Origin of the sequence: Enterobacter adelaidei, from assembly GCF_041937165.1 — a bacterium.
GTDB classification, from domain to species: Bacteria; Pseudomonadota; Gammaproteobacteria; order Enterobacterales; family Enterobacteriaceae; genus Enterobacter; species Enterobacter adelaidei.
The window spans coordinates 1148673-1379358 of the sequence record NZ_CP154353.1 but is presented as its reverse complement, the minus strand read 5'-3'; the positions used below and the strand labels follow the sequence as shown (position 1 = coordinate 1379358).

General features: G+C 54.2%; 212 protein-coding genes, 12 tRNA genes, 2 pseudogenes and 1 riboswitch (2 of these 227 only partly in view). Of the genes and pseudogenes, 123 read left to right on the top strand and 103 right to left on the bottom strand.

Annotated features, from left to right (window positions below; translation table 11 throughout):
- A protein-coding gene (gene ldtB, locus AAHF05_RS06685) for a L,D-transpeptidase (protein WP_129323514.1) crosses the window boundary here: on the top strand, nucleotides 1–710 show its 3' portion. Its footprint begins 211 nt before the window's first position; the window shows 710 of its 921 coding nt (coding positions 212–921); its start codon lies off the left edge, out of view; the stop codon is at nucleotides 708–710.
- 243 nt (nucleotides 711–953) lie between these two features.
- On the top strand, nucleotides 954–1763 hold the full coding sequence (locus AAHF05_RS06680) for a glycosyltransferase (RefSeq protein ID WP_028019355.1): 810 nt from the start codon (nucleotides 954–956) through the stop codon (nucleotides 1761–1763).
- An 8-nt stretch (nucleotides 1764–1771) separates the two neighbouring features.
- Here AAHF05_RS06680 and AAHF05_RS06675 read toward each other — a convergent pair whose 3' ends face one another.
- The 6 genes from AAHF05_RS06675 to mntR all read right to left on the bottom strand — a co-directional run bounded on the left by AAHF05_RS06675 (nucleotide 1772) and on the right by mntR (nucleotide 8112).
- A complete protein-coding gene (locus AAHF05_RS06675) occupies nucleotides 1772–2488 on the bottom strand; it encodes a GntR family transcriptional regulator (protein WP_028019356.1) in 717 nt (238 codons plus the stop codon).
- 15 nt (nucleotides 2489–2503) lie between these two features.
- Nucleotides 2504–3826 (bottom strand): PTS sugar transporter subunit IIC, encoded by a 1323-nt coding sequence (locus AAHF05_RS06670; RefSeq protein ID WP_129323515.1) that lies wholly within the window; start codon nucleotides 3824–3826, stop codon nucleotides 2504–2506.
- A 51-nt stretch (nucleotides 3827–3877) separates the two neighbouring features.
- The gene (locus AAHF05_RS06665; protein WP_129323516.1) at nucleotides 3878–5254 is read right to left on the bottom strand and encodes a glycoside hydrolase family 1 protein; all 1377 of its coding nucleotides are present in this window, start codon (nucleotides 5252–5254) and stop codon (nucleotides 3878–3880) included.
- 145 nt (nucleotides 5255–5399) lie between these two features.
- Nucleotides 5400–6440 carry an aldo/keto reductase gene (locus AAHF05_RS06660; protein WP_028019359.1) on the bottom strand — a complete coding sequence of 347 codons (1041 nt, stop codon included), beginning with the start codon at nucleotides 6438–6440 and terminating at the stop codon, nucleotides 5400–5402.
- A gap of 101 nt (nucleotides 6441–6541) precedes the next feature.
- Nucleotides 6542–7642, bottom strand: a complete 1101-nt coding sequence (locus AAHF05_RS06655; protein ID WP_129323517.1) for an anion transporter — start codon at nucleotides 7640–7642, stop codon at nucleotides 6542–6544.
- Nucleotides 7639–8112, bottom strand: coding sequence for a manganese-binding transcriptional regulator MntR (gene mntR, locus AAHF05_RS06650; RefSeq protein WP_028019361.1), 474 nt, complete (start codon nucleotides 8110–8112; stop codon nucleotides 7639–7641). Before mntR ends, AAHF05_RS06655 begins: the two co-directional genes overlap by 4 nt.
- 183 nt (nucleotides 8113–8295) lie before the next feature.
- On the opposite strand from mntR, the gene mntS reads away from it, so the two are divergent.
- Nucleotides 8296–8424: a manganase accumulation protein MntS gene (gene mntS / locus AAHF05_RS06645; protein ID WP_032667017.1), complete on the top strand. Its 129-nt coding sequence runs from the start codon at nucleotides 8296–8298 to the stop codon at nucleotides 8422–8424.
- Nucleotides 8425–8707: 283 nt separating this feature from the next.
- Nucleotides 8708–10291 (top strand): phosphoethanolamine transferase, encoded by a 1584-nt coding sequence (locus AAHF05_RS06640; protein WP_129323518.1) that lies wholly within the window; start codon nucleotides 8708–8710, stop codon nucleotides 10289–10291.
- A gap of 106 nt (nucleotides 10292–10397) precedes the next feature.
- Here AAHF05_RS06640 and ompX read toward each other — a convergent pair whose 3' ends face one another.
- Nucleotides 10398–10916, bottom strand: coding sequence for an outer membrane protein OmpX (ompX, locus tag AAHF05_RS06635; RefSeq protein WP_028019363.1), 519 nt, complete (start codon nucleotides 10914–10916; stop codon nucleotides 10398–10400).
- 354 nt (nucleotides 10917–11270) lie between these two features.
- On the opposite strand from ompX, the gene rhtA reads away from it, so the two are divergent.
- From rhtA to ybiO, 6 genes are all read left to right on the top strand, one after another.
- The gene (gene rhtA, locus AAHF05_RS06630) at nucleotides 11271–12158 is read left to right on the top strand and encodes a threonine/homoserine exporter RhtA (RefSeq protein ID WP_128347857.1); all 888 of its coding nucleotides are present in this window, start codon (nucleotides 11271–11273) and stop codon (nucleotides 12156–12158) included.
- A 299-nt stretch (nucleotides 12159–12457) separates the two neighbouring features.
- On the top strand, nucleotides 12458–12961 hold the full coding sequence (dps, locus tag AAHF05_RS06625) for a DNA starvation/stationary phase protection protein Dps (protein WP_129323519.1): 504 nt from the start codon (nucleotides 12458–12460) through the stop codon (nucleotides 12959–12961).
- A 362-nt stretch (nucleotides 12962–13323) separates the two neighbouring features.
- Nucleotides 13324–14067, top strand: coding sequence for a glutamine ABC transporter substrate-binding protein GlnH (gene glnH / locus AAHF05_RS06620; RefSeq protein ID WP_023310880.1), 744 nt, complete (start codon nucleotides 13324–13326; stop codon nucleotides 14065–14067).
- Nucleotides 14068–14151: 84 nt separating this feature from the next.
- Nucleotides 14152–14811: a glutamine ABC transporter permease GlnP gene (gene glnP, locus AAHF05_RS06615; protein ID WP_003858462.1), complete on the top strand. Its 660-nt coding sequence runs from the start codon at nucleotides 14152–14154 to the stop codon at nucleotides 14809–14811.
- Nucleotides 14808–15530: a glutamine ABC transporter ATP-binding protein GlnQ gene (gene glnQ / locus AAHF05_RS06610; RefSeq protein ID WP_129323520.1), complete on the top strand. Its 723-nt coding sequence runs from the start codon at nucleotides 14808–14810 to the stop codon at nucleotides 15528–15530. Before glnP ends, glnQ begins: the two co-directional genes overlap by 4 nt.
- Before the next feature lie 125 nt (nucleotides 15531–15655).
- Complete coding sequence (ybiO, locus tag AAHF05_RS06605; RefSeq protein ID WP_129323521.1) at nucleotides 15656–17869, top strand: mechanosensitive channel protein; 2214 nt, start codon at nucleotides 15656–15658, stop codon at nucleotides 17867–17869.
- A 47-nt stretch (nucleotides 17870–17916) separates the two neighbouring features.
- On the opposite strand, the gene rlmF is transcribed toward ybiO, so the two are convergent.
- Nucleotides 17917–18828: a 23S rRNA (adenine(1618)-N(6))-methyltransferase RlmF gene (gene rlmF, locus AAHF05_RS06600; protein WP_164989091.1), complete on the bottom strand. Its 912-nt coding sequence runs from the start codon at nucleotides 18826–18828 to the stop codon at nucleotides 17917–17919.
- 244 nt (nucleotides 18829–19072) lie between these two features.
- Here rlmF and AAHF05_RS06595 point away from each other — a divergent pair, with 244 nt between their 5' ends.
- The 3 genes from AAHF05_RS06595 to ybiJ all read left to right on the top strand — a co-directional run bounded on the left by AAHF05_RS06595 (nucleotide 19073) and on the right by ybiJ (nucleotide 20275).
- Nucleotides 19073–19339, top strand: coding sequence for a YdgH/BhsA/McbA-like domain containing protein (locus AAHF05_RS06595; RefSeq protein ID WP_129323523.1), 267 nt, complete (start codon nucleotides 19073–19075; stop codon nucleotides 19337–19339).
- A 123-nt stretch (nucleotides 19340–19462) separates the two neighbouring features.
- Nucleotides 19463–19729, top strand: a complete 267-nt coding sequence (locus tag AAHF05_RS06590; protein ID WP_028019368.1) for a DksA/TraR family C4-type zinc finger protein — start codon at nucleotides 19463–19465, stop codon at nucleotides 19727–19729.
- 285 nt (nucleotides 19730–20014) lie between these two features.
- Nucleotides 20015–20275, top strand: a complete 261-nt coding sequence (ybiJ, locus tag AAHF05_RS06585; RefSeq protein WP_028019369.1) for a DUF1471 family protein YbiJ — start codon at nucleotides 20015–20017, stop codon at nucleotides 20273–20275.
- A gap of 113 nt (nucleotides 20276–20388) precedes the next feature.
- On the opposite strand, the gene ybiB is transcribed toward ybiJ, so the two are convergent.
- Nucleotides 20389–21351 carry a DNA-binding protein YbiB gene (gene ybiB / locus AAHF05_RS06580; RefSeq protein ID WP_129323524.1) on the bottom strand — a complete coding sequence of 321 codons (963 nt, stop codon included), beginning with the start codon at nucleotides 21349–21351 and terminating at the stop codon, nucleotides 20389–20391.
- Nucleotides 21352–21607: 256 nt separating this feature from the next.
- On the opposite strand from ybiB, the gene AAHF05_RS06575 reads away from it, so the two are divergent.
- From AAHF05_RS06575 to AAHF05_RS06555, 5 genes and pseudogenes are all read left to right on the top strand, one after another.
- A complete protein-coding gene (locus AAHF05_RS06575; protein ID WP_049008658.1) occupies nucleotides 21608–22144 on the top strand; it encodes a fimbrial protein in 537 nt (178 codons plus the stop codon).
- Nucleotides 22145–22212: 68 nt separating this feature from the next.
- Entirely contained in the window at nucleotides 22213–22887 is a 675-nt protein-coding gene (locus AAHF05_RS06570) for a molecular chaperone (protein WP_129323525.1), read from the top strand.
- A 27-nt stretch (nucleotides 22888–22914) separates the two neighbouring features.
- Nucleotides 22915–25458: pseudogene (locus AAHF05_RS06565) on the top strand (fimbria/pilus outer membrane usher protein).
- A gap of 22 nt (nucleotides 25459–25480) precedes the next feature.
- Nucleotides 25481–26467, top strand: a complete 987-nt coding sequence (locus AAHF05_RS06560; protein WP_108090549.1) for a fimbrial protein — start codon at nucleotides 25481–25483, stop codon at nucleotides 26465–26467.
- Nucleotides 26464–26967 carry a fimbrial protein gene (locus AAHF05_RS06555; protein WP_129323527.1) on the top strand — a complete coding sequence of 168 codons (504 nt, stop codon included), beginning with the start codon at nucleotides 26464–26466 and terminating at the stop codon, nucleotides 26965–26967. The genes AAHF05_RS06560 and AAHF05_RS06555 overlap by 4 nt, the downstream gene beginning before the upstream one ends.
- On the opposite strand, the gene dinG is transcribed toward AAHF05_RS06555, so the two are convergent.
- Both dinG and rhlE read right to left on the bottom strand, forming a co-directional pair.
- On the bottom strand, nucleotides 26954–29131 hold the full coding sequence (gene dinG / locus AAHF05_RS06550) for an ATP-dependent DNA helicase DinG (protein ID WP_129323528.1): 2178 nt from the start codon (nucleotides 29129–29131) through the stop codon (nucleotides 26954–26956). The two genes, AAHF05_RS06555 and dinG, sit on opposite strands and share 14 nt — an antisense overlap.
- Nucleotides 29132–29228: 97 nt before the next feature.
- On the bottom strand, nucleotides 29229–30608 hold the full coding sequence (gene rhlE, locus AAHF05_RS06545; RefSeq protein ID WP_049008675.1) for an ATP-dependent RNA helicase RhlE: 1380 nt from the start codon (nucleotides 30606–30608) through the stop codon (nucleotides 29229–29231).
- A gap of 236 nt (nucleotides 30609–30844) precedes the next feature.
- Between rhlE and cecR the strand changes: the two genes are divergently transcribed.
- The 5 genes from cecR to AAHF05_RS06520 are packed head-to-tail and all read left to right on the top strand — an operon-like array spanning nucleotide 30845 to nucleotide 36485.
- Entirely contained in the window at nucleotides 30845–31522 is a 678-nt protein-coding gene (gene cecR, locus AAHF05_RS06540; protein WP_049008677.1) for a transcriptional regulator CecR, read from the top strand.
- Nucleotides 31519–32514, top strand: coding sequence for a secretion protein HlyD (hlyD, locus tag AAHF05_RS06535; protein ID WP_129323530.1), 996 nt, complete (start codon nucleotides 31519–31521; stop codon nucleotides 32512–32514). Before cecR ends, hlyD begins: the two co-directional genes overlap by 4 nt.
- Nucleotides 32507–34246, top strand: a complete 1740-nt coding sequence (locus AAHF05_RS06530) for an ATP-binding cassette domain-containing protein (protein WP_129323531.1) — start codon at nucleotides 32507–32509, stop codon at nucleotides 34244–34246. The genes hlyD and AAHF05_RS06530 overlap by 8 nt, the downstream gene beginning before the upstream one ends.
- Entirely contained in the window at nucleotides 34236–35369 is a 1134-nt protein-coding gene (locus AAHF05_RS06525; protein WP_129323532.1) for an ABC transporter permease, read from the top strand. Before AAHF05_RS06530 ends, AAHF05_RS06525 begins: the two co-directional genes overlap by 11 nt.
- 9 nt (nucleotides 35370–35378) lie before the next feature.
- Nucleotides 35379–36485 carry an ABC transporter permease gene (locus tag AAHF05_RS06520; RefSeq protein ID WP_129323533.1) on the top strand — a complete coding sequence of 369 codons (1107 nt, stop codon included), beginning with the start codon at nucleotides 35379–35381 and terminating at the stop codon, nucleotides 36483–36485.
- Here the strand turns inward: AAHF05_RS06520 and AAHF05_RS06515 are convergent.
- Nucleotides 36447–36857 (bottom strand): YbhQ family protein, encoded by a 411-nt coding sequence (locus AAHF05_RS06515; RefSeq protein WP_014883088.1) that lies wholly within the window; start codon nucleotides 36855–36857, stop codon nucleotides 36447–36449. The two genes, AAHF05_RS06520 and AAHF05_RS06515, sit on opposite strands and share 39 nt — an antisense overlap.
- Before the next feature lie 133 nt (nucleotides 36858–36990).
- Between AAHF05_RS06515 and AAHF05_RS06510 the strand changes: the two genes are divergently transcribed.
- Genes AAHF05_RS06510 through AAHF05_RS06500 form a run of 3 tightly spaced genes read left to right on the top strand, consistent with a single transcriptional unit; the run spans nucleotide 36991 to nucleotide 39949 of the window.
- Entirely contained in the window at nucleotides 36991–37752 is a 762-nt protein-coding gene (locus AAHF05_RS06510; protein WP_129323534.1) for an endonuclease/exonuclease/phosphatase family protein, read from the top strand.
- The gene (clsB, locus tag AAHF05_RS06505) at nucleotides 37749–38987 is read left to right on the top strand and encodes a cardiolipin synthase ClsB (RefSeq protein WP_129323535.1); all 1239 of its coding nucleotides are present in this window, start codon (nucleotides 37749–37751) and stop codon (nucleotides 38985–38987) included. Before AAHF05_RS06510 ends, clsB begins: the two co-directional genes overlap by 4 nt.
- A complete protein-coding gene (locus tag AAHF05_RS06500; RefSeq protein WP_129323536.1) occupies nucleotides 38987–39949 on the top strand; it encodes a YbhN family protein in 963 nt (320 codons plus the stop codon). The genes clsB and AAHF05_RS06500 overlap by 1 nt, the downstream gene beginning before the upstream one ends.
- 77 nt (nucleotides 39950–40026) lie before the next feature.
- On the opposite strand, the pseudogene AAHF05_RS06495 reads toward AAHF05_RS06500, so the two are convergent.
- The 6 genes and pseudogenes from AAHF05_RS06495 to moaA form a co-directional block, all read right to left on the bottom strand.
- Nucleotides 40027–40734, bottom strand: a pseudogene (locus AAHF05_RS06495) (Bax inhibitor-1 family protein).
- A gap of 64 nt (nucleotides 40735–40798) precedes the next feature.
- On the bottom strand, nucleotides 40799–41251 hold the full coding sequence (moaE, locus tag AAHF05_RS06490) for a molybdopterin synthase catalytic subunit MoaE (RefSeq protein WP_028019387.1): 453 nt from the start codon (nucleotides 41249–41251) through the stop codon (nucleotides 40799–40801).
- 1 nt (nucleotide 41252) lies between these two features.
- A complete protein-coding gene (gene moaD / locus AAHF05_RS06485) occupies nucleotides 41253–41498 on the bottom strand; it encodes a molybdopterin synthase sulfur carrier subunit (protein ID WP_023310854.1) in 246 nt (81 codons plus the stop codon).
- Nucleotides 41491–41976 (bottom strand): cyclic pyranopterin monophosphate synthase MoaC, encoded by a 486-nt coding sequence (gene moaC, locus AAHF05_RS06480; RefSeq protein WP_129323537.1) that lies wholly within the window; start codon nucleotides 41974–41976, stop codon nucleotides 41491–41493. The genes moaD and moaC overlap by 8 nt, the downstream gene beginning before the upstream one ends.
- Nucleotides 41977–41979: 3 nt before the next feature.
- Nucleotides 41980–42492 carry a molybdenum cofactor biosynthesis protein B gene (gene moaB / locus AAHF05_RS06475; protein WP_049008692.1) on the bottom strand — a complete coding sequence of 171 codons (513 nt, stop codon included), beginning with the start codon at nucleotides 42490–42492 and terminating at the stop codon, nucleotides 41980–41982.
- Nucleotides 42493–42516: 24 nt separating this feature from the next.
- Nucleotides 42517–43506, bottom strand: coding sequence for a GTP 3',8-cyclase MoaA (gene moaA / locus AAHF05_RS06470; protein ID WP_129323538.1), 990 nt, complete (start codon nucleotides 43504–43506; stop codon nucleotides 42517–42519).
- A riboswitch (molybdenum cofactor riboswitch) is annotated at nucleotides 43494–43628 on the bottom strand. (Overlaps the previous gene by 13 nt.)
- Before the next feature lie 225 nt (nucleotides 43629–43853).
- On the opposite strand from moaA, the gene yvcK reads away from it, so the two are divergent.
- Nucleotides 43854–44762 (top strand): uridine diphosphate-N-acetylglucosamine-binding protein YvcK, encoded by a 909-nt coding sequence (gene yvcK, locus AAHF05_RS06465; RefSeq protein WP_028019391.1) that lies wholly within the window; start codon nucleotides 43854–43856, stop codon nucleotides 44760–44762.
- Nucleotides 44763–44803: 41 nt separating this feature from the next.
- Here the strand turns inward: yvcK and uvrB are convergent, their stop codons facing one another.
- On the bottom strand, nucleotides 44804–46819 hold the full coding sequence (gene uvrB / locus AAHF05_RS06460) for an excinuclease ABC subunit UvrB (protein ID WP_129323539.1): 2016 nt from the start codon (nucleotides 46817–46819) through the stop codon (nucleotides 44804–44806).
- 752 nt (nucleotides 46820–47571) lie between these two features.
- Between uvrB and AAHF05_RS06455 the strand changes: the two genes are divergently transcribed.
- Nucleotides 47572–48294, top strand: a complete 723-nt coding sequence (locus AAHF05_RS06455) for an ABC transporter ATP-binding protein (RefSeq protein ID WP_129323540.1) — start codon at nucleotides 47572–47574, stop codon at nucleotides 48292–48294.
- Here AAHF05_RS06455 and bioD read toward each other — a convergent pair.
- From bioD to bioB, 4 genes are read right to left on the bottom strand one after another with little or no spacing between them, the layout of a single operon-like run.
- On the bottom strand, nucleotides 48257–48958 hold the full coding sequence (bioD, locus tag AAHF05_RS06450; protein ID WP_206737100.1) for a dethiobiotin synthase: 702 nt from the start codon (nucleotides 48956–48958) through the stop codon (nucleotides 48257–48259). The genes AAHF05_RS06455 and bioD overlap by 38 nt on opposite strands.
- Entirely contained in the window at nucleotides 48951–49706 is a 756-nt protein-coding gene (bioC, locus tag AAHF05_RS06445; RefSeq protein ID WP_129323542.1) for a malonyl-ACP O-methyltransferase BioC, read from the bottom strand. Before bioC ends, bioD begins: the two co-directional genes overlap by 8 nt.
- Entirely contained in the window at nucleotides 49690–50847 is a 1158-nt protein-coding gene (bioF, locus tag AAHF05_RS06440; RefSeq protein ID WP_129323543.1) for an 8-amino-7-oxononanoate synthase, read from the bottom strand. Before bioF ends, bioC begins: the two co-directional genes overlap by 17 nt.
- Nucleotides 50844–51884, bottom strand: a complete 1041-nt coding sequence (gene bioB, locus AAHF05_RS06435) for a biotin synthase BioB (RefSeq protein ID WP_108090558.1) — start codon at nucleotides 51882–51884, stop codon at nucleotides 50844–50846. Before bioB ends, bioF begins: the two co-directional genes overlap by 4 nt.
- 68 nt (nucleotides 51885–51952) lie before the next feature.
- On the opposite strand from bioB, the gene bioA reads away from it, so the two are divergent.
- A complete protein-coding gene (gene bioA / locus AAHF05_RS06430) occupies nucleotides 51953–53260 on the top strand; it encodes an adenosylmethionine--8-amino-7-oxononanoate transaminase (RefSeq protein ID WP_129323544.1) in 1308 nt (435 codons plus the stop codon).
- A 48-nt stretch (nucleotides 53261–53308) separates the two neighbouring features.
- Nucleotides 53309–53785 (top strand): kinase inhibitor, encoded by a 477-nt coding sequence (locus tag AAHF05_RS06425; protein WP_108090560.1) that lies wholly within the window; start codon nucleotides 53309–53311, stop codon nucleotides 53783–53785.
- Nucleotides 53786–53869: 84 nt separating this feature from the next.
- Here the strand turns inward: AAHF05_RS06425 and hutH are convergent, their stop codons facing one another.
- The 5 genes from hutH to hutI all read right to left on the bottom strand — a co-directional run bounded on the left by hutH (nucleotide 53870) and on the right by hutI (nucleotide 60115).
- Nucleotides 53870–55390 (bottom strand): histidine ammonia-lyase, encoded by a 1521-nt coding sequence (gene hutH, locus AAHF05_RS06420; RefSeq protein ID WP_129323545.1) that lies wholly within the window; start codon nucleotides 55388–55390, stop codon nucleotides 53870–53872.
- Nucleotides 55387–57075, bottom strand: a complete 1689-nt coding sequence (gene hutU / locus AAHF05_RS06415) for a urocanate hydratase (protein WP_049005771.1) — start codon at nucleotides 57073–57075, stop codon at nucleotides 55387–55389. The genes hutH and hutU overlap by 4 nt, the downstream gene beginning before the upstream one ends.
- 127 nt (nucleotides 57076–57202) lie before the next feature.
- A complete protein-coding gene (locus AAHF05_RS06410; RefSeq protein ID WP_108090563.1) occupies nucleotides 57203–57937 on the bottom strand; it encodes a histidine utilization repressor in 735 nt (244 codons plus the stop codon).
- A 19-nt stretch (nucleotides 57938–57956) separates the two neighbouring features.
- Nucleotides 57957–58895, bottom strand: coding sequence for a formimidoylglutamase (gene hutG / locus AAHF05_RS06405; RefSeq protein WP_129323546.1), 939 nt, complete (start codon nucleotides 58893–58895; stop codon nucleotides 57957–57959).
- Complete coding sequence (hutI, locus tag AAHF05_RS06400; RefSeq protein WP_129323547.1) at nucleotides 58892–60115, bottom strand: imidazolonepropionase; 1224 nt, start codon at nucleotides 60113–60115, stop codon at nucleotides 58892–58894. The genes hutG and hutI overlap by 4 nt, the downstream gene beginning before the upstream one ends.
- Before the next feature lie 224 nt (nucleotides 60116–60339).
- Between hutI and AAHF05_RS06395 the strand changes: the two genes are divergently transcribed.
- Nucleotides 60340–61623 carry a putative acyl-CoA thioester hydrolase gene (locus AAHF05_RS06395; protein ID WP_128347835.1) on the top strand — a complete coding sequence of 428 codons (1284 nt, stop codon included), beginning with the start codon at nucleotides 60340–60342 and terminating at the stop codon, nucleotides 61621–61623.
- Nucleotides 61624–61710: 87 nt separating this feature from the next.
- On the opposite strand, the gene pgl is transcribed toward AAHF05_RS06395, so the two are convergent.
- Nucleotides 61711–62706 carry a 6-phosphogluconolactonase gene (gene pgl, locus AAHF05_RS06390; protein WP_028019406.1) on the bottom strand — a complete coding sequence of 332 codons (996 nt, stop codon included), beginning with the start codon at nucleotides 62704–62706 and terminating at the stop codon, nucleotides 61711–61713.
- A gap of 140 nt (nucleotides 62707–62846) precedes the next feature.
- Here pgl and AAHF05_RS06385 point away from each other — a divergent pair, with 140 nt between their 5' ends.
- Complete coding sequence (locus AAHF05_RS06385) at nucleotides 62847–63665, top strand: pyridoxal phosphatase (protein ID WP_129323548.1); 819 nt, start codon at nucleotides 62847–62849, stop codon at nucleotides 63663–63665.
- Here AAHF05_RS06385 and modC read toward each other — a convergent pair whose 3' ends face one another.
- From modC to AAHF05_RS06365, 4 genes are all read right to left on the bottom strand, one after another.
- The gene (gene modC / locus AAHF05_RS06380) at nucleotides 63666–64724 is read right to left on the bottom strand and encodes a molybdenum ABC transporter ATP-binding protein ModC (RefSeq protein WP_028019408.1); all 1059 of its coding nucleotides are present in this window, start codon (nucleotides 64722–64724) and stop codon (nucleotides 63666–63668) included. It lies immediately after the preceding gene.
- Nucleotides 64725–64726: 2 nt separating this feature from the next.
- On the bottom strand, nucleotides 64727–65416 hold the full coding sequence (gene modB, locus AAHF05_RS06375) for a molybdate ABC transporter permease subunit (protein WP_028019409.1): 690 nt from the start codon (nucleotides 65414–65416) through the stop codon (nucleotides 64727–64729).
- Nucleotides 65416–66189, bottom strand: coding sequence for a molybdate ABC transporter substrate-binding protein (gene modA, locus AAHF05_RS06370; RefSeq protein WP_128347833.1), 774 nt, complete (start codon nucleotides 66187–66189; stop codon nucleotides 65416–65418). The genes modB and modA overlap by 1 nt, the downstream gene beginning before the upstream one ends.
- Nucleotides 66190–66368: 179 nt before the next feature.
- Nucleotides 66369–66518 (bottom strand): AcrZ family multidrug efflux pump-associated protein, encoded by a 150-nt coding sequence (locus AAHF05_RS06365; protein WP_008501118.1) that lies wholly within the window; start codon nucleotides 66516–66518, stop codon nucleotides 66369–66371.
- 127 nt (nucleotides 66519–66645) lie between these two features.
- Between AAHF05_RS06365 and modE the strand changes: the two genes are divergently transcribed.
- The 7 genes from modE to gpmA all read left to right on the top strand — a co-directional run bounded on the left by modE (nucleotide 66646) and on the right by gpmA (nucleotide 74394).
- A complete protein-coding gene (gene modE, locus AAHF05_RS06360; RefSeq protein WP_108090569.1) occupies nucleotides 66646–67434 on the top strand; it encodes a molybdenum-dependent transcriptional regulator in 789 nt (262 codons plus the stop codon).
- A gap of 67 nt (nucleotides 67435–67501) precedes the next feature.
- The gene (modF, locus tag AAHF05_RS06355) at nucleotides 67502–68974 is read left to right on the top strand and encodes a molybdate ABC transporter ATP-binding protein ModF (protein ID WP_129323549.1); all 1473 of its coding nucleotides are present in this window, start codon (nucleotides 67502–67504) and stop codon (nucleotides 68972–68974) included.
- Nucleotides 68975–69174: 200 nt separating this feature from the next.
- Nucleotides 69175–70191 (top strand): UDP-glucose 4-epimerase GalE, encoded by a 1017-nt coding sequence (galE, locus tag AAHF05_RS06350; protein ID WP_128347831.1) that lies wholly within the window; start codon nucleotides 69175–69177, stop codon nucleotides 70189–70191.
- Nucleotides 70192–70200: 9 nt separating this feature from the next.
- The gene (gene galT / locus AAHF05_RS06345) at nucleotides 70201–71247 is read left to right on the top strand and encodes a galactose-1-phosphate uridylyltransferase (RefSeq protein ID WP_049005785.1); all 1047 of its coding nucleotides are present in this window, start codon (nucleotides 70201–70203) and stop codon (nucleotides 71245–71247) included.
- A 5-nt stretch (nucleotides 71248–71252) separates the two neighbouring features.
- On the top strand, nucleotides 71253–72401 hold the full coding sequence (galK, locus tag AAHF05_RS06340; protein ID WP_028019415.1) for a galactokinase: 1149 nt from the start codon (nucleotides 71253–71255) through the stop codon (nucleotides 72399–72401).
- Nucleotides 72395–73435 carry a galactose-1-epimerase gene (gene galM, locus AAHF05_RS06335; protein ID WP_129323550.1) on the top strand — a complete coding sequence of 347 codons (1041 nt, stop codon included), beginning with the start codon at nucleotides 72395–72397 and terminating at the stop codon, nucleotides 73433–73435. Before galK ends, galM begins: the two co-directional genes overlap by 7 nt.
- Before the next feature lie 206 nt (nucleotides 73436–73641).
- Nucleotides 73642–74394 carry a 2,3-diphosphoglycerate-dependent phosphoglycerate mutase gene (gene gpmA, locus AAHF05_RS06330; RefSeq protein ID WP_023310804.1) on the top strand — a complete coding sequence of 251 codons (753 nt, stop codon included), beginning with the start codon at nucleotides 73642–73644 and terminating at the stop codon, nucleotides 74392–74394.
- 61 nt (nucleotides 74395–74455) lie between these two features.
- On the opposite strand, the gene aroG is transcribed toward gpmA, so the two are convergent.
- Entirely contained in the window at nucleotides 74456–75508 is a 1053-nt protein-coding gene (gene aroG, locus AAHF05_RS06325) for a 3-deoxy-7-phosphoheptulonate synthase AroG (RefSeq protein WP_028019418.1), read from the bottom strand.
- Nucleotides 75509–75691: 183 nt separating this feature from the next.
- Between aroG and zitB the strand changes: the two genes are divergently transcribed.
- On the top strand, nucleotides 75692–76621 hold the full coding sequence (gene zitB, locus AAHF05_RS06320) for a CDF family zinc transporter ZitB (RefSeq protein WP_028019419.1): 930 nt from the start codon (nucleotides 75692–75694) through the stop codon (nucleotides 76619–76621).
- On the opposite strand, the gene pnuC is transcribed toward zitB, so the two are convergent.
- The 20 genes from pnuC to mngA form a co-directional block, all read right to left on the bottom strand.
- The gene (gene pnuC, locus AAHF05_RS06315; RefSeq protein WP_028019420.1) at nucleotides 76618–77337 is read right to left on the bottom strand and encodes a nicotinamide riboside transporter PnuC; all 720 of its coding nucleotides are present in this window, start codon (nucleotides 77335–77337) and stop codon (nucleotides 76618–76620) included. The two genes, zitB and pnuC, sit on opposite strands and share 4 nt — an antisense overlap.
- A gap of 22 nt (nucleotides 77338–77359) precedes the next feature.
- Nucleotides 77360–78403 (bottom strand): quinolinate synthase NadA, encoded by a 1044-nt coding sequence (gene nadA, locus AAHF05_RS06310; RefSeq protein WP_049005800.1) that lies wholly within the window; start codon nucleotides 78401–78403, stop codon nucleotides 77360–77362.
- Nucleotides 78404–78566: 163 nt separating this feature from the next.
- Nucleotides 78567–78642, bottom strand: a tRNA-Lys gene (locus tag AAHF05_RS06305).
- Between the two features lie 24 nt (nucleotides 78643–78666).
- Nucleotides 78667–78742, bottom strand: a tRNA-Lys gene (locus AAHF05_RS06300).
- A gap of 46 nt (nucleotides 78743–78788) precedes the next feature.
- Nucleotides 78789–78864 (bottom strand) — tRNA-Lys (locus AAHF05_RS06295).
- 3 nt (nucleotides 78865–78867) lie between these two features.
- Nucleotides 78868–78943, bottom strand: a tRNA-Val gene (locus tag AAHF05_RS06290).
- A 27-nt stretch (nucleotides 78944–78970) separates the two neighbouring features.
- Nucleotides 78971–79046: transfer RNA gene (locus AAHF05_RS06285), tRNA-Lys, on the bottom strand.
- Between the two features lie 161 nt (nucleotides 79047–79207).
- Entirely contained in the window at nucleotides 79208–80005 is a 798-nt protein-coding gene (cpoB, locus tag AAHF05_RS06280) for a cell division protein CpoB (RefSeq protein ID WP_049005563.1), read from the bottom strand.
- Nucleotides 80006–80014: 9 nt separating this feature from the next.
- The gene (gene pal, locus AAHF05_RS06275) at nucleotides 80015–80536 is read right to left on the bottom strand and encodes a peptidoglycan-associated lipoprotein Pal (protein ID WP_003858578.1); all 522 of its coding nucleotides are present in this window, start codon (nucleotides 80534–80536) and stop codon (nucleotides 80015–80017) included.
- Between the two features lie 35 nt (nucleotides 80537–80571).
- Entirely contained in the window at nucleotides 80572–81864 is a 1293-nt protein-coding gene (gene tolB, locus AAHF05_RS06270; protein ID WP_028019423.1) for a Tol-Pal system beta propeller repeat protein TolB, read from the bottom strand.
- A 134-nt stretch (nucleotides 81865–81998) separates the two neighbouring features.
- Nucleotides 81999–83300, bottom strand: a complete 1302-nt coding sequence (gene tolA / locus AAHF05_RS06265; protein ID WP_028019424.1) for a cell envelope integrity protein TolA — start codon at nucleotides 83298–83300, stop codon at nucleotides 81999–82001.
- A gap of 28 nt (nucleotides 83301–83328) precedes the next feature.
- Nucleotides 83329–83757, bottom strand: a complete 429-nt coding sequence (gene tolR, locus AAHF05_RS06260; RefSeq protein WP_003858589.1) for a colicin uptake protein TolR — start codon at nucleotides 83755–83757, stop codon at nucleotides 83329–83331.
- Between the two features lie 3 nt (nucleotides 83758–83760).
- Nucleotides 83761–84453, bottom strand: a complete 693-nt coding sequence (tolQ, locus tag AAHF05_RS06255; RefSeq protein ID WP_008501101.1) for a Tol-Pal system protein TolQ — start codon at nucleotides 84451–84453, stop codon at nucleotides 83761–83763.
- Complete coding sequence (gene ybgC / locus AAHF05_RS06250; protein WP_003858593.1) at nucleotides 84450–84854, bottom strand: tol-pal system-associated acyl-CoA thioesterase; 405 nt, start codon at nucleotides 84852–84854, stop codon at nucleotides 84450–84452. Before ybgC ends, tolQ begins: the two co-directional genes overlap by 4 nt.
- Before the next feature lie 148 nt (nucleotides 84855–85002).
- Nucleotides 85003–85293, bottom strand: coding sequence for a cyd operon protein YbgE (gene ybgE / locus AAHF05_RS06245; protein WP_028019425.1), 291 nt, complete (start codon nucleotides 85291–85293; stop codon nucleotides 85003–85005).
- Nucleotides 85293–85406 (bottom strand): cytochrome bd-I oxidase subunit CydX, encoded by a 114-nt coding sequence (cydX, locus tag AAHF05_RS06240; RefSeq protein WP_003858598.1) that lies wholly within the window; start codon nucleotides 85404–85406, stop codon nucleotides 85293–85295. The genes ybgE and cydX overlap by 1 nt, the downstream gene beginning before the upstream one ends.
- A 14-nt stretch (nucleotides 85407–85420) precedes the next feature.
- Nucleotides 85421–86560 carry a cytochrome d ubiquinol oxidase subunit II gene (gene cydB, locus AAHF05_RS06235; protein WP_028019426.1) on the bottom strand — a complete coding sequence of 380 codons (1140 nt, stop codon included), beginning with the start codon at nucleotides 86558–86560 and terminating at the stop codon, nucleotides 85421–85423.
- Between the two features lie 15 nt (nucleotides 86561–86575).
- On the bottom strand, nucleotides 86576–88144 hold the full coding sequence (gene cydA, locus AAHF05_RS06230; protein ID WP_028019427.1) for a cytochrome ubiquinol oxidase subunit I: 1569 nt from the start codon (nucleotides 88142–88144) through the stop codon (nucleotides 86576–86578).
- A gap of 675 nt (nucleotides 88145–88819) precedes the next feature.
- A complete protein-coding gene (mngB, locus tag AAHF05_RS06225) occupies nucleotides 88820–91453 on the bottom strand; it encodes a mannosylglycerate hydrolase (RefSeq protein WP_129323551.1) in 2634 nt (877 codons plus the stop codon).
- Between the two features lie 22 nt (nucleotides 91454–91475).
- Nucleotides 91476–93392, bottom strand: coding sequence for a PTS 2-O-a-mannosyl-D-glycerate transporter subunit IIABC (gene mngA / locus AAHF05_RS06220; protein WP_129323552.1), 1917 nt, complete (start codon nucleotides 93390–93392; stop codon nucleotides 91476–91478).
- Between the two features lie 171 nt (nucleotides 93393–93563).
- On the opposite strand from mngA, the gene AAHF05_RS06215 reads away from it, so the two are divergent.
- Nucleotides 93564–94280 carry a GntR family transcriptional regulator gene (locus AAHF05_RS06215; RefSeq protein ID WP_028019430.1) on the top strand — a complete coding sequence of 239 codons (717 nt, stop codon included), beginning with the start codon at nucleotides 93564–93566 and terminating at the stop codon, nucleotides 94278–94280.
- A 58-nt stretch (nucleotides 94281–94338) separates the two neighbouring features.
- Here the strand turns inward: AAHF05_RS06215 and AAHF05_RS06210 are convergent, their stop codons facing one another.
- The gene (locus AAHF05_RS06210; protein ID WP_108090580.1) at nucleotides 94339–95094 is read right to left on the bottom strand and encodes an oligogalacturonate-specific porin KdgM family protein; all 756 of its coding nucleotides are present in this window, start codon (nucleotides 95092–95094) and stop codon (nucleotides 94339–94341) included.
- Nucleotides 95095–95510: 416 nt separating this feature from the next.
- Here AAHF05_RS06210 and AAHF05_RS06205 point away from each other — a divergent pair, with 416 nt between their 5' ends.
- From AAHF05_RS06205 to AAHF05_RS06190, 4 genes are read left to right on the top strand one after another with little or no spacing between them, the layout of a single operon-like run.
- A complete protein-coding gene (locus tag AAHF05_RS06205; protein WP_206737101.1) occupies nucleotides 95511–96767 on the top strand; it encodes an MFS transporter in 1257 nt (418 codons plus the stop codon).
- A 30-nt stretch (nucleotides 96768–96797) separates the two neighbouring features.
- Complete coding sequence (locus tag AAHF05_RS06200; RefSeq protein WP_129323553.1) at nucleotides 96798–98030, top strand: alginate lyase family protein; 1233 nt, start codon at nucleotides 96798–96800, stop codon at nucleotides 98028–98030.
- Nucleotides 98031–98058: 28 nt separating this feature from the next.
- Nucleotides 98059–99993 (top strand): heparinase II/III family protein, encoded by a 1935-nt coding sequence (locus AAHF05_RS06195; protein WP_129323554.1) that lies wholly within the window; start codon nucleotides 98059–98061, stop codon nucleotides 99991–99993.
- Nucleotides 99994–100040: 47 nt separating this feature from the next.
- Complete coding sequence (locus AAHF05_RS06190) at nucleotides 100041–100364, top strand: cupin domain-containing protein (protein ID WP_129323555.1); 324 nt, start codon at nucleotides 100041–100043, stop codon at nucleotides 100362–100364.
- Nucleotides 100365–100448: 84 nt separating this feature from the next.
- Here the strand turns inward: AAHF05_RS06190 and sucD are convergent, their stop codons facing one another.
- From sucD to sdhC, 8 genes are all read right to left on the bottom strand, one after another.
- Nucleotides 100449–101318, bottom strand: a complete 870-nt coding sequence (gene sucD, locus AAHF05_RS06185; RefSeq protein WP_108090584.1) for a succinate--CoA ligase subunit alpha — start codon at nucleotides 101316–101318, stop codon at nucleotides 100449–100451.
- On the bottom strand, nucleotides 101318–102484 hold the full coding sequence (sucC, locus tag AAHF05_RS06180) for an ADP-forming succinate--CoA ligase subunit beta (RefSeq protein ID WP_006809579.1): 1167 nt from the start codon (nucleotides 102482–102484) through the stop codon (nucleotides 101318–101320). Before sucC ends, sucD begins: the two co-directional genes overlap by 1 nt.
- A gap of 82 nt (nucleotides 102485–102566) precedes the next feature.
- A complete protein-coding gene (gene odhB / locus AAHF05_RS06175; RefSeq protein WP_028019435.1) occupies nucleotides 102567–103787 on the bottom strand; it encodes a 2-oxoglutarate dehydrogenase complex dihydrolipoyllysine-residue succinyltransferase in 1221 nt (406 codons plus the stop codon).
- Nucleotides 103788–103801: 14 nt separating this feature from the next.
- A complete protein-coding gene (sucA, locus tag AAHF05_RS06170) occupies nucleotides 103802–106609 on the bottom strand; it encodes a 2-oxoglutarate dehydrogenase E1 component (RefSeq protein ID WP_129323556.1) in 2808 nt (935 codons plus the stop codon).
- Nucleotides 106610–106842: 233 nt separating this feature from the next.
- Complete coding sequence (sdhB, locus tag AAHF05_RS06165; RefSeq protein ID WP_008501090.1) at nucleotides 106843–107559, bottom strand: succinate dehydrogenase iron-sulfur subunit SdhB; 717 nt, start codon at nucleotides 107557–107559, stop codon at nucleotides 106843–106845.
- Nucleotides 107560–107574: 15 nt separating this feature from the next.
- On the bottom strand, nucleotides 107575–109341 hold the full coding sequence (gene sdhA, locus AAHF05_RS06160; RefSeq protein ID WP_028019437.1) for a succinate dehydrogenase flavoprotein subunit: 1767 nt from the start codon (nucleotides 109339–109341) through the stop codon (nucleotides 107575–107577).
- Nucleotides 109341–109688, bottom strand: coding sequence for a succinate dehydrogenase membrane anchor subunit (gene sdhD, locus AAHF05_RS06155; protein WP_008501088.1), 348 nt, complete (start codon nucleotides 109686–109688; stop codon nucleotides 109341–109343). The genes sdhA and sdhD overlap by 1 nt, the downstream gene beginning before the upstream one ends.
- Entirely contained in the window at nucleotides 109682–110086 is a 405-nt protein-coding gene (gene sdhC, locus AAHF05_RS06150; protein WP_020684965.1) for a succinate dehydrogenase cytochrome b556 subunit, read from the bottom strand. Before sdhC ends, sdhD begins: the two co-directional genes overlap by 7 nt.
- Before the next feature lie 639 nt (nucleotides 110087–110725).
- Between sdhC and AAHF05_RS06145 the strand changes: the two genes are divergently transcribed.
- Nucleotides 110726–112009, top strand: a complete 1284-nt coding sequence (locus tag AAHF05_RS06145) for a citrate synthase (protein WP_028019438.1) — start codon at nucleotides 110726–110728, stop codon at nucleotides 112007–112009.
- A gap of 98 nt (nucleotides 112010–112107) precedes the next feature.
- Here the strand turns inward: AAHF05_RS06145 and nei are convergent, their stop codons facing one another.
- From nei to AAHF05_RS06110, 7 genes are all read right to left on the bottom strand, one after another.
- Nucleotides 112108–112899 carry an endonuclease VIII gene (gene nei, locus AAHF05_RS06140; RefSeq protein ID WP_028019439.1) on the bottom strand — a complete coding sequence of 264 codons (792 nt, stop codon included), beginning with the start codon at nucleotides 112897–112899 and terminating at the stop codon, nucleotides 112108–112110.
- Between the two features lie 18 nt (nucleotides 112900–112917).
- Nucleotides 112918–113658, bottom strand: a complete 741-nt coding sequence (pxpA, locus tag AAHF05_RS06135; RefSeq protein ID WP_129323557.1) for a 5-oxoprolinase subunit PxpA — start codon at nucleotides 113656–113658, stop codon at nucleotides 112918–112920.
- Nucleotides 113645–114577: a 5-oxoprolinase subunit PxpC gene (gene pxpC / locus AAHF05_RS06130; protein WP_129323558.1), complete on the bottom strand. Its 933-nt coding sequence runs from the start codon at nucleotides 114575–114577 to the stop codon at nucleotides 113645–113647. Before pxpC ends, pxpA begins: the two co-directional genes overlap by 14 nt.
- Nucleotides 114571–115227, bottom strand: coding sequence for a 5-oxoprolinase subunit PxpB (gene pxpB, locus AAHF05_RS06125; RefSeq protein ID WP_374936445.1), 657 nt, complete (start codon nucleotides 115225–115227; stop codon nucleotides 114571–114573). Before pxpB ends, pxpC begins: the two co-directional genes overlap by 7 nt.
- A 14-nt stretch (nucleotides 115228–115241) precedes the next feature.
- Nucleotides 115242–115985 carry a type 2 GTP cyclohydrolase I gene (locus AAHF05_RS06120; protein ID WP_028019443.1) on the bottom strand — a complete coding sequence of 248 codons (744 nt, stop codon included), beginning with the start codon at nucleotides 115983–115985 and terminating at the stop codon, nucleotides 115242–115244.
- 10 nt (nucleotides 115986–115995) lie between these two features.
- Nucleotides 115996–117408: a deoxyribodipyrimidine photo-lyase gene (gene phrB / locus AAHF05_RS06115; RefSeq protein WP_129323559.1), complete on the bottom strand. Its 1413-nt coding sequence runs from the start codon at nucleotides 117406–117408 to the stop codon at nucleotides 115996–115998.
- A gap of 604 nt (nucleotides 117409–118012) precedes the next feature.
- On the bottom strand, nucleotides 118013–118219 hold the full coding sequence (locus AAHF05_RS06110) for a YbfA family protein (protein WP_028019445.1): 207 nt from the start codon (nucleotides 118217–118219) through the stop codon (nucleotides 118013–118015).
- A gap of 309 nt (nucleotides 118220–118528) precedes the next feature.
- Here AAHF05_RS06110 and kdpF point away from each other — a divergent pair, with 309 nt between their 5' ends.
- The 9 genes from kdpF (at nucleotide 118529) to potE (ending at nucleotide 130461) form a co-directional block, all read left to right on the top strand.
- Nucleotides 118529–118618: a K(+)-transporting ATPase subunit F gene (gene kdpF, locus AAHF05_RS06105; RefSeq protein ID WP_014069365.1), complete on the top strand. Its 90-nt coding sequence runs from the start codon at nucleotides 118529–118531 to the stop codon at nucleotides 118616–118618.
- Nucleotides 118618–120297: a potassium-transporting ATPase subunit KdpA gene (gene kdpA / locus AAHF05_RS06100; RefSeq protein WP_129323560.1), complete on the top strand. Its 1680-nt coding sequence runs from the start codon at nucleotides 118618–118620 to the stop codon at nucleotides 120295–120297. Before kdpF ends, kdpA begins: the two co-directional genes overlap by 1 nt.
- Before the next feature lie 18 nt (nucleotides 120298–120315).
- The gene (kdpB, locus tag AAHF05_RS06095) at nucleotides 120316–122364 is read left to right on the top strand and encodes a potassium-transporting ATPase subunit KdpB (RefSeq protein WP_129323561.1); all 2049 of its coding nucleotides are present in this window, start codon (nucleotides 120316–120318) and stop codon (nucleotides 122362–122364) included.
- 12 nt (nucleotides 122365–122376) lie between these two features.
- Complete coding sequence (gene kdpC / locus AAHF05_RS06090) at nucleotides 122377–122952, top strand: potassium-transporting ATPase subunit KdpC (protein ID WP_129323562.1); 576 nt, start codon at nucleotides 122377–122379, stop codon at nucleotides 122950–122952.
- Nucleotides 122953–125640: a two-component system sensor histidine kinase KdpD gene (gene kdpD, locus AAHF05_RS06085; protein ID WP_129323563.1), complete on the top strand. Its 2688-nt coding sequence runs from the start codon at nucleotides 122953–122955 to the stop codon at nucleotides 125638–125640.
- A complete protein-coding gene (kdpE, locus tag AAHF05_RS06080) occupies nucleotides 125637–126314 on the top strand; it encodes a two-component system response regulator KdpE (protein ID WP_129323564.1) in 678 nt (225 codons plus the stop codon). Before kdpD ends, kdpE begins: the two co-directional genes overlap by 4 nt.
- A gap of 279 nt (nucleotides 126315–126593) precedes the next feature.
- Nucleotides 126594–126698: a leader peptide SpeFL gene (gene speFL / locus AAHF05_RS06075; protein ID WP_003858645.1), complete on the top strand. Its 105-nt coding sequence runs from the start codon at nucleotides 126594–126596 to the stop codon at nucleotides 126696–126698.
- A 254-nt stretch (nucleotides 126699–126952) separates the two neighbouring features.
- Nucleotides 126953–129151 carry an ornithine decarboxylase SpeF gene (speF, locus tag AAHF05_RS06070; protein WP_028019451.1) on the top strand — a complete coding sequence of 733 codons (2199 nt, stop codon included), beginning with the start codon at nucleotides 126953–126955 and terminating at the stop codon, nucleotides 129149–129151.
- Entirely contained in the window at nucleotides 129148–130461 is a 1314-nt protein-coding gene (gene potE / locus AAHF05_RS06065) for a putrescine-ornithine antiporter (RefSeq protein ID WP_014831099.1), read from the top strand. The genes speF and potE overlap by 4 nt, the downstream gene beginning before the upstream one ends.
- A 34-nt stretch (nucleotides 130462–130495) precedes the next feature.
- Here the strand turns inward: potE and pgm are convergent, their stop codons facing one another.
- Together pgm and seqA are read right to left on the bottom strand one after the other, a co-directional pair.
- On the bottom strand, nucleotides 130496–132136 hold the full coding sequence (gene pgm / locus AAHF05_RS06060; RefSeq protein ID WP_028019452.1) for a phosphoglucomutase (alpha-D-glucose-1,6-bisphosphate-dependent): 1641 nt from the start codon (nucleotides 132134–132136) through the stop codon (nucleotides 130496–130498).
- 24 nt (nucleotides 132137–132160) lie between these two features.
- On the bottom strand, nucleotides 132161–132709 hold the full coding sequence (gene seqA, locus AAHF05_RS06055; protein WP_108090591.1) for a replication initiation negative regulator SeqA: 549 nt from the start codon (nucleotides 132707–132709) through the stop codon (nucleotides 132161–132163).
- A gap of 183 nt (nucleotides 132710–132892) precedes the next feature.
- Between seqA and ybfF the strand changes: the two genes are divergently transcribed.
- From ybfF to fur, 4 genes are all read left to right on the top strand, one after another.
- Entirely contained in the window at nucleotides 132893–133666 is a 774-nt protein-coding gene (ybfF, locus tag AAHF05_RS06050) for an esterase (protein WP_108090592.1), read from the top strand.
- 128 nt (nucleotides 133667–133794) lie between these two features.
- Nucleotides 133795–134082: a LexA regulated protein gene (gene ybfE / locus AAHF05_RS06045; protein ID WP_028019455.1), complete on the top strand. Its 288-nt coding sequence runs from the start codon at nucleotides 133795–133797 to the stop codon at nucleotides 134080–134082.
- A gap of 155 nt (nucleotides 134083–134237) precedes the next feature.
- On the top strand, nucleotides 134238–134768 hold the full coding sequence (gene fldA / locus AAHF05_RS06040) for a flavodoxin FldA (protein WP_008501067.1): 531 nt from the start codon (nucleotides 134238–134240) through the stop codon (nucleotides 134766–134768).
- 288 nt (nucleotides 134769–135056) lie between these two features.
- Nucleotides 135057–135503: a ferric iron uptake transcriptional regulator gene (fur, locus tag AAHF05_RS06035; RefSeq protein ID WP_014169146.1), complete on the top strand. Its 447-nt coding sequence runs from the start codon at nucleotides 135057–135059 to the stop codon at nucleotides 135501–135503.
- A 107-nt stretch (nucleotides 135504–135610) separates the two neighbouring features.
- On the opposite strand, the gene chiQ is transcribed toward fur, so the two are convergent.
- From chiQ to nagE, 4 genes are all read right to left on the bottom strand, one after another.
- Nucleotides 135611–135940 (bottom strand): ChiQ/YbfN family lipoprotein, encoded by a 330-nt coding sequence (gene chiQ / locus AAHF05_RS06030; protein WP_049005351.1) that lies wholly within the window; start codon nucleotides 135938–135940, stop codon nucleotides 135611–135613.
- Nucleotides 135941–135955: 15 nt separating this feature from the next.
- On the bottom strand, nucleotides 135956–137353 hold the full coding sequence (gene chiP, locus AAHF05_RS06025) for a chitoporin (RefSeq protein ID WP_028019457.1): 1398 nt from the start codon (nucleotides 137351–137353) through the stop codon (nucleotides 135956–135958).
- 448 nt (nucleotides 137354–137801) lie between these two features.
- Nucleotides 137802–139469: a glutamine--tRNA ligase gene (glnS, locus tag AAHF05_RS06020; protein ID WP_129323565.1), complete on the bottom strand. Its 1668-nt coding sequence runs from the start codon at nucleotides 139467–139469 to the stop codon at nucleotides 137802–137804.
- Between the two features lie 169 nt (nucleotides 139470–139638).
- A complete protein-coding gene (gene nagE / locus AAHF05_RS06015) occupies nucleotides 139639–141660 on the bottom strand; it encodes an N-acetylglucosamine-specific PTS transporter subunit IIBC (RefSeq protein ID WP_028021393.1) in 2022 nt (673 codons plus the stop codon).
- A gap of 326 nt (nucleotides 141661–141986) precedes the next feature.
- Between nagE and nagB the strand changes: the two genes are divergently transcribed.
- From nagB to AAHF05_RS05955, 12 genes are all read left to right on the top strand, one after another.
- Nucleotides 141987–142787 (top strand): glucosamine-6-phosphate deaminase, encoded by an 801-nt coding sequence (nagB, locus tag AAHF05_RS06010; protein WP_023310765.1) that lies wholly within the window; start codon nucleotides 141987–141989, stop codon nucleotides 142785–142787.
- A 55-nt stretch (nucleotides 142788–142842) separates the two neighbouring features.
- The gene (gene nagA / locus AAHF05_RS06005) at nucleotides 142843–143991 is read left to right on the top strand and encodes an N-acetylglucosamine-6-phosphate deacetylase (RefSeq protein WP_049005349.1); all 1149 of its coding nucleotides are present in this window, start codon (nucleotides 142843–142845) and stop codon (nucleotides 143989–143991) included.
- 8 nt (nucleotides 143992–143999) lie between these two features.
- Nucleotides 144000–145220: an N-acetylglucosamine repressor gene (locus AAHF05_RS06000; protein WP_021242995.1), complete on the top strand. Its 1221-nt coding sequence runs from the start codon at nucleotides 144000–144002 to the stop codon at nucleotides 145218–145220.
- A 45-nt stretch (nucleotides 145221–145265) separates the two neighbouring features.
- Complete coding sequence (gene nagD / locus AAHF05_RS05995) at nucleotides 145266–146018, top strand: ribonucleotide monophosphatase NagD (RefSeq protein ID WP_023310763.1); 753 nt, start codon at nucleotides 145266–145268, stop codon at nucleotides 146016–146018.
- A 249-nt stretch (nucleotides 146019–146267) separates the two neighbouring features.
- The gene (gene asnB, locus AAHF05_RS05990) at nucleotides 146268–147932 is read left to right on the top strand and encodes an asparagine synthase B (RefSeq protein WP_010428626.1); all 1665 of its coding nucleotides are present in this window, start codon (nucleotides 146268–146270) and stop codon (nucleotides 147930–147932) included.
- A 227-nt stretch (nucleotides 147933–148159) separates the two neighbouring features.
- Nucleotides 148160–148236 (top strand) — tRNA-Met (locus tag AAHF05_RS05985).
- Between the two features lie 8 nt (nucleotides 148237–148244).
- A tRNA-Leu gene (locus tag AAHF05_RS05980) sits at nucleotides 148245–148329 on the top strand.
- Nucleotides 148330–148352: 23 nt separating this feature from the next.
- A tRNA-Gln gene (locus AAHF05_RS05975) sits at nucleotides 148353–148427 on the top strand.
- Between the two features lie 32 nt (nucleotides 148428–148459).
- Nucleotides 148460–148534, top strand: a tRNA-Gln gene (locus tag AAHF05_RS05970).
- 17 nt (nucleotides 148535–148551) lie between these two features.
- Nucleotides 148552–148628, top strand: a tRNA-Met gene (locus tag AAHF05_RS05965).
- Between the two features lie 40 nt (nucleotides 148629–148668).
- Nucleotides 148669–148743 (top strand) — tRNA-Gln (locus AAHF05_RS05960).
- A gap of 34 nt (nucleotides 148744–148777) precedes the next feature.
- Nucleotides 148778–148852: transfer RNA gene (locus tag AAHF05_RS05955), tRNA-Gln, on the top strand.
- A 103-nt stretch (nucleotides 148853–148955) separates the two neighbouring features.
- Here the strand turns inward: AAHF05_RS05955 and ubiF are convergent.
- Entirely contained in the window at nucleotides 148956–150131 is a 1176-nt protein-coding gene (gene ubiF / locus AAHF05_RS05950) for a 3-demethoxyubiquinol 3-hydroxylase (RefSeq protein WP_129323566.1), read from the bottom strand.
- A 135-nt stretch (nucleotides 150132–150266) separates the two neighbouring features.
- Here ubiF and miaB point away from each other — a divergent pair, with 135 nt between their 5' ends.
- From miaB to rihA, 10 genes are all read left to right on the top strand, one after another.
- Nucleotides 150267–151691, top strand: coding sequence for a tRNA (N6-isopentenyl adenosine(37)-C2)-methylthiotransferase MiaB (gene miaB / locus AAHF05_RS05945; RefSeq protein ID WP_129323567.1), 1425 nt, complete (start codon nucleotides 150267–150269; stop codon nucleotides 151689–151691).
- A gap of 154 nt (nucleotides 151692–151845) precedes the next feature.
- Nucleotides 151846–152892 (top strand): PhoH family protein, encoded by a 1047-nt coding sequence (locus tag AAHF05_RS05940; protein ID WP_028019464.1) that lies wholly within the window; start codon nucleotides 151846–151848, stop codon nucleotides 152890–152892.
- Complete coding sequence (gene ybeY / locus AAHF05_RS05935) at nucleotides 152889–153356, top strand: rRNA maturation RNase YbeY (protein WP_003858677.1); 468 nt, start codon at nucleotides 152889–152891, stop codon at nucleotides 153354–153356. Before AAHF05_RS05940 ends, ybeY begins: the two co-directional genes overlap by 4 nt.
- 89 nt (nucleotides 153357–153445) lie before the next feature.
- Nucleotides 153446–154324 (top strand): CNNM family magnesium/cobalt transport protein CorC, encoded by an 879-nt coding sequence (gene corC, locus AAHF05_RS05930; protein WP_028019465.1) that lies wholly within the window; start codon nucleotides 153446–153448, stop codon nucleotides 154322–154324.
- Between the two features lie 5 nt (nucleotides 154325–154329).
- Complete coding sequence (gene lnt / locus AAHF05_RS05925) at nucleotides 154330–155868, top strand: apolipoprotein N-acyltransferase (protein WP_129323568.1); 1539 nt, start codon at nucleotides 154330–154332, stop codon at nucleotides 155866–155868.
- 384 nt (nucleotides 155869–156252) lie between these two features.
- Complete coding sequence (locus tag AAHF05_RS05920) at nucleotides 156253–157158, top strand: amino acid ABC transporter substrate-binding protein (protein WP_014069338.1); 906 nt, start codon at nucleotides 156253–156255, stop codon at nucleotides 157156–157158.
- Between the two features lie 155 nt (nucleotides 157159–157313).
- A complete protein-coding gene (gltJ, locus tag AAHF05_RS05915) occupies nucleotides 157314–158054 on the top strand; it encodes a glutamate/aspartate ABC transporter permease GltJ (RefSeq protein ID WP_028019467.1) in 741 nt (246 codons plus the stop codon).
- Nucleotides 158054–158728, top strand: coding sequence for a glutamate/aspartate ABC transporter permease GltK (gene gltK / locus AAHF05_RS05910; protein ID WP_049007958.1), 675 nt, complete (start codon nucleotides 158054–158056; stop codon nucleotides 158726–158728). The genes gltJ and gltK overlap by 1 nt, the downstream gene beginning before the upstream one ends.
- The gene (locus tag AAHF05_RS05905) at nucleotides 158728–159453 is read left to right on the top strand and encodes an amino acid ABC transporter ATP-binding protein (protein ID WP_014883001.1); all 726 of its coding nucleotides are present in this window, start codon (nucleotides 158728–158730) and stop codon (nucleotides 159451–159453) included. Before gltK ends, AAHF05_RS05905 begins: the two co-directional genes overlap by 1 nt.
- 120 nt (nucleotides 159454–159573) lie before the next feature.
- Entirely contained in the window at nucleotides 159574–160515 is a 942-nt protein-coding gene (rihA, locus tag AAHF05_RS05900; protein ID WP_028019468.1) for a pyrimidine-specific ribonucleoside hydrolase RihA, read from the top strand.
- A gap of 79 nt (nucleotides 160516–160594) precedes the next feature.
- On the opposite strand, the gene AAHF05_RS05895 is transcribed toward rihA, so the two are convergent.
- Nucleotides 160595–161077 (bottom strand): zinc ribbon-containing protein, encoded by a 483-nt coding sequence (locus AAHF05_RS05895; RefSeq protein WP_028019469.1) that lies wholly within the window; start codon nucleotides 161075–161077, stop codon nucleotides 160595–160597.
- 214 nt (nucleotides 161078–161291) lie between these two features.
- Between AAHF05_RS05895 and leuS the strand changes: the two genes are divergently transcribed.
- The 14 genes from leuS (at nucleotide 161292) to lipA (ending at nucleotide 176254) form a co-directional block, all read left to right on the top strand.
- Nucleotides 161292–163874: a leucine--tRNA ligase gene (gene leuS / locus AAHF05_RS05890; protein WP_032667025.1), complete on the top strand. Its 2583-nt coding sequence runs from the start codon at nucleotides 161292–161294 to the stop codon at nucleotides 163872–163874.
- 14 nt (nucleotides 163875–163888) lie between these two features.
- On the top strand, nucleotides 163889–164458 hold the full coding sequence (gene lptE, locus AAHF05_RS05885) for an LPS assembly lipoprotein LptE (RefSeq protein ID WP_028019471.1): 570 nt from the start codon (nucleotides 163889–163891) through the stop codon (nucleotides 164456–164458).
- Nucleotides 164458–165489, top strand: a complete 1032-nt coding sequence (gene holA / locus AAHF05_RS05880) for a DNA polymerase III subunit delta (protein ID WP_129323628.1) — start codon at nucleotides 164458–164460, stop codon at nucleotides 165487–165489. The genes lptE and holA overlap by 1 nt, the downstream gene beginning before the upstream one ends.
- Entirely contained in the window at nucleotides 165482–166147 is a 666-nt protein-coding gene (gene nadD, locus AAHF05_RS05875; RefSeq protein ID WP_164989092.1) for a nicotinate-nucleotide adenylyltransferase, read from the top strand. The genes holA and nadD overlap by 8 nt, the downstream gene beginning before the upstream one ends.
- 269 nt (nucleotides 166148–166416) lie before the next feature.
- On the top strand, nucleotides 166417–166734 hold the full coding sequence (gene rsfS, locus AAHF05_RS05870) for a ribosome silencing factor (protein WP_003858696.1): 318 nt from the start codon (nucleotides 166417–166419) through the stop codon (nucleotides 166732–166734).
- Between the two features lie 3 nt (nucleotides 166735–166737).
- Nucleotides 166738–167205, top strand: a complete 468-nt coding sequence (gene rlmH / locus AAHF05_RS05865) for a 23S rRNA (pseudouridine(1915)-N(3))-methyltransferase RlmH (RefSeq protein WP_003858701.1) — start codon at nucleotides 166738–166740, stop codon at nucleotides 167203–167205.
- A gap of 29 nt (nucleotides 167206–167234) precedes the next feature.
- The gene (gene mrdA / locus AAHF05_RS05860; RefSeq protein WP_049007948.1) at nucleotides 167235–169136 is read left to right on the top strand and encodes a peptidoglycan DD-transpeptidase MrdA; all 1902 of its coding nucleotides are present in this window, start codon (nucleotides 167235–167237) and stop codon (nucleotides 169134–169136) included.
- A gap of 2 nt (nucleotides 169137–169138) precedes the next feature.
- Nucleotides 169139–170251, top strand: coding sequence for a peptidoglycan glycosyltransferase MrdB (gene mrdB, locus AAHF05_RS05855; RefSeq protein ID WP_028019475.1), 1113 nt, complete (start codon nucleotides 169139–169141; stop codon nucleotides 170249–170251).
- Between the two features lie 16 nt (nucleotides 170252–170267).
- Complete coding sequence (rlpA, locus tag AAHF05_RS05850) at nucleotides 170268–171380, top strand: endolytic peptidoglycan transglycosylase RlpA (RefSeq protein WP_049007946.1); 1113 nt, start codon at nucleotides 170268–170270, stop codon at nucleotides 171378–171380.
- 139 nt (nucleotides 171381–171519) lie between these two features.
- Entirely contained in the window at nucleotides 171520–172731 is a 1212-nt protein-coding gene (gene dacA / locus AAHF05_RS05845) for a D-alanyl-D-alanine carboxypeptidase DacA (RefSeq protein ID WP_028019477.1), read from the top strand.
- A 105-nt stretch (nucleotides 172732–172836) separates the two neighbouring features.
- Nucleotides 172837–173100: a DUF493 family protein YbeD gene (gene ybeD / locus AAHF05_RS05840; protein WP_003858718.1), complete on the top strand. Its 264-nt coding sequence runs from the start codon at nucleotides 172837–172839 to the stop codon at nucleotides 173098–173100.
- Nucleotides 173101–173194: 94 nt separating this feature from the next.
- Nucleotides 173195–173836 (top strand): lipoyl(octanoyl) transferase LipB, encoded by a 642-nt coding sequence (gene lipB / locus AAHF05_RS05835; RefSeq protein ID WP_028019478.1) that lies wholly within the window; start codon nucleotides 173195–173197, stop codon nucleotides 173834–173836.
- A 291-nt stretch (nucleotides 173837–174127) separates the two neighbouring features.
- Entirely contained in the window at nucleotides 174128–175081 is a 954-nt protein-coding gene (locus AAHF05_RS05830) for a YbeF family transcriptional regulator (RefSeq protein WP_032667026.1), read from the top strand.
- A 207-nt stretch (nucleotides 175082–175288) separates the two neighbouring features.
- On the top strand, nucleotides 175289–176254 hold the full coding sequence (gene lipA / locus AAHF05_RS05825) for a lipoyl synthase (RefSeq protein WP_028019480.1): 966 nt from the start codon (nucleotides 175289–175291) through the stop codon (nucleotides 176252–176254).
- A gap of 81 nt (nucleotides 176255–176335) precedes the next feature.
- On the opposite strand, the gene tatE is transcribed toward lipA, so the two are convergent.
- Complete coding sequence (tatE, locus tag AAHF05_RS05820; protein WP_023310742.1) at nucleotides 176336–176539, bottom strand: twin-arginine translocase subunit TatE; 204 nt, start codon at nucleotides 176537–176539, stop codon at nucleotides 176336–176338.
- A gap of 125 nt (nucleotides 176540–176664) precedes the next feature.
- Nucleotides 176665–177453, bottom strand: a complete 789-nt coding sequence (locus AAHF05_RS05815) for a deaminated glutathione amidase (protein WP_129323570.1) — start codon at nucleotides 177451–177453, stop codon at nucleotides 176665–176667.
- Between the two features lie 67 nt (nucleotides 177454–177520).
- On the opposite strand from AAHF05_RS05815, the gene crcB reads away from it, so the two are divergent.
- Nucleotides 177521–177904: a fluoride efflux transporter CrcB gene (gene crcB / locus AAHF05_RS05810; RefSeq protein ID WP_028019482.1), complete on the top strand. Its 384-nt coding sequence runs from the start codon at nucleotides 177521–177523 to the stop codon at nucleotides 177902–177904.
- 219 nt (nucleotides 177905–178123) lie between these two features.
- On the opposite strand, the gene cspE is transcribed toward crcB, so the two are convergent.
- Entirely contained in the window at nucleotides 178124–178333 is a 210-nt protein-coding gene (cspE, locus tag AAHF05_RS05805) for a transcription antiterminator/RNA stability regulator CspE (protein ID WP_002439184.1), read from the bottom strand.
- 190 nt (nucleotides 178334–178523) lie between these two features.
- Nucleotides 178524–179141, bottom strand: a complete 618-nt coding sequence (gene pagP, locus AAHF05_RS05800; RefSeq protein WP_164881335.1) for a lipid IV(A) palmitoyltransferase PagP — start codon at nucleotides 179139–179141, stop codon at nucleotides 178524–178526.
- Between the two features lie 392 nt (nucleotides 179142–179533).
- On the opposite strand from pagP, the gene dcuC reads away from it, so the two are divergent.
- Complete coding sequence (gene dcuC / locus AAHF05_RS05795) at nucleotides 179534–180901, top strand: anaerobic C4-dicarboxylate transporter DcuC (protein WP_129323571.1); 1368 nt, start codon at nucleotides 179534–179536, stop codon at nucleotides 180899–180901.
- Between the two features lie 130 nt (nucleotides 180902–181031).
- Nucleotides 181032–181805: a ribonuclease I gene (gene rna / locus AAHF05_RS05790; RefSeq protein ID WP_374936466.1), complete on the top strand. Its 774-nt coding sequence runs from the start codon at nucleotides 181032–181034 to the stop codon at nucleotides 181803–181805.
- On the opposite strand, the gene AAHF05_RS05785 is transcribed toward rna, so the two are convergent.
- Complete coding sequence (locus AAHF05_RS05785) at nucleotides 181799–182416, bottom strand: flavin reductase family protein (protein WP_129323573.1); 618 nt, start codon at nucleotides 182414–182416, stop codon at nucleotides 181799–181801. The two genes, rna and AAHF05_RS05785, sit on opposite strands and share 7 nt — an antisense overlap.
- Before the next feature lie 246 nt (nucleotides 182417–182662).
- Here AAHF05_RS05785 and rnk point away from each other — a divergent pair, with 246 nt between their 5' ends.
- The 3 genes from rnk (at nucleotide 182663) to uspG (ending at nucleotide 183857) form a co-directional block, all read left to right on the top strand.
- Nucleotides 182663–183073, top strand: coding sequence for a nucleoside diphosphate kinase regulator (gene rnk, locus AAHF05_RS05780; RefSeq protein ID WP_028019487.1), 411 nt, complete (start codon nucleotides 182663–182665; stop codon nucleotides 183071–183073).
- Between the two features lie 138 nt (nucleotides 183074–183211).
- Nucleotides 183212–183301: a small membrane protein YldA gene (gene yldA, locus AAHF05_RS05775; RefSeq protein ID WP_272910382.1), complete on the top strand. Its 90-nt coding sequence runs from the start codon at nucleotides 183212–183214 to the stop codon at nucleotides 183299–183301.
- A gap of 127 nt (nucleotides 183302–183428) precedes the next feature.
- Nucleotides 183429–183857, top strand: a complete 429-nt coding sequence (gene uspG / locus AAHF05_RS05770; RefSeq protein WP_028019488.1) for a universal stress protein UspG — start codon at nucleotides 183429–183431, stop codon at nucleotides 183855–183857.
- Nucleotides 183858–183917: 60 nt separating this feature from the next.
- Here the strand turns inward: uspG and ahpF are convergent, their stop codons facing one another.
- Both ahpF and ahpC read right to left on the bottom strand, forming a co-directional pair.
- Nucleotides 183918–185483: an alkyl hydroperoxide reductase subunit F gene (gene ahpF / locus AAHF05_RS05765; protein WP_129323574.1), complete on the bottom strand. Its 1566-nt coding sequence runs from the start codon at nucleotides 185481–185483 to the stop codon at nucleotides 183918–183920.
- Between the two features lie 120 nt (nucleotides 185484–185603).
- On the bottom strand, nucleotides 185604–186167 hold the full coding sequence (ahpC, locus tag AAHF05_RS05760; RefSeq protein ID WP_008501015.1) for an alkyl hydroperoxide reductase subunit C: 564 nt from the start codon (nucleotides 186165–186167) through the stop codon (nucleotides 185604–185606).
- 623 nt (nucleotides 186168–186790) lie between these two features.
- Here ahpC and AAHF05_RS05755 point away from each other — a divergent pair.
- The 3 genes from AAHF05_RS05755 to AAHF05_RS05745 all read left to right on the top strand — a co-directional run bounded on the left by AAHF05_RS05755 (nucleotide 186791) and on the right by AAHF05_RS05745 (nucleotide 189699).
- Nucleotides 186791–187690 carry a LysR family transcriptional regulator gene (locus AAHF05_RS05755; RefSeq protein ID WP_129323575.1) on the top strand — a complete coding sequence of 300 codons (900 nt, stop codon included), beginning with the start codon at nucleotides 186791–186793 and terminating at the stop codon, nucleotides 187688–187690.
- A 174-nt stretch (nucleotides 187691–187864) separates the two neighbouring features.
- A complete protein-coding gene (locus tag AAHF05_RS05750; RefSeq protein ID WP_129323576.1) occupies nucleotides 187865–189088 on the top strand; it encodes a phosphoadenosine phosphosulfate reductase in 1224 nt (407 codons plus the stop codon).
- Entirely contained in the window at nucleotides 189073–189699 is a 627-nt protein-coding gene (locus AAHF05_RS05745; protein ID WP_028019492.1) for a ParB/RepB/Spo0J family partition protein, read from the top strand. The genes AAHF05_RS05750 and AAHF05_RS05745 overlap by 16 nt, the downstream gene beginning before the upstream one ends.
- Here AAHF05_RS05745 and AAHF05_RS05740 read toward each other — a convergent pair whose 3' ends face one another.
- Nucleotides 189700–190860: a pyridoxal phosphate-dependent aminotransferase gene (locus AAHF05_RS05740; protein ID WP_129323577.1), complete on the bottom strand. Its 1161-nt coding sequence runs from the start codon at nucleotides 190858–190860 to the stop codon at nucleotides 189700–189702.
- Between the two features lie 123 nt (nucleotides 190861–190983).
- On the opposite strand from AAHF05_RS05740, the gene AAHF05_RS05735 reads away from it, so the two are divergent.
- The 3 genes from AAHF05_RS05735 to AAHF05_RS05725 are packed head-to-tail and all read left to right on the top strand — an operon-like array spanning nucleotide 190984 to nucleotide 192823.
- Nucleotides 190984–191598 (top strand): methylthioribulose 1-phosphate dehydratase, encoded by a 615-nt coding sequence (locus AAHF05_RS05735; protein WP_129323578.1) that lies wholly within the window; start codon nucleotides 190984–190986, stop codon nucleotides 191596–191598.
- Nucleotides 191595–192284: an acireductone synthase gene (gene mtnC, locus AAHF05_RS05730; RefSeq protein ID WP_129323579.1), complete on the top strand. Its 690-nt coding sequence runs from the start codon at nucleotides 191595–191597 to the stop codon at nucleotides 192282–192284. Before AAHF05_RS05735 ends, mtnC begins: the two co-directional genes overlap by 4 nt.
- Complete coding sequence (locus tag AAHF05_RS05725; RefSeq protein ID WP_129323580.1) at nucleotides 192281–192823, top strand: acireductone dioxygenase; 543 nt, start codon at nucleotides 192281–192283, stop codon at nucleotides 192821–192823. Before mtnC ends, AAHF05_RS05725 begins: the two co-directional genes overlap by 4 nt.
- Before the next feature lie 59 nt (nucleotides 192824–192882).
- On the opposite strand, the gene AAHF05_RS05720 is transcribed toward AAHF05_RS05725, so the two are convergent.
- Both AAHF05_RS05720 and mtnA read right to left on the bottom strand, forming a co-directional pair.
- Entirely contained in the window at nucleotides 192883–193353 is a 471-nt protein-coding gene (locus tag AAHF05_RS05720; protein ID WP_129323581.1) for an SRPBCC family protein, read from the bottom strand.
- Nucleotides 193354–193395: 42 nt separating this feature from the next.
- Nucleotides 193396–194412 carry an S-methyl-5-thioribose-1-phosphate isomerase gene (mtnA, locus tag AAHF05_RS05715; protein WP_028019498.1) on the bottom strand — a complete coding sequence of 339 codons (1017 nt, stop codon included), beginning with the start codon at nucleotides 194410–194412 and terminating at the stop codon, nucleotides 193396–193398.
- A gap of 103 nt (nucleotides 194413–194515) precedes the next feature.
- Here mtnA and mtnK point away from each other — a divergent pair, with 103 nt between their 5' ends.
- Nucleotides 194516–195715 (top strand): S-methyl-5-thioribose kinase, encoded by a 1200-nt coding sequence (gene mtnK, locus AAHF05_RS05710; RefSeq protein ID WP_129323582.1) that lies wholly within the window; start codon nucleotides 194516–194518, stop codon nucleotides 195713–195715.
- A 34-nt stretch (nucleotides 195716–195749) separates the two neighbouring features.
- On the opposite strand, the gene AAHF05_RS05705 is transcribed toward mtnK, so the two are convergent.
- From AAHF05_RS05705 to AAHF05_RS05690, 4 genes are read right to left on the bottom strand one after another with little or no spacing between them, the layout of a single operon-like run.
- On the bottom strand, nucleotides 195750–196991 hold the full coding sequence (locus AAHF05_RS05705) for an LVIVD repeat-containing protein (protein WP_129323583.1): 1242 nt from the start codon (nucleotides 196989–196991) through the stop codon (nucleotides 195750–195752).
- Nucleotides 196988–198052 (bottom strand): sugar ABC transporter substrate-binding protein, encoded by a 1065-nt coding sequence (locus AAHF05_RS05700; protein WP_129323584.1) that lies wholly within the window; start codon nucleotides 198050–198052, stop codon nucleotides 196988–196990. The genes AAHF05_RS05705 and AAHF05_RS05700 overlap by 4 nt, the downstream gene beginning before the upstream one ends.
- 30 nt (nucleotides 198053–198082) lie before the next feature.
- Nucleotides 198083–199078, bottom strand: coding sequence for an ABC transporter permease (locus AAHF05_RS05695; RefSeq protein WP_028019502.1), 996 nt, complete (start codon nucleotides 199076–199078; stop codon nucleotides 198083–198085).
- Entirely contained in the window at nucleotides 199075–200577 is a 1503-nt protein-coding gene (locus tag AAHF05_RS05690) for a sugar ABC transporter ATP-binding protein (RefSeq protein WP_332613756.1), read from the bottom strand. The genes AAHF05_RS05695 and AAHF05_RS05690 overlap by 4 nt, the downstream gene beginning before the upstream one ends.
- Before the next feature lie 162 nt (nucleotides 200578–200739).
- Between AAHF05_RS05690 and AAHF05_RS05685 the strand changes: the two genes are divergently transcribed.
- The 4 genes from AAHF05_RS05685 to AAHF05_RS05670 all read left to right on the top strand — a co-directional run bounded on the left by AAHF05_RS05685 (nucleotide 200740) and on the right by AAHF05_RS05670 (nucleotide 203494).
- Nucleotides 200740–201828 (top strand): oxidoreductase, encoded by a 1089-nt coding sequence (locus tag AAHF05_RS05685; RefSeq protein ID WP_129323586.1) that lies wholly within the window; start codon nucleotides 200740–200742, stop codon nucleotides 201826–201828.
- 57 nt (nucleotides 201829–201885) lie between these two features.
- The gene (locus tag AAHF05_RS05680) at nucleotides 201886–202629 is read left to right on the top strand and encodes an SDR family NAD(P)-dependent oxidoreductase (protein ID WP_049008033.1); all 744 of its coding nucleotides are present in this window, start codon (nucleotides 201886–201888) and stop codon (nucleotides 202627–202629) included.
- A gap of 183 nt (nucleotides 202630–202812) precedes the next feature.
- On the top strand, nucleotides 202813–203118 hold the full coding sequence (locus AAHF05_RS05675; RefSeq protein ID WP_108090618.1) for a type II toxin-antitoxin system RelE/ParE family toxin: 306 nt from the start codon (nucleotides 202813–202815) through the stop codon (nucleotides 203116–203118).
- Nucleotides 203090–203494 carry a helix-turn-helix domain-containing protein gene (locus AAHF05_RS05670; RefSeq protein ID WP_045909615.1) on the top strand — a complete coding sequence of 135 codons (405 nt, stop codon included), beginning with the start codon at nucleotides 203090–203092 and terminating at the stop codon, nucleotides 203492–203494. Before AAHF05_RS05675 ends, AAHF05_RS05670 begins: the two co-directional genes overlap by 29 nt.
- On the opposite strand, the gene AAHF05_RS05665 is transcribed toward AAHF05_RS05670, so the two are convergent.
- The 7 genes from AAHF05_RS05665 to entC form a co-directional block, all read right to left on the bottom strand.
- Nucleotides 203491–203688: a YbdD/YjiX family protein gene (locus tag AAHF05_RS05665; protein WP_006177086.1), complete on the bottom strand. Its 198-nt coding sequence runs from the start codon at nucleotides 203686–203688 to the stop codon at nucleotides 203491–203493. The genes AAHF05_RS05670 and AAHF05_RS05665 overlap by 4 nt on opposite strands.
- Before the next feature lie 60 nt (nucleotides 203689–203748).
- Nucleotides 203749–205854: a pyruvate/proton symporter CstA gene (cstA, locus tag AAHF05_RS05660; RefSeq protein WP_129323587.1), complete on the bottom strand. Its 2106-nt coding sequence runs from the start codon at nucleotides 205852–205854 to the stop codon at nucleotides 203749–203751.
- A gap of 149 nt (nucleotides 205855–206003) precedes the next feature.
- Entirely contained in the window at nucleotides 206004–206417 is a 414-nt protein-coding gene (entH, locus tag AAHF05_RS05655; protein WP_129323588.1) for a proofreading thioesterase EntH, read from the bottom strand.
- Complete coding sequence (gene entA / locus AAHF05_RS05650; RefSeq protein ID WP_332613781.1) at nucleotides 206417–207172, bottom strand: 2,3-dihydro-2,3-dihydroxybenzoate dehydrogenase EntA; 756 nt, start codon at nucleotides 207170–207172, stop codon at nucleotides 206417–206419. Before entA ends, entH begins: the two co-directional genes overlap by 1 nt.
- On the bottom strand, nucleotides 207172–208026 hold the full coding sequence (locus tag AAHF05_RS05645; RefSeq protein ID WP_129323590.1) for an isochorismatase: 855 nt from the start codon (nucleotides 208024–208026) through the stop codon (nucleotides 207172–207174). The genes entA and AAHF05_RS05645 overlap by 1 nt, the downstream gene beginning before the upstream one ends.
- A gap of 10 nt (nucleotides 208027–208036) precedes the next feature.
- Nucleotides 208037–209644, bottom strand: a complete 1608-nt coding sequence (gene entE, locus AAHF05_RS05640; RefSeq protein ID WP_129323629.1) for a (2,3-dihydroxybenzoyl)adenylate synthase EntE — start codon at nucleotides 209642–209644, stop codon at nucleotides 208037–208039.
- Nucleotides 209645–209656: 12 nt separating this feature from the next.
- Complete coding sequence (entC, locus tag AAHF05_RS05635) at nucleotides 209657–210832, bottom strand: isochorismate synthase EntC (RefSeq protein ID WP_129323591.1); 1176 nt, start codon at nucleotides 210830–210832, stop codon at nucleotides 209657–209659.
- Nucleotides 210833–211018: 186 nt separating this feature from the next.
- On the opposite strand from entC, the gene fepB reads away from it, so the two are divergent.
- Nucleotides 211019–211978, top strand: coding sequence for a Fe2+-enterobactin ABC transporter substrate-binding protein (gene fepB / locus AAHF05_RS05630; RefSeq protein WP_129323592.1), 960 nt, complete (start codon nucleotides 211019–211021; stop codon nucleotides 211976–211978).
- A 47-nt stretch (nucleotides 211979–212025) separates the two neighbouring features.
- Here the strand turns inward: fepB and entS are convergent, their stop codons facing one another.
- Complete coding sequence (gene entS / locus AAHF05_RS05625; protein ID WP_129323593.1) at nucleotides 212026–213273, bottom strand: enterobactin transporter EntS; 1248 nt, start codon at nucleotides 213271–213273, stop codon at nucleotides 212026–212028.
- Nucleotides 213274–213381: 108 nt separating this feature from the next.
- Between entS and fepD the strand changes: the two genes are divergently transcribed.
- From fepD to fepC, 3 genes are read left to right on the top strand one after another with little or no spacing between them, the layout of a single operon-like run.
- Nucleotides 213382–214386 carry a Fe(3+)-siderophore ABC transporter permease gene (gene fepD, locus AAHF05_RS05620; RefSeq protein ID WP_129323594.1) on the top strand — a complete coding sequence of 335 codons (1005 nt, stop codon included), beginning with the start codon at nucleotides 213382–213384 and terminating at the stop codon, nucleotides 214384–214386.
- A complete protein-coding gene (fepG, locus tag AAHF05_RS05615; RefSeq protein ID WP_129323595.1) occupies nucleotides 214383–215375 on the top strand; it encodes an iron-enterobactin ABC transporter permease in 993 nt (330 codons plus the stop codon). The genes fepD and fepG overlap by 4 nt, the downstream gene beginning before the upstream one ends.
- On the top strand, nucleotides 215372–216172 hold the full coding sequence (fepC, locus tag AAHF05_RS05610; protein ID WP_049008012.1) for an iron-enterobactin ABC transporter ATP-binding protein: 801 nt from the start codon (nucleotides 215372–215374) through the stop codon (nucleotides 216170–216172). Before fepG ends, fepC begins: the two co-directional genes overlap by 4 nt.
- An 89-nt stretch (nucleotides 216173–216261) precedes the next feature.
- Here fepC and entF read toward each other — a convergent pair whose 3' ends face one another.
- The 3 genes from entF to fes are packed head-to-tail and all read right to left on the bottom strand — an operon-like array spanning nucleotide 216262 to nucleotide 221538.
- Entirely contained in the window at nucleotides 216262–220119 is a 3858-nt protein-coding gene (gene entF / locus AAHF05_RS05605) for an enterobactin non-ribosomal peptide synthetase EntF (RefSeq protein ID WP_332613792.1), read from the bottom strand.
- Nucleotides 220116–220328, bottom strand: coding sequence for an MbtH family protein (locus tag AAHF05_RS05600; protein ID WP_129323597.1), 213 nt, complete (start codon nucleotides 220326–220328; stop codon nucleotides 220116–220118). The genes entF and AAHF05_RS05600 overlap by 4 nt, the downstream gene beginning before the upstream one ends.
- A gap of 10 nt (nucleotides 220329–220338) precedes the next feature.
- On the bottom strand, nucleotides 220339–221538 hold the full coding sequence (gene fes / locus AAHF05_RS05595; RefSeq protein ID WP_129323598.1) for an enterochelin esterase: 1200 nt from the start codon (nucleotides 221536–221538) through the stop codon (nucleotides 220339–220341).
- A gap of 144 nt (nucleotides 221539–221682) precedes the next feature.
- Between fes and AAHF05_RS05590 the strand changes: the two genes are divergently transcribed.
- The 7 genes from AAHF05_RS05590 to AAHF05_RS05560 all read left to right on the top strand — a co-directional run.
- Complete coding sequence (locus AAHF05_RS05590) at nucleotides 221683–223932, top strand: TonB-dependent siderophore receptor (RefSeq protein WP_028019522.1); 2250 nt, start codon at nucleotides 221683–221685, stop codon at nucleotides 223930–223932.
- An 85-nt stretch (nucleotides 223933–224017) separates the two neighbouring features.
- Nucleotides 224018–224680, top strand: a complete 663-nt coding sequence (gene entD / locus AAHF05_RS05585; protein ID WP_129323599.1) for an enterobactin synthase subunit EntD — start codon at nucleotides 224018–224020, stop codon at nucleotides 224678–224680.
- A gap of 393 nt (nucleotides 224681–225073) precedes the next feature.
- Entirely contained in the window at nucleotides 225074–225292 is a 219-nt protein-coding gene (locus AAHF05_RS05580) for a hypothetical protein (RefSeq protein WP_206737102.1), read from the top strand.
- A gap of 173 nt (nucleotides 225293–225465) precedes the next feature.
- Nucleotides 225466–225675: a hypothetical protein gene (locus AAHF05_RS05575; protein ID WP_206737103.1), complete on the top strand. Its 210-nt coding sequence runs from the start codon at nucleotides 225466–225468 to the stop codon at nucleotides 225673–225675.
- Nucleotides 225676–225808: 133 nt separating this feature from the next.
- The gene (locus AAHF05_RS05570; protein ID WP_129323600.1) at nucleotides 225809–227083 is read left to right on the top strand and encodes an HlyD family secretion protein; all 1275 of its coding nucleotides are present in this window, start codon (nucleotides 225809–225811) and stop codon (nucleotides 227081–227083) included.
- Nucleotides 227076–229208 (top strand): peptidase domain-containing ABC transporter, encoded by a 2133-nt coding sequence (locus AAHF05_RS05565; protein WP_129323601.1) that lies wholly within the window; start codon nucleotides 227076–227078, stop codon nucleotides 229206–229208. The genes AAHF05_RS05570 and AAHF05_RS05565 overlap by 8 nt, the downstream gene beginning before the upstream one ends.
- Nucleotides 229205–230686 carry the 5' portion of a prolyl oligopeptidase family serine peptidase gene (locus tag AAHF05_RS05560; RefSeq protein ID WP_332613810.1) on the top strand. The gene runs 624 nt beyond the window's last position, so only the first 1482 of its 2106 coding nucleotides appear in the window; the start codon lies at nucleotides 229205–229207; its stop codon lies off the right edge, out of view. The genes AAHF05_RS05565 and AAHF05_RS05560 overlap by 4 nt, the downstream gene beginning before the upstream one ends.

Sequence of the window (230686 nt, the reverse complement as noted above, 5' to 3'; positions counted from 1 at the left end):
ACCCGGGCGTTGACCCGTATCTGCCGAAAGCGGGTACCGTGCTGAATATTCCACAGCAGCTGATCCTGCCGGATACCGTTCACGAAGGTATCGTCATTAACAGCGCGGAAATGCGTCTGTATTACTACCCGAAAGGCACCAACACCGTTATTGTGCTGCCAATCGGTATCGGCCAGTTGGGCAAAGACACGCCAATGAACTGGACGACCAAAGTTGAGCGTAAGAAAGCAGGCCCAACCTGGACGCCGACGGCCAAAATGCACGCGGAATACATCGCTGCGGGCGAACCGCTGCCAGCCGTTGTACCGGCAGGCCCGGATAACCCGATGGGTCTATACGCGCTGTACATTGGCCGTCTGTATGCGATCCACGGTACCAACGCTAACTTCGGTATTGGCCTGCGCGTTAGCCACGGTTGTGTGCGCCTGCGTAACGAAGACATCAAATTCTTGTTCGAAAACGTACCTGTCGGCACGCGAGTGCAGTTCATCAACGAACCGGTGAAAGCCACGTCTGAGCCTGATGGCAGCCGTTACATTGAAGTGCACAACCCGCTGTCCACCAGCGAAGATCAGATCAACAATAACGAAATCGTCCCTGTTACGCTGAACAGCGCAGTGCAGTCAGTGACCTCTCAACCGGACGTAGAGACAACGATTGTTGACCAGGCCGTGCAGAACCGCTCCGGTATGCCGGTGCGTTTGAACTAATCAACCTGCTCCACATAAGTCTCTTAAAAAGACCCCGAATTATCGGGGTCTTTTTGCTTTCCAAAACCTAACACTCTCATCATGTCTTAATAGCAATTTTGCCATAAGTCCCATTCTTGCCATTTTCTGCTAACCCGGCGGGGTTACATCCGCCCCTCTAAATGTTATGATGCGCGTACTTGTAAAATCAGTTTAATCTGTATTTATCAGGTTTTTTTTATTTCCTGGAGCCCGCTCAGTTTGATGATCAGTATTAACTTAACAACGACAAAATCGCGTCTTTATCTCTGTTCGCAAACAGTGTGGTCACTGGCGAACCAGAGTAAAAAGGTCGATCAAATTGTTGTGTGGGTCTCCAGTACACCTTATCTCAGTGACGAAGGCATCACTGAAGAGCCTGAATGGGCGCAGAAAATTCGCCAGACGGGCACCAATCTGGTCTTTAAATGGGTTAAAAATACCGGACCATATCGGAAATTGTTTCCGGCACTACAAGCAGCAACGGAAGACGATATTCTGATTTATGCTGACGATGACGCTATCTACAACGAAATTTGGGCGGAAACACTGCTGGATGATTTTTACCGCCACAATCAGGAATTTGTGGTGGCTGCGCGTGTGCGAGAAACGGTAAAAAAGAAGAAAGATCTTCTTGATACCTATCGTAATTTCCCGCTTATCACGGTCCCAAAAGTCGTTGAACAGAACTATATCATTACAGGTCTCGGTGGCGTTGTACTCAAGAAGAGAATGATCCCGGAATATTTCCATTATAACGAGGACTTCATTAAGGTTTGTCCTCGAGCGGATGATATTTGGATCAGCAAACTGATTCAGCTAACCAAAACACCTGTCTATGTTTCTGCGCAAAGTATTCGTTTTGTTCATGAGATAATCCATGACTACGGATTATCACGTGACAATACCAGCAAAATAAAACGTTCCTGGCTTCAAAAAGTCCGTTTTACATTTAAGCCAGGTCAAATCCAGCATCTGTGCCAGAACGATCTTTATATACAAGACACCGACAGCTATTTCGAATCGTGCGCCTGACAGAGTAGCTAGCCGTTATTGACGATCACAATCCCGCCGTGATCGTAACGATAGTGACAGTGGGCATACTCCAGTGGTGTGCCATCTTCCAGATAAATAACCTGCTCCACTTCCAGTACGGGATCGGTCTGCTCGCAGACAAGATGTTGTCTGTCCAGCGTATTGGGTTTTAACGCCCGTACAATCCGGTACGACCCCATAATTTTCAGCCCCAGCGTCTCCTGGACGTACTGAAATACCGAGCCCTCGAGATGGCTTTTCGTCAGGCCGGGGACCAGGTTCATTGGCATCACAGTTGAATCAAGCGACATGGGTTCACCGTTGAGCAAACGTAAACGAATAAAGTCATAGACAGGCGCATCAGCGTTAATCATCAGCGATGCCTGCTCTTTCTCGTTCGGGAAACGCAGCTCAAAGTGCACCACCTGGCTGGTCACCGTTCCCAAATGTTCCCACGTTTTAGTCGCCCCAAAGTAGTCACTGCCGGAGAGATCCCACTGTGAAAGCTGGAGGAAATTTTTGCGGATGAATGTCCCCTGCCCCTGGCGGGTATAAACCAGTCCTTCCACAATCAGCTGCCGCATTGCCTGCTGGATGGTCATCCGGCTGGAGTTGAACTCCGCCGCCAGCGCAAACTGATCTGGCAGCGGTTCATTGGCGGCATACTGCTGACTGATAATGCGTTTCTTAATTTCCCGCGCTATGGTGATGTACTTCGCCGCCATCGTCCTTCCTTTCTGCTAGTTTTCTATCCCGCTGTTTTTCAACGCCACTCTCTCGGCAATTTTGAGGAAAGGCAGGTAGAAGAATACACCAAAAACAATGATTGCCAACTGCACCACAACCGCTCGCCAGTCTCCTGCTGTCGCCAGCCAGGCACTCAGGATGGGTGGCGTTGTCCAGGGAATCATCACTACACAACGCGACATTAATCCCAGCGTGGTACAGAGCCAGGCAAAGTAGATGCCAATGGCAGGCAAAAGTACAAAGGGGATCATCAACGGCAGGTTAAACACTATCGGCAAGCCAAAAATGACCGGCTCGTTGATGTTAAACAGGCCTGGGGCCAGCGACAGGCGCGCCACCTGTTTCGCCGATTTTTGGCGCGAGAAGATAAAAATAGCTATCAACAGGGAAATGGTGCTGCCCGTGCCACCCACCATGCCAAACGTCGGCACGAAGATGTTATTGATGATGTGTGGGATTGGCTGACCGTTAGCAAAGGCCAGCATGTTCTCATTGGTGTTGATCAGCAGGAACGGCTCCAGCACCACGCTATTGACCACCGACTGATGAATACCGAGCGTAAACAGGAAATTACCAAAACTGTAGATAAAGATCGTGCCCGGCAGACTGGTGTTGATGAGTCGAAGTGGCTGCTGAATAAAGGTAGTGATCAGGTGGATCAAATCCGTATGCAGCACGCTTGCCAGCAGAGCCGCCAGTACCGCAAACAGAGAGAGCGTGAGAATAGTTGGGATCAGCGCGGTAAACGATCTACTCACCGCAGGTGGCACATTCTCTCCGAGCGAAATATGCAGTGCTTTCAGGCGCGAAATAGCAATAAACAACTCCGTTGAAAGCAAACCAATCAACACCCCGGCGAAAATCCCGGTGGAGCCGATATTGGCAAACGTCAGCACCTGGGTGACGTTCACCGTGGTATCGCTGCCGACGGGCGTGAGCTGTAAGCGCATCGGCATCATGATGATAAAACTGCTGACGGCGATAACCACTGCCGAGACCGGATTGTCGAAATCTTTGTTGCGCGCCAGCGACCAGGCAATCATTGGAGCCAATAGCAGCGCAGCGATATTCAGCGTGCCGTTGATTATCGCCCCCCCCCACAGCTTACATTGTGCCAGCGTGTCGCCTTCAAAGATCCACGGAAAGACCACGTTATTCACCAGCACCGCCAGACCCGCGAGGATGAAAATTGGCATTACCGTGGCGAAAGCATCGCGCAGGGAACGCAGGTGCACCTGGTTTGCCAGACGCGCCGAGAACTCTACAAATTTATCGACAAAGGACTGCATATGCGGTGTTATTTTTGTTTCAGACATAGCGGATATTTCCCATCAATCAGTCACAAAAACGGCCCGGCAGCGTACAACTTACATCTCGCGTCCGTTGGTATGAATAACCTGTTTTAACCACGCGTAACTTTTCTTCGGCACACGTTTCAGGTCTTTCAGGTCATGGTTTTCACGGTTGACGTAAACCACACCGTAGCGTTTACGCATGTCCCCCTGAGAGCTGAGAATGTCGATGAGGCCCCAGCCGAGATAGCCGATCACTTCCGCCCCGTCCTCGAACATCGCCTCCTTCATGGCCTCGATATGCGCCCGGTGGTAGTCGATACGGTAGGTGTCATCAATCGGGTTCACGCCGTCCCAGGACTCAATCACCCCAATGCCGTTCTCGATCGGGAACACCGGCAGGCGCCAGTCGTTGGCGTAGCGGGTGATGATGGTGCGGAAGCCCAGCGGATCGATCTGCCAGTTCCACTCGGTGGCCTTCAGGTACGGGTTGTTTTTCTCGCCGTGCAGCAGGTAATAGTTCACCGGTGTGCCTTCGGGGATTGCATCACTGTCCAGGGTTTTGCTGGCGTAATAGCTGAACGCCATGAAGTCGTTTTTAGTGCGCGCCAGAAGCTGGAGATCGTCGGCACGGTAGATGTCACTAAAGCCTTCCTGCTCCACCACTGCCAACACCGCCGGGCTGTAGCCCTGACCGGCAAACACTCGCAGCAGGTTTTGGTTGAGGAATTCATCGTATTGTTGTGCACAGAATATATCGCGCGGTTTGCAGGTGGCCGGATAGATCAGCTGATGCGCCAGCATGCCGCCCATCAATTGTCCCGGTTTGGTCTGGTGCAGATACTCGGTCAACGCCATGTGCGCCACCATCGTATGGTGCTGTAGTTCGTACAGCTCGCGCAGGGTTTTCTCGCCTTTCATATAGCCGGAAATCCGGAAGGCTTCCGGCATATGGAAGATGTTCTGCTCGTTGAAGGTCAGCCAGTACTTCACGCGGTCCCCGAAGCAGTCGATCATCTTTTTGCCGTAGCGGATAAAGGCGTCCATCACGCGGCGGTCGTTGAAGCCGTTGTACTCCTGCGCCAGCGCGAGCGGCATATCGAAATGGTACAGGCAGATCATCGGCTCGATGCCGCGGGCGATCAGATCGTCAATAAAGCGGTCGTAAAAAGCGATGCCTTCGTCGTTGAACGGGCCGTCACCCTGCGGACAGACGCGGCTCCACGAGATCTGGAAGCGGTAGCAGTTCATGCCCAGATCCTGCATCAGGTCGAAATCTTCCCGGTAGCGGTGGTAGGAGTCGGTCGCCACTTTCCAGTCGGAGACGTTCTCCCCGGCTTCGCGAATGTCGTACACCGACATCCCTTTCCCGCCCTCGTTCCAGGCTCCTTCCGTCTGCATGCTGGACACCGAGTTGCCCCATAAAAAGTTGGCCGGCAGCTGATTGTTCATGTTCCCTCCCTATATGACTAGTCATTTAAAATATTATGACTAGTCATATAGGCGAAGATGAAAGGACGATCAAAGAGGAGGATCGTTTTTTGTGAGCAATGCGGGAAAAAACCCGGTGAGCGGGCTGCCACCGGGATAAGAAAGGTTACTGTTGCATTAACTGATTGCGGCGATATTCCCCCTGCCGCTCCAGCATCCAGCCAGGATATTCGCGTGGCAACGCGCTTACGGCATCGAGCTGTTTTAGCTCTGGTTCGCTCAGGCTGATCCCGGTCGCGGCAATATTATCGTCCAGTTGCTCAACACGTTTGGCACCAATTATCACGCTGGTCACGGCTTTTTGATGCAGCAGCCACGCCAGCGCGATTTGCGCGACGGAGACGCCCTTGCTTTCGGCGATAGTGCGCATCACGTCCACGCAGTCGAAGGCGCGCTCTTTATTCACCGGCGGGAAGTCGAACTCCAGACGACGACCACCCGCTTCGCTCTGCCCGTCGCGGCCATATTTTCCACTCAGTAGGCCGCCAGCCAGCGGGCTCCAGACCATCAGCCCGACCCCTTCGCTCTGCATCATCGGTACCAGCTCACGTTCAAGATCGCGTCCGGCAATGGTGTAATACGCCTGCAGTGACGCGAAACGCGCCAGCCCAAGACGTTCAGACATACCGAGCGCTTTGGTAATTTGCCACGCCGCCCAGTTCGAGACGCCGATATAACGTACATGGCCTTGCTGCACCAGATTATCCAGCGCATAGAGCGTCTCTTCGATGGGTGTTGCAGGGTCGAAACCGTGTAGCTGATAGAGATCGATATGATCGAGCTGGAGGCGGCGCAGGCTCTCTTTTACGCTGCTGATGATATGATAGCGGGAACTGCCGCGTGAGTTCACCCCTGCCGTGCCCGTTTCACCGAACACTTTGGTGGCAACCACCACGTTCTCGCGCGGTACTTTCAGGTTTTTCAGCGCCTGACCGGTGATCTCCTCCGAGCGTCCTTCAGAGTAAACGTCTGCGGTGTCGATAAAGTTGATCCCGGCATCCAGCGCGCGGCCTACAAGCTGCTCGGCGTCGCGTTGCTGCAGTTGACCAATCTTGCCCCACATACCCCCTTCTCCACCGAAGGTCATGGTGCCGAGGCACAGTTCGGAAACAAACAGACCGGTATTGCCCAGTTTTTGATAACGCATACGACACACCTCTCAATGTTCATTCAATGGCGACCAGAGAGTTATACCTCTCTGGTTCTCATTGCGAATGTGTCGTTTCTGTCTATTTCTTGCCCATTTCTCTAAAGCAGTAAAAAGCCTGCCAGTGCCGCCCAAATCAACATTGGGATCGACCAGACATGGAAGCGCCACCAGATACGGCGATCGTTAGCCATACGCAAGGCAATCAAATTGGCCAGCGAACCGGGCAGGAGCCCAAATCCGCCGATGTTAACTGCCCAGGCCAGGAGCGTGTCAGGTGGCACATAGTTGAGCAGCAGGATGGTAGCAGGCACATTACTGATAAACTGAGACAGGCCAATCGCCGTCAGCCACAATCCAGGCTGGGAAAGCGTGCTGACACTGTGAAGAACGTTTTGCAGTACCGGAAGCTGGATAAGGAGATGCACATCAATAAACATCGCCATGAAGACCAGCAGCAACGTCCAGTCCACGCTCACCAAAACGCGCCGCGCCAGGACGACAAACCCCGCGGCCACGAGCAGGACGCCCACCAGCTCATATTTCAGCTCCAGCGCGAACAGAAAGACGATATACAGTCCCAGGCAGCTCCAGACCAGACGAGGCTGCCACTGCGGGCCCGTGGTTCCGCTGTGGTATTGCAGTTTTTTATCAGGAAAAGCAAACCAGCAAACCGCCAGTAGCGACAGCATCATCGCCAGCGCCAGTGGGGTCATCTGCCAGGTAAAGGCGGCGAACGACAGACCGGAACGTCCCCAGAGAAGGATATTTTGTGGGTTACCAATGGGGGTCAAAAGAGAACCGGCATTCACGGCCAGCGCTTCAAAGATGATCAACCTGCTTACCGGGATCTCACAAAGCTTTCGCAGCGTGAGCGTGAGGGGCACGATGATAAACAGTGCTACGTCGTTGGTCAAAAAGGTCGACAGCACCGCGGCGGAGAAGACCATAAACAGTGACAACTTACGCTCGGTAGCAAAGCGGCGCACCATTTTGCGTCCCAGTACGTCAAAATAGCCGCTCAGCTCAACACCTTTGGTGAGCATCATTAAACCGCTCAAGGTAATGATGGTTCGCCAGTCAATCGCCGCAGGCCAGGCATGTGGCGCAAAAGGGACAAAGAGACTTAACCCTGCGCCAACAATTAATAAGAGATGAAAGAAACGGTCGCGTGCCAGGGCCTGTAATCCAGGAATGTTCATTCAGCTGAGGAACCATATTTAAGAGTAAATTCACGGAACTTAACCAGCGTCTCTTCGCTAACGTGGTGTTCCATTCCTTCCGCATCCCGGCGGGCGATCTCCGGGCTAACGCCCAGCACCAGTAAAAAGTTCTCAACGAGCTGGTGACGCTCGCGGCTCTCCTGCGCAAGCTTCTCCCCCTCCGGCGTCAGAAAAACACCGCGCCAGGGAATCATTTCAATGAGCCCCACAGAAGCCAGTCGCTTTAACATTTTAGCAACGGTAGGTTGCGAAACCCCCAGTCTGGCAGCCATATCAACCTGACGCGCTTCCCCGACCTCACGGATCAGATCGGAAATCAGCTCCACATAATCATCAATCAGTTCACGCCGGTGCGCTTCACGTACCTGGCGGAACCCTTCAACGTGCTCTTCAACATTCACCAGTTGCGTCGTTTTTCTCATCGTTGGCTTACCTGCGCGACGGTTCATTGTACTTCCTCAGTGGGGTGACGCTTCCAGCGCCCGGTATCGAGAGCGCACATTGTAAACCATCACTCTGTAAGCACAAAAAATTAACGAAATAGCCATAGCTATACAATATAGCCTGTGCTATATCTGTATGTAATGCAGTCACCCTTCACGGATCGAAGGGATCTAAAATCAGGAGGTCTTATGAACGAATTCAAGAGGTGTATGACCGTGTTTACTCACTCCCCCTTCAAAGTGCGCTTAATGCTGTTGAACATGCTGTGCGATATGTTTAACAACAAGCCGCAACAGGACGACAAACCTTCTCACTAAGCGGCGTTGCGGTACGCCGCTTCATTTTTCCGTCACAATCCCCCTGTACAATGGCGTTTAGCCGCCTTATTCCCGATCTTTTTTACGGATTTGCAATCCCCTTCGCAAAACATCTGCTTAGCAACTGTTGATATTATTTACTACTCGCACTATCTTCTTGCAGCCCTGCACAATTTGCGGCTCGCTGAAGCGGACCCTCATTCCCTCTCCACGCACTGTCAGGCAGGTTATGACCCTTGACGCCAGGGTGAGCACATGGCGTTTTTATCCATGATAGTGACCTATGAATTTAACCCTGATAGATACCGTTGTTACCCGCAGTCGGGCCTTAAGCCCGTGGACGGGGTTTTACTTTTTGCAGTCATTGCTGATTAACTTTGCGCTTGGCTATCCCTTTAGTCTGCTCTATGCGGTCGCTTTCACCTGCATTTTGCATTTGCTGTGGCGAGCCGCACCGCGCGCGCAAAAAACGGTAATCGGGATCTGTTCCCTGGTCGCTGCGTTCTATTTCCCGTTTGGTCAGGCTTACGGCTCACCAAACTTTAACACCCTGCTGGCACTGCACTCGACCAACATGGAAGAGTCGACGGAGATCCTGACGATCTTCCCGTGGTACAGCTATGTGGTAGGGCTTTTTATCTTCGCGTTGGGCGTTATCGCCATCCGCCGTCAGTCGGGCGAAAAAAAATCCTGGGGTAAGATCGAAATACTCTGTCTGGTGTTCAGCATTGCCGTGGCGTTTGTTGCCCCCATCCAGAATATTCCCTGGGACGGTAAGCTAAGGCTCATCAATATCGGCTATCCGGTTTTCCGCTTCGTGAAAGACGTCGTTGTAAATAATAAAGAGGTTCTCGACGAGCAGGCCCGCATGGCTGAACTCTCCAATATGAAAGACACCTGGAACGTGCTGGCCGTTAAGCCGAAATATCACACCTATGTGGTGGTGATTGGCGAAAGTGCACGTCGGGATGCCATGGGGGCGTTTGGAGGACACTGGGATAACACGCCGTTTGCCAGTTCAGTTAATGGCACGCTGTTTACCGATTATGTCGCGGCCAGCGGTTCAACGCAGAAATCGCTCGGCCTGACGCTCAACCGTGTGGTTGATGGCAAGCCACAATATCAGGATAACTTTGTCACCCTGGCAAACCGCGCGGGTTTTCAGACATGGTGGTTCTCCAATCAGGGGCAAATTGGTGAATACGATACGGCCATCGCCAGTATCGCTAAGCGTGCTGATGAAGTGCAGTTCCTGAAAAGCGGCGACTTTGAAGCCGACAAAAATACGAAAGACGAAGCGCTGCTGAAAATGACGTCGCAGGTCTTTGCCACCCCGCGTACTCAGCCTCAGTTGATTGTCCTGCACCTGATGGGATCGCATCCTCAGGCCTGCGATCGCACTGGAGGGAAGTACGCCGAGTTCGTGCAGTCCAAAGAGACCTCTTGTTATCTCTATACCATGACGCAAACCGACGACTTGCTCAGCAAGCTGTATGAGCAGTTACGCAATACGGGTGACAGTTTCTCGCTGGTCTATTTCTCAGATCACGGGCTGGCGTTTAAAGAACGTGGAAAAGAGGTGCAGTATCTGGCGCACGATGACAAGTTCCAGCAGAACTTCCAGGTACCCTTTATGGTGCTGTCGAGTGACGATAAAACGCATCGCGTCATTAAAGCCCGACGTTCGGCTAATGATTTTCTGCAGTTCTTCTCGCAGTGGACGGGGATCTCTGCTGAGCAGATAAAAACGGGGTACCCCTTTGTCTCAGGTAAGAAGGCCCCCCCAGTTTACGTTACCAACTTCAAGTTACAGAAAGTTGACTACAACCATCTGGGTACGGATATCTTCGATATTAAGAGTAAGTAAGCTGAGCGGTAATGCCCTCATCCTGACCCTCTTCCACAAGAAGTGGGAACGAAGATAAAAAAAATCCGCCACATTGGGCGGATTTTTTATTAGCTCACCGGAGTGATTAGAAGCGGTAACCTACGCCCGCGATCCAGGTGCCAACGTCAACGTTGCGGATACGGCTCTGCTCATAAGAGAAGTCCAGAGCAACGTCCTGGATTGGGTTGAACTGCAGGCCTGCGCCATAGGAGAAGCCGTAGTCGCTGTTGCTTGCAGTGCGGTTCGCACCCTGGTTTTCGGTCTGCTGGAATTTACCGTAGCCAACACCTACAACACCGTAGATGCTTGCCCAGTCGTTCAGACGGTAAGCTGGACCAGCAGTGATGCCGTAGTACTGGCTTTTATTGTACGCGCCGTTGTCAGAACGATCTTTCTCGGTGTAGGTGAAAGAACCGATCACGCCCAGTGGGTTGTTGTCCTGCTCGTAGCGGTACTTCAGGTTGAAACCGTTAGCTTTGTTCATCACGCCCTGATAGTCGCTCTGAGCGTAACCACCGGTAACGGTAGAAGTCGCAGCTACAGCGGTACCTGCGGAAACAGCCAGTACAGCGGCCAGTGCTGAAAGACATGCAATTTTTTTCATAACCACCTCAAATGTGCTTCAAGTAAGTCCGTAAGTTTTAAATATATCAAAAAAATTTGCGAAACTCTTTGTGATTCGTGATGTCTAAAGGTTCCTTTCCTGTAACAGAACGTTTCCAGCTTCAGCTATCTCTTTCAAATCACATGTAATTTTCACTACAAAACGCCCATAGTGCGCGCCTGTGCTGTTACATTCATCCAGATTATTCCTAATCTGACAGGCGATAAATCCAACAACGCTTAACCATTTTACGGATTTCACATGGTTTTTTTTCAACGGCGTCTCAACCGTTGCAGCATAATTCCTTTACACTGCAACCTTTACTTCATTTGACATAAGCTGACAGGAGAAAGGATGCCTGGGTTATCCCGCACATCGTCGGTCTGGTTGCCGGTAGCAGTCATACTCATCGCAATGTTGTCCATTCAAAGTGGTGCCTCGCTGGCAAAATCTCTTTTTCCGCTGGTTGGTGCTCCTGGGGTCACTGCCCTGCGCATCGTGTTGGGAACGGCGATACTGGTGGTTATTTTCAAACCCTGGCGTTTACGCTTCAAAAAAGAGCAGCGTTTACCCTTGCTGTTTTATGGGCTTTCCCTGGGAGCGATGAACTACCTGTTCTATCTCTCCATCCAGACGATCCCGCTGGGGATTGCCGTTGCGCTGGAATTTACCGGCCCGCTGGCCGTGGCGCTCTTCTCCTCGCGTCGCCCTGTTGATTTTATCTGGGTCGTATTAGCCGTTCTGGGGCTATGGTTCTTGCTGCCGTTGGGTCAGAATGTTTCTGAGATTGATCTGACAGGTGCGGCGCTGGCCTTAGGCGCCGGTGCCTGCTGGGCTATCTATATACTCACCGGTCAGCGCGCTGGGGAAGAGCATGGTCCGGCGACCGTCGCATTGGGTTCATTGATTGCAGCCATCGTGTTTGTGCCCATCGGTATGGCCCAGGCAACGGAATCTATCTGGCAATGGTCAGTCATGCCGATTGGTCTGGCGGTCGCTATTCTCTCGACCGCTCTCCCCTATTCCCTGGAAATGATCGCCCTTACGCGCCTGCCGACGCGTATTTTCGGCACCCTGATGAGTATGGAGCCTGCGCTTGCCGCAATCTCCGGGATGGTGTTTCTTGGCGAAACCCTGACATTGACCCAGACGCTGGCGCTCTGCTCGATTATAGCGGCCTCAATGGGTTCGACGCTGACCATGCGTTCTGAACCTAAAGTTGAAAAGGTCGATATCAACTAAGGCCATATATTCTGCATGGCTTCCGCGCCATGCAGAATAAAGCTCAACCCGCCAGGCTTTATAATTTCATTCACGGTTTGTCATATTATAGAAATATCTTTCCATACTCTTCCATCCCAGTCACAATTAAGATCAATCTGCATTGAATAGAAAATTTCTATTTAATTTCAATACATTAAATACTCAACCTTCTTCTTGCTATTAAACTGATAGGTATAGCCAAACCGCAGACAAAAAAACCGGTGCTATACTTAGTTCCGTAATTACCTGGGACATAAACATCAAGAGGATATGAGATTATGAGTACCGCTAAACTGGTGAAAACGAAAGCGTCTAATCTGCTTTATACCCGTAACGATGTATCGGATAGCGACAAAAAAGCGACCATTGAGTTGTTGAATCGCCAGGTGATCCAGTTCATCGATCTTTCGCTGATCACCAAACAGGCCCACTGGAATATGCGCGGTGCAAACTTTATTGCCGTTCATGAAATGCTGGATGGCTTCCGCACAGCTCTGGTTACCCACCTTGACACGATGGCGGAACGTGCGGTTCAGCTAGGCGGCGTGGCGCTGGGCACCACGCAGGTGATCAACAGTAAAACCCCGCTGAGAAGTTATCCGCTGGATATCCATACCGTTCAGGATCACCTGAAAGAGCTGGCAGACCGCTACGCGATAGTCGCAAACGATGTACGTAAAGCGATTGGCGAAGCAAAAGACGAAGATACCGCGGACATTTTCACCGCCGCGTCGCGCGATTTGGATCAGTTCCTGTGGTTCATCGAATCTAACATCGAGTAATTCATACGAATTTTCTATCCAACCCTCGCCCTTCGGTGAGGGTTTTGCACATCTATGGTGCACGTTTTTTGCCTGAGTTCGTGCAAAAGTGAAGAAATTGTAATAATCACCTCACACAACCGTTAACGGAAGATTGTTTTTTCGTCAGAATTTACGCTAAATATCTCCCCGTCAGTTGAGCCAAACGAGACGCACCAAAACGGTGCTTCACTTTGGTGCAATAAGCCATCATTGCCCCATTTATTGTGCAATGCATGACATCATCCCCTTTGCAAAACAATAGCTTGTAAAGTTGGCACGATTTTTTCATTGTGCCACCTGTTCTCGCAGGGGATCGCCCCGTGGATATAAAAGGAAATGCTATGAAGTCTGTATTAAAAGTTTCACTGGCTGCACTTACCCTGGCTTTTGCGGTGTCCTCTCAGGCTGCCGACAAACTGGTTGTGGCGACCGACACGGCGTTCGTTCCGTTTGAATTCAAACAGGGTGATAAATACGTTGGTTTTGATGTGGATCTGTGGGCCGCTGTCGCAAAAGAACTCAAACTGGATTACACCCTGAAGCCAATGGACTTCAGCGGCATCATCCCGGCACTGCAAACCAAAAACGTTGATCTGGCGCTGGCAGGCATCACCATTACCGATGAACGTAAAAAAGCGATCGACTTCTCTGACGGCTACTACAAAAGCGGCCTGCTGGTGATGGTCAAAGCTGACAATAACGACGTAAAAAGCGTGAAAGATCTTGACGGTAAAGTGGTGGCAGTGAAGAGCGGCACCGGTTCTGTTGATTACGCAAAAGCAAATATTAAAACCAAAGACCTGCGTCAGTTCCCGAACATCGACAACGCATACATGGAACTCGGCACCAACCGTGCTGACGCAGTTCTGCATGATACGCCAAACATCCTTTACTTCATCAAAACAGCGGGCAACGGCAAGTTCAAAGCTGTCGGTGAATCACTGGAAGCGCAGCAGTACGGTATCGCGTTCCCTAAAGGCAGCGATGACCTGCGTACAAAAGTCAACGGCGCGCTGAAAACGCTGAAAGAGAACGGCACCTACAACGAAATCTACAAAAAATGGTTCGGTACTGAGCCTAAATAATAATACGTAACAATGACGTTCACTCGGGGGCGACCTTTCGCCCCTGATATTTTTGAAACACGGTAACAGTAACAGGAAAATATCATGCAGTTTGACTGGAGCGCCATCTGGCCTGCCATTCCACTCTTGCTTGAAGGCGCCAAGATGACCCTGTGGATTTCGGTCCTGGGTCTGGTTGGTGGGTTGATTATCGGTCTTGTCGCCGGTTTCGCCCGCACCTACGGTGGCTGGATTGCAAACCACATCGCACTGGTTTTCATCGAAGTGATCCGCGGCACCCCTATTGTCGTGCAGGTCATGTTCATCTACTTCGCCCTGCCAATGGCCTTCACCGACCTGCGTATCGATCCTTTCAGCGCGGCCGTCGTGACCATTATGATCAACTCAGGCGCCTACATTGCGGAAATCACCCGCGGTGCAGTGCTGTCGATTCATAAAGGTTTCAGCGAAGCCGGTCTGGCGTTAGGCCTTTCACGTCGCGAAACGATCCGCCACGTGATTTTGCCTCTGGCACTTCGCCGTATGCTGCCACCACTCGGTAACCAGTGGATCATCAGCATTAAAGATACGTCGCTGTTCATCGTTATCGGCGTAGCTGAGCTGACCCGTCAGGGGCAGGAGATCATTGCTGGCAACTTCCGCGCGCTGGAAATCTGGAGTGCGGTGGCCGTTGTCTACCTGATCATTACTCTGGTTCTGAGCTTTGTTCTGCGTCGTCTTGAAAGAAGGATGAAAATCCTGTGATTGAATTTAAAAACGTTTCCAAGCACTTTGGCCCAACCCAGGTGCTGCACAATATTGATTTGAACATTAAGCAGGGTGAAGTGGTGGTCATTATCGGGCCATCCGGTTCCGGTAAATCGACGCTGCTGCGCTGCATCAACAAGCTGGAAGAGATCACCAGCGGCGATCTGATCGTCGATGGTCTGAAAGTGAATGACCCGAAAGTGGACGACCGCCTGATTCGTCAGGAAGCGGGTATGGTGTTCCAGCAGTTCTACCTGTTCCCGCACCTGACGGCGTTGGAGAACGTGATGTTTGGCCCACTGCGCGTGCGCGGTGCCAACAAAGCGGCGGCGGAAGTACTGGCAAAAGATCTGCTCGCCAAAGTCGGTCTGGCAGAACGTGCGCACCACTACCCTTCCGAACTGTCCGGCGGTCAACAGCAGCGTGTGGCTATCGCCCGCGCGCTGGCTGTCAAACCGAAAATGATGCTGTTTGATGAGCCAACCTCTGCGCTTGACCCGGAACTTCGCCACGAAGTGCTGAAAGTCATGCAGGATCTGGCAGAAGAAGGAATGACGATGGTTATCGTGACCCACGAAATCGGCTTTGCTGAGAAAGTGGCGTCCCGCCTGATCTTTATTGATAAAGGCCGTATCGCGGAAGACGGTAACCCGCAGGAATTGATTGCGAACCCGCCAAGCCAGCGTTTGCAGGAGTTCCTGCAGCACGTCTCCTGATCTCTCGCTTTACACGTAAGCCGGGCATGCCCGGCTTTTTTACGCCAGATTGTTCCCAAAAAAAACCCTCTGCTCTCCGCACTCTATACTTATCATTTTGCACGATATTTTCACCGGAGGGCGCCGTGCCGTGGTTCCTGCTGCTGTTGATAAGCCTGTTTAGTGTGCCATCTCTCGCCGTGGCGATCCCCGGTGTCACTACCGGAACCACTGCTACCCAGCAAAATGCGCCGCCGACGGAACCGGATGTTGAACAAAAAAAAGCGGCTTACAGCGCGCTTGCTGACGTCCTCGAGAACGACACCTCCCGGAAGGAACTCATTAGTCAGTTGCGGAAAGTGGCCGCCACGCCGCCGCAGGCGTCGGTGCCAACCCTCACGCCTCCGCAAGTGGAGGAGCAAAAAACGGTGCTGGAAAACGTCACCGACGTGAGCCGCCACTATGGGGAAGCACTCTCCTCGCGCTTCGCTCAGCTTTACCGCAACCTGATTGGCTCACCGCATAAGCCCTTTAACCCACAAACGTTTACCGCCGCTGCTACACAGTTCCTGATGCTGGCGGGCGCGGTTTTTCTATTTTACTGGCTAGTGCGCCTGTGCGCATGGCCGCTGTACCGCAAAATGGGGCAATGGGGGCGCAGGAAGAATCAGCAGAAAAGCAGCTGGCTGCACCTGCCGTTGATGATAGCCTCAGCGTTTATCATTGATTTACTGCTGCTGGCGTTGACGCTGTTTTTAGGCCAGATGCTGGCCGACAAGCTGAATGCTGGCAACAAAACCATCGCCTTCCAGCAATCACTTTTCTTGAATGCCTTTGCCCTGATCGAGTTTTTTAAAGCGCTGTTGCGGTTACTCTTTTGTCCGCGCGTTCCGGCGTTGCGACCTTTCACCATCGGGGATGTGAGCGCAAAATACTGGGCACTGCGTCTCAGCGTGCTCAGCGGGTTGATTGGCTATGGTCTGCTGGTTGCCGTGCCGATCATCTCCAACCAGGTGAACGTCCAGTTTGGTGCGCTGGCAAACGTGCTGATCATGCTCTGTATTACCATCTGGTCGCTGTACCTTATCTTCCATAACAAAAAGGCCATTACTGAGAGCCTGCTGCACCTGGCCGACCGTTCCCTCTCGTTCTTTAGCCTCTTTATTCGCGCGTTCGCCCTGGTGTGGCACTGGCTGGCAAGCGCTTACTTCATCGTACTGTGCTTCTTCTCGCTGTTCGATCCCGGTAACAGCCTGAAATTTATGATGGGAGCGACGTTCAAAAGTCTGGCCATTATCGGCATCGCGGCATTTGTCTCGGGGTTGTTGTCCCGCTGGATCTCGAAAACCATCACCCTGTCGCCGCAGGTCCAGCGTAGTTACCCGGAACTGCAAAAACGGGTTAACGGCTGGATGTCCGTCTCACTCAAAGTGGCGCGCATTCTCACCGTCTGCGTGGCGGTAATGCTGCTTCTGAATGCATGGAGCCTGTTTGATTTCTGGAACTGGCTGCACAACGGTGCGGGTGAAAAAACGGTCGACATTCTGATTCGCATTGCGCTAATTTTGTTCTTCTCCGCCGTCGGCTGGACGCTGCTGGCGAGTCTTATTGAGAACCGTCTGGTATCGGATATACACGGCAGACCACTGCCCAGCGCGCGAGCAAGGACGCTGTTAACCCTGTTCCGCAACGCGCTGGCGGTGATAATCAGCACCATCACCATCATGATTGTGCTCTCGGAAATCGGCGTGAATATCGCCCCGCTGCTGGCGGGGGCCGGTGCCCTGGGGCTGGCCATCTCCTTCGGTTCGCAAACGCTGGTGAAGGATATTATTACCGGCATCTTTATTCAGTTTGAGAACGGGATGAACACGGGCGATCTGGTGACCATCGGGCCGTTAACCGGCACGGTAGAGCGGATGTCCATTCGCTCTGTCGGCGTGCGTCAGGACACCGGTGCATACCACATCATTCCCTGGTCTTCGATCACCACCTTCGCCAACTTTGTGCGCGGCATTGGTTCCGTCGTGGCGAACTACGATGTGGACCGTCATGAAGATGCAGAAAAAGCTAAACAGGCGCTGCGCGACGCGGTGGAAGAACTGATGCAGATGGAGGATATTCGCGGGCTGGTGATCGGGGAGCCATCATTTGCCGGCATTGTCGGACTGACGAACACGGCATTTACCCTGCGCGTCTCGTTCACCACGCAGCCGCTGAAGCAGTGGACGGTGCGCTTTGCCCTCGACAGCATGGTGAAAAAACATTTTGACCTGGCGAATGTGCGGATGCCTGTACAGACGTATCAGGTACTGCAGCCCCCCGCATCGCCGCTCCCACCGCAGGAGCCGACGCTGTAGCCTGGTTGCCGGGTGGCGGCTTCGCCTGACCCGGACTGCGAGACATATTATTTGCGGCGCTTGTTATCGTCCATGAATGACCAGGCGATAAAGCGGCTCTGTTTCTGACCTTGCGCCATCTCTTTTTTCACCACTTTCACGGCACCCGCTTCGGTCAGGGCGCGGTAGAGTGGCGGCAGGTTATCCCCCCGCGAGACCAACGTCGTGAACCACTTCACCTGGCGGCCAAACTGCTTGCTTTCCTCAATCATGCGCAGGATAAACGCCACTTCGCCACCTTCACACCATAGCTCCTGCTTCTGTCCGCCAAAGTTCAGTGCAGCATCTTCCGCCTGACCCAGATTGCGGCGCTTACGTTCGCTGCCCGCACGCGCCGCTGCCGCTGAATCATGGAACGGTGGGTTGCACATTGTGGCATCGTAGCTTTCGTTTTTGTGAATGATACCGTTGAAGATCGAGGCCGCATCTTTCTGACGACGCAGACGAATGGCGCGGCTTAATCCTGGGTTCGCGCTGATAATCGCCTGGGCGCTGGCAAAGGCCTCGGCACCGATTTCACTCCCAGTAAAACGCCACTGATACTCATGAGCGCCAATCAACGGATAGATCAGGTTTGCCCCGGTACCGATATCCAGGACGGTGGCTTGCTGCGGAACAACACCGCCACGATCGTCTGCAAGAAGGTCGGCAAGGTGGTGAATGTAATCAGCTCGCCCCGGTACAGGTGGGCAGAGAAAGCCTTCCGGAATATCCCAGTGCGCCACACCGTAAAAATGCGCCAGCAGGGCTTTATTCAGCATTTTAACTGCCTGGGGGTCAGCAAAGTTCACCGAAGGCTCGCCCGCAGGCGTCTGGACGATATAGTCCTGCAGTGGAGGGCAGCTCTGGCATAACGCGTTCATATCGTAGCGGCTGCGATGGCGATTTCGTGGGTGCAATCCCGGCTTTTGGGAAGTCATGGCATTCTCCTTTAAACAGCGGCGTAAGATACCCTTTGCAGGCCCAACGGTAAATCTTTCTCTGCGACGCGCAAAAACTTGCCATTTATCAGACACCTTTATATCTATGATCCGTCAGCAAATTGTCAATTTACATCGTTCAAAAAATAAGCAGATCATCATCAAATATTTGCGCTAAGTCACATTCGTCAGGCTTCTAAACTTAAAGTGAAATCACCTGTTGTTTCCTCATGAGGATGTGATTATGAAAAAGTACCTGACCCTTGCTGTAATCGCAGCCGCCCTGGCGACCGCGTCTTTCTCCGCTATGGCCGTTCAGTCACTGACCCAAAGTACCGATACTAGCCAGCTACGTCCTGCGGGCACCGTTTCGGTTAGCCGCGCTAGCAACCTTGACGATCTGCAAAGTAAACTGGCCGAGAAAGCCCGCCAGGAAGGCGCCAAAGGATTTGAGATTAATTCTGCCAGCGGTGATAACCATATGTTTGGCACGGCGACCATTTACAAATAATCCAACGTCCACTCAACACACTGCATCTGCAACACAGGTGCAGTTCCCCTCCCCGACACCTTGACTGTTCATTTTTTAACCCCATATTGAGCGTATCACTTCAAGAGATTCCAGGAGGAGTTCATGGCTTCCGGTTGGGCGAATGACGACGCCGTTAACGAACAGATCAACAGTACGATTGAAGATGCCGTTGCCCGTGCTCGCGGTGAAATTCCGCGCGGCGAAAGTTTATCGGAATGCGAAGAATGCGGAGAACCCATTCCGGAGGCTCGACGTAAAGCCATTCCAGGCGTGCGGTTATGCATAACCTGCCAGCAGGATAAAGATTCAAAAATGTCATTAAATTCGGGATATAATCGCAGAGGTTCGAAAGACAGCCAGTTACGTTGACTCTCCTTTACGTAAGCTAACCACCCAAACGCATTCCTTTACTCTCACGATTTTTAGTGAAACGCGTAGCAAAATGTGCCCTTCTCAACGCTTCTGTAAAGCGCTTCAACAAGAAGTGTAAAGTGGCACTTTGAATTTATTAATATTCAATAAGTTATTTGTCATTCAATTTTTTTGAGCAACCACGTCAATTCTCTTCGATTTTATCCTCCACAAAAAAGCGTGATACTTATCACATCGACGGAACATCGTCCCATTAACAGAATAACCTGCGAGAGTTTAACTATGAAAACCATCAAATATGCTGTTGCTGCTGTTGCCCTGTCCGCTCTGTCTTTTGGCGCATTTGCTGCAGAGCCTGTCTCTTCTACTCAGGCCCAGGGCATGAATAAAATCGGTGTGGTAAGTGCAGAAGGCGCGACCACGCTGGACGGTCTGGAAGCCAAACTGGCTGAGAAAGCCGCAGCTGCCGGTGCAAGCGGGTACACCATTACCTCCGCTAACACCAACAATAAGCTGAGCGGTACTGCGGTTATTTACAAATAATCGAACGAATTATGCTCCACCCTCACCGTACCCTCTGGTGAGATGCTCCACCCCTCATTGACCCTGTTGTTACCCTTGCTTGCCCGTCCGCCACTGGACGGGCTTTTTTTTGCTTAAAACGTCTCTTCAACGCGTTTTAGCCCTGCTTCGATCGTTTCAACTTCCCCGGTAGCCAGCAAACAACAGGCCATCTGGAGCTTGATGGCATGCGGAACGGGCACATTTCCGGCAAGGCACTGCTCAATCCAGTGCGCGGTGGTATGCGGATCTTTTGCTTCAGGCAATATCACGCCGCTATTTTCTTCCCCACGCTCCAGAATGGCGCGCGTACCGACGGAATCAATCAGCACCACCTGAGGGCAGCGCTGCGGGTTAGCATAAACCTCGCCCTCTGTGCCATGCATCAGCAATGCCCTGCCCCCAATGTCTTCAAAGAATCTACCCACACGCGCAACATATTCCGGGTGAGAAACGCTGGAAAGACGCAGAGCGGCATCTTCACCAAAAGGTGTCGCCAGTTTCGCCAGGGTGTGCGCGCTGTTACGCACCCCCATGCGCCAGCGCATATCAAGCTGCTTTTCCAGCGGTGGGCAAAGTGCACCGACAGGGATGTAAACCGGTTGATGGCCATCCAGTTTCGCCTGTGCCTGGCCAGCATGTCGTGTTGGCGCGATCCCCAGCATCCCGAAAATGGTCTCCGTCAGTACGCGCGTAGGATCTTCGCTCACGCCGTGCACCACCACCGGAAACCCGAGTTTGTGTAATAAGATAGCCAGCAGTGGAGTGAGGTTTGCCTGCTTGCGCGCACCGTTATAGCTCGGGATCACAATCGGCATCGGTTTTGCCACCGGCGGCGTTAAGCGCAGCGTATGCGCCTGCATGGCTTCATAGAAGCCGCGCATCTCCGCTTCACCTTCTCCCTTGATACGCAGCGCAATCAGAATGCCCCCCATCTCCAGGTCAGGAACCTCACCATTGAGCATATGGGTGTAAAGCGCACGAGCGGTTTCATGGTCCAGATCGCGGGCATGATTTTTTCCGCGCCCTACTTCTTTGATAATTTTGCGATAATCCACGACATCTCTCCTGAAAACATCATCTTGTTAACAATATAGCCCTGAAGAACCTACAGACGTTAGTTTTTTTCAACCGGATCAACCTTCTGTTTTTATGATGAAAAGTGAAACTCAAGCACTATTTCAATTATTTGTAATTCCGCCAGAAGATTCTTAATACGTCATTATTTGCTTAAATAGCCAGCGGAAAGTCATTAAGGGTCACTGGTGAAAACGTCCAGGCAGCGTTCTCACCAGAAACATACCAGGATTTGTTATGAACAAGGTTGCTTTAGGTTTATTCATCGCCGCAACAGTGGGATGTTCTGCATCTGCATTAGCGGCAACAAACGGTGAAGGTCAGATAAACTTCACCGGGGAAATAATTGATTCTGCTTGTCAGGTAGTTAATGGGTTAAGTAATCCATTAAATGTTCAGCTAGGTAAAGTGTCTAAAACGGTATTTACCGGTGCGGGCTCTACCAGCACGTTAACGAAGTTCGATATTCAGCTAAAAGATTGTCCGGAAACCGTTACCTCCGCAGCGATTAACTTCGGCGGAACGCCGGATGCGAATAATAACGCCACGCTGGCATTAACACCGGATGTGGATGCTGCAACAGGTGTGGCTATTCAACTGGTTGATGCTTCTGAACAACCCGTGAGTCTGTATACGCCGTCTCAGCAATATCCTTTAGCCTCCGGCACGACGGTCAACGACCTGATATTCGGCGCACGGTATATTCAAACCGGGGCCGCAATTACCGCAGGTCCGGCTAACTCTGTATCGACCTTCACCGTTATCTATAACTGATATTATCCATCCTGAGATATTAACGTTTTTATCGGCGTTAATATCTCTTCTTTTTTTGAGAAATAGTTATGCGCCACGGTTATTTACTGAGCACTCTTTTACTGGCAGCCGCCACTGCGCATGCAGGTGTTATTATTAATGGCACCCGTCTGGTCTACCATGGAGATAAAAAGGAGTCCTCTCTTGGCCTTTCAAACCCAGATACTACGGATTATCTGGTACAGTCCTGGGTCGACTCTGGCGGTAAAAACCTGGCCAAAGCACCCTTTTTGATCACACCCCCGCTTTTTCGTCTTGATGCACAAGAGGATAACGTGCTGCGCGTGGTACGCACCGGTGGAAATTTACCGGAAGATCGTGAATCACTGTACTGGTTAAATATCAAAGCCATTCCCTCCTCAAAACATGTTGAAGGGATGAATACCCTGCAAATTGCCATTAATACGCGCATAAAATTGTTGTATCGCCCTACTTCAGTTAAAGGCAAACCTGAAGATGTCGCAAATAAACTTGAGTGGCATCGTGAAGGCAACGATCTGGTCGTCAATAACCCAACGCCATTCTATATGAATTTCCAGAAGGTGACGCTGAACGGCCATAAAGTGGATAAAGCCACGTGGGCAATTCCTGAAACAGAAACACATTTTGCCTTACCTGGCAACGTGAGCGGTTCCACTGTCTCGTATTCCATTATTACGGATTACGGCAGTATCAGCCAGACATGGTCGAAATCAGTCCACTAATATTATGCGCAGACAATTACTATAATCATGTACAGCCATAAAAAGCCGTTCACCTGCCGAATTTCATCACTGCTGGTCATTTTATGTGGCCTGGCGCTGGCGATCTTTGCACAGCAGGTTATGGCTGATGATTATTTTAACCCGGCATTACTGGATATTGATAATCCTCAACAGGGAAAGACCGACCTGTCCGTTTACGAAAAAGGGCCAGGGCAGGCACCGGGAAAATATCAGGTCGCCATTTTTATTAATAACAATAAAATTGATACACGCGACGTCACGTTCAAATTACAAAAAGATCCGCAAGGTAATAACTCTCTTCAGCCCTGCTTTAGTCTGAGCGACTTAAAAAGCCTGGGTATCAAAACCCAAAAATATCCAGAGCTAATGGCAAAAGGCCAGTGCGCTGATTTAAACACCATCCCGGCAGCCTCCGCGTCGTTCCACGTTCGCAATCAACAACTGCTGCTCAGTGTTCCGCAACTGGCACTAGGCCAGGTTCCACGGGGCTATATCGACCCAAAAGAGTTCGATGAAGGGATCACGGCTGGTCTGCTCAATTACAGTGCGACCGCGAGCCAAAGCCACGCGCTGCAACAGGGTGAACAGGATACCAGCAGCCAGTACGTCAATCTCCGGCCTGGCCTTAACATTGGCGCATGGCGGTTGAGAAACTACTCGACATGGAACCGCAGCACCACGGGTAAAGAACAACAGCAGACGTTTTCATCCATTTATACCTACGCCCAGCGCGATATTGTGGCGATGAAAAGCAGCCTGACGGTCGGACAAAGTTCTTCCCCTGCCGACGTGTTTGATAGCGTGCCTTATACCGGCGTACAGCTTAACTCCGACAGCGACATGCTCCCGGACAGCGAGAAAGGGTATGCCCCGATTATTCGCGGTACAGCACACAGTAACGCTCTGGTGATGGTGCGACAAAACGGTTACGTCATTTATCAAAATACCGTTGCGCCCGGTGCGTTTGAGATCAACGACCTCTACCCGACGGGCAGCAGCGGCGATCTTCAGGTGACGGTAAAAGAAACCGACGGCAGCGAAAGCCATTTCGTGGTGCCCTACGCTTCAGTACCGGTACTCCAGCGTGAACATAACCTGCGCTATAGCGTCACTGCTGGCCGTTATCGATCATATGACAGCGATGTAGAGAAAACGCCGTTTGCCCAGGGCAGCGCAATTTATGGTTTACCGTATGGTTTCACTGCCTATGGTGGGGTTCAGCAGAGTAACCATTATCAGTCCCAGGCGCTGGGCGCGGGAAAAAACATGGGTGATTTAGGCGCCTTTTCCATCGACGTGACCCGTGCAAAAGCCCTGCTTAAAAAGCAACAGGCCAGTAAAGGCCAGTCCTGGCGTGTGCGTTACAGCAAAGATTTTGCAGGCTCCGGTACCAACTTCTCTCTCGCGGGCTATCGCTACAACAGCAAAGGGTTTTACACCCTGGAAGACACCATGGAGTCCTGGACCCGCTCGGACGACTGGTCTGCCCCACAACAGCGTCGCGCGCGGACTGAAGCCACCATCGACCAGACGCTGCCCAAAGGGTGGGGGTCCGTCACCCTGAGCATGGTGAAAGAGACCTACTGGAGCCAGAGTCAGGACATGACCTCCATGAGCGTCAGCTACAACAACAGCTGGCATGGAGTGAGCTACAGCCTGAGCTACAGCATGAACAAAAATACTGACGACAGCGACGAGAACGGGGAGTCAGTCACAAACGACAACCAGTTCTCTCTGAGTGTCTCCGTTCCGCTTGACCACTGGATGCACAACACATGGGCTACGTACAATCTGAATAACACCAAAGAGGGTACAACGCAGAATATTGGCCTGAACGGCACGGCGCTGAAGGAGGAGAATCTCAACTGGAATATTCAGGAAGGGTTGAGCACAACCGGCAGCGGTAATTCCACCAGTGCAAATGCCGACTATAAGGCAACCTATGGCGAAGTGAGCGGCGGTATTAGTCAGGATAAATATCAGCGCACGGTGAACATGGGTCTGCAGGGTGGCGTCGTGACGCATGCTAACGGCATCACATTAAGTCAGCCGCTAGGGGAAACCATCGCTCTGGTAAAAGCGCCGGGGACCCATGGCACGCATATCACCAACCAGACGGGAGTCGAGACCGATTTCCGTGGCTATACCGTTGTGCCATTTGTCACTGCCTATCGCCATAACACCATTTCGCTGGACACCGAAACGCTACCAGAGGATGCCGACGTGACCCACGCCGCGTAGATTGTCACCCCGACACGTGGGGCAGTCGTTCGGGCGAGCTTCAACACCCGTGTGGGACGTCGGGTATTGATGACGTTGACACAAAACGGTAAACCGCTTCCCTTTGGCGCAACCGTCACCACCGACGATAAGGACAGCGAGTTCATTGTGGGCAGCGACGGCCAGACCTATCTCTCCGGCCTGGCTCAACACGGCATACTCTCGGTCTCATGGGGCCAGAAAGCCAGCGAACATTGCGTCGCGCAATACGTGCTACCGGAAGATAAAAACAAGAATTCCGTCATTAACGCTGCCGCGCAGTGTAACTGATCCATCGTACAGGCTTATGACAATGCAGATAGTAAAACAGTGTTTTTTCTTTTTGATTCTGGCGACAGCAGCGCTGTTCATGCCACATGCGAAGGCGACCTGTAACTCAACAGATTTGCCCAAGCAGATCAACGTCGCCTCAATTTCAGTCTCCACCTCGCTTGCTGTCGGTGCGACCATTCCCGGAACCGAGCAAACTGTGCACATTTCAGGGAACTGTACCAGCCCGGATGACAACGGTTTGCCCATTGTTTCCTGCTACTACGGAACCGGGAATGAAATTTCTGGACTCACTGGCGTCTACGAGTCCGGTGTCCAGGGGATTGGCGTTGCGCTGATGAACGACAAAGGTCAGCGTATCACCGGCGCAGGCGGGGTGTACTGCAATTCCACCAGCACGCCGCTGGGCTATGTCTCGGATAACGATCAGCGAACGTTCAGCTTTGACGTCACCCTTGAACTGGTGAAAACGAGCAATACCGTCACGTCCGGTACGCTTGCGCAGGATCAAACCAAATTCGGGATTGGGGTCTACCAGCATGAAGGGATCGGCAGCCCTAACACGATCTCTTACGCCGGTAATGTGATCCTGAAAGAAGTCACCTGCTCCGTTTCCCCCAAAAGTCTCACCGTGACGCTGGGTGATTTTCCGGTCAGCGACTTCACCGGGACAGGGACCCTGACGTCGCCTCATACATTCGACATTAACATCAACTGCAACGACACCGTGCAGCCTGAAGCGATGATCACGAGTGCAAATGGCTATGATACGAACTTCCCGGGCGTCATCAACCTGACTCAGGAAACCGGTGTCGCAACGGGTATAGGGGTTCAAATGCTATTTGACGGAGAGATCCCTGACTTTGGTACATACAGGAATACTGCCGGAATTGCGCAAGCCAATGAAACGCTGGCGATTCCTTTTCAGGTTCGTTACGAGCAAACCGCAGCCGACGTCACACCAGGCAGCGCCAACAGTATTGCCACCATCACGCTGGGGTATAAATGACAAAATATCTTCCGATTTTGCTGTTTGGCCTGGCATCTCATGCCTTTGCAGACGAAATTCAGGTGCTCATGCAGGGCAATATTTTTGCCAATACCTGTTCCGTTGACAACGCCAGCCAGAATTTAACTGTCGATCTCGGTCAGGCGACGTCAGGTGATTTTAAAGACATCGGCGACACGGGGGTATGGAAAAACGTAGATCTGACGCTCTCGAAATGCCCGGCCACCACAACCCTTGCCACCGCCACGTTTCACGGACAGGCGGATGGCGCACATCCGACAAAATTTGCGAATAACGGCACGGCTGGCGGCCTGGCTCTCGAACTTGCCGATCGTCAGGATCACATCCTTATCGCTCCTCAGGCCAGCTTTAGCGTACTGATCAATCAAAGCGATCATACGGCAGACTTCCCCTTAGCTGCGCGTTACTACGCCACCTCAATGCCCGTCACCGCCGGCACGTTCAACAGCGTCGTGCAGGTGACCTTCACTTACCAGTAGGACCGCGCCCCTTAGCACGGAGGCTTTTCTTGCGCCCGACAGGCAATTTGGCCGGGCGTTTTATTACCTCAGGCACTTCCGGTTGTTCGATGGGGAAAACGGGCAAAGCATTCAACAGCCGCTGACCGTAATTTTTGGTGAGCAAGCGTTTGTCGTAAATCACCACCTCACCCCAACAACCATGGCTACGGATCAGACGCCCCACCTGCTGGATCAGGTTAAACGATGCCGCGGGTAAGCTCTGCACCTCAAACGGATAGCGGTTAAGGCTTTTCAGCCATTCCCCTTCGGTGATCACTACCGGGCTGTCGATCGGCGGGAAGGCGATTTTATGGATATGCACCTGCGTCAGGTAGTCCCCTTTCAAATCCAGACCTTCAGCAAACGACTGCAAACCTACCAGCACGCTGCGCTCACCGTTATCAATGCGTTTACGGTGCGTCTCCACCAGCCGATAGCGCGGCTGATCGCCCTGCACCAGCAGCAACAACCGCAGGTCGGTAACGTGCTCCAGGAAACGCTGCATCGCTCGCCCACTGGCAAATAACACCAGCATCCCGGGGTACTTTTTGCTTTCAACCTGCTCGCGGAAGTAGGCTGCCATCTCGGCAATATGCTGCTCTTCGTTGTCGATAAGCGGCTCATACTTCATGCGCGGGATCACCAACTTGCCCTGCTCACAGTGGTTAAACGGTGAGTCCAGCGCCACAAAGCGATCGCCCGCTTTCTCTTTCAGGCCGCTCATCTCCTGCAAACGCGAAAAACTGTTCAGGGAACGCAGTGTGGCCGATGTGACCACCACATGCGGCACGCTTCGCCAGATAAGTTTTTCCAGCTGATCGGCCACGCGAATACCTACGCAGTGGAAAAAGAGGTGCACTTGTCCGTCACGCACTTCGCGGGTGGCCCATTTGGTGACGGGGGCACCCGACGCCTGCGCCATCGACGCCAGCCGCCAGAGCTTGCTCTGCGATTCGAACATGCCCAGCGCACGGTTCATTTGAAGGAGAATACGGTGCAGACGGACGACGTCGTGGGTACCGGTTTTCTCACTGAGATCGTTCAGGAACATCTCCGCCAGGCCACGCAGCTTTTCCAGATGCTTTGCCAGTTGCTGGCAAATCTCCATCACCTCTTCAGGAAGCTCTCCCATCGCAAAGCGGTGTTCAGCCTCCTGCGTTGCCGGAAGCCAGAGATTGAGGATGTTATTGAGCGATGCAATCAGGCTGTAAACCTCTTCACAGTGTTCGCTCAACCGCTCAGGCACCGCCAATGGCGGCGTGGTTTTTGGACGGAACTGCTCCATGCAGGTCGCCACCAGCTTGCAAAAGAGATCCAGCTGCAGGCGGAACCACGGTGCGGTAATTTCGGCACTCATTTCCAGCGCGTCCCGCGCCACGTCCGGCAGATGGTGACCTTCATCAAGCACCAGAAGCAGGTTTTTGGGCTCCGGCAGCACCGCTTCGCTCTCGAGCGCCGCCATCACCAGCGCATGGTTGGCGACCACCACTTCCGCTTCCTGAATCTCACGTCGGGCGACAAAGAACGGGCACTCCCGATAGTAGTGGCAGTTGCGGTTCAGACAACTCGCTTTATCGGTGCTGAGCCTGCGCCATAAGTCATCGCTAATTGCCTGGCTGGTGTGATCGCGCAGACCATCCCATTTGTAGCCATCGAGATCGGCTTTTAGCTTTGCGCACTGTTCCTGCTCGGCCTTGTTGTTCGGCGTCAGTTCGTCATCGAGAAACGCCAGCAAATCTTGCTGATTAGGCTCGCTGCTGGCAAGTGCCGCCAGGTTACGCGGGCAGATGTAGCGCCCGCGTCCGAAAGCGGCCGTAAAACGCAGATCGGGGATGATTTTGCGCAGCAGCGGTAAATCTTTGCTGAAGATCTGATCCTGCAGCGCCACGTTGGCGGTGCTGACTACCAGCGTTTTGTCCTCTTCCCGCGCAATCGCGATGCCGGGAATGAGATACGAAAGGGTTTTCCCGACGCCGGTTGGGGCTTCAATCGCCAGATGTCGCCCGTCGTCCCCGGCGAGCGTTTTTGCCACGTCAGCAATCATCTGCCGCTGCGGCGCTCGGGGGATAAAGTCGGGTATCTGCTGCTGTAGCGCCTTATACCATGCGCCAATTTGCGCCTTGAGCGCCGCGGTTAAAGCCATTGGAAAACCTGAAATACTGTATAAACAGCCACTATTGTGGCACTTTCTCTTTGTTGTCGCAAAAAGAAAAGCCCGGCTCTACGACCGGGCTTCCAGATTACTGCGGATTAGCAGGTTTACGCGGGCGGCGTCGGCGCTGCCCTTCCCCTGCTGGCTTGCCTTCGCCGCTGCGCCACGGGTTTTCACCGGCGGGTTTGGCTTCGTTGCTACGACGCGGCGGTTTGCCCGCTGATTTCGGTGCACCACCGTCGGCACGACGCGGCTGCTGACCGCGACCGCCGCCGCCCTGACCACGTCCCCCCTGACGACCGTTCTGAATCGGCTCAGCTTTAATCGACGGGTCAACTTCATAGCCCGGCGTTTCGATGCGCGGGATCTCTTTCTTCAGCAGGCGTTCGATATCACGCAGCAACTTGTGCTCATCCACGCAAACCAGAGAAAGCGCTTCACCCGTTGCCGCCGCACGACCGGTACGGCCGATACGGTGGACATAATCTTCCGGCACGTTTGGCAGCTCGTAGTTCACCACGTGCGGCAGCTCTTCAATGTCGAGACCACGGGCAGCAATGTCGGTCGCCACCAGCACGCGGATGTCGCCAGATTTGAAGTCCGCCAGCGCGCGGGTACGTGCGCCCTGGCTCTTGTTACCGTGAATGGCGGCACTGCGGATGCCATCTTTATTCAGCTGTTCCGCCAGGTGGTTCGCGCCGTGCTTGGTGCGGGTGAAGACCAGCACCTGCTGCCAGTTGCCCTGGCCGATCATCTGGGAGAGCAGTTCCCGCTTACGCTTTTTGTCAACGAAGTGAACGTGCTGGGTCACCTGCTCGGAGGCGGTGTTGCGACGCGCCACTTCCACTTCCAGCGGGTTATGCAGCAGCTTTTCTGCCAGCGCCTTAATCTCGTCGGAGAAGGTCGCGGAGAAGAGCAGATTCTGACGACGCGGTGGCAGTTTAGCCAGCACGCGGCGAATGTCGTGAATAAAGCCCATGTCGAGCATGCGGTCGGCTTCGTCCAGCACCAGAATTTCGACGTTATCCAGTTTCACCGCGTTCTGGTGTTCCAGATCCAGCAGACGACCCGGCGTTGCCACCAGCACGTCCACACCGCCGCGCAACTTCATCATCTGCGGGTTAATGCTTACACCGCCGAAAACGACCAGCGAGCGAATGTTGAGATAGCGGCTGTAGTCACGCACGTTCTCGCCAATCTGGGCTGCGAGCTCACGGGTTGGGGTGAGGATCAGCGCACGAACCGGACGACGGCCTTTAGCATGCGGCTGGTTCTTTACCAGCAGCTCTAACAGCGGCAGGGTAAAACCGGCGGTTTTACCGGTACCGGTCTGGGCGCTGGCCATCAGATCGCGGCCCTGCAAGACGGCGGGGATAGCCTGCTGCTGGATTGGGGTTGGCTCGACGTAGCCCTGCTCTGCAATCGCACGCAGAATTTCTGGGTTCAGGCCAAGGGAATCAAAAGACATAAAAACTCCGAACCGCCCCGACCATCACAGGTGTAGTTTTCAGGGAGATATAACAATGGTAAGGACAAAAACCACAATGTCGTGAAGCAGCGGAGTGTAGCAGCTTTTGTGACGTGGCGCATAAAATATCCCTCAGCCATTCATCAACGAAATATTTCCCGCCAGGGAGACAACTGGACAAAATGGTGAACCGAGCATAATGTTAATCAATCGATTGATTAATTTTTAATGCTGCTATGAATACAACCCCGACAACAACCAAAGGTGAACAGGCTAAAAGCCAGCTTATCGCCGCCGCTCTGGCACAGTTTGGCGAGTATGGTTTGCATGCCACGACGCGCGATATTGCGGCACTGGCCGGGCAGAACATTGCAGCCATACCCTACTATTTTGGCTCAAAAGAGGATTTATACCTCGCCTGTGCCCAGTGGATCGCCGATTTCATCGGCACGCAATTTCGCCCGCACGTTGAAGAAGCCAGCGGGCTGTTAAGCCAGCCTTCACCCGATCGCGCCGCCATTCGGCAGCTAATTCTCAACGCCTGCCACAATATGATCCGCCTGCTGACGCACGACGATACGCTCAACCTGAGTAAATTTATCTCCCGCGAGCAGCTCTCCCCTACTGCCGCGTACCAGCTCGTGCACGATCAGGTGATTGCCCCGATGCATACTCACCTGACCCGGCTGATCGCCGCCTATACCGGGCGGGATGCCAACGATACCGAGACAATTTTGCATACCCATGCCCTGCTGGGTGAAATCCTCGCCTTCCGTCTGGGGCGGGAGACTATCCTGTTACGCACCGGCTGGACACAATTTGATGAGGATAAAGCCGCGCAGATTATTCAGGTCATCACCTGTCATCTCGATCTGATCCTGCAAGGTTTAACGCAAAGGAGCCTGAAGTCATGAAAAAACCTGTCGCCATCATTCTGGTGGTTGTTGTTTTGCTTGCTGCAGGAGTCGGTGGCTGGCTTTGGTATCAGAGCCATCAAGATAAAGGCCTGACGCTGTACGGTAACGTTGATATTCGCACGGTGAATATGAGCTTCCGCGTGGGGGGGCGTCTGGCATCGCTTAACGTTGATGAAGGCGACACAATTACGCGCGGTCAGACGCTGGGTATGCTGGATAAATCCCCTTACGAGAACGCGCTGATGCAGGCAAAGGCAGGCGTATCTGTCGCCCAGGCACAATATGACCTGATGCTGGCGGGTTATCGCGATGAAGAGATTGCGCAGGCCGCCGCAGCGGTCAAACAGGCGCAGGCGGCTTACGACTACGCGCAGAACTTCTATGCCCGTCAGCAGGGGCTGTGGAAAAGCCGCACCATTTCTGCCAATGACCTCGAAAATGCCCGTTCTTCCCGCGATCAGGCGCAGGCCACGCTGAAATCCGCTCAGGACAAACTAAGCCAGTACCACACCGGTAATCGCCCGCAGGATATTGCCCAGGCGAAAGCCAGCCTTGAACAGGCTCAGGCGCAACTTGCCCAGGCCGAACTGGATCTTCACGATACCACTCTGGTTGCACCGTCTGACGGTACGCTGATGACCCGCGCCGTGGAGCCAGGCAGCATGCTCAGCGCGGGCAGCACCGTTTTAACGCTCTCCCTGACCCGTCCGGTGTGGGTGCGCGCGTACATCGACGAGCCGAATCTCGGCCAGATGCAGCCGGGACGCGAGCTGTTGCTCTATACCGATGGTCGACCGGACAAGCCGTATCACGGCAAGGTGGGCTTCGTTTCCCCAACCGCCGAATTCACACCGAAAACCGTTGAAACGCCGGACCTGCGTACCGACCTGGTCTATCGCCTGCGTATCATCGTGACTGATGCGGACGACGCGCTGCGTCAAGGCATGCCTGTCACCGTAAAAGTATACAACGGGGAACGACATGAATGACGCGGTTATTGAGCTCAGCAATCTGGTCAAACGCTTCCCGGGAATGGACAAACCGGCCGTCGCACCGCTGAATTGCACCATTCAGAAGGGCTATGTCACCGGACTGGTCGGTCCGGACGGTGCCGGCAAAACCACGCTAATGCGAATGCTGGCGGGGTTGCTTAAGCCGGATGACGGAACCGCCAGCGTGCTCGGGCTCGACCCGATCAAGGATGACAGCGCGCTCCACGCCATGCTCGGCTATATGCCGCAGAAGTTTGGTCTGTATGAAGATCTGACGGTAATGGAAAACCTGAATCTGTACGCGGACCTGCGCAGCGTCACCGGCGAAACGAGACAGAAAACCTTCGCGCGCCTGCTGGAATTCACCTCCCTCGGCCCGTTCACCGACAGGCTGGCGGGTAAGCTCTCCGGCGGCATGAAACAGAAACTGGGGCTGGCCTGTACGCTGGTAGGTGAACCGAAAGTTCTGCTCCTGGATGAGCCTGGTGTCGGCGTTGACCCCATCTCTCGCCGTGAATTGTGGCAGATGGTGCACGAACTGGCAGGCGACGGGATGCTGATCCTCTGGAGCACCTCCTACCTTGACGAAGCGGAGCAGTGCCGGGATGTGCTGCTGATGAACGAAGGTGACCTGCTTTATCAGGGTGAGCCAACGACACTGACACAAAGTATGGCCGGGCGCAGTTTTCTGTTGCACAGCCCGCAGGAATCCAACCGCAAACTGCTGCAGCGAGTGCTGAAATTGCCGCAGGTCAGCGACGGGATGATTCAGGGCCGTTCGGTACGCGTGATCCTCAAGAAAGAAGCAACTGTCGACGACATTCACCGTGCGCCAGGTATGCCTGAGATCGAGATGGAAGAGACCGCACCTCGCTTCGAAGATGCGTTTATCGACCTGCTGGGCGGCGCGGGAACGTCAGAATCTCCCCTCGGGGCGATCCTGCATACGGTTGAAGGTACGCCGGGCGAAACGGTGATTGAAGCCAAATCCCTCACTAAAAAATTTGGTGATTTCGCCGCCACCGATAACGTGAATTTCGCGGTGAAACGCGGCGAGATTTTTGGCCTGCTCGGGCCGAATGGCGCCGGAAAATCCACCACCTTTAAGATGATGTGCGGTCTGCTGGTCCCTACCGCCGGTAAAGCGCTGGTACTGGATATGGACCTGAAGGTCAGTTCCGGCAAAGCGCGTCAGCATCTGGGTTATATGGCGCAGAAGTTCTCCCTCTATGGCAACCTGACGGTCGAACAGAATCTGCGCTTTTTCTCCGGCGTGTACGGCCTGCGCGGGCGGGCACAGAACGAGAAAATCCGCCGTATGAGCGACGCATTCGGGTTAACCAGCATTGCCTCTCACGCAACGGATGAACTGCCGCTCGGCTTCAAACAGCGGCTGGCGCTGGCCTGTTCCCTGATGCATGAGCCCGATATTCTGTTTCTCGATGAACCAACCTCCGGCGTTGACCCCCTCACCCGCCGCGAATTCTGGCTGCACATCAACAGCATGGTTGAAAAAGGGGTTACCGTGATGGTGACGACCCACTTTATGGATGAGGCTGAGTACTGCGACCGTATCGGGCTGGTGTACCGCGGCAAGCTGATTGCCCACGGTACGCCAGATGACCTGAAAGCACAGGCCGCCGACGATGAAGTCCCGGACCCGACGATGGAGCAGGCGTTTATCACCCTCATCCATGACTGGGATAAGGAGAATGCCCATGCACAATAACGCCATTTCCTGGCGCAGGGTGCGCGCGCTGTGCATCAAAGAGACGCGCCAGATCGTGCGTGACCCCAGCAGTTGGCTGATTGCCGTGGTGATCCCCCTGCTATTGCTGTTTATCTTTGGCTACGGCATTAACCTCGACTCCAGCAAGCTCAGAGTCGGTATTTTGCTGGAACAGCAGAGCGAAGAGGCGCTGGATTTCACCCACGCGATGACAGGCTCACCCTACATTGACGCCACCATCAGCGACAACCGCCAGGCGTTGATCCAGAAGATGCAGGCTGGGAAAATTCGCGGGCTGGTGGTGATCCCGGTCGATTTCGCAGCCAATATGGCGCGTGCAAATACTGATGCGCCGATACAGGTGATCACCGACGGCAGCGAGCCGAATACCGCGAACTTTGTGCAGGGTTACGTGGAGGGTATCTGGCAGCTCTGGCAGATGCAGCGCGCTGAAGACCGGGGGGAAACGTTCGACCCTCTGATTGACGTGCAGACCCGCTACTGGTTTAACCCCGCCGCCATCAGTCAGCACTTTATTATTCCTGGCGCGGTGACCATTATCATGACAGTCATTGGCGCGATCCTGACCTCGCTGGTGATCGCCCGTGAGTGGGAGCGCGGCACCATGGAGGCGCTGCTTTCTACCGAAGTGACGCGTGTCGAGTTGCTGCTGTGTAAACTTATCCCCTACTACTTCCTCGGCATGCTGGCGATGCTGCTCTGTATGCTTGTGTCGGTATTTATTCTCGGTGTGCCGTACCGCGGCTCGCTGGTCGTGCTGTTCTTTATCACCAGCCTGTTTCTGCTCAGCACGCTCGGCATGGGGCTGCTTATCTCCACCGTCACCCGCAACCAGTTTAACGCCGCCCAGGTGGCGCTCAACGCCGCTTTTTTACCGTCGATTATGCTGTCCGGGTTTATTTTCCAGATAGACAGCATGCCCGCCGTGATCCGCGCCGTGACCTACATTATTCCGGCTCGCTACTTCGTGAGCACGCTGCAAAGCCTGTTCCTCGCGGGAAATATTCCGGTGGTGCTGATTATCAACACGCTGTTCCTGATGGCGTCGGCAACGATGTTTATTGGCCTGACGTGGATAAAAACCAAACGGCGACTGGATTAAGGAGCGAACATGTTTCACCGTTTATGGACATTGATCCGCAAAGAACTGCAATCGCTGCTGCGCGAGCCGCAAACCCGTGCCATTCTGGTGTTGCCGGTACTTATTCAGGTTTTACTGTTTCCGTTTGCCGCCACGCTTGAGGTGACGAACGCCACCATCGCCATCTACAACGAAGACAACGGTAAACACTCCGTTGAACTGACGCAGCGTTTTGCACGTGCAAAAGCCTTTACCCACATTCTGCTGCTGAAAAGCCCGCAGGAAATCCAGCCCACTATCGACACGCAAAAAGCGCTGCTGCTGGTGAGATTCCCGGCAGATTTTTCCCGTAACCTGGACACTTTCCAGACCGCACCCATGCAGTTGATCCTCGACGGACGTAACTCCAACAGCGCCCAGATCGCGGCCAACTACCTGCAACAGGTGGTCAAGAATTACCAGCAGGAGCTGATGGAGGGCAAACCTAAACCCAATAACAGCGAACTGGTGGTGCGTAACTGGTATAACCCGAATCTGGATTACAAATGGTTTGTGGTACCGTCGCTGATCGCCATGATCACCACCATTGGGGTGATGATCGTCACCTCTCTGTCCGTCGCCCGCGAGCGCGAACAAGGGACACTGGATCAGCTGCTGGTTTCTCCGCTTGCCACCTGGCAAATTTTCGTCGGTAAAGCGGTTCCGGCCCTGATTGTTGCCACCTTTCAGGCCACCATTGTACTGGGCGTGGGTATTTGGGCGTACCAGATCCCATTCGCCGGCTCGCTGGCGCTGTTTTACTTCACGATGGTGATTTATGGTCTGTCACTGGTGGGATTTGGACTGCTGATTTCAGCACTCTGCTCCACGCAACAGCAGGCGTTTATCGGGGTGTTCGTCTTTATGATGCCTGCGATTTTGCTTTCGGGATATGTTTCCCCTGTCGAGAACATGCCGGTGTGGTTGCAGGATTTAACGTGGATAAACCCGATTCGTCACTTTACGGATATCACCAAGCAAATTTATCTGAAGGATGCGAGTCTGGATATTGTGTGGGGAAGTTTGTGGCCGCTACTGGTCATAGCGGCCACGACGGGCTCAGTGGCGTACGCGATGTTTAGACGCAACATTGCGTAGCTTTTTCTCTTTGGTCAGTAACGAGACCACCGCAGGCCCTGCGAGGATTGCCAGACCGGCCAGGGCCAGCAGCAGGTTGTTTTGCAGCACACGGGACAACAACCAAAGCACAATCATCGCGGCACCAAAGTACCAGGTGGTGGTGAGCTCTTCGAGCACATCACCCACCTCACGCCAGCGTGCTTCATGGTGGCGCTGTAAGAACAACATCGACAGTACGGTGACGCCGTAGAGGACACACAGTCCCAGGCCAACACGCACCAGCGTGCCGCTCATCCAGCCCATCACCAGCACGGCCACGACCAGTAAATGCAACATTATCTGCCAGCAACTCAGGCCAGTTGCGACACGAACACGTTGTTGCCACTTCATGGCTTCTCTCCTGAAGGATTTTTCTCTGCTTATTCAGACTACCGCACTTTACGGAAAATTCCGTAACACCGCATCTTTTTGTGACGCCGACTACACTTTATTTTCATCGGGATAGACACTCAGGAAGGAGCTTATGACGCCAAAAATGCAGCATTTCTCGCTTAACGTGCTGACAATAAACATTCATAAAGGCTTCACAGCATTTAACCGCCGCTTCATTTTACCGGAGCTGCGCGACGCGGTACGCACCGTCAATGCGGACATTGTTTGCCTGCAGGAGGTAATGGGCGCACACGAAGTGCATCCGCTTCACGTTGAGAACTGGCCCGACACGCCCCACTACGAATTTCTGGCCGACACCATGTGGAGTGATTACGCTTACGGACGCAACGCGGTCTATCCGGAAGGCCATCACGGCAACGCGGTGCTGTCACGTTTCCCGATTGAATATTACGAGAACCGCGATGTTTCCGTAGGGGAAAGCGAAAAACGCGGCCTGCTTTACTGCCGTATCACTCCGCCCGACCTTGAGCTTCCCCTCCATGTCGGCTGTGTTCATCTCGGTCTGCGAGAAGCCCATCGCCAGGCGCAGCTGAACATGCTGGCCGAGTGGGCTAATGCACTTCCCGAAGGTGAACCGGTGATCGTGGCCGGTGATTTCAACGACTGGCGACAGCGGGCGAACCATCCGTTGAAAGTGAATGCCGGGCTGGAGGAAATTTTCACCCGCGCGAACGGCAGACCCGCGCGCACCTTTCCGGTACGTTTCCCCTTGCTGCGTCTTGACCGGATCTACGTGAAAAATGCTCACGCCAGCAGTCCGACCGCCCTGGCGCTACTCAACTGGCGACATCTCTCCGACCATGCCCCGCTGAGTGCGGAGATCCACTTATGAAATGTTCCTGGCAAGATGGCAACCGGATCACGCTGCTGGTTAATGGGGACGAGTATTACCCGGCCGTGTTCAAAGCGATTGACCATGCAAAGCAGAAAGTGATCCTCGAAACCTTTATCTGGTTCGAAGATGACGTCGGTAAACAATTGCACAGCGTGCTGCTGCGCGCCGCCCGGCGTGGCGTCAATATTGAAGTCCTCCTCGATGGCTATGGTTCACCGGATCTCAGCGACGCCTTCGTCAATGAACTCACTTCAGCGGGTGTGATCTTCCGCTACTACGATCCCGGCACTCGCCTGTTCGGCATGCGTACCAACCTTTTCCGCCGGATGCACCGCAAAATTGTGGTGGTGGATGAGACGGTGGCGTTTGTTGGCGGCATTAACTACTCCGCTGAACATATGTCCGATTACGGCCCGGAAGCGAAACAGGATTATGCGATCCGCATCGAAGGGCCTGTGGTTCAGGATATCCTGTTGTTCGAACTGGAAAACTTGCCCGGTAAAGAGGTTGCACGTCGCTGGTGGAAGCGCCGCCATCGTCCGGAAGAGAACCGGAATCCCGGCGAAGCGCAGGCGCTGTTCGTCTGGCGGGATAACGCCGAGCACAGAAACGACATTGAGCGTCATTATCTCAAGATGCTCGCCAACGCGAAGCGCGAGGTCATCATCGCCAACGCCTACTTTTTCCCGGGCTATCGTCTGCTGCATGCCATGCGCAATGCGGCTCGACGGGGTGTGAGTGTGAAGCTGATTGTGCAGGGCGAGCCGGATATGCCGATAGTCAAAGTCGGCGCGCGGCTGCTGTATCACTATCTGGTGAAAGGCGGCGTGCAGATTTACGAATACCGCCGTCGCCCGCTGCACGGCAAAGTTGCGCTGATGGACGATCACTGGGCAACCGTCGGCTCCAGTAACCTTGACCCGCTAAGTTTATCGCTCAATCTTGAAGCGAACCTGATCATTTACGATCGCCAGTTTAACCAGACCCTTCGGGATAACCTGCAGGCGTTGATCGTCAACGACTGCGTGCGCGTGGATGAATCCATGGTACCCAAACGCACCTGGTGGAACCTGGGTATCAGCGTGGTGGTGTTCCACTTCCTGCGCCATTTCCCGGCGATGGTCGGCTGGCTGCCAGCACATACACCAAAACTGGCGCTCGTGGAGCCGCCTGTGCAACCTGAAATGGAAACCCAGGATCGCGTTGAAGCGCAAGACGGAGGGAAAACCTGATGTCAAAATCGCATCCGCGCTGGCGGCTGGCAAAAAAAATCCTCACCTGGATCTTCTTTATTGCAGTCGCCGTGTTGCTGGTGATTTACGCGCAGAAAGTTGACTGGGAAGAGGTGTGGAAAGTTATCCGCAACTACAACCGGCTGGTACTGCTGGGTGCAGTTGGGTTGGTCATTATCAGCTATCTGATGTACGGCTGCTATGACCTGCTGGGCCGCGCCTATTGCGGCCACAAGCTGGCTAAACGCCAGGTTATGCTGGTGTCGTTCATCTGTTATGCCTTTAACCTGACGCTAAGCACCTGGGTCGGGGGGATTGGCATGCGCTACCGCCTCTATTCGCGGCTGGGACTACCGGGCGGAACCATCACGCGCATTTTCTCGCTCAGCATTACCACCAACTGGCTGGGGTATATCCTGCTCGGCGGGGTGATTATTACCCTCGGCGTGGTGCAGTTGCCCGCGCACTGGTATATCGATGGGACCACGCTGCGTATTCTCGGCATCGTGTTGCTGCTGATTATCGCTTTTTATCTGTGGGCCTGCGCCTTCGCTAAACGCCGTCATATGACCATTAAAGGGCAAAAGCTGGTATTACCTTCATGGCGCTTCGCGGTGCTGCAGATGGCGGTATCCAGCGCCAACTGGATGGCGATGGGGGCGATTATCTGGCTGTTGATTGGCGAAGATGTGAACTACTTCTTCGTGCTGGGCGTGTTGCTGGTGAGCAGTATTGCCGGGGTGATTGTCCATATTCCGGCAGGGATCGGCGTGCTGGAGGCGGTGTTTATCGCGCTGCTGGCCGGGGAACATGTCTCTCAGGGGACGATTATCGCTGCGCTGCTGGCCTACCGCATGCTGTATTACTTCCTGCCGCTGGCGCTGGCAACGGTCTGTTATCTGATGCTGGAGAGTCGGGCGAAAAAGCTGAGAGCGAAGAACGAGAAGGCGTTGGCAAAATAAAAGCAAAACGGCAACCAGGTTGCCGTTTTTAGTTTCGTATACCGGGTAAGGCGCAGCCGCCACCCGGCAAAACAACCTTAACGACGGTTGCCGAGGATACGCAGCAGCATCAGGAACAGGTTGATAAAGTCCAGATACAGCGTCAGCGCGCCCAGAATCGCGTATTTGCGCAGGTTCGAACTGTCGCGGACGTCAATCTGCTCGCCGATGTTTTTCAGCTTCTGGGTGTCATAAGCCGTCAACCCAACAAAGATCACCACCCCGATATAGGTCACCGCCCACATCAGCGCTTCACTTTTCAGCCACAGGTTCACCAGAGACGCCAGCACAATCCCAATCAGCCCCATAAACAGCATACTGCCAAAGCCGCTCAAATCGCGTTTGGTGGTGTAACCATAGAGGCTCATCGCCCCAAACATCCCGCCGGTCACCACAAAGGTACTGGCGATGGAAGAGTAAGTGTAAACGATGAAAATGCTGGAAAGCGTCAGCCCGGTTAGCGCCGAGTAGAGCATAAACAGCGTGGTCGCCATGCCGGCGCTGAGCTTTTGCACCAGGCCTGAAAGGACGAACACCAACGCTAGCTAGGCAATAATCAGCCCAAAGAAGGTAATTTTGCTGGAGAAGATAAACATCATCAGCTCCGGTGTATTGGCCGCATACCACGCGATAAACGCGGTCAGCAACAGGCCAACCGTCATCCAGCCATACACCTGAGCCATATACGTCTGCAGACCGCTACGAGTCTGCTGTACTATTGAATCGGAACGCGGAAATCGGTCCATGATTCACTCCTGATTAAGATTAAGTTGACACACACGTTAAGATTAACACATCCACGTAAACCGACTACCAACGGCTGGCGGCGTGTTTGTCGCTATCACGAGATTCAACCCAGCGGTCACCTTCCGGGGTGGCTTCACGCTTCCAGAACGGCGCTTTGGTTTTGAGGTAATCCATAATGAACTCCCCTGCCGCAAACGCGCTGCCACGGTGTGCGCTGGTCACCCCGACGAAGACAATCTCCTCGCCAGGCCACATCTCGCCGATGCGGTGAATCACCGTTACTCGTCCGAGCGGCCAACGCCCGCGCGCTTCTTCCACAATCGCCGCCAGCGATTTTTCCGTCATGCCCGGATAGTGCTCCAGGGTCAGTGCTTTCACGCTGTCACCCAGGTTGTGGTTACGCACTTTGCCGGTGAAGGTCACCACCGCACCGTCTTCATCACGCTCAGCCAGCCAGCTATATTCTGTACCAACGCTGAAGCGCTCAGGACCTACCAGAATACGGGTTTCCGCCATTTTAGCCCCCGGTCACCGGTGGGAAGAACGCCACTTCATCCCCTGCGTTCAGCGGATGGGTGAATTCAACCAGCGTCTGATTCACGGCGGCCAGCAGCTTGCCTTCGTCCAGCGCCAGCGCCCAGCGGTCGCTTTGTGCGGCAAGATGCGCGCGCAGGGCGGCAACGTTTTCGAAGGACGCATCCAGCGTCAGGCTGTCGGTATTCACCAGCTCGCGCACCTGCGCAAAAAAGAGCACCTTAATCATGGCTGTCCACCTTAAAATCGCCGGATTTTCCGCCGCTTTTCGCCAGCAGGCGAACCGGGCCAATCACCATATCTTTTTGCACCGCTTTGCACATGTCGTAGATGGTCAGCGCGGCAACGGAGGCCGCCGTCAGGGCTTCCATCTCCACGCCCGTTTTGCCGGTTAAGCGGCAGAGTGATTCAATGCGCACGCGGCTGTGCTCTGGCTGCGCCTGCAGATTCACTTCCACCTTGCTCAGCATCAGCGGATGGCACAGCGGGATAAGATCCCAGGTCCGTTTGGCGGCCTGAATCCCGGCGATGCGGGCGGTGGCAAAGACGTCGCCCTTATGGTGGCTACCGTCGATAATCATCGCCAGGGTCTCCGGCAGCATGGTGACGAACGCTTCCGCGCGCGCCTCGCGCACCCTTTCGGCTTTGGCGGAGACGTCGACCATATGCGCTTCGCCAGCGGCGTTAATGTGGGTCAGTTGTGACATAGCTTATTTCTTTAAATGAGGATGGAAATTACACGGACGGGTTCGGGCATCCAGCTGCGGGGCGATGATGTTTTCCCACGCGGTGCGGCAGGCTTTCGTCGAGCCGGGCATGGCGAAAATCAGGGTGTTGTTCGCGACACCCGCTACCGCGCGCGACTGCAGCGTGGAGGTACCAATCTCTTCAAACGAGAGCATACGGAACACTTCACCGAAGCCTTCCACTTCGCGATCGAACAGTGGGACCAGCGCCTCGGGGGCTTGATCGCCCGCCGTGAAACCCGTACCGCCGGTAACCAACACCACCTGCACGTCATCGCTGGCGATCCACTGAGAAACCTGCGCGCGAATGGCGTAGCGGTTCTCTTTCACAATCGCTTTATCAACAATCTTATGGCCCGCTTCGTGGGCTGCATCACGCAACCAGTGGCCGGAGGTATCATCCTCTTCGCCACGGCGGTCGGAAACGGTAAGAATGGCAATACGTGTCGGGATAAATTCTGCGCTTACCTGACTCATCTTCTGATTCCCTCTTAAGCCTGATTACCCGCCAATATAGGACAGGTTTTGAGTAATACCGGTGTTGCCCTGGTGCAGGAAGTGGGTCTGTTTTTTATGCGTCAGGGCTTCAGAGATGCGTGCTTCAAGCGCATCCTGCTGCGCATCGTCTTCCAGCAGATCGCGAAGGTCCACGCCGCCATCGCCGAACAGGCAGAGATGGAGTTTGCCCACAGAGGAGACGCGAAGGCGGTTGCAGCTGGCGCAGAAGTCTTTCTCATAGGGCATGATAAGCCCTATTTCCCCTTCGTAATCCGGGTGACAGAAGACCTGCGCCGGGCCGTCGCTGCGCTGGCGGATCTGATGGAGCCAGCCGCGTTTCAGCAGCTCGTCGCGCAGCACCATGCCGGAGATGTGATGACGACGGAACAGCTCGCTGCCCTCGCCGGTTTCCATCAGCTCGATAAAGCGCAGTTGAATGGGACGGGATTTGATCCACGCCAGGAAGGTGTCCAGCTGATGATGGTTTACATCGCGCATCAGCACCGTGTTGACTTTGACTTTTTCAAAGCCGGCCGTGAACGCGGCGTCGATACCGTCCATGACCTGCTGGAATTTATCCTGCCCGGTAATGGCGTGGAACTGACGGGCGTCCAGGCTATCGACGCTGACGTTAATCGCCGTCAGGCCAGCGTCACGCCAGTTCGCCACATCGCGGGCCATGCGGTAGCCGTTGGTGGTGACTGCAATCTGGCGGATACGTTCGTTTTCACGCACGGCGGCAATGATGTCGGGGAAGTCGCGACGCAGCGAGGGCTCGCCCCCGGTCAGACGCACTTTTTCCGTGCCGAGTTCAGAGAATGCACGCGTCACGCGCCGCACTTCATCCACGGAGAGAAAGCCGTTATTGGTGACGCCGCCCGGTTTGTAGCCATCGGGCAGACAGTAGGTGCAACGGAAGTTGCACACGTCGGTAATCGACAGACGTAAGTAATAAAACTTACGCGCGAAAGCATCAGTAAGTTGTGAAGCCATGTACACCTTTCCAGATACGGGAGGCACAGTCATTTCTTTCTGTACCCTGGTGGCAAATTCGCCACGGCCAGAGCGCCATATCTTTCGACACAGGCACAAGGGCTAGAGTGTATGTTTTCAATTTTGAAAACGTGGTTATGGCGATAGTAGCGCGGAAATTCTGACTGCGCCATTATCGCTTTTCGCTATATAATCATATATATAACGAATCAATCCTGCATTTTCACTACAGAATACCTAAAAACCGCACTTTCACATTGATATACGTCATTTTGCATCGGCTGAGGCATCGTCTTTTAGGGGTAGTTAGGTTACTGTTACGCGATCAAACGTGATAAGGAATACGTATGCGCAATCGCACTTTTGCGGATCTTGACCGGGTAGTCGCTCTTGGCGGAGGCCACGGTCTGGGTCGGGTGATGTCCTCTTTGTCGTCACTCGGCTCAAGGTTGACAGGGATAGTAACCACCACCGATAACGGTGGCTCAACCGGACGCATCCGTCGTGCCGAAGGCGGCATTGCCTGGGGAGACATGCGCAACTGTCTGAACCAGTTAATTACAGAACCGAGCGTTGCTTCGGCGATGTTTGAGTACCGTTTTGGCGGTAATGGCGAACTTTCCGGGCATAACCTCGGAAACTTGATGTTAAAGGCGCTTGATCACCTGAGCGTACGGCCTCTGGAAGCCATCAATTTAATCCGTAATCTGCTTAAAGTGGATGCATTCCTGATCCCTATGTCTGAACAACCGGTTGACTTGATGGCAATCGATGCCGAAGGACATGAAGTTTACGGCGAGGTGAATATTGACCAACTCGTCCTGCCGCCAACAGAGTTAATGACCTACCCGAGCGTACCCGCCACGCGAGAAGCGGTGGAGGCAATCGGAGAAGCGGATCTTATCCTGATCGGTCCGGGCAGTTTTTATACCAGCCTGATGCCGATTCTGCTGGTGAAAGAGCTGGCACAGGCGCTGCGACGCACCCCTGCCCCGATGGTTTACATCGGTAACCTGGGCCGTGAGCTGAGCCCGGCAGCAGCGAGCTTATCACTGCCGGACAAACTGAATTTAATGGAGCATTACGTCGGGAAGAAGATCATTGACGGCGTGGTGGTCGGGCCGAAGGTTGATGTATCCGGTATCGGCGATCGTCTGGTAGTGCAGGAGCCGCTGGAGGCCACAGACATCAAATACCGCCATGACCGCCACCTGCTGCGTGAGGCGCTGGAGAAAGCGATTCAGGCGCTGGGATAACCAAATATCCCCGGTGGCGCTGCGCTACCGGGCAAAATCCACTACGATGCCGCGATGAAAAGATCCCGCAACTGATGCAACTGGTCGCGGACCTGCGCCGCCTCTTCGAACTCCAGATTCTGCGCGTGCTGCATCATCTGCCCTTCCAGCTCGTGGATTTTCTGCTGCAACGCTTTCGGCGTCAGCACGACGGTATCCTCTTCCACCACTGAACGCGCCTTGCCGCGACCTTTCGTTTTGGTCTTCGCAATGTTCTGACCCAGCGCCAGGATATCCACCACCTTCTTGTTCAGCCCCTGAGGGATGATGCCGTGCTCTTCGTTGTAGCGCTGCTGCTTCTCGCGGCGGCGCTCCGTTTCACCAATCGCTTTCGCCATCGACGGCGTAATTTTGTCGCCGTACAGAATCGCTTTACCGTTAACGTTACGCGCGGCGCGGCCAATGGTCTGAATCAGCGAACGCTCAGAACGCAGGAAGCCCTCTTTGTCTGCATCCAGAATCGCCACCAGCGAGACTTCCGGCATATCCAGACCTTCTCGCAACAGGTTGATCCCCACCAGCACGTCAAACTCGCCCAGACGCAGGTCGCGGATAATCTCCATACGCTCAACCGTATCAATATCCGAGTGCAGATAACGCACCTTCTCACCGTGCTCTTCCAGATACTCGGTCAGGTCTTCTGCCATGCGCTTGGTGAGCGTGGTCACCAGCACGCGCTCATTAATGGCGGAACGGGCGCGGATCTCAGAAAGCAGGTCATCCACCTGAGTCGCCACCGGCCGGACTTCAATGACCGGATCCAGCAGCCCTGTTGGACGCACCACCTGATCAACCACCTCGTCGCCTGATTTCTCCAGCTCGTAGCTGCCTGGCGTTGCCGACACGTAAATGGTTTGCGGCGCTAGCGCCTCGAACTCTTCAAACTTCATCGGACGGTTATCCAGCGCCGATGGCAGTCGGAAACCATACTCCACCAGCGTCTCTTTACGCGCGCGGTCACCGCGGTACATCCCGCCGATCTGTGGGATAGTGACGTGGGATTCGTCGATCACCAGCAAACCGTCTGCCGGGAGGTAATCAAACAGCGTCGGCGGCGGCTCGCCCGGCCCGCGCCCGGAGAGGAAGCGTGAGTAGTTTTCGATGCCGGAGCAGTAGCCCAGCTCGTTCATCATCTCAAGGTCAAACTGGGTACGCTGGCTCAGACGTTGCTCTTCCAGCAGCTTATTGTTCGCCAGCAGCACCTTACGGCGCTCGGCCAGCTCCACTTTGATCTCCTCCATCGCCTGCACGATACGCTCGCGTGGCGTGACGTAGTGCGTTTTCGGGTAGATGGTGAAGCGCAGGATCACCGACTCGATGTGGCCGGTCAGCGGGTCAAATAGCGACAGGCGTTCAACCTCTTCGTCAAACAACTCGACGCGCAGCGCCATGTCGTCCGATTCTGCCGGGAAGATGTCGATCACCTCGCCGCGTACGCGGAAGGTGCCACGCTGGAACGCCTGGTCGTTGCGGGTGTACTGCAGCTCTGCGAGACGGCGTAAAATCGCACGCTGATCGATGATCATCCCCTGCGTCAGGTGCAGCATCATCTTGAGATACAGATCCGGATCGCCCAGACCGTAGATCGCAGAAACAGACGCCACCACCACCACATCACGACGCTCAAGCAGCGCCTTCGTTGCGGAAAGACGCATCTGCTCAATGTGTTCGTTTACCGAGGCATCTTTCTCAATGAAGGTGTCAGAGCTCGGCACATAGGCTTCAGGCTGGTAGTAATCGTAGTAGGAGACAAAATATTCCACCGCGTTATCCGGGAAGAACTCTTTCATCTCACCATAAAGCTGCGCGGCCAGGGTTTTGTTGGGGGCAAGCACCATTGTGGGACGCTGGAGGTCCGCGATAACGTTGGCAATGGTAAACGTTTTGCCCGAGCCGGTTACCCCCAGCAGCGTCTGGTGCGCCAGCCCATCTTCCAGCCCCTCCTCCAGACGACGGATCGCCTCAGGCTGATCGCCAGATGGACGGAAAGCAGAATTCAATTTGAACGGTTTACTCATGGGCGACAACCTGATGACGTTATAAGCGGCAGGTGAGTAATTTTACTCCTTGTTGCCAGGAATGCCAGTAAAAAACACTGGATGAAAAACCAGTAGCATGTCAGGATATTTAGAGTAGCGTCTGAATGATTAGCGCAATAGCGGTCAAAGTTTGGACTCTGACAACATAAAACACCACCCGGGCCAGGTTATCCCCAGAACTTTTTCTTTTTTAACATTTGTCAAGCCAGGTAATGATAGTTTTATGGCAACCGGTGACACTTTCATTACGGGAATTGCTTTTATCTAACCAATTAAATAATAAGCGATATTTCCTAAAGCCGCGTTTCGCGCCAATTTGGGCGTAAGCCGCGTCTTCTCTCGCTTATCGCGTGTTTTCTAACTCTAATGCACATGGTTATCCACAGGAATAGTGGATAACTGCTTCCAGCCCGTGCAGACTGCCGCTCAGCAAATTCCCGGATTTTCCCATGAGACAGCAACAAAAAATTTTTATAGCTATTTTTTGATGATTAACAGTTGCGTCATTCATAACCAACCGATGGGATCTTGCTCACATTTCCGTCATTTCCTGCCTTGCACCACAACTCAACATCTCCGGCACCGTCGATGTGCAAATCGTCAATTTGTCATCCCGCAACGTTGAGGCTTACTCCTAAAAAAGCTCTTTTTTTAATCACCTTCAGGTTTCTGGCAGGAGTTTTGCACAATCAAAATGAGCCTCACCTACACACATTTTTAAGGAGAGAAAGATGTTGAGTCTGCGTGCAGTGAATCAGTTTTACGGAAGCCAACATACGCTATGGAACGTGGATTTAGATTTTCCGCAGGGGATGTGTACAGGCGTAGTTGGCCTGCCGGGAATGGGAAAAACCACGCTCATGAATTGCATCGCCGGTAAATTACCCGTCGAGAGCGGCACGATTATCTGGCATGAAGCAGGGGCCCCGCCATGTGATTTGCTCAACCCGCCATCAGAACAACGTTCAGACCCGAAAATAGGCTATGTCCCGCAGGACAGGCGGATTTTCTCCCAGTTAACGATCGAGGAGAATCTGCATATTGCCATGCGGGCAACGGGAAAACCCGACCCGGAAGCAAAAAGCGATGTTTACGACCTTTTCCCGGAGCTCTACGCGCTGCGACAGACCCGCGCCAACGCGCTCTCACCCGACGACCAGTATCAGTTGGCTCTGGCCAATGCGCTGGTGAATCGCCCGCAAATGCTGATTCTGGATGAACCCATGCATGGTGCAGGTCATGGCTTTGCCCAGAAGCTGGGGCAGCTGCTGGCGCGCTTAAACCGGGAGTTAGGTATGACGGTGTTATTAGCTGAACAGCAGCTGTCGTTTATCCGCCGGGTTGCGGACCGTTTCTGTATGCTCTATCGCGGGCGTAACGTGGCGCAGGGCCACGTTAAGGAACTGGATGACGAGCTCATCGCTCACTGGATGTCGCGGGAAGCAAGACGCTGAGATCGAGATAATGACCCGTTTCGGCATTTTCCGCGCCGTCAGCAAGCCAGGGAATTTCCCCGAGGCACGGCGCGGGAAGGACACGCCTGAGCGTCGTCAGATACTCCTGGTGCCGTTTACCCGGTTCAACCACGTCGTTGGCAATCCAGCCCGCCAGACGCAGTCCAGCCTGCTGTACGGCCTGTGCGGTCAACATAGCGTGATTGATGCAGCCCAGCTTGACGCCGACAACAAGAATGACCGGAAGCTGCTCGGCCCGTACCCAGTCAGCAAACGTCTGTGTATCCGAGAGCGGCGTAAACCAGCCGCCTGCCCCCTCCACCAGCACCCAGTTTGCCTGATTTTCCAGTGTCCGCAACCCGGCAGACAGCACGGCGAAATCAATCGGCCGGCCTTCGTCGGCGCTGATAATGTGCGGCGACGTCGGCTCGGCGAAGGTGTAGGGATTCACCGCTGAATAGTCGAGTTTAAGGGTGCTGTTACGCTGCAGCGCCAGCGCGTCGGTGTTGCGTAACCCTTCCGCAGTCATCTCGCTGCCGGAGGCAACTGGCTTATAGCCAGCAGTTGTTTTTCCCCTCTGACGCGCCGCCTGTAACAGTGCAGAACTGGCAACTGTTTTGCCCACTTCCGTATCCGTTCCGGTGACAAAATACCGTTCAGTCACGTTCGATAATCCCATGAAAAAGTTGATAAGAGAGCGGGAAATGCCCCCGCTGCTGTGGCCAGGCCAGCACCAGGTGTTGCAACTGCCCACGAGTGAGAGGCTTTTTCTCGCGTCCGGCATGCAGGTGCGTGGCACCAATGCCCTTGAGCGAGCGCATGGCACTGACGGCATCGCTGAAATTGAGGGTGATGACCTGCACCGTGCTTCGATAGCGCCAGCCTGCCAGCGCCTGCGTGACCTGATCATGCGATAAAAATCGGTTGGCATGCGGCTGTTCATCAACTGCTCGCCACGCCTGATCCAGCTCCGGTAGCGAGCTTTCCAGCAGCGTGGTAAAGGCCACCTTGCCACCCGGACGCGCCACGCGATAAAGCTCGCTTAACGCCAGTGGCAGGCTGTTACACCATTGCACTGCCAGATGGCTCCAGACCAGATCAAATTGTGCCTCAGCCAACGGAATGGCCTCGATATCCGCCACCAGATAGTGGTGCGCAGCCTGCTGATGACGCGCCTCATCAAGCATGTCTGATGACAGGTCAATGGCCGTAACGTGGCTTCCCGACTCGCGCCAGTATCGACTATTCCCGCCGGGACCACATCCGGCATCCAGCACCTGCGCAAAACGGCTCTCGCCGAGTAAAGCCAGTAACTCCCGTGCACTCTGGCGCTGGAGTTCATCATGCTGCGAATAGCTGCGTGCCGCCCGGCCAAACGCCGCCGCAATGGCCTGTTTATTGACTGGCGACATACAGAGCCTCCAGAAGTACCGAAATGTCCTCTGCTTCGTGCGCCGCCGTCAGTGTCAGACGCAGACGCGCCGTGCCCGGTGGCACGGTGGGTGGACGGATGGCAGTGACCCACATCCCCTTCTCGCGCAGCGTCTCTGCCAGCGTGAGCGCCAGACTGTTTTCACCCACGATCACCGGCTGGATGGCGCTTTGCGAATCGGTACTGCGGAAAGGAAGATGACACAACCCCTGACGAAAACGCTGAATATGTTCCGCCAGACGCGCACGACGTTCTTTGCCTTCCTGGCTGCGGATCACCGCCATTGACGCAGATAACGCCACGGCCTGGGCGGGTGGCATGCTGGTGCTGTAGATCAAATGCCGGGCAAACTGCAGCAGATAGTCAGCAACGGACTCACTGCACAATACAGCGGCTCCGCTCACGCCAAAGCCTTTGCCGAAGGTCACAATCAGCAGTTCCGGCTTCACGCCTTGCTGATGCGCGCTGCCGCGTCCTTCATCCCCCATCACACCAATACCGTGGGCATCGTCGACCAACAGCCAGGCGTTTTGCCTTTTTGCTGCCTCGTGCAGCGCGGCAAGCGGCGCGCTGTCGCCGTCCATGCTGAACACCCCTTCCGTGACCGCCAGCTGTTGACCGTCGCAGGGTTTATCCAGCAGCGTAGCAAGCTGTCCCGCATCGTTATGGGCAAAACGGCGCAGCTGAGCCGGGCTCAAATTTGCCGCCTCCAGCAGCGAGGCGTGGCTTAAACGGTCGGCAACAATGCGGTCATCTTTTCCCATCAGGGCAGCGATAACCGCCTGATTCGCGGCAAAACCAGAGATAAACAGCAACGCACGCGGGTAACCCAGCCAGTCGGCAAGCTCCTCCTCCAGCGCCTGATGCGCTGTAGTGTATCCGCTGACATGTCCCGAACCGCCGCTGCCCACGCCAAATCGCTCCGCCCCCTGCTGCCAGGCGCGGACGATGGCCGGATGCTGGCTCAGCCCGAGATAATCATTGCTGGAGAAATTACAAAACTGCCGGTTATCACGGGTAAGAAAACGGCCTGCACCGTTTTCAACCACCCTGCGGACGCGAAACGCCTCTGCCGCCCGGCGCTCTTCCAGCGCGGAATGGATACGTGCCTGCCAGGTCATACGGCTGCCGCGTTGTAGAACTGGTCGGTGTCGGCGTTGAATATCTGCTGCTCCAGCTGCTGCTGTTGCTCGTTATCACCCGTCAGCACCTCGGTCTGATGCGGGTTAAGCCCCAGCTTACGGAACAGCTGAACGTCTTTATCCTCTTCCGGGTTCGGTGTGGTCAGCAGCTTGCAGCCGTAGAAGATGGAGTTGGCCCCGGCCATAAAGCACATCGCCTGGGTCTGTTCGTTCATCTGCTCGCGACCTGCGGAGAGGCGAACGAAAGAGGTCGGCATCATGATACGCGCCACCGCAATGGTGCGGATAAAGTCAAACGCATCCACGTCTTCGTTATCCGCCAGCGGCGTGCCTTTGACCTTCACCAGCATGTTGATCGGCACGCTTTCCGGCGGCGTTGGCAGGTTCGCCAGCTGCAGCAGCAGACCCGCGCGATCTTTCACCGTTTCACCTAAGCCCACAATACCGCCTGAACAGACCTTAATACCGGCATCACGGACTTTATCCAGCGTGTCCAGACGCTCCTGGTAGGTTCGCGTGGTGATGATATTGCCGTAAAACTCTGGCGACGTGTCGAGGTTGTGGTTGTAGTAATCCAGGCCTGCCGCAGAGAGGCGCTGCGCCTGCTCTTCATTCAGCGTGCCAAGGGTCATACAGGCTTCGAGTCCCATCTCCTTAACACCCTTCACCATCTGCTCCAGATACGGCATGTCGCGATCGTGCGGGTTTTTCCACGCGGCGCCCATGCAGAAGCGGGTCGAGCCAGCGTTTTTCGCCTTACGGGCGGAGTCGAGCACCTGCTCGACTTCCATCAGCCGTTCAGATTCCAGACCGGTTTTATAACGCGCGCTCTGTGGGCAATATTTGCAATCTTCAGGGCAGGCACCGGTCTTGATCGACAGCAGCGTACTGACCTGTACATGGCGGGGGTCGAAGTGCTGACGATGTACCTGCTGGGCTTCAAACATCAGCTCAAGGAAAGGCTTGTTAAATAATTCAGTGACTTGCGACATCGTCCAGCGTGCGTGGTGAGCCATTGGGCTTCTCCAAAGGGTTTTGTTAATTTTCGGTTCGGTTTATACTCGTAAACCTAAAACTTTTCAAAATGGTTTACAAGTCGATTATGACCCAGGACGATCTCGCCTTCGACAAGCAGCATATCTGGCACCCTTACACCTCTACCACCCGCCCTCTTCCCGTCTACCCGGTGGCTTCAGCACGCGGTTGCGAGCTACACCTCGCCAGCGGTGAGCCGCTGGTTGACGGGATGTCTTCCTGGTGGGCAGCTATTCATGGGTACAACCACCCGCGCCTGAATGCGGCGATGAAAGCGCAGATTGACCAGATGTCGCACGTGATGTTTGGCGGGATAACCCATCAGCCCGCGGTGGATTTATGCCGTCGCCTGGTGGCGATGACGCCTGAATCGCTGGAGTGCGTGTTCCTGGCCGACTCCGGCTCCGTGGCGGTGGAAGTGGCGATGAAAATGGCGCTGCAGTACTGGCACGCGAAGGGCGAAACGCGCCAGCGGTTCCTGACCTTCCGCAACGGCTATCACGGGGATACCTTCGGGGCGATGTCGGTGTGCGATCCGGATAACTCTATGCACAGCCTGTGGAAGGGGTATCTGCCGGAAAACCTGTTTGCTCCGGCCCCGCAGAGCCGCTTCGACGGCGAGTGGAACGAGATGGACATGGTCGGTTTCGCCCGCCTGATGGCGGCGCATCGTCACGAAATCGCCGCGGTGATCCTGGAGCCTATTGTGCAGGGCGCCGGCGGGATGCGGATGTACCACCCGGAGTGGCTGAGGCGTATTCGCAAGATGTGCGATCGCGAGGGCATTCTGCTGATTGCCGATGAGATCGCCACCGGTTTTGGCCGTACGGGTAAGCTGTTTGCCTGTGAACATGCGGGCATCGCGCCAGATATTCTGTGTCTGGGTAAAGCGCTCACCGGCGGTACGATGACGCTTTCCGCCACACTCACCACCCGTCACGTTGCCGACACCATAAGCGACGGTGAAGCGGGCTGCTTTATGCACGGCCCGACGTTTATGGGTAATCCGCTGGCCTGCGCGGTGGCGAGCGAAAGCCTTGCCATTCTGGAAAGCGGCGAGTGGCAAACGCAGGTTGCGGCGATAGAGACGCAGTTGAAAGAAGAGCTGAGCGCCGCCTCGGGTGCGAATTTTGTGGCGGACGTACGCGTGCTGGGCGCCATTGGCGTGATTGAAACCACCCATCCGGTGAATATGGCAGCGCTGCAGCGCTTCTTTGTCGAACGTGGCGTCTGGGTTCGCCCATTCGGCAAGCTTATCTATCTGATGCCGCCGTATATCATTACGCCCGTTCAGTTGCGTAAGCTCACCGACGCTGTCGTCGAAGCCGTTAATCTTCCCGCGCATTTCGCGATTTAACCCTATGCATTACACTTTCTGCACGAGTGATTAACGAGGGTAAAGCGTATGAAAATCATCAGTAAAGATCTGCGCGACGGTGAAAAACTGCCGGAGCGTCATGTTTTCAACGGCATGGGGTACCAGGGGGATAATATCTCCCCGCACCTGGCGTGGGACGAGGTTCCGGCCGGAACCAAAAGTTTTGTGGTCACCTGCTACGACCCGGATGCACCGACAGGCTCAGGCTGGTGGCACTGGATTGTGGCGAACCTGCCCGCCGACACACGCGTACTGCCACAGGGTTCCGGCTCAGGCCTGGTTGCTCTGCCTGAAGGCGCGATTCAGACCCGTACCGATTTTGGTAAAGCGGGTTACGGTGGCGCAGCGCCGCCAAAAGGGGAAACCCACCGCTATATCTTCACGGTGCATGCGCTGGATGTGGACAAGATTGAGGTGGATGAAGGGGCGAGCGGCGCGATGGTGGGGTTTAACGTACATTTCCATACGCTTGGCAGCGCGTCGATTACGGCGATGTATTCATAAAAAAAACCGGGTGGCGGCTACGCCTTACCCGGCCTACATTTCGCACTCGTAGGCCCGGTAAGCGCAGCGCCACCGGGCAAAAAATCACAGCACCGAAGGCAACAGCCCCACCAGCCGCCCTTCTTCCAGAAGCTGCATCGCTTTATCAATATCCGGCGCAAAGAAGCGGTCGTCGTCATAATGCGATACATGCTCGCGCAGCGTATGACGCGCCTGCTCCAGCAGCGGACTGGACTTCAGCCCTTCGCGCAGATCGACTCCCTGACACGCCGCCAGCCATTCCACGGCCAGCACGCCACGGGTGTTGGATGCCATCTCCCACAAACGACGCCCGGCAGCCGGAGCCATAGAAACGTGATCTTCCTGGTTTGCCGATGTTGGCAGGCTGTCCACGCTGTGCGGGTGCGACAGGGCTTTGTTCTCGCTCGCCAGCGCCGCCGCCGTCACCTGGGCAATCATAAAGCCCGAGTTAACCCCGCCGTTACGTACCAGGAACGGTGGCAGCTGAGACATGTGCTTATCCATCATCAACGCAATGCGACGTTCAGACAACGCACCGACTTCAGCAATCGCCAGGGCAATGTTATCCGCCGCCATTGCCACCGGCTCGGCGTGGAAGTTGCCCCCGGACACCACTTCATTTTCCTGCGCGAATACCAGTGGGTTATCGGACACCGCGTTGGCTTCCACCAGCAATACCTCTGCCGCCTGGCGCAGTTGCGTCAGGCACGCGCCCATTACCTGCGGCTGGCAACGCAGGGAATATGGATCCTGCACCTTTTCACAGTTGTGGTGTGAATCTGCAATACCACTGGTTTCGGTGAGAACATGACGGTACATCGCGGCGGCATCAATTTGCCCACGCTGGCCGCGCACCTCGTGAATACGCGCGTCAAACGGGCGACGCGAGCCCAGTACGGCTTCAGTCGTCAGGGCACCGCACACCACTGCTGAGGCGAACAGATCTTCAGCCTCAAACAGGCCGCGTAAAGCGAATGCCGTCGACGCCTGAGTACCGTTCAGCAGCGCCAGCCCCTCTTTTGCCGCCAGGGTGATCGGGTTCAACCCGGCTTTTTTCAGCGCCTCTTTCGCAGGAAGCCACGCACCCTGCCAGCGCGCCTGCCCTTCACCGAGCAGCAGCAGCGACATGTGCGCCAGCGGCGCGAGATCGCCGGATGCACCGACAGAACCTTTTGCCGGGATCCACGGATAGACTTCTGCGTTCACCAGCGCCATCAACGCCTGGATCACGCTCAGGCGAATGCCCGAGAAACCGCGCGCCAGGCTGTTGATTTTTAGCACCATCATCAGGCGGACAATCTCATCATCCAGCGGCTGACCAACCCCCGCCGCGTGTGAAAGCACCAGCGAACGCTGTAAGTTCTCCAGATCGTGTGTCGCAATACGTGTCTGCGCCAGCAGCCCAAAACCAGTGTTAATCCCGTAGGCGGTGCGCCCTTCGGCAACAATGGCTTCGACGCAGGCAACGCTGTCGTTGATCGCGGCGTGGGCACTTTCATCAAGCGAGAGCGTGACCGGTTGACGCCAGACGCTACGCAGTTGTTTGAGCGTCAGTGAGCCGGGGGTGAGTGTTAAGGCGTTCATTCATGATTTCCTTGTGTGGCAGCGATCATCGGCAGGTTTAGCCCCTGCTCTTTGGCACATTCAATGGCAATCTCGTAACCAGCGTCTGCGTGACGCATCACGCCGGTTGCCGGGTCGTTGTGCAGCACGCGAGCGATACGCGCAGCAGCTTCATCCGTTCCGTCACAGACAATAACCATCCCGGAATGTTGGGAGAAGCCCATTCCCACGCCACCACCGTGGTGCAGCGATACCCAGGTCGCGCCGCTGGCGGTATTCAGTAAGGCGTTCAGCAAAGGCCAGTCGGAGACTGCATCCGAACCGTCGCGCATGGCTTCGGTTTCACGGTTCGGGCTGGCAACGGAACCGGAGTCCAGATGGTCACGACCAATCACAATCGGCGCGGAGACTTCGCCGCTGCGCACCATTTCGTTAAAGGCCAGACCCAGTTTTTGCCGCCACTCCAGCCCTACCCAGCAGATGCGCGCCGGTAAGCCCTGGAAGTTGATGCGCTCGCGGGCCATATCCAGCCAGTGGTGCAGGTGTTCGTCATCCGCGACAATCTCTTTCACTTTGGCGTCGGTTTTGTAGATATCCTCCGGGTCACCGGACAGGGCAACCCAGCGGAACGGACCGATACCGCGGCAGAACAGCGGGCGAATATAAGCAGGAACGAACCCCGGGAAGTCGAAGGCATTATTCACGCCCATCTCTTTCGCCATCTGGCGGATGTTGTTGCCGTAATCAAAGGTAGGAATGCCCATCTTACTAAAGGCCAGCATGGCGGAGACATGCTCGGCCATGGAACGTTTGGCAGCAAGTACCGTACCTTCTGGATCGGTTTCCGCTTTTTGCTGGTAGGCTTCCCACGTCCAGCCTTTTGGCAGGTAACCGTGCAAAGGATCATGGGCGCTGGTCTGGTCGGTAACCAGATCCGGACGGACGCCGCGGGCGACGAGTTCAGGAAGAATATCTGCCGCGTTGCCGCACAGGGCAATCGACACCGCTTTGCCTTCAGACGTGTATTTTTTGATACGCGCCAGCGCATCGTCCAGGCTGGTTGCCTGTTCGTCGACGTAACGGGTACGCAGACGGAAATCAATGCGGCTCTGCTGGCACTCAATGTTGAGCGAGCACGCGCCGGCAAGCGTGGCGGCCAGCGGCTGCGCCCCCCCCATGCCGCCCAGACCCGCGGTCAGCACCCAGCGGCCTTTGAGCGAGCCGTTATAGTGCTGGCGACCGGCTTCCACGAAGGTCTCGTAGGTGCCCTGGACAATTCCCTGGCTGCCGATGTAGATCCAGCTACCCGCGGTCATCTGGCCATACATCGCCAGCCCTTTAGCGTCCAGTTCGTTGAAGTGTTCCCAGGTGGCCCAGTGCGGCACGAGGTTAGAGTTAGCAATCAGCACGCGCGGCGCGTTCTTGTGCGTTTTGAATACGCCAACCGGTTTGCCGGACTGCACCAGCAGGGTTTCGTCGTGTTCGAGGTGAGTCAGAGATTTTACAATTGCGTCATAGCACTCCCAGTTGCGCGCGGCACGGCCTATGCCGCCGTAGACCACCAGCTCGTGGGGGTTCTCCGCGACCTCAGGATCAAGGTTGTTCATCAACATGCGCAGCGGGGCTTCGGTGAGCCAGCTTTTTGCGGTAAGGGTGGTGCCGCGCGGAGCGCGGACATCCTGCTGGCGGTATTTACCTGACGACATTGTGTGCTCCTCATACGGGACAGATGATGCATTTAGATATACTTGTATAGACAAGCACACACAAGGTCAGCTTTAACAAAAAAGATACAATTTTGTTATATTGCGTTAGCTATCACGCTTTTAAAACTTATGACATAAAGTGGCCCTGCAGCCGGTAACGGTTACCCGGGAAAAGCAGCCGGGCATGCGACACAATTTGCGATGACGACCATGTACGACGACGGATCAGCAGGCATGGATCGTGCTCTTTAATGCGCAGCCGTTCACACTCCTGCGGCGTGGCGCGCACGGCCTCCACAATGTGCTCCCCTTCCGTCAGCGGTGCAACAAGCGAAAGGTAGGCGTGCGGCGTGGTGTGGGTGTAATCCTGGTTCAGGTAGTCCGGTATCCGTTCGGCGTTAACGCAGCGATCTTCAATCTGCACCGGAATGTCGTTTTCGAAATGCACCATCACGGAGTGGAAGATCCGGCTCCCCTCTTTGACATTCAGCTCTACGGCCTGCTCGGCGCTGGCCTGGGTCTCTTCGAGCACCAGCACCTCACAGCGGTGCTGATGGTTACGCGCGGTGATCTCATCGGCAATACTGCGGATTTCAAACAGGGCAGATTGCCCTTTCGGTTCTGCCACAAACGTTCCGACCCCCTGCAAGCGCACCAGAAGACCTTCGTCGGTCAGTTCGCGCAGCGCCCGGTTGACGGTCATCCGGCTAAAACCAAACTGCGCCACCAGCTCGGCTTCCGAGGGAATGCGATCGTGCGGCCGCCAGACGCCGGTGGCGATTTTTTCGCTTATCGCCTGCTTCACCTTTTCGTAGAAAGGTGCGGGAGGGCTCGACTGCGGCAGAGGTGAGCGTGAAAACATCGTGACTCCTTGAATAGTGTTATGCCCACCAGTGAGCAATTTGCCAGGCCAGACGGGCGGCAAGCTTTGCGCCCTGTCCGTCCCGATCGTACTGCGGGTTAAACTCTACCAGATCGGCGGCCTGTAGCTTACCGCTGCGGCAGATTTGTTCGATAACCGGCAGAAGATCCAGCACCGGTATGCCTAACGCGGCCGGTGCGGACACGGCAGGCATTTCGCTCGCGGGGAGGACGTCCAGATCGATCGTCAGATAGATACGATCGGCCTGCGCCAGCACCTTTTCCAGTGCGGGTAGCGCATCGCGCCTGAAATGGAGATCTTCCACCAGCGTGACGTTCAGGCGTTCGGCCTCATCCCACAGCGCCAGCGTGTTCGCCGCCCGGCTCACGCCAAAGCAGGCGTACTGAAACTCCCGCCCGCGCTCATCGCAGTAATGCGCCAGCTGGCGAAACGGGGTGCCGGACGTCGCCCGGTCGGCCTTGCGCAGGTCAAGATGGGCATCAAGATTGATCACCACCACGCGCTCGTTCGGGAACGCATCCAGAATGCCCCGACCGTGCGCCCACGCGGTCTCATGACCGCCGCCAAAGACCAGCGTGCACATCCCGGACTGCTGGCAGGCCGTGACGGCATCGCTTAACGCCTGCTGTGCCGCTTCCAGCTTGTCGCCTTCAACATAAAACGAGCCCATATCCGCCAGCCGTTCGTGCCCCTGATGGCTTGCCATATTCGCCAGCGCTTTCCGCAGCATATCCGGTGCCTGCACGGCGCCGGGCCTGCCATGATTGCGTTTAACCCCTTCATCACATTCAAAGCCTATCAGCGCGATGCCGGATGGAAGCGGCGTGAACTGCCCCTGCTGCTTTATCGTCTGGAAAATGCGCGTTGCATTGCTGGCCTCGGCGCTGTCGTCGCGCCCCTGCCAGACCGTTTCGGCTACCGGCCGCCATAACCTCATACTGCCTCCCCACGGAAAATACGCTGATACAGCGGATTGCGTCCAGGCTCATAGACCATCTCAACCGGATGGTGAGCATCCCAGACGATAAAATCGGCGACAAACCCTGCCCTAAGCTGTCCGTGGGTTGCGCCACGACCCAGCGCCTGCGCGGCATGCCGCGTGACGCCAGCCCAGGCCTCTTCAGGGGTCAGACCAAACTGGACGCAGGCCATGTTCATCGCCAGGTGCAGACTCGCAAACGGGCTGGTTCCGGGGTTATAGTCGGTCGCGACCGCCATCGGTACCCCCTGTTTTCTGAGCTGTTCAACCGGCGGACGCTGGCGCTCCTGAAGAAAATAGAACGCGCCAGGCAGCAATACGGCAACGGTCCCGCTTTGTGCCATCGCCTGAACGCCTGCATCATCCAGGTATTCGATATGATCGGCCGACAGCCCCTTATATCGGCTGACCAGCGCCGCACCGCCCTGATTCGACAGCTGCTCGACGTGCCCTTTCACCGGGATGCCGAGCGCGGCGGCGGCCTTGAAGAGGCGCTCGGTTTGCGACGGGGTAAAGCCGACGTTTTCGCAAAATACGTCGACAGCTTCAAACAACTCTTTTTGCCACAGCATGGGCAGGATCTGCTCACAGACCAGCGTGAGGTACGCATCCGGATCCTGTCGGAATTCCGGCGGAACCGCATGAGCCGCCAGCAGCGTTGGGCTGATATCAACCGGATTATTGAGGCTCAGTTGGCGTGCAACCTGCAGCATCTTCTCTTCGGCATCGGCGTTTAGCCCGTATCCGGATTTGATTTCAACCGTGGTGACACCTTCATTCATCAGACGCTGAAGCCGCTGCTGGGCCAGTTTAAGCAACGTTTCGGGTGAACTGTTGCGCGTCGCCGTCACGGTAGCGTTAATCCCGCCTCCCTGGGCGCTGATTGTTTGATAAGAGACACCGTTCAGACGCTGCTCCCATTCTGCCGCGCGATCGCCGCCAAACACCAGGTGGGTATGGCAGTCAATCAGGCCTGGTGTAACCAGACGTCCCTGAAGATCGACGCTGTGACGGTGTCCTGAAGGTATTTCAGATTCAGGGATCACGGCCTGAATGGTTTGGCCGCGCACCACCAGAGCGTGTTGCTCTTTCAGGCCATACGGAGCGGTGCCTTCCGGATCCATCGTTGCCAGTCGCGCATTTCGCCATATTACATCGTCGGGATGAAGCTGCTGCATGGGTATTCCACTTGTCATGGGTTGTATAGACATTTATTTTCATCCACTGCCCGCTGTCAACCGTCCTGATGGAAAATGTTATTTATTTGTGATGACTTTCCCGCCCCCCGAGGGCAAAAAATGCAACTTTTACCCTTTTTAACTTCCCGTTTCGCTCAACTTAGTATAAAAAAGCAGGCTATTTCGTCTATCCCGTTAAGACTTGCATACCCAGGAGCTTTACCTTGAACATTTCCAGGATTTCCCGTCTGGCGTTAGCACTCGCCTTTGGCGTGACATTATCCGCATGCAGTTCAACACCACCGGATCAGCTGCCTTCTGAGCAGGTAGCACCGGGTACCGCCTCCCGCCCGATTTTGTCCGCTGATGAAGCGAAGAACTTCGACCGTGCACACTACTTCTCGGCGATGGAACCCAACGCTGCGCCGTGGACACCGTCTTCTATTAACCTGCCAAAACAGCCTGACTTCGTCGTTGGGCCGGCAGGTGCGCAGGGTGTAACGCATACCTCTATTCAGGCTGCGGTTGATGCGGCCATCACGAAGCACAGCGCTTCTCGTCAGTACATCGCGATCCTGCCAGGCGAATATGAAGGCACCGTTTACGTTCCGGCGGCACCAGGCAGCATTACCCTTTACGGTCTGGGCGAAAAAGCGATCGATGTAAAAATTGGCCTGGCGATTGATTCAGAAATCGACAGCAACGCCTGGCGTCGCCTGGTGAACCCAGCCGGTAAATATATGCCGGGCAAACCTGCGTGGTACATGTTTGATAACTGCCAGAGCAAGCGTTCTGCCACCATTGGGGTGATGTGCTCAGCGGTATTCTGGTCTCAGAATAATGGCTTGCAGCTGCAAAACCTGACCATTCAGAACACCCTGGGTGACAGCGTCGATGCAGGTAACCATCAGGCCGTCGCGCTGCGTAGCGATGGTGATAAAGTACAGATCAACAACGTTAACATTCTCGGCCGTCAGAACACCTTCTTCGTGACCAACAGCGGTGTACAGAACACCCTGCAGAACAACCGCCTGACCCGTACGCTGGTGACTAACAGCTACGTCGAAGGTGATGTTGACCTGGTATCCGGTCGTGGCGCGGTGGTGTTCGATAACACCGACTTCCGCGTGGTGAACTCGCGTACTCAGCAGGAAGGCTATGTCTTTGCACCAGCGACGCAGTCTAACCTGTTCTTCGGTTTCCTGGCCGTAAACAGCCGCTTTAACGCTGCCGGTGACGGCGTGGCGCAGCTGGGCCGCTCCCTGGATGTGGACTCTGCAACCAACGGTCAGGTGGTGATCCGCGACAGCGTGATCAACGAAGGCTTTAACATGGCGAAGCCGTGGGCGGATGCCGCGATCTCCAAACGTCCGTTCTCCGGCAATACCGGTGCGGTGGACGATAAAGGAAACGTGCAGCGCAACCTGAACGACGCTAACTTCAACCGCATGTGGGAATACAACAACCGCGGTCTGGGTAGCAAAGTGGTTGCTGAGCCGAAGCAGTAAGCTGTTTTGCCGGGTGGCGGCTTCGCCTTACCCGGCTTACAGAGATAAAAAAACCTCGCATGTGCGAGGTTTTTTGTTTTAAGCCGCTTAGTGGGCGTTAACCACCACCCACATAGGCCCCTGGCCTACCGCATAGCGCCCTTTCTCTTCCAGCAGGCCCTGCTCGCCTTTGATTTCATACAGCGCAATGTGGTGGGATTTCTGCCCTGCTGCGATCAGATATTTACCACTGTGGTCGATATTAAAACCGCGCGGCTGAGTTTCCGTTGGCTGGAAGCCTTCAATCGCCAGCACGCTGCCATCTTCCGAGACGCTAAACACGGTAATCAGGCTGGAGGTACGATCACAGGCGTATAAATGGCGGCCATTTGGCGTAATGTGAATATCCGCAGCCCAACGGGTGTCAGAGAAGTCAGACGGCATCATATCCAGCGTCTGCACGCACTCAATCTGGCCGTTAGGATCTTTCAGTTCCCAGACGTCCACCGAGCTGTTCAGTTCATTGACCACATAGGCGTACTGCTGGTTCGGATGGAAAACCATATGACGCGGGCCCGCGCCTTCAACGGTAGTGACTTCAGCAGGAGTCTGTGCCACCAGGTGACCATCGTCGCTCAGGGTGAACAGGCAGATGCGATCCTGCTTCAATGCAGGTACCCACAGTGTACGGTTATCCGGCGTGATATTCGCCGAGTGGCAACCTTCCAGCCCTTCCACCACATCGACAGTTTCAACCGGAATACCGTTTTCCAGACGCGTTACGCTGACACAGCCTGCATTATACGAGCCACTAAAGACAAAATTGCCTTTACGATCGGTAGAGATATGGGTTGGGCTGCCCGGCAATGGCGCTTCGGCAGTGTAAGTCAGCGCGCCGTCGTCCGGAGAGATGCGGTAGGCCAGCACGCGAAACTCCGGGCGCACACCCACGTACAAGAAACGTTTATCCGGACTGATGACCATCGGCTGCACCTGCCCTGGGACATCAACAACCTGCACCAGCGTGAGTGACCCTTCGGTATTTAAACGCCAGACATGGATCTGCTGGCTCTCAGGACTGGCGGTATAAACGGTTTGTTTCATGAATATTCACTCCTCACTGCGCATGAAAGTAGTTAACTTTTGACGGTGAATGCTGAATTGTCGACAGGAATTTTGAAGCATCCGCCTCTCGGTGTACCATCCCATCAAAACGTAAATTCAATATTAACCCGGAAAAACAAATGACCTCGCGTGTGATTGCTCTGGATTTAGACGGTACCTTACTGACGCCGCAAAAAACCCTCCTCCCCGCCTCCCTTGAAGCGCTTAAACGCGCGCAGGAAGTGGGATATCAACTCCTTATCGTAACGGGTCGACATCACGTTGCCATTCACCCTTTTTATCAGGCACTGGCGTTAGATACACCTGCAATTTGTTGTAATGGCACTTATTTGTATGATTATCAGGCAAAAAAGGTTCTGGCATCCGACCCGCTGCCGGTTCCTCAGGCGCTGCAATTGATTGATCTGCTGGATGAACACGCCGTACACGGCCTGATGTATGTGGATAACGCGATGGTCTATGAACGCCCTACCGGCCATGTGATCCGCACCAGCAACTGGGCGAAGTCCCTGCCTGAAGCCCAGCGTCCGGTCTTTACCCAGGTATCCTCGCTGCGCCAGGCCGCGCAGGATGTTGATGCTATCTGGAAATTCGCGCTGACGGATGAAGACACCACCAAACTGAATACCTTCGCAAAACACGTGGAAGAAACGCTGGGCCTGGAGTGTGAATGGTCCTGGCATGACCAGGTGGATATTGCCCGCAAAGGCAACAGCAAAGGCAAGCGTCTGACGCAGTATGTGGAATCTCAGGGGTGGTCGATGCGTGACGTGATCGCCTTCGGCGACAACTACAACGACATCAGCATGCTGGAAGCCGCCGGAACCGGCGTGGCGATGGGCAATGCCGATGATGCAGTGAAAGCGCGCGCTAACGTGGTGATTGGCGATAACACCACTGACAGCATCGCGCAGTACATTTATACCCACCTGCTGTAATCAGGCGGTGATCGAGACGCTCTTAATTTGCGCGTAAAGCCACAGGCCGGGTTTGATCCCTAATTCATCTCTGGCCCACGGGCTGATACGCGCCCAGAGCGTCCTGCTGCCGACCTCAAGCTTTACTTCTACCTGGCCGTTATCATCAAAACACTCCGCCACTTTCGCACGCAGAATATTTCGAATACTGGTCTGCAACGGCGGTTGCAGCACCAGCGAAACATCCGACGCCTGAATGCGAATACGTAGCGCAGACTGCAGCGGTTTGTCGATTTTGTTGACCCACAGATGCTGATCGCCCAGTGCCAGCGCAGTCATTGCGTAATGCGGATGGTGTTCCAGCACGCTGACTTTGAGAATGCTGCTCTGCTGTTCCCTGGGTAACCAGGGGTGCATCACGCTGCTGCCCCACACCTCTTCCAGGTTACCGAAAGCCTTAACACTGCCCTCTTCCAGCACCAGCACTTTATCGGCCAGATGCAGGATCTCATCCAGCGAGTGGCTAACGTAGAGCATCGGAATATTAATTTCGCGCGTCAGGCGCTGCAGATACGGCAGGAGTTCACGTTTACGCGGAATATCCAGCGAGGCCAGCGGTTCATCGAGCAACAGCAACTCTGGCGCGGTCAGCAACGCGCGGCCAATCGCCACACGCTGTTTCTCACCGCCGGAAAGCGAGGATGGCAGCCTGTCTAGCAGCTGTTCAATCCCTAAAAGGGTCACCAGCTTATCAAACTGCCCGGCCATGCTTTTCGCCATGCCGTAACGCAGATTCCCGCGCACGCTGTAGTGCGGGAATAAACGTGCATCCTGAAAAACATAGCCGATACGGCGTTTATCCGGCGAAAGATATACCTTATTCTCCACGTCATTTAAGACGCGGTTATTTAATACAATGCGCCCTGATTGCGGGCGGGTCAGGCCGCTGATCGCATTAATCAACGACGTTTTTCCCGCGCCAGACACGCCAAAGATGGCGGTAATGCCGCTGGCTGGCAACGTCTCGTTAATCGTCAGGGTATGATTTCCCAGCGTCTGGGTAAATTGAAGCTCCAGCATGACTATTTCCCCATCCGCTCACGGCTGAGTCGCGCCAGCCATTCCGACACCAGCAATGATACCAGCGCTAATACGATTGAGATGATGCACAGTCGCGCTGCGGCGTTTTCTCCACCTGGCGTCTGAATCAGGGTATACATGGCCGACGGAATTGTTCGCGTCTCACCGGGGATGTTCGACACAAAGGTAATGGTCGCACCAAACTCGCCCAGCGAGCGGGCAAAGGCCAGCACCGTACCGACAATAATACCGGGTAATGTTAGCGGCAGCGTAATGGTAAAGAAGACGCGCCAGCGCCCGGCGCCCAGCGTGCGGGCCGCCTGTTCCAGTTTGAGATCCACCCCCTCCAGCGCCAGACGGATAGCCCTGACCATCAGAGGGAATGACATCACAGCCGCCGCCAGCACCGCTCCGCGCCAGCTAAAAGCGAACGTCAGCCCAAACCAGTCATAGAGTTTCTCACCGATAAAACCGCGACGTCCCATTGAAATCAGTAACAGATAACCGACCACCACGGGCGGCAACACGAGGGGAAGATGAAGCACACTGTCCAGCAGGGCTTTGCCTGGAAACTTACAGCGGACCAGTAACCAGGCAAAGAAGATCCCAAAGGGCAAACTCAGCACGACTGCCAGGGAAGAGACTTTAAGGCTCAGCAGCACGGCCTGCCATTCAGGATCGGTCAATATCATCAGTGAGTTGTAAATCCATAACGTTTAAAGATTGCAGAGGCTTCTGGTCCTTTCAGATAATCATAAAAGGCAGAAACCGTCGCATTTTTATGTCCATCAACAATCGCAACAGGGTATTCCACTTTCTTGTGGGAGTCTTCCGGGAAGGTACCTACCACTTTGACACCTTTGCTGGCAACGGCATCGGAACCGTAGACAATACCCAGTGGAGCTTCGTTGCGTTCCACCAGCGCCAGCGCACCGCGGACATCTTCGGCCGGGGCCAGTTTCGGTGACAATGTCTCCCATGCGCCCAGTTTTTGCAGTGCTTCTTTGGCGTAGATCCCGGCAGGAACGTGCTCAGGATCCCCCACCGCCAGGCGGCCACCGTTTAGCAGGCTGATCCAGTTGGTCTCTTTGTTGATGGTGATGTCAGCCTGCGCGCTGGCTTTTGGCGCCACCACTACCAGGCTATTCCCCAGCAGCGTTTCGCGGGTCGCCGCATCAATCGCTTTCTTCTCCACCGCGTAATCCATCCACTTCTGGTCAGCCGAGATGAACAGATCCGCCGGCGCACCCGCTTCTATCTGACGTGCCAGCGTCGAGGAAGACGCAAAAGAGGAGACTACATCAACGTTCTTCTCTTTTTTATATACCGCCGCGATATCCTGCAGCGCGTTGGTCAGCGACGCCGCCGCAAAGACCGTAATTTTACCGTCGTCCGCCAGCGCGTGGCCGGTAAGTGAAAGCGTCAGCGTTGCCCCTGCGAAAAGGCGTACCCAGGTACGTGCCATTTTTTAACTCCTGTGAGTAGCGTTATATACACATTAATATAACGATAACATCAGGGAGATCCCAGCGTTAAATCGTACCGCTGAAGGGGTAAACCAGTGTGATACGTTAAATATTATCGGCGAAAACGGGAAAATCTTGAGAGCAAAACGCCCGGACTGGCCGGGCGTTTTGTGGGGAATTAATGCTGCTTTTTAGCCTGGTCTCGGTGACCAATGTTCGAGAAGACGTTGAACACTTCACCCAGGCCGTAGATGGCACCGAGGATGATGGCCATCACTACTGGTACCATGATCACGGCAAATACCAGACTTTTTAACAACTCTAACATGGTTTTCTCCAGAGATTGTGAATAGCTTATTCTACCCTTTCAAGTGAGAAAAACATCCCCTTTTGTGCGGTACCCTTTGCGCCCTGCACCATTTGGGTCACAATACTCTTTTTGCCAGGATACTGTTATGCAGGCCGAAATTCTCCTCACTCTCCGACTTCAGCAAAAGCTTTTCGCCGATCCGCGTCGTATCACCCTGCTTAAACAGATAGAACAAACAGGCTCGATTAGCCAGGGGGCAAAAAACGCCGGTATCAGTTACAAAAGCGCCTGGGATGCCATCAACGAGATGAACACCCTGAGCGAGCAACCGCTGGTGGACAGAGCTACAGGCGGCAAAGGCGGCGGCGGTGCAGTGGTTACGCGTTTTGGGCAGCGTCTGATTCAGCTTTACGATCTCCTGGCCCAGATCCAGCAAAAAGCGTTTGATGTGTTGAGTGATGACGACAATCTCCCGCTGGACAGTTTGCTGGCTGCCATATCCCGTTTCTCGTTACAAACCAGCGCCCGTAACCAGTGGTTTGGTACGGTAACGGCACGCGATAATCTCCAGGTGCAGCAGCATATCGAGATCCTGCTTGCCGATGGGACTACCCGCCTGAAAGCCGCAATAACGGCGCAGAGTGCAAAACGTCTTGAGCTGGATGAAGGTAAAGAGGTGCTGGTGTTACTGAAAGCGCCGTGGGTCAATATCACGAGCAATCCCGATACAGCTAAGGCAGCCGATAACCAGCTTCACGGTGCAATCACCCATATTGAACGCGGTGAGGAACAGTGTGAAGTGCTGATGACCCTGGCGGACGGACAAATGCTCTGCGCGACGGTACCGCTCAGCGAAGCTGACGGATTAGAAGAAGGTGCTGTCGTCACCGCATATTTCAACGCAGACCGGGTGATTATCGCCACATTGTGCTGAGCACATTGACATTCGTACCGACAGTGAGTATCCCTGACATCTGTTGCTGCAAAAAATGGGATAAATCATGTCATCATTGCATATTTCGCAAGGCACGTTTCGTCTTAGCGATACCCGAACGCTGACGATTGCCGATTTAACACTACGCGCAGGTGAAAGCTGGGCGTTTGTCGGCACGAACGGAAGCGGTAAATCAGCCCTTGCCCGTGCGTTGTCCGGAGAGCTCCCCCTCCTCAAGGGTGAACATCAGCGCCATTTTACGCGCCTGACGCGCCTGTCATTTGAACAACTGCAAAAGCTGGTGAGTGACGAATGGCAGCGCAACAACACCGATTTGCTCAGCCCTGGTGAAGAAGATACTGGCCGCACGACGGCGGAAATCATTCAGGATGAGGTGAAGGATCCTGCCCGCTGTCAGCGCCTGGCAGAACAGTTTGGCATTTCCGCCCTGCTAAACCGGCGCTTTAAATACCTTTCAACCGGCGAGACGCGGAAAACGCTGCTTTGTCAGGCTTTGATGAGCGAACCTGAGTTGCTGATCCTCGACGAACCGTTCGATGGTCTTGACGTGCAGTCCCGTGCGCAGCTGGCGGCCCTGCTGGAGTCGCTTAATCAGCAGGGATATACCCTGGTGCTGGTGCTTAACCGCTTCGATGAAATCCCTGATTTCATCCAGAATGCAGGTGTGCTGGCCGACTGTAATTTGACTGAAACAGGCGAAAAATCAGCGCTGCTTAAGCAGGCATTAATTGCGCAACTTGCACACAGTGAACAGCTTGATGGAATCACGCTTCCGGAACCCGACGCCCCTTCGGCCCGCCATGCGCTCGATCCCCACCAGCCGCGCATTGTGCTGCGTGATGGGCTTGTCTCTTATGACGATCGCCCGATCCTTAACCATCTCAGCTGGACGGTCAATCCTGGCGAACACTGGCAGATTGTTGGCCCTAATGGTGCGGGGAAATCGACGCTGCTGAGCCTGATCACCGGGGATCACCCGCAGGGTTACAGTAACGATCTCACGCTGTTTGGCCGGCGTCGCGGCAGCGGCGAAACCATCTGGGATATCAAAAAGCATATCGGGTATGTCAGCAGCAGCCTGCATCTGGATTACCGTGTCAGCACAACGGTGCGCAATGTGATCCTCTCCGGGTATTTTGATTCCATCGGCATTTATCAGGCGGTATCGGACAAACAGCACAAGTTGGCTCAGCAATGGCTGGATATTCTTGGAATGGATACCCGGGTCGCTGACGCGCCGTTTCACAGCCTGTCGTGGGGGCAGCAGCGGCTGGCGCTGATCGTTCGCGCCCTGGTGAAACATCCTACGCTTCTGATCCTCGATGAACCCCTGCAGGGACTGGACCCGCTGAACCGACAGTTAATCCGCCGCTTTGTGGATGTCCTCATTAGTGAAGGCGAAACGCAGCTGCTGTTTGTTTCACACCATGCCGAAGATGCCCCCTCCTGCATCACGCACCGCCTGGAGTTTGTCCCTGACGGTGAACGCTATGATTATCTGCTAAGCAAAATCGACTAAACTCCGGAGGGCCCGCCCTCCGTTTTTCAGATAACCTGCATTAAGACATCTCTATCCCTTTGATCTACAATGCCACACGACATCAGAAAATCGGTATTTAAAAACAGTGTAAACGATTCCACTATTTTATCCCATGTCACACTTTTAGCGACTCTGTTATGCTATGGTTATTACATACCATAAGCCCAATGGAGCGAAATATGCGAGTTCTGGTAACAGGTGGTAGCGGTTACATAGGAAGTCATACCTGTGTGCAACTGCTGCAAAATGGTCATGATGTCATCATCCTCGACAACCTGTGCAATAGTAAGCGCAGCGTGCTGCCTGTGATTGAACGTCTTGGCGGGAAACAGCCAACGTTCGTCGAAGGCGACATCCGCAATGAAGCGCTGATGACCGAGATCCTTCACGACCACGCCATTGAAACGGTGATCCACTTCGCCGGTCTGAAGGCGGTCGGTGAATCCGTTGCGAAACCGCTGGAGTATTACGACAACAACGTCAACGGGACCTTGCGTCTCATCTCCGCCATGCGTGCGGCAAACGTTAAAAACTTTATCTTCAGCTCATCCGCCACCGTCTATGGTGACCAGCCAAAAATCCCTTACGTTGAAAGCTTCCCAACCGGTACGCCGCAAAGTCCGTATGGCAAAAGCAAACTGATGGTGGAACAGATCCTGACCGATCTGCAAAAAGCACAGCCGGAGTGGAGCATCGCGTTGCTGCGCTACTTCAACCCGGTCGGAGCCCATCCGTCAGGCGATATGGGTGAAGATCCACAGGGCATTCCGAATAACCTGATGCCGTATATCGCGCAGGTGGCGGTGGGCCGTCGTGACTCACTGGCGATTTTTGGTAACGACTATCCAACCGAAGATGGCACCGGCGTGCGTGATTACATCCATGTTATGGATCTGGCCGACGGGCACGTGGCGGCCATGCAGCAACTGGCAAATAAGCCAGGCGTGCATATTTACAACCTCGGCGCCGGTATTGGCAGCAGCGTGCTGGATGTGGTTAACGCCTTCAGCAAAGCCTGCGGTAAGCCGGTCAATTATCACTTCGCACCGCGTCGTGAGGGTGACCTCCCTGCTTACTGGGCCGATGCCACCAAAGCCGATAAAGAGCTTAACTGGCGTGTGACCCGCACGCTGGATGAAATGGCACAGGATACCTGGCACTGGCAGTCCCGCCACCCACAAGGTTATCCGGACTAAGGATCCGTCATGACTTCATTTAATCCCGTCGATCATCCGCATCGTCGTTTTAACCCGTTAAGCGGGCAATGGATTTTAGTTTCTCCGCATCGCGCCAAGCGCCCCTGGCAGGGGGCGCAAGAGACGCCTGCGAAACAAACGCTGCCACAGCATGACCCGGACTGCTTCCTGTGTCCGGGCAACACCCGCGTCACCGGAGATAAAAACCCGGACTACAAAGGCACCTTCGTCTTTACCAACGATTTTGCCGCCCTGATGACTGACACGCCGGACGCGCCGGAAAGCCACGATCCGCTGATGCGCTGCGAAAGCGCGCGCGGAACCAGCCGCGTGATCTGCTTCTCGCCCGATCACAGCAAAACGCTGCCAGAACTGAGCGTGGACGCGCTGAAAGAGGTCGTCAGCACCTGGCAGGCGCAAACCGCCGAGCTGGGGCAGAGCTATCCGTGGGTGCAGGTGTTCGAAAACAAAGGCGCGGCCATGGGCTGCTCGAACCCCCATCCGCACGGCCAGGTCTGGGCGAACAGCTTCCTGCCTAACGAAGCCGAGCGTGAAGACCGTCTGCAGAAAGCGTATTACGCGGAAAACGGCTCGCCGATGCTGGTGGATTACGCGCAGCGTGAGCAGGCAGACAGCAGCCGCACCGTGGTAGAAACTGAACACTGGCTGGGCGTCGTCCCTTACTGGGCCGCGTGGCCGTTCGAAACGCTGCTGCTGCCGAAAGCACATGTTTTGCGTATTACCGATCTCAGCGACGTGCAGCGCGACGACCTTGCCCTGGCACTGAAAAAACTGACCAGCCGTTATGACAATCTGTTCCAGTGCTCCTTCCCGTACTCCATGGGCTGGCACGGCGCACCGTTTAACGGCGAAGAGAATCAACACTGGCAGTTGCATGCCCATTTCTATCCGCCGCTGCTGCGCTCTGCGACGGTACGTAAATTTATGGTGGGCTATGAAATGCTGGCGGAAACGCAGCGTGACCTGACGGCGGAACAGGCGGCAGAACGTCTGCGTGCCGTTAGCGACGTCCACTATCGCGAATCAGGAGTCTAAAAAAAATGAGTCTGAAAGATAAAACACAATCCCTGTTTGCTGAGAAATTTGGCTACCCTGCCACCCACGTTATCCAGGCACCTGGCCGCGTTAACCTGATCGGTGAACACACCGACTATAACGACGGTTTCGTGCTGCCGTGCGCCATCGATTACCAGACCGTCATCAGCTGTGCAAAGCGCAACGACCGCAACGTCCGCGTGATTGCGGCGGATTATGGTAATGAGACGGACGAGTTTTCCCTCGATGCCCCGATTGTGACGCACGACAGCCAGCAGTGGTCTAACTACGTACGCGGCGTGGTGAAGCACCTGCAGAAACGTAACAAGAACTTTGGCGGCGCCGATCTCGTTATCAGTGGCAACGTACCACAGGGGGCAGGCTTAAGCTCCTCTGCCTCTCTGGAAGTCGCTGTGGGAACCGTGTTCCAGCAGCTTTATCATCTGCCGCTGGATGGCGCGCAAATCGCTCTGAACGGTCAGGAAGCAGAAAACCAGTTCGTGGGCTGCAACTGCGGCATTATGGATCAGTTGATCTCCGCGTTGGGCAAAAAAGAGCACGCGCTGCTGATCGACTGCCGCTCGCTTGGCACCAAAGCCGTTCCGCTGCCAAAAGGCGCCGCGGTCATTATTATCAACAGCAACTTTAAACGCACGCTGGTGGGGAGCGAGTACAACACCCGCCGCCAGCAGTGCGAAACCGGTGCGCGCTTCTTCCAGCAACCCGCCCTGCGCGACGTGACGCTTAATGAATTCAATAAGGTGGCCCACGAGCTGGATCCGGTCGTCGCCAAACGCGTTCGTCACGTGCTGACGGAGAACGCCCGAACCGTCGAAGCCGCGTCCGCGCTGGCGAAAGGCGATCTGAAACGTATGGGTGAGTTGATGGCGGAATCGCACGCCTCCATGCGCGATGATTTCGAGATCACCGTTCCGCAAATTGACACCCTGGTGGACATCGTCAAAGCCACCATCGGCGAGAAAGGTGGCGTGCGTATGACCGGCGGTGGCTTCGGTGGCTGCATTGTTGCCCTGGTGCCGGAAGAACTGGTTCCTGCCGTCCAGCAGGCGGTAGAGAAACAGTACGAAGCGAAAACAGGTATTAAAGAAACGTTCTACGTGTGTAAAGCATCACAAGGAGCCGGACAGTGCTAAACGAAACACCTACCCTTGCACCGGATGGTCTGCCGTATCGCCTGTTAACCCTGCGCAACAGAGCGGGGATGGTGGTTACGCTGATGGACTGGGGTGCAACCCTTCTTTCTGCCCGCGTACCGATGCCGGACGGCAGCGTGCGCGAAACCCTGCTCGGCTGTGCTTCACCTGAGCAGTACGTCAATCAGTCCGCCTATCTGGGCGCGTCTGTAGGGCGCTACGCTAACCGCATCGCGAAGAGCCATTTTGAACTCGACGGCGTGGAGTATTCTCTGCTTCCAAGCCAGGGTGAGAACCAGCTGCACGGCGGTCCGGACGGGTTTGACAAACGCCGCTGGAAGATTGTTCGGCAAAACGATGGGGAAGTGTTGTTCTCACTGGATTCGCTTGATGGCGATCAGGGCTTCCCGGGGAACCTTATCGCCTCCGCACGCTTTACGCTGACCGACGACAACCGTATCGCCATTGAGTACCGTGCGACGGTCGACAAACCGTGTCCGGTTAACCTGACCAATCACGCGTACTTTAATCTGGACGGTAACCAGTGCGACGTGCGCAACCACAAGCTGCAGATCCTGGCTGATGCGTATTTGCCGGTTGACGAGATGGGCATTCCTTATCAGGTCCTCAAAGACGTGAGCGGAACCAGCTTTGACTTCCGCAGCGCGAAGACTATCGCCCAGGATTTCCTGAGCGATGACGATCAGCGCAAGGTGAAAGGTTACGACCACGCTTTCCTGCTGCAGGAAAAAAGTGATATCAGCCAGCCTGCAGCACAAGTCTGGTCTGCGGATGAGAAGCTGCAGATGACGGTGTATACCACAGCCCCTGCCCTGCAATTCTACTCAGGCAACTACCTTGGCGGCACGACGGCACGCGAACATGATGAATACAGCGACTGGCAAGGACTGGCGCTGGAGAGCGAGTTCCTGCCGGACAGCCCCAATCATCCGGAATGGCCGCAGCCAGACTGTGTGCTGCGCCCGGAAGAAGAGTACGTCAGCGTGACGGAATACCATTTTATCCCGCATTGATTTCCAGCCCTCCTGTCGGAGGGCTTTTTTCTGCTCGCCTTGCTGAAAATAGCGCCGATCGCAGACAAAATCATAACCCTGGATTCACAAGCATCTTACACTCAGAGACTATTTTCGCTATGGTTAGGGTTAAGCGTTGCTGGTGGCACCGCCACGGCAATATAATGAGAATTGTTATCATTCTAAAAATGCTTGAGGAGTAAGAGATGGCTATTACTAAGCTGGTTCTGGTGCGTCACGGCGAAAGCCAGTGGAACAACGAAAACCGCTTTACCGGTTGGTACGACGTTGATCTGTCTGAGAAAGGCGTAAGCGAAGCAAAAGCAGCAGGTAAACTGCTGAAGGAAGAAGGCTTCAGCTTTGATTTTGCTTACACCTCTGTGCTGAAACGTGCCATCCACACCCTGTGGAACGTGCTGGACGAACTGGATCAGGCCTGGCTGCCGGTTGAGAAATCCTGGAAACTGAACGAGCGTCACTACGGTGCGCTGCAGGGCCTGAACAAAGCGGAAACCGCTGAGAAATATGGCGACGAGCAGGTTAAACAGTGGCGTCGTGGCTTCGCAATCACCCCACCAGAGCTGACTAAAGATGACGAGCGTTACCCAGGTCACGACCCGCGTTATGCGAAACTGACCGACGCTGAGCTGCCAACCACCGAGAGCCTGGCGCTGACCATCGATCGCGTTGTGCCTTACTGGAACGAAACCATTTTGCCACGCCTGAAAAGCGGCGAGCGCGTGATCATCGCAGCTCACGGTAACTCCCTGCGTGCGCTGGTGAAATACCTGGATAACATGGGTGAAGACGAAATCCTCGAACTGAACATCCCGACTGGCGTACCGCTGGTGTATGAGTTCGACGAAAACTTCAAGCCAATCAAACACTACTATCTGGGTAACGCAGAAGAGATCGCGGCGAAAGCAGCGGCCGTTGCGAACCAGGGTAAAGCGAAGTAATTTTCGCCGGACATAAAAAAAGCGCGGAACCTTCCGCGCTTTTTTATTTGTGCCTGATTATTCAGCCGCGACGGGCTTTTACCGCATTCGCCAGCTGACGCAGGATCGTGTCGGTATCTTCCCAGCCGATGCAGGCATCCGTCACGCTCTTGCCATAGACAAGCGGCTCGCTACCTTCCAGATTCTGGTTACCTTCAACCAGATGGCTTTCGATCATCACCCCAATCACCGCCTTCTCACCGCCAGCAATCTGCTGGCAGACATCTGCCCCCACTTCCATCTGCTTTTTAAACTGCTTGCTGGAGTTGGCGTGGCTGAAGTCGATCATCACCTGCGGTGGCAGCCCGGCCTTGTCCAGACCGACTTTCACTTCCGCCACATGTTTTGCACTGTAGTTTGGCTCTTTGCCGCCGCGCAGAATGATATGGCAATCACCGTTACCGCTGGTGTTAACGATGGCGGAGTGACCCCATTTGGTCACAGAGAGGAAGCAGTGCGGTGCCCCGGCAGCGTTGATAGCGTCAATAGCTACCTTGATAGTGCCATCAGTCCCGTTTTTAAACCCAACCGGGCAAGAGAGACCGGACGCCAGTTCGCGGTGAACCTGCGATTCCGTGGTACGTGCGCCAATTGCGCCCCAGCTCATCAGGTCTGCCAGGTATTGCGGCGTGATCATGTCCAGAAACTCACCGGCTGCCGGCAGGCCACTGTCGTTGATCTCCAGCAGCAGCTTGCGCGCAATGCGCAGACCGTCGTTAATCTGGAAGCTGTTGTCCATGTGCGGATCGTTAATCAGCCCTTTCCATCCCACGGTGGTACGCGGTTTTTCAAAGTAAACGCGCATGACGATTTCCAGCTCGTCTTTCAACTCTTCTCGCAAGGTGAGCAGACGGGCCGCGTACTCTTTCGCGGCTGCCGGGTCGTGAATAGAGCAAGGACCAATCACCACCAGAAGACGATCGTCATTACCTTTCAGGATCTTATGGATCGCTTTACGAGCATGAGAAACCGTGTTTGCGGCATTTTCAGTGGCGGGGAATTTCTCAAGGAGTGCTACAGGAGGTAATAACTCGTTGATCTCTTTGATACGTAAATCGTCATTCTGATAATTCATTTTCTTTCCAGCTCTGCCATAACTCTAGTAGTGAATGCAATCCTTTCAATCTAACTTGCTCGCCGCTTAGTGTAAACCACCTTTTACACTCTCTCCCGAATTTGCAGAAACAGACCAAAAAATAGGTTTGTCTAACACATTAAAAACTCTACACTTAACCTAAAATGAACCAGGAAAATAGATATGGCGCACTCTCATTCGCACGCTTCCGGGGACGAAAACGCTAAACGACTGATGCTAGCCTTTGGCGTCACCGCAACCTTCATGATTATCGAGGTCATTGGCGGCCTGGTTTCCGGCTCTCTGGCGCTTCTGGCCGATGCCGGACATATGCTGACCGATGCCGCAGCCCTGCTCTTCGCCCTGCTGGCCGTGCAGTTCGCTCGTCGTCCACCGAATGCGCGCCACACCTTCGGCTGGCTGAGGCTGACCACCCTCGCCGCGTTTGTTAACGCCATTGCACTGGTGGTCATTACCGTTCTTATCGTCTGGGAGGCCTTCCAGCGTTTCAGACACCCGCAACCCGTTGCGGGGATGACAATGATGGTCATCGCCGTGGCAGGGCTGTTGGCTAATATTCTGGCTTTCTGGATTTTGCACCGAGGAAGTGCGGAAAAGAACCTCAACGTGCGCGCGGCGGCCCTGCATGTGCTGGGTGATTTGCTCGGTTCAGTGGGCGCGATTGTGGCCGCGCTGGTAATCCTCTATACCGGCTGGACGCCTGCCGACCCGATTCTTTCAGTGCTGGTGTCGTGTCTGGTGCTGCGTAGCGCCTGGCGACTGCTGAAGGAGAGCGTCAATGAACTGCTTGAAGGTGCACCAACATCAATAGATATTGCTGAGTTGAAACGTAACCTGCACCGCTCTGTCCCGGAAGTCCGCAATGTGCATCATGTGCACGTCTGGCTGGTGGGAGAGAAACCGGTTATGACATTGCACGTTCAGGTGATCCCACCTCATGACCATGATGCGCTGCTTGAACGGATCCAGCACTTTCTTGAACATCACTATGAGATTGGTCATGCGACCATCCAGATGGAGTATCAGCCATGTAACGGGCCGGACTGCCACCTGAATGAGGCGCAGTCCGGCCATTCACATCATCACCATTAGCTGGAAAGCGCGTGAGATCCTCGCTCACGCGCGCTGTTAATCCACATCCGGCTACCGTTTAGCGCGATGAAGGTCAGCAGCAGATATTCCAGTGACATCGCATAGACGCCCTGCAGGGCGAAGATCACCACGCTGATGACATTGATGATGACCCACAGTAGCCAGTTCTCAACGTATTTACGGGTCATCAGGATCATCGCTGCAATCGACAACACCATCATGCAGGAATCCCAGAACGGGAAAGCATCTGGCTGAAGCGAAGGCATAGCCACATTCAACCCCATACCAGACATCACCGAGACCGCTATGCGGGTCAGGAAAGCAAATACCGGGTTGATGTAGACAGTCATTAAACCAATGGCTACCACGCAGGCGACAAACCAGGCGATAGCTTTAGGCAAGGGCAGCCAGCGGATTTGCAGCTCGGCCTCCTGCTGGCTGTTTTGACGCGACCACGCGTACCAGCCGTAAATGTTGGCAGCGAAAAAGAACAGCTGCAAAAGCAGGCTGGCGTATAGCTGGATCTGGAAGAAGATAATCGCAAACAGCGTAACGTTAATCAGCCCAAACGCGTAATTGCTGATCTTCTCAAGGCTCGCCAGCCAGATACAGAGTAAACCAGCCAGCGTGCCTACGGCCTCAATCCATGACAGGTCATAGCCACCTGCACCAATCGGTATATGAACCAGAATGTTCTGCGTGCTAAAAAAATCCATCTTTTCCCCAGGGCGTTTTGAATTAAGTACGTAGTGTAGCCGCAAAATCCAGCATGCGGTTAAGCGGAATTAACGCACCTTCACGCAGAGCAGCGTCCACATGGATTTCATGTGCAGCACCGCCTGTCTCGAGCCCTTCTGCAATCGCCTTCAGGCCATTCATCGCCATCCACGGGCAATGCGCGCAGCTGCGACACGTTGCTCCCTCACCAGCTGTTGGCGCTTCCAGGAGCTCTTTCTCCGGCACGGCCTGCTGCATCTTATAGAAGATACCGCGATCGGTCGCCACGATGAGCTGTTTATTGGGTAGCGTCCTGGCCGCGTTGATAAGCTGGCTGGTTGAGCCCACGGCATCCGCCATGTCGACAATAGACTGCGGTGATTCAGGGTGAACAAGAATGGCGGCGTCAGGATAAAGCGCCTTCATGCGCGCCAGTGCCTGGGTTTTGAATTCATCGTGCACAATGCAGGCGCCCTGCCAGCAGAGAACGTCTGCCCCCGTCTGCTTCTGGACATAATTTCCGAGATGGCGATCGGGCGCCCAGATAATTTTCTCGCCCAGACTGTCCAGATGTTCAATCAGCTCAACGGCGATACTTGACGTGACCACCCAGTCAGCCCGCGCTTTTACCGCCGCAGAGGTATTAGCGTAGACCACCACGGTCCGGTCAGGATGGGCGTCACAGAAGGCCGAGAATTCGTCAATCGGGCAGCCAAGATCGAGTGAGCACTCAGCATTAAGCGTCGGCATCAGAATGGTTTTTTCAGGGCTCAGGATCTTCGCCGTTTCGCCCATAAAACGTACGCCAGCAACCAGTAACGTCGAAGCGGGATGTTTTGCACCGAAGCGTGCCATTTCCAGTGAGTCAGAAATACAGCCTCCGGTCTCTTCCGCCAGCTGCTGAATTTCCGGGTCGGTGTAGTAATGGGCCACCATCACCGCGTCTCGCTCTTTGAGAAGTCGCTTGATCTTCTCACGGTAGAATTGCTTTTCATCCAGGCTCAGCGGGACAGGCTTTGGCGGAAACGGATAGATTGCGGCTTCAGGATCAAACATCACACTCATTATGGCTTCTCGTTTTACTGGCTTAACAATATTGCCTTTCTTTTGCATGACATAGCAAAACGGACGGCAATTGTGTTTTGTATACTAAACAAGATAGCGAATTTGAGAGGAAATGTCATCGGAATGGATAGCAAAAAGGCGCCTTTAGGGCGCCTTTTTACACTGGTGGGTCGTGCAGGATTCGAACCTGCGACCAATTGATTAAAAGTCAACTGCTCTACCAACTGAGCTAACGACCCCTTGCGGGAATTTTTTCTTCGAAGTGGTGGGTCGTGCAGGATTCGAACCTGCGACCAATTGATTAAAAGTCAACTGCTCTACCAACTGAGCTAACGACCCATTCGGGTGCTGACTTCGAAGATTTTTACTCGGTGCCACTTTAAAGTGGTGGGTCGTGCAGGATTCGAACCTGCGACCAATTGATTAAAAGTCAACTGCTCTACCAACTGAGCTAACGACCCGAGTGGTGGGTGATGACGGGCTCGAACCGCCGACCCCCTCCGTGTAAAGGAGATGCTCTACCAACTGAGCTAATCACCCACTCTGTACTACCGGTAATGCGTTAAGTGGTGGGTCGTGCAGGATTCGAACCTGCGACCAATTGATTAAAAGTCAACTGCTCTACCAACTGAGCTAACGACCCACTTTTACGCTGTTTTCACGTTGTTTGATATCCCGTGGCAACGGCGGCATATATTACTGATTTAAGAATTCAGCGCAACAAAAATTTCGATGAAGATCACTTAACTGCTTAGTAATCATGCTGCACGACCAGAAATAACGCGATTTCTGGTCGTGCGATAATCATCCCATCGAATTCAGACGTTTTTGCGCCTGCTTAGCACCTTCGGTACCCGGGAATTTTGAGACCACCTGCTGATAAACCGCTTTGGCTTTCGCAGTGTCGCCTTTGTCCTGCATGATCACGCCGACCTTATACATCGCATCTGGCGCTTTTGGCGATTTCGGGTAATTTTTCACCACAGAGGCAAAATAAAACGCCGCATCGTCCTTTTTACCCTTGTTGTAATTCAGCTGACCAAGCCAGTAGTTCGCATTTGGCTGATAAGTGGAATCAGGGTATTTCTTAACAAAGTTCTGAAACGCCGCAATCGCGTCATCCTGACGAGATTGATCCTGTACCAGGGCAATGGCCGCGTTATAGTCTGTATTCGCGTCACCGCTTTGTACAGGCGCTCCTGTTGAAGCAGAAGCATCAGCCGCCGGGGCTGGCGCAGAAGTCGCCGCTCCGCTCTGATCGCCTGCTGCCGGCTGTGCTTGTGCACCACCACCACTGCTCAGGCTATCAATCTGCAACAAGATTTGCTTCTGGCGTTCCACAACCTGATTAAGCTGATACTGGCTTTCCTGAATTTGGCCACGGAGAGAGTCAATATCGTTTTGGTTATCGGAAAGTTGTTGCTGGAGTTGGGTTAAAAGCTGGCTGTGAGCGTTAGAAATACGCTCGAGTTGAGTGACCCGGTCTTCTACCGAGCCTGAGCCGACACTACTGATTGGTGCCTGAGCAAAAGCGGCCCAGGGGGCCGCTATTCCAACCAGTAACGACAGACTCAACAGATGATGTCTGAAGTTACTGCTCATGCAATTCTCTTAGTAAACCAGTACGGCACGACGGTTTTTGGAGTAAGCCGCTTCGTCGTGACCCAGTACTGCAGGTTTTTCTTTACCGTAAGAAACGATGGAGATCTGGTCAGCAGAAACGCCTTTACCCTGCAGGTACATTTTAACAGCGTTAGCACGACGTTCACCCAGGGAGATGTTGTACTCAGGAGTACCACGTTCGTCCGCGTGACCTTCTACGGTGACTTTGTAAGATGGGTTGCTACGCAGGAAGTTAGCGTGCGCATCCAGCATCGCAGCGAAGTCAGAACGGATGTCGTATTTATCCAGATCGAAGTAAACGATGTTGTTCTGCTGCAGCTGCTGCATCTGAAGACGCGCTTGCTCTTCAGAAGACATGTTGCCATTGCCGTTCGCGTCCATACCGGTGCCGGCACCCATCATGCCTTCGCCGCTCTGGTCATTGCTTGCGTTCTTGTTGGAAGAACACGCTGCGATTGCCATTACAGGCAGAGCGATCATCAGCCCCTTCAGCACTTTGTTCAGTTGCATTTCTATGATTCCTTTAGTAATCAATTAATTATTATTTACAGATACGGCGACCAGGCAGGTGATTTTACCTGTCCATCAGTTGCCGGAATACGCGCTTTGAAACGCCCATCTGTAGAAACCAGATTCAGCACAGATCCCATCCCCTGAGAAGAGCTGTAGATTACCATCGTGCCGTTAGGTGCCAGACTTGGCGTTTCATCCAGGAACGTTGACGACAGAACTTGCACGCCACCCGCTACCAGATCTTGTTTGGCAATGTGCTGCTGCCCACCGTTGGAGCTCACCATTACCATAAACTTACCGTCGCTGCTCACGTCTGCGTTCTGGTTCTGTGTACCTTCCCAGGAAATACGCTGCGGAGCACCGCCGTTGACATTCACTTTATAGATTTGCGGACGGCCTGCCTGGTCAGAGGTAAATGCCAGATTTTGGCTGTCCGGGAACCATGAAGGTTCGGTATTGTTGCTACGACCATCAGTCACCTGGCGAATCTGGCCAGAACCAATGTCCATCACGTACAGGTTCAGGCTACCGGTTTTAGACAGCGCAAACGCCAGTTTAGACCCATCCGGAGAGAATGAAGGTGCACCGTTGTGACGAGGGAACGACGCAACCTGACGAACAGCACCGTTTGCCAGTGTCTGGATAACCAGCGCTGAACGGCCGCTTTCGAAGGTTACATACGCCAGCTTAGAACCGTCCGGAGACCATGCTGGAGACATCAGAGGCTGGGAAGAACGTTTCACCAGGAACTGGTTGTAACCGTCGTAGTCAGAGACGCGCAGTTCGTAAGGGAACTGACCACCGTTGGTCTGAACCACATAGGCAATACGGGTACGGAATGCACCTTTAATGCCTGTCAGTTTTTCGAATACCGCATCACTGGCAGCGTGAGCCGCGTAGCGCAGGTACTGCTTAGTGACCTTGTAGGAGTTCTGTGCCAGAACGGTACCCGGCGCACCACCGGTATCAACCAGTTGCCAGGCCACGTTGTAAGAGCCGTCCGGGTTAGGCGTAACCTGACCCACAACCACGGCATCAATTCCCAGAGCAGACCATGCAGCAGGCTGTACTTCCTGCGCACTGCCCGGCTGCTGAGGCAGACGAGAACGGTCTAACGGGTTGAATTTACCACTGTTACGCAGGTCAGCCGCCACGATGCCACCAGCATCTTCAGGCGCAGCGCCAGGACCGGCCCACTGGAACGGAACAACCCCGATTGGGCGTGCCGAGTCCACCCCCTGGGTGATCTCGATACGTACTTCTGCGTGCAGTACTGCTGCCCACAGCATTAAAAAACCAAATGCTACACGTAATGCCTGCTTCATCATATCTCCCTTATCCGGGTAACCTTACCCACGATAATTTAGCAGAATGTTAACAAACCCAAATAGACAAAACTACCTGAACCCTGTGACTAAACCTGGTCTATTTTTCCCCGTTTGCACGGGGAAAATGTAACTTAAGGTTTGAAGTCCAGCGGTGCATTTTTGAAGACTTCATAGACTGCCTGAGACGGCGGTTTAGGCATCTTCGCCTGACGCGCTGCCGCCAGAGCCGCAGTACATAAAGCCGGGTCGCCACCTTCAGACTTAATATCTAACAGCATGCCGTCTGGAGCCAGTTTTATACGCAACGTACAGGTTTTGCCGGCATAAGACGACGCATCATAGAATCGGCTTTCAATAGCGGATTTAATCTGCGAGGCATAACCGTTGATTTCAGCTCCTGACGCGCCGTTACTCTTAGTGTTACCACTTCCCGTCGGTGCTGCGTTGTTTCCTTTCGCCCCACCACCAGTTTTCGGCGCATTCTTACCAGAACTGAGATCGCCCAGCAGGTCGTCAACGCCCGCAGCGGCAGCGGCTTTCTCCGCAGCAGCAGCCTTTTTCGCAGCCGCTTTTTCAGCCGCGGCTTTCTTATCGGCAGCAGCCTTCTCAGCTGCAGCTTTTTTGTCAGCTGCAGCCTTTTCAGCGGCTGCCGCTTTCTCTGCAGCGGCTTTCTCTGCGGCAGCGGCTTTCTTCGCGGCGTCAGCAGCAGCTTTTTTCTCTGCTTCCTGAGCAGCTTTCTTAGCGGCTTCGGCTTCAGCTTTCTTCTGAGCATCAGCAGCGGCTTTTTTCGCGGCTTCTGCTTCAGCTTTCTTCTGAGCATCAGCGGCGGCTTTCTTCGCGGCTTCCGCTTCAGCTTTCTTCTGGGCATCAGCGGCGGCTTTCTTCGCGGCTTCCGCTTCAGCTTTCTTCTGAGCATCAGCAGCGGCTTTCTTCGCAGCTTCGGCCGCTAATTTGGCCTGGGCATCAGCCTGCGCTTTGGCGTCCGCTGCGGCTTTTGCTGCCGCTTCTTCTGCCTGCTTTTGCTGTTCCTGGGCTTTCTTCGCAGCCTCTTCAGCTTGTTTCTGCTGCTGTGCCTGCTCTTTCGCCGCTTCCTGCGCCTGCAAACGTTCTTTCTCAAGCTGCTTCAAACGCTCCTGCTCTGCGGCCTGCTTTTCACGCAGTTCTTCCGCCTGCTGTTGCGCCTGTTTTTCACGCTGCTCTTCAGCCCGTTTGGCACTCGCCTTCTGCTGTTGTTGGCGATTATAGTTCTGTACTACCGCACCGGGATCCACCATCACGGCGTCAATGGAAGAACCTCCACCGCCGCCGGCTGATGCATCAATATGCTCGTCGAACGAACTCCAGATCAGCGCTGCAAAGAGAATAACGTGCAGCACTGCGGAGACGATTATCGCTCGCTTAAGCTTGTCGTTCTGTTCGGTTGCCTTTGACACTATCGGTTCCCAAAAACTACGCGGATGATCAAATAGGTTGAGTCATTAAGCCAACTGACTTAACACCCGCACTATGTAGCAAGTTCAGCGCTTTAATAATTTCATCGTATGGTACGTCTTTTGCGCCACCGATTAAGAAGACCGTTTTCGGATTTGACTCCAGGCGACGCTGTGCTTCAGCAATAACCTGCTCAGGAGGTAACTGATCCATACGATCTTTTTCTACCACCACGCTGTATTGCCCTACGCCGGAAACCTCAATGATGACCGGAGGATCGTCATTGGTGCTCACCGCCTGTGATTCTGTCGCATCCGGCAGATCCACTTCCACGCTCTGGGTAATGATTGGCGCTGTCGCCATGAAGATCAGCAGCAGTACCAACAGCACGTCCAGCAGTGGAACGATATTGATTTCGGACTTGAGCTCGCGACGACCTCGTCCACGCGATCTGGCCATGGTTTACCCCTTGTTACTCTCGGTGCTGGTAAACGCCTGACGGTGCAGAATCGCAGTGAACTCTTCCATAAAGTTGTCGTAGTTCAGTTCCAGTTTGTTCACGCGCTGGTTCAGACGGTTGTACGCCATAACCGCTGGGATTGCCGCAAACAGACCGATAGCGGTCGCAATCAGTGCTTCTGCAATACCCGGGGCAACCATCTGCAATGTCGCCTGCTTCACCGCACCGAGTGCGATAAAGGCGTGCATGATCCCCCACACCGTACCAAACAGACCGATATACGGGCTGATAGAACCCACAGTCCCCAGGAAAGGAATGTGCGTTTCAAGGTTTTCCAGTTCACGGTTCATGGAGATACGCATCGCACGCGAGGCACCTTCTACAACCGCTTCCGGCGCATGATTGTTTGCACGATGCAGACGCGCAAACTCTTTGAAACCGCTATAGAAAATTTGCTCGGAGCCTGTAAGGTTTTCACGGCGTCCCTGGCTTTCCTGGTACAGACGAGAAAGCTCGATACCCGACCAGAACTTATCTTCAAACGCTTCAGCTTCACGGCCAGCGGCATTGAGGATACGCGTTCTCTGGATAATGATGGCCCAGGATGCGATTGAAAAACCAATCAAAATCAACATGATAAGTTTAACCAGAAGGCTTGCCTTCAGGAACAAATCAAGGATATTCATGTCAGTCACTGCTTAAACTCCGCGACAATAGACTTAGGAAGCGCACGAGGCTTCATTATGGTTGGATCAACACAGACAATCAGTACCTCAGCTGAGTTCAGTACGGTGTTCTCTGCATTGACTATCCGCTGCGTGAAAACCAGTGAGGTCCCGCGCATTGATGTAATTTCAGTTTGGACTTCGAGCATATCGTCGAGTCTGGCAGGCGCAAAATACTCAAGCGTCATCTTGCGTACCACGAAGGCAACTCGCTCAGCCAACAGCACCTGTTGACTAAAGTGATGATGGCGCAGCATCTCTGTGCGTGCCCGTTCATAAAAAGCAACGTAGCTGGCGTGGTATACCACACCACCGGCATCAGTATCTTCGTAGTAGACACGAACCGGCCATCGAAACAGCGTTGTATTCACTTTACATCCCGGTAATGCAATAAAAGTTAACTCTTTTAAACTTCGCTACTATACGCGCGGGAAAGGTGGTTTGGAATGGGAGAAAGTAAACGGAGAGTAAATTTTTATGGGCTCGGGTAAGCCCATAACGTTAACGGACATTTCTTATTCAGAAGAAGAAGAAAATCAATCCAGCAAGCAGGACGAGATCGGCAATCAGCGGGCAGAAGATGCCCTGCCAGTGAACGGCTTTCGGACGAAAGCCCACGCCGTGAATCACACCTGCGCACACCGCCCACATAATGAGGAAACCGTGCCAGATTTCAAGCTCGCTGGTTTTCGCTGCAAAGCGCGAAGGGTCCCAGAAGATACATCCTGCCAGCAGTAATGCCATCACTAAAGAAAGCGCCCGTAACGGGCGCTTATCCATTACCGCATATAACCTTGCGATAATGTTCATTAGTGTTTTTCTTCACCCGCTTTAGTCGCTTCAACGTGCTCAAGCGCCAGGGCAGTGATGACACCAAAAGCACAGGCAAGAAGCGTCCCTAAAATCCATGCGAAATACCACATATTCAGCTCCTTACTTAGTACATAGAGTGGGTGTTGCTTTCGATATGTTCTTTAGTAATACGTCCGAACATTTTCCAGTAACACCAGATGGTGTAGGCCAGAACAATCGGCACGAATACGCAAGCAACATAGGTCATTAAGTTCAGCGTCATATGGCTGGAAGTCGCATCCCACATGGTCAAGCTAGCATTCAGCATGGTGCTGGATGGCATGACGAATGGGAACATTGCAATACCTGCGGTCAGGATGATGCACGCCAGGGTCAGTGAAGAGAACACAAACGCCAGGGCACCTTTTTCCAGACGAGACGTCAGAACCGTCAGCAGCGGCAGCAGCACGCCCAGAGCCGGGATAGCCCACAGTGCAGGCGTCGTGTTGAAGTTCACCAGCCATGCACCGGCCTGACGCGCCACTTCTTTGGTCAGCGGGTTAGACGGCGCAGTATGGTTAATGGCAGATGTCACCACGTAACCATCAATACCGTATACTACCCACACACCAGCCAGTGCGAAGCAGACCAGCGTGACCAGCGCAGCAACCTGAGCCGTCGCGCGAGAACGCAGGTGCAATTCACCGACAGTACGCATCTGCAGATAGGTTGCCCCCTGAGTGATGATCATCGCTACGCTCACCACACCCGCCAGCAAACCAAACGGATTCAGCAACTGGAAGAAGTTACCGGTGTAGTAAAGACGCATGTATTCGTCCAGGTGGAACGGTACGCCCTGCAACAGGTTACCGAACGCCACGCCGATCACCAGCGGTGGAACGAAGCTACCAATGAAGATGCCCCAGTCCCACATGTTGCGCCAGCGGGTGTCTTCAATCTTGGAACGGTAGTCGAAACCAACCGGACGGAAGAATAAAGACGCCAGCACCAGAATCATCGCCACATAGAAACCGGAGAACGCAGCCGCGTAGACCATCGGCCAGGCAGCGAACAGCGCGCCGCCTGCGGTGATCAGCCACACCTGGTTACCGTCCCAGTGCGGGGCGATGGAGTTGATCATAATTCGACGCTCGGTGTCATTACGACCGAGGAAACGGGTGAGCATCCCCACCCCCATGTCGAAACCATCCGTGACAGCGAAACCGATCAGCAGAACGCCGATCAACAGCCACCAGATAAAACGCAATACTTCATAATCGATCATTTGATGACTCCTGTCTTAGCGTGCCGGCTGAGTAGTCGCAGTGGACTGCTCGTAGTGATAGCGACCGGTTTTCAGGCTGCTTGGGCCAAGGCGCGCGAACTTGAACATCAGGAACAGTTCAGCCACCAGGAACAGGGTGTACAGACCACAAATCAGCAGCATGGAGAAGATCAGGTCGCCTGCTGTCAGGGAGGAGTTCGCTACCGCCGTTGGCAGCACCTCACCAATCGCCCATGGCTGACGGCCATATTCTGCAACGAACCAACCGGACTCAATTGCGATCCACGGCAGCGGAATACCGTACAGCGCGGTACGCAGCAGCCATTTCTTCTCGCCGATGCGGTTGCGGATAACAGACCAGAAGGACGCCGCAATGATCAGCAGCATGATGATGCCGCATCCCACCATGATACGGAATGCGAAGTACAGCGGTGCAACACGCGGAATGGAGTCTTTGGTTGCCATCTGGATCTGTGCTTCCGTCGCATCAGACACGTTCGGGGTATAGCGCTTCAGCAGCAAACCGTAACCCAGATCTTTCTTCACGTCGTTGAACTGGTCACGGACGGCCTGATCGGTCGAGCCAGCACGCAGCTGTTCCAGCAGCGCGTAAGCTTTCATACCGTTACGGATACGGCCTTCATGCTGCACCATCAGCTCTTTCAGCCCCGTCACCTGTTTGTCAACAGAACGGGTAGCGATGATACCCAGCGCGTAAGGAATTTGAATGGCGAAGTGGTTTTGCTGCGCATCCTGATCCGGGATACCGAACAGGGTAAAGGCAGCAGGGGCCGGTTGCGTTTCCCATTCAGCTTCGATAGCAGCCAGCTTGGTTTTCTGCACGTCACCCATTTCGTAACCGGATTCATCACCCAGGACGATAACAGAGAGGATTGCAGCCATACCGAAACTTGCAGCGATGGCGAAAGAGCGCTTAGCAAATGCAAAGTCACGACCACGCAGCATGTAGTAAGAACTGATACCCAGGATAAACATCGCGCCGCACACATAGCCAGATGCCACGGTGTGAACGAATTTAACCTGCGCAACCGGGTTCAGGACCAGCTCGGCAAAGCTGACCATCTCCATACGCATAGTTTCGAAGTTGAAATCAGACGCGATTGGGTTTTGCATCCAGCCGTTCGCCACCAGGATCCACAGCGCGGACAGGTTCGAACCTAATGCCACCAGCCAGGTCACTGCCATGTGCTGGACTTTACCCAGACGGTCCCAACCGAAGAAGAACAGACCTACAAAGGTGGATTCGAGGAAGAAGGCCATCAAACCTTCAATGGCCAGCGGCGCACCGAAGATATCCCCTACATAGTGGGAATAGTAAGACCAGTTAGTCCCGAACTGGAACTCCATGGTCAGACCGGTTGCCACGCCCAGTGCGAAGTTGATACCAAACAACTTGCCCCAGAACTTGGTCATATCTTTATAAATCTGTTTGCCGGAGAGAACGTATACCGTTTCCATGATGGCCAGCAGGAACGCCATACCGAGCGTCAGTGGCACAAACAGGAAGTGGTACATCGCGGTCAAGGCAAACTGTAAGCGCGACAGTTCGACTATATCTAACATCATGACTCCTTGCTCATCGCATGAAGACTCCGAGAGTGAACCCCGTCAGAGAGAGATCCACACGCATGCCCCAATACAAATTATTCGCATCCCTGTCGTCGTTATTACCCTGAGGAAGGATAAAAACGATGACGTCAGGTTACAAATACGTTAATAAAAAACTCAAATTGATCCCGCAAATATAATACGCTGCAAAACCCTTACAATAAACAGGTTTTTATTGAATCACATTTACGTTTTTCGACGGTGATCAATTTATAGCAAAATTACCACTTTTCGGCCATTTTGATCGGGGACAATTTAGCGCTTTTCATCGTCTTTTTCCAAGGATTAAACTTTGATTTAAATCAAAAACAAACCTCAATGTTAACCATGTTTAATCATGGTGAGAATGGTGAAATTCTTGTTAATGACATGTGCATTCAAAAGTGTAATTGGTTATCGAAGACGGGAAAAAATATGAACAGAAGTGATTTTAATTAACGCAGCGGAACAATGCCATTTCACAAAGAGGCAAACACTAAAGGATAGTCTTCCCTAATTATTTTTCCATTTTTCTTCTGCAATACCGCAAAATTACATTTAATTCACTTTTATTACCCAATAAGTTAACACCGCGTCGTAACTATTTAGTGTAAAAGGCCACATTACCTGTGGCCTTTTCAGGCATCACCGCTATCGGTCGATAAGGAAGCTAAAAGTGCGCGACTCCCCAGGTCTAAACGCCCCCACAATGCCCTGCTCCTCTTCCCTGCCCGTTATCCGTTCATTCATATCCGTCTCGCAGCACCGTTTCACCGTCGGGTTCACGGATAACGTAGTGTCACATGCGCTGAACGCCGAAGGGTTGAACAGGCGAAGAATAAGCTCGTCCCGATCTTCCGCCTTCTTGAGGGCACTGAGCACGCATCCCGTGGGCGAAAGAGCTAACAGACTGTAACTTTCCGGCGTGGTAAACGACGAACAATTCAGTTTCATCGCATCCCAGGGAATTTTGTTGTAGCACTGCACGGGCGTTAACCACGATTTGGCCTGCTGCGCGACACCCGCGTTTTCCGGCGTTCCACTGAAACTGAACAGGCTAAAACGACAGGTTAACTGGCCGCGCACCTGAGAGTCAGGAACGGGCAGTTTGATCCCCGACGGTCTGCCTGGCCGCAACAACAGATCCTCCTTGCCGAGTAATCCCACGCCGCGCAGTAGGGTCAAGGCAAAGGCTTTTTTGTTCTCACCCACTACCTCAAATTCGCGCAGACCCTCAGTGAACAGCGCAAGTCCGTTTCGCCTTTCCCGAAGAACGGCGTAGTTCAGTAGATTCCAGACGGGCACCGGCGCTTCTTTCCAGCCCTCTTCCTGCCAGTTTTCCATCGCCGGGTCCTGTACCGGGCGGGTGATCGAACCAAACTGCGTATCAGACAGCACCTCTTGCGTGGTAAATGGCGTAGGGATGAGCACCCGTACACGGTGATCATCTGCCTGATTATCCAGATGCACGTCAACATCAATGCGCCTGCTGTTGTGCGTGAGAGTGACTTCAAACGCTACGTCAAGAAACCCTTTTCGCTGACGCGCCGAACGCTCGGCCAGATTTGCCGGAACGGCGAGCCGATGATGGATTATCGCCCTGCTCCGCCAACCCTCATGCACCACCTCAACTTCGTGCTTGCCCTGTGCTGAAGTGAGTCTCCACTCTTCACGAGAAGGCGAGTAGTCGTATTCATCGCCATCATCAGAGCTCTCTTCGATTTCCAGTACGCGGTCATAAATAAGCCCGGTTTCTTTGTCGCGCAGGCGCAGCGTACCGTCGTCATTTAAGTCAATCTGCCAGAAGGCGTTTTCAAGTAGGGACTCGGAGTTTTCCAGTGGAGAGAGCACCTTCCCTGCTACGTTAGGTTCGATAAGCAGCGTTCGGTACCCCATCGACGGCAGGATTTGATTCAACTGGATATCAAACTCCATAAACGGTTCGTAATTACCATAATGGACAATCTGCCGGTCAATAAGACCTGGGTCGAGCTCACGTGCACTACGGATGAAATATGGGATCTCGTTGCCTTTCTCATCAAGCAGACGGAACTGGCTGGCGCGCAGACGTATCGTGGTGTTCATCACCTCTTCACGCGGCCAGGGCATCAGGTTGAACATGACCAGCTTATCGGTATCACTTTGCGGCATGTTGTCGACAATCTTGCGCATATAGAAACGCGACAGGTTATCGGCCATGTCATCGGCCAGTTCGAACCGGGAGACAATCTCTCGATGCACCTTGTCGCTGCAGCAGCAGCCGATGCTATCGTGAGCGTGATTTTTGAGGATCTCTTTCCACATTTTTTCCAGTAAACCGTGGTGATAGTCGAAGCCCAGCGTCCAGGCGAGCGTCGCCAGCGGCTCAAGGATGTTGACGATTTTGTTCTCAATGCGCGCATGGGCGATTTTGATGTCCATGCGTGTCGAGCCGATTGTCCGGTGCACGCGCATGTATTTCCCGTCAATAAACTCCCCTTTCAGCGTCGCCAACTCCCCACGGCGTGCCTCAATATGTTCAAAGACGTCCTCAAACCGACTCATTCCAAATTGACGCTGCGGATAGATTTCACGAAGCTTATCCATCACCGCAAAAATATTCTGCTGTAATGGCATCTGGTCGTGACCGTTAGGCAGCAAAATCTCTTTGGTGACGGAGGCGTTTTCCAGCACGTCAAAATAGCTGTCGAGCCGTTTTCGCAGCCCGGCTTCGTCCTCCGGTAAGTACTTACCAATCGCGTAGCCCAACGGCAGCACCTGTGTCGTCACTTCACTGCCGTCTGTACTCTGCCATAAAAACTCGGTTTTATCGGTTCCGTGACGTTCAGAACACCCACGCCAGAACAGGGCACGGGTGATGCCAAACCCGTTGTAGATATGCGGAAGTTGCCCGGACATACCAAACGAGTCCGGCAGATAACCGATTTTCATCGGCTCGCCGAACGCCATACAGTCGCGAATGCCGTACATCAGGTTACGGACAATCGACTCACCGCTGACAATCGTGGTATCGGTCTGGGTATACCACGGACCGATAATCAGCTTTCCACGCTCGACCAGCGCCTTCACCCGTGGCCGGTTTTCAGGCACCACGGCGAAGTAATCCTCCAGTACCGCCGTCTGCCCATCAAGGACATAATATTTATATTCGTCATCCTGCTCGAGGCGGGTCAGGATCTCTTCCATATTATTGACCAGAAGAATACGCGACTCCTCGGTGGTGAAGTACCACTCACGGTCCCAGTGCATATGCGGCGTAATATGAACGCGAGATACAGCTTTCATCTTCGTTTCCTGTTAGTGAGTTTTAAGGCGTAACGTCTTCTGTCATGTATTTGCCCTTTCTGACGGCCTGACGTCGCCAGAACAGCAAAACGAGCGTAGAGAGGGTGGTACCTGCCAATGCCGCAGAGAACCAGCCTGCCGCAGCGACCACACCACCCAGCCCTGCGTCATGAAGTAAAAAGAGGGAGAAAATACCCGCCCCTGGCGTAGACAACCCGATCCCCATCGCACCCACTATTGCGCCCGTTGCCATCGATCCAAGCACAAACGAACCAATAACCCGGACAGGATCTTCAATCGCCATTGGGATCGCCCCTTCTGTGATACCCGCCAGCCCGAGAAGCCACGTTGATTTACCGGTTTCGATTTCAAACTGTTTGAAGAGGTGCGGGGCCAGCATCGTTGACGCCGTGACGGTAAAGGCCGATACCATTTTTACAGAGGCAAAAATGGCGTAAGGGCCATATACACCGTTGGTCATTGCCCCCAGACAGAATGCGTACGCTGCTTTATTGACAGGCCCGCCCAGATCGAACGAACACATAAAACCGAGGAGCGTACCGAGCAATAGCGCATTGGTGCCGGATAGACCGTTAAGCCAGGCCGTCAGAGAGTTGTTCAGCCATGCCACCGGCTCGCCAATCACAAACAGCATCAGGCTGCCCGCGCCCAGCACACCGAGAACCGGGTAGAGGTAATAGGTTAAGAAACCGTTGTAGCGATTATTGAGACGAATATGGTTCTTCACCCAACGCATCAGATAACCCGCAATCAAACCACCTGCGATCGCCCCCAAAAAACCTGAACCGATCATGTTGGCAGCAAGACCGGCAGCGAAGCCTGGAGCCAGCGCGGGTTTATCCGCAAGCGAGTACGCGGTGTAGGCTGCCAGCACAGGCACCATCAAAATGCCGAGCATGCCGCCGCCGAGTTTGCGGTACATCCACAGCCACGAATTTTCCTGATCGAACAGATGCTGCAGTCCAAAGATCTGCGCCAGTAACACTGCGACGGCCAGCACAGTGCCCCCGGCGACAATAAGCGGCACTGCAAAGGAGATCCCGCTGAGAAGCGCCTGCTTGAGTTCCGTTTTAACGCTCTTTCTCGCCTCGGTTTCTGTTTGCACAGGGCGCGCCACCGGTGAGGGCTGTAATGCGAGCGCGCGCTCAATCAACGCCTCAGCATGTCGCAGCGGTTCCGCGACAGGCACTGATAGCGAGGGAATCCCCTGAAAACGCTCACTTTCCTTGATAGCCACCTCTGTCGCAAAAATACAGGCGCGAGCCTCCTGCAGTTGCTCAGGGGTAAGGCGTCCTTCAATGCCGTTCGCCCCCTGTTTTTCAACCACCACGTTCACGCCGAGTTTGCGCCCGGCTTTTTCAAGGTACTCAGCAGCCATGTAGGTGTGCGCAATCCCGGCCGGACACGCCGTCACACAGACAACAGTGGGCGCATCTTCTGACGCGATAACGTCTTCATCCTGTGGCGCATCATTTAACGCGGCAAGCAGCGCTTCTGCCGTGGTTGCCGCCATCACCTGCGCCCGGAGGGCATCATCCGCCAGGCGAGACGTCAGCTCTGTTAACACCTGAATATGCGTTGAGCCCGCCTCAGCCGGGGGAATGGCGAGCAGGACAATCAGCTCGACGTTTTCCGGGCCATCAACGCCTTCCCAGGCCAGCGGCTCCCGTAATGTTGCCACCGCAAAAGCGGCGTCTTTCACTGCGCCAGATTTGCCATGCGGTACCGCCAGGCCTTCTCCCAGCGCGGTAGGGCCAAGTGATTCCCGGTGAAAGACGTCGGTCAAAAATGTCTCGCCGTCCGCAATTTTGCCCAGTGCCACCAGCCGCTGAGTGAGCTGGCGTATTGCCTCATCACGGCTGGTATACCGCGCCAGCACGCAGACTGCGCTGGGGTGGGTCAGGGTCGTCAGGTCCATAAAGATCCTCACACTCAATGGTTATTGTTCGGGATCGAGTGTGGCAGACAAAACAATACATTTATGTGATCACTTTCACCTAAAAAACATTATTTGTATTTAATTTGTATTGTTTACAAATTTTAGTCTGAAGGCATAATTCCGTTAAAAGGTATTAGAAAGGCAGATGATATGGGCAACAAACCGATGTACCGACAGATAGCCGATGCGCTTCGCGAGCAAATCAACGCCGGTGAGTTAAAACCTGGTGATGCGTTACCAACGGAATCCAGTCTGCAGGACGCTTTTAGCGTGAGTCGGGTAACGGTGAGACAGGCGCTGAAGCTGCTCACCGAAGAGCACATTATCGAGAGCATTCAGGGCAGCGGCTCCTACGTCAAAGAGGAGCGCGTTAATTACGACATTTATCAACTCACCGGCTTTTACGAAAAACTGGCGGATAGAAATGTTGATACCCATAGCGACGTCAAAACATTCGAAGTGATCAAAGCAGATGAGAAACTCGCGGAAAAGCTGAACATTCGCCCTGATGACAACGTCTGGCATATCAAACGCGTGCGTTTTATTAAGCAAAAACCTGTGAATCTGGAAGAGACGTGGATGCCGCTGGCGATGTTCGACGACCTCACCTGGGCCGTGATGGAAAACTCCAAATATCATTACATCGAACAGATTAAAAAGATGGTTATCGACCGCAGTGAGCAGGAGGTCATTCCCGTGATGCCCTCTGCCGAGGTCGTGAATGCACTGGGGATCGATGCGGCAAAACCTGTCCTCGAAAAAATCTCCCGCGGCTATCTCAGTGATGGACGCGTATTTGAATACAGCCGTAATACCTTCAAAAGTGATGACTACAAATTTACGCTAGTAGCGAAACGTAGACACTAAACGTACATGAATGACAAAAACCCGGTGCTAAACCGGGTTTTCAGGGTAATAATCGCGTTTAAAGCGTAAACGTCATGCCAATGCGATAGCGCGACTCAGAGACATTATCCTCACCTTCGTAGTAGCCCTGCTGATCTAAATAGTCGTATTCAACATAGGGACTAAACCATTCGTTCCACTTATACCGCAGTGTAAATGCATTCTCAGTTGCCCAGGTTTTATTATTTTTATAGGTGTAATCCTCATTGGCATGCTTATATGCTGTGCCCTGATATAAGAAACTCCATTCGCGATTAAATTTATAACCCACAAAGATGTCGAGACGATTAACGCTGTCGCGATGTGACTCTCCCTCATCGTTAACAGTCTCATAAGTATTATAATCGTATCGGTAACGCAAACCGAGACTCCAGTCAGCTCCGGGTAGATAGTTGACCCTGATATAGGGACGAATCTGAGTACCTTTACTGCTCCAGTGGTAAATCCCCCCGGGTTGTAGATTCCACTTATCGGCAAACCGCCAGGTATAATTAGTCTCTATCTCGTTATAGTCAGTTGTGCTGTCACCAAAAGAGTGAGCACTGTCGGACTTATCGGAACCATTTGTACCCTTTCCGTTATTTTTATTGTTTTTATTATCCATCTCCGCGCTTGCCCACCAGCCGTTAGCCCAGCTCTCACTGATCTTATACCGCGACTCATAGGAGTGGCTCCCGGTTTTATAGCCGCCCCGGACATCAAACGTTAGCGCATGGCTCGCCAGCGGCAGCCCGGCAGCGAAGAGAATCAGAAAACGTAATGGATTTTTTTGCATAACAGACCTTCATCCTTTTAAGAAAAGAAAACTCATTGCCATAAACAAATAAAATCAACAGCCATCAACCCGCAATTTTCGAGAATCATATTTATCTACAAATTAAAATCACGAACATTGCTTCACAAACAAGATCGTGATCATAAAAATTATCAAAACACAGTTTTAATAACTGAAAGTGTAAAATAAATACCTCCCATGAATTATTCACCAAATAAATTTAAGTTTTATCGACTTATAAAACAGTTAACAAAAACAAACAGAACCCTCTTCCAATCACCCAAACCAAACAAAATGAAATATTGTTTCAAAACTGAGATCAAGATCATGAACACCTCCATCACCAGCCCATAAAATGAAATGAAACATTGTTTTATTTTAACCAAAGCTAATTATCAACGGACAAGGTGAATGTTGTGAAGATCAAAAAAATGCGCTGGTACATTATCTCACTCGTCATGTTAGGTACGATTATCAACTACTTAGCCAGGAGCACGCTCGGCGTCGCAGCACCAGAAATGATGAAAACGCTGAATCTCTCCAGCGAGCAATACTCATGGATTGTGTCGGTCTTTCCATTCACCTATGCCATCGGCGGGATCGCCTGCGGTTTTGTGATCGATAAATTCGGCTTGCGAGTCAGTTTTGCTGTACTGGCCGCGCTGTGGTCTTTGTGCAACATGCTGACGGCATTATTTAGCACATGGTTCCCCATTGCCGCATTGCGCGGGGGCCTGGGCCTGACCGAAGCCGCCTTCAACCCTGCGGGTATGAAAGTCACCGCCGAGTGGTTTCCGGCAAAGGAGCGCGGCTTAGCCTGCGGCGTTTACAGCCTCGGTACCTCCGTCGGTGCCATGCTGGCCCCGCCACTGGTTGTCTGGGCGATTGTTAACTACAACTGGGAAATGTCTTTTGTTGTCACCGGCGCCATCGGCGTTGTTTGGGCCATTCTGTGGGCGGTGTTTTATCGCTCCCCGGAGTCGCATCCTGCGCTGCTGAAGGAAGAGCACGAAGAGGTCATGGCCGATCAAATAGAAGTGGTTAAAGAGAAAGCCTCCCTGATGTCCATGATCAAGGATAAAAGCTTGTGGGCCATCTCCTTACCGCGTTTTATGGCCGATCCGGCATGGGGGACGCTGCACTACTGGATGCCGCTCTACCTGGTGACGGTGCGCCACATGAACATGAAAGAAATCGCCATGTTTGCCTGGCTCCCCTTCCTGACCGCTGACCTGGGTTGTCTGGCTGCGGGTTACATTTCGAAGTTTCTGAATAACCGCGGCGTGCATATTGTTAACGCCAAACGCATCACTTTTACGTTTGCCGCCCTGCTGATGCTGTCGATGGCTGGCGTTGGTTTCGTCAGTAATGTCTATGTGGCCATTGCGCTGTTCTGTATTGCCGGGTTCGCCCATCAGTGTCTGTCCGTTACGGTGATCAGCATGTCATCCGACCTGTTCCCAAGACAAAAAGTCGCCACCGCGACCGGTTTCGCCGCCTTCACCGGCAGCATGGGGAACTTCCTGTTCAGTATTTTCCTTGGCGCGATGGTCGCTGTTGTGGGTTACGACATCTTCTTTATCGGTCTGGGCGTTTTCGATTTGATTGGCGCCCTGTTCCTGTGGATGCTGATTAAGCTCCCTTCTGAAAAAGTCACACCGGTAATCGCCTGAATGACGGGTATAAATGTAAGGAATATACCGATGAATTATCGCAACATTGCGTTTATCAGCGCGCTGTTCTCAACCTCCGCGTTAGCAGCGAGTGGGAATACACTGCCTCAGGGCTCGAATGACGACTGCCTGACGTACGATTGCAGGCAGATGCTTGAGATAAAAGAAAGTATTCAGCGCGGAGATCAAACCTACGCTCCCGCCTGGAAAAATCTGCTGCAGAAAGCAGACCAGGCGCTGGAACATAAACCCTGGAGTGTGACCGATAAAAAATTGTTACCGGCGTCCGGGAATAAGCATGACTACTATAGTTTTGGTCCCTACTGGTGGCCAAACCCGGATACCAAAGACCATCTTCCCTGGATTCGTAAAGACGGCCAGATAAACCCGTCATCTAAGACAGACGATACGGACAGCAAACGCCTGGTGCAGTTCTCTGACGACGTCCGAGCGCTCTCACTGGCCGCATTTTATAGCGCAGACGCCCGCTATGCGCAAAAAGCAGAAATCATGCTGGACACCTGGTTTCTGAACAAGCAAACCCGAATAAATCCTGACCTCAGTTACGCCCAGGCAATTCCGGGCATAGTGAATGGCCGGGGGATTGGCATTATTGATACGCGCGTGTTGATCGACGTCGCTGACAGCATCATCCTGCTGCAACATGCGGGCTTCCTCTCGGATAAAGCGGTTCAGGGTTACAAAAGCTGGTATTCGGACTATGCCACATGGCTGTTATCCAGCGCTAACGGCCAGGAAGAGGGAAACTGGTATAACAATCACGGCGCCTGGTATGACGCGCAGGTTACCGCCTTTTCGTTGTTCTCCGGTGACGTCAAACAGGCTCGTCGGCAAATCGATATTTTCAAAAATCGCCACCTTGCTGCTCAGGTGAACGTCAAAGGCGAACTACCGGCCGAGCTTGAACGAACTCGCTCCTTCCATTACACCAATTTTGCTCTGGCAGCCTACGCCAGAATGGGGCGCTACGGTGAAATAACCGGTGATGATGTCTGGAATTATGTACTGGATGGGCGAACCATGAAAAAAGCCTTTTCCTTCGTCAGCCAGCAAACCGGCAAAGACGCCAGCGACTGGCCGTATCAGGAAATAAAATACAACCCTGAAGAGGCTACTGGTCCGTTACTCGCCGCAGCGAGAGTCTGGAAAGACAATGACTTCAGCAAAAATGCCGCGCTATTGACGCAGGCAAATGACACCGATATCAACATCCTGACCCCGGGCTCTGTATTGGTGAAGTAAGCGCCACGTCAACGCATACAGGAAGATAATGAAACAGTTTACAGAAGCACAGATTGCCGCTGCAAAAGCCCGGGTAACGCCGGAGATCCTTCGCCGCCTGGAGGAAAACAACCGCGACGTCCTTAACCACGACACGCTGGTTCCGCAAACGGGCTGCGCCACCTGGAACCACTATTTTTACTGCCCGGAACACAGCGTGCGGCTGTTCTGGGACCGGAAATCGCCCAATAAGCACCGTTGCCCGGTTGATGGAGCCGTCTTTACCGGTGAACCTTACTATGGTGCCTGGTGGCGCTGGCTTAACGGGCTCAATGCTAAAGCGTGCTATGAGCTGGGCATCCTCTGGCTGCTAACGGACGATAATAAATACCTCAATAAAATTACCGATATCCTGATGCAGTACGCAAAATACTACCCTGACTACGAAGAACACGGCGGTATTCCTTATAACGGTCCCGGTAAAGCCAACGCGCAGACGCTGTGTGAAGCCAACTGTCATGCCGATTTTGCCCGTGGATTCGATATCGTCAGCGCCGCGCTGACGACAGAACAGTATGAGTATATTTCCCGACGACTGCTGCGCAGCGGAGCCGATTTTCTGATGCAGCACCGTAGCAATCAAATCCACAACCACGAGGTGAAGATCAGCGCGACCATCGGCATTATCGGCGCGATTCTCGACGACGATCGCTATCTGACGTTTGCCGTTAACAGCCCTTACGGCCTGCGGTATCAGCTGGAACATGCCCTGCTGCCCGGCGGCTTATGGTTCGAAGGTTCGCTGCATTACCACTATTACGCGCTTGAGGCGTTCATGGGCTTTGAGAAATTCGCCCAACATGGTCCGTTCAGCCTGCTGGATAAGCCCTGGTATACGAACATGCTGGCGCTGCCATTGACGCTGCTGATGCCGAATATGACCCTGCCTAAAGTGAACGACTGCGTGAACGGCCAGGAGAGACTCGGCCACGCCGATATCTATGAATTTGCGTTCAACTATTATGGCAACCCGCAATATGGCGAGCTGTTAGCCTGGCTATACACCGCTGGACCGCGCGACAACATTGATGCCCTTTTCTATGGGCAACCGCTGCCGGCGCAGGCGTTAAGCGCCCCGGAGGGTAATGAGCATAATCCTGACGCCGGATTTACGATAATCCGCAACGCGCCAGGCCGCGCCGTATGCATTAAACATGGCCCCTATGGCGGCGAGCACGATCACTACGACAGACTCAACCTTATCGTCTTCAATAACTACAGCGCGCTGTTCCCCGATCTGGGCACAACCGGCTATGGCGCACCGCTGCACTATGGCTACTACAAAAATACGTTTTCGCACAATACGCTGTGCGTCAACGGACTTAACCAGCCCCCTGCACTACCCAGGGTTCTCGATTACCAGCAGCAGGAGGGAGAATCGCGGCTGATCGCCGAAGTGGACTGGTGCAGCGCCGCTGTGTTACCCGACAGCAAAACTCACGTGGAGTGGGATGATGAGTCCTACCGGGATATCGTTTTTCGCCGTAGCATCGTCGTGACGGAAAACCTGCTGATTGATAAATGGGACGTCGATAATCCTCACTACCAGTGCGTCGATGCGGTTTACCACATCAACGCCTCAACAACACCGACGGCGCCACAGAATGGCGTCCGGATCTGCTACCCCTACGTTAAGCAGGCAACTGAACAGCCGCTGAAGGGTAAAATGGAGGTTCACTACCAGGCCGACGCCCCGGTTTCTGTCACCTGCTTTTCGACCAACAATACGGCGTTAATCAAAGCTCAGGGACCGAATAACCCTTCGACATCGATGATCGACTACCTGCTATTACGCAGCCGAGATAAGCGCATTTCCTTCGTGTTTGTCACAGATTTCACGGGCACCGGGAAAGTCGATATCGTGAAGAGCGACGATACAATAACCGTGATTGACATGACGTTAAACCGCACATACCGCCTCTGACAGCTCGGTCAGAAGTCACTCATTCACTATACAACTGAGGTAATACGATGTTTGTTTTTCACAATCAGACCCAGCTGGAAGAGGCTGGGAATGGCGTAACCCGCCGGATCCTCGCCCATGCCGGCAATATGATGGCGGTTGAAGTACATTTCGCGCAGGGTGCCATCGGCCCCATGCACAGCCATCCCCACGAGCAGTTGACGTATGTTCTCTCCGGTGAGTTTGAATTTACCATTGGCGACGAAACGCATATCGTCAGAGCAGGCGATACGCTGTACAAACAACCCAATGTTATGCACGGCTGCGTATGCCACAAGGCGGGAAACCTGCTGGATACCTTTACGCCGATACGTAAGGATTTTCTGCAATAAAAAAAGGCCGCTTTACAGCGGCCAACCATGTCGAAACGGACATTTTTTTATTTCAACGCTCTCCTTGCAGAGAGCAGAGAGGATTTACTTAATGATGGATTTCAGTGCTTCGCCGATATCCGCCAGGCTGCGAACGGTTTTCACTCCTGCGGCTTCCAGCGCTGCGAATTTCTCATCAGCCGTACCTTTACCACCCGCGATAATCGCACCTGCGTGACCCATACGCTTACCTTTCGGCGCAGTCACACCCGCGATGTAACCGACAACTGGCTTGGTCACGTGTTCTTTGATGTAAGCAGCCGCTTCTTCTTCAGCGCTACCACCGATCTCACCGATCATCACGATCGCTTCGGTCTGTGGATCTTCCTGGAACAGCTTCAGGATGTCGATGAAGTTAGAACCCGGGATCGGGTCACCGCCAATGCCCACACAGGTGGACTGGCCGAAGCCGTAATCGGTGGTCTGTTTGACCGCTTCATAGGTCAGCGTACCGGAGCGGGAAACGATGCCCACTTTGCCCGGCTTGTGAATGTGGCCTGGCATGATACCGATTTTGCATTCGCCTGGAGTGATAACGCCTGGGCAGTTCGGGCCGATCATACGCACGCCAGCTTCATCCAGCTTAACCTTCACGGTCAGCATATCCAGCGTCGGGATGCCTTCAGTGATGGTGATGATCAGTTTAATACCTGCATCGATCGCTTCCAGGATGGAATCTTTGCAGAACGGTGCCGGAACGTAGATCACGGTCGCGGTTGCGCCCGTCGCTTCTACAGCTTCACGCACGGTGTTAAACACCGGCAGACCCAGGTGCGTACTACCGCCTTTACCTGGCGTTACGCCGCCAACCATCTGCGTACCGTAGGCAATCGCCTGTTCGGAGTGGAAAGTCCCCTGGCTACCGGTGAAGCCCTGGCAGATAACCTTGGTATCTTTATTAATTAAAACGGACATTATTTCCCCTCCACTGCGGCAACAACCTGCTGAGCTGCATCCGTCAGACTTTTCGCTGCAATAATATTCAGGCCGCTGTCAGCCAGTTTTTTCGCGCCGAGTTCAGCGTTGTTACCTTCCAGACGTACAACCACCGGAACGTTAACACCCACTTCTTCCACTGCACCGATGATACCGTCGGCGATCAGGTCACAACGCACGATACCGCCGAAGATGTTAACCAGAACGGCCTTCACGTTGTCGTCAGACAGGATGATTTTGAACGCTTCGGTTACGCGCTCTTTGGTTGCGCCACCGCCTACGTCGAGGAAGTTTGCTGGCTCACCGCCGTGCAGCTTAACGATGTCCATGGTACCCATTGCCAGGCCCGCACCGTTAACCATGCAGCCGATGTTGCCATCCAGCGCCACGTAGTTCAGTTCCCACTGTGCAGCCTGCGCTTCACGCGGGTCTTCCTGAGACTGGTCACGCATTTCGCGCAGATCCGGCTGGCGGAACAGTGCGTTGCCGTCAGCGCCCAGTTTACCGTCGAGGCAGATCAGATCGCCCTGAGTGGTGATCACCAGCGGGTTGATCTCGATCAGCGCCAGGTCGCGCTCCAGGAAGATGGTCGCCAGACCCATGAAGATCTTGGTGAACTGTTGAACCAGTTTACCTTCCAGACCCAGTTTGAACGCCAGCTCACGACCCTGGTAAGGCATTGGGCCTGCCAGCGGATCGATAGCCACTTTGTGGATCAGATGAGGGGTTTCTTCTGCCACTTTTTCGATTTCCACGCCGCCTTCGGTAGACGCCATGAACACCACGCGACGGGAACTACGGTCAACAACCGCACCCAAGTACAGTTCTTTCGCGATGTCGGTCGCGGCTTCTACCAGGATCTGGTTAACCGGCTGGCCGTTCGCATCTGTCTGGTAGGTCACCAGACGCTTGCCGAGCCAATGTTCAGCAAACGCACGAATCTCTTCTTTGCTCTTAACAACCTTCACACCGCCCGCTTTACCACGGCCACCAGCGTGAACCTGACACTTAACTACCCAAGGGCCGGAACCGATTTTAGATGCGGCTTCTTCTGCTTCACGCGGGGTAGTACAGGCATAACCCACCGGAGCCGGTAAGCCATACCGGGCAAACAGCTGTTTGGCCTGATATTCATGTAAGTTCATGTGTTCTATCCATCCTTCAGGTAATCGTTAGGTCGTGCTTTTATAGGCCCGGCAGCTATATGCCGCCGGGCAAGACTGCAAACTAGACGTCGAGCAGCAGACGCGTTGGATCTTCCAGCAGCTCTTTAATCGCCACCAGGAAGCCCACGGACTCGCGGCCATCGATCAGACGGTGATCGTAAGACAGTGCCAGGTACATCATCGGCAGGATCTCAACTTTACCGTCTACCGCCATAGGACGATCTTTAATGGCATGCATACCCAGGATCGCGCTCTGAGGCGGGTTAATGATTGGGGTAGACATCAGCGAACCGAATACGCCGCCGTTGGTAATGGTGAAGTTACCGCCGGTCAGGTCATCTACGGTCAGCTTGCCGTCGCGGCCTTTCACAGCCAGCTCTTTAATATTTTTCTCGATATCAGCCATACCCAGGGTATCCACGTCACGCAGTACTGGGGTCACCAGGCCACGCGGAGTAGATACCGCCATGCTGACGTCGAAGTAGTTGTGGTAAACCACGTCATCACCGTCGATGGACGCGTTCACTTCCGGGTAGCGTTTCAGCGCTTCAACTACCGCTTTCACGTAGAAGGACATAAAGCCCAGACGGATACCGTGACGTTTTTCAAACGCGTCACCGTACTGCTTACGCAGGTCCATGATTGGCTTCATGTTCACTTCGTTGAAGGTGGTCAGCATCGCGGTGGAGTTTTTCGCTTCCAGCAGACGCTCAGCCACACGCTTACGCAGGCGAGTCATTGGCACACGTTTTTCGCTACGGGCACCCAGAGCAGGCTGTGCTGCTGGTGCCGCCGCAGGGGCTTTTGCTTCTGCTTTCGCAGGCGCTTTCGCCAGGTGCTTCTCGATATCTTCACGGGTCAGACGACCACCCACACCGGTGCCTTTAATAGCAGCCGCATCCAGGTTGTGCTCAGCCAGCAGGCGACGAATCGCCGGGCTGAGCGCATCGTTGGTCTGCTCTTCCAGAGAAGCCTGCTGGCGTTGAGCCGGCGTAGAGGCTTTCTCTTCAGATTTCGCGCTGGACTCTTTGCCCGCGCTGTTGCCTTCGCGCAGGCGACCCAGGATCTGACGAGAGGTTACGGTTGTGCCTTCATCTTCCAGCACAGCATCCAGAACACCATCCGCCGAAGCCGGTACTTCCAGTACCACTTTGTCAGTTTCGATTTCTACCAGCACTTCATCGCGCTTAACGGCATCGCCTGGTTTTTTGTGCCAGGTAGCGACGGTCGCATCTGCTACAGATTCAGGCAGGTCGGGAACAAGAATATCTACGCTACTCATTATGTATCCTTTAATTAATCGACGTTCAGCGCGTCATTGACCAGATCTTGTTGCTGCTTCTGGTGAACGGACATATACCCTACCGCCGGTGAGGCGGAGGCCGGGCGACCTGCATAACGCAGGGCTGACCCAAATGGAATCACTTCACGGAAATGATGCTGGCTGCAGTACCATGCGCCCTGGTTGAGCGGCTCTTCCTGGCACCAGACAAAATCATGTACGTGAGCGTAAGGTTTCAGCGCTTCCTGCACCGCCTGGTGCGGGAACGGATAAAGCTGTTCGATACGCACGATGGCGACATCTTTCTGATCGTTCTTACGGCGCTGTTCCAGCAGGTCGTAATAAACCTTACCAGAACACATCACCACACGCTTCACAGCCTGCGGATCCAGTTCATCAATCTCACCGATGGCTGGCAGGAAGGTTCCATTCGCCAGTTCATCCAGGCTGGACACGGCCAGCGGATGACGCAGCAGGGATTTCGGCGACATGACTACCAGTGGACGGCGCATACCGCGCAGCGCCTGACGACGCAGCATGTGGTACACCTGAGCCGGGGTGGACGGCACGCAGACCTGCATATTCTGCTCGGCGCAGAGCTGCAGATAACGTTCCAGACGCGCGGAGGAGTGCTCCGGACCCTGGCCTTCATAGCCGTGCGGCAGGAGCATCACCAGGCCACACATACGGCCCCATTTCTGCTCGCCTGAAGAGATGAACTGGTCGATCACAACCTGCGCACCGTTGGCGAAGTCACCGAACTGCGCTTCCCAGATAGTCAGGGTGCGAGGTTCTGCGGTGGCGTAACCGTATTCGAATGCCAGGACCGCTTCTTCAGACAGCACGGAGTCCCAGACCTTGAACTGGCCCTGACCGTTGTGCACGTGCTGCAGCGGAGTGTAGGTTGAACCGTTGGACTGGTTGTGAACAACCGCGTGACGGTGGAAGAAGGTGCCACGGCCCGCATCTTCACCGGACAGACGAACAGGAATACCTTCGTCAACCAGCGTTGCGTAAGCCAGGGTTTCCGCGCCGCCCCAGTCAAACAGCTTCTCGCCTGCCGCCATGGACTGACGGTCAGCGTAGATTTTCTGCACGCGAGACTGCATCTCAATGGCGTCAGGCACAGTGCTGATGCGTTTAGCCAGCTCCTGCAGACGCTTCATTTCGACCTTGTTCGGGTAGCTCTCATCCCACTCGTGGTTGAGGTACGGCGACCAGGTAAAGGAGTGCATGTTCATTGGGCGCAGCTCTTTCACCACGCATTCACCCGCATCCAGCGCGTCGCGGTAGAGGTTGACCATTTCGGTCGCATCTTCCAGCGTCGACACTTTGTCGCTCTCCAGCTTGTCAGCATAGATTTTGCGCGGGGTCGGGTGTTTTTTGATTTTCTGGTACATCAGCGGCTGGGTTGCACTTGGCTCATCCGCTTCGTTGTGGCCATGACGACGGTAGCAGAACAGGTCAATGAACACATCGCGCTTGAAGGTGTTACGGAAGTCCAGCGCCAGACGGGTAACAAAAGCAACGGCTTCCGGGTCATCCGCGTTAACGTGGAAGATCGGCGCCTGTACCATTTTACCGATGTCGGTGCAGTACGGGGTAGAACGCGCGTCCAGCGGGTTAGAGGTGGTGAAGCCCACCTGGTTGTTGATCACGATGCGAACGGTACCGCCCACTTCGTAACCCCGCGCTTTGGACATGTTCAGGGTTTCCTGAACCACGCCCTGCCCTGTTACGGCTGCATCGCCGTGGATGGTGATTGGCAGTACTTTATTGCTGCTAGGTTCGTCAAGACGATCCAGACGCGCGCGCACGGAACCGATAACCACCGGGCTAACGATTTCCAGGTGCGACGGGTTAAACGCCAGCGCCAGGTGAACCAGACCACCTTCGGTTTCGATATCAGACGAGAAGCCCATGTGGTACTTCACGTCGCCGGTGCCGAGGTGTTCTTTATGTTTGCCCGCGAATTCGTCGAACAGATCCTGCGGTTTTTTACCCAGCACGTTGACCAGTACGTTCAGACGACCACGGTGCGCCATGCCCAGCACCACTTCACGGGTACCGCTCTTGCCGGCGTGACGAATCAGCTCTTTCAGCATCGGCACCAGCGCATCACCGCCTTCCAGCGAGAAGCGTTTTGCGCCCGGGAATTTCGCGCCCAGATAGCGCTCAAGACCCTCGGCAGCGGTCAGTTCGTTCAGGAAGCGTTTTTTCTCGTCAGCCGAGAAGGTCGCGTGGCCCGCTACGGATTCGATGCGCTGCTGGATCCAGCGTTTCTCTTCGGTAGAGGTAATGTGCATGTATTCCGCGCCGATGGAGCCGCAGTAGGTTTGCTTGAGCGCGTCAATCAGATCGCCCAGCTTCATCGTGTCTTTGCCGATGGCAAAGGAACCTACGTTAAAGCTTTCCTGGAAATCGGCCTCGGTCAGATCGTGATACGCCGGATCGAGATCCGCCACACGGTCTTGCTGCCACAGTCCCAGCGGGTCGAGATTCGCATGCTGGTGACCACGGAAGCGATAAGCGTTGATAAGCTGCAGGACTTTAACCTGCTTCGCATTGGTGTCAGGGTCGGAAATCGCAGAAGAGTAACGTGAGGCATCCTTCGCCAGACGACGGAAATAATCACGTGTTTTGGAATGGAATTGATCCGGTTTGACTCCCGTGCCAGGCAACTGCTGGAACATGGAACGCCAGTTTGCGTCCACTGAGTCAGGATCGGTTAAGAAGTCTTCATAGAGCTGTTCTATCCAGCTCTGGTTGGCACCAGAGAGGTAAGAAGAGTCCAGCCAGGCTTTCATTGCGCCGTTCTGCATCGTGATCCCTTAAGCATTTTTATGCTTACTTTCGCCGTAGAAACTACCACGCACACCACGTGTACGTGCCGGGGTTCACCTGCGAGCTCTTTTCATTTGGCCCGCGAAGGAACCTTTAGAAACTGTCTGGACTTCAGGGTAGTACAGGGCAGTTTTTAAAGGTTTCTGCAATCTGTTCCCTCTCCCTGCGGGAGAGGGTCAGGATGAGGGGAACAGCGCTCCCCTCTCACTACTTACGCACTGCGCTGCAACAACATCGACTTAATATGGCCGATGGCGCGCGTCGGGTTCAGCCCCTTCGGACACACACTGACGCAGTTCATGATGCTATGGCAGCGGAATACGCTGAAAGCGTCACTCAGTCCTTCCAGACGGCTATCGGTTTCGGTGTCGCGGCTATCGATCAGGAAGCGATAGGCAGCCAGCAGACCCGCCGGGCCGATAAACTTGTCCGGGTTCCACCAGAACGACGGGCAGGACGTCGAACAACATGCACAGAGAATACACTCGTACAGCCCATCGAGTTTTTCACGCTGCTCAGGAGACTGTAAGTGCTCGCGAGCGGGCGGATTTTGCCCATTATTCAACAAGTAAGGCTTAATCTTCTCATATTGTGCATAGAATTGCCCCATGTCCACCACCAAATCACGCACGACCGGCAGGCCAGGCAGAGGACGGATAACAATTTTCTGACCTGGACGCTGCAACGCGGAAATTGGCGTGATGCAGGCCAGGCCATTTTTGCCGTTCATGTTCACGCCGTCAGAGCCACACACCCCTTCACGGCAGGAACGACGAAACGACAGCGTCGGATCTTTTTCTTTCAGCTGGATTAAGGCATCCAGCAGCATCATGTCACGACCTTCTTCCGCTTCCAGGGTGTAATCCTGCATACGCGGAGCATCATCAACATCCGGGTTATAACGATAAACTGAGAATTCGAGTTTCATTATCCTGTCTCCGCATTAGTAAGTACGAATCTTCGGCGGGAACGCCGGACGCAGTTTCGGTTCCATGTTCACCTGACGGCGCGTCATGGTTTCCGATTCTGGCAGATACAGGGAATGGCACAGCCAGTTTTCATCGTCACGCTCCGGGAAGTCGAAGCGGCTATGCGCGCCACGGCTTTCGGTACGGAAGTTTGCCGACATCGCGGTGGCAAATGCAGTTTCCATCAGGTTATCCAACTCCAGGCACTCAACGCGCTGGGTGTTGAACTCGCTGGAAGTGTCGTCCAGACGGGCGTTTTTCAGACGCTCGCGGATCGCTTTCAGCTGCTCAAGCCCTTTCGCCATCGCGTCACCTTCACGGAATACCGAGAAGTTGTGCTGCATACATTCCTGAAGCGCTTTACGGATTTCCACCGGATCTTCGCCGTTACGGTTGCCGTTCCAGCGGTTGAGGCGCTCAAGAGAGGCATCAATTTCGTCGTCGGTCGCGTCACGCAGGTCGCCCTGCTCGGCAATGGATTCCTGCAGATGCAGACCCACCGCACGACCAAACACCACCAGGTCCAGCAGGGAGTTGCCGCCCAGACGGTTGGCACCGTGTACGGATACGCAGGCGATTTCGCCTACCGCGAACAGGCCAGGGATGACCACGTCTTCGCCCTGCTCGTTCACGGTCAGCGCCTGACCGGTCACTTTGGTCGGAATACCGCCCATCATATAGTGGCAGGTTGGGATTACCGGAATTGGCTCTTTTACAGGGTCAACGTGAGCGAAGGTACGGGACAGTTCCAGGATGCCTGGCAGACGGGACTCCAGTACTTCTTTACCCAGATGGTCGAGTTTCAGCTTGGCGTGTGGACCCCATGGGCCGTCACAGCCGCGGCCTTCACGGATTTCGATCATGATGGAGCGCGCCACCACGTCACGACCCGCCAGGTCTTTCGCATTCGGGGCATAACGCTCCATGAAGCGCTCGCCGTGTTTGTTCAGCAGATAACCACCTTCACCGCGGCAGCCTTCTGTTACCAGAACGCCCGCACCGGCGATACCGGTTGGGTGGAACTGCCACATCTCCATATCCTGCACCGGCACGCCCGCGCGGATAGCCATACCGACGCCGTCACCGGTGTTGATGTGGGCGTTAGTGGTGGACTGATAGATACGGCCTGCACCGCCGGTTGCCAGCACGGTTGCACGTGCTTTGAAGTAGACCACTTCACCGGTTTCGATGCACAGCGCGGTACAACCCACAATTGCACCATCGGCGTTTTTCACCAGATCCAGCGCGTACCACTCGGAGAAGATGGTGGTGTGGTTTTTCAGATTCTGCTGGTACAGGGTGTGCAGCAGCGCGTGACCGGTACGGTCAGCCGCCGCCGCAGTACGTGCCGCCTGCTCGCCGCCGAAGTTTTTCGACTGGCCGCCAAACGGACGCTGATAGATGGTGCCATTTTCCAGACGGGAGAACGGCAGACCCATATGGTCCAGCTCCAGAATCGCTTCCGGGCCAGTCTTACACATATATTCTATGGCATCCTGGTCGCCGATGTAGTCGGAACCTTTTACCGTGTCGTACATGTGCCATTCCCAGTTATCTTCATGGGAGTTACCCAGCGCAACGGTGATACCGCCCTGCGCAGACACAGTGTGGGAACGGGTTGGGAATACTTTTGAGAGCAGCGCACAGGTCTGGCCGCTCTGGGAAATTTGCAGTGCGGCACGCATACCTGCGCCACCCGCACCAATCACGACAGCATCAAATTCTCTGACTGGCAGTTTCATTACACACCCCACACCACAACGAATCCATAAATAACGTAAACCACCAGAGCAACGACGATTGCCAGCTGCAGAGGAAGGCGAATAGCCAGTGGTTTAACGTAATCGGTCAACACCTGCCACATGCCAATCCAGGCATGAATAAGGATGGAGAACAGCGCCAGCAGGGTGAACACTTTGGTGAAGGCAGATCCGAAGAACCCACTCCAGATTTCCCACGTCAGCGTGCCGCTGGTCGCGAAGAAACCGATCATATAGATAATGTAAAGGGTGAGAACGATAGCGGTAGCACGGACCAGAATGAAGTCATGTACGCCGTTGCGTCCTAATGCGGAGGCGTTGCTTACCATACGAGAACTCCTGCGAGAAGTGAAAGCACGACTGTAATCACAAATGAAATGTTAGCGGAGCGTTTCCCGGCTTCGAAGGTTTCTTCCAGGTAGCCAAAGTCCATCAGCATATGGCGAACACCCACCACAACGTGGTACGCCAGCGCGGTCAGAATGCCCCACATGATAAATTTCACGAAGAAGCTGTTCATGATGGCAGAGGCCTGGAGGAATCCTTCAGGAGAAGAGAGGCTGGTACCCAGTAACCACAGCAGAATACCGACCGCCACAAACGTAATCACACCAGAAACGCGGTGCAAAATGGACGCTATTGCTGTTACAGGGAACCGGATCGTTTTGAGATCCAGATTGACAGGTCTTTGTTTTTTCACATTTCTTATCATGAATAACGCCCACATGCTGTTCTTATTGTTTCCTTCCTCCGGACTGCGATGCGGGTCAAGCAGCGTTCCTTTTCTATAACTGCGCGTCATGCAAAACATTGCTTCCAGATGCTTAAACGACACGTTACAACGCTGGGTGGCTCGGGATTGCAGGGTGTTCCGGAGACCTGGCGGCAGTATAGGCCGTTCACAAAATCATTACAATTAACCTACATACAGTTTGTCGGGTTTTCTCTGGAACAGTGATCAGGGTCACGATAACAACATCTTTTTAAATTTTAATCATCTGATTTGACAAATGTTAAACAATATTGTTACAAACGTCAGCAGAAAAGGCATATAATGCGCAAAAGTTATGAGGTCTCTCTTTCACCTGACAAATAGTTATGTAACAGTGTGATGGTATTGACCGAAGTTATCAGGACAGTTATTAGTGATATACAGGTTTGAATAATTCGGACTGCAAAAACGCTGATTTGCTGTTGTTTCACTGATATTTCATTCGTTTACCTGCAAGGCGCCATAGCTCTGTACCCTGGTTTGTCCTCGTGAGCTGAGCGGTAAGCCAAATAACAATCTGGTAACGGTGATTAACAGCTGAAAGCAAATCCGGTAAAGCGCAGTCTTAAGCATAAGGCGCTAAGGAGACCGTAAATGGCTGATACGAAGGCAACGCTCACCCTAAATGGTGACACTGCTATTGAACTGGATGTGCTAAAAGGCACGCTCGGTCAGGATGTTATTGATATCCGTACGCTGGGTTCTAAAGGAGTTTTCACCTTTGACCCTGGATTCACCTCTACCGCATCTTGCGAATCCAAAATCACCTACATTGACGGTGATGAAGGTATCCTGCTCCATCGCGGCTTCCCCATCGATCAATTAGCCACTGAATCCAACTACCTGGAAGTGTGCTACATCCTGCTGAACGGCGAAAAACCGACGCAGGCACAATACGATGAATTCAAAACCACCGTGACCCGTCACACCATGATCCATGAACAGATTACTCGTCTGTTCCATGCTTTCCGTCGTGACTCTCACCCGATGGCGGTGATGTGCGGGATTACCGGTGCGCTGGCGGCGTTCTACCACGACTCCCTTGACGTGAATAACCCACGCCACCGTGATATCGCGGCGTTCCGTCTGCTGTCCAAAATGCCAACCATGGCAGCGATGTGCTACAAATACTCCATCGGTCAGCCGTTTGTGTATCCACGTAATGACCTCTCCTACGCCGGCAACTTCCTGCGCATGATGTTCTCCACGCCGTGCGAAGAGTACGAAGTGAACCCGGTTCTGGAACGCGCGATGGACCGTATTCTGATCCTGCACGCTGACCACGAACAGAACGCCTCTACCTCCACCGTACGTACCGCAGGCTCTTCAGGCGCGAACCCGTTCGCCTGTATCGCTGCGGGCATTGCCTCCCTGTGGGGACCGGCGCACGGCGGCGCGAACGAAGCAGCACTGAAGATGCTGGAAGAAATCAGCTCTGTTGAACACATTCCTGAGTTCGTGCGTCGCGCGAAAGACAAGAATGATTCCTTCCGCCTGATGGGCTTTGGTCACCGTGTTTACAAAAACTACGACCCACGCGCCACCGTGATGCGTGAGACCTGCCACGAAGTGCTGAAAGAGCTGGGCACCAAAGATGATCTGCTGGAAGTGGCGATGGAGCTGGAACACATCGCGCTGAACGACCCGTACTTCATCGAGAAGAAACTCTACCCGAACGTCGATTTCTACTCTGGCATTATTTTGAAAGCGATGGGCATTCCGTCTTCCATGTTCACCGTAATCTTCGCTATGGCACGTACCGTAGGCTGGATTGCGCACTGGAACGAAATGCACAGCGAAGGCATGAAAATCGCCCGTCCTCGTCAGCTGTATACCGGCTACGAGCAGCGTGATTTTAAGTCTGATCTGAAGCGCTAAAAGACGCTGGGTGTGGCCTGATGCCCTCACCTCGGCCCTCTCCCTGTGGAGAGGGTGAAAACCTTAAAAACGGTAACCCCTGGGTTACCGTTTTACTTTTATTTCTGGCAGTGCGGGCACCAGTAAAAAGGTCTTGAAGAAAGCATCATCCTGTCGATAATCCCGCCGCACCGCTCGCACTTTTTCCCCGCCCGGTGAAACACCTTGAACCGGAACAACGCCCCGTGATGCTTATTGTCATCCACCACGCCGCGCGTGTTGTACGACAGCCGCGGGATGTCCAGCAGCGCGTGGGACAGCGCCTCCAGCCGTTCATCGCTCAGCTGAGAGGCTTTATGCTGCGGCGCCAGCCCGACTTCCCAGAGGATTTCCACCCGCAGGTAGTTGCCAAGCCCGGCCAGAAACGCCTGGTCAAGGAACAGGCCGGAAAACTGCCGGTTGCGGAATTTGGGCGATAACAGTCGGGCCTTCACATCGCTCGCCGTCAGACGCATATCCAGTACGTCCGGTCCTACTCGCAGTAGAAACGGGTGTGCGAGCAGTTGCTCCGGCGTTAACATTTCGATATCAGAGGCGCTATAGAGCAGGATCGCCTTATCGGCAGTTTGCAACCTGACGCGCAGCACGCGGGTAGTCTGCGGCTGTTCACCCGCCTCCACCACTCGCCAGACGCCGTAAAGCTGGTTATGGCTATATAACGTCAGGTTATGGGAAAAATGCGTGAGCAACGCTTTGCCGCGCGTTTCAATATGGGTTACCGTCTGCCCCACCAGCTGTGATTCAAACGGTTTCAGTTGAGGAAAAGCAAACCAGACCTCCGTCAGGGGTTTGCCCTTTATCGCCGCCTCGAGGCTATCCGCCGCGCGGCGGATCTCCGGGCCTTCTGGCATTTTTCTGTCCTTTCATGATTAGTCTGCGCTGACAAGGATGCCCTCCTCAGAGAACGCTGCCCGCAAGCGGCGCGCGAACTGGAGCGCATGCTCGCCATCACCATGTAAACATACCGTATCAGCCTGAACGTGCGCCGATGTGCCATCCACGGCGGTGACCCGCCCGGCGCGCACCATCTCCAGCGTCTGGGCCAACGCTTTACCTTCGTCCGTTATCAGCGCACCGGCTTGCGTACGCGGTACAAGACTGCCGTCGGGTTGATAACCCCGGTCGGCAAAGACCTCCTGCCGCGTGGTTAACCCCAGACGCTCGCCGGCGCGAATAAGCTCGCTGCCTGCCAGACCCACCAGGATCAGCTGTGAATTGCAGTCTCTTACCGCACGGGCAATAGCATCTGCCAGCGCCGGATCTTTTGCCGCCTGGTTATAGAGCATGCCGTGCGGCTTCACGTGGCGCAGCGCGCCCTTCTCGGCGCGAACCATCGCCTCCAGCGCGCCAATCTGGTAGAGCACCTGAGCGTAGACCGTCTCAGGCGGCAGGCTCATCGCGGTGCGACCAAAGTTCTCCCGGTCAGGGAAGCTCGGGTGAGCGCCAATCGCCACGCCATTATTGATGGCTCGACGCACGCTTGCGAGCATGGTTTGCGCATCGCCCGCATGAAAGCCGCAGGCGATATTGACCGAAGAGACCAGTGTCATCAGCTCCGCGTCGGCACTCCCGCCCTCGCCCAGATCGGCGTTTAAATCAATCTTTGCCATCAAGCCTCCACGCCAGTTGTTCCAGATAACGCTGCTGATCCTGACGCGCTTTTAGCGCGTCCTCCAGCGAACATTGCACAAAATGAATCGGCTGCCCGAGAGGGATTTGTGCCAGATGGTAGCGATCGGCTTCAATAATGCAGGCAATTCGCGGGTATCCCCCCGTCGTCTGCGCATCGTTCATCAGTACGATGGGTTGACCGTTACCCGGTACCTGAATGACACCGGGCAATAAACCGTGGGAAAGCAATTCCCGGTCGGTGGTACGGGTCAGCGGTTGCCCCTGAAGACGATAGCCCATGCGGTTACTTTGCGGACTTATTTTCCACGGTGAACGCCAGAAAGACTCCTGAGAAACCTCATCAAACTCCTGATATTCCGGTCCGGGCAACGCGCGGATTTGATTTCCCCACAATAGCTGTTTTACGCCCAGCGTCGTAGAGAAATGGCGGCCTGAAGGTTTAATCGCAAGACGATCTCCGTCGCGCAACAAACGTCCTTCATGCCCACCGATACCCGCTTTCTGATCGGTACTGGAAGACCCCATGACCTCCGGTACATCAATGCCGCCCGCGACCGCAAGATAGCTCCGGACGCCGTGCAGAGGTCGTTTAAGCGTCAAACGCTGCCCGGCTTTCGCCCGCAATCTCCAGCCCGTCCAGACGGCTTTGCCATCCAGCGTGGCGTCACACCCCGCTCCGGTTAAGGCAAACCATGTCTCCTGAGCAAACTCAATGACACATTGACCGAGCGTAATTTCAAGCGCAGCCGTATTGCCGGGGTTGCCCACGAGCACGTTAGCAATCTCCAGTGCAGGCCTGTCCAGCGCACCACAATAGCTGACGCCAGACTGGCGCAAACCAAAGCGGCCTGCATCCTGAACGGAGGTGTAAAGCCCGGCGCGAATAAGCGTTAACATACCCCCTCCTTCTGCGGGATAAAGCGAAGGGTATCGCCTGGACGCAAGAGAACCGGCGATTCCTGCCCGGGTTCAAATAACGGCGTGGACGTGTGTCCAATAAGCTGCCAGCCACCCGGTGATGCCAGTGGATAAATGCCGGTCTGCTCACCGCCAATCGCAACAGTACCTGCTGGCACACTCAGGCGAGGCTCGGCGCGACGCGGCGTATACAGCCTTGAAGAGAGTCCTCCCAGATACGGAAAGCCCGGTTGAAATCCTAAAAACCAGACAACGTAATCAACGGAGGCGTGCAGCTCAACGACCTGCTTTTCCGTTAAGCCGCAGTGTTCAGCCACCACAGAGAGATCGGGCCCCTGCGCACCACCATAAACGACCGGGATCTCAATCGTTCTGGAGTCAGGCTCCAGCGCCTCACTCTCTTCCCACCAGCGCTGCAAACGTTCGATGGCATCGAGGGTCAGCGTGTGCGGATTACGCAGTACCACGGTGATGTTATTCATACCTGGAATGGTTTCCACCACTTCAGGGATCTCGGCCAGACGCTGCGTCAGCCGCCAGATACGCTTTTGTGTGGCTAGCGTGATCGGGGGTTCAAGCTCCAGTACGACTGCGGTTTCCCCCAGAAGATAACAACGCGCTCGCTGCACTTAATCACCTCTCATCAGGCCGGGTTGGGGATATCAATAAAGGTCACATCCAGCTCGGTATTTTCCGTCAGCCATTCACTGAGGGCACGAATGCCACCGCGCTCAGTGGCATGGTGGCCTGCCGCGTAAAAGTGCAGACCCTGCTCACGAGCAGAGTGAACCGTCTGCTCTGAGACTTCGCCGGTGATGAACGCATCGACGCCGAAGCGGGCAGCGCTGTCGATAAAGCCCTGTCCGCCACCGGTACACCAGGCAACACGTTTAACCAGATCCGGTCCGGTATCACCGCACCACAATGGGCGACGCCCCAGACGCGCTTCAATCCAGGAGGCCAGCTCCAGACCCGGAACCGGCATCGCCAGTTCGCCCCACGGCACCAGAGGTTCAATCTCACCCATAACGGTAATTCCCAGAAGCTGTGCGAGCTGGACGTTGTTTCCCAGTTCCGGGTGTGCATCCAGTGGCAGGTGATAGCCGTACAGGTTGATGTCATTTGCCAGCAGCGTTTTCAGGCGGTTGCGCTTCATTCCGCGAATAATCGGCGATTCGTTTTTCCAGAAATAACCGTGATGGACAATCACCGCGTCTGCGTCCTGACGGACAGCCTCGTCCAGCAGCGCCTGGCTTGCCGTCACACCGGTGATAATTTTCTGTACCGTTTCACGTCCTTCAACCTGAAGCCCATTCGGGCCATAATCGCTGAAGGAGGCACTGTTCAGTTTTTCGTTAATCAGGCTTTCCAGTTCGCTATTTTTCATCATGATTCTCTTAAGCTTTACGGGCGGCTTCGTACGCCGCCAGCGTGGCGACGCGCGCCTGTTTATGGTCAACAATCGGACGAGGATAATCCAGCGTGACGCGCTGTTTATCCGCCCAGACCCACGGTTCGTGAATCGCTTTGGCGGGAACATCCTTCAGTTGAGGTACCCAGGCGCGAATAAACGCACCTTCAGCATCAAATTTTTGCCCCTGGGTGGTTGGATTAAAAATCCGGAAATAGGGTGCCGCATCGGTGCCGGTAGAGGCCGCCCACTGCCAGCCACCGTTGTTCGCCGCCAGATCGCCATCGATCAACTGAGAGATAAAATAGCGCTCCCCGATACGCCAGTCGATAAGCAGATCTTTCACCAGGAAGCTGGCGGCGATCATCCGCAGACGGTTGTGCATCCACCCGGTTTCATTCAGTTGGCGCATCGCGGCATCAACAATTGGGTAGCCCGTTTCTCCCTTCTGCCAGGCCTGTAAAAGCGTCTCGCTATGCTGCCATTTTACGTTATCGGTCCAGGGAATGAATGGCCGATGCTTACATAAATCAGGGTGATACGTCATCAAATGGCGATAGAATTCGCGCCAGATAAGTTCGTTAAGCCAGACTGAGCCCGCGCCTCCGTCCAGCGCCTGAGGTTGTTCGGCCAGAAGGCGGTGCAAACACTGGCGCGGAGAAAGGACACCCAGCGCTAAACAGGCCGATAAACGGCTGGTTCCTTCAATAGCGGGAAAATCCCTGCGCGTGTCATATTCGCCCGCGCCCTGTTTGCAAAACTGGCGCAGTTTCGCGATAGCAGATTTCTCGTTTTCGGGGAACAGAAGTGCATTGAATGCCTGCTGGGGATAGTTAAATGTCAGCTCAGGCAGATCCGCTATCACGTCGCCCCGGACTGCAGGAGCGACCACGCACTCCGGCAGTGCCTCTTTAAGACGTTTAATAAAGGCATTTTTAAAGGGCGTAAACACTTTATACATTTCATGACCACCGGTCATGACGCTGCCCGGTGCCAGCATCACGCTGTCATCAAATCCCTGGCACTGAACATCCTTCAGGATTGACTCCAGCTGGCGATCTCGCTGACGTTCGTTCAGTTCGTACTGATAGTTATAAAAAAGATGTGTGACTTCGTTCTGCTGACAGATCTCCTGTACCGTCTGAAGCTGTGCGGCAAAGTCACTCACCTCTCTATAAATCAGGGGAATGCCTTTTTCGGCCAGCGAGTGCTGCAGATCGTTCAGCCAGGCACGGAGCAAGGCCGCCTGGCGGGGAGCCATATCATGCTGCCGCCACTGCCCGGGCGTGGCAATAAACAGAGCCAGTACGTTAGCGTCTTTGGCGCGACAGGCCGCCGCGAGTGCGATGTTGTCATGTGCGCGCAGGTCCGCGCGAAACCAAACCAGATGGGTGGGCATAAAACTCCAGGCAAATATCCATTATGTCCGAAAGGCCATGCCACCAAAGAGAAAATGGTGCAGGCTTTTATGTACTTTGCCATGAAGTGTAGACGCGATGAAATAAAAAAGGCCGCCCGGGGCGGCCTTAACGCTACTTGTCCTGCGCTATCGTGGTTAAAGCAACAAACGCATCCGGTTCATCACTTTTTACAACGAGTACGTTGGCGACAATGAACGCGATGCATATATAGCGTTTCATTATGCGGTCCCTGCAGCTAACCGCTCCACCGTTCACCACCGGTGATAAGTCGGTGGACACAAGCTCTGTGTGGAGCCTGACTCACGGTTGTGGAAATACCTCTCCCGTGACTGGTGCCCATTTGCGAGATGGCGGAAAGGGACACTGCATAGTAATCTCCACACAAACGAAGCGTAATCCATTAAAATGGTTTTTAAGAATATATTTATGATCTAAGCATTTGAATATTAGACTTGCAGAAGTATGCTTGGAAACCTCTGTGTGAGAGCTTGAAAACCACCCAACGGACCGCGAATCCCGAGGGACAAAAAAACCGCCACATTGCTGTTGGCGGTTTTTTTATTGCTGTGTGTAATCTTTGTATCAGTAGAAATCGCAGGTCGCTTTCTCGGCCTGGTCCATCCACACCGGCTTCTCGCTGGTTTTCGCCCAGACGCGGTGCAGATAGCTGTAAAAACGTGCACGATCTTTCCAGAACAGCATCACCGGCAGCGCCAGCACACCAGCCACTACGGCGAAAGTGCGACGCATGAAAACGATATGAGCCGGAAACTCTTTATAAAGATCCATATTTTTCTCCCCTATAGTTGGCCGGAAACGTCATCCGGAAAATTCAAAATCTGTGACCTGGATAAAATAATATCGCTTTGTTTGTAATTTTACTACTCATCCGACCACTTATTTTTGTCCGTTTAGTGAAAATTTACACTCGCGCCGTAATTAAGTTACAAAAAAGTTAACAGTTTACTTATCAATAGTTAAATTGTGGGCTTTGTCATTTTTATACTTTTTTTACACCCGCCCTCCCCATTTTTGCGAAATCTTTGCGCCAGAAATCCTACCGTTAACACAACAACAAAAGTCACCCGGAGGTGGATTGTGAGTGCAGGTCTTATTGCCGGCATCGTGCTGGTGTTCCTGTTATTGGGTTATCTGGTCTATGCCCTGATTAATGCGGAGGCATTCTGATGGCTGCTCAGGCGTTTTTGCTTATTGCCAGCTTCTTAGTGGTATTGTTCGTTCTGGCAAGGCCACTGGGAACAGGACTGGCACGGCTGATCAACAACGTACCTTTGCCGGGCACGGGAAGCGTTGAAAAAGGGATCTGGCGTGTACTGGGAGTACGTGATCAGGAAATGAACTGGCGTCAATATCTGACAGCCATTCTGCTGCTGAATATCGTTGGCCTTATTGCGCTTTTTGCCATGCTGATGTTGCAGGGTATTCTGCCGCTCAATCCGCAGCAGTTACCGGGTCTGTCCTGGCACCTTGCGTTGAACACGGCAGTCAGCTTTGTCACCAACACCAACTGGCAGTCCTATTCCGGTGAAACCACGCTCAGCTACTTCAGCCAGATGGTCGGTTTAACCGTGCAGAACTTCCTCTCGGCCGCCACTGGTATCGCCGTTATCTTCGCGCTGACGCGTGCTTTTGCACGTCAAAAAATCAGTACGCTGGGAAATGCCTGGGTGGATCTGACGCGCATCACGCTGTGGATCCTGCTGCCCATTGCGCTGCTGATCGCGCTGTTCTTTATTCAGCAAGGCACCCTGCAAAACCTGCTGCCTTATGCATCTTATACCTCGCTGGAAGGTGCAAAACAGCTCCTGCCGATGGGTCCGGTGGCATCACAGGAAGCCATCAAGATGCTCGGAACGAACGGTGGCGGCTTCTTTAACGCCAACTCGTCTCATCCGTTTGAAAACCCTACCGCCTTGACCAATTACGTGCAGATGCTGGCGATCTTCCTGATCCCTGCCGCACTCTGCTTTGCCTTTGGCGACGTGGTCAACGATCGCCGTCAGGGACGCACACTGCTGTGGACTATGTCGCTGATCTTCGTGGTCTGCGTTGCGCTGGTCATGTGGGCAGAATGGCAGGGTAATCCGCATTTCCTCTCACTGGGTGCTGATAGCGCAATCAACATGGAAGGTAAAGAGAGCCGCTTTGGCATTCTCGCCAGTAGCCTGTATGCCGTCGTCACCACGGCGGCATCCTGCGGGGCGGTAAATGCTATGCATGACTCCTTTACGGCACTGGGTGGCATGATCCCAATGTGGCTGATGCAGATTGGCGAAGTGGTGTTTGGTGGCGTGGGCTCAGGTCTTTACGGCATGCTGCTGTTTGTGCTGCTGGCGGTGTTTATTGCCGGTCTGATGATTGGCCGCACCCCGGAATACCTCGGTAAAAAAATCGACGTTCGCGAGATGAAATTAACCGCGCTGGCGATTCTGGTCACCCCTGCCCTCGTGCTGCTCGGCACCGCGCTGGCGCTGATGACCGAAGCCGGACGCAGCGGCATCTTTAACCCGGGTATCCATGGCTTCAGTGAAGTGCTGTATGCCGTCTCGTCTGCGGCTAACAACAACGGTAGCGCCTTTGCCGGCTTAAGCGCCAACTCGCCTTTCTGGAACTGCCTGCTGGCGTTCTGCATGTTCTTTGGTCGCTTTGGCGTCATTGTGCCGGTCATGGCCATTGCCGGATCGCTGGTGAGTAAAAAAATTCAACCGACCACCACTGGTACATTACCGACCCACGGCGCGCTGTTTATCGGCCTGTTGACAGGCACCGTGTTGCTGGTCGGCGCCCTGACCTTTATCCCCGCCCTCGCGTTAGGCCCGGTCGCGGAATTCCTCTCTTTACGCTGATTTTGCGGAGAAATTGTCATGAGTCGTAAACAACTGGCCCTGCTCGAACCGTCATTAGTTCGCCAGGCGCTTATGGATGCGGTGAAAAAGTTGAGTCCGCGCGTCCAGTGGCACAACCCGGTGATGTTTATTGTCTGGGCGGGCAGTGTTCTGACCACCGCCCTGGCGATTGCCATGGGAACGGGCCACATGCCGGGAAATACGATGTTTACCGGCGCCATCAGCCTTTGGCTGTGGTTTACCGTGCTGTTTGCCAACTTTGCAGAAGCACTGGCGGAAGGTCGGAGTAAAGCTCAGGCCAACAGCCTGAAAGGGGTAAAAAAGACTGCCTTCGCGCGCAAGTTGCGTGAACCGAGATACGGTGCGCAGATGGATCACGTTCCGGCGGATGAACTGCGTAAGGGCGATGTGGTACTGGTGGAAGCCGGCGACATTATCCCTTGTGATGGTGAAGTGATTGAAGGCGGCGCATCAGTGGATGAAAGCGCCATCACCGGTGAATCCGCGCCGGTTATCCGTGAGTCCGGCGGCGATTTCGCCTCCGTGACGGGCGGGACGCGCATTCTCTCCGACTGGCTGGTGATCCAGTGTAGCGTTAACCCGGGGGAAACGTTCCTCGACCGGATGATCGCCATGGTGGAAGGCGCGCAGCGTCGTAAAACACCTAACGAAATCGCACTGACCATTCTGCTCGTGGCCTTGACGATCGTCTTCCTGCTGGCAACCGCGACGCTGTGGCCATTCTCCGCCTACGGAGGCACTGCAGTGACCATTACCGTTCTGGTGGCGCTGCTGGTCTGCTTGATCCCAACCACGATTGGCGGCCTGTTGTCGGCTATCGGCGTGGCCGGGATGAGCCGTATGCTCGGTGCCAACGTCATCGCTACCAGTGGACGTGCCGTTGAAGCCGCCGGCGACGTGGATGTGTTGCTGCTGGATAAAACCGGGACCATCACCCTCGGCAACCGCCAGGCGTCAGATTTCTTACCCGCTCCAGGCGTGGATGAAAAAACGCTGGCAGATGCCGCGCAACTCTCTTCCCTTGCCGATGAAACGCCGGAAGGCCGCAGTATTGTGATTCTTGCTAAGCAGCGCTTTAACCTGCGCCAGCGCGACGTTCAGAACCTGCATGCCACTTTCGTGCCCTTCACGGCGCAAACCCGCATGAGTGGGATTAACATTCAGGATCGCATGATCCGTAAAGGTTCCGTTGATGCGATTCGTCGTCATATTGAAGCCAACAACGGTCATTTCCCACCGGAAGTAGACAACCTGGTTGAGAGCGTTGCCCGTCAGGGTGCCACACCGCTGGTAGTGGCTGAGGGGGCTCATGTTCTGGGGGTGATTGCCCTGAAGGACATCGTCAAAGGCGGCATCAAAGAACGTTTTGCCCAGTTGCGTAAAATGGGGATCAAAACGGTGATGATCACCGGGGACAACCGTCTTACTGCCGCGGCGATTGCCGCCGAAGCGGGCGTCGATGATTTTCTTTCCGAAGCCACACCGGAAGCCAAGCTGGCGTTGATCCGCCAGTATCAGGCAGAAGGTCGTCTGGTGGCAATGACCGGGGACGGTACCAACGATGCCCCTGCCCTTGCGCAGGCCGACGTGGCAGTGGCGATGAACTCCGGTACCCAGGCAGCCAAAGAGGCGGGCAACATGGTCGATCTCGACTCTAACCCGACCAAGCTGATTGAAGTGGTGCACATCGGCAAACAGATGCTGATGACGCGCGGTTCGCTGACCACGTTCAGTATCGCCAATGACGTGGCAAAGTATTTCGCCATTATTCCGGCCGCGTTTGCTGCGACCTACCCACAACTGAATGCGCTGAACGTGATGCACCTGCACTCTCCGGCCTCGGCCATTCTGAGCGCAGTGATCTTTAACGCCCTGATTATTGTCTTCCTGATCCCGCTGGCGCTGAAAGGCGTGAGCTATAAACCACTCACTGCGGCCGCCATGCTGCGCCGCAACCTGTGGATTTACGGCCTGGGCGGACTGGTGGTGCCCTTCATCGGTATCAAGGTTATCGACCTGCTGTTGACGCTATTCGGCCTGGTTTAAAAGGTGATTCAAATGACGATGTTACGCCCCGCTATACTTCTGTTTATTCTGCTGTCTCTTATTACTGGCGGACTGTATCCGCTGGTGACCACCGCGCTGGGCCAGTGGTGGTTTAAGGATCAGGCCAATGGCTCGCTGATTATGCAAAACGGTGAAAACCGCGGTTCGCGCCTGATTGGACAGAACTTTACGGATGCCCGTTACTTCCAGGGACGCCCTTCTGCCACTGCCGAAAGCCCGTATAATCCGATGGCTTCCGGTGGCAGCAACCTGGCAGGCAGCAACCCAGAGCTGGACAAAGCCGTCGCTGAACGCGTGGCAGCCCTGCGCAGCGCCAATCCTCAGGCCAGCCGCGAGGTTCCCGTGGAACTGGTGACGGCCTCTGCCAGCGGGCTGGACTACAGCCTGACGCCAGCAGCGGCGGCATGGCAGATCCCGCGCGTCGCCGCCGCCCGTCAGTTGACCGTCGAGCAGGTCAGCCAGCTGGTTGCAGAGCACACGCAAAAGCCGCTGGTCGGCTTCATCGGCATGCCTGTGGTAAATATTGTTGAGCTGAATCTGGCGCTGGACGCGCTAAGGAAAAACTAAATGACCGACGAGCCCATGCGCCCGGATCCGGACAGGCTGCTAGAACAGACGGCTGAAGCCCATCGTGGCAAATTGAAAATCTTCTTCGGCGCCTGTGCGGGGGTCGGGAAAACCTTCGCCATGCTGACGGAAGCCCAGCGGCTCCGGGCGCAGGGGCTCGATATTCTGATCGGCGTTGTGGAAACCCACGGACGTAAAGAGACGGCGTCGCTGCTGAAGGGGCTGGCTACCCAGCCGCCCCGACGCATCAGCCATCGTGGTCGGTTAGTCACCGAATTCGATCTCGATGCCGCCCTCGCCCGGCGTCCTGCGCTTATCCTGATGGACGAACTGGCGCACAGCAATGCGCCAGGCTCACGCCATCCAAAACGCTGGCAGGACGTTGAAGAGTTACTTGAAGCCGGTATTGACGTTTTCACGACGGTTAACGTTCAGCATCTCGAAAGCCTGAACGACGTGGTGAGCGGCGTCACCGGCATTCAGGTGCGCGAGACGGTGCCTGACCCCTTCTTCGATTCCGCGGACGAGGTGGTGCTGGTCGACCTTCCGCCTGATGATTTGCGCCAGCGTCTGCACGAAGGCAAAGTCTATATCGCCGGCCAGGCCGAGCGCGCCATCGAACATTTCTTTCGCAAAGGCAACCTGATTGCCCTGCGCGAACTGGCTTTACGCCGAACTGCTGACCGTGTTGACGATCAGATGCGTGCCTGGCGTGACCTGCAGGGCCAGGAACGCGTCTGGCATACGCGGGATGCCATCCTCCTGTGTATTGGTCACGGCAGCGGCAATGAAAAACTTGTCCGCACCGCCGCTCGCCTTGCGGCCAAATTTGGCAGCGTCTGGCATGCGGTGTATGTCGAAACGCCGCAGCTACACGCGCTACCAGAAAACCAACGCCGGGCAATTCTGAGTTCGCTGCGCCTGGCCCAGGAGCTGGGCGCGGAAACGGCGACCCTTTCCGATCCTCAGGAAGATAAAGCTATTCTGCGCTACGCGCGCGAACATAACCTGGGGAAGATTGTGATTGGTCGTCGCCAGCACCGTCGCTGGTTTAGCCGCGAATCTTTTGCTGACAAACTGGCTCGCCGCGCGCCTGATTTGGATCTGGTGATCGTTGCACTGGATGACAAACCCACCCCCTTACCGACTCGCGCGCCAGACAGCCGCACCTTTAGCGATAAATGGCGCATTCAGCTTCGCGGTTGCTTTGTCGCCGTCGTGCTTTGTGCCCTGATTACCGTGATTGCCAGCCAGTGGCTGATTGCGTTTGATGCCGCCAACCTGGTGATGGTCTACCTCCTTGGCGTGGTGGTTGTGGCACTCTTTTACGGACGCTGGCCGTCGGTACTGGCGACGGTTATCAACGTTATCAGCTTTGATCTGTTCTTTATTGCCCCCCGCGGAACGCTTGCCGTTTCGGACGTACAGTACATACTCACCTTCGCCGTGATGCTCACCGTCGGGCTGGTGATCGGTAATCTGACGGCGGGCGTGCGCTATCAGGCGCGTATTGCCCGTTATCGCGAACAACGCACGCGTCATCTCTATGAGATGTCGAAATCGCTGGCGGTGGGTCGCACGCCGCTGGATATCGTGCAGACCAGCGAGCAGTTTATCCGCTCGACGTTTCATGCCAGCAACCTGATTTTACTCCCGGACGAACACGGCAAGCTGCGCCCACTGACGTCGGCCACAGGCATGACGCCCTGGGACGAAGCCATCGCGCGCTGGAGCTTTGACAAGGGGTTACCGGCGGGCGCGGGGACAGACACCCTGCCCGGCGTGCCTTATCAAATTTTGCCTCTGCGAAGTGCAGATAAAAACCAGGGGCTGGTTATCGTTGAGCCGTCAAATCTGCGTCAACTGATGATCCCTGAGCAGCAACGACTGCTGGAAACCTTTACGCTGCTGGTTGCCAGCGCGCTGGAACGGCTGGCGCTGACTGCCAGCGAAGAACAGGCTCGTCTGGCAAGCGAGCGTGAGAGTATTCGTAACTCATTGCTTGCGGCGCTCTCTCACGATCTGCGGACCCCACTCACCGTACTGTTTGGTCAGTCAGAAATCCTGACCCTGGATTTGGCGGCAGAAGGCTCTAAACATGCCCTTCAGGCCAGCGAGATCCGCCAGCATGTCCTGAATACCACGCGGCTGGTGAATAACCTGCTCGATATGGCGCGTATTCAGTCAGGCGGATTTAACCTCAAAAAAGAGTGGCTCACGCTCGAAGAGGTGGTAGGCAGCGCGCTGAAAATGCTGGAGCCTGGCCTTGGCGGGCGTCATATTGCGTTGAACATGCCCGAACCGCTTACCTTAATTCACGTTGATGGTCCGCTGTTTGAACGGGTGCTGATCAACCTGCTGGAAAATGCCGGTAAGTATGCGGGACCCACAGCCCGGATTGGGGTCGATGCGACGGTGGAAGATCGGACGCTTCGCCTTGAAGTCTGGGATACCGGGCCAGGTATTCCTGCCGGACAAGAGTTGGCCATTTTCGAAAAATTCGCGCGTGGCAATAAGGAGTCGGCCATTCCGGGGGTTGGGCTGGGGCTGGCCATTTGCCAGGCAATTATTGATGTCCATGGCGGGACCATTTCTGCAGAGAATCGTCCGGATGGGGGGGCGCGTTTTTGTGTTACACTTCCTCTGGAAACTCCGCCGGAACTTAATGAATTGCCAGAGGATTTGTGATTAACGTTCTGATTGTTGAAGATGAGATCGCTATTAGCCGGTTTCTGCGCGCTGCGCTGGAAGGAGATGGCCTGCGCGTTCATGATGCGGGTACGCTTCAACGGGGTTTAATTGAAGCCGCCACCCGTAAGCCGGACCTGGTGATCCTCGATCTCGGTCTGCCGGATGGTGACGGCATTGATTTTATCCGCGAAGTCCGCCAGTGGAGCCAGATGCCGATTCTCGTGCTCTCCGCCCGTACTGAAGAGACGGATAAAATCGCGGCGCTGGATGCCGGGGCGGATGACTATCTGATAAAACCTTTTGGGATCGGCGAACTACAGGCTCGCCTTCGCGTGGCGCTGCGTCGCCACAGCGCCACCACGCCCGCCGATCCCACGTACACGTTTGGTGATATCCAGGTTGACCTTGCCGCCCGGCGCATTGTGCACGGTGAGGAGGAGATCCATCTCACCCCAATAGAATTTCGACTGCTTGCCGTGTTGCTCAATAACCACGGGAAGGTGCTCACCCAACGCCAGCTACTCAGCCAGGTGTGGGGGCCAAATGCCGTGGAGCATAGTCACTATTTACGCATATATATGGGACACCTTCGTCAGAAACTCGAAGTCGACCCCGCTCGCCCTCGTCATTTATTAACTGAAACCGGTATCGGTTATCGGTTTATGCTTTGAATAACTATTCATTTTATTTATAAATAAAACTAAGCTCACTTATTAAATATTCGAAAAATAACCCGATGGTTATTTTTCCGTCTTATTTTTGCCCATTCAAAACATTAATAACACAACCCATTAACGCATAACCAACAAATCAGCATTTTGATCTGCGATATTCATCAAAAACGAATATTTATTTCTGATTTGATCGGTTAATGGTGATCTTCTTCACAGTTCATAGCCCTTTCCTGGATAGAATGACCATGCTTTCAATTACTGAAAGGAAAATGAAACATGGAAAACAACAATCGTTTAATGCCCCATATAAGGCGGACAACACATATCATGATGTTTGCCCACCGAAACTGCTTTGACTTTCATCTCTTTAATGCCCGGTAGTCCTTCGACTTCTGGCGCACCCGCTTACAGGTCATCCTGAAACTCATTTATTTACAGGCAATTGCCTGTGAACCCGTGCGCTTATTCATCTTAATTCAGACGCATCTGCAACCGGGCAGACTGAATTTCAATCATCAAAAAGCAACTCACTGATTTTAATCAGCGGTCACCCTTTGCTTTTTTTCCGGGAAATTATCGATTTCTTTTTTACAAGGAATCGAGGGACTTCTATTACCTAAAATAAAGAGATAAAGATGAAAAATTTAAAAATCGCAGCCAGCCGTGCATGCCCTGATTGCTTTACCACTCAGCGTGAACTCGTGGATGTCAGAGCCTCTGATTATATTGATGTTGCCGCTATTGTTCTGGCGGTCAGCGATATTTCCAGCGGCATTCTGGAAGAAATAGAAGCCACCGGGTTTGGCATTCCTGTTTTTGTCGCAACGCACAAAGAAGAGATCATCCCGGCAGACTATTTATCGCGCATTCACGGCGTTTTCGAACACTCAGACACCAGCAACGACTATTATGGACGTCAACTGGAAGCGGCGGCCCAGAAGTATGAAACCCAGTTGCGACCGCCGTTTTTCCGCGCCCTGGTCGACTACGTGAAACAGGGTAACAGCGCCTTTGACTGCCCGGGGCATCAGGGCGGCCAGTTCTTCCGCCGCCATCCTGCCGGTAATCAGTTTGTCGATTTCTTTGGTGAAACGCTCTTCCGTTCCGACCTGTGCAACGCCGACGTGGCGATGGGCGATCTGCTGATCCATGAAGGTGCGCCGTGCATTGCGCAGCAACATGCGGCGAAAGTCTTTAATGCCGATAAGACCTACTTCGTGCTGAATGGAACGTCATCATCCAACAAAGTAGTGCTTAACGCCCTGCTCACTCCTGGCGACCTGGTCCTGTTTGACCGTAACAACCATAAATCGAACCATCACGGTGCCCTCCTCCAGGCAGGTGCAACACCAGTCTATCTGGAAACCGCGCGTAACCCGTACGGCTTTATCGGGGGTATTGACGCCCACTGCTTTGAAGAGAGTTATCTGCGCGAGCTGGTATCAGAAGTCGCACCAGGCAGAGCGCGTGATGCACGTCCGTTCCGCCTGGCGGTAATCCAGCTAGGTACTTACGATGGCACCATTTATAACGCTCGTCAGGTGGTAGATAAGATTGGCCCTCTGTGTGACTACATCCTGTTTGACTCAGCCTGGGTAGGTTACGAGCAGTTTATTCCGATGATGGCCGACTGCTCTCCACTGCTGCTGGAACTGAACGAAAACGACCCGGGCATTCTGGTGACCCAGTCCGTGCATAAACAACAGGCTGGCTTCTCGCAAACCTCGCAGATCCACAAGAAAGACAGCCACATCAAAGGTCAACAGCGCTATGTGCCCCACAAGCGTCTGAATAATGCCTTTATGATGCACGCCTCCACCAGCCCATTCTATCCGCTGTTTGCCGCACTGGATATCAACGCCCGCATGCATGAAGGCCAGAGTGGCCGCAACATGTGGATGGACTGCGTGGTCACCGGTATCGAAGCGCGTAAGCTGATCCTGCAGAATTGCCAGTATCTGCGTCCATTCGTGCCAGATATGGTGGATGGTCGTCCGTGGGAAAGCTGGGAGACGTCGGAAATCGCTACCGATCTGCGCTTCTTCCATTTTGTTCCCGGTGAGAACTGGCATGCTTTTGAGGGCTACGCCGAACATCAATATTTTATCGACCCGTGCAAACTGCTGCTGACCACGCCAGGCATTAACGCGCGTACCGGCGAGTATGAGGATTTCGGGGTACCTGCCACAATCCTTGCCAACTTCCTGCGTGAAAACGGCATTGTGCCGGAGAAATGCGACCTCAACTCGATCCTGTTCCTCCTCACCCCTGCGGAGGATATGGGCAAGCTGCAACAACTGGTAGCACAGCTGGTGCGCTTCGAAAAACTGCTCGAGAGCGATGTTCCGCTGAAAGACGTCCTGCCTTCTCTTTACAAACAACATCCTGAGCGTTACGCAGATTACACCCTGCGCCAGATTTGCCAGGAGATGCATGACCTGTATGCCCGTCACAACGTGAAACAGCTGCAAAAAGAGATGTTCCGCAAATCCCACTTCCCACGCGTGATGATGAATCCACAAGATGCGAACTACGCCTATCTGCGCGGTGAAGTTGAACTGGTGTCCCTGCGCGACGCGGAAGGTCGCATCGCTGCCGAAGGCGCACTCCCTTATCCACCAGGAGTGTTGTGTGTTGTCCCAGGGGAAGTCTGGGGCGGTTCCGTACTGCGCTACTTTGCCGCACTGGAAGAAGGCATCAACCTTCTGCCTGGCTTCGCACCGGAACTGCAGGGCGTGTATGTCGAGGAGTGTGAAGGGCGCAAAGAGGTTCGCTGCAACGTCATCAAACAACCCACCGCTCAGCCTGCACTGCTGAAAGGAGAGAAATTATGAGTAAATCCAACAAAATGGGCGTGGTGCAGCTGACCATCCTTACCATGGTTAACATGATGGGGTCAGGGATCATCATGCTGCCGACCAAGCTTGCAGAAGTGGGAACCATTTCGATTATCTCCTGGCTGGTGACCGCCGTAGGGTCAATGGCACTGGCATGGGCCTTTGCCAAATGCGGGATGTTCAGCCGCAAGTCAGGCGGGATGGGGGGCTATGCAGAATACGCCTTTGGTAAGTCAGGCAACTTTATGGCCAACTATACCTATGGTGTGTCATTGCTGATCGCCAACGTGGCGATTGCCATTTCCGCCGTGGGTTACGGTACGGAGCTGTTTGGTGCCACGCTGAGCCCGGTACAAATTGGGCTGGCGACCATCGGTGTGCTGTGGATCTGCACCGTGGCTAACTTTGGCGGCGCGCGTATCACCGGACAGCTCAGCAGCATCACCGTCTGGGGCGTGATTATCCCGGTTGTTGGCCTGTGCATCATCGGCTGGTTCTGGTTCAGCCCGACCTTGTACGCGAACTCCTGGAACCCTCACCATGTACCGTTCTTTACCGCAGTGGGTTCTTCCATTGCCATGACGCTTTGGGCCTTCCTCGGTCTGGAATCTGCCTGCGCGAATGCGGAAGTGGTTGAGAACCCTGAGAAGAACGTGCCGATTGCAGTCCTCGGCGGAACGCTGGGCGCGGCGGTGATCTATATCGTCTCGACTAACGTGATTGCCGGGATTGTGCCAAACATGGATCTGGCTAACTCTACGGCGCCGTTTGGTCTGGCCTTTGCGCAGATGTTCACGCCAGAAGTCGGGAAAGTGATCATGGGCCTGATGGTGATGTCCTGCTGCGGTTCACTCCTCGGCTGGCAGTTCACCATCGCTCAGGTCTTTAAATCCTCGGCTGACGAAGGGTACTTCCCGAAAATCTTCTCCCGCGTCACCAAAGCGGATGCACCGGTGCAGGGCATGCTGGCGATTGTCATCTTCCAGAGTGGATTATCGCTGATGACCATTAGCCCGTCGCTGAACAGCCAGTTCAACGTGCTGGTTAACCTGGCGGTCGTGACGAACATCATTCCGTATATTCTGTCGATGGCGGCGCTGGTGATTATTCAGAAGGTGGCGAAGGTGGATCCACGCAAAGCGCGGGCAGCCAATATCGTGGCGCTGATTGGGGCAATCTACAGCTTCTATGCGCTCTACTCATCCGGCCAGGAAGCAATGCTTTACGGCGCAATGGTCACCTTTATGGGCTGGACGCTGTACGGTCTGGTGTCACCACGGTTCGAGTTAAAGAATAAGCACAGCTAAAAAAAAGGGAGCCATTCGGCTCCCTTTTTCATTCTTACGCGTTTTTCAACACTTCACTGACAATCTCTACCGCTTCTTTCTCAATCTGCTGACGATGTTCAGCGCCGAGGAAGCTTTCGCAATAGATCTTGTACGCATCTTCGGTACCGGATGGACGCGCGGCAAACCAGCCGTTTTCAGTCATCACTTTCAGGCCGCCAATAGAGGCTCCATTACCCGGTGCAGCCGTCAGGCGTGCAGTGATCGGGTCGCCAGCCAGCGTGCTCGCACTGACCATCTCCGGAGAGAGTTTGGACAGGGCGGCTTTCTGAGCTGAAGTCGCCGATGCCTGAATACGGTTATAGCTTGGTGCACCAAAGCGTGCAGCCAGCTCATTGTAGTGTTCCTGCGGGTTTTTACCGGTGACAGCGGTAATTTCCGCCGCCAGCAGGCACATAATGATGCCGTCTTTATCGGTTGACCATGGCGTGCCGTCGAAACGCAGGAAAGATGCCCCGGCGCTCTCTTCACCGCCAAAGCCGAAGCTGCCGTCGTGCAGACCGTCAACGAACCATTTGAAGCCCACCGGCACTTCCACCAGCTTGCGGCCCAGCGCGTCGACAACACGGTCGATCATCGCAGAGGAGACCAGCGTTTTGCCCACAGCAACCTCTTTGCCCCACTGCGGACGGTGCTGGAACAGGTAGTTAATCGCTACCGCCAGGTAATGGTTCGGGTTCATCAGCCCTGCCGGGGTGACGATACCATGACGGTCGTAATCCGGGTCGTTGGCAAATGCCAGATCGAATTTGTCGCGCAGCGCCAGCAGGCCCGCCATCGCACATTCAGAGGAGCAGTCCATACGGATTGCGCCGTCTTTATCCAGGTGCATAAAGCGGAAGGTCTGATCGACGTGATCGTTCACGATGGTCAGATCCAGCTTGTAATGCTCAGCAATGCGTTTCCAGTATTCAATACCGGAGCCACCGAGCGGATCCACACCCAGCTTCAGACCAGCTTTCTGAATCGCCGCCATGTCGACGATATCCGCCAGTCCTTCAATAAACGGCTGTACCAGATCCAGCTCTTTCACATGACCAGATGCCATCGCAGCATCCAGAGAAATACGCTTCACACCTTTCAGGCCATCGGCTAACAGGGCGTTAGCACGATCTTCCACCACTTTGGTGACGTTAGTATCAGCCGGGCCGCCATTAGGTGGGTTGTATTTGATACCACCATCTTCCGGCGGGTTGTGGGATGGCGTGATAACGATCCCGTCAGCCAGCGCGCCCCCTTTCTTGTTGTGCACAAGAATGGCGTTAGACACCGCAGGCGTTGGCGTGAATCCGTTATTCTCCTGAATAATCACATCAACGCCGTTTGCGGCCAGCACTTCCAGGACAGAAATGAATGCCGGCTCAGACAAAGCATGGGTATCTTTTCCCACATAGCATGGACCAGTAACGCCATTTTTGGCGCGCTCTTCCGCAATGGCCTGAGCAATGGCCAGAATGTGCGGTTCGTTAAAGCTATGGCGCGCCGCGCTACCGCGGTGACCAGATGTACCAAACTTCACGGCGTGTTCTGCATTGCCCACAACCGGCTTCAGAACGTAATACTGCGCGGTCAGCTGAGCGACATTAATCAAATCGCTTTGTTGTGCAGGTTGGCCTGCACGGCTGTGATTTGCCATTACCGGGTCCTTCTGATGCAAGGGTTAAATTGTACCGCAAACCTTTTCAATCAATTCCGCCGGGAACTGCATAGACTGCATGATGTGTTCAATCATGCTGCACTTGCGGCCCGTATTGGTATTGGTGATCACCCAGTACGGAGTGCCAGGGACATGTTTGGGTTTGGTTTGATTGCCATTTTGCAGCAGCGTTTGCTCGTCACCCGCGAAATAGACGCGAGTACGACCGTGCAGCGACTCGGTCGCTTCAGCAAACGCTTTGTTATCCAGTGAGTAGAGTGTAGACAGCACCAGCATAAAGCGGTTAACCGCCTTTTTTTGCTCCGCATATTCATCGGACAGCAGCAGCTCGCGCATCGCCCGTACTTTATCTTTTGCCGGTGTCACGGCAGGTTTTGCTTGTGCAACAACGCTCTGCTGAGACACGACATCTTTGGTAACTGGGGTGACAGGCTGTGAAGCGGCGGAAATTTTAAGCATGCGCCGTAAAATGTCGGACGCACTCTCCCCGATATGCCGCGTCTGGCTGGCAATATACTGATAGAGTTCGTCATCAACTTCGATTGTTTTCATCTTAATCCAGTGCGATATCTTATCTGAATACAAGTCATTGGGATTATAAGGTCAAATCCCAACAGCGGATAGCGTCAAACCAGGTTGGCGGCAAAAGTCAGATTAAACTGGAACCTTGCAGCCGGGCGGCAGAATGGTCAACATGATACCCTAACCTGACATACGTAAAAAAAGAACTTTGCCATGAAATTGAATACCCGAGCGCAAACTGCACAATCGCCGAACAATAATTCTCCCATCGTACTGGTTCACGGACTTTTTGGCAGCCTGGATAACCTGGGCGTGCTGGCGCGCGATCTGGTTAGCGATCACGACATTTTGCAAGTCGACATGCGCAATCACGGTCTTTCAGGGCGCTCAGAAGAGATGACCTACGCGGCAATGGCGCAGGATCTGCTGGATACGCTGGATGCCAACAACCTGCAAAAGGTCACCCTCATCGGGCATTCAATGGGCGGGAAAGCGGTGATGGCCCTGACGGCGCTCGCACCTGAGAGAATTCAGGGTCTGGTGGTAATCGATGTTGCTCCGGTGGATTACGACGTTCGACGCCATGACGAAATTTTCGCGGCGATCAACGCGGTAACAGAGGCTGGTGCCACAACGCGTCAACAAGCGGCTGCCGTCATGCGTGAGCATCTTGATGAAGAAGGTGTCGTGCAGTTCCTGCTGAAGTCATTTGTTGACGGACAATGGCGTTTTAACGTGCCGGTGCTCTGGGAGCAGTACAACAATATCGTAGGCTGGGAAACGGTACCTGTTTGGCCGCATCCTACCCTCTTTATCCGTGGCGGTAACTCGCCTTACGTCACCGACGCGTACCGCGACGCATTGCTGGCGCAATTCCCGCAGGCTCGTGCTCATGTTATCGCCGGGGCCGGACACTGGGTTCACGCGGAAAAACCTGACGCCGTATTGCGCGCCATTCGCCGCTATCTTGCTGATACTGCAAATTGATTAAAAAGAGAGCGACTGGAAGGCTGCAGGCTTCCAGTCGTTGGCGTGCCGTTTTTGGTGATGTATGATGGCGCGCTTATCGCCCGGGCATTAGCAGGGCGGCGTGTTTCCCCCGAAGTCTCAGAATCATGGCCAAAGAACAAACGGACCGTACGACACTAGATCTGTTCGCGAATGAGCGTCGCCCGGGACGACCGAAAACGAATCCGCTTTCGCGCGATGAACAGCTGCGTATCAATAAACGCAATCAGCTTAAACGCGATAAAAATCGTGGGCTTAAGCGTGTCGAACTGAAGCTCAACGCCGACGCCGTCGATGCGCTTAACGAGCTGGCTGACGCGCGAAATATTAGCCGCAGCGAACTCATTGAAGAGATGTTGCTCGTCCAGCTTGAGACGTTACGCAGCCAGGCATAAGTCTGAAAATCCCCTTTATCGCCCTTTTCATGTAGCACAGAGTGCAGTCCTGCGCGATAGCTGTTTCCGCAGGGTTGCCAGTTCTGCTATTATTGCCCTTATCCGTGGCCGAATTGCGCCACCATACTATTAAGTTTCAAGAGGTTATTTTACTCATGGCAATCATCGGCATTTTCTTCGGCAGTGATACCGGCAATACCGAAAATATCGCAAAAAACATTCAAAAACAGCTCGGTAAAGACGTTGCTGATGTGCATGACATCGCCAAGAGCAGCAAAGAAGATCTCGAAGGCTATGACATTCTGCTGCTAGGTATTCCAACCTGGTACTACGGTGAAGCCCAGTGTGACTGGGATGATTTCTTCCCGACGCTGGAAGAAGTTGATTTCAACGGCAAGCTGGTTGCCCTTTTTGGCTGTGGCGATCAGGAAGACTACGCAGAATATTTCTGTGATGCGCTGGGTACCATCCGCGACATCATTGAGCCAAATGGCGCGGTTATCGTAGGCCACTGGCCAACGGCGGGTTACCACTTCGAAGCCTCTAAAGGCCTGGCTGATGACGATCATTTCGTGGGTCTGGCCATCGACGAAGACCGCCAGCCTGAACTGACCGCAGAGCGTGTTGAGAAGTGGGTTAAGCAGATCCGTGAAGAACTGCACCTGGATGATATTCTGAACGCCTGATTTTTATCGTGGCGCAACTGCGGTTGCGCCACGCCCCAGGTCAAACCGATTAAATTAATTGCTACAATCTTTTAACTTTTTCGCCCAGACCTGTACAATGTCTCCCTGAAAAATGTGGTTTCCATTGAGCAAGTTTGTTGGTGATACCCCATTTTTATAAGCATATTTTGCCTGAGACTTGCTGTTTTCATTTAGACATGGCAGTTCTATAATGAGACGCATTATCCAAGGTGCATTTTCTGTCACTTCCTACAGAAGTGAATCGTTTAGCAACAGGACAGATTCCGCATGACTGACAACAATACCGCATTAAAGAAGGCTGGCCTGAAAGTTACGCTTCCTCGGTTAAAAATCCTTGAAGTGCTTCAGGGTCCAGACAATCACCATGTCAGTGCGGAAGACCTTTATAAACGTCTTATTGACATGGGCGAAGAAATTGGGCTCGCTACCGTCTATCGCGTGCTGAACCAGTTTGATGACGCGGGCATTGTTACCCGTCATAATTTCGAAGGCGGTAAATCTGTATTCGAACTGACCCAGCAACAGCACCACGATCACCTGATCTGCCTCGACTGTGGCAAGGTCATTGAATTTAGCGATGACTCCATCGAAGCGCGCCAGCGTGAAATCGCGGCTCGTCATGGCATCCGCCTGACCAACCACAGCCTGTACCTGTATGGTCACTGTGCTGAAGGTGATTGCCGCGAAGACGATCACGCGCACGACGCTAAATAACTCAAGCTTTCATACTCTGAGCCAGCCGCGAGGTTGGCTTTTTTTTGCCTGTTATTTGACGCAAAAAAGCCCGGTAGCGTTGTGCTACCGGGCATGATGACAGAGAATTATTTGCTGTTGTTACTGCGAATCTCTTTCCAGATCTGGTCGCAACGCTTCGCCACTTCCTGATCGTTTCCGGTTTTACGTGCCTGAATACAGGCCTGGTAATCCATCACGCGAACGTTTTCCTGTGTGGCGAACTGCTCATGTGCCTTCTCTTTCTTCAGCACATTCAGCACGCTCTGACAGGCTTCGATCTTCTCCGGTGAACCTTCCGCTGTGTTAATGCAGGCGCTATACGCCTCTTTAAGACGCGAGTCCTCTTTCGGTGCCTGCTCCTGCGCACACCCCGCCAGCCCCGCAGCCAGCAACGCGACGATTACGATGTTTTTCATCATGTTCTGTCTCCATTAGAAGATAGTGAACGGAGCGATAACCATGAATTTCACGTCACGCTCATCCTGGAAGATGTTGCCGTAACCGCCTGCGTAGCTCGGAATGTCGGAGTGGTTGTCGTACTGGGTGAAGTGCAGTTTGAACATCGTGCCTTTCGCGCGGCCGTCCTGCAGGGTGTAGATAGCATCCAGGCTGTAAGAAGACTCTTTCAGGCGATAGTTTGGATCGTAGTAAGCGTCCGGTGTAGCCATATCTGCAGGTTTTGCATCCCAGGCATAAGCGTAAGATGCACCCACCGCCCAGCCTGGCAGGTTCCAGTTTTTCAGATCATACATCGCACCGAAGAACACCGCTTTTTCGCCGTCGGCGTTGAAGTCAGAGCGGTTATCCCACCAGATATCAAGACGACCGTTAGACGATGCATAGGTTGGGGTCATACGCTGCAGGAAGTACCCCTGCTGCCCTTCCGCTTTCACCCACGTGCCTTCCAGACGCAAATCAACCTGTCCGACTTTGTAGCCGAAGGTGAGAGCCTGCAACCACGCGGTGCCGTCATAGATATCATTGACGCCACCATTACTGACTTTGTCGCGCGTACCGTAGAACTGGTAGCTGGTGCTCAGCGGGCTACCCGCGATATCAAATTTATAGCTGGCCTTGGCAAAGTACTGATCGATGTAACCTTGAGCCTGGCCAAATGCCGCCTCAAGTACCAGGTCGTTTTTAAAGTCGTATTTAGCACCCAGTGAATGGAGATAATCTACTTTGGTTTTCTTATCGTTCTGGTAGAACTTGTCCATTTCAATGTGCCATGGTGCTTTGTACTCGTTGGTCCACATATAGGAGAAGCTCAACGCACCTGCATCACCGTAATCAAAGTTGGCACCCGCTTCCGCGCCCTGGTAAGTACCCGGCATAAAGCTCCAGTGTGGTGCTAACAATGTCTGACCGGTTGGCTGAATATAACCACCGCGCGCCCATACCGGGCCGTATTTGAATTTCGCTGCTGCCTTATACAGGCTGATACCGCTTTTATCTCCGGACCAGTCTTCTTTATAGGCTTTATTACTGGAGGAGAATGCGATTTCGTTCGGGTGGGCGCTGTCGCCGTTTTCCGCCATTTCAATTGCCGTGAATGCAGCAATATCCAGACCGAACATATCGGCAGCATAACCAGACTGGAAATCCAGATTGGCGTTCCAGGTGGAGTGAGAAAGGTTGGTTTTGTATTTGTCTTCAGTGACGTCTTTACGGTCACGTTCACGCTGCCAGTAGTAAATCCCCCCCGTGAGGGTTGAATCATCAATAAAACCTGCTGCCTTCGCCTCTGGTGCAATCACCAGGCCCGACATTGCTGTCACACCGGCAATAGCCAGCGCCAGCGCACTACGTTTGCCACTGAACGTACGCATAGATTATTCCTCTTTGACGAATTAAAACGCCTTAAACGGCGAAAAATATAAAAGACCTAATGGTCAGGGGTAGTTAGAAATACCCTCGAATTAACTACCGCCTTTAGGTTATTTTTCGCGACGCGAATTATCAATGCTTTTCAGCGAGCAAAAGTCAGGATTATGACGAAGTGCACATAATTGGTAGTGATTTGTAACATCTGTGCCAATGCGAGGATTTACAGGGAATAACGCGTATTTTGAGGGAGTGCCGACCGTTTATTCTGTGTATTTTTTGTCCTTAAGGCTATTCGTAAATATTAAAACTTTTTTTGAGTAAAATAAGTAGCACCTCATTGACCTGAATTTCGCACATACCTTATTTGAGCTGCGCGTTAATGGCCTGATCGTTAAATAAAAAAACGCCGCTTATCGCGGCGTTTGTCTCTCATTGACCAGAACTGCAATATTATTCGCCGATCTTAGCCCAGGTGTCACGCAGGCCAACGGTACGGTTAAACACCGGTTTTTCCGCCGTGCTGTAACGGCTATCCAGGCAGAAGTAACCTTCGCGTTCGAACTGGAACGCTTTACCTGCTTCGGCCGCTTTTAAAGACGGCTCGGCATAACCCTGTTTAATTACCAGAGATTCCGGGTTGATCGTCGCCAGGAAGTCTTCGGCAGCACCAGGGTTAGGGACACTGAACAGACGATCGTACAGGCGAATTTCAACAGGCAGCGCGTGTGCAGCGCTTACCCAATGGATAACGCCTTTCACTTTACGGCCATCAGCCGGATCTTTGCTCAGGGTTTCAGCATCATAAGAACAGAAGATGGTGGTGATATTGCCTTCAGCATCTTTCTCTACGCGCTCAGCCTTGATGACGTAAGCATTACGCAGACGCACCTCTTTACCCAATACCAGACGCTTGTACTGCTTGTTCGCTTCTTCGCGGAAGTCAGCACGATCGATCCAGATTTCAGCGCTGAACGGTACGTCGCGGCTACCCATTTCCGGTTTATTCGGATGGTTAGGCATGGACACCAGCTCACTTTCACCCTGCGGGTAGTTTTCGATAACCAGTTTCACTGGATCGATGACTGCCATTGCGCGCGGTGCGTTTTCGTTGAGATCTTCACGAATGCAGGATTCCAGAGACGCCATTTCAATGGTGTTATCCTGCTTAGTCACACCGATGCGTTTGCAGAACTCACGAATAGAAGCGGCGGTGTAACCACGACGACGCAGACCAGAGATAGTCGGCATACGCGGATCGTCCCAGCCTTCAACGTGCTTGTCGGTCACCAGCAGGTTCAGCTTACGCTTGGACATCACGGTGTATTCCAGATTCAGACGAGAGAACTCGTACTGACGTGGATGCACAGGGATAGTGATGTTATCCAGTACCCAGTCGTACAGACGACGGTTGTCCTGGAACTCCAGCGTACACAGAGAGTGAGTAATGCCTTCCAGCGCATCGCTGATGCAGTGGGTGAAGTCGTACATCGGGTAGATGCACCACTTGTTACCCGTCTGGTGGTGTTCCGCAAACTTAATGCGGTACAGCACCGGGTCACGCATCACGATGAACGGAGATGCCATGTCAATTTTGGCACGCAGACAGGCTTTGCCTTCTTCGAAGCCACCGGCACGCATTTTTTCAAACAGCGCCAGGTTCTCTTCCACGCCGCGATCGCGGTACGGGCTGTTTTTGCCCGGCGCGGTCAGCGAGCCGCGGTATTCACGGATCTCATCGGCAGACAGCTCGTCGACGTACGCCAGACCTTTGTTAATCAGCTCTACCGCATAGGCATACAGCTGACCAAAATAGTCAGAGGAGTAGCAGATGTCGCCAGACCAGTTAAAGCCCAGCCATTGCACGTCGTTCTTGATGGACTCAACGTATTCGATGTCTTCTTTTACTGGGTTGGTGTCATCGAAACGCAGGTTGCACTGCCCCTGGTAGTCCTGAGCAATGCCAAAGTTCAGGCAGATAGATTTCGCGTGACCAATATGCAGGTAACCGTTCGGCTCCGGCGGGAAACGCGTATGAATTGTGGTGTGCTTACCACTGGCCAGATCTTCATCGATGATCTGACGAATAAAGTTACTCGGGCGGGCTTCTGCCTCACTCATCGTGGATTCCTCAAAGCGTAAACAACGTATAACGGCATATGATCTTATAAGCCGGACGTAGTGACAACCCTTAAAACGGCTCTGAAGAAAATAATGGGGGCATTTGCTGCAAAAAAAAGCGGCGAGGGATATCCCCCGCCGCTTAAGGCATGACTCTACTCAGGAGCGATTACTTGCCTTTAATCTCATACAGTGGCGTTTGACCCGCAACCACTTGACCTTTCGCCTGAATGACCAGGCCACTAAAGTCATCAATGTTGCTGCAAACGACCGGACTAATCATTGAGCGCGCGTTGGCGTTCAGGAAGTCCAGATCCATTTCCAGGATTGGCTGCCCTGCGACGACTTCAGCACCCTCTTCCACCAGGCGAGTAAAGCCCTGGCCGTTCAGCGCAACGGTATCAATACCCATGTGGACAACGATCTCAGCACCATTTTCGGTTTCGAGGCAAAACGCATGGTTGGTATTGAAGATTTTTACGATGGTACCGGCTGCTGGTGACACCACGGTTTTTTCCGTTGGTTTTACCGCAACACCGTCACCGACCGCTTTGCTGGCGAAGGCTTCGTCAGGCACCTGCTCAATGGCAACGACTTCACCCGTCACTGGGGAAACCAGTGCGGCAATCGTTTTAGCATTTGGTACTGCCTGCGGTTTTGCGGCAGCTGGCGCAGCGGCTGGAGCTGCAGACGTTTCCGCTGCGGCTACCGGACCTGTCGTTTTCATGGCATTGGCAATTTTTTCCGCCACGAACCCAACGATAATCTGCACGCTGGTTTTGTTCAGACGGATAACACCGGATGCCCCCAGGCGTTTAGCCAGCGCTTCGTTCACCAGAGAAGAGTCTTTTACGTTCAGACGCAGACGGGTGATACATGCATCGATACCGGTCAGGTTGTCAGAACCGCCGACAGCGGCGATGTACTGACGCGCCAGACCTGCAACATCCTGGTCTTTGTCCGCGCTCACATTCACGTCCTGACCATCCGCTTCGCTACCGGCAACAGCCAGTTCACGACCTGGGGTCATCAGGTTGAATTTGGTGATAGTGAAACGGAACACCACGTAGTAGATAGCAAAGAACACCAGACCCTGTGGGATCAGCATCCACCAGTGGGTTGCCAGCGGGTTACGGGAAGAAAGCACCATATCCACCAGACCCGCACTGAAGCCGAAACCGGCAATCCACTGCATACTTGCGGCGATGAACACAGAGATACCGGTCAGCACAGCGTGGATCACATACAGCACAGGGGCCACGAACATGAAGGAGAATTCCAGCGGTTCAGTGATACCGGTGAAGAAGGCTGCAAATGCACCCGCCATCATGATACCCAGGACTTTCGCTTTGTTCTCTGGACGTGCGCAGTGGTAGATAGCCAGCGCTGCACCTGGCAGGCCGAACATCATGATTGGGAAGAAGCCCGCCTGGTAACGACCAGTGATACCGACAACCGCTTTACCTGCTTCGATGGACTGTGCGCCACCCAGGAAGTTAGGAATATCGTTAATACCGGCAACATCGAACCAGAATACGGAGTTCAGCGCGTGGTGCAGACCGACCGGGATCAGCAGACGGTTGAAGAACGCGTATACGCCCGCACCGACGGAACCCAGCTTCTGAATGTGCTCACCAAAGTTCACCAGACCGTCAAAGATAACCGGCCAGATGTACATCATGATGAATGCAACAACGATCATCAGGAAGGAAGTCAGAATAGGCACCAGACGACGACCGCTGAAGAAGGACAGCGCTTTTGGCAGCTCTACGCCGCTGAAGCGGTTGTACAGTTCAGCAGAGATGATACCGACGAGGATACCAACGAACTGGTTTTCAATTTTCCCGAATGCGGCAGGAACTTGATCCGCTGGGATTTTTTGAATCATAGACACCGCTGCTGGGGAGCAGAGGGTAGTTAATACCAGGAAACCGACAAAGCCGGTCAGCGCCGCTGCGCCGTCTTTATCTTTGGACATACCATAAGCCACACCAATCGCGAACAGGACTGACATGTGATCGATAATGGCGGAGCCCGATTTAATAAACAGTGCCGCCAGAGCGTTATCGCCGCCCCAACTTACCGGGTCAATCCAGTAACCGACACCCATTAATATCGCTGCGGCTGGCAGCGTGGCGACCGGCACCATAAGTGCGCGACCAACCTTTTGTAAATAACCTAGAATACTCACTTTCTTCCCCCTATGAGACCCCGTTTAAGGCATGTTCTCAGCTCTGTTTTTTATTGTGTCACGAACTATAAATACAGTTGATGATTCACTGGCATTGTGAGTGTGTGAAAAATTAATTCGTATCGCAAATTAAACACGTATTTTTTGTGATTTTTGTCACCAAATATCGTTATTAACCCTCCCTTATGCTGGCTAACTGCGAAAACTTATTTTATCATTCAAAAAATCAAGACGGATTGATCCGGCCTGAAAGATTCCAGGTTACGCTTAATTCAGGTTCCGATAGCCATCCGCCCACTCTTCTACTTTAACTCTTGAGGTGAACAATGAGACTGATTCCCCTGGCAACTGCTGAACAAGTTGGTAAATGGGCCGCTCGCCATATCGTTAACCGTATTAACGCATTCAAACCTACTGCCGATCGTCCTTTCGTTCTTGGTCTTCCGACTGGTGGCACACCCCTGACCGCGTATAAGGCACTGGTTGAGATGCATAAAGCAGGCCAGGTTAGCTTTAAACATGTTGTGACCTTCAATATGGACGAATATGTTGGCTTACCGAAGGATCACCCGGAAAGCTACCATAGCTTTATGCACCGCAACTTCTTTGATCACGTTGATATTCCATCTGAAAATATTAACCTGCTGAATGGAAACGCGCCTGATATTGACGCAGAATGTCGTCAGTATGAAGAAAAAATCCGTTCCTACGGTAAAATCCACCTGTTTATGGGTGGTGTAGGTAATGATGGTCATATCGCGTTTAACGAACCGGCGTCTTCTCTGGCTTCCCGTACCCGTATTAAAACGCTGACCCATGACACACGCGTGGCAAACTCCCGCTTCTTTGACGGTGACGTTAACCAGGTTCCAAAATACGCCCTGACCGTAGGTGTAGGCACCCTGTTGGATGCCGAAGAAGTGATGATTCTGGTCCTGGGCGGCGTGAAAGCGCAGGCGCTCCAGGCTGCCGTTGAAGGCAACGTTAACCACATGTGGACCATCAGTTGCCTGCAGCTGCATCCGAAATCAGTCATCGTTTGTGACGAACCGTCCACGATGGAGCTGAAAGTGAAAACGCTGAAATACTTCAACGAATTAGAAGCAGAGAACATCAAAGGTCTGTAATTGAATAACCGCCTCTTCATCAAGAGGCGGCCGCTTTTTTTAACCGGGGGTCGTTATGTACGCTTTAACCCACGGTCGGATTTATACCGGCCATGATATTCTGGATGACCATGCGATTGTTATCGCTAATGGCCTGATTGAACGTGTTTGCCCGCTGGCAGAACTGCCGCCGGAGATTGAACAGCGCTCACTCAATGGAGCAGTAATCTCCCCCGGTTTCATCGACGTACAGCTCAACGGCTGCGGCGGTGTGCAATTCAATGACACCGCGGATGCGGTGACGGTAGAAACGCTGGAGATCATGCAAAAAGCCAACGAGAAATCGGGCTGCACCAGCTATCTGCCAACGCTCATCACCAGCAGTGATGACCTTATGAAACAGGGCATCCGCGTGATGCGTGAATACCTGGCAAAACACCCGAATCAGGCGCTGGGTCTGCACCTTGAAGGGCCATGGCTGAATATGGTCAAAAAAGGGACGCATAACCCGAATTACGTGCGTAAACCTGATGCGGAGCTGGTTGACTACATGTGTGCTAACGCCGATGTGATCACCAAAGTGACGCTGGCGCCTGAAATGACAGGTACGGATGTCATCAGCAAACTGGCTGCCGCCGGGATTATCGTTTCAGCGGGTCACTCAAACGCGACGCTGAAAGAAGCCAAAGCGGGTTTCCGCGCGGGCATTACCTTCGCCACGCACCTCTACAACGCAATGCCGTATATAACCGGTCGTGAACCGGGTCTGGTCGGAGCGATTCTGGATGAGCCAGACGTCTACTGCGGTATTATTGCTGACGGCTTACATGTCGATTACACCAACATTCGTAATGCCAAGCGGCTGAAAGGTGACAAGCTTTGTCTGGTCACCGATGCCACCGCGCCAGCAGGTGCAAATATTGAGCAGTTCATTTTTGCCGGTAAAACAATATACTACCGCAATGGACTGTGTGTGGATGAGAACGGCACGCTGAGTGGTTCTGCCCTGACCATGATTGAAGGGGTACGCAACCTGGTTGAGCATTGCGGTATTGCCCTCGATGAAGTGCTGCGTATGGCGACGCTTTATCCGGCGCGCGCAATGGGCGTCGATAAACAGCTTGGCGGAATTGCACCAGGTATGGTTGCAAACCTGACGGCATTCACACACGATTATAAAATTATTAAGACCATCGTTAATGGTAACGAGGTCGTCACTGAGTAAGTAAAAGTATGACACCAGGCGGACAAGCTCAAATAGGTAATGTCGATCTCGTTAAACAACTTAACAGTGCGGCGGTTTATCGTCTGATTGACCAGCACGGGCCTATCTCGCGAATTCAGATAGCCGAACAAAGCCAGCTTGCTCCCGCCAGCGTGACAAAAATTACCCGCCAGCTCATCGAGCGCGGTTTGATCAAAGAAGTCGATCAACAGGCCTCCACCGGAGGCCGCCGCGCTATCTCTATTATTACCGAAACCCGTAATTTTCAGGCCATTGGCGTCCGCCTTGGCCGTCATGACACCACGCTTACGCTCTACGATCTGAGTAGCAAAGCCATTGCGGAAGAGCACTACCCCCTTCCTGAACGCACTCAGGAGACCCTGGAACACGCGCTGCTGAATACCATCGCGCAGTTTATTGAAAGCTGTCAGCGTAAAATCCGTGAACTCATCGCCATCTCCGTGATTCTGCCTGGTCTGGTCGACCCGGAAAGCGGCGTGATCCGCTATATGCCGCACATCCAGGTTGAAAACTGGGGGCTGGTCGATGCGCTGGAAAAGCGCTTTAAAGTGACCTGTTTTGTAGGCCATGACATTCGCTCTCTGGCGCTGGCGGAGCACTATTTTGGTGCCAGTCAGGACTGCGAAGACTCTATTCTGGTGCGCGTTCACCGCGGTACAGGTGCAGGCATTATCTCTAACGGGCGTATTTTTATTGGTCGCAACGGTAATGTCGGCGAGATCGGCCATATTCAGGTCGAGCCGCTTGGCGAACGTTGCCACTGCGGAAACTTTGGTTGTCTTGAGACCATTGCCGCCAATACGGCCATTGAGCAGCGTGTTCGCCATTTGCTTGAGCAGGGTTATCAAAGCCGCGTCACGCTGGACGATTGCAAGATAGGAACCATCTGTAAAGCAGCCAATAAAGGCGACGCGCTGGCCTGTGAGGTGATCGAGCAGGTTGGACGTCACCTGGGCAAAACCATTGCTATCGCGATTAACCTGTTTAACCCGCAAAAAGTGGTGATCGCCGGTGAAATTGTTGAAGCGGAAAAGGTACTGCTGCCCGCCATTGAAGGCTGTATTAATACCCAGGCGCTGAAAGCATTCCGCCAGAATCTCCCGGTTGTTCGTTCAAAGCTTGACCATCGTTCAGCGATTGGTGCATTCGCACTGGTAAAACGTGCGATGCTCAACGGCATTCTGTTGCAGCATTTGCTGGAAAGTTGATCGAACCTTATAGTAACGCCTTCTTTTTTTGATGTCGGACTGTCCATGACCATTAAGAATGTAATTTGTGATATCGACGGCGTGCTGATGCACGACAACGTTGCTGTGCCGGGTGCTGCGGAGTTTCTTCACCGCATCATCGACAAAGGAATGCCTCTGGTTCTTCTCACGAACTACCCTTCTCAGACCGGTCAGGATCTGGCGAACCGTTTTGCCACAGCCGGTGTCGACGTGCCGGACAGCGTGTTTTATACCTCGGCGATGGCAACGGCTGATTTTCTGAAACGTCAGGAAGGGAAAAAAGCCTATGTGGTGGGTGAAGGTGCGCTGATCCATGAGCTGTACAAAGCCGGTTTTACCATCACCGATGTGAACCCGGACTTTGTGATCGTGGGTGAAACGCGCTCCTTTAACTGGGAGATGATGCATAAAGCGGCATACTTTGTCGCCAGCGGCGCGCGCTTTATCGCCACCAACCCGGATACGCACGGCCGTGGCTTTTATCCGGCATGTGGTGCGCTCTGCGCCGGTATCGAGAAAATCTCTGGTCGTCAGCCGTTTGTGGTCGGGAAACCTAGCCCGTGGATCATCCGTGCCGCACTGAACAAAATGCAGGCTCACTCTGAAGAAACCGTCATTGTCGGCGACAACCTCCGTACCGATATTCTGGCCGGTTTCCAGGCGGGTCTTGAAACTATTCTGGTGCTCTCTGGCGTCTCTCAGCTTGATGACATTGATTCGATGCCGTTCCGGCCGAGCTGGATTTACCCCTCCGTTGATGAAATTGACATTATCTGATACCAAACCACGCCTCAGGGCGTGGTTTTTCATTTTCAGCCCAGCCAAATAAAAACTCATCTAACAAAAACCACGTTTTATTGAATAATCATCAATAAAAGCATGCATGACATACTCGTTTTTCACTATTCAGCAATTACCATTGCACTATTTCCGTTTTAGCCCGTAAAACGCTTGCGCACCCAGTCCCTTTGCGGCATTTTCATAAGCAAGCAACATCACAATGCAACAGGGTTAACGGAGAAGGTTATGTGTTCTATTTTTGGCGTACTGGATATTAAAACTGACGCGGGCGAACTGCGTAAAAAAGCACTCGAATTGTCCCGCCTGATGCGCCATCGCGGCCCGGACTGGTCCGGCGTTTACGCCAGCGATAAAGCCATTCTGGCTCACGAACGTCTGTCGATCGTAGACGTCAACGCTGGTGCTCAGCCGCTGTATAACGAGAAAAAAACGCACGCGCTAGCTGTCAACGGTGAAATCTACAACCATCAGGCACTGCGTGCCGAGTACGGCGACCGCTACGCGTTCCAGACCGGTTCTGACTGTGAAGTGATCCTCGCGCTGTATCAGGAGAAAGGCCCGGAGTTCCTGGACGACCTGCAGGGCATGTTTGCCTTCGCACTGTACGACAGCGAAAAAGACGCCTACCTGATCGGCCGTGACCACATCGGCATTATCCCGCTGTATATGGGTCACGATGAACACGGCAACTTCTATGTTGCCTCTGAAATGAAAGCCCTGGTACCGGTTTGCCGCACCATTAAAGAGTTCCCTGCAGGTAGCTACCTGTGGAGCAAAGACGGCGAGATCCGTCAGTATTATCAGCGCGATTGGTTCGACTATGATGCGGTAAAAGACAACGTCACGGACAAAGCCGAGCTGCGTCAGGCGCTGGAAGACTCCGTTAAAAGCCACCTGATGTCAGACGTGCCATACGGCGTGCTGCTCTCCGGCGGTCTGGATTCCTCCGTGATCTCCGCGATCACCAAGAAATTTGCCGCCCGTCGCGTGGAAGATCAGGAACGCTCTGAAGCCTGGTGGCCACAGCTGCACTCCTTTGCCGTGGGCCTGGAAGGCGCGCCGGATCTGAAAGCCGCACAGGAAGTGGCAAACCATCTTGGCACCGTGCACCACGAAATTCATTTCACCGTGCAGGAAGGTCTGGATGCGATCCGCGATGTTATCTATCACATCGAAACTTATGATGTGACGACCATCCGCGCCTCTACGCCTATGTATCTGATGTCCCGTAAGATCAAAGCGATGGGCATTAAGATGGTGCTGTCTGGCGAAGGTTCTGACGAAGTATTCGGTGGCTACCTGTATTTCCACAAAGCGCCGAATGCCAAAGAGTTGCATGAAGAGACAGTGCGCAAACTTCAGGCGCTGCATATGTTTGACTGTGCGCGTGCCAACAAAGCGATGTCGGCCTGGGGTGTGGAAGCGCGTGTTCCGTTCCTGGATAAGAAATTCCTCGACGTCGCGATGCGTATCAACCCGCAGGACAAGATGTGCGGCAACGGCAAAATGGAAAAACATATCCTGCGCGAATGTTTTGAATCCTACCTGCCGGCAAGCGTGGCGTGGCGTCAGAAAGAGCAGTTCTCTGACGGTGTAGGTTACAGCTGGATCGACACCCTGAAAGAGGTGGCGGCAAAACAGGTTTCCGACCAACAACTGGAAACAGCGAGCTTCCGCTTCCCGTACAACACGCCGGGTTCCAAAGAAGCCTATCTGTACCGTGAAATTTTTGAAGAACTGTTCCCGGTTCCAAGTGCTGCGGAATGTGTGCCGGGTGGCCCATCCGTCGCCTGCTCTTCAGCAAAAGCGATTGAATGGGATGAATCTTTCAAATCCATGAACGATCCATCAGGACGCGCGGTAGGCGTTCACCAGTCAGCCTACAAATAATCGCTCAGATCGCAATCAGGCCCCTCAGGGGCCTGATTTTTTTGCCTCACATTTCACCACCTAAATCTGATTAATAACCAATAATTGCCGAATATTCGGTCACGCTGTTCGCAACCTAACCAAACAGTCACATTCCGGCCATTTTCGTTGAAAAAGGTGTTGACGCTGCAAGGGTCTATACGCATAATGCGCCCCGCAACGCCGATAAGGTAACGCGAAAAAAAGATGGCTACGTAGCTCAGTTGGTTAGAGCACATCACTCATAATGATGGGGTCACAGGTTCGAATCCCGTCGTAGCCACCATCTTTTTTGCGGGAGTGGCGAAATTGGTAGACGCACCAGATTTAGGTTCTGGCGCCGCAAGGTGTGCGAGTTCAAGTCTCGCCTCCCGCACCATTCCCAGGTAAGCGCTGCACGGATGGGGTATCGCCAAGCGGTAAGGCACCGGTTTTTGATACCGGCATTCCCTGGTTCGAATCCAGGTACCCCAGCCATATTTCTTCGATTTTGCGGTTCTCCGCGGTATTGGGGTATCGCCAAGCGGTAAGGCACCGGTTTTTGATACCGGCATTCCCTGGTTCGAATCCAGGTACCCCAGCCATCGAAGATTGCAGTACTGGCTACGTAGCTCAGTTGGTTAGAGCACATCACTCATAATGATGGGGTCACAGGTTCGAATCCCGTCGTAGCCACCATATTTAGATTGTCGATTTTTCGGTAATCAAGACAAATTGTTGGGGTATCGCCAAGCGGTAAGGCACCGGATTCTGATTCCGGCATTCCGAGGTTCGAATCCTCGTACCCCAGCCAATTTAAAAAGTCGTTAAACACTGTTTAACGCAATTGGGGTGTCGCCAAGCGGTAAGGCTCTGGTTTCTGATACCAGCATTCCGGGGTTCGAATCCCTGCACCCCAGCCACTTAGTAACAAAAAAGCCCGCTCTGCGGGCTTTTTTGTTTTTGTTGTCAGTGCGGCCAGGCTCCCTCACCCTACCCCTCTCCCACAGGGAGAGGGAAAGAAGATTAAAGGCCCAGGGCGTATTTCAACGCCTGACGCTTCAGACCACCGGCACGCTCAGCCGCCATCAATCCAATATTACGCAGAATACGCACCGGCCCGACGTCATTGTTGAACCCGGCATAGAACAGATCCATCCCTGACTGCATGATGAAGTTATCCGCCATACGCCGCGTCTGGTAACGCTTCAGTACCTGATGGCTTGACCAGTCCTCCGCATGCCCGCGTGCACTACCCAGCACATCCAGTAATGCATCAACATCACGATACCCCAGGTTTACCCCCTGCCCTGCCAGCGGGTGAATGGTGTGTGCCGCATCTCCTACCAGAGCCAGCCCTTCGCGGGCATATTGCAACGCGTGTCGACGAGTCAGCGGGAATGCTCCTGCCGCAACCGGCGTCACATATCCCAGCCGGCTCGGGAAGTGGCGCATAATTTCGTCTTGCAGTTGCGCCATCGAAAGCCCCTGTAACTGACGAATACGCGCCGGTTTGTCGTACCACACCAGCGATGCCCAGTTATCGAACAACGGTAAAAACGCGTGCGGACCATTCGGCGTAAAGTGCTGCCAGGTGCTCTCTCCTGGCGCATTCTCACACTGGACAGTAATCAACATACAAGACTGTTGATACTGCCAGGCATGAACCCCAATCCCCGCCATCTCTCTGACCTGAGAGTTGGCGCCATCAGCGCCCACCACCAGCTTCACGGCTAATTCATCATCATTGTCCAGCGTCAGGCGATATCCGTTGTCATGACGATGCAAGGCTTTGAGTGACGATGGGACACGCAGCGTCACCTTCGGGTGTGCCTCCAGCGCCTGCCAGAGCGCCCGCTGGAGGACGTTGTTTTCCACCATATAGCCCAGACGGGGCAGCTTGAGTTCAGCGGCATCAAACGCGACGTGGGCATTTTCCCACTCCCACGTTTCGAGGCGGCTGTAAGGGTGAGCACGCATCGTCAGCACCGCGTCCCAAACGCCCAGCCCGCGCAGTAGATCAACTGAGGCGGCACTGATCGCGGAAATACGCACATCCGGCTTTGCCGTCGGGTCAAACGTAGCAGGAGCAGCCTGCTCGATAACCGTCACCTCAAATCCCTGCTGCGCCAGCCCCAGCGCCAGTGCGCCGCCGACCATACCGCCGCCGACAACGGCGATTTCGGTTTGTTGGAGTGTCATGGTCAATTTTCCTTATTGCAGAATCCCTTAAGTTTACCGGATTTTTGGGGTCAGGAGGTTGACAACCTTCATACTGGTCACAACCGCACCAAAGCATTACAATACGCGGCTTGCAATCCTGAGCTGAGCAAGTCGATGACTAAAAAACTCCATATAAAAACCTGGGGCTGTCAGATGAACGAATACGATTCATCCAAGATGGCCGATCTGCTGGATACAACCCACGGATACCAGCTGACTGAAAATGCGAAAGAAGCCGATGTGCTGCTGCTAAATACCTGTTCTATTCGTGAAAAAGCGCAGGAAAAAGTCTTTCATGTGTTAGGTCGCTGGAAACTTCTCAAACGAAAAAATCCGGACCTGATCATTGGTGTTGGCGGTTGTGTTGCGTCGCAGGAAGGGAAACTGATCCGCCAGAGAGCCCCGTATGTGGATATTGTCTTTGGCCCTCAGACCCTGCACCGCCTGCCTGAGATGATCAATCAGGTTCGCGGCAATCGTAGCCCGGTTGTTGACGTCAGCTTCCCGGAGATTGAAAAATTTGACCGTCTGCCAGAGCCGCGCGCGGATGGCCCGACCGCTTTTGTCTCTATCATGGAAGGCTGCAACAAATACTGCACTTACTGCGTGGTGCCTTACACGCGCGGTGAAGAGGTCAGCCGTCCGGCGGATGACATTCTGTTTGAAATCGCGCAACTTGCCGCGCAGGGCGTACGCGAAGTGAACCTGCTGGGCCAGAACGTTAACGCCTGGCGCGGTGAGAACTACGACGGCACGACCGGCAGCTTTGCTGAACTGCTGCGTCTGGTGGCCGCAATTGACGGTATCGACCGCATTCGCTTCACCACCAGCCATCCGATGGAATTTACCGATGACATCATCGATGTTTATCGCGACACGCCGGAACTGGTGAGCTTCCTGCACCTGCCGATTCAGTGTGGTTCTGACCGTGTGCTGACCCTGATGGGGCGCCCGCATACGGTTCTGGAGTACAAATCCACCATCCGTAAACTGCGTGAAGCCCGTCCTGATATCCAGATTAGCTCGGACTTTATCGTCGGCTTCCCAGGCGAAACTGCCGACGACTTTGAGCGCACCATGAAGCTCATCGGCGACGTGAATTTTGACGTTAGCTACAGCTTCATCTTCTCTGCACGTCCTGGAACCCCTGCGGCAGATATGGTTGACGATGTGCCGGAAGAAGAGAAAAAGCAGCGTCTGTATATTCTGCAGGAGCGTATCAACCAGCAGGCCAATGCCTGGAGCCGTCGTATGCTTGGTACTGTCCAGCGTATTCTGGTTGAAGGCACCTCGCGCAAGAGCATTATGGAACTCTCCGGTCGTACCGAAAATAACCGCGTGGTGAACTTCGAAGGCACCCCGGATATGATCGGTAAGTTCGTGGACGTCGAGATTGTGGAAGTGTTGACCAACTCGCTGCGAGCGAAGGTGGTACGTACCGAGGATGAAATGGGTCTGCGCATTGCAGAATCTCCGGAATCCGTCATTTCCCGAACCCGAAAAGAAAACGATTCTGGCGTGGGTATCTATCAGCCGTAATGCGTCCAGGCCTGCCTTTCTGGCAGGCCTTGTAATTCCCCTCTTCGCCCCCAATATCCATCGCAATGCTTGCGCCTTTATTCTGTGGCGTGAATAATTTCGGTAATGACAGTTTTATGATGCCAGCCCTACTAAACACTCAAAGAGGAACGGTTTGAATATAGACACGCGTGAAATTAGCCTTGAGCCAGCAGACAACGCTCGCCTGCTGAGCCTGTGCGGGCCGTTTGATGACAACATCAAGCAACTGGAGCGACGTCTGGGTATCGAAATCAATCGTCGCGATAATCATTTCAAACTGACCGGACGCCCTATCTGCGTCAACGCCGCTGCAGATATTCTGCGTAGCCTGTATGTGGATACCTCCCCAATGCGTGGCGAAATTCAGGATATCGAGCCAGAACAGATCCACCTCGCCATTAAAGAAGCGCGAGTGCTCGAGCAGAGCGCGGAAAGTGTGCCTGACTACGGCAAGGCAATTAACATCAAAACCAAACGTGGCGTGATTAAACCGCGTACGCCAAACCAGGCACAGTACATCGCGAATATCCTCGACCATGACATCACCTTCGGCGTTGGACCGGCCGGTACCGGTAAAACCTATCTGGCGGTAGCAGCAGCAGTGGATGCGCTGGAGCGTCAGGAGATCCGCCGTATTCTGCTGACTCGCCCTGCGGTTGAAGCGGGCGAGAAACTGGGCTTCCTGCCAGGCGACCTGAGCCAGAAAGTCGACCCATACCTGCGTCCCTTATACGACGCGCTGTTTGAAATGCTCGGTTTTGAAAAAGTTGAGAAACTTATTGAGCGTAACGTTATCGAAGTTGCTCCGCTCGCTTATATGCGAGGCCGTACGCTGAACGATGCGTTTATCATTCTCGATGAAAGTCAGAACACCACCATCGAACAGATGAAGATGTTCCTGACGCGTATCGGCTTTAACTCGAAAGCGGTCATTACCGGTGACGTCACCCAGATCGACCTGCCGCGCAGCACCAAATCTGGCCTGCGTCACGCCATTGAGGTGCTGGCCGAGGTCGAAGAAATCAGTTTTAACTTCTTCCACAGTGAAGACGTGGTACGCCACCCGGTCGTCGCGCGTATTGTTAACGCCTACGAGGCCTGGGAAGAAGCCGATCAGAAGCGTAAGGCCGAACTGGCAGCAGAACGTAAGCGCGAAGCGCAGGAGCAAGAACAGAAATGAGTCAGGTGATCCTCGATTTACAGCTGGCCTGTGAAGATAATTCCGGTATGCCAGAAGAGGCGCAGTTTCAGAAATGGCTGGATGCCGTTATCCCCCAGTTTCAGGAAGAATCAGAAGTCACGATTCGCCTGGTGGATGAAGCCGAAAGCCATGAGCTTAACCTGACCTATCGCGGGAAAGATAAGCCGACCAACGTGCTCTCTTTCCCGTTCGAAGCCCCACCGGGCATCGAGATGCCGCTGCTGGGCGATCTGATCATCTGTCGCCAGGTGGTTGAGCAGGAAGCCAAAGAGCAGCAAAAACCCCTTGAAGCCCACTGGGCGCATATGGTGGTACATGGCAGCCTGCATCTGCTCGGCTACGATCATATAGAAGATGACGAAGCAGAAGAGATGGAGTCCCTCGAGACAGAGATAATGCTTGCTCTGGGCTATGAGGATCCGTACATTGCCGAGAAAGAATAGTCAGTCTCCCCACTGACTAACATGCCGCCACGAAAGGAAATCGCGTGGCGGTAAACGTTGAACTAACAAGAGAACCCTTAACAAACGCCATGAGCGACGACAATTCACACAGTAGCGACACGACAAACGGTAAAAAGGGATTTTTCTCCCTCATTCTGAACCAGCTTTTCCACGGCGAACCGAAAAACCGTGATGAACTGCTGGAGCTGATTCGTGATTCCGGGCAAAACGACCTTATCGATGAAGATACGCGCGAAATGCTCGAAGGGGTCATGGACATCGCAGACCAGCGCGTCCGCGATATCATGATCCCCCGTTCGCAAATGATCACCCTGAAACGTAACCAGACACTGGACGAGTGCCTCGATGTGATTATCGAATCCGCTCACTCACGTTTCCCGGTCATCAGCGAAGACAAAGATCACATTGAAGGGATTTTGATGGCGAAAGATCTGCTGCCGTTTATGCGCAGCGATTCTGACGCTTTCAGCATGGAAAAAGTGTTACGCCAGGCCGTGGTTGTGCCGGAAAGTAAACGTGTGGATCGGATGCTGAAAGAGTTTCGCTCTCAACGTTACCACATGGCAATTGTTATTGATGAATTTGGCGGTGTGTCGGGTCTTGTCACGATCGAAGATATTCTTGAGCTGATCGTGGGAGAAATCGAAGATGAGTATGACGAAGAAGAAGATATCGACTTCCGTCAACTGAGCCGCCACACCTGGACTGTGCGTGCGCTGGCCTCGATTGAAGACTTTAACGACGCCTTCGGTACCCACTTCAGCGATGAAGAGGTCGATACCATTGGCGGTCTGGTGATGCAGGCCTTTGGCCACCTCCCGGCGCGCGGTGAGACCGTTGACATCGACGGTTACCAGTTCAAGGTGGCGATGGCCGACAGCCGACGTATTATACAGGTTCATGTCAGAACGCCGGATGACTCACCGGTGCCAAAACTGGAAGATTAATCTAAATGGCATTTGCCCCACTGCTTGAACGCCAGCGCGTCCGTTTGCTGCTGGCGCTGTTACTCGGAGCCAGCGGTACGCTGGCTTTTTCTCCTTACGATATCTGGCCCGCCGCCATACTCTCCCTGATGGGGCTACAGGGGCTGACCCTGAATCGTCGTCCGGTGCAGGCCGCTGCGATTGGCTACTTCTGGGGGCTGGGGCTGTTTGGCTCTGGCATTAACTGGGTCTATGTCAGCATCGCGCAGTTTGGCGGGATGCCGGGCCCGGTTAACGTCTTCCTGGTTGTGCTGCTTGCCGCGTATCTTTCACTCTATACTGGCCTATTTGCCGGTATTCTTTCCCGCCTGTGGCCGAAAACCAGCTGGGTGCGGGTTGCCATTGCGGCTCCGGTGGTCTGGCAAATTACGGAATTCCTGCGCGGCTGGGTGCTGACCGGTTTCCCGTGGTTGCAGTTCGGATACAGTCAGATTGATGGCCCGTTAAAAGGGCTGGCCCCGGTGATGGGCGTGGAGGCGATTAACTTCCTGTTGATGATTGTCAGTGGCCTGCTGGTGCTTGCGCTTATCACGCGCAACTGGAAACCGCTGGTCACAGCGCTGGTACTGTTCGCCCTGCCTTTCCCGCTGAGTTACATCCAGTGGTTTACGCTGGAGCCAGAACGCGCTACGCAGGTTTCCATGGTGCAGGGTGATATCCCGCAGGCAATGAAGTGGGACGAAAAGCAGCTTATCAACACGCTGAAAATCTATGCCGGTGCGACCGAGCAGGTGATGGGAAAATCCCAGCTGATTATCTGGCCGGAATCCGCCATTCCTGACCTGGAGATCAACCAGCAGCCGTTCCTGAGCATGATGGATAATTTGCTGCGTGCGCGTGGCAGTACGCTGATTACCGGGATTGTCGATGCGCGTCTGAATCCGCAGAACCGTTATGACACGTACAACACGATCATCACGCTCGGCAAGGACAGCGAATACAGCTACAACTCCACTAACCGCTATAACAAAAACCACCTGGTTCCGTTTGGTGAATTTGTCCCGCTGGAGTCCATTCTGCGCCCGCTGGCACCGTTCTTTGACCTGCCGATGTCCTCTTTCAGCCGTGGTCCATACGTTCAGCCACAGCTGCATGCGCACGGTTTTGCCCTGACCGCCGCCATTTGCTACGAAATTATCCTCGGCGAGCAGGTACGCGATAACTTCCGCCCGGATACGGACTTCCTTCTGACCATCTCCAATGACGCGTGGTTTGGTAAGTCGATTGGCCCATGGCAACACTTCCAGATGGCGCGAATGCGTTCCCTGGAGTTGGCGCGTCCACTGCTGCGTAGCACCAACAACGGCATCACCGCCGTAATTGGCCCACAGGGTGAAATTCAGGCCATGATCCCGCAGTTTACCCGTGAGGTGCTGACCACCAACGTCACGCCAACCACGGGACTGACGCCGTACGCCCGCACCGGCAACTGGCCGCTGTGGATCCTGACCGCGCTGTTTGGTTTTGGTGCGGTGTTGATGAGTCTTCGTCAGCGTCGTAAATAACCTTACCTTATGTTGCCGGGTGGCGTTGACGCTTACCCGGTCAACTTTTCCATACTGTTGCTACCATCCTACCATCCCCTCCAGACTCCAATTCTGGCACGCCTATTGCTTTGTTTATTCAGGTAAACGCAGTTTGGCTTAACGCGCAACCTGGTCGCACCAGCGTAGATCATCGGTAGCACCGAAACGGTGCAACGAGAGATTTTTGCCTCTGAATGGTGCGGCGCGCTTCGCAAAAATAAACAATAACGCAGCAAAATCTTTACATTAAGCCAGACTAAATGTTAACAAGTTTGCATAACACTGCACTCGCATAGCGCGAGATATAACAACATCACAATGGGTATCAATGCGTCTCTGGCGCTGATAAAAAAGGAGTTGGGTATGCAATTACGTAAACTGGCCACAGCAATGCTGGTGATGGGGATGTCTGCAGGCGTGGTTCACGCTGAAGACGCTCCGGCTGCCGGGAGCACTCTCGACAAGATCGCCAAAAACGGCGTGATCGTGGTCGGCCACCGTGAATCTTCTGTTCCGTTCTCTTACTACGACAACACGCAAAAAGTCGTGGGTTATTCACAGGATTACTCCAACGCCATCGTTGAAGCCGTGAAGAAAAAGCTGAACAAACCTGACCTGCAGGTGAAGCTGATCCCAATCACTTCACAAAACCGTATTCCACTGCTGCAAAACGGCACCTTTGATTTTGAGTGTGGCTCCACCACCAACAACCTTGAGCGTCAGAAACAGGCTGCTTTCTCTGACACCATCTTCGTGGTAGGTACCCGCCTGCTGACCAAAAAAGGCGGCGAGATTAAAGATTTTGCTGACCTGAAAGGCAAAGCGGTCGTTGTCACCTCCGGTACCACCTCAGAAGTGCTGCTGCACAAACTGAATGATGAGAAGAAAATGGATATGCGCATCATCAGCGCGAAAGACCATGGCGACTCCTTCCGTACCCTGGAAAGTGGCCGTGCCGTCGCGTTTATGATGGATGACGCCCTGCTGGCGGGCGAACGCGCGAAAGCGAAGAAACCGGACAACTGGGAAATCGTCGGAACTGCACAGTCAAAAGAAGCTTATGGCTGCATGCTGCGTAAAGACGACGCTGAGTTCAAAAAACTGATCGATGACACCATCGCCCAGGCACAAACTTCCGGCGAAGCGGAAAAATGGTTCGACAAGTGGTTCAAGAACCCAATTCCACCAAAAAACCTGAACATGAACTTTGAACTGTCAGACGACATGAAAGCACTGTTCAAATCACCAAACGACAAGGCTCTTAACTAATTAGAACAACAGGGGCGGGATCTCCTGCCCTCTCGATTGTCGGGAAGCATGGACAGACTATACGTTGAGTGGTCGTTCCCCACTCAGCGCGAAAAATGAGCTTCTCACCAATCTTCGAGGGTAGCGCTGCTACCCTTTTTTTTCTGGAGTTTATTATGTCAATAGACTGGAACTGGGGCATCTTTCTGCAACAAGCCCCGTTCGGCAACACCACCTATCTTGGCTGGTTATGGAGCGGCTTTCAGGTCACTGTCGCTTTATCCATAACGGCATGGATCATCGCATTTCTTGTCGGCTCGCTGTTCGGTATTTTGCGTACCGTCCCTAACCGCTTTCTTTCAACCCTCGGCACCTTGTACGTTGAACTGTTTCGTAACGTTCCGCTGATTGTGCAGTTCTTTACCTGGTATCTGGTGATTCCTGAACTGCTGCCGGAAAATATTGGCATGTGGTTCAAGTCGGAACTGGATCCTAACGTTCAGTTCTTTGTCTCCTCGATGCTCTGTCTGGGGCTGTTTACCGCTGCGCGCGTGTGCGAGCAGGTGCGTGCCGCCATTCAGTCATTGCCACGTGGACAAAAAAATGCAGGTCTGGCGATGGGTTTAACGCTGCCACAAACCTACCGTTACGTGCTGCTGCCTAACGCCTACCGCGTTATCGTTCCACCGATGACCTCTGAGATGATGAACCTGGTGAAAAACTCGGCCATCGCCTCGACCATCGGCCTGGTGGATATGGCTGCGCAGGCGGGTAAGCTGCTGGATTACTCCGCCCATGCGTGGGAATCCTTCACCGCAATCACGCTCGCCTATGTTCTGATTAACGCTTTCATCATGCTGGTGATGAACCTGGTTGAACGCAAAATTCGCCTGCCGGGCAATCTGGGAGGTAAATAATGTACGATTTTGACTGGAGTTCTATCGTTCCCTCCATGCCATACCTGCTGGATGGCCTGGTAATTACCCTTAAAATAACCATCGTTGCAATCATTATTGGTATTGTCTGGGGAACCCTGCTGGCGGTCATGCGCCTGTCGAGCTTTAAGCCGCTCGCCTGGTTCGCAACGACCTACGTTAACGTTTTCCGTTCCATTCCGCTGGTGATGGTGCTGCTGTGGTTTTACCTGATTGTTCCCGGCTTCCTGCAGAACGTGCTGGGGCTGTCACCGAAAACCGATATCCGCCTGATCTCGGCGATGGTGGCGTTCTCCATGTTTGAGGCCGCTTACTATTCAGAGATTATCCGTGCGGGTATCCAGAGTATTTCTCGTGGACAATCCAGTGCCGCCCTGGCGCTGGGGATGACACACTGGCAGTCCATGCAGCTCATCATTCTGCCGCAGGCGTTTCGCGCCATGGTTCCACTCCTGCTGACTCAGGGTATCGTGCTGTTCCAGGATACCTCTCTGGTATATGTACTCAGCCTGGCAGACTTCTTCCGTACCGCCTCCACCATCGGTGAGCGTGATGGTACGCAGGTCGAGATGGTGCTCTTTGCGGGTGCGGTCTATTTTGTGATTAGTTTAAGCGCGTCGCTGTTGGTCAGTTGGCTGAAGAAAAGGACGGTATAATGATTTCCCTGAAAAATGTTTCTAAATGGTATGGGCACTTTCAGGTGCTGACCGACTGCTCCACCGAAGTGAAAAAAGGCGATGTGGTGGTAGTGTGCGGACCGTCAGGTTCCGGTAAATCCACGCTGATCAAAACCGTCAACGGACTGGAGCCGGTGCAGCAGGGTGAGATCGTCGTCAATGGCACTAAAGTCAATGACAAAAAAACCAATCTCGCCCAGCTTCGCTCTCACGTTGGCATGGTGTTCCAGCATTTTGAGCTGTTCCCTCACCTCTCCATTATTGAGAACCTGACGCTGGCGCAGGTAAAAGTGCTTAAGCGCGATAAAAAAGCGTCGCGCGAGAAAGGGCTGAAACTCCTGGAACGCGTTGGGCTCTCTGCGCATGCCGATAAGTTTCCGGCACAGCTATCTGGCGGCCAACAGCAGCGTGTGGCGATCGCCCGCGCGCTGTGCATGGATCCGGTGGCAATGCTGTTTGATGAGCCAACGTCGGCGCTCGATCCAGAGATGATCAACGAAGTGCTGGACGTCATGGTCGAACTGGCACACGAAGGGATGACCATGATGGTGGTGACCCACGAAATGGGCTTCGCCCGCAAAGTAGCAAACCGCGTGATCTTTATGGACGAAGGGAAGATCGTGGAAGACTCACCGAAAGAAGAGTTTTTCGCTAACCCGAAATCAGAACGTGCAAAAGACTTCCTTGCCAAAATTCTGCATTAATCTTCTCAGTGCGCAATCTGCAGATTGCGCACTGCTTCACGCTTTCACTCACTTCCTCTCGTCGGCGTCACATTGCAGCGTTAACCTTGTCACAAAATAACGCTACGTATGGAGAACGCTATGGCACAGCCTATTATTCTCGATTGCGATCCGGGTCATGATGACGCGATCGCGCTCGTCCTCGCTCTTGCCTCCCCTGAACTTGACGTCAAAGCCGTTACCTCGTCCGCCGGAAACCAGACGCCTGAAAAAACCCTGCGCAACGTGCTGCGCATGCTAACACTGCTTAAACGCACCGATATTCCTGTCGCTGGCGGTGCCGTGAAGCCGCTGATGCGAGAGCTGATCATTGCCGACAACGTTCACGGTGAGAGCGGGCTGGACGGCCCGGCACTGCCGGAGCCGGGTTTCGCACCGCAACACTGCACTGCCGTGGAACTGATGGCGAAGGTGCTGCATGAAAGTGCCGAGCCGGTAACGCTGGTGGCAACCGGTCCGCAAACCAACGTTGCGTTGCTGCTTAACAGTCATCCAGAGCTGCACAGTAAAATTTCCCGTATCGTGATAATGGGTGGCGCAATGGGGCTGGGTAACTGGACGCCTGCGGCGGAGTTCAACATCTTTGTCGACCCGGAAGCCGCTGAGATTGTCTTCCAGTCCGGCTTGCCGGTTGTGATGGCGGGACTGGACGTTACCCATCGAGCGCAGATTATGGCGGACGATATTGAGCGTTTCCGCTCGGTGGGCAACCCGGTTGCGACAACTGTGGCCGAACTGCTCGACTTCTTTATGGAATATCACAAAGCCGAGAAGTGGGGCTTCCACGGCGCGCCCCTGCATGATCCATGCACCATTGCCTGGCTACTGAAGCCGGAGATGTTTACCACAGTGGAACGCTGGGTCGGCGTGGAGACGCAGGGGAAATATACCCAGGGGATGACAGTAGTGGATTACTACTCACTGACGGGAAATGCGCCGAATACCACGGTGATGGTGGATATCGATCGGCAGGCGTTTGTGGATTTGCTGGCGGAGAGGCTCAAGTACTACGCTGCGGCCTGATGCCCTCACCCTACCCCTCTCCCAAGGTGAGAGGGGGCAGACACTAAAAACGGCAACATAGTTGCCGTTTTACTTTTATTTATGGCTCAAACGGTCGACGCTGAAACTGATCGTGCCCACATTTCGGACATAACGGCAGCACTTCCGGCGTATACACTGCAATATGGTGATGGCATTTCTCGCAGACCAGATTCCCCAGGCCAACCACTTCACCGCTGTGATACACACCATGATGGTTCAGATCCTGAAACACCTCGCGCCACTCCAGCTGCGTTTTATCGGTGATATCCACCAGTTCCTGCCACAGGCTCTCTTTAATCACCCGCATAAATACGCTGTCAGTGACCTCATCCTGGCTCTCCTGGTAGCTGCGTGCGAATTCTTCCAGGTCACGGCGTACCGCGCGGGTGACCTCTTCAACTTCGGTGCGCGTTAACTCACCCGTTTGCGTCACGCGGGCACGAGCCTGCTCCACCAGCGCGTCAATATCGCGCTCGCCGTTACGCAGCCGTTCCGTCAGTGTCGCCACCAGTTCGCGGTAAAATTGAGCAACCTTGTTCATCATTTTGCCTCCCGGGTAAGTAACTATTTCTAATAATAGACCTTATTTCGTCGCCGCTTTGTCAGGTGAAGCACAGACCCGGTAAATTCCTGCAATGTGCATTTGTGCGAAAGGCTGTTTTGACGCGGACGTTTGGGCTATGCTATGCGGATCTGAAATACCACATCCATTGGCTACATTTGTAGCTGTATTGAAAACAGGACCACTGGCTGCCATGCAAGAGCAATACCGCCCGGAAGAGATAGAATCAAAAGTCCAGCAACACTGGGACGAGAAGCGCACCTTTGAAGTAACCGAAGACGAGAGCAAAGAGAAGTATTACTGCCTGTCGATGCTTCCCTATCCTTCTGGTCGACTACACATGGGCCACGTGCGTAACTACACCATTGGTGATGTGATCGCCCGCTACCAGCGTATGCTGGGCAAAAACGTTCTTCAGCCAATCGGCTGGGATGCGTTCGGTCTGCCTGCTGAAGGCGCTGCGGTAAAAAACAACACCGCACCTGCCCCATGGACGTATGACAACATCGCGTACATGAAAAACCAGCTTAAAATGCTGGGCTTTGGCTATGACTGGAGCCGCGAGCTGGCAACCTGCACCCCGGAATACTATCGCTGGGAACAGAAATTCTTCACCGAGCTGTACAAAAAAGGCCTGGTGTATAAGAAGACCTCTGCTGTTAACTGGTGTCCAAATGACCAGACTGTTCTCGCGAACGAACAGGTTATTGATGGCTGCTGCTGGCGTTGTGATACCAAAGTTGAGCGTAAAGAGATCCCACAGTGGTTTATCAAAATCACAGCCTATGCTGACGAACTGCTGAACGATCTGGATACGCTGGATCACTGGCCAGATACCGTTAAAACCATGCAGCGCAACTGGATCGGCCGTTCTGAAGGCGTGGAGATCACCTTCAACGTTGAGAACTACGACCAGACCCTGACCGTCTACACCACCCGTCCAGACACCTTCATGGGCGCGACCTACCTGGCCGTGGCTGCGGGTCACCCGCTGGCGCAGAAAGCAGCCGAAAACAATCCGGAGCTGGCGACCTTCATCGACGAATGCCGCAATACCAAAGTGGCCGAAGCCGACATGGCGACGATGGAGAAAAAAGGTGTAGCGACAGGCTTCTATGCTAAGCACCCACTGACAGGCGAAGCGATCCCTGTCTGGGCCGCGAACTTCGTTCTGATGGAATACGGTACAGGTGCAGTCATGGCTGTTCCAGGCCACGATCAGCGCGACTACGAGTTTGCGACCAAATACAGCCTTCCGATTAAAGCCGTTATCCTGGCCGCCGATGGTTCTGAACCAGACCTGTCCGCGCAAGCGCTGACTGAAAAAGGCACCCTGTTTAACTCCGGTGAATTCAGCGGACTGAGCTTCGAAGACGGTTTTAATGCCATTGCAGACAAACTGGCCTCTCTGGGCGTGGGCGAGCGTAAAGTTAACTTCCGTCTGCGCGATTGGGGCGTTTCCCGTCAGCGTTACTGGGGTGCACCAATCCCAATGGTGACGCTGGAAGACGGCACCGTGATGCCAACGCCGGAAGATCAACTGCCGGTGATCCTGCCAGAAGACGTGGTCATGGACGGCATCACCAGCCCGATCAAAGCCGATCCTGAGTGGGCAAAAACCACCGTCAACGGCCAGCCTGCGCTGCGTGAAACCGACACCTTCGACACCTTTATGGAGTCCTCCTGGTACTATGCGCGTTACACCTGCCCGCAGTATAAAGAGGGTATGCTGGACTCTGATGCAGCGAACTACTGGCTGCCGGTAGACATTTACATCGGTGGTATCGAACATGCCATCATGCACCTGCTCTACTTCCGCTTCTTCCACAAACTGATGCGCGATGCCGGCATGGTTAACTCTGACGAACCGGCAAAACAGCTGCTGTGTCAGGGTATGGTACTGGCTGATGCCTTCTACTACGTGGGTGCTAACGGCGAGCGTAACTGGGTTTCTCCGGTTGATGCTATCGTTGAGCGTGACGAGAAAGGCCGCATTGTGAAGGCGAAAGACGCCGAAGGTCATGAACTGGTCTATACCGGCATGAGCAAGATGTCTAAATCCAAAAACAACGGCATCGACCCACAGGTGATGGTTGAACGTTACGGCGCGGATACCGTGCGTCTGTTCATGATGTTTGCTTCTCCGGCAGACATGACCCTGGAGTGGCAGGAATCGGGTGTGGAAGGTGCAAACCGCTTCCTGAAACGCGTCTGGAAACTGGTTTACGAACACACTGCACAGGGTGATGCTCCTGCACTGAACGCCGCTGCACTGACAGAAGATCAGCAGGCGCTGCGTCGTGATGTTCATAAAACGATTGCGAAAGTGACCGATGATATTGGTCGTCGTCAGACCTTTAACACTGCAATTGCAGCTATTATGGAACTGATGAATAAGCTGGCGAAAGCTCCGCAGGACGGCGAGCAGGATCGTGCCTTAATGCGTGAAGCGTTGCTGGCCGTCGTTCGCATGCTTAACCCGTTCACTCCGCACGTTAGCTTCACCCTGTGGCAGGAGCTGAAAGGCGAAGGCGATATCGACAATGCGCCATGGCCACAGGCCGACGAAGCTGCGATGGTGGAAAACACTACGCTGGTTGTCGTTCAGGTAAACGGCAAAGTACGCGGTAAAATTACCGTGGCGGTCGATGCAACCGAAGAACAGGTTCGCGAACGCGCGGGCCAGGAACCTCTGGTCGCAAAATATCTTGAGGGCGTTACCGTACGTAAAGTGATCTACGTACCGGGTAAATTGCTGAATCTGGTCGTTGGCTAAGCGCGGGAGGAAACGTGCGACAACTGGCAACAATACTCTTATCTCTGGCGGTGCTTGTCACCGCTGGCTGTGGCTGGCACCTGCGCAATACCACGGCGGTGCCTGCTCAGATGAAAACGATGATCTTTGATTCCGGGGATCCGAATGGCCCACTCAGCCGGGCAATTCGTAACCAGCTGCGTCTGAACGGTGTTGAAATTGTTGAGAAACAAACGCTTCGCCAGGATGTACCGTCTCTGCGTGTGATAGGAGGCGGTCTGTCGAGAGATACAGCCTCTATCTTCCAGGATGGCCGCACCGCAGAGTATCAGATGGTGTTAACGGTCGATGCGGCAGTTCTGATCCCGGGTAAAGATATTTATCCGATCAGCACGAAAGTGTACCGTTCGTTCTTCGATAACCCGCAGACGGCGCTGGCAAAAGATGCCGAACAGCAGATTATTATCAACGAAATGTACGACAAGGCAGCGGAACAGCTGATCCGTAAACTGCCAAGTGTTGCAGCGTCAACCAAGCAAGGTTCTGACATTGTTGAAAAACCGGTTGCTGGCACGCTTCCCGCTGCTAACTCTCTGGGTAAATGATGATCAGGCTGTATCCTGAACAACTTCGCGCGCAGCTCAATGAAGGGGTGCGCGCGGCGTATTTGCTTCTTGGAAACGATCCGCTATTACTTCAGGAAAGCCTGGATGCCGTGCGCCATGCGGCGGCGGCACAGGGATTTGATGAACATCACACCGTTCAACTGGATAACAACACCGACTGGAACGCCCTCTTCTCGCTTTGCCAGGCGATGAGTCTTTTCGCGTCGCGCCAGACTATCCAGATCCTGCTGCCGGAAAATGGTCCTAACGCGGCCATGAATGAACAACTCGCTACGCTGGTGAGCCTGTTGCACAGCGATCTGCTCTTCATCGTGCGCGGCAACAAGCTCACTAAAGCACAGGAAAATGCAGCCTGGTTTACCCAGCTCGCGGCTCACGCAGTGCTGGTCACCTGTCAGACGCCTGAGCAAACGCATCTACCCAAATGGGTGGCGGCGAGAGCGAAGCAAAACAACCTTCAACTGGATGACGCCGCGAATCAACTGCTTTGCTACTGCTATGAAGGAAATCTGCTGGCCCTGGCTCAGGCGCTTGACAGACTCTCCCTGCTCTGGCCGGATGGTAAACTCACCCTACCGCGTGTCGAACAGGCCGTTAACGATGCCGCGCACTTCACGCCATTCCACTGGGTGGATGCGTTGTTGGCGGCGAAAAGCAAACGCGCCCTGCATATTCTGCAACAACTGCGCCTCGAAGGGAGCGAACCCGTTATTCTGCTACGTACTCTGCAGCGCGAATTACTGCTGCTGATTACGCTAAAGCGTCAGTCTGCCCATACGCCGTTGCGTTCGCTGTTTGATAAACACCGCGTATGGCAAAATCGCCGGGCTATGACGACAGAGGCCATAAACCGCCTGAGTCATGAACAGCTGCGACAGGCTGTTCAGCTGCTGATGCGCGCTGAACTCACATTAAAACAAGATTACGGCCAGTCGGTCTGGGCAGAGCTGGAAAGCCTTTCTCTGCTGCTCTGCCACAAGGCGCTCGCAGACGTATTTATTGATGGATAGCATACATTCTTTACAGGCCCTGTATGGTGGCACCTTCGACCCGGTACATTACGGGCATCTGAAGCCAGTCGAAATTCTGGCGAATCTGATCGGGCTTCAGCGCGTCACCATTATGCCCAATAATGTTCCGCCACACCGTCCCCAGCCTGAGGCGACCAGCGAGCAACGCAAAGAGATGCTGGCCCTGGCCATTGCGGATAAACCGCTTTTCAAACTTGATGAACGGGAGCTACGTCGCGATACTCCCTCCTGGACGTCACAGACGCTGCAGGAGTGGCGGACTGAACAAGGCCCTGACAAGCCGCTGGCCTTCATTATTGGCCAGGATTCACTGCTAAATCTCCCCACATGGCATCAGTATGAAACCATTCTGGAGAACAGCCACCTGCTTGTCTGCCGCCGTCCGGGTTATCCGCTGACGATGCGCGAAGAGCAATATCAGCAATGGCTGGAAGACCATCTCACCGATAATGTTGAAGATCTCCACAATCAGCCTGCCGGGAAAATTTATCTGGCAGAAACACCGTGGTTCGATATCTCTGCGACCCTCATTCGTGAGCGCCTGCAACAGGGCTTAGCGTGTGACGATCTGCTGCCCGCATCGGTACTGGCGTATATTCACGCACATGGGTTGTATCAGAAAAGCGCAGATGCCTGACCCGGGACCATAAAAAGTGGCTTATTGATTATCCTGCCTTGACAGAGTAAGCCATACTGTTATCCTCCGCTGCCAGACTTTCCCGCCGATCATTGCTTTACAGAAATTGTTTTACAAAAATGGCGATGCAATCTCAGGCGGAGGGTGGGATGATACCCGCCTTCAAAAGCCCGGCCGGAGACATTTGTCCCGACACAGGCGCTAGTTCAGGTATACTGTCTGGCCACGAATTCATAGTTATACAATCTCGTTCACCCCAGGGGGAAAACTTGCAGGGTAAAGCACTCCAGGATTTTGTTATTGACAAAATTGATGACCTGAAAGGTCAGGACATCATCGCTATCGACGTTAAGGGTAAATCCAGTATTACCGACTGCATGATTATCTGCACCGGTACTTCTACGCGTCATGTTGTTTCGATTGCCGATCACGTGGTTCAGGAATCACGTGCAGCAGGGCTGTTGCCGCTTGGTGTTGAAGGTGAAGCGACGGCTGACTGGGTGGTTGTCGACCTCGGCGATGTGATTGTCCATGTCATGCAGGAAGAGAGCCGTCGCCTGTATGAGCTGGAAAAACTCTGGGGTTAATGCGTGAAGTTGCAACTGGTCGCCGTCGGCACCAAAATGCCGGACTGGGTACAAACCGGTTTTACTGAGTATCTGCGTCGTTTCCCAAAAGACATGCCGTTCGAACTGGTGGAGATCCCCGCCGGAAAGCGCGGCAAGAACGCCGATATCAAACGTATTCTTGATAAAGAGGGCGAACTGATGCTGGCTGCCGCAGGCAAAAACCGCATCGTCACCCTCGATATTCCAGGAAAGCCCTGGGATACGCCGCAGCTGGCGCACGAACTGGAGCGCTGGAAGCAGGATGGCCGTGACGTCAGTCTGTTGATTGGCGGGCCAGAAGGGTTATCCCCTGCCTGCAAAGCGGCAGCAGAACAAAGTTGGTCTCTCTCCGCGCTGACGCTTCCCCATCCGCTCGTTCGGGTACTGGTGGCAGAAAGCCTGTATCGCGCGTGGAGCATTACGACCAACCACCCCTATCACCGCGAATAGTGACTTGACCAGGGTAGATTAAGCAGCGGATGAAACTACAGAATTCTTTTCGCGACTATACGGCTGAGTCCGCGCTGTTTGTGCGCCGGGCGCTGGTCGCCTTTACGGGGATTTTGCTGCTTACCGGCGTGCTGATCGCCAACCTTTATAATCTGCAAATTGTCCGCTTTACCGATTACCAGACGCGTTCAAACGAAAACCGTATTAAGCTGGTGCCAATCGCGCCCAGCCGCGGCATCATTTACGACCGTAACGGCACACCGCTGGCGTTAAACCGCACCATCTATCAAATAGAGATGATGCCGGAAAAGGTCGATAATGTTCAGGATACGCTGGAAGCGCTGAGAAGCGTTGTCGATCTTAACGATGACGATATCGCCGCTTTCAAAAAAGAACGTGCCCGCTCTCACCGTTTCACCTCCATCCCGGTAAAAACCAATCTGACGGAAGTCCAGGTTGCCCGCTTTGCGGTAAACCAGTACCGTTTCCCCGGCGTGGAAGTGAAAGGTTACAAACGTCGCTACTACCCTTATGGCTCTGCGCTGACGCATGTGATTGGCTACGTTTCCAAAATTAACGATAAAGACGTCGATCGTCTCGATAAAGACGGCAAACTGGCGAACTACGCCGCGACGCACGATATCGGTAAGCTGGGGATTGAACGTTATTACGAAGATGTTCTGCACGGACAGACTGGCTATGAAGAGGTTGAGGTTAACAACCGTGGCCGCGTTATTCGCCAGCTTAAAGAAGTGCCGCCTCAGGCGGGACATGATGTCTATCTGACGCTCGATCTTAAACTTCAGCAGTATATTGAAACCCTGCTGGCAGGCAGCCGAGCAGCCGTTGTGGTCACCGATCCGCGTACCGGTGGCATTCTGGCAATGGTTTCAATGCCAAGTTATGACCCGAACCTGTTTGTCGACGGCATTTCCAGTAAGGACTATTCCGGTCTGCTGAATGACCCTAATACGCCGCTGGTGAACCGCGCGACACAGGGTGTTTACCCGCCAGCGTCAACGGTTAAACCGTACGTGGCGGTTTCTGCATTGAGTGCCGGTGTTATCAACCGTAATACCAGCCTGTTTGACCCGGGCTGGTGGCAGTTGCCTGGTTCTGAAAAACGCTACCGTGACTGGAAAAAATGGGGCCACGGTCATCTGAACGTCACCAAATCGCTGGAGGAGTCTGCGGATACCTTCTTCTATCAGGTGGCGTATGACATGGGGATTGATCGCCTCTCAGAGTGGATGAGCAAATTCGGTTATGGGCACTACACCGGCGTTGACCTTGCAGAAGAACGTTCCGGTAATATGCCAACGCGTGAATGGAAGCTGAAACGCTTTAAAAAACCATGGTATCAGGGCGATACCATTCCGGTGGGTATCGGCCAGGGTTACTGGACAGCAACACCGCTTCAGATGAACAAAGCCATGATGATCCTCATCAATGACGGTGTCGTGAAAGTTCCACACCTGCTACTGAGTACGGTTGAAGACGGTAAAAAAGTGCCCTGGAACCAGCCGCATGAAGCGCCTGTGGGGGATATTCACTCCGGCTTCTGGGAAATCGCTAAAGACGGTATGTATGGCGTAGCAAACCGTCCTAACGGTACCGCGCATAAGTATTTCGCTGGTACGCCGTATAAAGTGGCCGCGAAATCAGGTACTGCGCAGGTGTTTGGTCTGAAAGCCAATGAAACCTATAACGCGCACCGCATTGCCGAAAGACTGCGTGACCATAAACTGATGACGGCATTTGCCCCTTATGATAACCCGCAGGTGGCGGTGGCAATGATTCTGGAGAACGGCGGTGCCGGACCAGCAGTCGGGACCATCATGCGCCAGATCCTTGACCACATTATGCTGGGTGATAACAACACCGAACTGCCGGCTGAAAACCCGGCCGCCGCTGCGGCGGAGGACCAATAATCATGACGGATAATCCAAATAAGAAATCGCTGTGGGATAAAATCCACATCGACCCAGCCATGCTGCTGATCCTGCTGGCTCTGCTGGTTTACAGCGCCCTGGTTATCTGGAGCGCCAGTGGCCAGGACATCGGCATGATGGAGCGCAAAATCGGCCAGATTGCGATGGGTCTGGTCATTATGGTGGTCATGGCGCAGATCCCGCCGCGCGTCTATGAAGGCTGGGCACCGTACCTGTATATATTCTGTATTGTGTTGCTGGTTGCGGTTGACGCCTTCGGCGCTATCTCTAAAGGCGCACAGCGCTGGCTGGATCTGGGTGTGGTTCGCTTCCAGCCTTCTGAAATTGCCAAAATTGCCGTTCCATTGATGGTCGCGCGCTTTATCAACCGTGACGTCTGCCCGCCGTCGCTAAAAAATACCGCCATCGCGCTGGTGCTGATTTTCCTGCCGACACTGCTGGTTGCCGCGCAGCCTGACCTTGGCACCTCAATCTTAATCGCCCTCTCCGGCCTGTTTGTTCTCTTCCTGTCGGGCTTAAGCTGGCGTCTGATTGGTATCGCGGTGGTGCTGATTGCGGCTTTCATCCCCATTCTCTGGTTCTTCCTGATGCATGATTACCAGCGCCAGCGCGTAATGATGTTGCTCGATCCAGAAACCGATCCGCTTGGTGCGGGATATCATATTATTCAGTCCAAGATTGCGATTGGCTCAGGTGGCCTACGCGGTAAAGGCTGGCTACACGGCACCCAGTCTCAGCTGGAATTTTTACCGGAACGCCACACTGACTTTATCTTTGCCGTACTGGCGGAAGAGCTGGGACTGGTTGGCATCTTAATATTGCTGGCGCTCTACGTGCTGCTAATCATGCGCGGATTGTGGATTGCCGCTCGTGCGCAAACCACCTTTGGTCGCGTCATGGCTGGCGGGTTAATGTTGATTTTATTCGTTTATGTCTTCGTAAATATTGGTATGGTGAGTGGTATTCTGCCAGTAGTAGGCGTACCGCTGCCGCTGGTGAGTTACGGAGGCTCGGCACTGATCGTGTTGATGGCCGGGTTTGGTATCGTAATGTCGATCCATACCCACAGAAAAATGTTGTCAAAAAGCGTATAAAAATAAGGGGATCGGAATGCGTAAGCAGTGGCTGGGGATCTGCATCGCGGCAAGTTTACTTGCGGCCTGCACAAGTGATGATGGTCAGCAACAGGCAACCGTCGCGCCACCGCAGCCTGCGGTTTGTAATGGCCCGATCGTTGAAATCAGCGGCGCCGATCCCGTTTATGAACCGCTAAATGCCAGCGCGAATCAGGATTACGAGCGCGACGGCAAAAGCTACAAAATTGTTCAGGATCCTTCTCGTTTCAGTCAGGCAGGCTTTGCCGCCATTTATGATGCTGAACCCGGTAGTAACCTGACTGCATCAGGCGAAGCCTTTGACCCAATGCAGCTTACCGCAGCGCACCCAACGCTGCCGATCCCAAGCTATGCTCGTATAACGAACCTGGCGAATGGGCGAATGATCGTCGTGAAAATTAACGATCGCGGCCCGTACGGTAATGACCGGGTGATATCTCTGTCCCGCGCATCCGCTGACCGCCTGAACACCTCAAACAATACCAAAGTCCGTATTGATCCGATTATTGTAGCGCAGGATGGTTCGCTGTCCGGCCCAGGCACAGCATGTACCACGGTGGCTAAACAGACTTATGCCCTTCCTGACCGCCCAAATCTTGACGGTGGAATGGGGAGCGCCTCTTCACCGGCAGAGCCTGCTCAGCCAGGTGGGGAGATCCGCGCCATCAGCAATGATACCCTGCAAAGCGATGACTCGACCGGCGCACCGGTAAAGAGTAGCGGCTTCCTTGGCGCACCAACGACCTTAGCCGCAGGCGTGCTGGAAGGCAGTGAACCTACACCAGCACCCGCTCCTGTTACCGCTCCGGCTACCCAGCCAGCTCCTGTAACAGCCCCAGCCGTGACGCAAAGTGCGCCAGTTGCTGCTCCAGCAGCGGCCAGTGGCAGCTATGTGGTTCAGGTAGGCGCAGTGAGCGATCAGGCCCGGGCCAAACAGTATCAGCAGCGTCTGAGCCAGCAGTTTGGCGTACCAGGACGCGTTGAGCAGAATGGCGCGGTCTGGCGTATTCAAATGGGGCCGTTTGCCAGCAAATCGCAGGCAGCGTCCTTGCAGCAGCGTCTGCAGAATGAAGCTCAACTTCAGTCATTTATCGCTGTTGCGAAATAATGAACCGGCGGTATCCGAATTGTCAGTTTGTGTAAAACACATTCACAAACTCATGCTTAAAGTCGGATGCCTGCCTGAATAGCATTTGCTATAGTAGGGCACTTTTTTTAATTCCATCACGGATGTCGTAGTTCTGACCATGAAGACCACTTTTTCCGCTCGTTTTGTGCAGCGCATGGCGCTGACCACGGCCCTTTGCGCTACTGCACTCTCTGCAGCTCACGCCGATGACCTGAATATCAAGACCATGATCCCTGGCGTTCCGCAAATTGATGCTGAATCCTACATCCTGATCGACTACAACTCTGGCAAAGTGCTGGCGGAACAGAACGCCGATGCTCGCCGTGACCCGGCTAGCCTGACCAAAATGATGACCAGCTACGTTATCGGCCAGGCGATGAAAGCGGGTAAATTCAAAGAATCAGATCTGGTCACCATCGGTAATGATGCGTGGGCAACCGGGAACCCTGTTTTCAAAGGTTCCTCGCTGATGTTCCTGAAACCAGGTATGCAGGTTCCTGTTTCTCAGTTGATCCGTGGTATCAACCTGCAGTCTGGTAACGATGCCTGCGTAGCCATGGCCGATTTCGCCGCCGGTAGTCAGGATGCCTTCGTAGGTCTGATGAACAGCTATGTTACCGCGCTGGGTCTGAAAAACAGCCATTTCCAGACCGTGCATGGCCTGGACGCCGATGGCCAGTACAGCTCCGCACGTGATATGGCGCTGATTGGTCAGGCACTGATCCGCGACGTACCTAATGAGTACTCCATCTATAAAGAGAAAGAGTTCACCTTCAACGGTATTCGTCAGACCAACCGTAACGGCTTGCTGTGGGATAACAGCCTGAACGTTGACGGCATCAAAACCGGTCACACCGACAAAGCCGGCTACAACCTGGTGGCCTCTGCGACAGAAGGCCAGATGCGCCTGATCTCCGCCGTGATGGGCGGTCGCACCTTTAAAGGCCGTGAAACAGAAAGCAAAAAACTGCTGACCTGGGGCTTCCGTTTCTTCGAAACCGTAAACCCACTGAAAGCAGGTAAAGAGTTTGCTTCTGAACCTGTCTGGTTCGGCGATAACGACCGTGCCTCCCTCGGCGTTGATAAAGACCTGTACCTGACCATTCCACGCGGTCGAATGAAAGATCTGAAAGCCAGCTATGTACTGAACAGCACCGAACTGCATGCGCCACTGCAGAAAAACCAGGTGGTGGGCACGATCAACTTCCAGCTGGATGGCAAGACTATCGATCAGCGTCCACTGGTTGTCCTGCAAGAAATTCCTGAAGGCAATTTCTTCGGCAAAATCATTGATTACATTAAATTGATGTTCCATCACTGGTTTGGTTAAAAATCGAACACTTGAAAGTGTGATTTTGATCCCCATATACTAAGTATCCTGATAACTCCCACCTGACGTGGGAGTTATTCTTTTTGACGTTACGCCGGAGCTGACATGAAAACCAAACTTAACGAACTGCTTGAATTCCCTACCCCGTTTACCTACAAAGTAATGGGTCTGGCGAAACCTGAGCTGGTTGATCAGGTGGTTGAAGTGGTACAGCGCCATGCGCCGGGTGACTACTCTCCGTCAGTAAAACCAAGCAGCAAGGGCAACTACCACTCGGTTTCTATTACCATCACTGCGACTCACATTGAGCAGGTTGAGACGCTGTACGAAGAACTCGGCAATATCGAAATTGTTCGTATGGTGCTGTAGTCCCTTTGAGGTTACCCGCTTTGCCGGGTAACCCCTCTCCCCGCTGTGATATACTCCCTCTCATCTTATGTCCTTCGTCTTCGGAGACGCAGTTTTGTATCAGGATAAAATTCTGGTCCGTCACCTCGGGCTGCAACCTTATGAGCCTGTCTCCCAGGCTATGCATGACTTCACCGATTCACGCGATGACAGCACCCCTGATGAAATCTGGCTGGTCGAACACCTGCCGGTATTTACACAGGGCCAGGCGGGAAAAGCGGAACACTTATTAATGACGGGTGATATCCCGGTTATTCAGAGCGACCGCGGCGGACAGGTAACGTATCACGGGCCGGGGCAGCAGGTGATGTACGTCCTGCTTAATCTGAAGCGCAGAAAACTGGGTGTGCGTGAACTGGTTACCTTACTGGAACACACTGTCGTCAATACGCTGGCGGAATACGGCATTGACGCTCACCCGCGTGCCGATGCACCAGGTGTCTACGTCGGCGAAATGAAGATCTGCTCTCTGGGACTGCGTATTCGAAAAGGTTGTTCATTTCACGGTCTGGCGTTGAATATTAATATGGATCTTACGCCTTTCCAGCGCATAAACCCCTGTGGCTACGCCGGCATGGAAATGACACAAATGTGCCAGTGGGTCGACACGGCTGCGCCAGAAAATATTCGTCCTGTCCTTCTGAAACACATGTTAGCGCTACTTAACAATCCCCCACACGAATATATCCCTGCTTAATATATTATACAACATGGCTCGATAATTTGACGGGCCAGTGTTTATTTACCGCTTTTACGCTTTACAATAAACCACAGATTCTATATTTTCGAAGCGCCCGAATATTACCGTTACATATTATTTAGCCTCCAGCAAGCGCGATACGCAGGATCTAAGTAACTTGAGTGATAATCACACAACTGTTTGTTTTTGATAGACAAGTAAAACAAAACCAACACTTTACGAATCTCTACAGGCATAATAAATAAATTCAACTATCATTCATAATGTGAATGTATACGGAGTAAAAGCGTGGAGTCTACTAATTTACCAGCTAAACGCCTGAATGAACCTGGTGGCGAAGACAAGCCGCAAATTTTTCGGACTTTACGTAATATTGATCTCAATTTACTGACTATTTTTGAGGCAGTATATGTCCATAAGGGTATCGTTAATGCTGCGAAAATTCTTAATCTCACGCCATCAGCAATAAGTCAGTCAATCCAAAAGCTACGCGCTATATTTCCCGACCCGTTATTTATCCGTAAGGGTCAGGGGGTGACGCCAACGGCTTACGCCACACACCTCCACGAGTACATCAGCCAGGGGCTGGAGTCGATCCTGGGCGCACTGGATTTAACCGGGAGCTACGATAAACAGAGAACCATCACCATCGGCTGCTCCCCTTCTGTGGGTGTACTGGTGATGCCTGCGATCTTCCAGGCCGTGAAAGAGCAAGTGCCGCAGCTCCTGCTTCGCAATGTGCCTCTCAATGAACCTGATATTCAGCTTGCTCAGTTTCAGACAGACCTGATTATTGATAGCGGCAGCTTTAGCGCCAGAGCACTCGGGCAAAATGTGCTTTATGCAGATAACCTGGTTCTGGTGTGCCGCCAACATCATCCTGCTCTTAGCGAGCCATTGGCCATCGAAAACTTGCGTAACTATGATCATTCATCATTCATGACCGATGGGCAGTCTAATCATGCCCTGCGCCAGCGGATTGATGAAATCTTCCCGGAACGTCAGATCAGTTTCAGCAGTTACAATATGTTTACCACCGCATCCCTGATTGGCAGCAGTGACATGCTCTGTATTATGCCTTCACGCCTGTACAGCCTGCTGCGAAAATGCTGGCCGCTGGAGAGTATTCCTCTCAGCCAACTTAATGCGGAATCTATCGAGATTTCACTGCATTACAACAAACTGAGTTTGCGCGATCCGGTACTGGAAAACGTCATCCGCATTATCCGCCAGGCCTTCTGACAGGCTCAGACAGCACAAGCCCCTGCTACAGGCAGGGCAAAAGGCACAAAACAACAACTATTTTACAAATTGGCGACCTGGCAGGCTGCTTTAACGACCGTTTCAATGATATACTGCCTGTCGTTCGTTCAAAAATAGTTGATAAATACAACATTCCCTTGAATTGAAACGCTTTCCTTCGATATTCGCAACTGGAACACGCACGCTATGAGTAAACCCATTGTGATGGAACGCGGTGTTAAATACCGCGATGCCGATAAAATGGCCCTTATCCCGGTTAAAAACGTGGCTACAGAGCGCGAGGCGCTGTTAAGAAAACCGGAATGGATGAAAATCAAACTTCCGGCCGACTCTTCGCGTATCCAGGGGATCAAAGCGGCGATGCGCAAGAATGGCCTTCACTCCGTCTGTGAAGAAGCCTCTTGTCCGAACCTTGCTGAATGTTTCAATCACGGCACCGCGACGTTTATGATTCTGGGTGCCATCTGTACCCGCCGCTGCCCGTTCTGCGATGTTGCTCATGGCCGTCCGGTAGCGCCCGACGCTAACGAGCCTCAAAAACTGGCACAGACCATCGCCGACATGGCGCTGCGTTATGTCGTCATCACATCTGTTGACCGTGACGACCTGCGTGATGGGGGTGCTCAGCACTTTGCTGACTGTATTACTGCCATTCGTGAGAAAAGCCCGAACATCAAAATCGAGACGCTGGTTCCTGACTTCCGCGGCCGTATGGACCGTGCGCTGGACATCCTGACCGCGACGCCGCCAGATGTGTTTAACCACAATCTGGAGAACGTACCACGTATCTACCGCCAGGTACGTCCAGGTGCAGATTATAACTGGTCCCTGAAGCTGCTGGAGCGCTTCAAAGAGGCGCATCCGCATATTCCAACCAAGTCTGGCCTGATGGTTGGCCTGGGTGAAACCAATGATGAAATCATTGAGGTAATGCGCGATCTGCGTCGCCACGGCGTCACTATGCTGACGTTGGGACAATATCTGCAACCAAGCCGCCACCACCTTCCGGTACAGCGCTACGTAAGCCCGGACGAGTTTGATGAGATGAAAGCCGAAGCGATGGCGATGGGCTTTACCCACGCAGCATGCGGCCCATTTGTTCGCTCCTCATACCATGCCGATATGCAGGCGAAAGGCGAAGAAGTTAAATAATTCTGTAATATTCATTTACAGTAATACGAAAAAACCGGCCTCATGAGCCGGTTTTTTTTCGCAAGCCCTCAGGCATTGCTATCACTCTTTGTGAGAAAGCTTGTCTGCCGGGACGTCATCCTCAGCGCTTTTCTTGGCCGCCGCATCATCGTCGTTCATTGCTTTTTTAAAGCCTTTGATGGCAGCCCCCAGGTCACCACCCAGCGTGCGTAACTTCTTGGTACCAAACAGCAGGACGACCAGTGCGGCAACCACCAGCAGTTTGGTAATACTAATCTCACCCATAGATACCTTCTTTACTTAAAACAGGCTGCATTCAGCGCCAAAACCTGATTGTATTAACGGTCATTTGACGCGTGCACACAATAGCAATCTGTAACAAGGTGAATCAAGCATTGTTGAAAAAAACATCACAATAATTGCGGTGGCGCAAACCGACGGTTATGAAGAACAGGTAATTGCTGACGTGCAAGCGCAATCCGTTCTAAATTAATCTCCGCGACCAGCAACACAGGGGTTTCCGCTGCAGCAGCAATCGTCACCCCCAGCGGATCGACCACCCTGCTTTGCCCGATGTTTTTATTACCGCACTCCCCTGCGGCAACGACATAACAAGTGGTATCAAGTGCGCGCGCCGCAAGCAATGTTCCCCAATGATGCTCTTTTAACGGCCCTTTCACCCAAGCCGCAGGCAATACCAGAATGTCCGCCCCTTGTAGCGCCAAATTGAGCGCCAGCTCCGGAAAACGTAAATCGTAGCAAGTCATCAACCCAACCTTAAACCCTTCAATATCCAGTAGCGGCGGAACACAGTCACCGGGATCAACAAGCCGTGACTCCTGAATGCTGAACGCATCATAGAGATGAAGTTTGGCGTAACGTGCGACAATGGCGCCGCCACGGATAGCCACAAGCGTATTGACTGCTCGACCCGGCGTTGAGGGAACATGGATCGTTAATATCGTCGTCATCGTATTACCCGCGATCTGGGCGAGCAATTGCTGTAAAAATTCACCGTCCAGCAACTGCGCGGACTTCACGGATAAATCCGGGTCATTATCATCCCTGGCCAGCAGCGCCTCAGGGAGCACCAGCAACGACGCGCCTTTCTGCCAGGCCTGCTTCATCAGGTTGACGCACGTGAGCGCATTTTTGTGCCAGTCTGGCGTGACCGCAAACTGTCCAACTGCAACATACATATTTGTCCCCTCATCATAAACAGCGTTAAACTCGCTACTCTTACACATCAAATAGCAGGTATTTAGCGTGTTACAACTACTTTTAGCCGTTTTTATTGGTGGGGGAACGGGTAGCGTTGCTCGATGGTTTCTGAGTATGCGGTTTAACCCCCTTCATCAGGCTATACCCATGGGAACACTTGCCGCAAACCTGATTGGTGCTTTCATTATTGGTATGGGGCTGGCCTGGTTTAACCGAATGACACACATCGACCCGATGTGGAAAGTCCTGATTACGACAGGTTTCTGCGGCGGGTTAACCACCTTCTCGACGTTCTCTGCAGAAGTGGTGTTTCTCTTTCAGGAAGGCCGTATCGGCTGGGCGCTGACGAATATCGCGATTAACATGCTCGGCTCCTTTGCGATGACGGGGATCGCATTCTGGCTATTTTCCTCTGCAAGTACGCATTAACTGTCGAACCGTTAATGTTGCCTTAATTTTTCTCTGTCACTCTGGCTCCAGTGCTGAACGAGGGTGACAGAATGAAACAGAGTCTGATGAGCGCAGGAATGGTGTTGTTAAGCGTGCTGATCGTTGCCAGCTTCCTGAAAATGTATCTGCTTGGCTGATTCAAAACGAAAAAAACCCGCTCTGTGAGCGGGTTTTGAAATTCTTGCTGACGCGTCTGAATTACAGAGCGATTACGTTAGCAGCAGAAGGGCCTTTGGCACCGTTAGTGATTTCGAACTCTACACGCTGACCTTCAGCCAGAGTTTTGAAACCATTAGACTGGATTGCAGAGAAGTGTACGAACACGTCTTTGCTGCCATCTTCAGGAGTAATGAAACCGAATCCTTTGGACTCATTAAACCACTTAACGTTACCTTTAATCTTAGACATCAAAATTACCTTTACATTAAAAAACGACACAAATGCTGTGTCGGTTACCAGTACATCAATTGTGAGACCTTTTGTCCAGCGGATCTTTGATAAAAAGTGACTAAAGTCGCGTTAATTTTCACTGACAGATTTTTATCGTTTATGAATCAACGTCTGCGCGTTTTTTCACCATCATGTAACGTTTTGTCAGTTAAAACTGAAAACGCATCCAGGCGAAGTAAACGTTTCCGTTGTTGTAAGTCCCCGGGATGTAGGTCATCTGGAACGTTGCGGGGCCATAGCCAATAGAGGCAAGTGGAAGCAGCACCGGGATCGGGATGTAATTCCAGTTGTCACGTGCAGTGACGCCGGCGGTATAACCTAAACCGACGTGGAAGTTCTCGTCCGCTAACGGACGCCAGGTTTTCTCCCAGCCATAACCCCCTATCGGTTCCCATTTATTAAACGAATCTTTAAAGGCCATCAGATAGATGCCATGCCAGTTGCCCTTTTCATCCCAGCGCGACTGACCAAAACCAGCCCCCCACGGGCGCTCGTTGTATTTATCTGTCTTCTCTTTGTCATAAGCAAAACGTGCATGCCACGTTATTGCCGGAACATAGAGATCATAATGTTCAGGCGCGGTCCAGGTCTGAGAAACATTATCCGTGAAGGTAGAGAACCAGCCTTTATCCTTTGCGTTGTCCTCTGCCTGTGCAACGGAGGAGAACGTTAACTGCCCAAAAATAAACAACAAAATAGAGAAAAATGTATTACGTACGATCACAATGCAATTACCATTCTTAGTATTCGAGGCAAAGTTTACCATAAATTAGTTTAATCAACGCTTAACAGCATCAGTATTATTCCTAATTATTCGCACTCCTGAGGGAATATTCTTAAAATAGTCCACCTGCAAGCGCGAATAATCACACTAAGGGTGTGCCATTAGCGAATTTATTCCCTGGCAATACAAACACTCAGCAACTTACAAAAAATTAACATTTCATTATCATTGTAAAGACAATTTGCGGTGTTACTACTGGTCAAGCCCCTCATGATATAAATGTATAAGCCGTGGCAAAAACACTGTCTGACTGCTCTTTAGTCATCTATTTATTGATTTTAATCAGCAAGAACAGGCCATTAATTCGGCACATTTTCATCCTTCTTTTTTTTTGATTATTTGTGCTCAAGGGCAGCAGAGATACAGGGGAAATCATGCTTACGTTAATCGAACTCCTTATTGGGGTCGTCGTCATTGTCGGTGTAGCTCGCTACATCATTAAGGGATACTCGGCAACAGGCGTATTATTTGTCGGTGGTTTAACACTGCTGATTATCAGCGCCATAATGGGTCATCAGGTGTTACCGGCCAGCGCAAGCAGCACGGGTTACACTGCTACCGATATTGTTGAATACATTAAAATATTACTCATGAGCCGCGGCGGCGACCTGGGTATGATGATCATGATGCTGTGCGGGTTTGCGGCCTACATGACCCATATCGGTGCCAACGACATGGTCGTTAAGCTTGCCTCTAAACCCCTGCAATATATTAACTCTCCGTATCTGCTGATGGTCGCAGCCTATTTCCTCGCCTGCCTGATGTCACTGGCCGTTTCGTCGGCAACCGGACTTGGCGTCCTGCTAATGGCCACGCTGTTCCCGGTGATGGTGAATGTCGGTATTAGCCGTGGTGCGGCGGCGGCAATTTGCGCGTCTCCGGCAGCTATTATTCTCTCCCCTACCTCTGGCGACGTCGTGCTGGCGGCAAAAGCAGCGGAGATGTCGCTTATCGACTTCGCCTTTAAAACCACGCTACCGATCTCGATAGTTGCAATTGTGGGAATGGGGATTGCGCATTTCTTCTGGCAACGCTATCTCGATAAGAAAGAAAACATCAGCCATGAAATGATGGATGTAAGTGAAATCACCACGACAGCGCCAGCGTTTTACGCCATTCTGCCGTTCACGCCGATTATAGGTGTGCTGGTTTTTGACGGTAAATGGGGCCCTCAGCTACATATCATTACCATTCTGGTCATCTGTATGCTGCTGGCCGCAGTGCTGGAATTTGTACGCGGCTTTAATACACAAAAAGTCTTCTCTGGCCTGGAAGTGGCGTATCGCGGTATGGCAGATGCGTTTGCTGGCGTTGTTATGCTGTTGGTTGCCGCAGGCGTCTTTGCCCAGGGGTTGAGCACTATCGGTTTTATTCAGAGCCTGATCTCCATCGCGACCTCATTCGGCTCCGCCAGTATTATCCTGATGCTGGTGCTGGTGGTGCTCACCATGCTGGCGGCCATGACAACGGGTTCCGGTAACGCGCCTTTCTACGCCTTCGTTGAGATGATCCCGAAACTGGCTCACTCTTCCGGGATTAATCCAGCGTATCTTTCCATTCCGATGCTGCAGGCGTCGAACCTGGGTCGTACCATTTCCCCTGTATCCGGCGTCGTCGTCGCCGTTGCCGGGATGGCAAAAATTTCGCCATTCGAAGTGGTAAAACGTACCTCCGTACCGGTTATTGTTGGCCTGATTATCGTGATTATTGCCACGGAGGTGCTGGTTCCCGGTGCCGCTTAAGTTAAATTACTGATATCCAGAAAGCGCCTGCGGGCGCTTTTTGTGCTTTAATAATTTCCAGAAATTAATCATGTTTATTCGATCAGGAAATCACATGTTCAGGAAGGATATCGTAATCCCGTCTGGCGCAATGGCGCTGGCACTTTGTGTCTTCTCCACACAGGCCGATCCGCTCGAGGCAACGCAGTATGGCGATTTCGATCGCTATGTGCTGGCGCTGTCCTGGCAAACCGGGTTTTGTCAGAGCATGGTCGAACGTAACCGCAATGAGCCTGACGAATGCCGACTGCAAAAAGAGCGTGAAAATAAAGCTGATTTTCTGACTGTCCACGGGTTATGGCCTGGTTTGCCGAAATCTATTGCCGCACGTGGCGTGGATGAACGTCGCTGGATGCGCTTCGGCTGCGCCACGCGCCCCATTCCAAATATGCCAGAAGCGAAAGCCAGCCGAAAATGCGCTGCCGCCGAAACCGGACTGTCGCTTTCCGGTGCCGCGAAGCTGAATAGCGTGATGCCCGGCGCAGGTGGTAACTCCTGTCTGGAACGTTACGAATATGCCAAACATGGCGTCTGCTTTGGTTTTGATCCCGATGCCTATTTCGGCACGATGGTGCGAATGAATCAGGAAATAAAAAACAGCGAGGTCGGTAAATTCCTGGCGGATAACTACGGTAAAACCGTTACTCGCAGCGATTTTGACAATGCCGTTGCCAAAAGCTGGAGCAAGGAGAATATCAAAGCGTTCAAGCTGACCTGCAATGGTAATCCGGCTTATCTGACCGAAATGCAGGTTTCGCTGAAGGCTGACACCATTAATAATCCACTTTCTGCGACATCATTTGCACCGCAGCCACATCCTGGTAACTGCGGAACACAATTCGTCATTGATAAGGCGGGTTACTGACTTACTACCGGTCGTACCATATCAAACCGGTTTTCATCACTGATGCCATAGTAAGCCGTCGGCCCACCCGCACGCAGGATGGGCTGCGCTTTCGCCGTCTGGTATATCCCCTCTTCCAGCAGCGTTTCGGCAATATGAATACCGACCACCTCTCCCAATACCAGCCAGGTGTCTACCGGCGTACCATCGGCCCCGGTCAACTGAATGCACTGCGACAGGCGACACTCAAAGTTCACCGGGCTTTCTGCCACACGTGGCGCGCGCAACAACTGGCTGGTCGCAGGCGTCAACCCGGCAAAGGTAAATTCATCTTTCCCGTGAGGAAGTGTGGCGGAGGTTTCATTCATTGCTTCGGCTAAATCGCGCGTCGCCAGGTTCCAGACGAACTCTTTTGTTTCGGTAATATTACGCACGCTGTCCTTCCAGCCATTGCTGGAAAAACCGATGATCGGCGGGCGATAGTTAAAGCAGTTAAAGAAGCTATACGGTGCGAGGTTCAGTTGACCTGCATGGTCGCAGGATGAGATCCAGCCAATCGGACGTGGGCCAATAATGGCGTTCAGCGGGTCATGCAGCAGGCCGTGTCCCTGAGACGGTTGGTAGAAGTACATAGTTTTCTCTCCCTGGAGGGCAACGCCCGGATTCAGAACTCTCAGCGTAACGTATTCTGCCAGGAATGAAGACTGAATAAATTTCAGCGAAAATTCATATGGACCATGAATGTGACTTTCATCACTTCAAACTTGCACGCTCAGCCAGTATTATCGGGAGAGTTAAACCCTCGCTGCCAGACGGCGAGGGTTTTCTTTTGGATTGGTTTCTGCGTTACACGCAGTATTAACGACATGGAGTAAAAAATGTCCAGACCTACAATTATCATCAATGAACTCGACGCAGAACGTATCGACAGACTGCTGGAAAAAGCAGAATTCGCCTCACTTCCGGTGGCTGACGCCCTGAACGAGGAGCTGGACCGGGCGCAAATGTGCACGCCAGAGTCTATGCCGCATGACGTCGTCACCATGAACAGCCAGGTAAAATTCCGCAATCTGACTACCGGTGAAGAGTTGACCCGCACGCTGGTTTACCCTGCACAGATGACAGACAGCAGCACACAGCTTTCCGTTCTGGCACCAGTGGGGGCCGCACTGTTGGGGCTGCGCACAGGGGATACCATCCACTGGGAGTTACCGGGAGGTACCTCTACCCACCTGGAAGTGCTGGCACTGATCTACCAGCCAGAAGCCGCAGGCGATTACCTGCGTTAACCCCTTCTGAACAAGCGCCCACCGCTTTGCACAGAGGATGCAGCCGCATCCTCTTTCCGCAAATTCACCCGAAATGCTTATATCGCGCGAAAAGGCCTTAATCCACGCTTAATCTGTTTTGGTGCCGTGGGGACGGTCATGAGTGAGATACTGGCTATCACACTTATTTTTCTGATTTTTGTGGCGATCATCGTCACGGCAGTGCTCTATCTTGAGCGCTACTGGTAACGCGTTTTTCTCCTGCTTCTCAAACGTAAAATATTCCATGGCTTGAAAAAGTGCCAGACAGCTATCAGAAACCTGAATCATTTTATGCTTGAATGTTTTTAGCGTTTATAAACAAGGAGAAACGGGTATGTATCAGAGAATCATTATGCCGGTTGATGTTTTTGAGATGGAGCTGAGCGACAAAGCGGTACGCCATGCGGAGTTTCTGGCGCAGAAGGACGGTGTTATCCATCTTTTGCACGTATTGCCCGGTTCCGCCAGCCTGAGCCTGCACCGCTTTGCTGCTGATGTGCGTCGCTTCGAAGAACATCTGCAGCACGAAGCTGAAAATCGCCTGCAAACCATGGCCAGCCATTTCAGTATCGATCCTTCACGCATCAAAACCCATGTCAGGTTCGGCAGCGTGCGCGATGCCGTTAACGAACTGGCAAGCGAACTGAAAGCAGACGTGGTGGTCATTGGTTCGCGCAACCCTTCCATCACCACACATCTGCTGGGATCAAACGCCTCCAGCGTGATCCGTCACACGCATATTCCGGTGATGGTGGTGAGATAAAAAAAGAGGCCACCTTTGGGTGGCCTCTTGATTTTGCAGGTGTAGTCTTACTTTCTTTTGTTATGCGGTTTTGGTGCGGATCAGATAGTCAAACGCGCTCAGCGACGCCTTAGCCCCTTCGCCAGTGGCGATGATGATCTGTTTGTACGGCACAGTCGTACAGTCACCCGCCGCAAACACGCCTTTTACGCTGGTTTCACACTTCGCATCAATGATGATTTCACCCATGCGGTTGCGCTCAATTGCACCTTCCAGCCAGGTGGTGTTCGGCAGCAGACCAATCTGTACGAAGATCCCGGAAAGCTGAACGTTATGCACATCGCCACTCACGCGGTCACGGTATTCCAGTCCGGTCACTTTGCTGCCGTCACCCTTCACTTCCGTGGTCTGCGCATTCAGTACGATGTCGACGTTTTTCAGGCTGCGCACTTTGTCCTGCAGCACCTGATCCGCTTTCATTTCTGGCGCGAACTCAAGCAGAGTCACATGTTCAACAATACCGGCCAGGTCAATAGCCGCTTCCACACCCGAGTTCCCGCCGCCGATCACCGCCACGCGTTTACCTTTGAACAGTGGGCCGTCGCAGTGAGGACAATAGGTCACGCCTTTGGTGCGATACTGATCTTCTCCCGGGACGTTCATATTGCGCCATTTTGCACCGGTGGCAATGATGATGCTGCGTGCCTTCAATACCGCGCCGGAGGCCGTTTCAATCTGGTGTAAACCGCCTTCTATTGCAGACGGCACCAGTTTGCTGGCGCTCTGGCTGTCGATAACGTCAACCTCATAATCGCTAACGTGCGCCTTCAGAGCACCGGCCAGCTTCTGGCCTTCGGTTTTCGGTACGGAGATGTAGTTTTCGATGTCCACAGTATCCAGTACCTGGCCGCCAAAGCGCTCGCCCATCAGACCGGTACGAATCCCTTTACGGGCAGAGTAAACCGCCGCTGCCGCGCCCGCCGGACCGGAACCGACGATCAGCACGTCGTAAGCATCGCGTTTGTTCAGCTCTTCCGCCGCACGTTTTTCAGCGCCAGTGTCCACTTTGGCAACGATTTCGGTGAGCGTCATGCGGCCCTGGCCAAATTCTTTACCGTTCATGTATACAGCCGGAACCCCCATCACGTTGCGATCGGTAATTTCGTTCTGGAACGTACCACCGTCAATCGCCGTGTGTTTGATGTGCGGGTTCAAAACCGACATCAGGTTCAGCGCCTGCACCACATCAGGGCAGTTGTGGCAGGAGAGTGAATAATAGGTTTCAAACTCAAAATCACCGTCGATATCACGGATCTGTTCCAACAGCGCCTGCGCTTCTTTTGACGGATGACCGCCAGTCCACAGCAGTGCCAGCACCAGCGACGTAAATTCATGCCCCAGCGGAGAACCGGCAAAGCGCGGCCCCTGGTCAGAACCCGGGTTGGTAATCAGGAAAGACGGCTTGCGGACGGCACGCGCATTATCTTCTTTGAAGGTCACTTTCGGTGACAGTTCAGCGATCTCTGTCAGCAGTTCCTTGATCTCTGCCGATTTCGCGCTGTCATCCAGCGTGGCAATCAGCTCAACAGGTTTAGTCAGTTTCTCAAGATAGGCCTTGAGCTGGGTTTTCATGTTAGTGTCGAGCATTCTTCTTCCCTCTCTTAAAACGTCATCATGCAAGCTGCCTTATACAGGCGGCCTGAACGCAACTTGCATCATGGTGCTGGAATGAAATGGGCGCGGATGCGCCCATTGGGTGGACAAGACTTAGATTTTACCGACCAGGTCCAAGGATGGAGCCAGAGTCGCTTCGCCTTCTTTCCATTTTGCCGGGCACACTTCGCCTGGGTGAGACGCTACGTACTGAGCGGCTTTCACTTTACGCAGCAGGTCAGAAGCATCACGGCCGATACCTTCAGCGGTAACTTCGATAGCCTGAATAATGCCCTGCGGGTCAACGACAAAGGTCGCACGATCAGCCAGGCCTTCATCTTCACGCATGTTGTCGAAGTTACGGGTCAGGGCGCCAGTCGGGTCGCCGATCATCGCGTATTTGATTTTCGCGATGGTTTCAGAGCTGCTGTGCCATGCTTTATGAGTGAAGTGAGTGTCGGTGGACACAGAGTAAACGTCTACGCCCAGCTTCTGCAGTTCGTCGTAATGGTCTGCAACGTCACCCAGTTCGGTCGGGCAAACAAAAGTAAAGTCAGCCGGATAGAAGAAGAACACGCTCCAGCGACCTTCGGTATCTTTCTCAGTGACTTCAATGAATTCACCGTTTTTGAACGCCTGGTTTTTGAAAGGTTTAATTTTGGTATTAATCAAAGACATCTGTACTTCCTCCGTGTTTTCGTTGAGAAGTAAGGTAACCAACTTTGCTCATCGGGGCTAATGCGTTTGCGTTATCAAATCAATCAGCGATACCTAACAACACCAACAAGACAATAAGGTGAACCTTTTAAAGGAAACGCCAAAAGTAAAAAGGCCGCCTCAACGGGCGGCCCTGATACCTGAATTCCCCGCGGGTACATTCAGTGCCAGCCGAAACTGGCGTTGCGTTGCGCTCTACAACCCTTTATATCAAGGCAGTAACAGCGGTTTGATTACACCACCCGTACAGGTATTGGGCAATCCATAAGAGCGACATTCCTGTCTATGGCTGCAATAGGTTACGCCTAACATCATTCCGGCGCGTTATACATTTATTTTCGTGATAAAAATATCGTCATTTATAAATGACAGTTGTTATTTAAAACGACCACCTGAACTTCCAAGATAAAATTACCTTAATCACCTTTGAAGCACTATTTCAATAATCTGACGCCGTGATATATTAAGATGCGTTTAAATTAAAATTAAGAGCGTTAGCCACAAGGATTGTAAATGGTTAACTTCAAACTATAGTTATCAGTGATGTGATAACCGTAGCAAACACAGCATTCTCAGGACGAAACATGGCAAACCTCTACGACCTTAAAAAATTCGACCTTAACCTGTTAGTTATTTTTGAGTGCATTTATCAACATCTGAGTATCAGTAAAGCAGCCGAGACGCTCTATATCACGCCGTCCGCGGTAAGCCAATCACTGCAACGTCTGCGAGGTCAACTTAACGACCCGCTGTTTATCCGTTCTGGTAAAGGGATCACCCCGACCACCGTCGGCGTCAATCTGCATCAACATCTGGAGCAAAATCTTAACCAGCTCGAGCAGACCATTAACATGATGCACAGCAGTGGGCTAAAGAAGAGTTTTGTGATCTACTGCCCGCAGGTTTTGAGCACAAAAATCATGCTTGGCCCGATGAGACTGCTCATCGATAAGTATAATTATGAAGTTGAATTGCATGATGTTTTTCTTGCGCCGGATTCAGCAGAAGATCTGCTGGCCTACCGAAAAGCGGACCTGGTTTTTTCGTTCACGCCCTTAAACAGCCGCTCCATCACCTGCAGTCGGTTTTCTCAACTTCCTTTTGTTCTGGTTTGTCGGGAGGATCATCCGCGCATCAGCGAAAACCCGACGTGCGAAGAGATTCTCAATGAAAACTTCACCGCCTACCTGAGCGATGCGAGCAGCGTTAAAGCCTATCAGGAACAGGTCGACCACTTTTTAACGGAAAGAAATATTGTCTTTCGTAGTGACTCTTTTATTTCGCTTCTGACGATGATCAGTTCATCCGACCTCATTGGAATAGCGCCAGTTGCGGCCTTTGAACAATATGGTTCCGCACTGAAATTACGTAAAATCGAAACCGACATCCAATTCCCAGGTATTGATATTTACATGATGTATAATCGCTCTGCGTTAAACAGCTCAGCATTCGCAAGTTTCATTGAGGAAATAACCTTACCATGAGTTTTTTCGTGGCCCCGGTACAAAATTCGGAGCCACAAGCTTTCAAAAACATACACCGTCGTTATATAAATAAACGCATTATTTTTTACATTCATTTATTTTTTTGATTGATACAATCCTTTCTCCAGTCTTGATACTAACGTCTGGTATTTATTACTCAGGATGAGAATAACCATGTCAATTTATAAGTCCCCTCTGAATCAGGATGTTCTCACTGCCGCACGGGAGCGAATAAAATGGACTCTCGAGCATTTACCCAGGACCTGCGTCTCTTTTTCGGGGGGTAAAGACTCCACCGTCATGCTTCATCTTGTTGCCCGGCAGGCACGTCTGATGAAAACCAAAATAGATGTGCTCTTTATCGACTGGGAAGCACAATTTTCCCATACCATCACCCATGTTGAACATATGCGCGAACTGTACAGCGATGTTATTGACCATTTCTGGTGGGTGGCGCTTCCCCTGACAACGCAAAATTCGCTGTCACAATTCCAGCCGGAATGGCAATGCTGGGAACCCGGTACCCGTTGGGTTCGCCAGCCACCAGAAGATGCGATAACCGATCCCAACTATTTTCCTTTCTACCAGCCAGGAATGACGTTTGAGACCTTTGTCCGCTGTTTCTCCGACTGGTACTCATGCAATCGCCCGGCCGCCGTGCTGATTGGTATTCGCGCCGATGAGTCTTACAACCGTTTTCTGGCTATCGCTTCGGCACGTAAGCAGCGGTTTGCAGACGATAAACCCTGGACGACCGTCGCGCCTGGTGGACACGCCTGGTATATCTACCCGCTCTACGACTGGAAAACTGCTGATATCTGGACCTGGTTTGCCAAATCGGGATGCTGTTATAACCCGCTCTATGACCTGATGTTCCAGGCTGGTGTGCCGCCGCGCTATATGCGCATCTGTGAACCCTTCGGCCCGGAGCAACGCCAGGGATTGTGGCTCTATCACGTTGTTGAGCCTGAACGCTGGGCGGCCATGTGTGAACGCGTGAGCGGGGTGCGCAGCGGAGGGATCTATGCGGGTCACGATAACCATTTCTATGGTCACAGGAAAATCCTCAAACCCGAACACCTTTGCTGGCGCGAATATGCCATGCTGCTGCTCGACAGCATGCCGCAAAATACAGCAGAACATTACCGCAATAAAATCGCCATTTACCTGCACTGGTATCAGAAGAGAGGCATGGCCGATATTCCCGATACGCAGGACGGTGATATCGGCTCCAGAGACATCCCTTCATGGCGGCGTATTTGCAAGGTTTTACTCAATAACGACTACTGGTGCAGGGCGCTGTCATTCAGCCCTAATAAACCCAAATATTATCAACGCTACAGCGACAGAATGAAGGCTAAACGCAAGGAGTGGGGCATTTTATGCGACAAAGAATAATTACCGAGATGGAAACGTATCTTCAGTCACTTCCCGAAGAGGAGCGAATTAATGCCATAAATGCATTTCGTGAAGCAATACATCGAAACAGCCCTTTTCGCGAGCAACCTATAGACTGTGTCCTCTGGATTCGGCAGGACGCGATTACCGCCAACGATTACAACCCCAATAATGTTGCACCTCCTGAAAAGCGGCTGCTCAGTCAATCGCTGGAACTTGATGGATTCACCCAACCTATCGTGGTAACAGAAAGTGAACCGCAGCACTACGAAATCGTGGATGGCTTTCATCGCCATGAAATCGGCACCCATCGGGCGGCACTAAAGCATCAGCTCAAGGGATACCTACCCGTCACCTGCCTGCGCCAGGACCGACAGGATAAAAATAACCGTATGGCCGCAACCATTCGCCACAACCGGGCGCGTGGTCGACACCAGATCAATGCCATGTCAGACATCGTCCGTGAACTGGCACAGCTTGGCTGGAATGATGAGAAAATTAGCAAAGAGCTCGGTATGGACAGCGACGAGGTCCTGCGTCTCAAGCAAATCAACGGTCTGCTGGAACTGTTTGCAGACCGTCGTTACTCAGAAGCCTGGACGGTAAAATAATCAGAGTGTGTTCAGGCGCTCTGCAGCCGCCAGTAGCGTCGATTCCTGCTTTGCGAAGCAAAGGCGGATAAGTTTATGCGGGAAGGGATCGGCGCAGAAAACCGACAGAGGAATGGCTGCCACACCCACTTCTTTTGTCAACCACTGGCAGAAACTCACATCATCCAGATCCGAAATAGCACTGTAATCTGCCAGCAGGAAGTACGTACCTTCAGACGGTAAAATTTCCAGACGGCTTTTACTCAGCGCATTCACAAACAGATCCCGACGTTCACGATAGAAATCGGGCAGATCGCGATAATGCTCTGGTTCTGCTCGCAGCATATCCGCCAGTGCCAGTTGAGCTGGCGTGTTCACCGCAAACGTCAGGTACTGGTGCACTTTACGCAATTCAGCACTGATGGCTGCCGGTGCCACGCAGTAGCCCACTTTCCAGCCGGTCATATGGTAAGTTTTACCGAACGACGAGACAGCGATCGCCCGCTCGCGAAGCTGCGGATGGGCCAGCACGCTGGCGTGTCCTTCTTCGGCAAAGCAGATGTGCTCGTAAACTTCATCGCTTAGCACGTAAATTTCACGGTCGCCGATGGCCTGCCACAGCGCCGCGAAATCAGCTTTCTGCCACACCGTCGCAGACGGGTTATGCGGTGTATTCAGAATCACCAGGCGAGTTTTTTCGCTCAGCAGCCCCTCAAATGCCTGCCAGTCTGGGCGGAAATGCGGTGGCTGGAGCGCAACACGTTTCACCACGCCGCCGGAAAGTTCAACCGCAGGCGCATAGCTGTCGTAGCTCGGGTCAAAGCAGATAACCTCATCGCCCGTACGCACCAGCGCAGTAATAGCCGCATACAGCGCTTCGGTCGCCCCGGCGGTTACCGTAATGTCGCTGGCCGCATCGGGCTTATAGCCATATAACTCGGCCGTCTTGTCCGCAATGGCGTCCCGCAGCGCCTGTACGCCCGTCATCGGCGCATACTGATTCGCCCCCTGTGCAACATGGTACGCCAGACGTTCCTGCAGAAAAGCCGGGCCGTCAAAATCCGGGAAGCCTTGCGAAAGATTAATGGCGTTATGTTGCTGCGCCAGCGCACTCATCTGCGTGAAGATGGTGGTGCCAAGATTGGGAAGTTTACTCTGCGGAATCAATGCGTTGTTGCTCATTGTTGTGTGCCTGCTTGTAATACTTATGTTGCTGCCACTATAACACGATGTTAGTCTTTGGCAATCAAGACGCTTAGACGTCTAAACCATATCCATATTCCTGTCCGGGAGGGCAAAAGGAAAATGACAGACAACCTGCAACTCACACACCTGGTCGATGCCTGCCGCTGGATTGGCGCCAAAGGCTGGGCGCCTGCTACTGGCGGTAATATGTCGGTGCGTCAGGATGCGCAGCATTGCTGGCTCAGTGAGTCCGGCAAAGATAAAGGCAGCCTCACCACAGAAGATTTTTTGCATGTGGAGATCGCCACCAATCGCGCACCGTCGGGCCGTAAGCCTTCAGCAGAAACCGGCCTCCATACGCTGATTTACCGCCTGTTCCCGGAGGCCAACGCGGTGCTGCATGTCCACACCGTCAACGCCACGGTGTTATCCCGTCTGGTCAAAGAAGCCGAGCTGAAAATCAGTGGTTTCGAGATGCAAAAATCCCTTACCGGACAGACCTCGCATCTGGATACCGTCGCTATCCCGGTGTTTGACAATGACCAGGATATTGACGCCCTCGCCTCACGAATCGCCCATTACGCTCAGGAACGCCCGCTTAATTATGGTTTTCTTCTGCGCGGCCATGGCTTAACCTGCTGGGGACGTGACGTGGCAGAAGCCCGCCGTCATCTGGAAGGGCTAGAATTCTTATTTGAATGCGAAATGCGTTTACGACAACTGGAGAGAGTATGATTCGCGCAATTGTGACGGATATTGAAGGCACCACCAGCGATATCCGTTTTGTCCACGATGTTTTGTTCCCCTACGCGCGTGAACGGCTGGCGGCCTTCGTGACTGCCCAGCAGTACGCCGAGCCGGTCAACTCCATTCTGGACAATCTGCGTGATGAAATCAGCAGCCCTCGCGCCAGTACCAGCGAGCTTATCGAGGCCCTGTTTGCCTTTATGGATGAAGATCGCAAATCCACTGCGCTGAAGGCCCTGCAGGGCATCATCTGGCACGACGGCTATGTGAACGGTGACTTTACCGGCCATCTCTACCCGGACGTGCTGCCTGCGCTGGAAAAATGGAAAGCGCAAGGCATTGATCTCTATGTTTATTCCTCTGGCTCCGTTGCTGCGCAGAAACTGTTATTTGGCTACAGCGACGAAGGTGATATTACTCATCTGTTCAGCGGTTATTTTGATACCCACATTGGTGCCAAGCGCGACGTGCAGTCTTATCAGAACATTGCGACGCAAACGGGTATTGCCCCGTCGCAGATCCTGTTCCTGTCGGATATTCATCAGGAGCTGGACGCCGCTGAACAGGCAGGCTTTCGCACCCTGCAACTGATTCGTGGTGATGATGACGGCGCAAGCCATCACCATCAGGTACACCAGTTCGACGAGATTAATCCGGAGCAGATCCCTTCATGAGCGCATTGACCATTTATTCCGATAAAGACGCCAGCCAACACCAGTGGCACAGCACCAACGCAGACGAGATCGCCCAACAGCTCAACGCCAAAGGCGTGCGGTTTGAACGCTGGGCTGCGGATCGTGATTTAGGCCGCGACCCTGCGCCGGAAGCCGTGATCGAGGCGTATCAGCATGCCATCGACAAGCTGGTGGCGGAGAAAGGCTATCAGAGCTGGGACGTGATCAGCCTGCGCGCCGACAACCCGCAGAAAGAGGCGCTGCGCGCGAAGTTCCTGAATGAACACACCCACGGCGAAGATGAAGTGCGTTTCTTCGTGGAAGGCGCGGGATTGTTCTGCCTGCACATTGGCGATGAGGTGTATCAGGTGCTGTGCGAGAAAAACGACCTGATTTCCGTGCCAGCAGGCACGCCCCACTGGTTTGATATGGGTTCAGAGCCGAACTTTACTGCGATCCGTATTTTCGATAACCCGGAGGGATGGATTGCGCAGTTTACCGGGGATGCCATTGCGGATGCGTATCCGAAACTCGCATGACGCAGCAGTTTACTCCCTCTCCCTGTGGGAGAGGGCCGGGGTGAGGGCATCAGCGCGCACTATGTGTTGAGCCCCTTCACATACGCCACCAGCTGATCCAGCACAATCCCCCACCCTTCGTGGAAGCCCATCTGCTCATGCTGTTCACGGATTTCCTCCGTGGGATGGCGGGCAATCGCGGTGTAACGGGTTTTGCCCTCTCCCGCATCTTCCAGCAGCAGAATTGCGGTCATAAAGGGTTTTTCAGCCGGTTTCCAGTCCTCAGTGTAGCCATCGGTGAAGACCAGTTTCCTGCCCGGGTCGATCTCCAGAAAAACGCCCTTGTTGTCCATACGTTGTCCATCCACCTCAAAGACCGTGTTGAACCGTCCGCCCACGCGCAGGTCGAGATCGCATTCGGTCACTTTATGAGGGACAGGGATAAAGAAATTTTTGATGTGTTCCGGTGTGGTCCAGCAGAGCCACAGCAGGTCGCGTGGTGCATCCACCACGCGTTCCAGTTTTAGGTCAGTGTTAGGATCAAGCTTCACGATTCTGTCCTCTAAAGGGAAACCCTTAAAGGATAGCCAGGCTCAGGCAAATTTCCCCTTTGCCACGTCTTCTGGCATCACTACGCCGGTATCCAGCACCCATCCACTAATAAGCGATGCAGGCGTAACGTCAAACGCCGGGTTATAAACCCGTGCGTTTTCCGGTGCCCACTGCACCGCGCCAAAACTTCCCGCGACACCCGTCACTTCGCTGGCGGCTCGCTGTTCTATTGGGATAGCTTCGCCGTTTGGGCAATCCGGGTCGAGCGTGGTTTGCGGAGCGGCCACGTAGAACGGAATGCCGTGGAATTTCGCCAGCACCGCCAGCGAGTAAGTGCCGATTTTGTTCGCCACGTCACCGTTAGCGGCAATGCGGTCTGCACCTACCCATACGGCGTCTACCAGCCCTTTTGCCATCAGACTCGCGGCCATGGAATCGGTAATCAGCTGATACGGTACCCCCAGCTCGCCCAGCTCCCATGCGGTCAACCTTCCGCCTTGCAACAGAGGACGCGTTTCATCCACCCAGACGTTGCTGATCTTGCCTTCCTGATGGGCGCGGGCAATCACCCCAAGCGCCGTACCAACGCCTGCCGTTGCCAGCCCGCCGGTGTTGCAGTGGGTCAGCAGGCGGCTGCCGGGTTTAACCAACGCACTACCGGCTTTCGCAATGGCCTCGCAAAGCTGTTTATCTTCGTCGATCAGACGCAGCGCTTCCGCCACCAGCGCCGAAACAAAATCTTCCTGCCATAGCGCCAGCTTCATGCGGTCGAGGTTGTTCATCAGATTCACCGCCGTGGGGCGGGAGGCGCGCAGTGTCTCCAGTGCCAGTGCAAGTTCGTCTCGACTTTTGCCGTTTTCAGCCAGCAGCGCCAGCAGCAGGCTTGCAGAGAGACCAATCAGCGGCGCGCCGCGCACCCGCAGGGCGTGAATATGCCCCACCAGCAACTCTACCGTAGAGGCGTCCAGCCAGCGTTTCTCCTGCGGAAGCGCCTGCTGATCGAGAATAAATAGCTGATTTTCCGCCACCCGCAGGCTGGTCGTCTGTAATGTCTGCATGTCGTTAATTCTCTGTTGCGTTGATGTAGCACATTGTGTCAGGATGAAATCCAGAAGTATAGACGTCTACATGTCTTTATTAGCAAACCCGTGAGGAGCAGCAATGTCGCAATACCGTACCTTTACCGCCCAGGACGCCGTGGAGTATGCAAAGCAGTTTGGCGGCCTTGACGATCCCTCCTCACTGGTGGAAGCGCAGGAAGTGGGCGACGGTAACCTCAATCTTGTGTTCAAAATTTTTGATACCGCAGGCGTAAGCCGCATTATCGTCAAGCAGGCACTACCTTACGTGCGCTGCGTCGGCGAATCCTGGCCACTGACGCTGGATCGCGCCCGTCTTGAAGCGCAAACCCTCGTCGAGCATTACCAGCATAGCCCGCTGCACACCGTGAAAATCCACCACTTCGACCCGGCACTGGCGGTGATGGTGATGGAAGATCTCTCCAGCCATAACATCTGGCGCGGCGAGTTGATTAATAACCGCTACTACCCGCAGGCCGCGCGCCAACTGGGGGAATATCTCGCGCACACGCTGTTCCACACCAGCGATTTCTATCTGCACCCGCACGATAAAAAAGCACAGGTGGCAAAGTTCATTAACCCGGAGATGTGCGAAATCACTGAAGATCTGTTCTTCAACGATCCGTACCAGATCCACGAGCGCAACAACTACCCTGCCGAGCTGGAAAACGACGTTGCTGCTCTGCGTGAAGATGCTCAGCTAAAAATCGCGGTGGCCTCACTCAAGCACCGTTTCTTCTCCCACGCTGAAGCGCTGCTTCACGGGGATATTCACAGCGGCTCGATTTTCGTGGCAGACGGTAGCCTGAAGGCCATCGACGCCGAGTTCGGTTACTTCGGTCCGATTGGCTTTGATGTCGGCACCGCCATCGGCAACCTGCTGCTGAACTTCTGCGGCCTGCCTGGGCATCTGGGTATTCGCGATGCCGCTGCCGCCCGGGAGCAGCGTCTGACGGATATTCAGGAGCTGTGGACGACCTTCGCTGAACGCTTCCAGGCGCTGGTAAACGAGAAAGCTCGCGACACCGCGCTCAGCACACCGGGCTACGCCTCCGCGTTCCTGAAAAAGGTCTGGCATGACGCCATCGGGTTCTGCGGCACCGAGCTGATTCGCCGCAGCGTTGGGCTTTCCCACGTGGCGGATATCGACACTATTCAGGACGATGCCATGCGCCACGAATGCCTGCGCCACGCCATTACGCTCGGCAGAGCGTTGATTGTGCTTGCCGAGCGCATCGACAACGCGGAAGAGCTGGTGGCAAGGGTGCGTCAGTACAGCTAAGTTACTCCCTCTCCCCGTGGGAGAGGGGCAAAACCTACCCCAGATACTCAATCACCGACAACCCGCCGTTGTAATCCGTGCTGTAGATAATTCCCTGCGCGTCCACAAACACATCGCAGGACTGGATCACCTGCGGGCGATTCGGCCGCGTATCCATCATCCTCTCCGGTGCCGCTGGCACCAGAGCCCCGGTTTCCACCGGACGGTACGGATTGGAAATATCATACGCGCGCACACCCGCATTCTGGTACGTGGCAAAAATCAGCGTTGAACTGACAAAGCTCCCCGGCCGGTTCTCGTGCAGGTTATGCGGGCCGAAATGCGCCCCTTTCGCCACGTAATCAATCTCATCCGGCTGCGGGAAGGTCGAAATACTCACTGGGTTCGCTGGCTCGCGAATATCAAACAGCCAGATCAGCTTCTCACCGTCTTCCTGGTTATCCAACACCGCTTCGTCGAGCACCACCAGCAGATCGCGGTCCGGCAACGGCAGCGCAGTGTGGGTGCCGCCACCAAACGGTGGGCTCCAGTTACGGTGGCTAATCAGCTTCGGCTGGGTTCGGTCTTTCACATCCAGCAACGTCAGCCCACCATCACGCCAGCTGCCGTAGGCCGTGTCCCCGGCGATAATCGCGTGGTGCAGCGCGTAGCGTTTGCCTTCCGGCCACTCCGGCTGCTCGCCTTCGGCCTGGTTCATCCCCGGCAGCCACCAGCGCCCCGCCACCTCGGGCTTGCGCGGGTCGGACAGATCGATGGTCAGGAAGATGTAATCGGTAAAACCGTCGATCAGCGCCGAGACGTAAGCCCAGCGCCCGCCGACGTACCAGATGCGGTGAATGCCGATACCGTTCAGTGACAGAAAACCGATTTCGCGCGGCTTGTCCGGTATGGAAATATCAAATACCCGCAGCCCGGCGCTCCAGCCTTTATCCCGAACATCGCTGACGGTCTCCCCCACCTGACGGGTGTAGTAGACCTTCTCGTCGGCAAAGCGAGCATCGGCAAACAGATCGCGGGCGTTAATCACCAGCAGCAGGTCGTCGTGTGCCTGCAAATGAACATTCCAGGTGCCCGGCGGCGCAGGCACGTAGCCTGCGGCTTTCGGATTTTTCGGGTCGCGCACGTCCACAATCGAAAACCCTTGAGACACCATATGGCCAATATAGGCAAAACCGCGATGCACCATCAGCTGCACGCCGTCCGGGCGACCGCCCTGGTCGCTATGGCCAATCAGCCGCATATTGCGGCTGTATTCAGGCGCGGGCAGCGCACTCATTTATGTTTCGCTTCCAGCGTCGCAAACCACGGCGCGATAAAATCTTCGGTCTGGCCCCAGCCCGGAATAATTTTACCCAGAGACGCCACGTTCACCGCGCCCGGTTGGGCGGTCAACAGCGCCTGCGGGATCGCCGCAGCTTTGAAGTCGTAGGTTGCTGGCGTCGCTTCCCCGGCAATCTTGTTCGCCACCAGACGCACGTTGGTGGCACCAATCAGCTTCGGATCGACTGCCACGCTCACTTTCCACGGACTGCCCGGTTCACGCATCAGCTGGAGATCCTGGTTAGAAATGTCGATGCTGTAGAGTTTGATTTCGGTGCGGCCATTCTCTTTCAGAGCTTTATACGCTCCCTGGCTGAACGCATCCCAGGTTCCCCAGATAGCGTCGATTTTGCCTTTCGGGTATTTCGCCAGAATCGCACCCACTTTATTGGCCGTGTCGCCCTGCACGTCAGAAGACACTGCGCCGATAGACTCCAGCTCTTTGATATCCGGGTACTGCTTTTGCAACTCTTTATACGCGGCCTGGCGGCGCTCCATCGGCGGGAAGCCGGCAACCCACAGCTTGACGATGTTGGCCTTGCCGTTGAAATCTTTCGCCAGCTGGCCGAAGGAGAGATTGGTCAGGGAGGCATCATCCTGCTGGGTGACGGTCACGCCCGGGATCTCGCCATTAACGGCGGTATCAAACACCGAAACCTTAATCCCGGCATCCACCGCTTTCTTCACCAGCGCAGTGGCGTACGGATCGCGGCCCTGAGAAAGAATGATCCCGTCATATTTCTGGCTAATCGCCTGGTTCACAAAATCCTGGAATTTGGCGTCATCACCGTTACTTAAAAAGGTGCTGACCTTAAAGCCGAGCTTTTTCCCTTCCTGAATGGCACCGGCGACAAACTGGGTAGTGTTGTCGTCTGAGCCGAGGTTGCGGATCACGGCAATGCGGATCGGGCCTTCGTGGTTCGCAATGGTTGCCGGAACCGGCGCCGGCGTCGCCGCATAGCCTGGCAGTGCAGTCAATAACCCTAATGCCACCAAAGAGAGTGCAATTTTTTTCATTCTGTTATCCCGTTGTGTTGTTATAAATCGTTAGCGTTTTTGTATGTAGGTAATCGCCAGCGCCACGGCAAGCACCAGCCCTTTTATAATGTCCATGGCGTAGTACGGCACCGACAGCATCACCAGGCCGTTCGATAGCACGCCGAGGATCACCGCCCCAACCAGCGTCCCGAGCGCGTTCGGTTTGCCGGAGCCTGCCAGCGAGAAGCCAATCCACGCGGCCGCCACCGCATCCATCAGATATCCCCCACCCGCATTCACCTGCGACGAGCCAATGCGTGATGCCAGCAAAATGCCGCCGAGTCCGGCCAGCAAAGAGGCAATCACGTAGGCCGCCACCTTGTAGCGCGTAGTGCGAATTCCAGAGAGACGCGCCGCTTCCGGGTTGCCACCGATGGCATACATACGGCGACCGTGGGTGGTCAGCGAAAGGCCAAGCTGGGCCACAATGGTCACCACCAGCATAATGATCACGATGGTTGGCACCTGCCCCAGCAGGCTGAACGACGCCGGAATGGTTCCTTCCGCCATGTCGCCGCTCGGCAGCACCATATTTTCAGTGATCGACCCACCATAGCTGTAGGTCATCGCCACTCCCTGAATCACGAACAGGCTGGCAAGCGTAGCCAGCATGTCAGGAATTCGCAGGATGACGATCAGAAAGGCATTGAACAGCCCCACCAGCGTACAGAGCGCAAGGGTGATCAGAATCGACTCGGTGGTGCCGAAGCCGTGCCAGACGAAAAGCGAAATCACCAGCGCGTTCGCCAGCGACGCAGTTGACCCAACGGAGAGATCAAACCCGCCGATGGTCAGCGAAATTGACACGCCAATGGCAATCACCGTCACGATGGCAATCGAGCGCAGAATGTTGATGATGTTGTTCGGGTCAAGGAAGCTGTCCGACGCCAGGCCAAAGACGGCCACCAGCGCGACAACGGTCAACAGCATGCCCCACTTGTAGAGAAAATCGAAAATCTGCTGACGGCCAGACGCCGCCGCGTTCACTGAAAGGGCCTTGCTCACGACGCCGTTCCTCCGGTTGAATAATAAAGTAGTGTCTCTTCGCGGGCCTCGGCCCCGGCGATTTCCGCCACGATGCGTCCGTCCCACAGCACGCAAATGCGGTCACACAATCCCACCAGCTCGGCAAATTCACCGGAGGCATAAATGACGCCTTTGCCCTCGCGGGCCAGGCCGTCAATGAGCTGGAACAGATCGGTTTTGGCTTTCACATCCACGCCTTTGGTCGGCTCGTCAAATATCAGCACGCTGGCGTCATTGCGCAGCCACTTGCCGATGGCGACCTTCTGCTGGTTCCCACCGGACAAGCGGCGCAACATCTGCCCCGGCCCGCGCGCTCGTACACCTACGCGGGCAATTACCTCTTCCGCCCAGCGCCACGCCTGGCGATGGCCAAACAGGCTCCAGCGCGAAAAAGAGTTATCCGCCGTCACCGACAGATTCATGCTTACCGACTCATCAATAAAGATGCCCTCTTTGCGTCGTTCTTCCGGCACCAGCGCCAGACCGCGCAGTACCGAATCTGCCGGGTCTCGCGGCTGCCAGGATTCATGATTCAGCTCACCGCGCGCCACGCGGCTTTTGCTGGCGCCAAACAGCGCCTTGCAGAGTTCGGTCTTGCCTGCGCCCGCCAGCCCGGCAATGCCGAGAATTTCGCCTTTACGCAGGTGCAGGGAGATATCTTTCAACAGCGCTTCATCGTGCAACCCCTCAACCCGCAGCAGCGTTTCTTCACTGTGTGGAGGCCGTGCAGGCGGGTAGATATCGCTCAGCACGTGACCGAGCATTTTCTCGACGATCGCTTCGCCGCTGAGCTCCGCCATCGGGCCAGACTCAATCAGCTTGCCGTCCCGCAGCACCGTTAAGGTATCGCAGATAGCTTTCAGTTCATGAATGCGATGGGAGATAAACACTACGCCGATGCCCTGCTGCTGCAGGCGTTTCACCACCGTGAACAGACGCTCGCTTTCATGGGTATCCAGCGGGGCGGTTGGCTCGTCGAGGATCAAAAAACGGCAGTGGTGCGACAGCGCACGCGCCAGCAAAATTTGCTGTTTTTCGGCAAGGGTGCAGCTGTCGATAGAGCGGCGTACATCCAGCACCACATCCAACTGCGCCAGCGCCTGTTTTGCCTGCTGGCGGATATCCCGCCAGTTGTAGCGGTGTCCCGGCTGCGCAAGCTGGTCGAGCATGATGTTCTCGGCAATGCTTAAGCCCGGGATCAGCGCCACGTCCACTTCCTGCTGCACCAGGTGAATGCCCAGCCGTTTGGCGTCAAGCGGCTCGCGGATTGTCACCGGCTGGTTGTTTATGCAGATCTCGCCTTCATAGTGGTCGTGCGTCCCACACAACACCGCCATCAGCGTCGATTTTCCTGCACCATTAGCACCGGTCAGCGCGTGTACGGTTCCGCCGATCAGCGTGAAATCCACGCGCGACAGCGCCTGAAAGCCAGAAAAGGCCAGGCTGATACCGCGCATCTCAAGGCGACTGGAAACCATCCGCGTTAAATCCTTCATTAATATTTTGATTTATTGAATTTTTCACAGCTCCGGTTGACTGACAACGACGGAAAAGGCATAAGATAAAGCAAAATATTATTAGCCATCTGGATGTCCAGACATAACATCAGGTTAGCGCTTCCTAAAATTAAGGACAACACCATGAGCAATAACGATATCCGCGTCGTTCCAGGCCCGGCGAACTACTTCTCACACCCCGGCAGCCTTGCGCATCTGAATGATTTCTTTACCCCAGAGCAGCTTTCCCGCGCGGTGTGGATTTACGGCGAACGCGCCATTGAGGGAGCCCGTCCTTTCCTGCCAGAGAGTTTTAACGCCGCGGGCGCAAAACATCTGTTGTTTAAGGGCCACTGTAGCGAGCGGGATGTTACCCATCTGGTGAATGAATCAGGCGATGATCGAAGCGTAGTGATTAGCGTTGGTGGTGGAGCACTGCTCGATACCGCCAAAGCCGTGGCGCGCCGTCTGGGTGTGCCAGTGGTTGCCATTCCAACCATCGCCGCCACCTGTGCCGCATGGACGCCGCTTTCCGTCTGGTATAACGATGCGGGTCAGGCACTGCATTTCGAAATCTTCGATGATGCCAATTTCCTGGTGCTGGTGGAGCCGAAAATCATCCTGAATGCTCCGGCGGAATACCTGCTGGCGGGCATCGGCGATACGCTGGCGAAATGGTATGAAGCGGTCGTGCTGGCACCACAGCCTGAAAACCTGCCGCTGACCGTGCGTCTTGGGATCAACGGCGCACTGGCTATTCGTGACGTACTGCTGGAACGCAGCGAAGAGGCGCTGGCTGACCAGCAGCACGGTAAACAGACGCAGGCGTTCCGGGACGTGGTGGACGCGATTATCGCCGGTGGTGGGATGGTCGGCGGTCTGGGCGAACGCTATACCCGTGTAGCGGCTGCGCATGCCGTACATAACGGGTTAACCGTGTTACCGCAAACCGAAAAATATCTGCATGGCACCAAAGTGGCGTACGGCATTCTGGTGCAAAGTGCCCTTCTCGATCAGGACGATGTGCTGGCGCAACTGGTGGCGGCGTATCAGCGCTTTAATCTGCCAACCACGCTGCGTGAGCTGGAAGTGGATATCCACAACCGTGAAGAGCTGGACAAGGTAATTGCCCATACCCTGCGTCCGGTGGAGTCGATTCACTATTTGCCGGTTACGCTCACGCCTGAAGTTCTGCGCACTGCGTTTGAGAAGGTGGAATCCTTCAGCCGTTAATCTCCCGAACCGTCTATACCTAATGATGATTCTCACCACTTTCGCAACGAGGTCATCATGCAGATCGATTTAACAGGTAAGAGGGCGCTGGTTACCGGCGCCAGCCGTGGATTGGGTCGTGCGATTGCGCTGTCACTGGCACGCGCCGGTGCCGATGTAGTTATTACGTATGAAAAATCCTATGATAAAGCCCATGCCGTCGCCAGTGAGATACAAGCGCTTGGGCGGCGCTGTGAGGCGGTTCAGGCCGACAGCGCCAGCGCCGAGGCCATTCAGGAGGCCGTGACTCACGCGGCGCGTACCCTCGGAGGCCTGGATATCCTTGTGAACAACGCCGGGATTGCGCGCGGTGGCCCGCTGGAAGCCCTGACGATTGCGGATATTGACGCGATGATTAACGTCAATATTCGTGGCGTGGTGCTCACGACTCAGGAAGCGCTGGTGCATATGTCTGACGGCGGGCGCATTATCAATATCGGTAGCTGTCTCGCTAACCGCGTGGCAATGCCCGGTATCGCCGTTTACGCCATGACCAAATCCGCCCTCAACTCTTTCACCCGAGGACTGGCCCGCGATCTGGGACCACGGGGGATTACCGTTAATCTTGTCCATCCAGGCCCGACAAACAGCGATATGAACCCCGAGGACGGTGAACAGGCTGAAGCCCAGCGCCAGATGATTGCCATTGGTCATTACGGTCAACCTGAGGACATTGCCGCCGCCGTAACCTTCCTGGCAAGCCCGGCAGCCGGACAGATCTCCGGCACAGGGCTGGATGTTGACGGCGGTTTGAACGCCTGATCGCACACATGATGCAAGCCTCTGTCGTCCGGCAGAGGCCTTTTCGAGCAGCTTCGACGATTCGCGTTTTGCCGCTTTCTCCCGTTATTTCTCCGCTCTACAGTACCCCATAAGAAATTCGGAATTTATCTAATAGTCTTATTATTTCCTTATATTTTGTGTGGGCGTACAGTGGAGGTACAGATGAAGATTGTCTGGTCCAATGGTGCAAAGAAGGCGTTTTCAAAGATTGACGAGCGGTATCAGCGACGCATTGAGGTAAAGCTTACTGAGCTGGATGACCGCTCAACTCCCCGGCTCGATATCAAAAAAATATCGGCGACAGAAGATCATTTCCGGCTACGTGTTGGCGATTACCGCATCATCTATACGCTTCGGGACGATCCCGATAACCATTGTTATGTTTTGGCCGTCAAGCGCAGAACTTCAACGACTTACCTGCATGAGGAGAGTGCCACCTATGGCTGTACAGCTAATCAAGGACGATAACGGGAAAACGCAGTACGCCGTTATTCCCTATCACGAATATTTTCGTATGCTCTTACAGATGTCAGAAATTGACGACGAAACCGATGACGATCTAGAGGATATTGAGGTCGAACACGATAGTCTGGATGACGTGGAATTGCCCGGAGAAGTGTGCAGCATCATGACCTGGCAGAACGTCAGCCTGCAGGCCGCGTGGCGCATCCTGCGCGGGTTATCCCAGCAGGAAGTGGCAGAGAAACTCGGTATCAGCCAGTCTGCCGTGTCACAGCTGGAAGCCCTGGACTCCCGTCCGCAAAAACGCACTCGCGAAAAACTCGCGGCAATTTATGGCTGCAAGCAGGAGCAAATCAGCCTCTATTTACCGAAAGAGGGTTAACAGCACTTCGCGCCGCCCTTCCCGCCGTAGCGGGCATCCTGGCGATCGCGGAAAAATTCTTCGTAGGTCATCGGCGTCTGGTCGGGATGGGTGACGCGCATATGCTCGACGTAGTTGTCGTAGTCCGGCACGCCAATCATCATTTTGGCGGCTTGTCCCAGGTACTTACCTGCTTTGGAAAGGGTGTCGAACATAATTCAGATCTCACAGGAAATGCGGGCCGGGTAAGGCGAAACCGCCACCCGGCACACAGGTTAATGCGCCCCTTTCGCCTGGGTCACAATCTCTTCCAGGTTTTCAGGCATTGGCTCATACGGCGTCTCTTTCGCCGTCGGCTTGTCTTCTTTCAGCGCCGCCAGCGCGGTTTTGAGAGAATACAACGCCAGCACCACGACCACCACCATAAAGAAGATGGTCAGCCCGGCATCCAGACGGTTGTTAAACACCAGTTGCGACAGCTGAGACTCAGTATATTGAGCCGGGATCTTACCGCTGTCGATCATCGCCTGGAACTTGTTGGCAATGGCCAGGAAGCCGACTTTGTTATCCGGGCTAAAGGCTTTCTGCCAGCCCGCGGTCAGCGTACAGATCAGCAGCCACGCGGTTGGCAGCAATGCCACCCAGGCATAACGCTGGCGCTTCATCTTGAACAGCACCACCGCACAGAGCATCAGCGCCATCCCGGCAAGCATCTGGTTAGCAATACCGAACAGCGGCCACAGGGTATTAATCCCGCCCAGCGGATCTACCACGCCCTGATGCAGGAAATAGCCCCACGCCAGAACACATAGCGCCGTTGCCAGCAGGTTGGCCGGTAACGAATCAGTCCGTTTCAGGTTCGGGGAAATAACGCCCAGCAGGTCCTGCAACATAAAGCGTGCTGCACGGGTACCGGCATCTACTGCGGTAAGAATAAACAGCGCTTCAAACAGAATGGCGAAATGATACCAGAACGACACGTCCATCAACCCGCCCAGTGCGCCGTGCAGAATGTAGGCCATCCCCACTGCCAGCGTTGGTGCACCGCCCGCACGCGAAATAATCGACTGTTCGCCGACTTCATTGGCAATACTGGTCAGTGTATCCGGCGTAATGGCAAAGCCCCAGCCGCTCACCACCTGAGCCGCAGAGGCGACCACGTCAACGGTTCCGGCTGGTGCCAGTACCGCCATTGGGCTGTTCATCGCAAAGTACACGCCCGGATCGATAATACAGGCAGATACCAGCGCCATGATCGCCACGAAGGATTCCATCAGCATCCCGCCGTACCCAATCAGGCAGGCCTGATTTTCATTGGCAAGCATTTTCGGCGTGGTCCCGGAGGCAATCAGGGCGTGGAAGCCAGACACCGCACCACAGGCGATGGTAATAAACAGGAACGGGAACAGATTGCCGGTCCAGACCGGACCAGTACCGTCAATAAATTTGGTCAGCGCAGGCATGGTCAGGGTCGGGCGCATAATCAGAATGCCGATCGCCAGCCCAACGATGGTGCCAATTTTCAGGAATGTAGAGAGGTAATCACGTGGGGCCAGCAGCAGCCACACCGGCAGCACCGCCGCTACAAACCCGTAACCCACCAGCATCCAGGTGAGCTGTACGCCGGTAAAATCAAAGAACGGTGCCCAGGTTGAGCTTTCCGCCACCCAGCCGCCGGAAATAATGGCGAACACCAGCAGCACCAGACCAATCACCGACACTTCACCAATACGTCCCGGACGCAGGTAACGAATGTAGATCCCCATGAAAATGGCCAGTGGAATGGTGAAGGCGACGGTGTACGTCCCCCACGGGCTGTGGGTTAACGCTTTCACCACGATCATCGCCAGCACCGCCAGAATGATCACCATGATCATAAAGGTCGCCACCAGCGCGATCACCCCAGCGGTTGCACCCATCTCCTCTTTCACCAGTTCACCCAGTGAACGCCCGTCGCGACGAGTGGAGACGAACAGCACCATAAAGTCCTGCACCGCCCCTGCCAGCACCACACCTGCGAGGATCCAGATCATCCCCGGCAGATAGCCCATCTGTGCCGCCAGCACCGGTCCCACCAGCGGGCCTGCTCCGGCAATCGCCGCAAAATGGTGTCCGAACAGCACTTTTTTGTCGGTCGGCACATAGTCCAGCCCGTCGTTATGGCGGACGGCAGGCGTCATGCGCGTAGCGTCAACGCCTAAGACGTTCTTAGCGATATAGCGGCCATAAAAACGATACGCGATCAGATAAATGCAGACGGAGGCGACGACTATCCAGAGCGCATTGATCTGTTCCCCCCGATTGAGGGCGATATAGCCCAGGGCAAAAGCTCCCACAACGGAGAGCCCTGCCCATATAAGGTATTTCCCTGAGTTGTTCATAGTTGTTGTCCGTTGTTGTGAAACAGTGAGATGTTACATTTTGTTTCTAGAACAACGGCAAAAATTTAACAACTTTGAAACGCAATAATGTGTGGTCAAACCAGACATTTACATCACAGTGTTAAGCCGATCACTATCAGTTGAATGGCTTAGCCCAATACCATCGTACTCAACCGGCAGGTACAGCAGCACCGTCCCTGCTCGTCGAACACTACAATCTCCCAGCTCTGGCTGGAGCGCCCCAGATGCAGCGGCTGACACACGCCACGCACCTTACCCTGAGACACCGCGCGGTGATGTGTTGCATTCAACTCGGTTCCCACCACGTTCTGCCCGTCGCGGGTCATCAGAAAACCGGCCATTGAGCCCAGCGTTTCGGCCAGCGCCGCTGAGGCACCGCCGTGCAGCAGGCCAAATGGCTGATGCGTGCGCACATCCACCGGCATTTCGGCTTCCAGCGTGTCGTCACCGAGGCGGGTATAAACGATCCCCAGATGCGCCACCAGGGTGTTCAGACTGGTGGCATTCAGTGCCTCAAGCGATAAATGACGTTTCCAGATCATTACGCCCCCAGCGTGGAACCGCCGTCCACCACAATATCCTGCAAGGTAATATGGCTAGCGTAGTCAGATGCCAGGAACAGAATGGTGTTGGCAATCTCCTGCGGACGGGCGATTTTACCCAGCGGGATGCCAAGCTTAAATTGCTCGCCGAAGCCGCGAATGCGCTGTTGCTCTGCATCGTCGCTTTTCCACAGCGTGCGCTGCATATCGGTATCCGTTGAGCCCGGCGACACCAGGTTGCAGCGCACGCCGCTGCCCGCCAGTTCCAGCCCGACGGTCAGAGCCAGGCTTTTCAGTGCGGCTTTCGAGGCACCATAGGCACTCATCCCGATGCGCGGCGTGTGCGCCGCATCAGAGGCAACGGTGACAATTGCCCCGCCCTGCTGGCGACGGAACTGTCCCATCGTCTGCTGAAACAGGTTAAACGCCCCGCCGACGTTAACCGCAAAGGTCTGCTGCCACTCCTCCTGTGAGAGCCGATCCGTTGCCCCCATGCGCAGAATACCGGCGGCATTCACCAACACGTCAAGGCGGTCGAGGGTTGCAAACATGCGTCCGCAAACATCAGCCACCTGTTCGGCGTCCGCCACATCCAGCTTTTCAGTGGCGAACGGATAGTCGTCCTGTGGAAAGGCCAGGTCGAAACCCGTGACCTTAGCCCCGGCATCCACAAACGCCAGTGCCGTTGCATAACCAATACCCTTACCTGCGCCCGTCACCCATACGCTTTTACCGCTAAAATCGACCCCCGCCATTACTTCACCTCACGGGAAAGTAGCGCCCACCAGGCATCGATGGTTGGATTTTTTGCCAGCATCACGAAGTCAATGTCGCCGTGCACTTTACGCCAGCGGGCAGCCAGCGCCATCATGCGCACTGAATCCAGGCCATAGTCGATCAGGTTTTCGTCATCCATCGGTTCATCGGATTCGTCCAGCAGCGGCAGAATAACGTCACGCAGCGCGGCTTTCGATACCGGGAGCGACGGCAGTAATTCGTCGGTCATCACCACGCGCCCGGAGCGGCCCGCCACATAGTTGAGCGACATCAGGTGCTCGTCGCGGGTGAAATCCGCCAGCGCGTCGGCAATAAAAAACGGCTTGATGTCGCGCATAAAGGCATCGGTAGCGGTGGTCATGCAGCCGATATGGGCGTACACGCCGGTAATCAGCAGCTGGTTGCGGCCCGTTTCTTTCAGCATCTGCTCCAGCGGCGAGCGGTGGAACGCGCTGTAACGCCATTTCACCAGCACTGTGTCGGCTTCGTCCGGCGCCAGCTCCGCCACAATACGCTGCTGCTCAGGCGAACGGGTCAGACCCGGTCCCCACATGTCGTTCAACAGGGCGCGGTCTTCATCGCTCTGCTCTTTTGGCTGCGCGGTGTAATACACCGGGATGTTATGTTCTTTGCAGTACGCGCGAAGTTTCGCGATATTCGCTACCACCTGCTGCATCATCGTGCTGTTTTCGCCCCAGAAGTTCAGGAAGTACTCCTGCATATCGTGGATCAACAGCGCGGCACGATCTGGCTCAAACGCCCAGTTCACTTTACTGGTCGGCAGCTCTGCGGCGGTTGGTAGCGCATAGGCGGTTAATTTTGGGATAGCCATACTCTGTTCCTTAGCCCCGGGCGCGTTCAGCAAGCCACAGGCGCAACTGTTTCTTATCGACTTTACCGACAGGCGTTAGCGGGAGCGCATCAACGCTCTCCACGCGGTCCGGCAGTTTGAATTCGGCGACGCCCTGCTCACGCAGGAATCGGCGCACTTCGACCGCGCGCAGCGGCTGTTTCACCACCAGATACGCACAGCTCTTTTCGCCAAGCAGGCTGTCTTCCATGCTTACCAGCGCAGCGTGGATCACCTCCTCGTGGCGCAGCAGCAGGTTTTCGATCTCTTCGGCGGCGATCTTCTCCCCGCCGCGGTTGATCTGATCTTTCTCACGCCCCTGCACGGTGATGTAGCCCTGTTCGTCAATGGCGATCAGATCGCCGGAGCAGTAAAAGCCGTCGGCGTCGAAGGCACTGGCGTTGTGTTCCGGGCTGTTGAAATAGCCGCGGAAGGTATAGGGCCCGCGCGTCATCAGACGGCCAACTTCGCCGCGCGGCAGCGGATGACCGTGCTCATCAGCCACCCACACTTCGTCGTCCGGACACATCGGACGTCCCTGCGTGTTGATGATGCGTTCCGGGGAATCGTCGAGGGCGGTGTAGTTCACCAGCCCTTCAGCCATGCCGAACACCTGCTGAAGCTGACAACCGATTTCAGCCGGAATACGCGCGGCGAGCGTAGCGGATAACCGTGCGCCCCCCACCTGCAACAGCGTGAGTGATTTCAGTTGAGTGTTTCCGGTTCCTTCGGCAATCGCCTGTAGCCAGAGACTGACCGCCGGTGGCACCAGCGAGGTGACAGTAATCTGATGCTGTTCAATCAACGGGAAGCACAGCGTGGCGCTCGGATCGTTCGCCAGCACCACACAACCACCCGCCGTGAAGACGCCAAGCGATCCCGGCGAGCTCATGGCGTAGTTATGCGCCGCAGGCAGCGCGTTCAGGTAACGGGTTTCAGCGGTAATGCCGCAGATCTCGTTGCTACGACGGATGCTGTAGTCGTAATCGTTGTGCGTACGCGGGATTAGCTTCGGCGTGCCGGTGCTGCCGCCGGAGAGCTGGAAGAAGGCAACTTCGTCGGCGGGCGTCGGGTTCGGGATGAAGTTGCCAGCCGGACGCGCAATCGCCGTTTCCAGCGCATGTTCCCCTTTATCGCCACGCAGCAGCACGACCCGCACCGAGCGGTGTTCATCAGTAAAGGTATTGAGGAACGCATCGTCAGTAAAAAGCGCATGGTCGCGATCGGCGATCAGTACGGCGGGTTTAATTTGCGTGGTATAGGCATTCAACTCGCTGCGCTGATGGCTAAAGAGCGCGTTAACCGGAGCCACGCCGATTTGCAGCAGCGCGAAAAAGGTGATGTAGAATTCGGCCACGTTACCGAGTTGAACCAATGCCGTTTCACCGCGATGCAGTCCCTGCGCCTGTAAAGCCGACGCCAGATTGTTCACCGCCTGATTAAACGCGCGGTAGGTAATGCGACGATCGCCGTCGATAATCGCCACCGCGTCGCTATCCGCACGATCCGTCAGGATGTGGGTCAGGGGCAGATCCTGCCAGTAGCCTTTTTCTCGGTAGCGCCGGGCAAATTCCTCGGGCCATCGGATAAAGGGGATGATCATGAGTATTCCTTAATGCAAACCAAAAACGTTGAGCATGGTGGAGAGCTTCACACCGGTTTCGCGCCACTCACCCACCGGGGAGGAAGCAGGCACAATGCCCGCCCCGGCAAACAGGCGAACAGACTTCTCATGCAGACGCGCGCAGCGGATGGTCACTACCCATTCACCGTTACCTTCGCTATCGCACCAACCGACGATGCCGCCGAACAGTTCACGATCGAACGGCTCCAGTTCGGCAATCAGTTCTTTTGCCGCCTGATGCGGGAACCCGCTCAGTGCTGGGGTCGGGTGCAACAGGCAGGCCAGGCTCAGGGCGTTTTCGTTTTCTCGCGCGTTACCTTCCACTGGCGTCGCCAGATGCCACAGCGTGGGTGTCGTGATCAACTGCGGAGAATCAGGCATGCTGAGATGGTGGCTGCGCGGCGCCAGAGTAGATTTCATCGCCTGAGTGACCAGGTCGTGTTCGTGGCGATCCTTCTCAGAGGCGAGCAGTTTATTGCCCGCCTCGCGGTCAAGCACATCGTCGGGCTGACGACGCGCAGAGCCTGCCAGCGGGAGCGAGCTAAAATGCGCCCCCTCTTTTCGCAACAGCAGTTCCGGACTTGCTCCCAGCAGCACGCCCCCCTCTTCCAGCGGCACATGGAAGTTAAAGCTCGCCGGGTTCTGGGCGATAAGACGCTCCATCAGCGCACCGCTATCAATGTTGTTATCGGTCACGATATCAATCAGGCGCGAGAGCACCACTTTGTTCACCTGAGGTGTGGCGGTAAGTGCGGCAGCGCGGGCGACCATCTCTTCAAAAACAGGCTGCGGGGGAATTTCGGTGCGTTGCTCCACCTTAAGCGCCTGCGAGCCGGAAAAATAGCGAGCGGATTTCTGACGTGCAGGACGGGAAAAGGTCTGCCAGCGTTGTGGAATAAACAGTGACGACCGTTTGCGGGTATTGAACGGAATAGCCCCCACCATCACCGGATGCGCGATACCGCTGGCTTTTGCATCCTGGAAGGCCTGCGCTAATTTTTGCTGGAAGTGGCCAGTCAGATCATCGCCACCGACGGCAGGTTCAGAGAAACGGGCAAAACAGCCGGACGTGGTAAAGCTGCGGTAAGGCGACATAAAGAAAAAGCTGTCTGATTGCAGCGTGGTCGCGGTGTGCTGAACTTCCTCAGCCAGGGACGTATCCATATCATCCTCCTGAAATGATAAAAGAAGCAATAATGATTATCATTTATGTTTTCGTCGGCTAACCTAATCCCACAGCGCTCCGCTGTCAACCATCGGGTAAATACTTGTGCGACAAACGCTTGCATCCCTTTCTTACAACCATGAAAATGAGAAGCATTATCTTCAACAAAAACAGGATGCCGCTCAGTGAAATTCCCTGCCGTTTGCCGCAATGCCCTTTTTTTAACAGGACTTTTTGTTTTAGGACTAACCTCAGCCACCGCCGCAGACTGGCCGCGCCAGGTCACCGACAGCCGCGGCGTGCATACCCTGGAGAGCAAACCGGCGCGTATTGTCTCAACCAGCGTGACGTTAACGGGTTCCCTGCTGGCGATTGATGCCCCGGTGATTGCCAGCGGCGCCACCACGCCCAACAACCGCGTGGCAGATGCACAGGGCTTTTTACGTCAGTGGGGGGATATCGCGAAACAGCGCAACGTTGCGCGTCTTTATATTGGGGAACCCAGCGCCGAAGCGGTCGCCGCGCAAATGCCGGATCTGATTTTGATCGGCGCCACCGGCGGGGATTCTGCGCTGGCGCTCTACGACCAGCTCTCCGCCATTGCCCCGACGCTGGTGATCAATTACGACGATAAAAGCTGGCAGGAACTGCTGACGCAGTTGGGCACCATCACCGGGCAGGAAAAGCAGGCCGCAGAGCGCATCGCGGCGTTCGATAAACAGCTCGCGCAGGTGAAACAGCAGATGAAGCTGCCGCCGCAACCGGTAAACGCCATCGTCTACACCGCCGCCGCGCACAGCGCCAACCTATGGACGAGTGAATCGGCTCAGGGCAAGCTGCTGCACCAGCTAGGCTTTACGCTGGCGGAATTGCCCGCCGGATTACACACATCAAAAAGCCAGGGTAAACGCCACGACATCATCCAGTTGGGCGGCGAAAACCTGGCAACGGGGCTGAACGGCGAAGGGTTGTTTGTGTTTGCCGGTGACCAGAAAGATGTCGACGCAATTTACGCCAATCCGCTGCTGGCGCATCTGCCTGCGGTGGAGAACAAACGCGTCTGGGCACTGGGCACAGAGACGTTCCGCCTGGATTATTACAGCGCGATGTTGGTATTAGACAGATTGAATACGTTGTTCAAGTAGGTATTTTCCCGACCCTCTCCCTGTGGGAGAGGGTCGGGGTGAGGGCGTCAGGCCGCACCGTCGTTCAGAACAACCTCCTGTCTGAACCGGCGCAATTCTGCTAATACCATTAACAGGATCCCGCCAACAACGGCTAATACAAACCCGCAGCTGCTCGCCGACGCCACCGGAGTCATCATTGCCCCCAGCCCACCGAGGATCGCCGCACCAATCGCATCGCCCGTTACGTTTTGAGCCGTCCACAGGCCATTAATTCGCCCCAGCATTCCTTCCGGTGTCTGGGTCTGAATCAGGGTATATTGCAGCAGCGAACTGATAGCACTCAGCCAGCCGAAGATCATCAGGCAAATCACGCCCAGCGCCCACACCGGCATCAGGCTGAAGAAACCAATGGCGATAAACGAGGCCAGCGTGGCAAGCAGCATAATCAGCCCCGGGCGTACACTCTGCGCCAGATTACCGCTGGTCAGCGCCCCGCACGCCGCGCCAAGCGGAATGGCGGCGTAGAGAATGCCAATCTCCGAGGCGCTCATCTGCCACTCTCCCGCCAGCGCCGGGTACAGCACGCGCACGGCGCTGGCCATCGTCAGCAGGCCACCGAGCAGCGCAATCCCGCCAATCAGCGGGTTGCTGAACAGAAAACGAATAGCGGCCATCAGAGATTTCAGCGGATGCTCGCGTGGCTGCGGCGGTGGCGGCAGCAGCGGCAGGCGCAACAGCGTCAGCGTGGTGATGAAGGTGCCCGCCGCCGCCAGTCCATAGTTCCACGCCACGTTACCGGTCGCCAGCAGCAGACCGCCGAGCATCGGCGAAATCACCGAGCCCAGACGCACGGTAAGCATGGTAATGGCTCCCGCCTGCATCAGGTTCTCGCGCCCGACCAGCGCGGGGGTGGCAGCCAGCAGTGCCGTTACCCCTAGCGAGGCAAAAAAGCCGTCCCACAACCCGAGGGCGTAAATCGCCACAAGCGAGGGTTCGGGCAGCATGGCGTTCAGACACAGCCCGATAAACCCCACGCCGCAGGTGCCGCGCGCCAGCAGGATCAGCTTTTTACGCTCGTAGCGGTCCGCCAGCACGCCGCCGACCATCAGTCCGATAAACATCGCCCCGCCCGTAAAGGTAACCGATAACCCCACCAGCCAGCTGGAGTGCGTTATGGTCTGGATCTGTACCGGCACGGCAACGCCGAGCAGGCCGAGAGATAAAATGGAGATAAAGCGGGCGATAAAAACTGCCCGGTATGCCGGGTGCGTTTTAAGCAGGCTGAGGTTGAGCAGCCAGGATTTTTGATTCATGACAAAGCCTTGAGTGTAATTCTACCCATTCCATGGGCGCACATGCTAACATAGCCAAATAAGATAGATAACGATAATCACTATCATTATCAAATCATGGATGTTGCTATGTCGTTTTCCTCTTCTTCGGTGCGCGTCATTGCCGTGCCCGTTTTATTGCTGCTGTTGATCCTTGCGATTGCACTCAGCCTGCTGGTCGGCGCTAAGCCGCTGCCCGCGTCCGTTATCGTTGATGCGCTCACCGGCACCTGCCAGAGCGCCGACTGCATCATCGTGCTCGACGCCCGACTGCCCCGCACGCTTGCCGGACTGCTGGCCGGTGGCGCGCTGGGCCTTGCGGGTGCTCTGATGCAAACCCTCACCCGCAACCCGCTGGCCGACCCCGGTATTCTGGGCGTTAACAGCGGTGCCAGTTTTGCCATTGTGCTCGGCGCGGCCATGTTCGGGTTAACGTCAGCGTCTGAACAGCTGGTGATGGCCTTTTGCGGCGCGCTGGCCGCCTCGCTGGTGGTGGCGTTTACCGGCAGCCAGGGCGGCGGCCAGCTTAGCCCGGTACGCCTGACCCTCGCGGGTGTCGCGCTCGCGGCAGTTCTGGAAGGGTTATCCAACGGCATCGCCCTGCTCAACCCGGACGTTTACGACCAGCTGCGCTTCTGGCAGGCCGGCTCGCTGGATATCCGTACGCTGGAAACCTTAAAGGTGGTGGTGCTCCCGGTGATCATCGCTGCCGCCGTCGCGCTGTTTTTAAGCCGGGCGCTGAATAGCCTGAGCCTGGGCAGCGATACCGCCACTGCGCTTGGTAATCGGGTTGCACGTACCCAACTCATTGGTCTTCTTGCCATTACCGTCCTGTGCGGCAGTGCAACGGCGGTCGTCGGCCCAATCGCCTTTATCGGCCTGATGATGCCGCACGTGGCGCGCTGGCTGGTGGGAGCAGATCATCGCTGGTCACTGCCGGTCACGCTTTTTGCAACGCCTGCCCTGCTGCTGTTTGCCGATATCCTGGGACGTTTGCTGGTCCCCGGCGAGCTGCGCGTCTCGGTGGTCAGCGCCTTTATCGGTGCGCCGGTGCTGATTTTCCTGGTACGCCGCCGACGCGGAGGTGGCGCATGATGGCCCCATCCCGACGTTTAGTCGCCTGTGTCTCCCTGCTGATTATCACCATTCTGCTGCTGGCAACGTGGAGCCTGCGCAGCGGCGCGGTGACGCTCGATTTCACCCTGGTGTTTAACGCCCTGCTCGGCAGCGCGCCGCGCAATGTAACCCTGGTGGTGACGGAGTGGCGACTGCCGCGCGTGGCGATGGCGATACTGGTGGGCGCGGCGCTCGGGGTGAGCGGCGCGATTTTCCAGTCGCTGATGCGCAACCCGCTCGGCAGCCCGGACGTGATGGGCCTCAATACCGGCGCCTGGAGCGGCGTATTAGTGGCAATGGTGCTGTTTGGTCAGCACCTGACGGCCATTACCTTTACCGCAATGGCCGGGGGCATTCTGACCTCGCTGATTATCTGGGCGCTTGCCTGGCGTAACGGTATCGATACCTTTCGTCTGATCATCATCGGCATCGGCGTGCGTGCAATGCTGATGGCGTTTAATACCTGGCTTTTGTTGCAGGCGTCACTGGAAACCGCGCTCTCTGCGGGACTGTGGTACGCCGGTTCCCTGAATGGCCTGACATGGGGCAAAACCTGGCCCGCGGCACCATTGATTGTTCTGATGTTTATCGGTGCCCTGCTGCTGGTGCGCCGTATGCGTCTGCTGGAGATGGGCGATGACAGTGCCTGCGCGCTGGGTGTGAGTGTTGAACGTTCGCGCCTGATGCTGATGCTGGTCGCCGTCTTGCTGACCGCAGCGGCGACGGCGATTGCCGGGCCAATCTCGTTTATCGCCCTGGTGGCACCGCATATTGCCCGGCGTCTTAGCGGCACTGCGCGCTGGGGCTTAACCCAGGCGGCGCTGTGTGGCGCATTGTTATTGCTGGCCGCCGATCTCTGCGCCCAACAGCTGTTTATGCCTTATCAACTTCCGGTGGGCGTCGTGACCGTCAGCCTCGGCGGTATATACCTCATCGTCTTGTTAGTTCAGGAGTCACGCAAGAAATGACTGACTTAGCTTCCCGCTTGCGCGGCGACAACTTAACCCTGGGTTACGGCAAAAAAATCATTGCCCGTGACTTAACCGTTGCTATTCCGGACGGCCACTTTACGGCGATTATCGGCCCGAACGGCTGCGGAAAATCGACCCTGCTGCGCACCCTCAGCCGTTTGATGACGCCAGTTGAAGGGTGCGTGTACCTCGACGGCGAACACATCCAGCACTTCGCCAGCAAAGAAGTGGCCAGGCGCATTGGGTTGCTGGCGCAAAACGCCACTACGCCGGGCGATATCACGGTGCAGGAGCTGGTCTCTCGCGGACGCTACCCGCATCAACCGCTGTTTACCCGCTGGCGTAAAGAGGATGACGAGGCGGTGACCCGCGCAATGCAGGCGACGGGTATTACCGATCTCGCCCGGCAAAGCGTGGATACCCTCTCTGGCGGGCAGCGCCAGCGCGCGTGGATCGCGATGGTGCTGGCGCAGGAGACGTCCATCATGCTGCTGGACGAGCCGACGACATGGCTGGACATCAGCCATCAGATTGATTTGCTCGAATTGCTGAGCGATCTCAACCGCACGCAGGGGTATACCCTGGCGGCAGTACTGCACGATTTGAATCAGGCCTGCCGCTACGCCACGCACCTGATTGCGCTGCGCGATGGCGAAATTGTGGCGCAGGGCGCACCGGGAGAGATTGTGACACCGGAGCTGATCGAGCAGATCTACGGCATGCGCTGCATGATAATTGACGATCCGGTGGCGGGCACGCCGCTGGTAGTGCCGTTAGGCAAGCGTGCGGTCTGATGCCCTCACCCCGGCCCTCTCCCTGCGGGAGAGGGAGCAAACCATCCCCTCTCCCTGTGGGAGAGGGTTAGGGTGAGGGGTTTTAAACGTTACCCCAAAATCTTCCTCAACACTGGTCCTATCTTCTCAAACGCCTGCGGTGAAATGATATCCACGTGGGCGCAATCCTGACTATACACCTCAAGCTCCGCCACCCACGGCGACCAGGCCTGCTGCGGGTCCATCGTTCGCGTGCGTTCGGCAACAAACAGCGTCGCTTTACCCTCAAAGCGCGCGCTGTGCGCCGTGGTCAGTAGCCGCACCGCATCGGCGTAGTTGCCTTCAATGGCACTGAATAGCTCGCTGGAGCCTTGTCCCTGCTGCGCGGCGATAAACGCCTGACGCTCGCGCTCAATTTCCGCCAACACTTCCGGGTCGAGGCCGTTGGCCTCTTTCTCCGCCCAGTTCTGGGTTTCCGGCGGCCAGGTATCCAGCAGGCCGAGGAATGCCACCTCTTCACCCTGCTCGCGCAGTCGGGCCGCAATGCCCTGAGCCAGCGTACCGCCGAGGGAATAGCCGAACAGGTAATACGGCCCCTGCGGCTGCTGGGCACTCAGCGTTGCCAGATGATGTTCGATCACACCATCCAGATCGGCGCACTGCTGCATTGGTCCGTCCGGGCGCGGCGACTGAATGCCGGTAATCGACCAGCGCGGGCTGAGATAACGTGCCAGCACGCTAAACTGCCAGGCAAAGCCGGACGCAGGGTGGAAGCAGAACAGCGTAGGACCACCGCTTTCTCGCAGCGGCAGTAGGGTTTCATACCCCAGACGCTGCGCCTGCTCGTCGCTCATCTGTGAATCTAACAGCGCGCTAAGCTTGCTCACCGTCGAGGCGACCATAATTTGCCCCGGTGTGACCTTGCGGGCAAACGCGCGGCTGAGCTGTGCCGCCAGGCGCATCGCCAGCAGAGAGTGTCCTCCGAGGGCGAAGAAATCGGCATCGATATCATTCACCTCACAGCCTAGTAGCGCAGAAAACGCCTGCGCGACGGCAACTTCGGTGCCCGTCTCCGGCGCGCGGCCGGAAGTTTGACGGGTGAGCTCCGGCAGCGGCAGCGCCTTGCGGTCAAGCTTGCCGTTCGCGCTTAACGGCAGCGCACTGATTTGCAAAAGCACCACCGGCACCATATGCGGCGGAAGCCGCGCTTTAAGCGATTCCAGCAAGGTATCACGATCCAGCGGCAAACCGGATTCGGAGACAACGTACCCCACCAGCTGACGGGCATCCCCACCCGTTGCCGCCGCCTGGTTGAACACGCAGGCATGCGCCACGGCCTGCGCGACGTCCGGCAGGGACAGCATCGCCCGGTCGATTTCACCCAGTTCGATGCGCTGGCCGCGAATTTTCAGCTGATCGTCACTGCGGCCTAAATACTCCACCGCGCCGTTATCCAGCCAGCGGGCGACGTCACCGGTGCGGTACATACGTTCACCCGGCGCGAACGGGTCAGCGATAAACCGGCTGGCGGTCAGATCAGGACGTCCCAGATACCCTTGCGCCAGCTGAATACCAGTAAGATAGAGATCGCCCGCTACGCCAAACGGCACCGGGCGCATCATCGCATCCAGAATGCGCAGCCCCGTGTTCCACACCGGGAAGCCAATTGGCACGCTGTTGCCCTCCACCGCCGCCAGTTCAGGGCCATACGCCGGATACCAACTGACGTCCACAGCCGCTTCCGTCGGGCCGTAGAGGTTATGTAGCGGCGCATGGGTCAGTTGCTCCCATTCCCGGCAAAGCGCCGTCGGCAGAGCTTCACCGCTGCAGAAGACCTGCTTAAGCGACTGACAACAGTCGACGTTCTCCGGCGTCAGCGAGGCGACAAATGCCGCCAGCATCGACGGTACAAAGTGGGTGGTGGTCACACCGTGTTGCGCGAAGAAGGTATGCATCGCCTGCGGATCGCGGTGAGCTTCCGGCTCGGCCATTACCAGCTTCGCCCCGGCAATAAACGGCCACCAGAACTCCCACACCGAGACATCAAAGCTGCACGGCGTTTTCTGCGCTACCACGTCACTGGCGTCCAGCGGGTAGTGATCCTGCATCCACTTCAGGCGGTTTACGATGGCAGTATGTCCAACCATCACCCCTTTCGGGCGGCCAGTAGAGCCAGAGGTAAAAATGATGTACGCAGTCTGCTCCGGCTTCGCCAGGCGCAGCGGTTCCGCATCCGCAGCAGGTAACAGTGTGTTGTAACTAAACGCCGTGATCGGGAGATCGCTAAAGCGCGGGAGCTGCTCGTCGGTGGTGATCAGTAGCGACGGTTTCGCATCCTCCAGCATCATCCGCAGACGGTCGTCCGGGTAACCGGTATCCAGCGGCAGCCAGGCAGCGCCCGCTTCCACAATGCCGTGCAGAGCCAGCGTCAAAAACACCGAACGCGGTAAGGCCACCGCCACGCTGTCGCCCGGCTTCACGCCGCGTTCGCGCAGTAACGTTGCCAGCGCGACAACCTGCTCGCGCATCTGGCGATAGCTCAGTTCAATATGTGCGTCCGCCAGTGCAGGGGCGTCCGGCGTTTTGCTTGCCTGCTCCGCCACCAGATCCGCCAGCGTGGTGGACGGTAGCGCCAGCCCGGTATCAGTAATGCGCGCCAGTTGGGCGTACTCCTGCTCCGAAACGGTTTCCACTTCGCTACAGCGCAGGTCCGGGTTGGCGGCAAACTGCGTCAGCATCGCGTTCAGGCGCGCCGCGTGACGGGTAAGTGTCGCTTCATCGTAGCGCTGTTTATTGGCGAGGATCTCAATGCTCAACCCACCCTGCTCGTCCGGGAAGAGTGCCAGCTCCAGATCGTTCACCGGGCCGGTTGCCAGCGTGTGGGTGGTGTCCTCTACGCCGTCGATATCCAGCTGATAATCGAACATTTTAATGTTCAGCACCGGGCCAAACAGCGCTTCGTCGCCTGCGGCGCGCCCGCTGTCGCGCACGATCTGCTCGGCGTCGTAGCGCTGGTGGCGGCGCATTTTTTTCAACTGGTTCGCCAGGCGCAATGCCAGCTCTGGAAGGCTCTCCTGCGGATGGATATTTACCGCCAGCGGCAGGACATTGAGTACCGGTCCGGTGGCGGTCAGCGCGGCGGACCCCATGCGGCGCATAAAGATAAACCCGGCGGCGTAGTCCAGCCGTCCGGTGAGGCGCCCAAGCCACAGCGCCACCAGCGCAAGCGCCAGATCGGTGCGCTGCACCTGCCCTGCCGCCTGTGCCAGTTGGCTAAAGGCACGGCTGTCAGCGGTCATGTTCAGACGCAGAATGTCGGTGGTTGCTGCACGCCCGGGTAGCGGCGTGGAAGAGAGCGAAACGGGGGAAGGAAGCGCTTTCCGCTGTTCAGCCCAGAAAGCGCCATCACGCTGATACGCCTCGCTGTCGCGATAGCGCTGGTACTCTTCCACCACCTCAGCGAAAGGCGTAAACGGGGATTCTGGCGTGGGTTCGCCGTTTTTCCATGAAGTATAAATCGCGGCAATCTGGCGCGTAATCGCCGGGAAGCTGAAGCCATCCACCACCAGGTGGTGATAACGCTGATACCAGTACCAGTGGCTTTCAGCAACCTGAATCAGCTGGTGAAACGCCAGCGGCTGTCCGCTGTCCACACGCAGGTTCTGGTTGAGATCGGCTGTCATCAGTGCCACAGCGTCATCGTGTGAGCCGACGCGAATGACGGTGGGTTTCGGCAACATCATGGACTCATCCACCCATTGCCACACTTCACCGTTATCTTCTGCGAAACGCATACGCAGGGTATCGGCCTGCATCATGCCTTCAAGAATGGCTTTGGCCAGCAGCGGCGCGTCAATATCGCCTTTCAGTTCGGTGTAGTGCGCCACGCTCCAGGCGTTGGGCAACGTGGACAGTTGTTCCGCCATCCAGATACCCGGCTGGGCGGCGACAAGAGGAAGACGTTTCATGCGTTCTCCCCCGCAAAATGAGACGGTTCTAACGTTTGCCAGTGCCCGGTCAGCCACTGCTGGCACGCTTCCTGCGACTGTGCTTCACATACCACACGCCAGCCAGCGGGCAGTTCGCACTGCTGCGGCCACAGGCTGTACTGCCCCTGGTCGTTACGCAAAATGGCGAACTGTCCCTGCGGATTATCGAAAGGATTGCTGAATTCCATACAGACTCCGTTATTGAATGAGCGGCTGCCAGAGGGTCATCAGCCCCTGCGTCAGCCCACCGCGCCAGCAAAGCGCATCGTGTCCGCCGTCAACCTGACGCCAGAAAATCGGCTGCTGCGCGTGTAGTTCGGCGTAAATCGCCTGATTGGCATTGAAAATCAGCGGCTCGTTGCGCCCGGCCTCAAGGACGATACGCAGCCCTCTCGCGGTTAGCTCACCCGCTCTGAGCTGTTCAATGAGGCACCCGTCCTGCTGCCCGCCACGGTGCGGCCACCAGTACGAGCCGGACTGGCTCAGCACGCAGCCAAAGCGCTGCGGCCAGTTGAGTCCGGCATAAAGTGAAGAGAGTCCGCCAAAGCTCTGTCCCGCCAGCACGGTACGGTCAGCGCGGTCGCTAAATGGGGCACGTTTTTTTACAAGAGGGAGAAGCTCTTCCTGCACCGCCAGCCAGAAATCGGGGTTGCAGGGCAGTTCGCGGCTGCGATGTTCCATGTCGATCACATCGATCAATACGTAGACCGCAGGCGGCAGTTTGCGCTCGGTGGTGAGCGACGTCAGCGCAGGCCAGACGGGCATGCTTTCGGCCCAGAACTGCCCGTCGAGCAGCACCGCCAGCGGGCGCTCGGGGCTGTCATCCCCGGTGGTAAAAATCCACACGCGGCGGTGGTTGTTCAGACGCGTGCTGTTCCACTCAATGCAGACCGGCGGCTGATACGGCGTATTGGGACGATCCCAGCCGGGCTGAACGGGCGCGTACGGCATCTCCAGCGCCGAGACGGCATGACCGCGACCGCCGCGCCAGCTCTGCGGATTCAGCGGGTCGGAAACCGCGTGCGGCAGCAGCCTGCGCCAGCCTTCGCGCAGCGCCATACGCTCCGGCTGCTCGCCTTCAAACACGGTATCGGCAAAATCGTTTTCGTTATCGGAGGGGATAAAACAGTAGCTCCCCCGCCATTCGGGGCTGAACTCACCCTGCCACTGCCAGACATCGGTATCGGGAATGCGTTCGAGGGACTGCGGTCGGGCATTTTGATGGTGGTCTGTTACGCCAGTGACGTAAAGCCAGACGCGTTTGATCGGTGACGTTCTTTGCGTTCCTGCCGGGTCACGCCACCAGAACGTGACGCGATATTTTCCCTTTTCCGGCTTCCATTCAGGCCCCTTTTTCGACTGCCACCACGCTTCACTTCCCGTTGTTAACGCCGTCACCCTTATAACCTCATGTTTAACAGTCTTTTTTGTTTTAGAGCAAATTTTATTGATAATATTATTGATAACTATTTGCATTTGCAATAGCGTAGTGCCCGCGCTGTGGGAAGCGCTCATAAAACAACCATAAAAGCAGGACGTACAATGAATAAGAAGATTCACTCTCTGGCCTTACTGGCCAATTTAGGGATTTACGGCGTCGCGCTACCCGCCCTGGCAGACGACAATACCGCCTCCGCGCAGCACGAAGACACGATGGTGATCACCGCCGCCGAGCAGAATCTGCAGGCGCCGGGTGTATCGACCATTACCGCCGATGAAATTCGTAAAAATCCACCCGCACGCGACGTGGCTGAAATCATCCGTACCATGCCGGGCGTTAACCTGACCGGGAACTCCACCAGCGGCCAGCGCGGTAATAATCGTCAGATCGACATCCGTGGCATGGGGCCGGAAAACACCCTGATCCTGATTGACGGCAAACCGGTGACCAGCCGCAACTCCATTCGTCTGGGCTGGCGCGGCGAGCGTGATACACGCGGGGATACCGGCTGGGTGCCACCGGAGATGATCGAACGCATCGAAGTCATCCGTGGCCCGGCCGCCGCGCGCTACGGCAACGGCGCGGCAGGCGGCGTGGTGAACATCATCACCAAAAAATTCGACGACCAGTGGCACGGCTCCTGGAACACCTATCTGAATGCGCCTGAACACAAGGATGAAGGGTCCACCAAACGCACCAACTTCAGCCTGAGCGGCCCGCTGGGCGGTGACTTCAGCTTCCGCATGTACGGCAATCTGGACAAAACCCAGGCCGACGCATGGGACATCAACCAGGGTCACCAGTCTGACCGTACCGGTGCCTACGCCGACACGCTGCCGGCAGGCCGTGAAGGTGTGGAGAACAAAGATATCAACGGCGTGGTACGCTGGGACTTCGCGCCGATGCAGTCTCTGGAGTTTGAAGCAGGCTACAGCCGCCAGAACAACCTCTACGCAGGCGATACCCAGAACACCAACAATGACAACAGTTCCAGCGGCCTGGTGAAGAAAAACTACGGCAAAGAGACCAACCGTATTTATCGTCAGAACTTTGCGGTGACATGGAACGGTGGCTGGGATAACGGCATTACCACCAGCAACTGGGCACAGTACGAACACACCCGCAATTCGCGCCTGGGCGAAGGGCTGGCGGGGGGGCTGGAAGGCCTGTTCAACAGCAATAAATTCACCGACACCGACCTGGCCGACGTGATGCTGCACAGCGAAATCAACCTGCCGATTGATTTCCTCGTTAACCAGAACCTGACGCTGGGCACCGAGTGGAACCAGCAGCGTATGAAGGACTCCACCTCCAATACGCAGACTCAGCAAGGCGGTAAGATCCCTGGCATGAGCGACGATCGTAGCCCGTACTCTTCGGCGGAGATCTTCTCTCTGTTCGCCGAGAACAACATGGAGCTGACCGACAGTACCATGCTGACACCGGCGCTGCGCTTCGATCACCACACGATTGTGGGCAACAACTGGAGCCCGTCCCTGAACCTGTCGCAAGGCCTGGGAAATGACTTCACGCTGAAGATGGGGATTGCGCGCGCCTACAAAGCACCAAGCCTGTACCAAACCAACCCAAACTACCTGCTGTACAGCAAAGGCCAGGGCTGCTATGCCAGCTCTGATGGCGTCGGGTGTTACATGATGGGTAACGACGACCTGAAAGCGGAAACCAGCATCAACAAAGAGATCGGTCTTGAGTGGAAACGCGACGGCTGGCTGGCTGGCGTGACCTGGTTCCGCAACGACTATCGCGACAAGATTGAAGCGGGTTACGCGCCGATGGGTCACACCTCTTCCGGTAAAGTGCAGACGGATATCTACCAGTGGGAAAACGTGCCGAAAGCGGTGGTTGAAGGTCTGGAAGGCTCCCTGAACGTGCCGGTTAGCGACACGATCAACTGGACCAATAACATCACTTACATGCTACAAAGCAAGAACAAAGAGACAGGCGACCGTCTGTCGATCATCCCGGAGTACACGCTGAACTCCACTCTGAGCTGGCAGGTCCACCAGGATGTATCGCTCCAGTCGACCTTCACCTGGTACGGCAAGCAGCAGCCGAAGAAGTACAACTACAAAGGTCAGCCTGTGACCGGGTCTGAGAAAGACGAAGTGAGCCCTTATAGCATCGTTGGCCTGAGCGCGACCTGGGACATGACCAAAAACGTCAGCCTGACCGGCGGCGTGGACAACGTCTTCGACAAACGCCAGTGGCGCGCGGGTAATGCCCAGACCACGGGCAACGCCACCACCGGTGCGTATATGTACGGTGCGGGTGCGTATACGTATAATGAACCGGGTCGCACCTGGTATATGAGCGTGAATACGCGATTCTGATACAGGCAGTAACTCCCCCCTCTCCCGTTGGGAGAGGGACGGGGTGAGGACATCAGGCCGCACTATTTGCTGATAGAGGAAAAACATGCACACCACCCACAGCACGTTCATTCTCGCCGGCCACACCGTCCACCACATCACCTTCGACACAGCCACCTTCGCCGACGCCGATCTCCTCTGGCTCCCCCACCACGCCGATCTTTCAAACGCCGGGCGCAAACGCAAAGCCGAGCATCTGGCCGGGCGCATCGCCGCCGCGCATGCGCTCGGTGCGATAAATGAACGCGTGATTCCGGGCATTGGCCCCAGCGGCGAACCGCTCTGGCCGGAAGGTGTGTCGGGCAGTATCACCCACAGCGGCACGCAGGCGATGGCGGTTGTTGTCCGCGACCAGCATGCGCTTATCGGCATCGACTGCGAAACAATCCTCTCCTGGAATGAAGCCGTTGCGATAAAAGAGGGCATTGTCAACGCGCAGGAAGATGCGAGCCTGTCGCGTACGGGCTACCCTTACGCGCTCGCATTGACGCTGGCTTTCAGTGCTAAAGAGAGCCTCTTTAAAGCGCTGTTTCCTGAAGTGAAAAAGTACATGGGATTTGATTGCGCGCAGGCTACTGCCCTGGATGAAAGAACCTTGACCCTAACGCTCGCACATCCGGCAGGTCGTTATCATCAGGGGGTCAGTTTTACGCTAGCCTGGCAACGTACTGACGATAACATCTGCACGATGATCGTGGAGCGGCAATAAAGCGTTGGTTTTTTCTCTCCCGGATTATTACATTTTTAATCTATTCAAACGCAATTTAATTATATAACCATTCCTATTAAACGGACTTCCCGCCACCACCCACAAAAAATTCACCCAGCAATATAATCTTACGCCTGCCAGGTAAAGATGTTAAGGGGGGCAGCCCTCACCCTACTATATATAATAGCCATTAAAATCTTCCTTAATTATTTGAATATCGCTCGCATACAACGCGCTTACATAACAGAATTTCGCTATAAAAACGCGCGTCAGATCAAAATTACAGCAATAAAAAATAGATAAAGATAAAATAAGCCATTTCCTTTTTTACTAATTTAGGACCATGATGTTTACGCTGTTTTACTTTAAATCGATACAACTAAGGAAAGTATAATGCGTGAATTAAATCAAAATGAAATGAACAGTGTCGCTGGCGGGATTGGTGCTGGTAACGGGAACGGCAATCATAGTGGCAATGGTAACGGCAACAGTGGTGGTAATGGCGGAACCTGTAACGGTGGCAATGGCGGTAATGGCGGTCGCGGAGGTAATGGCGGCAACGGCGGTAATGGCGGAAACTGCGGCGGTGGTAATAATGGCGGTCGCCGTTAATCACCCATAAAAGTAAATACGACGGCTCACGATATATTGTCATTGTGGGCCATCGTAAAGGATGGCTTTATTTCATCAGGAGATGAAAATGCGAGAACTACTGAATTCTGAGATGCATCTTATTTCCGGAGGATCGCAATGTGACGGCGGAAATGGCGGCAACGGTGGCGCCGGTGGGAACGGAGGTCGTGGAGGAAACGGTGGCACCTGTGGTTCAGGTAATGGCGGCAACGGCGGCAATGGCGGGCGCGGGGGTAACGGAGGAGATGGCGGAAACGGTGGTCCCGGCGGAAAAGGGGGGAAAGGAGGCAAAGGAGGCCCCGGTGGACATGATGGACGCAACGGCAAGGATGGCTGAATCTTTGCGGGGACAGCGTTACTGACAGAAAGCTAATGACCAGGACAATATGTGAACGTTCTGGAACAGGCGGAATAACCAGGCGTCATTCAGCTAAAATTTGTCGCCTGGAATCAGGCTAAATCTCACAGCCTCGCTTTATAAAAGGAATAGCGTGCGTGTATCGCCAACAAGCGGTTGAACACAAAAAAATGCAATGGCAGGGAAAGGCCTTACTGCTGCCTGGCGTTCCGATTTGGCTTGTTGCCGGATTATCTGCTTTTTTTATTATTGCCTTTATCGTTTTTACTTTGACGTTCAGCTACACAAGAAGGATCACCGTGATGGGTGAGATATCCACTTATCCTCGCTCATCAAATGTATATGCCAGTGTCCAGGGCGTTGTGGTTAAACAGTTTGTCACTGAAGGCCAACTGCTCAAAACAGGCGATGCCATCTACATGATAGATGTCAGTAAAAGCACGCGTAGCGGTGTTGTGAGTGATAATCAGCGAAGGGATGTTGATAACCAACTTACGCGTATTGCTCAAATCACGGATCTTCTCCAGGAGAATAAGAGAAACACCCTGGACATGCTAAAAAAACAAAAAGAGCAATATAGCGCAGCCCTCAAACGTTCCTCAGACATTATCGCACAAGCCCAGGAAGGCATTCGCGTCATGAAAACGAACATGGAAAACTATCGGCATTATCAAGCGCGTGGACTTATTACGCAGGATCAGCTGATAAACCAGATAGCCTTATACTACGAGCGACAAAATAATATGCTTAATTTGTCTGCTCAAAGCGATCAGAACGCGTTGCAGGTGACCACTCTCGAAAGTCAGATTCAAACTCAGGCTGCCGAATTCGATAATCAGATCCATCAGATGGAGCTTCAGCGCTACGAGCTGCAAAAAGAGCGTCTGAATATTGATGCCGGGGGCGCAATTATCATCCGGGCAATGGCTGACGGGCGGGTAGACTCCCTGAGCGTTACGGTTGGCCAGATGATCAAACCTGGCGACAGCCTCCTGCAAATTATCCCCCTGACTATCGATCACTTTTCTCTTGTCACCTGGGTGCCTAATGATGCCGTCCCCTATCTTTCTCCTGGCGACCGGGTAAATATCCGCTATGAGGCGTTTCCTGCACAAAAATTTGGCATGTTTGGCGGCACCATTTCGGTTATATCACGCTCCCCTGCCTCTCCTCAGGAGATGCAAACCTACCAGGGAGCACTTAAAGCGACCTCACCCGGGGCTGCCCCCTACTACAAAATTATTATCAGACCTGACAGACAAAATATTGCCTATGCGGGCAAACGTCTGAGTTTAGGCAACGGTATGCAGGCTCAAAGCACCTTATTTCTGGAAAAAAGGAAGATCTACCAGTGGATGCTTTCCCCATTCTACGATATGAAAAATAGCGCCGGGGGTCCGGTAAATGAGTAAACGTTCTCTTAAAACGCTCATCGAACAGCTTGATCTCCAGCTGCGCTCCCGGGTTCCGCTGGTCCACCAGACGGAATCCTCAGAGTGCGGCCTGGCCTGCCTCGCGATGATCTGTAGCCACTATGGCAAACAGAGCAACCTCATCGCCTTGCGTCAACAATTTAACCTGTCGGCACGCGGCACCACGCTGGCAGGCATGACACAAATCGCTGAACAGCTTGGGCTAGGAACACGCAGTTTATCCCTCGATCTGAATGAACTCAGCGCGCTTAAGACCCCGTGCATCCTGCACTGGGATTTTAACCATTTTGTGGTTCTCGTCAGCGTGAAGCAGAATCGAGTCATACTCCACGACCCCGCCCGTGGCCGAAGAAAAGTGAGTCTTGAGGAGATGTCGCAGTACTTCACCGGCGTAGCCCTCGAGTTATGGCCAGAAAGTACCTTTGCCGCCCAGCCCACAAGCAACCAGTTCAGCCTCAGGTCACTGGCCACAAAGGTGCACGGCCTTAAGGGAATGTTAGGTAAAATCTTTTTCTATTCGCTCATTATTGAAACCATCAACCTACTTATACCGATAGGCACTCAACTCGCACTGGATCATGCTATTCCCGCCGCAGATATGGGCTTGTTAACGGTGATTTGTATCGGTCTGTTTCTCTTTACTTTACTGCGCGTGGCGTTGAGCGCCCTGCGTTCATGGTCCTCACTGATGATGACGACGCTTATCAATGTGCAGTGGCAGTCCGGACTTTTTACCCATCTCGTGCGCCTGCCTCTGAGCTATTTTGAACGGCGAAAGCTGGGCGATATTCAGTCGCGTTTTGGGTCACTGAACACGCTTCGGGAAACCTTTACCAGCAGCATCGTTGGGGCACTTATCGACGGAACCATGATGATAGGTGTCATCGTGATGATGATACTTTATGGCCGCTGGTTGACTGGCGTGGTTATCGGCTTTACTGCGCTCTATGTTCTGACCAGACTCCTGACCTACAGCACCTATCGCGAATTATCGGAAGAAACCCTCATCAGAGATGCCCGCACCCGCTCTTACTTCATGGAAACGTTATATGGTATCGCAACCGTCAAAATGCAGGGTTTGAGTGAACGACGCGGCACTCACTGGCTAAATCTGGAAATTGATACGATCAATACAGAGATAAAAATCACCAAAATGGATCTGCTTTTTGGTGGTGTAAACGCTTTTATTATCGCCTGCGAACAAATAACAATGCTATGGCTGGGTTCAAGGCTCATCATAGAAAACACGATGACGATTGGGATGTTCATCGCTTTTGGCGTGTTCAGGGAACAATTCGCCGACAGGATCTGGTCACTTACCAATTTTTTGATGAAGTTGCGCATGATGCATCTGCATAACGAACGTGTGTCAGATATTGCGCTTAATGTAAGAGAAATGAAAAAGCCTGACAGGGAAATCATAAATACCATGCAACCTGTTACGCTGGAAACCCGCGCACTGAGCTATCGCTATGACGACCATTCCGCCGATGTGTTTCGCGATCTTTCATTTCAGGTTTCAGCTGGCGAAAGCGTGGCGATTACAGGACCGTCAGGGGCGGGGAAAACCACGCTTATGAGAGTACTTTGCGGGTTATTTGAACCCCGTTCGGGCTCAGTCACCATCGACGGGAATGACATTCAACAGTTGGGTTTAAACAACTATCGTAAAATCATCGGCTGCGTTATGCAGGATGATAAGTTGTTCTCTGGATCAATCAGGGAAAATATTTGTGGATTCGATGACAAAGCCGATAAGGACTGGATGGAAGTCTGTGCTCGCGCCAGTTATATCCATGACGTGATTGTTAAAATGCCTATGGGGTACGAGACCTTAATTGGCGAACTCGGTGAAGGATTATCGGGTGGACAAAAGCAGCGACTCTTTATTGCGCGCGCGCTATATCGTAAACCCGGAATTTTATTTATGGATGAAGCGACCAGCGCGCTGGACGAGGATAGTGAGGGCTATGTCAATGCAGCCATCAAAAAGTTAAACATCACGCGAATTATCATCGCTCACAGGCAATCAACTATCGCATCCGCTGAACGCGTGATTCGACTAACGCCACTGACAGAACAGCATGGATCCAGCTCGACATGAAAGATTGCCTGATAAAAAGACTAAAACGCGTCAGTAAGCAGGTAATTATTGCTACTCTCACGTTGTTCAGCGGTCTCTTTTTTGTTCATGCGAACGAAAAGCCATATGAGGATTACATGGATCCTTATCAATGGATGGAAACTCACCCCCAACAGACCGCACGCTGGTTAAATCAACGTTCAAACCAGACGGTTAACATGCTCCACGCCCTTCCCTGGCGAAACGTGCTGGCGAAAAGGTTGAGCGAGTTAGTGAATACAGCCCCCACTATTTCAGATATTTATGATGCGGGAGACAATCGTTTTTATCTTCGCTCATCGGCCGAACACCCCTACCTGCGTCTGTTTGTAAAAGAAACAGGGAAGCCTGAGCGGGTGCTCATCGATCCGCCTGTGGGTTATGGGATTAACTTTTTCATTCCTTCACATGATGGTCGCTTCGTGGCCGTTGGCCGCTCACGAAATGGAACGGAAAGCACGGATATCACGGTGATCAGAGTGGCTGATAACGTGGTATTAGACACTCGCATCCCCGCCGTTCGCTACCCCAATGTTGTCTGGGCCGCAGATAATCAGTCCTTTTATTACAGTCTGAACACTACAACTCAGGATTCAGGACGGCAGACCTGCGGCAAGGTCTATCTCCATCATATAGAAAGCAACAACGATGTTATGACGTTTGACTGGCGCACCATTCCAGAACTCGCACAGCAATCCTGCGAAAACGTTAATCTTTACGCCTCCCCTGATTCTGACTACCTGATTGTTAACGTGTCAAAATCCATTAGCGGTTATGGCAGCTCTCTTTTTTCCGCTAAAAAAGACGCAGATGTTAACGGCACGCTCAACTGGACCAGGATTGTTGATCCCGACGAAAATGTCTCTGCCTTTGTTTATTCCGGAAGATGGATTTATCTGGCGAGTTATAACGCCTCATCCGGCTATGATATTTCACGAATCGATCTGGCCGCCCCCCCCCCCGTCAGAGCACCCGTGATGAACTGGTCAAATGGGGAGCTAACGCAGCTAAGTATCAGCCGAGATTCACTTTATGTGGCGTACCATGACGCCGGAAGCAGTAAATTCATGCGTATTCCGTTTGCTGATATCAGTAAACGCCAGACAATTCCGATCCCTTCTGATGAAGACGTGAGTGCGATATTCGCCAGCAGTGACAGCAAGGATATTCTCTTCACCCGCCAGGGCTGGCTCAAGCCCCCTGTGATTTATCATTATCAACCCGGGGATAACATTATCCGCAACACTGCGCTAATTCCGCCGATAAGCCAGCCGCTGACAGACTATGTGGTGGAAGAAAAATGGGTGACCACAGCAGAGAATGTTCGCGTTCCACTTACGCTCATTTATCGTAAAGGGATTGCACGCGCAGGTACGTCCCCCACCTGGCTGACGGCTTATGGTGCGTATGGTGTAAGTACGTTTCCGTCATTCGATCTTTCGCGACTGCTCTGGCTTGAA

What these genes read in the sequence shown, in the direction of transcription:
- AAHF05_RS06425 (WP_108090560.1), top strand. Translation starts at nt 53,309, where the DNA reads ATGAAAATCATCAGTAAAGATCTGCGCGACGGTGAAAAACTGCCGGAG.
- AAHF05_RS06500 (WP_129323536.1), top strand. Translation starts at nt 38,987, where the DNA reads ATGTCAAAATCGCATCCGCGCTGGCGGCTGGCAAAAAAAATCCTCACC.
- gltJ (WP_028019467.1), top strand. Translation starts at nt 157,314, where the DNA reads ATGTCAATAGACTGGAACTGGGGCATCTTTCTGCAACAAGCCCCGTTC.
- dcuC (WP_129323571.1), top strand. Translation starts at nt 179,534, where the DNA reads ATGCTTACGTTAATCGAACTCCTTATTGGGGTCGTCGTCATTGTCGGT.
- AAHF05_RS05685 (WP_129323586.1), top strand. Translation starts at nt 200,740, where the DNA reads ATGAGCAATAACGATATCCGCGTCGTTCCAGGCCCGGCGAACTACTTC.
- entS (WP_129323593.1), bottom strand. Translation starts at nt 213,273, where the DNA reads ATGAATCAAAAATCCTGGCTGCTCAACCTCAGCCTGCTTAAAACGCAC.
- AAHF05_RS05565 (WP_129323601.1), top strand. Translation starts at nt 227,076, where the DNA reads ATGAGTAAACGTTCTCTTAAAACGCTCATCGAACAGCTTGATCTCCAG.
- lipA (WP_028019480.1), top strand. Translation starts at nt 175,289, where the DNA reads ATGAGTAAACCCATTGTGATGGAACGCGGTGTTAAATACCGCGATGCC.
- tolB (WP_028019423.1), bottom strand. Translation starts at nt 81,864, where the DNA reads ATGAAGCAGGCATTACGTGTAGCATTTGGTTTTTTAATGCTGTGGGCA.
- tolR (WP_003858589.1), bottom strand. Translation starts at nt 83,757, where the DNA reads ATGGCCAGATCGCGTGGACGAGGTCGTCGCGAGCTCAAGTCCGAAATC.
- ahpF (WP_129323574.1), bottom strand. Translation starts at nt 185,483, where the DNA reads ATGCTCGACACTAACATGAAAACCCAGCTCAAGGCCTATCTTGAGAAA.
- nadA (WP_049005800.1), bottom strand. Translation starts at nt 78,403, where the DNA reads ATGAGTGTGATGTTTGATCCTGAAGCCGCAATCTATCCGTTTCCGCCA.
- dinG (WP_129323528.1), bottom strand. Translation starts at nt 29,131, where the DNA reads ATGGCTTTAACCGCGGCGCTCAAGGCGCAAATTGGCGCATGGTATAAG.
- AAHF05_RS05905 (WP_014883001.1), top strand. Translation starts at nt 158,728, where the DNA reads ATGATTTCCCTGAAAAATGTTTCTAAATGGTATGGGCACTTTCAGGTG.
- modB (WP_028019409.1), bottom strand. Translation starts at nt 65,416, where the DNA reads ATGATATTGACCGATCCTGAATGGCAGGCCGTGCTGCTGAGCCTTAAA.
- clsB (WP_129323535.1), top strand. Translation starts at nt 37,749, where the DNA reads ATGAAATGTTCCTGGCAAGATGGCAACCGGATCACGCTGCTGGTTAAT.
- AAHF05_RS06640 (WP_129323518.1), top strand. Translation starts at nt 8,708, where the DNA reads ATGAATTTAACCCTGATAGATACCGTTGTTACCCGCAGTCGGGCCTTA.
- kdpA (WP_129323560.1), top strand. Translation starts at nt 118,618, where the DNA reads ATGGCTGCTCAGGCGTTTTTGCTTATTGCCAGCTTCTTAGTGGTATTG.
- pxpC (WP_129323558.1), bottom strand. Translation starts at nt 114,577, where the DNA reads ATGTTAACGCTTATTCGCGCCGGGCTTTACACCTCCGTTCAGGATGCA.
- AAHF05_RS06190 (WP_129323555.1), top strand. Translation starts at nt 100,041, where the DNA reads ATGTTTGTTTTTCACAATCAGACCCAGCTGGAAGAGGCTGGGAATGGC.
- lnt (WP_129323568.1), top strand. Translation starts at nt 154,330, where the DNA reads ATGGCATTTGCCCCACTGCTTGAACGCCAGCGCGTCCGTTTGCTGCTG.
- AAHF05_RS06590 (WP_028019368.1), top strand. Translation starts at nt 19,463, where the DNA reads ATGGCTTCCGGTTGGGCGAATGACGACGCCGTTAACGAACAGATCAAC.
- AAHF05_RS06520 (WP_129323533.1), top strand. Translation starts at nt 35,379, where the DNA reads ATGTTTCACCGTTTATGGACATTGATCCGCAAAGAACTGCAATCGCTG.
- bioB (WP_108090558.1), bottom strand. Translation starts at nt 51,884, where the DNA reads ATGGCTCACCACGCACGCTGGACGATGTCGCAAGTCACTGAATTATTT.
- cpoB (WP_049005563.1), bottom strand. Translation starts at nt 80,005, where the DNA reads ATGAGCAGTAACTTCAGACATCATCTGTTGAGTCTGTCGTTACTGGTT.
- AAHF05_RS05750 (WP_129323576.1), top strand. Translation starts at nt 187,865, where the DNA reads ATGTCAATTTATAAGTCCCCTCTGAATCAGGATGTTCTCACTGCCGCA.
- pal (WP_003858578.1), bottom strand. Translation starts at nt 80,536, where the DNA reads ATGCAACTGAACAAAGTGCTGAAGGGGCTGATGATCGCTCTGCCTGTA.
- gltK (WP_049007958.1), top strand. Translation starts at nt 158,054, where the DNA reads ATGTACGATTTTGACTGGAGTTCTATCGTTCCCTCCATGCCATACCTG.
- modA (WP_128347833.1), bottom strand. Translation starts at nt 66,189, where the DNA reads ATGGCACGTACCTGGGTACGCCTTTTCGCAGGGGCAACGCTGACGCTT.
- entA (WP_332613781.1), bottom strand. Translation starts at nt 207,172, where the DNA reads ATGGCGGGGGTCGATTTTAGCGGTAAAAGCGTATGGGTGACGGGCGCA.
- AAHF05_RS06680 (WP_028019355.1), top strand. Translation starts at nt 954, where the DNA reads ATGATCAGTATTAACTTAACAACGACAAAATCGCGTCTTTATCTCTGT.
- entD (WP_129323599.1), top strand. Translation starts at nt 224,018, where the DNA reads ATGCACACCACCCACAGCACGTTCATTCTCGCCGGCCACACCGTCCAC.
- sucD (WP_108090584.1), bottom strand. Translation starts at nt 101,318, where the DNA reads ATGTCCGTTTTAATTAATAAAGATACCAAGGTTATCTGCCAGGGCTTC.
- glnP (WP_003858462.1), top strand. Translation starts at nt 14,152, where the DNA reads ATGCAGTTTGACTGGAGCGCCATCTGGCCTGCCATTCCACTCTTGCTT.
- AAHF05_RS05815 (WP_129323570.1), bottom strand. Translation starts at nt 177,453, where the DNA reads ATGTATGTTGCAGTTGGACAGTTTGCGGTCACGCCAGACTGGCACAAA.
- tatE (WP_023310742.1), bottom strand. Translation starts at nt 176,539, where the DNA reads ATGGGTGAGATTAGTATTACCAAACTGCTGGTGGTTGCCGCACTGGTC.
- asnB (WP_010428626.1), top strand. Translation starts at nt 146,268, where the DNA reads ATGTGTTCTATTTTTGGCGTACTGGATATTAAAACTGACGCGGGCGAA.
- moaB (WP_049008692.1), bottom strand. Translation starts at nt 42,492, where the DNA reads ATGAGTCAGGTAAGCGCAGAATTTATCCCGACACGTATTGCCATTCTT.
- bioF (WP_129323543.1), bottom strand. Translation starts at nt 50,847, where the DNA reads ATGACCTGGCAGGCACGTATCCATTCCGCGCTGGAAGAGCGCCGGGCG.
- galT (WP_049005785.1), top strand. Translation starts at nt 70,201, where the DNA reads ATGACTTCATTTAATCCCGTCGATCATCCGCATCGTCGTTTTAACCCG.
- holA (WP_129323628.1), top strand. Translation starts at nt 164,458, where the DNA reads ATGATCAGGCTGTATCCTGAACAACTTCGCGCGCAGCTCAATGAAGGG.
- AAHF05_RS06555 (WP_129323527.1), top strand. Translation starts at nt 26,464, where the DNA reads ATGACAAAATATCTTCCGATTTTGCTGTTTGGCCTGGCATCTCATGCC.
- AAHF05_RS06455 (WP_129323540.1), top strand. Translation starts at nt 47,572, where the DNA reads ATGTTGAGTCTGCGTGCAGTGAATCAGTTTTACGGAAGCCAACATACG.
- ybiJ (WP_028019369.1), top strand. Translation starts at nt 20,015, where the DNA reads ATGAAAACCATCAAATATGCTGTTGCTGCTGTTGCCCTGTCCGCTCTG.
- seqA (WP_108090591.1), bottom strand. Translation starts at nt 132,709, where the DNA reads ATGAAAACAATCGAAGTTGATGACGAACTCTATCAGTATATTGCCAGC.
- galE (WP_128347831.1), top strand. Translation starts at nt 69,175, where the DNA reads ATGCGAGTTCTGGTAACAGGTGGTAGCGGTTACATAGGAAGTCATACC.
- AAHF05_RS06530 (WP_129323531.1), top strand. Translation starts at nt 32,507, where the DNA reads ATGAATGACGCGGTTATTGAGCTCAGCAATCTGGTCAAACGCTTCCCG.
- phrB (WP_129323559.1), bottom strand. Translation starts at nt 117,408, where the DNA reads ATGCCCACCCATCTGGTTTGGTTTCGCGCGGACCTGCGCGCACATGAC.
- corC (WP_028019465.1), top strand. Translation starts at nt 153,446, where the DNA reads ATGAGCGACGACAATTCACACAGTAGCGACACGACAAACGGTAAAAAG.
- AAHF05_RS06200 (WP_129323553.1), top strand. Translation starts at nt 96,798, where the DNA reads ATGAATTATCGCAACATTGCGTTTATCAGCGCGCTGTTCTCAACCTCC.
- sucC (WP_006809579.1), bottom strand. Translation starts at nt 102,484, where the DNA reads ATGAACTTACATGAATATCAGGCCAAACAGCTGTTTGCCCGGTATGGC.
- glnH (WP_023310880.1), top strand. Translation starts at nt 13,324, where the DNA reads ATGAAGTCTGTATTAAAAGTTTCACTGGCTGCACTTACCCTGGCTTTT.
- AAHF05_RS06575 (WP_049008658.1), top strand. Translation starts at nt 21,608, where the DNA reads ATGAACAAGGTTGCTTTAGGTTTATTCATCGCCGCAACAGTGGGATGT.
- AAHF05_RS06145 (WP_028019438.1), top strand. Translation starts at nt 110,726, where the DNA reads ATGGCTGATACGAAGGCAACGCTCACCCTAAATGGTGACACTGCTATT.
- rhlE (WP_049008675.1), bottom strand. Translation starts at nt 30,608, where the DNA reads ATGTCTTTTGATTCCCTTGGCCTGAACCCAGAAATTCTGCGTGCGATT.
- zitB (WP_028019419.1), top strand. Translation starts at nt 75,692, where the DNA reads ATGGCGCACTCTCATTCGCACGCTTCCGGGGACGAAAACGCTAAACGA.
- leuS (WP_032667025.1), top strand. Translation starts at nt 161,292, where the DNA reads ATGCAAGAGCAATACCGCCCGGAAGAGATAGAATCAAAAGTCCAGCAA.
- ybfE (WP_028019455.1), top strand. Translation starts at nt 133,795, where the DNA reads ATGGCCAAAGAACAAACGGACCGTACGACACTAGATCTGTTCGCGAAT.
- AAHF05_RS05920 (WP_014069338.1), top strand. Translation starts at nt 156,253, where the DNA reads ATGCAATTACGTAAACTGGCCACAGCAATGCTGGTGATGGGGATGTCT.
- ybeD (WP_003858718.1), top strand. Translation starts at nt 172,837, where the DNA reads ATGAAAACCAAACTTAACGAACTGCTTGAATTCCCTACCCCGTTTACC.
- AAHF05_RS05690 (WP_332613756.1), bottom strand. Translation starts at nt 200,577, where the DNA reads ATGGTTTCCAGTCGCCTTGAGATGCGCGGTATCAGCCTGGCCTTTTCT.
- sdhB (WP_008501090.1), bottom strand. Translation starts at nt 107,559, where the DNA reads ATGAAACTCGAATTCTCAGTTTATCGTTATAACCCGGATGTTGATGAT.
- AAHF05_RS05705 (WP_129323583.1), bottom strand. Translation starts at nt 196,991, where the DNA reads ATGAGTGCGCTGCCCGCGCCTGAATACAGCCGCAATATGCGGCTGATT.
- pagP (WP_164881335.1), bottom strand. Translation starts at nt 179,141, where the DNA reads ATGGTAAACTTTGCCTCGAATACTAAGAATGGTAATTGCATTGTGATC.
- fepG (WP_129323595.1), top strand. Translation starts at nt 214,383, where the DNA reads ATGATGGCCCCATCCCGACGTTTAGTCGCCTGTGTCTCCCTGCTGATT.
- aroG (WP_028019418.1), bottom strand. Translation starts at nt 75,508, where the DNA reads ATGAATTATCAGAATGACGATTTACGTATCAAAGAGATCAACGAGTTA.
- mtnK (WP_129323582.1), top strand. Translation starts at nt 194,516, where the DNA reads ATGTCGCAATACCGTACCTTTACCGCCCAGGACGCCGTGGAGTATGCA.
- mntS (WP_032667017.1), top strand. Translation starts at nt 8,296, where the DNA reads ATGAACGAATTCAAGAGGTGTATGACCGTGTTTACTCACTCCCCCTTC.
- sdhA (WP_028019437.1), bottom strand. Translation starts at nt 109,341, where the DNA reads ATGAAACTGCCAGTCAGAGAATTTGATGCTGTCGTGATTGGTGCGGGT.
- AAHF05_RS05725 (WP_129323580.1), top strand. Translation starts at nt 192,281, where the DNA reads ATGAGCGCATTGACCATTTATTCCGATAAAGACGCCAGCCAACACCAG.
- AAHF05_RS05590 (WP_028019522.1), top strand. Translation starts at nt 221,683, where the DNA reads ATGAATAAGAAGATTCACTCTCTGGCCTTACTGGCCAATTTAGGGATT.
- AAHF05_RS06195 (WP_129323554.1), top strand. Translation starts at nt 98,059, where the DNA reads ATGAAACAGTTTACAGAAGCACAGATTGCCGCTGCAAAAGCCCGGGTA.
- rna (WP_374936466.1), top strand. Translation starts at nt 181,032, where the DNA reads ATGGCGCTGGCACTTTGTGTCTTCTCCACACAGGCCGATCCGCTCGAG.
- glnS (WP_129323565.1), bottom strand. Translation starts at nt 139,469, where the DNA reads ATGAGTGAGGCAGAAGCCCGCCCGAGTAACTTTATTCGTCAGATCATC.
- chiP (WP_028019457.1), bottom strand. Translation starts at nt 137,353, where the DNA reads ATGCGTACGTTCAGTGGCAAACGTAGTGCGCTGGCGCTGGCTATTGCC.
- modF (WP_129323549.1), top strand. Translation starts at nt 67,502, where the DNA reads ATGTCATCATTGCATATTTCGCAAGGCACGTTTCGTCTTAGCGATACC.
- rlmF (WP_164989091.1), bottom strand. Translation starts at nt 18,828, where the DNA reads ATGACTTCCCAAAAGCCGGGATTGCACCCACGAAATCGCCATCGCAGC.
- bioC (WP_129323542.1), bottom strand. Translation starts at nt 49,706, where the DNA reads ATGTCGCCAGTCAATAAACAGGCCATTGCGGCGGCGTTTGGCCGGGCG.
- chiQ (WP_049005351.1), bottom strand. Translation starts at nt 135,940, where the DNA reads ATGAAAAACATCGTAATCGTCGCGTTGCTGGCTGCGGGGCTGGCGGGG.
- entH (WP_129323588.1), bottom strand. Translation starts at nt 206,417, where the DNA reads ATGATCTGGAAACGTCATTTATCGCTTGAGGCACTGAATGCCACCAGT.
- cstA (WP_129323587.1), bottom strand. Translation starts at nt 205,854, where the DNA reads ATGAACAACTCAGGGAAATACCTTATATGGGCAGGGCTCTCCGTTGTG.
- AAHF05_RS05675 (WP_108090618.1), top strand. Translation starts at nt 202,813, where the DNA reads ATGAAGATTGTCTGGTCCAATGGTGCAAAGAAGGCGTTTTCAAAGATT.
- rhtA (WP_128347857.1), top strand. Translation starts at nt 11,271, where the DNA reads ATGCCTGGGTTATCCCGCACATCGTCGGTCTGGTTGCCGGTAGCAGTC.
- entC (WP_129323591.1), bottom strand. Translation starts at nt 210,832, where the DNA reads ATGGATACGTCCCTGGCTGAGGAAGTTCAGCACACCGCGACCACGCTG.
- moaD (WP_023310854.1), bottom strand. Translation starts at nt 41,498, where the DNA reads ATGATTAAGGTGCTCTTTTTTGCGCAGGTGCGCGAGCTGGTGAATACC.
- AAHF05_RS05645 (WP_129323590.1), bottom strand. Translation starts at nt 208,026, where the DNA reads ATGGCTATCCCAAAATTAACCGCCTATGCGCTACCAACCGCCGCAGAG.
- uspG (WP_028019488.1), top strand. Translation starts at nt 183,429, where the DNA reads ATGTATCAGAGAATCATTATGCCGGTTGATGTTTTTGAGATGGAGCTG.
- speFL (WP_003858645.1), top strand. Translation starts at nt 126,594, where the DNA reads ATGGAAAACAACAATCGTTTAATGCCCCATATAAGGCGGACAACACAT.
- nagB (WP_023310765.1), top strand. Translation starts at nt 141,987, where the DNA reads ATGAGACTGATTCCCCTGGCAACTGCTGAACAAGTTGGTAAATGGGCC.
- kdpB (WP_129323561.1), top strand. Translation starts at nt 120,316, where the DNA reads ATGAGTCGTAAACAACTGGCCCTGCTCGAACCGTCATTAGTTCGCCAG.
- AAHF05_RS06110 (WP_028019445.1), bottom strand. Translation starts at nt 118,219, where the DNA reads ATGGATCTTTATAAAGAGTTTCCGGCTCATATCGTTTTCATGCGTCGC.
- moaE (WP_028019387.1), bottom strand. Translation starts at nt 41,251, where the DNA reads ATGGCGGAAACCCGTATTCTGGTAGGTCCTGAGCGCTTCAGCGTTGGT.
- mtnA (WP_028019498.1), bottom strand. Translation starts at nt 194,412, where the DNA reads ATGCAGACATTACAGACGACCAGCCTGCGGGTGGCGGAAAATCAGCTA.
- AAHF05_RS05735 (WP_129323578.1), top strand. Translation starts at nt 190,984, where the DNA reads ATGACAGACAACCTGCAACTCACACACCTGGTCGATGCCTGCCGCTGG.
- modE (WP_108090569.1), top strand. Translation starts at nt 66,646, where the DNA reads ATGCAGGCCGAAATTCTCCTCACTCTCCGACTTCAGCAAAAGCTTTTC.
- cydA (WP_028019427.1), bottom strand. Translation starts at nt 88,144, where the DNA reads ATGTTAGATATAGTCGAACTGTCGCGCTTACAGTTTGCCTTGACCGCG.
- AAHF05_RS06660 (WP_028019359.1), bottom strand. Translation starts at nt 6,440, where the DNA reads ATGCGTTATCAAAAACTGGGCAATACCGGTCTGTTTGTTTCCGAACTG.
- pgm (WP_028019452.1), bottom strand. Translation starts at nt 132,136, where the DNA reads ATGGCAAATCACAGCCGTGCAGGCCAACCTGCACAACAAAGCGATTTG.
- ybfF (WP_108090592.1), top strand. Translation starts at nt 132,893, where the DNA reads ATGAAATTGAATACCCGAGCGCAAACTGCACAATCGCCGAACAATAAT.
- bioA (WP_129323544.1), top strand. Translation starts at nt 51,953, where the DNA reads ATGGTTTACAAGTCGATTATGACCCAGGACGATCTCGCCTTCGACAAG.
- AAHF05_RS06675 (WP_028019356.1), bottom strand. Translation starts at nt 2,488, where the DNA reads ATGGCGGCGAAGTACATCACCATAGCGCGGGAAATTAAGAAACGCATT.
- moaC (WP_129323537.1), bottom strand. Translation starts at nt 41,976, where the DNA reads ATGTCACAACTGACCCACATTAACGCCGCTGGCGAAGCGCATATGGTC.
- AAHF05_RS06210 (WP_108090580.1), bottom strand. Translation starts at nt 95,094, where the DNA reads ATGCAAAAAAATCCATTACGTTTTCTGATTCTCTTCGCTGCCGGGCTG.
- AAHF05_RS05895 (WP_028019469.1), bottom strand. Translation starts at nt 161,077, where the DNA reads ATGAACAAGGTTGCTCAATTTTACCGCGAACTGGTGGCGACACTGACG.
- AAHF05_RS06410 (WP_108090563.1), bottom strand. Translation starts at nt 57,937, where the DNA reads ATGTTTTCACGCTCACCTCTGCCGCAGTCGAGCCCTCCCGCACCTTTC.
- sdhD (WP_008501088.1), bottom strand. Translation starts at nt 109,688, where the DNA reads ATGGTAAGCAACGCCTCCGCATTAGGACGCAACGGCGTACATGACTTC.
- modC (WP_028019408.1), bottom strand. Translation starts at nt 64,724, where the DNA reads ATGCTGGAGCTTCAATTTACCCAGACGCTGGGAAATCATACCCTGACG.
- hutI (WP_129323547.1), bottom strand. Translation starts at nt 60,115, where the DNA reads ATGCAGCAGCTTCATCCCGACGATGTAATATGGCGAAATGCGCGACTG.
- mntR (WP_028019361.1), bottom strand. Translation starts at nt 8,112, where the DNA reads ATGAACCGTCGCGCAGGTAAGCCAACGATGAGAAAAACGACGCAACTG.
- fepD (WP_129323594.1), top strand. Translation starts at nt 213,382, where the DNA reads ATGTCGTTTTCCTCTTCTTCGGTGCGCGTCATTGCCGTGCCCGTTTTA.
- yvcK (WP_028019391.1), top strand. Translation starts at nt 43,854, where the DNA reads ATGCGCAATCGCACTTTTGCGGATCTTGACCGGGTAGTCGCTCTTGGC.
- AAHF05_RS05745 (WP_028019492.1), top strand. Translation starts at nt 189,073, where the DNA reads ATGCGACAAAGAATAATTACCGAGATGGAAACGTATCTTCAGTCACTT.
- AAHF05_RS06670 (WP_129323515.1), bottom strand. Translation starts at nt 3,826, where the DNA reads ATGTCTGAAACAAAAATAACACCGCATATGCAGTCCTTTGTCGATAAA.
- moaA (WP_129323538.1), bottom strand. Translation starts at nt 43,506, where the DNA reads ATGGCTTCACAACTTACTGATGCTTTCGCGCGTAAGTTTTATTACTTA.
- sucA (WP_129323556.1), bottom strand. Translation starts at nt 106,609, where the DNA reads ATGCAGAACGGCGCAATGAAAGCCTGGCTGGACTCTTCTTACCTCTCT.
- pxpA (WP_129323557.1), bottom strand. Translation starts at nt 113,658, where the DNA reads ATGGCAAAGATTGATTTAAACGCCGATCTGGGCGAGGGCGGGAGTGCC.
- hutG (WP_129323546.1), bottom strand. Translation starts at nt 58,895, where the DNA reads ATGAGGTTATGGCGGCCGGTAGCCGAAACGGTCTGGCAGGGGCGCGAC.
- mtnC (WP_129323579.1), top strand. Translation starts at nt 191,595, where the DNA reads ATGATTCGCGCAATTGTGACGGATATTGAAGGCACCACCAGCGATATC.
- AAHF05_RS05755 (WP_129323575.1), top strand. Translation starts at nt 186,791, where the DNA reads ATGGCAAACCTCTACGACCTTAAAAAATTCGACCTTAACCTGTTAGTT.
- AAHF05_RS05665 (WP_006177086.1), bottom strand. Translation starts at nt 203,688, where the DNA reads ATGTTCGACACCCTTTCCAAAGCAGGTAAGTACCTGGGACAAGCCGCC.
- ubiF (WP_129323566.1), bottom strand. Translation starts at nt 150,131, where the DNA reads ATGACACTCCAACAAACCGAAATCGCCGTTGTCGGCGGCGGTATGGTC.
- AAHF05_RS06000 (WP_021242995.1), top strand. Translation starts at nt 144,000, where the DNA reads ATGACACCAGGCGGACAAGCTCAAATAGGTAATGTCGATCTCGTTAAA.
- AAHF05_RS06570 (WP_129323525.1), top strand. Translation starts at nt 22,213, where the DNA reads ATGCGCCACGGTTATTTACTGAGCACTCTTTTACTGGCAGCCGCCACT.
- miaB (WP_129323567.1), top strand. Translation starts at nt 150,267, where the DNA reads ATGACTAAAAAACTCCATATAAAAACCTGGGGCTGTCAGATGAACGAA.
- mngB (WP_129323551.1), bottom strand. Translation starts at nt 91,453, where the DNA reads ATGAAAGCTGTATCTCGCGTTCATATTACGCCGCATATGCACTGGGAC.
- hlyD (WP_129323530.1), top strand. Translation starts at nt 31,519, where the DNA reads ATGAAAAAACCTGTCGCCATCATTCTGGTGGTTGTTGTTTTGCTTGCT.
- speF (WP_028019451.1), top strand. Translation starts at nt 126,953, where the DNA reads ATGAAAAATTTAAAAATCGCAGCCAGCCGTGCATGCCCTGATTGCTTT.
- rlpA (WP_049007946.1), top strand. Translation starts at nt 170,268, where the DNA reads ATGCGTAAGCAGTGGCTGGGGATCTGCATCGCGGCAAGTTTACTTGCG.
- dps (WP_129323519.1), top strand. Translation starts at nt 12,458, where the DNA reads ATGAGTACCGCTAAACTGGTGAAAACGAAAGCGTCTAATCTGCTTTAT.
- pgl (WP_028019406.1), bottom strand. Translation starts at nt 62,706, where the DNA reads ATGAAACAAACCGTTTATACCGCCAGTCCTGAGAGCCAGCAGATCCAT.
- AAHF05_RS05670 (WP_045909615.1), top strand. Translation starts at nt 203,090, where the DNA reads ATGGCTGTACAGCTAATCAAGGACGATAACGGGAAAACGCAGTACGCC.
- ompX (WP_028019363.1), bottom strand. Translation starts at nt 10,916, where the DNA reads ATGAAAAAAATTGCATGTCTTTCAGCACTGGCCGCTGTACTGGCTGTT.
- sdhC (WP_020684965.1), bottom strand. Translation starts at nt 110,086, where the DNA reads ATGTGGGCGTTATTCATGATAAGAAATGTGAAAAAACAAAGACCTGTC.
- kdpC (WP_129323562.1), top strand. Translation starts at nt 122,377, where the DNA reads ATGACGATGTTACGCCCCGCTATACTTCTGTTTATTCTGCTGTCTCTT.
- AAHF05_RS06655 (WP_129323517.1), bottom strand. Translation starts at nt 7,642, where the DNA reads ATGAACATTCCTGGATTACAGGCCCTGGCACGCGACCGTTTCTTTCAT.
- AAHF05_RS06385 (WP_129323548.1), top strand. Translation starts at nt 62,847, where the DNA reads ATGACCTCGCGTGTGATTGCTCTGGATTTAGACGGTACCTTACTGACG.
- AAHF05_RS05785 (WP_129323573.1), bottom strand. Translation starts at nt 182,416, where the DNA reads ATGTACTTCTACCAACCGTCTCAGGGACACGGCCTGCTGCATGACCCG.
- nei (WP_028019439.1), bottom strand. Translation starts at nt 112,899, where the DNA reads ATGCCAGAAGGCCCGGAGATCCGCCGCGCGGCGGATAGCCTCGAGGCG.
- AAHF05_RS06665 (WP_129323516.1), bottom strand. Translation starts at nt 5,254, where the DNA reads ATGAACAATCAGCTGCCGGCCAACTTTTTATGGGGCAACTCGGTGTCC.
- fldA (WP_008501067.1), top strand. Translation starts at nt 134,238, where the DNA reads ATGGCAATCATCGGCATTTTCTTCGGCAGTGATACCGGCAATACCGAA.
- AAHF05_RS05680 (WP_049008033.1), top strand. Translation starts at nt 201,886, where the DNA reads ATGCAGATCGATTTAACAGGTAAGAGGGCGCTGGTTACCGGCGCCAGC.
- nadD (WP_164989092.1), top strand. Translation starts at nt 165,482, where the DNA reads ATGGATAGCATACATTCTTTACAGGCCCTGTATGGTGGCACCTTCGAC.
- AAHF05_RS06515 (WP_014883088.1), bottom strand. Translation starts at nt 36,857, where the DNA reads ATGAAGTGGCAACAACGTGTTCGTGTCGCAACTGGCCTGAGTTGCTGG.
- ybeY (WP_003858677.1), top strand. Translation starts at nt 152,889, where the DNA reads ATGAGTCAGGTGATCCTCGATTTACAGCTGGCCTGTGAAGATAATTCC.
- galK (WP_028019415.1), top strand. Translation starts at nt 71,253, where the DNA reads ATGAGTCTGAAAGATAAAACACAATCCCTGTTTGCTGAGAAATTTGGC.
- kdpD (WP_129323563.1), top strand. Translation starts at nt 122,953, where the DNA reads ATGACCGACGAGCCCATGCGCCCGGATCCGGACAGGCTGCTAGAACAG.
- ybgE (WP_028019425.1), bottom strand. Translation starts at nt 85,293, where the DNA reads ATGAACATTATCGCAAGGTTATATGCGGTAATGGATAAGCGCCCGTTA.
- cspE (WP_002439184.1), bottom strand. Translation starts at nt 178,333, where the DNA reads ATGTCTAAGATTAAAGGTAACGTTAAGTGGTTTAATGAGTCCAAAGGA.
- dacA (WP_028019477.1), top strand. Translation starts at nt 171,520, where the DNA reads ATGAAGACCACTTTTTCCGCTCGTTTTGTGCAGCGCATGGCGCTGACC.
- AAHF05_RS05580 (WP_206737102.1), top strand. Translation starts at nt 225,074, where the DNA reads ATGCGTGAATTAAATCAAAATGAAATGAACAGTGTCGCTGGCGGGATT.
- AAHF05_RS05700 (WP_129323584.1), bottom strand. Translation starts at nt 198,052, where the DNA reads ATGAAAAAAATTGCACTCTCTTTGGTGGCATTAGGGTTATTGACTGCA.
- AAHF05_RS05740 (WP_129323577.1), bottom strand. Translation starts at nt 190,860, where the DNA reads ATGAGCAACAACGCATTGATTCCGCAGAGTAAACTTCCCAATCTTGGC.
- odhB (WP_028019435.1), bottom strand. Translation starts at nt 103,787, where the DNA reads ATGAGTAGCGTAGATATTCTTGTTCCCGACCTGCCTGAATCTGTAGCA.
- cydB (WP_028019426.1), bottom strand. Translation starts at nt 86,560, where the DNA reads ATGATCGATTATGAAGTATTGCGTTTTATCTGGTGGCTGTTGATCGGC.
- AAHF05_RS06510 (WP_129323534.1), top strand. Translation starts at nt 36,991, where the DNA reads ATGACGCCAAAAATGCAGCATTTCTCGCTTAACGTGCTGACAATAAAC.
- rnk (WP_028019487.1), top strand. Translation starts at nt 182,663, where the DNA reads ATGTCCAGACCTACAATTATCATCAATGAACTCGACGCAGAACGTATC.
- rihA (WP_028019468.1), top strand. Translation starts at nt 159,574, where the DNA reads ATGGCACAGCCTATTATTCTCGATTGCGATCCGGGTCATGATGACGCG.
- mrdB (WP_028019475.1), top strand. Translation starts at nt 169,139, where the DNA reads ATGACGGATAATCCAAATAAGAAATCGCTGTGGGATAAAATCCACATC.
- cecR (WP_049008677.1), top strand. Translation starts at nt 30,845, where the DNA reads ATGAATACAACCCCGACAACAACCAAAGGTGAACAGGCTAAAAGCCAG.
- hutH (WP_129323545.1), bottom strand. Translation starts at nt 55,390, where the DNA reads ATGAACGCCTTAACACTCACCCCCGGCTCACTGACGCTCAAACAACTG.
- gpmA (WP_023310804.1), top strand. Translation starts at nt 73,642, where the DNA reads ATGGCTATTACTAAGCTGGTTCTGGTGCGTCACGGCGAAAGCCAGTGG.
- AAHF05_RS05600 (WP_129323597.1), bottom strand. Translation starts at nt 220,328, where the DNA reads ATGGAATTCAGCAATCCTTTCGATAATCCGCAGGGACAGTTCGCCATT.
- AAHF05_RS06365 (WP_008501118.1), bottom strand. Translation starts at nt 66,518, where the DNA reads ATGTTAGAGTTGTTAAAAAGTCTGGTATTTGCCGTGATCATGGTACCA.
- cydX (WP_003858598.1), bottom strand. Translation starts at nt 85,406, where the DNA reads ATGTGGTATTTCGCATGGATTTTAGGGACGCTTCTTGCCTGTGCTTTT.
- uvrB (WP_129323539.1), bottom strand. Translation starts at nt 46,819, where the DNA reads ATGAGTAAACCGTTCAAATTGAATTCTGCTTTCCGTCCATCTGGCGAT.
- ahpC (WP_008501015.1), bottom strand. Translation starts at nt 186,167, where the DNA reads ATGTCTTTGATTAATACCAAAATTAAACCTTTCAAAAACCAGGCGTTC.
- fepC (WP_049008012.1), top strand. Translation starts at nt 215,372, where the DNA reads ATGACTGACTTAGCTTCCCGCTTGCGCGGCGACAACTTAACCCTGGGT.
- hutU (WP_049005771.1), bottom strand. Translation starts at nt 57,075, where the DNA reads ATGTCGTCAGGTAAATACCGCCAGCAGGATGTCCGCGCTCCGCGCGGC.
- fur (WP_014169146.1), top strand. Translation starts at nt 135,057, where the DNA reads ATGACTGACAACAATACCGCATTAAAGAAGGCTGGCCTGAAAGTTACG.
- entF (WP_332613792.1), bottom strand. Translation starts at nt 220,119, where the DNA reads ATGAAACGTCTTCCTCTTGTCGCCGCCCAGCCGGGTATCTGGATGGCG.
- mngA (WP_129323552.1), bottom strand. Translation starts at nt 93,392, where the DNA reads ATGGACCTGACGACCCTGACCCACCCCAGCGCAGTCTGCGTGCTGGCG.
- yldA (WP_272910382.1), top strand. Translation starts at nt 183,212, where the DNA reads ATGAGTGAGATACTGGCTATCACACTTATTTTTCTGATTTTTGTGGCG.
- AAHF05_RS06560 (WP_108090549.1), top strand. Translation starts at nt 25,481, where the DNA reads ATGCAGATAGTAAAACAGTGTTTTTTCTTTTTGATTCTGGCGACAGCA.
- AAHF05_RS06215 (WP_028019430.1), top strand. Translation starts at nt 93,564, where the DNA reads ATGGGCAACAAACCGATGTACCGACAGATAGCCGATGCGCTTCGCGAG.
- AAHF05_RS06595 (WP_129323523.1), top strand. Translation starts at nt 19,073, where the DNA reads ATGAAAAAGTACCTGACCCTTGCTGTAATCGCAGCCGCCCTGGCGACC.
- AAHF05_RS06120 (WP_028019443.1), bottom strand. Translation starts at nt 115,985, where the DNA reads ATGAAAAATAGCGAACTGGAAAGCCTGATTAACGAAAAACTGAACAGT.
- nagA (WP_049005349.1), top strand. Translation starts at nt 142,843, where the DNA reads ATGTACGCTTTAACCCACGGTCGGATTTATACCGGCCATGATATTCTG.
- pnuC (WP_028019420.1), bottom strand. Translation starts at nt 77,337, where the DNA reads ATGGATTTTTTTAGCACGCAGAACATTCTGGTTCATATACCGATTGGT.
- mrdA (WP_049007948.1), top strand. Translation starts at nt 167,235, where the DNA reads ATGAAACTACAGAATTCTTTTCGCGACTATACGGCTGAGTCCGCGCTG.
- nagD (WP_023310763.1), top strand. Translation starts at nt 145,266, where the DNA reads ATGACCATTAAGAATGTAATTTGTGATATCGACGGCGTGCTGATGCAC.
- potE (WP_014831099.1), top strand. Translation starts at nt 129,148, where the DNA reads ATGAGTAAATCCAACAAAATGGGCGTGGTGCAGCTGACCATCCTTACC.
- AAHF05_RS06525 (WP_129323532.1), top strand. Translation starts at nt 34,236, where the DNA reads ATGCACAATAACGCCATTTCCTGGCGCAGGGTGCGCGCGCTGTGCATC.